The organism is Flavobacterium galactosi (genome assembly GCF_048158585.1).
GTDB classification, from domain to species: Bacteria; Bacteroidota; Bacteroidia; order Flavobacteriales; family Flavobacteriaceae; genus Flavobacterium; species Flavobacterium galactosi.
The window spans coordinates 1-230,686 of sequence record NZ_JBLNKV010000001.1 but is presented as its reverse complement, the minus strand read 5'-3'; the positions used below and the strand labels follow the sequence as shown (position 1 = coordinate 230,686).

The following is a 230,686-nucleotide window of genomic DNA, read 5'->3' as shown; positions in this document are numbered from 1 at the left end:
ATGGGGAAGTATGGACATTGGATACAATCAATGATTTGAAGCATTATATAGAGAGCTTCGGATTGAGCTGGTCGGTGGTGGAAAGTTTACCGGTTTCGGAAAGTATTAAATATGGCGGAAAAGAAAGAGAGCAATTACTGGAGAATTATCGAACCAGTCTTGAAAACCTTGGAAAAGCAGGGCTAAAAACAGTTTGTTATAACTTTATGCCCGTGATTGATTGGGTTCGTACTGATTTATATAAAAAACAGGAAGATGGAACCATGACGCTTTATTTTGATAAAGTGCGTTTTGCTTATTTCGATTTGAAAATCCTGAAACGGGAAGGCGCTGAGAAAGAGTATTCAGCTAAGGAATTAGAGGCAGTTCAGGAATTGGATAAAAGCATCACTGAAACAGAAAAAGAGGAGTTGATTCAAACAATCATTGTCAAAACACAGGGGTTTATCAATGGGAACATTAAAGAAGGGGATCAACAACCGGTGGAGCTATTCAAGCGTTTGTTAAAATTATATGACGGAATTGACAGCAATCAATTAAGGGAAAATATGAAATATTTTCTCGAAAGTGTCATTCCGACGGCTGAGGAATATGGTGTAAATCTTTGTGTGCATCCTGACGATCCTCCATTTGCTGTTTTTGGATTGCCCAGAATTGTAGGCGGAGCAGATGATATCGAATGGATCTTGAATGCCGTGGACAGTCCTAATAATGGCTTGACTTTTTGTGCCGGCTCTTTGAGCGCAAGTTTGCGTAATAATGTGCCTGAATTGGCCAGAAAATTTGCAGAACGCACGCATTTTGTACATTTAAGAAGCACTGATGTAGATGAAAACGGGAATTTCGTGGAAGCATCCCATCTTGAAGGACGCGGTCATTTGATTGAGGTTGTCCGAATCTTCGAAAAAGAAAATCCCAATCTGCCCATGCGTATCGATCATGGGAAATTGATGCTGGATGATGTTGATAAAACATATCATCCCGGATATTCATTTTTGGGACGCATGTTTGCATTAGCCCAAGTTTCAGGAATCATTGCCACAGTAAAAAATGAAATAAATCAATAAATAGTATGGATAATCAGTTTAGTATAAAAGATAAAGTTACAGTCATTACTGGTGCAAGTGGTGTGTTGGGAGGAAGTATTGCACGTAATTTTGTAAGCGCTGGTGCAAAAGTAGTGGCGCTGGGTACAAAACAAGAAAAAGTGGATGCCACGGTTATTGAACTTCAAGCTACAGGAGCAGAAGTGATAGGATTTGTTTGCAATGTGTTAGACAAAGAGGAATTAGAAACAGTTGCTCAAAAGATAGTGGAAAAATGGGGCAGAATAGATATTTTATTGAACATTGCCGGAGGAAATACGCCTGGTGCAACACTAAAGTCGGACCAATGTTTTTTTGATTTGGAATTGAACGAATGGGATAAAGTATTGGACTTAAACCTGAATGGAACGGTTTACCCGAGTCAGGCTTTTGGTAAAATAATGGCAAAACAAGGAAAAGGTTCTATTGTAAATGTTTCGTCAATGGCTGCGATAGTTGCTATTACACGTGTTCCGGGCTATTCTGCGGCTAAAAGTGCAGTGGATAATTTTACGAGATGGTTGGCCTGTGATTTGGCTATGAAATATGGGGATGGTATACGTGTCAACGCTATTGCACCGGGTTTTTTCATCGGAGAGCAAAACCGCAATATTTTGATTAATCCTGACGGATCGTTAACGGACCGCAGCAAGAAAGTGATTGCCCAAACTCCTATGGGACGCTTTGGTGATATAAATGAATTAAATGGGGCAGTACAGTTTTTGTGTTCAGATGCCGCAAGTTTTATAACTGGAATTGTCATGCCTATTGATGGCGGATTTAGTGTATATAGCGGGGTTTAGGAACGGGATTTCCTGATGTCGAAGAAGATATTCAGTAGAAATGTTTTTGTTATTTTAAAAAGATGCAATTATATTGACAGAGGGGGATTAAAAGAAAACCAAATATTCTTGGTTTTCTTTTAATCCCCTTTTTAGATTCTTCCGTTAATTTGGTGCGTTAAAAGTTTATTTTATCAGCATTAGATATAATAAAACTATCAAAAGGGTATATTTGTAATGCTGAAAGGAGAGTGAAAACTAATCTTTGTTTGAAATTATCCGTCAGCAATTTTAAACCCAAAGACCTATGCGATTATTTCTGAGTTGTTTTCTTTTCCTATCTGTTTTTCATGTTTTTTCTCAAGAAAATGTGATTGCTCAAAATAATCCAAAAGTTAAAATTGATTCGCTATATAGAGAAGACCAGTTTTATTTTGGATTTACATACAATACTTTAACGAAAAAACCGGAAGGTTTATCCCAAAGTAAATTGTCAACTGGTTTTTCGGCTGGTTTCCTTAGAGATATGCCTGTAAATAAAAAAAGAACCGTTGCGATAGCTTCAGGTATCGGTTTGACTTATAATAATTACAATCAGAATCTTGCCATTTACAAAACGGACCAAACGCCTGTTTATTCGATTATTGATGCCGAGACAACCTTCAGTAAAAATAAATTTTCACAACTATTAGTAGATGTCCCTATTGAGTTCAGATGGAGGACGTCAACCTATGAAAGTTATAAGTTTTGGAGGATTTACGGGGGATTTAAATTCAGTTATTTAATTTATGACCGCTCTATTTATACTGATGATCAAGGTAAAATTGTTGTTTCAAGGAATAAAGATTTTAATAAATTTTTATACGGTGCCTATATTTCATCGGGTTATAATACGATAAATGTATATGCGTATTATGGTTTGAATTCCCTGTTTAAATCTGCAAAAATTGATGGTAAACCTATTGATATGACTTCTTTGAATATTGGAATTATTTTCTATATTTTATAGCCATAAATACAACAAAAGCAGTTGCGATACACTTCCCAAAAGAAACCCAATAATCAGTTCAGTAGTCGTATGCGCCTTCATTTCTAAACGGGATGAAGCCACTAAACCATTCATGAGAATTAGAAACGCAATCAGAAAAGTGCTTTGAACTTGATAATGCATACTTATTCCAATAACAAATACTGTTAAGGAGCTGATGCCCATCATGTGTAAGCTGGCTTTTGTCTTGAAAAATGACAAAATCAAGGCTTGTAAAGTACTCATCAACGCTCCCAAAAAGAAGAAATGCAATTCGGGATATCGATCTAAAGTAATGCTTTTTCGAACCAATAGAATAAGTAGAAACGAGTGAAGGAGCAAAGGAATTTTACGTTGTGAAACTTCGGCAACCATTATAGAATCAATTTTTCCGGCAGCACGTAATATAAAAAACAGCAGGACAGGGACGATTATGGTGATGATTAAGATTTGGAAAAAAACGAAAATTTTTTCCTGATTTGTAAAATAAGACGCATTGAAAAAAAGGTAAACCAACGTTGCCATTGACGGTATAAATATCGGATGGAAAATATAAGAGAATATCGGCAGGATTTTTTTCAAGAGTTCGGGGCTTATTTATACAAACAAATATAGCAAATCTGATAAAATAGTTGGTATAGATTTATGGTGTTTTTAACTTTTACACTATTTTGATAAGTTGTTTCGTCTGTCTTTAAGATGCACCAATAGCTGTAAATTGTAGCGTTTCGAAGTCTTCATTTTGAAAAGAAGTGTTATTTTTGAGGAAGTTTTAGAAAGAAACCAACTAATTACTGCGCTTTCGCAAAAGTTACGCTGTTTTCCTTTCGATATAATAATTCTTGTTAATCAGTAAAATCGGCGTCATTCGCGTTTCAAAACAATGAGTCTAAAAATCCAAAGTATAATTCCTCAAATTCAGGCTGAGTTTGTAGGCGACAACAGTGCCGTTTCAATTGATACTATTTCTATCGACAGCCGCTCGATGCAAAATGGTTCGCAAACCTTGTTTTTTGCTTTGGTTGGAACCAATAATGATGCGCACAGTTACATTAAAGATTTAATTGAAAAAGGAGTTCAGAACTTCGTAGTTACCTATATTCCGGATGATTGTGAAACCAAAGCTAATTTCCTGGTTGTCAAAAACACATTGGAGGCGTTGCAACAATTTGCAGCATATTATCGCGGTCTTTTTCATTTTCCTATTATCGGATTGACGGGAAGTAACGGTAAAACGATAGTGAAGGAATGGCTTAATTTTCTGTTAAGTCCGGATTATAATATTATTAGAAGTCCAAAAAGCTACAACTCACAGGTTGGAGTTCCTTTGTCCGTTTTGGCAATTAATGAACAACACAATCTTGGGATTTTTGAAGCTGGGATTTCCACCGGTTCAGAAATGGAAAAACTGAAACCCATTATCAAACCCACGATTGGGATTTTAACGAATATTGGTTCTGCACACGACGAAGGTTTTACAAGTCTAGAAGAAAAAATAAAAGAGAAAATGGTGCTTTTTGAAGATTCAGAAGTGGTCATTTATCAAAAGAATGGAATAGTAGATTCCTGTATTTCTAAAAAAGCAAAAGCATTTACCTGGAGTTTTGATGCTAAAGATGCCGATGTTTTTGTCTTCAATGCAGCAATTAAAAACGATAGCACAACCATTCAATACCGATACAAAACCGATTCATTCAAATTGACAATTCCATTTCAGGATAAAGCGTCCATTGAAAATGCGATTTCGTGTTTGATGATTTTGTTGTATTTTAAATATGACGAAAAGGCGATTCAAAACCGAATGGAATTGTTGTATCCGGTCGAAATGCGGTTGAAAGTTAAAAACGGAATTAATAATTGCAGTATTATCGATGACAGTTACAGTTCCGATTTTCAATCGCTGAAAATCGCATTGGATTTTCTCGAAATTCAAAATAAACGTCAAAAAAAGACCCTGATATTATCGGATATTTTTCAAAGTGGTTTGTCCAATGAAGAGTTATATTCGAAAGTTTCCCAATTGGTAGTTTCTAACAAAATTACGAGAGTTATCGGGATTGGAGAAACCATTTCGTCATTCGAAAATAAATTCACCAACTGTGTTACGTTCAAAAATACGGAAGCATTTATTTCAAGTTTCGACGATTTGAATTTCAACAATGAAACGATTTTAATTAAAGGAGCGCGCACGTTTCATTTTGAAGAAATTGTGGCTTTATTAGAAGAGAAAACACACGAAACTGTTCTTGAAATTAACCTGAATGCCATCAGCCATAACCTGAATTTCTTTAAATCAAAGTTGAAATCAAAAACTAAAATAATGGTGATGGTAAAAGCTTTTGGGTACGGAAGCGGCGGTCTTGAAATAGCCAAATTGCTGGAGCATCACAAGGTGGATTACTTGGGCGTGGCTTTCGCCGATGAGGGAATTTCGCTAAAAAATGGCGGGATTAATTTACCAATTATGGTATTGAATCCGGAAACGACCAGTTTTGCAGCGATTATTCAGCATCAGTTAGAACCTGAAATTTATAGCTTGAAGGGATTACGCGCTTTCCTGAAAATTGCCGAACAAAAAAAATTAAAATATTTTCCTATTCATATAAAGCTCGATACGGGAATGCACCGTTTGGGTTTTGAGAACAATACGATTGATGATTTAATAGCGACTTTAAAGGGAAATCAAACCGTTAAAGTCAAAAGCGTTTTGTCTCACATGGCTACAAGTGACGATTTAGAACACAAGGATTTTGCGTATTCACAAATTGATTTGTTTGAGAAATTATCATCAAAATTGATGACCGAATTAGAAATAAAACCTATTCGACATATTTTAAATACTTCGGGAATCAGTAATTTTCCCGATTCGCAATACGATATGGTTCGCCTTGGGATTGGCCTTTACGGTGTTTCAAATGACAGTGAAGAACAGAAGTATTTAGAAAACGTAGGAACACTCAAATCAGTAATTTCTCAAATCAGAACCATTCCTGCGGGTGAAAGTGTGGGCTACGGCAGACGATTTATGGCGGAGAAACCAACAAGAATCGCCACAATTCCTATCGGTTACGCGGATGGAATTTCAAGAGGATGGGGTAATGGAGTTGGTTTTGTGGTCATTAAAAATGAAAAAGCGACTATTCTTGGCGTTATTTGTATGGATATGTTGATGGTAGATGTCAGCGAAATTGATTGTAAAGAAGGAGATGCTGTAATTATTTTTGGCGAAAGCCCGACGGTGAATTACATAGCCCAAAAATTAAATACAATACCGTATGAAATTCTTACGAGCATTTCGCAACGGGTAAAACGGGTGTTTTACAGGGAGTAATTAATTGGGGTAAACAGATGTTAATTGTATTAAAATTTTTATTAAATTCGTTTAACAAAAATATGTTTTTAACCTAAAAAAATTAATTATGGGATTTTTCGGTGATTTTAAAGCCTCTTTAATGAAAGGTGATGTGTTGAGTTTGGCAACAGCAGTTGTTATTGGTGCTGCTTTTGGAAAAATTGTAGGATCTGCTGTAGATGACGTTATTATGCCAATTGTAGGTTTGATAACTGGCGGAATAGACTTCACACAAAAATTTATCACGTTGGACGGAAACAGTTATGACAATTTACCTGCAGCAAAAGCTGCCGGAGCCGCCGTTATTACTTATGGGAATTTAGTTCAGGCGATTATCAACTTCGTTATTATTGCCTTCTTTATTTTTATAATTTTACGAGCTGCTGAAAAAGCCAGAAAGAAGGAAGTTGTTGTTGCTGCTCCAACCGGACCCACACAAGAAGAATTGCTTACACAAATTAGAGATTTATTGAAAAAATAATACCGCTATACTCTATATTCTAATTTTCCCTGAATTAATTCAGGACTAAACCGCTTCTTAATTGAGGCGGTTTTTCTTTTTGTTATAATACGAAATCACGATTGTTGCGGATCTAAACAATTCACTTGTTATATTTATAACATTTTGTTATTTTTTGTGAACACACTTGTTTTGATTTGAATATTACTTACTTTTGCCTTTCAAATTTAATATTCAATAATAAAAATATACTATGAGAATAGCAGTTGTAGGCGCTACTGGAATGGTGGGCGAAGTAATGTTAAAAGTATTGGCAGAAAGAAATTTCCCTGTAACAGAATTAATCCCGGTTGCTTCTGAAAGATCAGTGGGAAAAGAAATAGAATATAAAGGTAAAAAATATAAAGTGGTTGGTATGCAAACTGCTGTAGACATGAAAGCGGATATTGCTTTGTTTTCTGCAGGAGGTGATACTTCACTGGAATGGGCTCCAAAATTTGCGGCAGCAGGAACAACCGTTATCGATAATTCATCGGCTTGGAGAATGGATCCAACCAAAAAATTAATCGTTCCTGAAATCAATGCATCTGAATTGACTGCAGCCGATAAAATCATTGCAAATCCAAACTGTTCTACGATACAAATGGTATTGGTTTTGGCTCCGTTGCACAGAAAATATAACATCAAACGTGTTATTGTTTCTACGTATCAATCCATCACTGGAACGGGCGTAAAAGCAGTGCAACAGTTAGAAAATGAATACGCAGGAGTTCAAGGTGAAATGGCTTACAAATATCCAATTCACAGAAATGCAATTCCACAATGTGATTCTTTTGAAGATAATGGGTACACTAAAGAAGAAATGAAATTAGTTCGAGAAACTAAAAAAATATTAAGCGATAATTCTATTGCAGTTACGGCTACTGCTGTACGTGTGCCAATCGTTGGTGGACACAGTGAAGCGGTAAATGTTGAATTCACGAATGATTTTGATATTAGCGAAGTACAAAATATATTACATCATACCGATGGTGTTGTGGTTCAAGACAACAATGATACCTATACGTACCCAATGCCAATGTACGCACAAGGAAAAGATGATGTTTTTGTAGGTAGAATTCGTCGTGACGAAAGCCAGGAAAACACCTTGAATATGTGGATTGTAGCTGATAACCTTAGAAAAGGAGCTGCTACAAACACGATACAAATTGCAGAATATTTGATTGCTGCTAAATTGGTGTAATACTTAATTTTTAGTTCAAATTAAAACCATTTGTTTTGTCAAAACATAATTTGTCAGAACAAATGGTTTTCTTTTTTGCAGTCTTTCATAACCAATAAAAACTGTTCATTTTTAAAACATATAAGGAATATAAGTTCATTTAAGAAAAGCTCTTTGTAAACTTATGTTTCTTTAAATATCTTATATCGTAAAAAAAGAAGCATGTTACTTTTTCTAAATTGTTTTGTTACCTTTGCCAAGGATGAAAAAGAATAAGCTCATAATAAGTGTTTCTTTGGCGGTTGCGGTATTGTTCTCAATACTGTTTCAGTCCTTTCATACCTATGAACATTTAGAGCAGCAGCTTTCCGAAAAGCAATGCCATCATAAATACAATGTTACCAACAAAGAGATAACGCATCAACACCACAATTTTGATCATTGTTATGTCTGTGATTTTACTTTTGGCAGTTCTGTTTCTCCAAAAGAGTTCTCCTATCAATTACACTCCTGTTACAAAGAAATTCCTTATTTCTTTACTGCTAAGGAAACAGTTTTTTCGTTTTCCGGAAGTTTATATTCCCATCGCGGACCACCTGTAAATAATTTAAGCTGAATTTATTTCAGCTTCTGTTGATTTTTTTTCAGCAGGTATCATTTCTATTTTATTTACTAAATAATTCCGGTCTCGGCTCCCTCTCCTTTGGAGAGTCCCGTCCAGATGCTTCGGGATCGGGAGGGCGAGAGGAACAATACCATCATTTTCAATGAAAAAATTTATTATAGCCCTATTCTTGGGGTTTTCGGCGATGCTTCAAGCGCAAAATACCCTTTCGGGAATCGTAACGGATATAAAAAACCAACCCTTAAAAGGCATTTCGGTTTACGCATCAGAATTACACAAAGGAACTACAACAGACGAAAACGGAAAATATTCATTTATTAATCTGCCTAATGGTAACCTGAAATTGACTTTTACATTCGTAGGATTTGGAACACAAAATAAAACGATAACCGCTTTGCTCAAGCAAAATATCTTAGATGTAATCCTCGAAGAAACGATATTCCAAATGGATGAAGTGATTGTTTCCACCGCTTTCAATAAAATACAATCGCAAAACGTGATGAAAGTGGAACACCAAACCATGAAAGAATTACAACGAAAAGGGACTGCCACGTTAATCGAAGGATTGGCAACGATTCCTGGTGTTTCGCAGGTTTCTACAGGAACTTCCATTGGGAAACCCGTAATTCGAGGATTGAGCGGTAATCGGGTTTTGGTGTATTCGCAAGGCGTCCGTATGGAAAATCAACAGTTTGGCGACGAACACGGTTTGGGACTAAACGACTCGGGAATAGAAAGTGTTGAGGTTATCAAAGGGCCGGCTTCGTTGCTGTATGGTTCAGATGCTTTGGGTGGCGTTCTGTATTTTAATCCCGAAAAATTTGCTGATGCGAATACTTTTAAAGCTAATTTCAGTCAAAAATTATTCTCGAATACGCTGGGAAGTAATTCTTCTTTGGGACTGAAAACATCTACCGATTATTGGAAATTCCTAGCTCGTGGAAGTTATAATACACATTCCGATTATAGAATTGCTAATGGTGACCGAGTAACGAATACCCGTTACAATGAAACCGATTTCAAAACAGGAATTGGCTACAGCAATGCCAAATTTTCAAGTGTGTTGCGTTACAATTACAACAAGCTGGATTTAGGAATCCCGGGAGATGGTCCCGAAGCGTCGGGAGCTGAACAAGCGACCAGCAAGCAAACAGGATTTCCAAGACAAGGAGTTTTCAATCATTTGCTGAGTTTAAACAATGTTTTCTTTTTCCAAAAATCAAAACTGGATGTCGATTTGGGTTATGTAGCCAATGACCGAAGCGAGTTTGAAGATAGTGATGTTGCGATTTTGCACATGAAACTTAAAACCTTCAATTATGATGCAAAATACCATTTGCCAACAATAGGCAAAGTGGAATCTATTTTTGGAATTCAGGGGATGCACCAAACCAACACGAATTCCGGGGAAGAATATTTGATTCCGGACGCCACAACCAATGATTTTGGTGTTTTTGGAACCGCTAATTATGAATGGAAAACTAATGTTTTTCAAGCCGGATTGCGTTTCGATAACAGACAAATTACGACGATAGAACATGGGATTGCCGGTTCCGAAGGCTATTTTAAAGCCATCGATAAATCATTCGACAGTTTCAATGCTTCCTTGGGTTACAAAACCAATCTGGCCGATGATTTGACGTTGCGTTTGAATATTGCTTCCGGATTTAGAGCCCCAAACCTAGCGGAATTAACCTCCAATGGTGTTCATGAGGGAACGAACCGCTATGAAGTAGGAAACAGCGATTTGAAAACGGAACAAAACGTACAGACCGATGTGAATTTGGAATACAAAAATAGCCATTTTGAGTTTTTTGTCAATGGATTTTACAACCACATCAACAACTATATCTACACTTCGCCAACAGGAGTGGTGCTTGATAACAATGAGGTTTTCGACTATATTCAGGACAATGCCAAGTTGTATGGAGGCGAAATAGGGCTGCATTTTCACCCGCATCCTTTGGATTGGTTGCATTACGAAACCAGTTTTGAAACCGTAACCGGCAAGAAACAATCCCGAGGCGTCGGGAGTGATTTCCTGCCTTTAATTCCTGCAAACAATTGGAATAACACGATTAGAACAGAATTCAATATCAAAAACTGGCTTGAAGATGGTTTTGCCACTATGAACCTTTCCACGACTTTCAATCAAAATAATGTGAGTGGTTTTGAGACCAAATCCAATGGCTATTCCCTGTTGAATCTGGGTTTTGGAGGAAAAGTAAAATTGGGTAAAATGATTTTTGATGTCAACCTGAACGGGAACAATGTACTGGACAAAAGATACATCGCGCACCTTTCCCGCTTAAAAACCGATGGAATTCCCAACATAGGGAGGAACGTGGTTTTGGGCGTGAATTTTAATTTGTAATTCATTTGCTTCAGCAAAAAACAAAAACGCTATTCGAAAGAGTAGCGTTTTTTGGTTTTAACTTAAATGAACTTATATTCCTTATATGGTTTATATTTTTCAGCACATAAGCTGATTTTAATTAACCCGTTGGGTGTAATTCAATTTATATTATTTTTTAACCACACTTCGACTTTGCTCAGTGCAGGCTCGAAACATAGTTTTTCTTGATTTTATCAAGACGTTTCACTTGATTATAGTAAATCATAGGTATGCGAAACCAAGAATTGGTCTATCCCTTTCTTTTTTCTATGTATGTGGTTAAATTTTTCAGGACGTAATTGGATTGATTTTAATTTATGAATAATCCTTTTTTAAGAATTCCTTACATAAGGAACAGGAACTATTTGTCTATTTTTGTAACGCTTTAAATCAGAATTTAATGAAAAAAACTTTTTTAATAATGGCAGTTTCAACTACAATAGTCTCTTTTGGTCAAAACCAAAATCCTATAAAATATCCCATAACCCGTAAAGGAGAAACTATGGATTTGTATTTCGATACCAAAGTTGCCGATCCGTACCGCTGGCTCGAAGACGACAAATCTGCTGAAACCGGCGCTTGGGTAAAAGCCCAAAACAAAGTGACTTATGAGTACTTATCCAAAATTCCGTTTCGCGATGCGTTAAAAACAAGACTCGAAAAACTGTGGAATTATGAGAAAATAGGCGCGCCTTTTATCGAGGGAAATTATACGTATTACTACAAAAATAACGGCTTGCAAAACCAATCGGTGTTGTATAGAAAAGATTCCAAAGGAACGGAAACTGTTTTTCTTGATCCTAATACTTTTTCTAAAGAGGGAACCACATCGCTTGGCGGACTGGATTTCTCCAAAGACGGTTCCAAAGTCGCGTATGCCATTTCAGAAGGCGGCAGCGACTGGAGAAAAGTCATTATCATGGATGCCATCACCCAAAAAATTATAGAAGACACGATAGTCGATGTGAAATTCAGCGGTGTGTCTTGGAGAGGAAACGAAGGATTCTATTATTCCAGTTATGACAAACCAAAAGGAAGCGAATTATCGGCAAAAACGGACCAACACAAACTGTATTTCCACAAGTTAGGAACACTACAAAAGCAAGATAAAGTGATTTTTGGCGCCGATAAAAAACGACGTTATGTAGGCGGGCATGTTACGGAGGACGATCATTATTTGGTCATCACGGCATCGACTTCAACCTATGGAAACGAACTGTACATCCAAGACTTGACCAACCCCAATAGTCCTATTGTGACCCTTGTGGATAATTTCAAGAGCGACAGCAATATTGTTGATAACGAAGGCACGAAATTATTCATAGAAACCGACTTAAATGCACCCAACAAACGCATCGTTACCGTGGATTTCAATAATCCGAAACCGGAAAACTGGAAAGATTTCATTCCCGAAACCGAGAATGTTTTGACACCAACAACTGGCGGTGGTTATTTCTTTGCCAATTATATGAAAGATGCCGTTTCTGTGGTGAAACAATATGATTATTCCGGAAAACTGGTTCGGGAAATTCAGTTGCCGGGCGTAGGAACTGCCGGTGGTTTTGGCGGAAAGAAAAAAGAAAAAACACTCTATTATTCGTTCACGAATTACATCACTCCGGGTTCTATCTATTCGTTTGAACCAAAATCAGGAACTTCTGCGGTGTATCAAAAACCAAAAGTGGATTTCAACAGCGAAGAATACGAGTCCAAACAAGTGTTTTACACTTCCAAAGACGGAACCAAAATTCCGATGCTGATCACCCATAAAAAAGGATTGAAACGGGACGGTAAAAACCCAACCATGTTGTATGGGTACGGAGGATTCAACGTAAGCTTGACGCCAAGTTTCAGTATTGCCAATGCCGTTTGGATGGAAAATGGTGGTATTTTGGCCGTACCCAATTTACGTGGCGGTGGCGAATACGGGAAAAAATGGCACGATGCGGGAACCAAAATGCAAAAGCAAAATGTCTTTGATGATTTCATCGCAGCAGCCGAATATCTGATTGCCCAAAACTACACGTCTTCACAATTTCTTGCCATTCGTGGCGGGTCAAACGGCGGATTGCTCGTGGGCGCCACGATGAACCAGCGTCCGGACTTGATGAAAGTCGCTTTGCCGGCCGTAGGCGTGATGGACATGTTGCGCTACCACACCTTTACCTCAGGCGCGGGCTGGGCGTATGATTACGGAACCGCGCAGGACAGCAAGGAAATGTTTGCCTATATCAAGGGTTATTCTCCCGTACACAACATAAAAAAAGGGATTCAATATCCGGCCACGATGGTCACCACGGGCGATCACGATGATAGAGTAGTGCCGGCGCACAGTTTTAAATTTGCTGCCGAATTACAGCAAAAACAAACCGGAACAAACCCAGCCCTTATCCGAATTGACATCAATGCAGGACACGGTGCAGGAAAATCCGTGGCGGCAACCATTCAGGAAAACGTCGATATTCAGGCATTTACGCTGTACAATATGGGCATAACGGAATTGAAAAAGTTGGTTAATTAGAGCTTGTCCTGAATTTATTTCAGAAGCTATTTCCTGCTGTACGCTATATCTTTCTAGTCCTGAACTTGTTTCAGGATCCTGAAACAAGTTTAGGACTAGAAAGGATGCCTCTTCCATCAGGGCTAGGGCATTAGATTTCCTCAGACGATTGTCATTGCGAGGAACGAAGCAATCACATCACTGATATAAACCAACAAGAAGTTCAAAAAACGCTATTCAAAAGAGTAGCGTTTTTTTGTGGAATAAATCGAAAACAAAATTCGATTCGTGAACATTTTTATCCCGTATGGGATTTAATGTTGGTAGAAAATTGTTTCATCCGCACCATAATATCCCGTAGGGATTATATGTTCCGTCCCTAGGGGACTATGATGGGTGGGGCATTCTTGGTTTCTACCAATATTAAACACCTAACGGCGTTTTTTTTGTACTCAATAATTTATGAACAATAGTAATAAGTGACTCTTATGCCGTTGCACCAAAGGCAACATTCGGATAGATTTGTTTCACTTCAATAATAGAAAATTAATGGATATCAATATTAAAATTGGCGACAGAATTAAAGAATTACGAAAAGCTAAAGATTTGTCACAAGAAGCATTAGCAAATATTGCTGAAGTAGATAGAACATACATGACCAAAGTAGAAACGGGAAAAAGAAATGTAACAGTTAAGATTTTAGACAAAATAATTATTGCTCTAGGAACTGATTTTATGACATTCTTCAATGATAATAGATTTAAAAATGGAATTTAAAAAAATAAGAGTAGCGGAGTTATTTGCAGGCGTTGGGGGATTTAGGCTTGGTCTCGAAGGATGGAATGAAAAATCTGCATCATCTAATTACAGAGAAACGATTGCAAGCCCTTATCAAGTTATTTGGAGTAATCAATGGGAGCCGTCAACAAAAATACAACATGCTTCGGCTGTTTATGAAAGGCGATGGGGAATGGATAATCATTCGAATAGAGATATAGCAAGCGTTGAAATTTCAGATATTCCAGATCATGATTTATTAGTTGGTGGATTTCCTTGTCAGGATTATTCTGTTGCAACAACTCTAAAAAACTCCAAAGGATTAATTGGTAAAAAAGGAGTTTTATGGTGGTCAATTCATAAAATATTAAGTGAAAAAGAAAACAAACCAAAGTATCTTTTTTTAGAAAATGTTGATAGACTTTTAATTTCTCCTTCAGGGCAAAGAGGTAGAGATTTTGCTATAATTCTGAAAAGTTTAAATGATTTAGGTTATGCTGTTGAGTGGAGAGTTGTAAATGCAGCAGAATATGGAATGCCACAAAGAAGAAGAAGAATTTTTATAATGGCATATCATCGAGACTCAACAATTTATAGCGAAATTAAAGAAACAACTTCAAGTAATTGGGTTCTTGAGGAAGGAACTTTGGCAAATGCTTTCCCGGTTTTAACGGATAATGTTTTGTTTAGAAATGAGTTTAAATTGAAAGGTGATATTGTTGAAATTTCAGAAAACTTCAATCTGAAAGGGAAGAAAGGAATGTTTGAAAATGCGGGAATTATGATTGATGGGATTGTTACAACTATGAAAACTAAACCAAGTTATGAAGACAGTTTTTCAATTTTAAGGGACATAATTCAAAATGGCGAGGTTACACAAGAATTTTACATAAATGAGGAGGATTTGGATAAATGGTTTTATCTGAAAGGCGCTAAAAAAGAAATGAGAAAAAATGCTCAAGGCTTCGAATATAATTATAGTGAAGGCGGAATGATTTTTCCAGATTCTTTGGATAAACCATCAAGAACAATAATAACGGGAGAAGGAGGCAAATCCGCTTCGAGATTTAAGCACGTTATTAAAACTTCAAAAGGTTATAGACGGCTTTCCCCAGTTGAGTTAGAAAGGCTAAATATGTTTCCGGATAACCATACAAAAATAGATGGAATTACTGATACAAAACGAGCCTTTTTTATGGGGAATGCATTGGTTGTTGGGGTTATAGAAAAAATCGGAATAGCATTAAATCAGAAAATAAATAAAAATGACAGAACAGGAAAAAGAGAATTGGTCTAAAATTAGTACTATCAATTTATTTGTAGCGAAAGAGTATTTTCACCATCATGCTTTTGAAATATTAAATACACATAAAAATTTAAAAGACCTGTTCTTATTGTCACTAAATAATGAAATTAGGATAATTCCGAGAGTTAAAAATACAAAAGGTGCAGAAAGTAGAGCAATTAAAGCAGATGATTTAAATATTGTTATTAGAGATTTGTTAAAAAAAATTCCAGATAATGAAATAAAATTTGAAGTATTTGAAGAGAATGGTGTCTTCTATTTTAGTTCGGAAAAAAGTGCAATTGGTGGTTTTGACTTTGCTATTTTAAATCAATATAATAACATCATTGCACTAAGAAATCTATGTTTTGGTAATTTGCAATATGCGGATGGCGAGACAAGATGGGAAAAATTTCTTGCAAAGAATCCTGATTTGGGAGATATTGGAAATAAATTAAAAAGAATTGAAGAAAAAGGAAAGAACATTTTATCCTCAAATGACGGAATACCAACACCTTTAATTGTTGGAGAAATCCAATTTGGAAATTGGGCTTTGGCTTATAGAGATTTCTTCAAAGTGCTTAAAGCTGATGTTCAAAATTCAGTAGATTGCTTAGTCTATATTGTTCCAACTGGAAATTTAGAAAAAATGTTAAGCGATGGGATTGTTACTTTTGATAAAACAAAAAAAATACTTGATGAGTTTTCTAAAGTAATTTCAGTTCCTGTTTGGTTAATAGGATTGGATGTTGAATAAATCGATTTTTGATACGTATCCTTCATTTCGTAAGTGCGGATTTTTAATTCTTGTCTATTTAGTGAATTAAAAACAAAGCGGTAGATTTAAGGTGTTGTTTTTTAAAGGGTTATCAGATAAAGTTCCTAACTTTGGATTGAGGTTTTTTTAATCATTTCTCATGGACCGTGTTACACCTGCTCAACGCTCCAAAATAATGGCTGCCATTAAAGGCACCGGAACCAAAGATGAAATTCGCTTGGCAAAAGCTTTATGGCATCTCGGCTACCGCTACCGTAAAAACAATAGAACTATTTTCGGTACACCGGATTTAACCTTCAAGAAACTTAAAATCGCCATATTCGTTGACAGCGAATTCTTTCACGGAAAAGATTGGGAAACCCAAAAAGACCGCGTCAAAACCAATACGGAGTTTTGGCAAAAGAAAATAGAAAGAAATATTCAAAGGGATGTTGAGGTCAACAATTATCTGGAATCACAAAACTGGAAAGTGCTTCGTTTTTGGAGTGCGGAAGTAGAGAAACATCTTGAGGATTGTATCTCTAAAATCAAGTTAGCAATCATTTCGAGACAAAATCAAAAAAGCCAATTCTAAATTACCTAAAACACGAAAATCCTATTATTACTCCAACCAATATCCTTTTGCCAAAACTTCAAAATCCTTGATTTGTTCCTGTACCCAAGAATCCGGTTTTTCTCTTTCGGTGGCGATGAGTTGTGCGGTTTCGGGAGCCATCTGCAGGGCTGCTCTGGCATCCAGAAATAGAATACGGAGTCTTCGTGCGAGTACATCCTCGACTTTTCGTGCCATTTCATGGCGTACGGCCCAGATGACTTCGGCTTTTATAAAAGGATAATCGGGATGCAGTTTTTCGGCCCATTTTGGATTTTCAAGCGCTAATCCGCGAATTGCCTCCGCATCCGATCCATACTGATGCAGCGGATCTTTAAGGACTTGGTTTAGGGTGTAGCCGTGTATTTTAAAATCTTTGGTGCTGCATTTGTTGGGTTTTAAGTTTCCTTTTTTTATAACACGGTCCAGTGTGTCTTCGGCCATGCGTCTGTAGGTGGTCCATTTGCCGCCTATGATGGAAACCAAGCCGCTTTTGGATACAATTATTTTATGGCCTCTTGAAATTTCTTTGGTTTTTTGATGCTTTTTTTTTGGTCTCGCCAAAGGGCGCAAACCGCTGAATACGGATAATACATCGGCTTGGGTTGCGGTCTTAATAAGATATTGGTTGAAGGTGTTTAATATAAAATCAACTTCTGTTTTTAGTGCTCGAGGTTCCAGGCTTTCCAAGTCTACCACGGTATCTGTTGTTCCTACCACTACTTTATTGTACCACGGAATGGCAAACAATACCCTTCCGTCACTGGTTTTAGGAATCATCAGGGCATAATCAGTAGGGAGAAAGGATTGGTCTAAAACGAGGTGTGTTCCTTGACTGGCCATTATAATAGGTTTTTTTTCCACGTCATCCATGCCAAGAATGGCATCGGCAAAAACGCCGGTAGCATTGATTACCGCTTTGGCTTTTAGGGAATATAATTTTCCTGTTTCTAAATCGGTGGCTTGCACTTGATTTATTTTTCCGTTTTTATTTTTTCCTAAACCCGTTACTTGCATATAATTGAGCAGATGCGCTCCATTTTCGACACTGGTTTGCGCAAGATTTATCCCCAAACGGGCATCGTCAAATTGTCCGTCGTGGTAGAGTGTCCCGTTTTTCAGGTGCTTTGACTTGATTCCGGGCAAATATTCTTGAACCTGCCGCGCAGTGATAAAAGACGAATTGCCCAGACTCCATCTGCCTGCCATCACATCATAGATTTTTAAGCCTAAAGTATAAAAATAGCCTCCAAAAGTACTGAAAGAGGGTATTATGAAAGATTGATTTTGGGTGAGATGTGGGGCATTTTTAAACAGCAATCCCCGTTCGTGCAACGCTTCAAATACTAATCGAATATTGCCTTGGGCTAAATACCGCACGCCTCCATGGACTAGTTTCGTGCTTCGGCTCGAAGTCCCTTTGGTGAAATCGGACTGTTCCAGCAACAGCGTTTTATACCCTCTCAACACGGCGTCTAATGCGATGCCTAATCCCGTGGCACCACCGCCAATGATAATTACATCCCAGGTTGTGTTGTTGTGGTTGATAAAATCAATACTGGTGTCTCTGTTCATAAAAGGAATGGAATGGTCGGATGAATATAGGAAAAAGATTTTAAATCTAAAGATAAATGCAAAAGAGGAGGTTAGAAAAAATCTGGAGAATCGCATGGTTAAAATCCAGTTTGAAATTATTTCGAAACAAAATCAAAAAAGCCAACTGTAATTATAAAAAAATATCTTTATTTTAATTTTGTCATTCCGACGAAGGAGGAATCACATCAACAGTGAATTTTATGATTGAATTTACAGAAGGTTACCACACGTATTATGTTTATATTATTAGTAATAAGTATCGAACTACCTTTTATACTGGAATGACAAATAATCTTAAGGTGAGACTACAACAGCATCAACAAAATATTATAAATGGAAACAAAACTTTTGCTTCAAAATATAATGTGGAATTTTTGGTTTATTATGAAAAATTTACATGGGTTCAGCTTGCTATTGCTAGAGAAAAAGAAATTAAGGGTTGGAGAAGAGATAAAAAATTAGATTTAATTCGTTCTTTCAATCAAAATTTTGAGTTTTTGAACCATTATTTTGTAAAGGATAATGAGATTCCTCCTTCGTCGGAATGACAAAACTCATGCTGGCGAGACATTAATCAATTAAGGGTTGGAGAAGAGATAAAAAATTAGATTTAATTCGTTCTTTCAATCAAAATTTTGAGTTTTTAAACCATTATTTTGTAAAGGATAATGAGATTCCTCCTTCGTCGGAATGACAAAACTCATCCTTGGGAAGCAATATCAATTACCCAACCAATCCATAACTCAATTACGATTTGATTACTTGTTTTAATTCTAGATGAGTATTTTTTTATCACAATATTTTACTAATTCACTCGGTTTTTCATATAACAATCGGTAAGTTTGAGAAACAATCATAAATAAATAATGCTATGACAATACAAATCAACACAGACAATAATGTAGAAGGACACGCCCGTTTGAAATCGTATATTTCAGATGAATTGGGAAACGCTTTGGCACGTTTTGAAGAAAAAGTAACCCGTTTAGAAGTGCATCTTGGAGACGAGAACAGTGAGAAATCAGGTGGTGGTAATGACAAACGGTGCCTGATTGAAGCACGTCCTGTAAATATGCAGCCGGTAGCGGTGACGAATCATGCCGATACTATCGAAAAAGCATTTCAAGGAGCGCTGGATAAAATCAAAAAAGTGTTGGAAACTACTTTCGAAAAACAGAAGACCTATTAAATAGTTGCCTTTGGGCAAACATCCATAAAACTAAAAATGACACTATCTTTTAAATAAGAAAGTGTCATTTTTGTTAGTTGTAATTTTTTTAAAAAATTTTGAGTTTTTGAACCATTATTTTGTAAAGGTCAATGAGATTTCTCCTTCGTCGTAATGACAAAATCATACCAATCATTTGCGCAATCTCATTACTCTAATTTGAAACTAAATTATTTATGATTATTTGAAAACCAATAAAATTTATCTGTTGTATAGCAATCGCGCTAATGTTTCGTCCCTGTCATATACATCTTCATAGAAATGAACTACTCCGTCAGTATCCACCCAAGCGGTAAAATAGCCAATGTAAACCGGAATTTTATTTTTGAGGGTGTACCAATATTCTTCTCCGCTGTTCATAGCAGTTTCTATCTTTTCAAGATTCCATTTTTTGTCGTTTTTCATGATCATGGCGGCAAGTTCTTTCGGCTTGGCCACACGAATACATCCGTGACTGAAAGCGCGGTCTTCTTGACTGAACAAACTTTTTGATGGCGTATCATGCAAATAAATAGCATTCGAATTGGGAAATAAAAATTTCACTAGTCCCAGTGAATTTTCAGGCCCCGGTTTTTGTCTTACGTAATCGTCTTTCCACTCCATATCGTGTTCTTCCAAGTAATTTGGATTCTTCTCGATTGCCGGAAGGATTTCTTTCTTTAAAATACTCGTTGGGACATTCCAGTACGGTCTGAATACAATGTATTTCATTGGAGCGCTGAAAATAACCGTTTTATTCAGGGCTTTTCCTACGACCACTTTAGACTTTAATACTGATTTTCCATCTCTAAGAAACGTTAATTCGTAAGCGGGAATGTTGATTACGATTAATTCTTTGGCTTTGGTAATGTCATTTGAAATCCAACGACATCGTTCCATATTGACCGTGATGGTTTTAATACGTTCGGCTACAGTCACATTCATGTCTTTGATGTGTTCCGGCAAAATAGTTTTGTTGAGCGTATTACCACTTCTTTTTTTGTATTTCAAAATTCCTGTGGCCAATGCGCTATCATATATAGTACTCTTTGAATCGGAAGTAATATCTCCAGTGACGAATAACCGTTGTCTGATTTGAGCAATTGCTGCAGCGCTGTCTCCAGGTTTGTAGGACTTTATGTTTGGGTCAACAGTTATGGCTTTCCAGCCGCCTTTTTTCTCTATTTGGCGGTATTTTTGCAAGACGTCTTTCAGTAAGTAATATTGTCCTAATACCCCTTTTTCATCTTTATTGATTAAAGAAGGATTTATTAACAGTGAATCTAAATAACTGACATAGGATTGTTTTTTTCGAGGCAAATACCATCCAATATCCTTTGTTTTTTGCGCGTCTAAACCATGATATACTTTGTCAGCATAAAAAAAGTACAGTGCAGAATTTAACAGTTCGATATCAATATTTGGTTTTTGATTGTCATCAGAATCATCGTAAATTTCGTCTAATTTTTCTTTGTAAGGAATAACGGTCTGAACGCCTTCTTGTGCTAAATTACTGATTTTGTTGTGTAGCAAATTCCCAAATTCATTGATTCCGTTTTTATCAAACCATACATAATGAAATTGGTGTTTGCGATATAACGATTCCACTTCGGGCTTGTATTTTTCCAGTTTTGGATACTTCGCGAAAAATGTTTCGACTTGGGTACTGTCAAAAGCAATGTCTTCTGGACTGCTTGTGTTTTCCTGATTTCCTGCAGGATTATTTTCGCTTTTCTTTTTACAGGAAACGGTGGTGAAAACTATTGTAAAAACAATAGCTATAATTGGGAATAGTAACTTTTTCATAGGTTGAACTTTAATGCGTAATAATTCATTTCAAGGCATTACAAAAATACGTCAAATCGAGTAGTGTAATACCTATTTTGAAAAGCAGCGTTTTTTAAGGTTTAAATCCTATCGTTACTTTTTGAGGTATAAACCAAAGGAAAAACGTTGTTAAGTATTTGTTTGTCAATATTTTATATATTTAATTTATTTTTTAATTCGAAATTTTCTATCCAATAATTTTCTGAAAATCCAAAAATTATGAAAAAAATAGTATCATTTTCTTTAAGTATTTTACTGCTTTTGGCCTTTACGTCAACAGATTAAGACACTGATAAAGAGCAAGAAAGAATCTGAGCCACACCTGATGCTTGGCATAAAGCTGCCGCCGAAGCAAACTACAATGCGTATTTTAATGTAATGACTGAAGATGCTATTTTCATAGGCACGGATGCCACCGAGAATTGGAATAAAACTGCCTTCAAAGTTTAGGCAAAACCTTTTTTTGATAAAGGTAAAGCTTGGAATTTTACCGCATTGGAACGGCACATTTATTTTGATAAAACAGGGAAAACGGCTTGGTTTGATGAGTTGTTGAATACCCAAATGAAAATTTGCCGAGGCTCGGTAGTGCTTGTAAAAATAGGTAAGGAGTGGAAAATAAAAAATTATGTTTTGTCAATGACCGTTCCTAACGATAATGTTCCTGAGGTTGTCAAAATAAAAGCGCCCTTAGAAGAGGCGGTCATAAAGAACCTGTAAAATAAGTAGTAATTATATTCCATTTTTAATTTTTCTGAATAATTCATTATAATTTATTCTTCAATAAACAGCCAATATTGCGGCCGTTAAATTACATAAATCTAACAAATTGCCTTTAAAATTATTAATTCGGCGATAATTGTTTGGCAGGTGCCTATTTTAAATTGTTTTATGGTCCGAAATTAAATTTTTTTTAACTTTGCCCCCTAATAAAATGGGGTTAAGTAAATAAAATGAAAATAGAGAAACGCTGGATCATATCCTTTGTAATTATAAGTTTAGTTTGCATCACCGGTGTATTGTGGCCAGCAGTAACAACAACTGATGCTGTTCTTTCACAATTTGGAACTATCGATCAAATTATTCCTGCCGATGTTGCGTGGATGCTAACTTCCTGTTGTCTAGTGTTAATAATGACGCCAGGATTGTCTTTCTTTTATGGCGGTATGGTAGGAAAGAAAAATGTGATTTCAACCATGTTGCAAAGTTTTGTTTGTTTGGGTGTAGTCACTTTATTATGGGTTGTAGTTGGTTTTAGTTTAGCTTTTGGAGAACCATTAGGAATTCATATTGGTTCTGGTTTTTATAGTTTTGTGGGGGATCCCACTTCGTTCACCTTTATGGACTATGTAGGCGTGTTGCCACATAAAAAAATAGCGAGCACTGTTCCATTTATGTTGTTTGCTTTGTTTCAAATGAAATTTGCTGTTATTGCGCCAGCGATTATCACCGGATCTTTTGCGGAACGCGTTCGTTTTATATCTTATTTGCTTTTTATCTGTTTGTTTACATTGTTCATATATGCGCCTTTGTGCCATGCCGTTTGGTACCCTACGGGAATTTTGGGCTCTTATTTTGGGGTTAAAGATTTTGCCGGAGGAACTGTAGTACACATGAGTGCCGGGTTTGCCGCTTTGGCGGGCGTTATCGTTTTAGGAAAAAGAAAAAATAGCCGACACGTTCCCACCAATATTCCTTTTGTTTTATTGGGAACCGGAATGCTTTGGTTTGGTTGGATTGGCTTTAATGCGGGTTCTTCTTTGGAAGCCAATGGAGTTGCGGCAATGGCTTTTGCTACGACAACAACTGCATCGGCTGCAGCAATGCTGACTTGGATTTTCTTCGATCGAATAAACGGCAGAAAAGTATCGGCACTAGGAGCTTGTATTGGAGCAGTAGTCGGGCTGGTTTCTATTACACCGGCGGCTGGTTTCGTATCCGTTCCTGAAAGTATGTTCTTTGGTTTTATCGCCGCCCTAGTTTCAAATTGGGTTGTTAATGCTAAATTTTTAAAAGGGATCGATGATACGCTAGATGTTTTTGCCTGTCACGGTGTGGGTGGAATTATGGGAATGATTCTGACGGCAATTTTTGCGCACGGTGAAGATGCCAGCTTGCTTCATGGTGGCTGGAATGTTTTTGGACATCACATGATGGCATTGGTTCTTGTTTCTATTTATACTTTTTTTGGCGCTTTTCTTTTATTCAAAATCACCAATAGGATTATTCCAATGCGTGTTTCTGAAGAAGCTGAAATTATGGGATTAGACCTGTCGCAGCATGACGAAACACTATTTCCTATTGAGTGTTCAGATGTAGCTGAAGAAGAATATGATACTATTTTTGCTTCCCAAAAACATTTAGAAGAACGGACGATTTAGGAATAGGAATTTTATTTTTTTAGTTTACCAATACTGTTTTAACTTTTCAAAGGAGTATTGAATCTGGTTTTTGCGTTAAATAGTTCCATAAAAGAGTATTTTAGGTTATCTTTATTTTAATCGATAACGAAATACGGATGAATCAATTTTGGGAAAGCACTAAAGCATATTTAAAAACTACAAACTTTAGAAAAACAATCAAAAGAGTTGGTTTTTTCTTTATCGGTAGTATTGCCTTTGTTTTGTTGTGTTCCGGAATTTTAGCGATTTATTTTGATACTAATAAAACGGAAATCGTTGCTCAAATTAATGCCAAAATCAACGAAAATATAAAGGGAACAATCCACATTGGCGATATTAAATACAAGTTATTAACGGGTTTCCCCAATGTGACTTTGGCCTTGAGCCAAGTGGAATTAAAAGATAGTTTGTGGGCCATCCATAAACATACGTTGCTCAAAGCTGCCCAAATTGAAATTCGTTTGGGTCTTTGGAGCTTGCTGGCAAACGAGATTGATATAGATAAAATAGAGATTAAGGAAGCAACCCTATACTTGTTTAAGGGGGAAAATGGAATTGTAAATACAGATGTTTTCAGATCCAAACCAAAAGACGACAAATCAAAAAGTTCGACTACATCCACTATTGATGAAATCGTGTTACATCAAGTCCGTTTCGTGTCAGAAAATCAAGTGAGTAATAAGCGATTTGATTTTGATGTTATTTTTTTAAAAAGTAAAATTGAACACGACAACGACAATTGGTATACGGAGCTTTATCTTAAAACGCTTGCAAAAAGCATGGCCTTCAATACAAAAAGAGGAAGTTTTATTAAAGATAAAATGGTGAAAGGCATTTTAGTAGTTGATTTTTTCAACGAAAAAAACCAAATTAGTGTTGCCACTCACGATCTCGAAATTGGAAAAGACCCTTTTGTTATCAACGCTCATTTCAGTTTGGATAAAAATAAATCACCTTTCGATATTGCTATCAAAACTGACATCTTATGGCAAGATGCTTCAAATTTAATGAGTGAGAATATCAGTTCCAGAATCAGCCGATTTGATTTGAAAAAGCCGATACAAGTAAAATGCACAATTATAGGCGATATGAATGCTACCGGAGATCCTCAGATTGTCGTGAAAACTAAAACTAACGATAATGAACTCCAAATACCGGACGGGCTTATCTCTAATTGTAGTTTTGATGCTAGCTTTACTAACAATTATAAAAAAGGAAACGGCTGCAATGATGTCAATTCCACGATTACACTAAGGAACTTTTCAGGTGCTTATAAAACGATTCCTTTTTCAATTCCAATTGGAATTATTACAAATTTTGAAAAAACGACTGCAGCCGGAAGTTTTAAATCCGATTTTGATATTTCCCGATTGAATGGAATCGTTAATAAAGATTTTATGCGTTTTTCTGGCGGTCAAGCCAAAGTGAATTTGGAGTATGAATTTGATATTGTCAATTTAGAAATACAAAAACCAATGTTTACCGGAAATGTTTCTGTTACAAATACTACCATAAACTATGGGCCTCGGAATGTAACTTTTCAAAAAACGGATGTTCAGCTTGATTTTACCGAGAAAGCGTTGTTGATCAAAAAAATCAAGTTCAAAGACCGCAAGAACACTGTTTTTATGGAAGGAAAAGTAGACAACTTCCTTACTTTATATTACGACAATCCAGAAAAAATGGTTGTTAATTGGGCTGTTTATTGTCCTTTTCTGGATGTTAAACAGTTTTTGGGAGTTGTTACACGTTCCCATCAAAATGCGGTTAAAAAGAAGAATAAAACGGATGATTTTTCTAATAAACTGTCTTCGGTTATTGATAAATGCCAAGTGGTCCTGAATTTAAAAGCCGATAAAATGGTCTATAGTAAATTGGAAGCAACGAAGGTTAAGGCTACAGTTTTATTGGTCAATAATAAATTAATCGTAAAGAATGGATGGGTACAAAGCTCGGGAGGAACAATTGCTTTTGATGGAGCGTTAATGCCAAAAAACAATCTTTTCTTTTTAGAATCCAACGTAAAAATTGACCGGGTGAATATTACACAATTTTTGACTTCGTTGAATAATTTTGGGATTCAATCGTTTAAACCAAAAAATATTAAAGGATATCTTTCTGCTTCGGCTTCTGTTAAAGGCATGCTGCTTTCTGGAGGTCAATTAAAGACAAATTCTCTTGCGGGCGTGGCCAAATTTGATGTAAATAAAGGGGCTTTAGTCGATTTTGAACCAATAAAAAAAGTAGGGAAGCTTGCTTTCCCTTTCAGAGATGTCAACAATATCGTTTTTAGTGATTTATCCGGAGATTTTATGATAGATGGAGATTTGGTGAATGTCAATACTTTAAAAGTCAGTTCCAGCGTTTTGAATTTGGATATAAACGGAGTGTATTCCTTTAACAGAGGAACAAATTTAGCATTGACGATTCCGCTGAGAAACCCAAAAAGAGATGAAAATATCACGGATAAAATAGAAATAGCCGACCGCCGAAATAAAGGAATCGTACTGTATTTATTAGCTGTTGACGAAAATGGAAAAATAAAAATTAAATGGAATAAAAACCATGAAAAATAATCCCTTATAAAAGATGTAAGTTATTTGGAATCATCAGCAATTATTAGTTCAGCTAAGCGATCGTCCCTGATGTAAATGTCATTGTAAAAACTAATTTCCCCGTTATCGTTTACCCAAGTCGTGAAATAACCAATGTGAACCGGAATTTTCTTTTTCAGGATGCATGGGGTCTCCACTTCACCTTTCATGGCCTCGTTGATGCGTTCTATTGGCCAGTCCGGATCATCTTTTAAAATTAGCAGCGCCAATTCTTTGGCTTTGTTTATATTGATGCAACCGTGGCTATACGCTCGGTATTCGTATTGAAATAAATCTTGAGAAGGCGTATCGTGTAAATAGATGTCATTAGTATTAGGAAAGACAAACTTAACCAGTCCCAAGGAGTTTTTTGGTCCGGGTCGTTGTCTGGCATTCCCTTTGTCCCATTCAATATTATGTTTTTCCAGATAATTTTCGTCTCGTGCGATAGCATCCATTAATTCATTTTTGATGATGCTTTTGGGAATGTTCCAATAAGGGCTGAATATTATTTTAGTTATGTTGCTGCTGAAAACTACGGTTTCAGTCATGTTTTTACCTACAAGCACTTTCGACTCCAATTCATTTTTACCATTTTTTTTAAAAATGAGTTTGTAGGAGGGGATATTTATAATGATGTATTCATCGGCTTTTGTCAATTCTGGAGCAATCCATCGGCAGCGTTCCATGTTGACTATAATGCTTTTGATATAATTTTCAATGGGAATGTTCATACGGTTAATATGCTTGGATGTAAGGAGATAATCCGTTTTATAGCCATGTCTTTTTTTGTAATTCAATACACTAGCCATTAATTCGGCATCGTACCGATTGCTTTTTGAATCCTGTTTTAAGTCTCCGGTAACAACAAGTCGCTGTCTAATTTTACCAATGGTTTTTGAGCTGTCGTTTGGTTTGTATGCTGCTTCCAAAGAATCCATTGTTATCCTGTTCCATTCGCCGTTTTTTTCTATCTGGTGGTATTTTTTTAAAACCTCACGCAGTTTGTAATATTGTCCAAACAGCTGGTTTTCATTTTTGATTAATAATTTAGGGTCGACTAATAAAGAGTCCAAAAGATTCTCATAAGAGAGATTTTTCCGGGGTAAAAACCATCCCATTTCCTTGATTTTTTCAGTGTCAATTCCCTGAAATACTTTTTTAGCATAAAAAACATACATGGAAGACAGCATTATTTCGGTATCGGTTGATGATAAATCATCGGCAGCATTCTCATTGAAAATACCGTCGATTTTATCTTTATAGGCTACTTTGGACTTTAAACCTTCTTCCTCCAGTTGGTTTACTTTAGAATATAACAAATGGGCAAACTCAATGAGGCCTTTGTCATCAAACCAAATGGAATTATAATTTCGTTTTTTGTATAAAGCTTTAACGTCTGATTTGTATTTTTTTAAATTAGAATATTTCTTAAAAAAACTGGAAACCGTTACGCTGTCAATATGAATTTTGGATTTTCCGGCTGAAGATTCTGGAAGAAGTTGGACAAGAGAAGTTGCTGTAACCGTACGATTTTCATTTCTATTACGGTAAACGGAGGCAAGTGAAAAGCCAAATAAAATAATTGCGATTGATAAAACAAAGTTTCTCATGGCATGATTATTTTACACAAAGGTACAAAAAAAACAGCTTTTTTTGTGAAAATCTAAGGGGAATTAGGCTTGGGGTAAGAAGTTTATTGATTTGTAAATCAGGGTGTTACTTGGTTTTGTTCCATGGAATGGAATGGTAATTCAATGATTATGAATGTTCTTGATATGATTTTTTTGCCAGCAAATCATTCGGTCTTATATATTTCCTTAATTTTGCCGAAATATTCTGAAAAAGTGGGAAGCAAAAATAAATTAAAGAGGTTCAAGGAAAACGAGACATTCAACAACGTTTTTCAACCAACAAGGGAAGATGTAGTAGGCGATTTATTTCCGCTCAAGGGGAAATGGAACTCGGAATTTTTCAAAAATGAAAATCCGTTGGTGCTGGAATTAGGCTGTGGCAAAGGAGAATATTCAGTAGGTCTTGCTGAAAGGTACCCAAATAAAAATTTTATAGGAATCGACATCAAAGGAGCGCGTTTCTGGCGTGGTGCCAAAACTGCGGTGGATACAGGACTTCATAATGTGGCTTTCATTAGAACACAAATCGAATTAATCAATCATATTTTTGCCGAAAACGAAGTGGATGAAATTTGGATTACTTTTCCGGATCCGCAAATAAAATACAAACGCACGAAACACAGAATGACGAATTCGGAGTTTTTGCAGTTGTATAAAAAAATCCTCAAAAAAGACGGTGTCGTAAACTTAAAAACCGACAGTGAGTTTATGCACGGGTATACCTTAGGATTGCTGCATGGAGAAGGGCATGAAGTTTTGTATGCAAATCACAATGTGTACGTAAACGAGGGAAGTCCGGAGGAAGTTACTGCTTTTCAGACCTTTTACGAAAAACAATATTTGGAAATTAACAAGGCAATTACGTATATTAGATTTAGAATTAAAGACTAACATTGCGTTTACAACTCAAATAGTTTCTCTTTTTTGAATGCGAAAAATTTGCCTATGAATTTAATTATATCTTTGTTTTTGGGTTTTGTTACTGCTTTTATTGGGATTACGCCACCAGGTTTACTCAATATGTCAGCCGCCAAAGTAAATCTTAAAGAAGGAAAAAGAAGCGCATTGTGGTTCGTTTCCGGTGCTGTAGTTATAATATTTTTCCAGGCCTATCTTGCTGTCTTGTTTTCTAACTATATTGCTGATCGTCCTCATGTTTTAATTTTATTGCGGGAAGCAGGATTCGGTGTTTTTACGTTATTGACAATCTATTTTCTTTGGATTGCCAAAAAACCGAAGATTAAAAAGGGGAAAATAAAAAAGTACAGCAGTACAAAAAGATTTTTTCTGGGAATGTTACTCTCTGCGCTTAATTTTTTCCCTGTTCCGTATTATGTTTTTGTAAGTGTCACTTTGGCCTCTTACAACCTGTTTTCTTATAATATGCCTTATATTTTTATTTTTGTTACCGGTGTGGTATTGGGTTCTTCTTTAGTTTTTTATTGTTATATCACTTTTTTTCAAAAAATACAAAACAAGACGGATTATATCATTAAAAATATGAATACCATTATAGGAACCATAACCGGATTAATCGCTGTAATTAGTTTAATCAATATTATACGCTATTATTTGAAGTAGTCTTTAAAGTCTAAAGACGAAATAGAAATGCCATTTTATTAGATCCATAATCATGTCAAATGACAATTTTTTTGAACGAGTGTACGCCATTGCCAGACAAATTCCTTATGGGAAAGTCACTTCTTATGGCGCAATTGCAAAAGCTTTGGGAACTGCGCGCTCCTCGCGAATGGTAGGCTGGGCGATGAATGCTTCTCATAATATGGAAGATGTTCCGGCACATCGTGTGGTGAATAGAAAGGGATTGCTTACGGGAAAACTTCATTTTGATGGAACGAATCTCATGCAACAATTATTGGAAAACGAAGGAATAGAAGTTCTGGATAACCAAATTGTAGATTTCGAAAAACATTTTTGGCAACCAGAGGTTAGGCAAGAGTGATTTTTACAATTTTGGAAGGTCACTTTCGTTGTTGTTATTATCGTTCTTTTTATTGTTTATTTCGGCTATTCGGATTAAATACGCTTCGATGGTTTCGCGCTCTCCAATTGGTATGCTGTCCAATAAACTATCAAATCCATTAATTAAATTGGTGTATTTCTCAAATGTATCTTCGAGTAATTGATCGTTTTTTGTTTCCCAATAATTTCCCTCATCGGTAAGATCAAAATTTTCAAAATATTTTTTGTTCAAATAATCAAAAATAGTGATCAGTTGTTTGTGGATTTCAGGTCCGGAAAATTGGGTTTTTACCGACAAATAATTATCGTCCAACTCATTTATGAAAACCTTTGAAGATTCAAAATTATAAAAAGCACACATTTTTCCGTTGGATAGAAAAGTCAAGCAAACAACTTCGCAATTGGTTGGACTAAAACAGATGCCGTAAATGGAATCATCATAAGAATCAATAGTAAAAGAATGGCTTGGAAAGGCTTCTTCAAAAACATGAAATTCCCATTGGTTTGCCTGTGAAATGTCAGTCACCTCTTCAATCATTTTTTTTAAAAGGGTAGGATTTCTAAATGCTCCCTTATAATGAAAACTTAATCCCATGATTTTTTCTTATAAATTTAGATTATAAATTTTGGTTTATTGGGTTTACGGATGTTGTTTTTTAATTAAATTAGAAAGCAAATCGCTCCCTTTGGAGGGATTGGTGCTGGGAATTATGACCCTGAAATTGGCTAATAACTACCGTCAATTTCCACATCAATAAATGCAATACAAAACCTTTATAATAAGAACTTTTCATAGTATCTTTGTAATCTGAAATCAGTTTAAATAAAGATAATATTCTGGCGCTAAAATGCCAATAGTAAACAATAAACTAAAAATGAAATTAGACAGGAAAGACATCCTTAAAGCTTTAGAAACGATTACTATAGCTGGAGAAGGAAAGAACATGGTTGAAAGTGGCGCAATAGCAAATGTAATTACTTTTGGCGATGAGGTGGTGGTGGATTTAGTATTACACACACCGGCAATGCATATTAAAAAGCGTGCCGAAGACGATATCAAAAAAACAATTCTTGAATTAGTGTCTCCGGATGCTAAAATAAAAATCAATAGTAAAGTTGAAGTTCCGGACAAACCAGAAATTAAAGGAAAACAAATTCCGGGAATAAAAAATATTATCGGTGTTGCCTCTGGTAAAGGAGGTGTAGGGAAATCTACCGTTACTGCAAATCTAGCGGTATCATTGGCTAAAATGGGTTTCTCAGTAGGAATTCTTGACGCTGATATTTACGGACCGTCTATGCCAATCATGTTTGACGTAGAAAATGAAAAGCCAGTCTCTGTAATGGTGGATGGGAAATCAAAAATGAAACCAGTTGAAAGCTATGAAGTAAAAATTCTTTCGATAGGATTTTTTACAGCGCCAAGTCAAGCGGTAATTTGGAGAGGACCTATGGCTTCCAAAGCGTTAAACCAAATGATATTTGATGCGGACTGGGGAGAATTGGATTTCATGTTAGTCGATTTGCCACCAGGAACGGGTGATATTCACCTTTCAATCGTGCAATCATTGCCAATTACGGGTGTTGTAATTGTAAGCACGCCACAAGCGGTAGCTTTGGCCGATGCTAAAAAAGGAGTTTCTATGTTCATGTCTGAAGCAATAAATGTTCCTGTATTGGGAATTATTGAAAACATGGCCTACTTCACACCCGAAGAATTACCGGAAAATAAATATTATATCTTTGGAAAAGAAGGAGCCCGAAATCTTGCAGAAGATTTAGAAGTTCCATTCCTTGGAGAAGTGCCCATTGTACAGTCAATCCGTGAAGCGGGAGATTACGGTCGTCCTGCAGCGATGCAAACAGGTTCAATTATCGAAACTGTTTTCGAAGAAATCACGAGAAAAGTGGTGCAGGAAGTAGTAAGCAGAAACGAAAATTTACCTGCTACTGAAGCTGTTAAAATTACAACTATGGCAGGCTGTTCAGCAGTAAAAAAATAGAACTTCCTTCTTCTCCCTCTCCTTTGGAGAGCGTTGGGTTGAGGAAAATCCAATAATATAATTATGACAACAGAAGAATTAACAATAGAAGTTCAAAAAGCACTCGAAGAAATCAGACCTTTTTTGAACTCAGATGGCGGTGATATTACCCTTATTTCTATCGAGGACGACAAACACGTAAAAGTGCGTCTCGAGGGAGCATGCACCAGTTGCAGTGTAAACCAAATGACATTGAGAGCCGGTGTGGAAACCACCATTAAAAAGTTTGCTCCCCAAATAGAGACTGTTGTAAATATCCTATAAATGCTTAGGGCGTGACCATTTTGAGAAAAAAGGCTACTCTAGATAACGAGTATTTGCCTTTTTTCTCAAAATGGTCGGGCTATCCGCGCTACTTCGGTAGCCAGCTGCTATCCCTCACGCAAACAATCGGGATGCCTTTAAGACATTCCAAAAAGATACAATTGATTAACCAACCAATTCCAAATAGTAAAAAATGGATGTATTAATAAAAATTAAAGACAGAGAAGGAGTAGTGCATGAATTACAGGCTCCTACAGATATGGCCATGAACATCATGGAATTATGTAAAGCGTATGAACTTCCTGTAGAAGGAACTTGTGGCGGAATGGCCATGTGTGCTTCTTGTCAATGTTATGTCCTGAATGATGTTGCATTACCCGAAATGGGCGACGATGAAGAAGCGATGCTATCTGAAGCATTCTATGTGAAATCAAACAGTCGTTTAGGCTGTCAAATTCCAATCACCGAAAGCCTCGAAGGATTAGAACTGGAGTTGGCTCCGGAAAATTAAAGAAAAAGCGTTTGCCGAGGCAAACGCTTTTTTTATTTATAATCTTTTAGATTTGTCGGGCCTTCAAGTACTTCTCTTACAACTTGAAGAATACCATTCTCCTTTGTGTCGATAAACCATTTTATAAGTGTTATCGTTCCATTTACAATTTCAATTCCGGTGATACTTCTAGGATGCACGCAGCTTCCGTCATTGAAGTAAGGTGTCGCATGCTGACTTGGGTAAGAAAAACTAGGACGATGTGTGTGGCCTACAATGGTAATTTTGCGATTGTTGTTCTCGATCCATTTTTTGATTCGTCGTTCGATTTTTATCCGTTCCACATAATTTTTAGCGGGGCTTGTAGGATCCGATATTCCCCAAATTTGTAGCGGTTTCCATAAGATGCGGACCATAAATCTGTTGATTTTCCAACCAACATAATTCATGAAATCGGCTTGATGACCATGGGTTAAAAATAGTTCTTGGTTGGTTTCCTGATGAACTAAAACGATGGCCTCATGACATTGTATACCAGTAAACAACGGTTCAATTCGGTCGTTTTGTGTGTTTGTATACGTAGTTAGCGTTTTTTCTACATGATCTTTATCACGAAAAGTCATTTCGTGATTACCCCAAATTTTATGGTATCTATTGGAATCGTGAAATTTCTTTAGTAAAAGATACACATTTTTGTGTGCTTCGAAAATGGTTTTAAAGAAAATATTCTCCCATAATTCATCCCCGTCACCCAACTCACAATACGCAAAACCATCGTTGTAATATTGGGTCATTGCATGAAAATAGACGTTTCGATTGCTTGCAAAATCATCAGCAAAACTATTGTCACTTCTGTGACAGTCACTAAAAAGGATAAATTTTGATTGATCGTCAAAAGGAATTCTTTTGGCTTCTTTGTAAGCTCTTGTTAATCGTTCTTGGGAAGACATTTATTTATTTTAAAAATAAAGATAAAAAAAATAGCGAAGAAAGCTGTTTTTTCCATTGATACTTCCTTTACGGAATTGTTTTTATTTTTGTATCGCTATAGCCGCTTTTGGTAAAATCCGTTCCACAAATAAAGAGTATGCGAATTCTGAAGGATGTAATCCGTCATGAGCCACAAGATTACTGTTTGTTAAACCTTTTCTGGTAATATCAGTGATATTTATAAATTCAATAGTGTGATCAATGCAATATTTTTTTGCGAAAGCATTATACCCATCAATTTCCATAGAAATCTTCGATTGAGTTCCTGATCCTTGACCGTAAGGAGTATAGGCATAATCTGGAATGGAAATTACAATTACATTAGCCTTATCCCCTTTTGCAAGAGCAATAGCTTTAGTCACTAGTTCAGGAAACTCTTTTTCATATAAAGAAAAGGATCTGTTTTGATATTGGTTGTTTACGCCAATTAATAACGTGACCAAATCATAATCTGATGCGGGATTTTGGAAATCAATCGCCGAAATTAGGTTGGTGGTGGTCCATCCCGTTTGTGCAATAAGCTTTAATGGGTAGGTGTTGTTCGCGTTTAAATTGCTCAGGCTTTTCCTCAGTTGTTCCGGAAATCTACACGTTTCACATACGCTTTGTCCAATGGTGTAGCTGTCGCCAAGGGCTAAATAGCTAAAGGTTTGATTTTGTGTTTGTGGGACTGTAACCACGACAGGATTAGTTGTCGGATTGGCAACTATCGGTGCTGAAGCCATTTTAGGGATGGGACTTTCACTGCAACTCACGATAAAAAGGAGTAAAAAGAACGCAACTATTATTTTGATTTGGTTTTTCATTATTTTGAAATTTGTTCATTTCTAAATAATAGTTACGTTTATTTCAAGGTGTTGGTTTTGCCTTTAAGCTAATTCCACATTCATCATAATGGTTTCTTCGATCGCATCCCAAAGCCCGATGCGTTTTTCTAAAGCTAAAGTAGAAATTTCTTCTACATCAGACCATTTTTGAGCGTCAGTTCCGCAAAGTTCCGTTATCATTTTCATAGCCATGGGGCCATGATCATCAGCATCCAGTTCTATATGTCTTTCGAAATAATAAATTAGCTTGCTTAAATCTTTTTTTGGAAAATTAGCTTGGAAGTTTTTTAAAATTTCGGTGAACATACTCGGAATCAGTTCTTCTCTTCCAAAAGTAAAAGCGGCAGCTATCTCATGGGATTTTCCTTCTTCGATCACTCTGAAAGTAAAATCTAAAAATGCTTTGATATTAGGATGTAAGTTGCTTTTTTTAATAGCTACAAATATGTTTTTAAGCGAATTGACTTCCGATAAAAATTGTTCAATTCCTGTTGTGTTCGCGCCACAATCTTTCATAGCTTCAATGTACATCTCATAATGGCTTTGGCGACGCCCGTCAATAGTCAAATCTGATTCTTCAGCAAGGACTATTTCGTTTATCAAATATCTGGTTTCGGGGTTTTCCGTTGCGAACCATGGAGTTGTTGTACAAGTTAACTTGGATTGTAATGCTTTTAATAAGGACATAAAATCCCAAACTGCATACACATGGCTCTCTAGAAAACACTGTAAGTCTTCAATTGTTTTTACTTTCTTGTATAAGGAATGTTGTAACAATAGGTCTTTTTGGGGCTGAATGCTATTGTTGATAGTCTCAATATTCATTGGTGGTATTTTTTATGTAAATATAAAAAAAGCTTCTTGTTTCCAAGAAGCTTTTCTATCAATTTTATAAATACTTTAATAGGGACTTATTTCTATTTGAAAGCTGAAATCCCAGTAATATCCATACCTGTGATCAACAAGTGAATGTCATGGGTTCCTTCGTATGTAATTACGGATTCCAGATTCATCATGTGGCGCATAATGGAATATTCGCCTGTGATTCCCATTCCTCCTAACATTTGTCTGGCTTCACGAGCAATATGAATCGCCATGTCTACATTATTTCTTTTGGCCATTGAAATTTGAGCAGTTGTTGCTTTTCCTTCATTTCTTAAAACACCTAATCTCCAGGTCAATAGTTGTGCTTTGGTGATTTCAGTAATCATTTCAGCCAATTTCTTTTGTTGCAATTGTGTTCCTGCAATGGGTTTGTCAAACTGGATTCTTTCTTTAGCATAACGTAGCGCCGTATCGTAACAGTCCATTGCGGCACCGATAGCTCCCCAAGCAATTCCGTAACGTGCTGAATCAAGACAACCAAGCGGAGCTCCTAATCCAGATTTATTTGGCAATAAATTTTCTTTAGGCACTTTCACATTGTCAAAAATTAGCTCTCCTGTAGAAGAGGCACGAAGGGACCATTTATTATGCGTTTCGGGAGTGGTAAAACCTTCCATTCCTCTTTCAACAATTAAACCGTGAATTCTCCCTTCTTCATTTTTTGCCCAAACAATAGCAATATCAGCAAATGGTGCATTCGAAATCCACATTTTGGCACCGTTCAATAAATAATGATCGCCCATATCTTTAAAGTTTGTAATCATGCTTCCCGGATCAGAACCGTAATTGGGTTCCGTTAGTCCAAAGCAGCCCATGAACTCGCCAGTGGCCAGTTTTGGTAAGTATTTCATGCGTTGTTCTTCGTTTCCGTATTTCCAAATTGGATACATCACTAAGGAAGATTGTACGGATGAGGTGGAACGAACACCGGAATCTCCGCGTTCAATTTCTTGCATAATTAAACCGTAAGATATTTGGTCTAGACCTGCGCCGCCATATTCTTCAGGTATGTACGGGCCAAAACCGCCAATTTCACCCAAACCTTTTATGATTTGTTTTGGAAATTCAGCTTTTTGAGCATATTCTTCTATAATAGGAGAGACTTCACGTTTTACCCATGCACGGGCAGAATCACGAACTAATTTGTGTTCGTCTGTTAGTAAATCGTCTAGGTTATAATAATCGGGAGCTTGAAATAAGTCTGGTTTCATGGTTAGGTAATTTTTATGTACGACAAATTTACATAAAGAAAATATAACAAAAGCATTAATAAATGTTATATTTTTTTATTTTTATTCAAAATAACGAAACTTTACAATCAAATTAGGTGTTTCTTAAAGCGTGATTTTAATGAAAAAATTATGGACTACTAATTTGCAATAAAATAGCTAATTCGTTTGAAATTTATTTTAAATAAGGGAGTTGACGTATTTGGATAAAATTCCAAATTACATTTTCAAGTAAAAATCTTTTGTCAATTCAATGTATTCTGGGGTGTATTGATGTCTTGAAGTTTCGATAATCAATTCATCTATAATAATGGTGGCGTTTTCATTTCGACTTAAAGCCAATAAACTGCGTTTGATTTCGGTAATTGGAGTTCCTTTTACCCGAGTAATTTTTAAAGGATATAATTCGTATTCTTTGGCAAGAGCCAAAAAAAGTTCTTCTTCTTTAAAAGGAATTATGACGGAGAAAATACCGTTTTCGGAAAGTAATAAAGCAGCGGCTTCGATTAAATCTTCAAAAGGCATCGCATCAACAAAACGGGCTAAGTCGCGTTGTTCGTTTTCGGATTTGTAATCTTCAGTGTAAAAAGGAGGATTGGAAACAATTAAATCGTACTCATCTTCAGGTTCTTCCACAAATTCATCCAAACCGGCATGAAAGCAAAATAAACGATCCCTCCAGGGTGAGTTTTCAAAATTATCTACGGATTGTTCGTAGGCTTCTTCGTCGATTTCCAAAGCGTCAATTTGTTCTGCATTGCTTCTTTGCGCAAGCATTAAAGCGATAACACCTGTTCCGGCTCCAATGTCTAAAATGCTAAATGGATTGTTTTCAATTGGTGTCCAAGCGCCTAGTAAAACACCGTCGGTCCCAATTTTCATGGCACAACGATCTTGTTGGATTGTGAATTGCTTGAATGAAAACATAATGATTTAAGAATGTAGATTGACGATTTTGATTGCGGATTTCAGTTAAACAAATTAACCAATTAACCTTTCTACAAGTACATTTCAATAAGTCCGTCAGGTAAATCCATGATGACTTTTTTATTTCCTCTGTCAATTTTTACAAGAAAATGGTCAATCATAGGAATGAGGATTTCTACATCACCATTTAAAACTTCAAAAAGGGGTTGGGCAGTGGTGTCATTAATGGATTGAATTTTTCCAACAACGCCTAAGCGTTTGTCTTCAACTTCGAAGCCAATTACTTCATGGAAGTAGAATTTATTGCCGGTAAGTTTTGGCAACATATTTAAGGGTAGATAAATGGCGTTGCCTATAATGGCATCGGCATCTTCTTCGGTGTTCATATCTTCAAAACGAATGCGAAGAAAGTCGTTTTTATGCAGTGAACTGCTTTCAATAAAAAAAGGAACCAAGTGTTTGTTGCATTCAACAAACACTGATTCCAAGTTTTCGTATAACTCAGGTTCGTCCGTGTCTAAATAGGCAAGAACTTCCCCTTTGAAACTAAATTTTTTAGCGATTTTACCTAAATAGAAACAATCTTCTTTACGCATGTTCGCCTTCTAAAATTATGCTTCAGTTGTTTCGTTATTTTCTTCTGCAGCTGGAGCTTCTTCAGCTTCAACTTCAGCAACTTCTTCTTCCACAGCTGGAGTTGCTGCAGCGATAGCGTCAGCTTCTGCTTGAGCAGCTGCAGCTAAACGTTTAGCATTAACATCTTGTTCTGCTTTGAAAGCTTTAGCTTTAGCATCAGCTTGCGCTTTTGTTAAACCTTCTTTTTTAGCATCAACTTTTCCAGATTTTGCTTCTAACCAAGTCGCTAATTTTGCATCAGCTTGCTCTTGAGTTAAAGCTCCTTTACGGATACCACCATCAAGGTGATGTTTCAATAAAGCTCCTTTGTAAGAAAGAATTGCTTTTGCAGTATCAGTTGGTTGAGCACCATTGTGCAACCATTTTACTGCGCTATCAAGGTTCAAGTCGATAGTTGCTGGGTTTGTGTTTGGATTGTAAGTACCGATTTTCTCTAAGTATTTACCGTCTCTTTTTGAGCGAGCATCTGCTGCTACAACCCAGTAAAAAGGTTTTCCTTTTTTACCGTGTCTTTGTAATCTAATTTTTACTGACATAATCTTGTGATTAAATTTTGAGGTACTCGACCTCGATTAATTAAGGGTGCAAAGATACATTTTTTATTTAGATTTGCTAATTCGAATACTGTTTTAATGAATAGTAAGGTGTTAGGGCTGATTAGTTGTATTTTTTTTCGCTTCTGTTTTATTTTTTTTAGCTATAATAGTATACTTTTGTTTGTTCAAAAAGAGGTCTTTATGAAAAAATATTTTCTGTTTATTGCCGTAATTTTTTCTTTAATTTCTTGTCAGGAAGATGTTAGCTTTAATAATCCTTCTTTGCAGGGTGTGAAAGACAATGTGTTTTGGAGAGCTGTTCAATCTAAAGTTACATTAGCTTCAGATGGATCTTTACTAATTGAAGCCTATACTAGGAATGAAACTTTATCTTTGGAAGTAACTTCTACAAATGCTCAGACCTATTTTTTAGGAACCAGTGAGTCCAAAAAAGCAACTTATGTCCTAACCGATGCCACAGGTGCTTTAATTACTTTTTCCACAGGTTTTGGTATTGGAGACGGTGAAATTGTGATATCAGATTATGATGCTATAAACCATACGATTACGGGTACGTTTAAGTTTAACGCAGAAAACACCTACAATAATCCATTGGCCGGTCCTGTGGTAAATTTTCAACAAGGCGTTTTTTACAAAGTTCCTGTGAGTTCACTTGTTCAATAAACTAGGGCAAGTTGTGTTCTTAAAAGGCTTCAATTAGGTGCTTTGTGGTGTCCTTTTTCTTCTTAAATTTAAAATAAAAAATATAAATAAGCTAATCTATAGTAGATTAGAAAAAAATAACAGTACATTTGTTCTATTATTTAAATAAGTACATATGAATATTTTTGTTGGAAGTCTTCCATTCAGTATTGAGGAAGCAGATTTAAGAGAGTCTTTCGAGGCTTATGGAGCAGTTGATTCAGTTAAAATCATTACTGATAAATTTACTGGAAGAAGTAAAGGTTTCGGTTTTGTTGAAATGACAAATGATGACGAAGCTCAAAAAGCAATTGATGAATTGAACGGAGCTACTGTTCAAGGACGTGCAATTGTAGTAAACAAATCTGAGCCAAAACCAGAAGGTGAAAGAAGAAGTTTTAACAATAACAGTCGTGGTGGAGATTCACGCGGTGGTTATGGTGGTGGAAACAGCCGTGGTGGAGATAACCGTGGTGGTGGAAACAGAGGAGGATATTAATATTTTTTTCTACAATATAAAAAAAGGTGTCAATTTATTGACACCTTTTTTGTTTGGTAGATATTCTGTAGAAATGCAATACGTTGCATTTCTACAGAATTATATAATTGTTTTACAAATTTGCAACTAACCAGTCACCAACTTCACTAGTTTTATACGCTTTTGCATCTTTTCCGGCTAAATCCTCTGTTACAATTCCTTGTTCCAATGATTTGTTTACAACTGCTCTAATCGCTTCTGCTTCTTCTTTTAATCCAAAAGCATCTTCAAACATCATTGCTGCAGATAATACTGTAGCTAATGGATTAGCAATATTTAATCCTGTCGCTTGTGGATAAGAACCATGAATAGGTTCGTATAATGAAGTGTGCTCTCCTACTGATGCAGATGGCATTAATCCCATAGAACCAGAAATTACAGAAGCTTCATCCGTTAATATGTCTCCAAATAAGTTTTCAGTAATCAAGACGTCGTACGAATTTGGCCATTGAACCAAACGCATTGCTACGGCATCTACGAATTCATAACTCACCGTTACTTCAGGATACTCTTTTTCCATAGCTTGTACTGTTTCTCTCCATAAACGGGAAGTTTCCAATACGTTTGCTTTATCAACACAACATAATTTCTTTGAACGGGTCATAGCCAGTTCAAAGCCTTTTTTAGCTAAACGTTGTACTTCGACTCTTGTGTACGTACAAGTGTCAAAAGCGGTTTCGCCACCGTCTTTTCTTCCTTTCTCACCAAAATAAATTCCTCCGGTTAGTTCTCTAAGGAAAATTAAGTCAGTTCCTTCAATACGTTCTCTTTTTAAAGGAGAGTTGTCAATCAAAGATGGGAATGTAAATGTAGGACGCACATTAGCAAATAAGCCTAATTTTTTACGCATCAACAATAAACCTTGTTCTGGTCTTACAGGTGCACTTGGGTCGTTATCGTATTTTGGGTGTCCAATAGCTCCGAATAGAACTGCATCAGCAGCCATACAAATTTCATGCGTTTCATCAGGATAAGGAACGCCAACAGCATCAATTGCACAAGCTCCTGTAAGAGCGGGAGTCCAATTGATTTCGTGGTTAAATTTTTTTGCAATAGCATCAGAAACTTTTACAGCTTCATTGATTACTTCTGGTCCAATTCCGTCTCCGGCTAAAAGGGCTATGTTAAATTTCATTAGGTAAATTTTATGTTAGTATTGTTTTTGTATTTTTTATTGGGCTGTAACCACATTCAACATTTTTTGTGTAGCAATGATTGCGGCAACTGTTTGGTCTGAATCTAATCCTCTCGTTTTAAATTCTTTTCCATGATTCGTCCAAGTAATTATGGTTTCGCATAATGCATCAGAGCTACTTCCTGGAGGGATTCGCACTGCATAGTCAATCAATTTAGGCAATTCCATTTTTTTACTTTTATAAATTTTTGCTAGTGCATTCATAAAAGCATCAAATTGTCCATCACCTTGAGCATGCTCTTCGATTACTTCACCATCTATTTTTAAACAGAGCGTGGTAGAAGGTCGCATTCCCTTGGCGTGAACCAATACATAGGACTCGACCACAATTCTCTCTTCGTAAGTCTGACTGTCTAAAACATCAGAAATAATATAAGGTAAATCTTCTTTGGTAACGGTTTCTTTTTTGTCGCCTAATTCAATGATGCGTTGGGTAACTAATTTTAGATCTTCGGGATTTAATTTCAACCCTAATTCCTGAAGGTTTTTTTCAATATTGGCTTTACCAGAAGTTTTTCCTAATGCATATTTTCGTTTTCTTCCAAAGCGTTCCGGAAGTAAATCATTAAAATATAAATTATTTTTGTTGTCTCCATCGGCGTGTATACCTGCTGTTTGGGTGAATACATTGTCTCCAACAATAGGTTTGTTAGCAGGGATTCTATATCCTGTGAAAGTTTCTACCAATTTACTCACAGAGTACAATGAAGATTCTTTTACACTGATTTTTATTTCTGGTAAAAAGTCATTGATTACGGCAACGGTGCTTTCAAGCGGTGCATTTCCAGCACGTTCTCCCATTCCGTTTACGGTTACGTGAAGCCCTTGAATACCTGCTTTTACAGCTTCCATTACATTAGCGATACTTAAATCGTAGTCGTTATGTGCATGGAAATCAAAATGGGTATTTGGGTATCGCGCTATAATTTTCGAAATAAATTCAAATGTTTCAGAAGGGATTAAAACGCCCAAAGTGTCTGGTAGTAAGACTCTTTTAATCGGTTGTTTGGTCAAAAAATCTAAATATTGAAACACATATTCAGGTGAATTGCGCATTCCGTTACTCCAATCTTCAAGATAGACATTAGTTTCGATATTGTTTTCTTGAGCCAATGCAATGGCTTGAGCAATTTCAGTAAAATGTTGTTCAGGCGTTTTCTTTAGTTGGTGCGTTAAATGGTTGAGAGATCCTTTGGTCAGTAAATTTTGGACTTTGGCTCCAGTCTTTTTCATCCAATCTATCGAAAGTCCACCGTCAACAAATGTTAAAACTTCGATTCGGTTAGCATATTCTTTCTCATTTGCCCAGGTCATTATCCCTTTTACTCCTTGAAACTCGCCTTCACTTACGCGTGCTGAAGCAATTTCAATTCTATCAATATTTAATTCTTCCAGCAACAATTGTGCAATGGTTAGTTTTTCTGCAGCAGAAAATGATACTCCCGAGGTTTGTTCGCCATCACGGAGCGTCGTATCCATTATTTCAATTTTTCTTTTTTCCATTATGAATTTGATGCTAAAGCGGTTTCGATTTCAGTAATTTGAAATCTTGTTGTTGTATTTTGTAAAATGGTAAATGCAGTTATCTAGCTTAACAATACTATTGAGCTTAAGATAACTGCATTTTTATTGTTTGTTTTTAGTAAGGAAGCTTATTGGCAAACCCAACAATTTCTTCTTTGATGTTTTGTAAATAATCAATATCATCAAAACCGTTAACCATATTGTCTTTTTTGTATCCGGAGATGTCAAAAGATTCTTTTTGACCAGTTGCTTTTAGCGTAATGGTTTGTTCCGGAAGATTGATTTCTAATTCTGTTTTTGGATCAGCTTCAATAGCCTTGAAGATTGTTTCAGCAAATTCCGGACTAACTTGTACGGGTAAAACACCAATGTTTAAGCAGTTTCCTTTGAAGATGTCTGCAAAGAAACTTGAAACAACTGCACGGAATCCATAATCGTAAACTGCCCAAGCTGCGTGTTCTCTTGAAGAACCCGAACCAAAGTTTTTTCCGCCTACTAATATTTTTCCACTGTAAGTGGCATCATTCAATACGAAATCTGCTTTTGGAGTGTCATCTCCGTTGTATCTCCAGTCTCTGAAAAGGTTGTCTCCAAAAGCTTCACGTTTAGTAGCTTTTAAGAAACGTGCTGGGATAATTTGATCGGTATCCACATTTTCTATTGGTAGTGGCACTGCACTACTCGTAAGGATGTTAAATTTATCGTATGCCATTGTGATTTTTGATTTTTGATTAACGATTGCTGATTTTTAATTTACCGTGAGGAAAATGTAATCGTAATCGTTAATATTATTTTGTGTAATCTAAATTGTACTATTGTAAACGGAATGTTCAGAAATCGTTTACATCAAATCTCTAGGGTCTGTTAGTTTTCCGGTAACTGCAGCTGCAGCGGCCATAATTGGACTTGCCAATAATGTTCTTGAACCTGGACCTTGACGACCTTCGAAGTTTCTGTTTGAAGTACTTACTGCATATTTTCCTGCAGGCACTTTGTCATCATTCATCGCTAAACAAGCAGAACAACCTGGCTGACGCAATACAAAACCAGCCTCAGTAAGTATATCTAGTAGCCCTTCTTCTTTAATCTGAGCTTCCACTACGTGAGAACCTGGAACTAACCAAGCGGTAACATTATCTGCTTTTTTTCTTCCTTTTACAATTTCTGTAAAAGCTCTAAAATCTTCAATTCTACCATTGGTACAACTTCCCAAGAAAACAAAATCAATTGGTTTACCAATCATTACGTCATTTTCTTCAAAGCCCATGTAGGCTAAAGATTTTTTATATGTTTCCTCACCACCTTCTACTTGGTTAGCGCTTGGAATATTTTTTGAGATACCAATTCCCATTCCAGGATTTGTACCATACGTAATCATTGGTTCAATGTCTGCTGCATTGATGTTTAATTCTGCATCAAAAATTGCATCAGTATCAGTTTTTAACGTTTTCCAATACGCTACCGCTTTATCCCAAGCTTCGCCTTTTGGAGCGTATAACCTTCCTTCTAAGAAATCAAATGTTTTTTGGTCAGGAGCAATCATACCACCACGAGCACCCATTTCGATACTCAAGTTACAAACGGTCATACGGCCTTCCATGGACATGTTTTCAAAAACATCTCCTGCATATTCTGCGAAATATCCTGTACCTCCGGAAGTAGTTAATTGTGCAATAATATAAAGTGCAACGTCTTTTGGACCAACACCTTTGCTTAATTCACCATTTACGTTGATACGCATTTTCTTTGGTTTCGGTTGCATGATACATTGTGTAGCCATCACCATTTCAACCTCAGAAGTTCCGATACCAAAAGCAATAGCACCAAAAGCACCATGCGTAGAAGTATGAGAATCTCCACAAACAATAGTTGCGCCCGGTAAAGTAATTCCGTTTTCAGGACCTACTACGTGAACGATTCCATTTTTTTGGTGACCTAATCCCCAGTGAGAAATACCATATTCTGCTGCGTTGTCTTCCAATGCTTTTAATTGATTAGCAGATAATGCGTCTGCAACAGGCAAGTGTTGATTTATTGTTGGTGTATTGTGATCGGCAGTTGCAAAAGTGCGTTCTGGGTATAAAACCGTAATACCTCTTTCTTTTAAACCTAAAAAAGCTACAGGACTAGTAACTTCATGGATGAAATGACGGTCAATAAAAAACACATCTGGTCCATCTTCAATTTTACGCACAACATGCGAATCCCATACTTTGTCAAATAATGTAGTACTCATTTTAAATATTTTTTAAGTGTATTTCTTCTTTTACAACCAAATTGTTTGCATAAAGTTGTAACAATGGGAACAAATTTAAAAAAAGAAATAAGGTTGTCAATTTTAATATTTCATTATATACGATACCCAAACTGTTTTTACAACACCTTAGCTCTTCAGTTATAGGTTTGTAGTTTGAATACCATCTTTTTATTTTGATATTAAATTTCTTTTTAAAGCTATTTTTATTTTAAATAGGTCCAATTTGATAATTTGCAAATTTATCGCTATTTTGGTGTAAATGAGACGTTTTTGATTCAAAAAATGTAACAAAACGAATTAAAATAGTAATAATTAACAAAATTAGCGTCGTGTTTTATTTCCTATAGAATGCCTTTTTCGGGCTTTTTACATAACTAATGCAGTATTTTTTTTGGGCTTTTATTTCAATTTTTTTTGGTGAAATACTACGACATCCAAAAAATGCATGGCGAGTTTATTTGTTCTTTTAATAGGTTGTTTTGGGATGATTTTGCACTAAACTACAGGATAATTAGTAGGGTGATTCTTAACGTTAATTTTGAATTTTTTTGTTCCGATTTAGCTGTTATTCTACCTAAAAAAATCCTAAATTTGAAATTCATTTTTTGTGATTTTAAAGAATTACAAACACTTCAATTCCAGCTATGTACTTAATATTCGATACCGAAACTACAGGATTACCAAAGCGTTGGGGCGCTCCCATTTCAGATACGGATAACTGGCCGCGGTGTATCCAAATCGCTTGGCAGTTGCACGACGATATGGGTAAACTCATCGAGCACCAGGATTATTTGGTGAAGCCCGAAGGTTTTAATATTCCGTATGATGCGGAACGAATTCACGGTATTTCTACGGAATTGGCGGAAGCCGATGGAATCTCCTTGGCGGAAGTTTTAGAAAAATTCAATATAGCTTTAGGCAAAGCCAAATTTATTGTTGGTCAGAATTTAGGTTTTGATATCAATATCATGGGTTGCGAGTTTTACAGAATGGGAGTGGAAAGCCAAATGAGTTCGATGCCTATTTTGGATACGTGTACTGAAGTTACCGCTTCCTTATTGCGGTTGCCTGGTGGACGAGGAGGAAAATTCAAATTGCCAACTTTAACCGAATTACATAGTTATCTTTTTAATAAGCCGTTCGGTGAAGCGCACAACGCCACTGCCGATGTGGAGGCAACTACGCGTTGTTTCTTGGAATTAATTCGTCGCGATGTTTTCACTAAAGAAGAACTCGATGTTGAAATTGGCTATTTTAAAGATTTCCAAAATAAGAATCCACATGAGATTCAGCTGATTGGTTTAAAACATATTAATCTCAAAGAAGCGTCCGATAAAATTCGCCAGCAATTTGGAGAAAAACAAGCGCCGGCCGTTTCAAGAGAAGAACTTTCAGAGAATAAAAAGGTACTTGTTGATACGCCTTTCGTGCATTTGCACAATCATACCCAATTTTCAGTGTTGCAGTCTACCATTAGTATTGCGGCATTGGTAAAAGCGGCGGCACAACAAAAAATGCCTGCAGTTGCCATGACCGATCATGCGAATTTGATGGGGGCTTTTCATTTTGTTCGCGATATTTTATACCATAATAAAGCGGCTGAAGTCAAGAATAAAGCGGCTATTGCAAATGGTGAAACACCCACCGAAGTGCCGATGAAGCCTATTGTGGGTTGCGAGTTTTTTGTTTGTGAAGACCATAAAAATAAGTCGGTTAAAGACAATGGGTACCAAATAGTGCTTTTGGCGAAGACCAAAAAAGGCTATCATAATTTGGCTAAAATGTCTTCCATCGCGTATACCGAAGGATTTTATTATGTGCCAAGAATCGACAGGAAAGTCATTCAGGAATTCAAAGAAGATATTATTGTTTTGTCTGGAAATCTCTATGGTGAAATCCCAAACAAGATTTTAAATATTGGTGAAAACCAAGCTGAAGATGCGTTGCTTTGGTGGAAAGACGAGTTCAAGGAAGATTTTTATATTGAGGTGATGCGTCACAATCAAGAAGATGAGAATCGGGTGAATGCATCTTTGATTTCACTAGCGAGAAAGCATGATGTTAAGATTGTTGCAACGAACAATACCTTTTATATAGACAAAGAAAATTCGAATGCACATGATATTTTGCTTTGTGTGCGTGACGGTGAAAAACAAACTACGCCTATAGGCCGTGGGCGAGGCTATCGTTACGGATTGCCCAATCAGGAGTATTATTTCAAGTCGGGGGACGAAATGAAACAGCTTTTTGCAAATCTGCCGGAAGCGATTTCGAATATTTCGGAGATTGTGGATAAAATCGAAATTTTCGATTTGGCTCGTGAAGTTTTATTGCCAAAATTTGAAATTCCAGTTGAATTTAATAATCCAGAAGATGCCGTTGATGGTGGAGTACGAGGTGAAAATGCGTATTTAAGGCATTTGACTTTTGAAGGAGCCAATCGAAGATATCCTGAAATCACAGAAGAAATTCAGGAACGACTGGATTTTGAATTATTGACGATATCCAATTCGGGTTATCCGGGATATTTCCTGATTGTACAGGATTTAATTGCCGAGGCGAGAAGCATGGGCGTTTCAGTAGGTCCTGGTCGGGGATCTGCGGCAGGTTCGGTGGTGGCGTATTGTTTGAAAATCACCAATATTGACCCATTGATGTACAACCTGCTTTTTGAGCGTTTCTTAAATCCGGATCGTGTGTCATTACCCGATATTGATATCGATTTTGATGACGAAGGACGCAGCAGCGTTATGGATTATGTGATCAGGAAATACGGCTCGAAACAAGTGGCGCAGATTATCACGTATGGTAAAATGGCAACGAAATCGGCGATTAGAGATACCGCTCGTGTTTTGGATTTGCCTTTATTCGAAGCCGATAAAATTGCGAAATTGATTCCGGGTATGATGCCGTCTAAGTGGAATTTAGCGCGATTTTTGAATGAAAAAGAAGATGTAATTAAGAAGGCCGTTCGTCCAGAAGAATACGATAAAATAAAAGAATTAATAGGTCTTGCTAATGAAAGCGATTTAGGTGGGGAAACCATTCAGCAAGCCAAAGTTTTAGAAGGAAATCTTAGAAATACAGGAATTCACGCTTGTGGAGTAATTATTACGCCAAGCGATATTACGAATTTTGTTCCTGTGGCTACCGCTAAAGATTCCGATTTGTATGTGACCCAATTTGATAACTCGGTAGTAGAAAGTGCCGGTTTGTTAAAGATGGATTTCTTGGGTTTGAAAACCTTAACTCTGATAAAAGATACCGTCAAATTAGTAAAATACAGAACTGGAATCGACCTCAATCCCGATGAATTCCCGATTGATGATTTGAAGACGTATGAGCTTTTTCAGCGAGGAGAAACGGTAGGGATTTTCCAGTATGAGAGTCCGGGAATGCAGAAATACATGAAGGAATTGAAACCGACGGTTTTTCCCGATTTGATTGCCATGAATGCGTTGTATCGTCCGGGACCGATTGCTTATATTCCGAGTTTTGTCAAGCGAAAAAACGGCGAAGAGGAAATTATTTATGACCTGGATGCCTGCGAAGAATTGCTAAAAGATACCTACGGAATTACCGTTTACCAAGAACAAGTAATGCTTTTGTCCCAAAAACTGGCAGATTTCTCCAAAGGTGATGCCGACGTTTTGCGTAAAGCGATGGGAAAAAAGCAAAAAGATGTTTTGGATAAAATGAAACCGAAATTTATCAGTCAGGCTGCCGCCAAAGGTCACGCCGAAGATAAGTTGGAGAAAATATGGAAAGACTGGGAGGCCTTTGCGGAATATGCCTTTAATAAATCGCACTCGACTTGTTACGCTTGGATCGCGTACCAAACAGCATTTTTGAAGGCCAATTATCCTGCCGAATATATGGCTGCGGTTTTGTCTAATAACATGAGTGATATAAAACAGGTTTCGTTCTTTATGGAAGAATGCAAACGTATGGGATTACAGGTTTTAGGACCTGATGTGAATGAGTCGTTTTATAAATTTACGGTGAACGATGATTATGCGGTGCGTTTTGGGATGGGTGCCGTAAAAGGGGTAGGTTCTGGAGCTGTGGCAACAATTGTGGAGAATAGAAAAGATGGAAGGTACAAATCGATTTTTGATTTGACCAAACGTATTGATTTGCGTGCAGCGAATAAAAAAGCATTGGAAAATCTGGTTTTAGCAGGAGGTTTTGATTCGTTTTTAGGAACAACACGAGCGCAATATTTTCATGATGATGGCGATGGAATTACTTTTTATGAAAAAGCGATTCGGTATGGGTCGAAGTTTCAGGAGAATGAAAATTCGTCGCAAGTGAGTTTGTTTGGCGATACCAGCGAAGTGCAAATTGCAGAACCTGTCGTGCCGCCTTGCGAGGATTGGAGTACGATGGAAAAACTCGCCAAAGAAAAAGAGGTTGTTGGGATTTATATTTCGGGGCATCCGTTGGATGATTTTAAATTTGAAATGAAGCATTTTTGCAATTCGAAATTGGAAATGCTTAAAAACATGGAGCTTTACGTGGGTAAAACCCTTGCTTTTGGGGGTATAGTTTCTAATGTACAAAGAAGGATCGCCAAAAACGGTAAGGAATGGGCGATTTTTAACTTAGAAGGTTTTGACGAAAGTTTTGAATTTAAAATATTTAATGAAGAGTACTTGAATTTTCATCGATACTTGCTACCTAATAATTTTGTTTATTTTAAAATACTGATTAAAGACGGATGGGTTAATAGGGAAACGGGTAAAAAATCGGAACCAAGAATGCAGTTTACTGATGCGAAACAATTACAGGATGTATTGGATATTTTCGCTAAGAAATTAATCTTGCTTCTGAACATATCAGATTTAGAAAATGATTTTATTCATAAGTTAAGCCACCTTTTTCAAGAGAATAAAGGGGACAACACAGTGTCTTTTGAAATCATGGAATTGGAAAAAACGAAACGACTGGTTGCTGTTGCTCCTGTTGAAATAGAAAATGAAGAGGTTGCTTTTGTCGACGAGAATGAAGATTCTGAAATGGACGCTCTCGAAATACCAGAGATAAATACTGTAGCAAAAGTGGAAGAAGTAGAAGAAATTAAGGTTGTAACCAAATTAACGATGCCGAGCAGAAAATTGAAAATCAAAATCTCAAATGAATTGTTGGTGGAGCTGGAGAAAATGCAGATTAACTTTAAGCTGAATTAGAGCACTATGTCCTAGCCCTGATGGAAGCGGCATCCTTTTCTTGCCTTCTTTAGGCAAGGAAAGATACAGCGTACAGCAGGAAATAGCTCCTGAATTTACTGAAAATAGCAATTGACAATACACTTATAATCAAAACTAATTTATGAATGGCATTTGATTGGTTTTTAATTTCTAAATTTGTACTCAGGTTTGAAACCTTAAACATTTAAATAAAGAAAATATGGCTTTAGCAATAACAGACGCTACTTTTGATGAAGTAGTTTTGAAATCAGACAAACCGGTAATGGTGGATTTTTGGGCAGCATGGTGTGGGCCTTGTAGAATGGTTGGGCCAATCATTGACGAAATCAGCGAAGAATACGCCGGAAAAGTAGTAGTAGGAAAGGTTGATGTTGACGCAAACCAAGAATTTGCTGCAAAATACGGAGTGAGAAATATTCCAACTGTGTTGGTTTTTCATAACGGAGAAGTAGTAGGAAAACAAGTAGGGGTTGCTCCGAAACAAACCTACGCAGATAGTTTAGACGCTTTGTTGTAATCGGTAGATTATGATTTACATAGAATCTGTACGGATTCAGATAAAAGGTTTGGCGAAAGTCAGGCCTTTTTTTTATTTAAGCTGAATTTATTTCAGCTCCCCGATTTAGTTTTGCTTCTGTACTCTTTTAATTTTTAAATCATTCCATCTTTTACTACATTTGAGATATGAAGATCGAATCGCAAATAGAGAAAATATCCAGTTTTCAACATCTTGAATTGCTTGCCAATCAGGTTGTGGAGGGTTTTATTTCGGGCATGCATAAAAGTCCGTTTCATGGCTTTTCAGCCGAATTTGCGGAGCATAAAGTCTATAATGTGGGCGAAAGTACCAAACACATCGATTGGAAATTATTTGCCAAAACAGATCGTTTGTACACGAAACGATTTGAGGAAGAAACGAATTTACGCTGCCACATCATCATCGATAATTCCTCTTCGATGCATTATCCTAAATTAAAAGACAGTCAGCAATTCTATGAAAACAAAATTGGCTTCTCGGTTTTGGCTTCGGCGGTTTTAATGAATCTTTTAAAGAAGCAACGCGATGCTGTGGGGCTAAGTGTGTTTTCGGATAAATATGAGTATTACGCGCCTGAAAAAGGCAGTGATCGCCATCACAGAATGATTTTGAACGCCTTGGAAGGGTTGCTGGAAAAAACTACGATCAAAAAAAGCACGGATACGGTTACATTCTTACATCAAATAGCGGAGAAAATACACCGTCGTTCGATGATTATCCTATTTACGGATATGTTTCAGTCCGGTTCTGACACGTCGGGAGAAGAAGCGCTGTTTAATGCCTTGCAACATTTGAAACACAACAAGCATAAAGTGGTTTTATTTCATGTTGTGGATAACAAAACCGAGCTGAATTTTGACTTTGATAATGCGCCAAGGAAGTTTATTGATGTGGAATCGGGTGAAGAAGTAGCAGTTTTTGCAGATAATGTAAAAGAAGAATACGAAAAACAGGTAGAACGTTACTTCAAGAAGCTGGCGTTAACCTGCGTACAAAACCGAATAAAGTACATTCCGGTAGGGGTTGATGAAAGTTTTGAAAAAATTTTAATGACATACTTAGTTGAAAAACAAAACTTTGGGTGATACGGCGAATTTTTATCAAATATTTTTTCAAAAAACGCTTGCGTAAATGGAAATCTATTGTATCTTTGCCACCGCAATAAAGCAGCAGGTTTGGTAGTTCAGTTGGTTAGAATACATGCCTGTCACGCATGGGGTCGCGGGTTCGAGTCCCGTCCAGACCGCTAATATTGGGGAAAGCCTTTCATAACTGAAAGGCTTTTTTGCCCCAATAAGGTATCTAAAGCTAGTTGTGTTGTTTGCTGCGAATTTGTAACTCGTAGCGGGTTTAGTAGTTAGACCAATGAAAAGCTTTCCACTTTTGTGGATAGCTTTTTTGATTAAAAATAAAGCAGGTTTGGTAGTTCAGTTGGTTAGAATACATGCCTGTCACGCATGGGGTCGCGGGTTCGAGTCCCGTCCAGACCGCTAGATTTAAGAAAGCCTTTCGTAACTGAAAGGCTTTTTTGATTTCAGGAAGTTTATAAATTAAAACAGCTCTGATTTATACTGCCAGAGAATCGTAAGAAACAATCCTAAATATATCACGCAAACTACAAATTTCATAAAACTGGAAGCCAGTAAGCCAATAAATGACCCTGTGGCTGCTTTCCAAGCCCGTTTGTGATCTTTAGAATCGAAAATAAGTTCTCCAAGGAATGCGCCAACAAAAGGTCCTAAAAGAAACCCAAAAGGAATAGGAGCCAGAATTCCGATAATCAAACCGATATTCGTTCCCCAAATACCATACGTGCTGCCACCAAATTTTTTGGTTCCTCTGGAAGGAATCACATAATCCAAAACAGAAATAACGACAGTAATCAATAAAGCAATTCCAAGAATCCAATAATTAGCTGGAACAGCATTTGTGAAATAAAGCAACAGTAAACCAATCCAGCTGATACTTGGCCCAGGTAAAACTGGTAAAAAGCTTCCAAAAACCCCTGTAATCATGCATGAAAAACCAAGAATTAAAAGTACTATATCCATAGCATTATTTTAGTAATTTTGAAAAATAAAGAAGCAATGTCTATTTCTGAACGAATATGAGAAAAATAATTTTAGTATTTTCCATTGGGCTATTTTTCATGGTTTCTCCGGAGTCCTTACAAGCCCAAGAAAAAACGGGAAATACTGCGGATGCCCTTTTGAAGGAAACAATATACAATGCTAATAAAGTAAAAGTATTAAATTTTTCGTTGAAACAGTTTGACTCCCTTTTTTTTGAATTTTTCGATAAAAAAGCCAATCCGAATGTAGTATTATCAAAAGAAGAATTTTATAAATACACCATTCAAATAGCTATTTTTTCAGATCGATTGGCCGCGTTATATCCAGATCAAAAAGAAATTGCTGCCGCAAACAAAAAGAAATGGTTTGCTGAATCCTACGAAGATTATTTGCTTTCTAAACCAACTCAAAAAAAATAATTGTATTTTTATAAAATATTAGTTCAATTGAAAAACAAAACCTTGAAGCACTATTACCTTTTTTTAGTAATTATACTTTTTAATTCCTGCCAATATTTCGAAAAGCAAGTGCCTTCGGAAAAGGAATTGTTGCAAAAGGAACTGAAATCCATTAATTGGAAAGAAGTCGATGAGTTTCCATCGGTTGTAAATTGTGAAAAAATTGAAAATAAAATACAACGCCAGCAATGTTTTTTTGAAGTTTTGACACAGTTAATTCAGGAAAAACTGAGCGTGGACACCCTTTCGGTTCTTTATCCGGAATTGGACACAATTGAAGTAAAAGTCACTGTTTTTTCCAATGCCACAATGCGATTCGAACCCCAATTCCCAAAAGATTCCGTGGCTTACGACAGAATCAAAATTGACAGCATCCTAAAAGCGCGTCTGGTTGATTTTCCAAAAGTGAATCCAGCAATCAAACGCGGAATTCCTGTAAAAACACAATTTATTCTTCCGGTTATTCTTAAAGTAGAGTAGTTTTTTTTAGGAGCTATTTCCAACTATTCGTTGCAATCTTAATGTTTTTGGCAGCAAAAACATTAAGGATTTTCACTTCTATCTGGGCTAAGGCTTTAGTGCAAAACATGAAGTATCGTTTCAGAAATCAAAAATCGTTAATCAAAAATCTGCTCCCGAAGAGTCGGGACTAAAACGTTCTTCCTTTCCATTCGTATTTACCAAACAACGAATACAAAGCGACACTCACACTAAAAAATGGATACAACAAACTGCTCAGAATTAAATAGCGGATTTTAGTTTTGGTCAAAAAATGATTGGCTTTGTAAATCAAAACAGCATCAACTGAAAATTTCAAAGCAAACAATAAAAAAATATTTGGAAACGAAACGAAACCGAATGCCCAAAAGCCAAGACCCAAAACAAAACACAAATTTCCCCCGAAAACCAGCAATCCCAATCCTTTTCCGAAAGTACTTTGATATGAACTTGTTTTCGAAGCCCAACGCACGCGTTGATAGAACAGCGATTTCCAATCGTTCACTGGTTTTGTGATGACAATGTTGTTTTCAGATTTCAAATAATGGACTTTTTCGGGAAATTGGGCAATCGCTTTTTGCAACAGGAAAACATCATCACCACTTGCAATCCCATCATTTCCATTAAAGGCATTTAGTTCCTGAAAGAAGGATTTCGTGTAGGCAAAATTAGCGCCATTACACATAAATCCTTTTTTAATTCCAAAACTTCCTATTGTGGCTCCTTGTAAACTAGCCAAATCCAATTGCTGGAAATGATCCAGAAACGAATCACCACAAGCATACGTCACAGCTCCGGCAATCATCGCGACATCATGTAGCTGAATGTAATTGTCTAATGCCAATAACCAGTTTTTATTGACCACGCAATCGGCATCGGTAGTAATAATCCAATTCGTATTTACGATTTGCATGGCGGTCAGAATCGCATCTTTTTTGGGTGAATTCGAAACCCGAATATTCTTTATAATGGAGACCTGAAACCTGAAGTTTGGAACCTGAAATCTTTCGTCGGATTCGTCATCGACCAAAATCACTTCAAACAATGCCATCGGATAATTCAACTTCGATAAACTGTCTAATAAAACAGGTAGATTCTCCGCTTCATTCCGAAAAGGAACTATAATTGAGAATTTTATTTTTGGCTCTAGACCAATATAATCAATAACACTTACTTTGTTGAAACCATAAATTAGGAAGACAATTGCTGAGCAATAGAGGATTATAATGAAGTATAACACAAAAATCATATTGGATTTTTAGTTTTAAAATTCAATACATAGTAACTGCCAATAACTACCGGTAAAACCACATTGAGGAACCACATGAGCGTGGTCACAAAAATCACGATCCATTCGTTTACACCCAGAATTCCAAAGAAATACACCGCTACACTTCCTTTTACGGCAAAATCCAAAAATTGGAAAGTAGGTAAGGATGAAGCTAAAAAATACACACTTGTGATTGTGGCAATGACGGTGAGGTATGGTAAATCAACATCAAAAGCCAGAAATAAAAAATAATATTGGTGTGAAAAAACTATAAAACGACAAACCGCTAAAAAGATGTTTTTTTGATGAATGGGTTTTGGGATTTCGTTAATCTTATGAATCAGTCTTTCGATGGAATAGCCTTTAATGGTGATTTTTTTCAAGAGAAAAGGTACGGAAAACACCAGTATTAGTAGCCCAAAAAGTAGCGCAACGGTTTTTGTGGTAATCACATTGTATTGTGCATTGAAATACAATAAGCCGAAAATACCAAAAATAACGGTCAAAATCATTTGGATTCCGTTGCAAATCAAGTTTAAAAATAGGATGTTTCTAGTGTCTTTTTTTTCGAAAAACAATGCCTTTCCGGCATATTCGCCTATGCCGTTTGGTGTGAATAGTCCGGCAGTCAACGCCCCAAGAACTTGCTTCGTTGCTTCGCCTAAAGTTATTTTATGGATGAATCCGACTAAATTCTGCCATTTCAAAATTTCAAAAAATCGATTCAAAACACTCAAGAACAAAATAAAAGCGATTCCACCAACCGACTGGTTTTTCTGGAATAAAACAAGGAACTTTTGCCAATCCAGTTTGTCGTTGTTCGCCAATTGATTGTAAATAAAATAGAATGCGCCGACTACAATCAAAACTTTGATTAGAAGTACGAGGAATTGCTTAGCTTTGTGAGGAATTGAAATCATTACTGCAAAGTAAAGGAAAAACAGTTCAAATTCCTTAAGGTTATAGAAATCATAAAGTTTTAAATCATAATTAAAATCTGTGAAATTCATTTTTTTTAAGAATCATAAATTCGTTAAAATTCGTGAAATTCGTGTTTAAAAATAAATTTTGGCAAACGAGCGCATCATATTAGGAATTGACCCAGGGACTACGATTATGGGTTTTGGATTGATAAAAATTGTCAATAAAAAAATGGTATTCTTGCAATTGAATGAATTGCAATTGTCCAAATACGACAACCATTATCAGAAATTGAAAATTATTTTCGAACGTACCATTGAGTTAATCGATACCCACAATCCAGATGAAATTGCGATTGAGGCGCCTTTCTTCGGTAAAAATGTGCAGTCAATGTTGAAGTTAGGACGCGCACAAGGCGTAGCCATGGCAGCAGGGCTTTCGAGAGATATTCCAATCACCGAATATGAACCCAAGAAAATAAAAATGGCAATTACCGGAAACGGAAACGCCAGCAAAGAGCAAGTGGCCAAAATGCTCCAGCAATTATTAGGACTGAAAGAATTGCCTAAAAATCTCGATAGCACCGATGGATTAGCAGCCGCGGTATGTCATTTTTTCAATTCCGGAAAAGTGGTTGGGGAGAAAAGTTATACCGGTTGGGATGCTTTTGTGAAGAATAATGAAAATAGAATTAAAAAGTAATCAGTTCTCCGTCTCAGTTTTTAGCGTATAAAGGCTATTAAGACTGGGAAACTTCGATTGAAACCTATATGAGCGGAATCTACATCCATATCCCTTTTTGCAAACAAGCGTGTCACTATTGCGACTTCCATTTTTCGACTTCGATGAAGAAGAAAGACGAGATGGTCTTGGCTATTGCCAAAGAAATCGAGATGCGTAAAAGCGAGTTTGAAAATGAAGAAATTGAAACGATTTATTTCGGCGGAGGTACGCCTTCCGTTTTAACCACCGAGGAAATTAATTTCCTGATTGCCGAAGTGTATAAGAATTATAAAGTTTCAGAAAATCCTGAAATCACGCTTGAAGCCAATCCGGATGATTTGGCAAGTGAACGAATTGTCGAATTATCCAAAAGCAAAATCAATAGGTTGAGTATCGGGATTCAGTCGTTTTTTGAAGAAGATTTACAACTGATGAATCGTGCTCATAATTCGGCGGAAGCCAAAAAATGTTTGGCGCAAGCTACCCTGTATTTCGACAATATTTCCGTCGATTTGATTTACGGAATTCCAGGAATGAGCAATGAGAAATGGAAGCAAAACATCAAAACAGCTTTGTCATTTGGCATTCCGCATATTTCCAGTTATGCGTTGACGGTGGAACCCAAAACGGCATTGAATAAATTGATTCAAACGGGAAAAATTGCCGCGCCTAATGATGAAGTGGCCCAAGAACATTTTGCTATTTTGGTCGAAACGCTCGAAGCCAATGATTTTATTCATTATGAATTATCGAATTTTGGGAAGGAAAATTACTTTTCAAAAAACAATTCGGCGTATTGGTTGGGGAAAAAATATCTGGGAATTGGTCCTTCGGCGCATAGTTATGACGGAATTTCCCGAAGCTGGAATGTTTCGAACAATTCGATCTATTTAAAATCCATTCAAAAAAATAAAGTACCGAATGAAACTGAAACTCTTTCGACAGCTGATCGATATAACGAATACGTTATGACGGGTTTGCGAACGATTTGGGGTGTTTCTTTGGATAGAATCGAAATCGAATTTGGAGTTGATTATTTAAAATATTTGAATAAACAAGCTCAAAGATTCCTTGATGATCATTTACTTTCTGTTGAAAATAATATTCTAAAACCTACCAAAAAAGGAAAGTTTTTGACGGATGGAATTGCAAGTGATTTGTTTATCCTGAACTAGTTTCAGGATCTGTTGATTTTTAATTGATTTTTGTATGGAAAAAGGTTTTACATATATTTTGACTAATAAAAATGCTACTGTTTTATATGTTGGAGCAACCAAAAATCTTAAAAATAGAGTTGATTGTCATAGAAATGGGACTGGGGCAGATTTCACAAAAAAAATATAATGCTACTATTTTAATATATTTTGAAGTATTTGATGATTTAAGCGATGCTTTTATAAGGGAAAAACAACTCAAAAATTGGCATAAAGACTGGAAATGGAAAATAGCAAAACTTTCAAATCCTGAATTAAAAGATTTATATTTGAACTTATAAAGTATCTCCAGATGAGATGCTGAAATAAATTCAGCGTAAATGTTAGCAACAATCCAACATAACAACCAAACCTTTGAGGTCGATCTATCAAAACCTATTGATATTTCGATTCCGTTGACGAATTCCGATGAAAATCCTATTGCTTGGTATATCGAGAAGCCAGTTATTGAACCCGTCGTTTTTGGGGATTGGATTGGCAAAGTTTCGGAAGGAAAGTCATCGACTAATTTCAATAATATTTTCTTCAATCCACACGGACACGGGACCCATACCGAATGTCTGGGCCATATTACACGAGAATTTTACAGTGTTAATCAGTCGTTGAAACAGTTTTTCTTTTTGGCAGAATTGATTTCGGTTGTGCCAGAAATAGAAGGGGAAGATTTGGTGATTACTTCGGATAGTATCAAAACTGCGCTAGATGTGACATTGAAGTTAGGTGTTCCAAGAGAAGCGATTGTCATTCGAACAATTCCCAATTTAGAATCAAAAAAACAGTTGAAATATTCGAATACAAATCCGCCTTATCTGGATGAAGAAGCTGCGCGTTTCATTCGCGAAAGCGGGATTAAGCATTTATTGATTGATTTGCCAAGTGTCGATAAAGAACATGACGAAGGGAAATTATTGGCACACAAAGCGTTTTGGAATGTAACAGATGTGAATAATTTGAATGAGGATGCGCGATTGGATTGCACGATTACCGAGATGATTTTTGTTCCAAATGAAGTAAAAGACGGGAGTTATTTGTTGAATTTGCAAATGGCGCCATTCGAAAATGATGCGAGTCCAAGTAAACCGATACTATATAAAATATGATATGCTTCGCCAGTTCGCCTTATGGGCTCGTGTCCGTTTCAACCGATAAAAATAAGTTAGACGTTCCGTTTATTCAACAGTTTCTGAAAGATATTTATTGGGCTGCAGGACGAACAATGGCCGAAGTTCAAATCACAATTGATCATTCGTTTTGTTTCGGAATTTATTTAAATGACAAACAAATTGGTTTCGCACGAGTTATTACAGACTATGTCGTTTTTGCCTATTTAATGGATGTTTTTATTGCGGAAGAACATCGAGGTAAGGGATATTCCTCTATTTTAATAAAAAGAATGATGACCGAGCCTAAATTAAAAGAGGTTAAAATTTGGAGATTGGCCACATCAGATGCTCATTTTTTATATGAGAAATTTGGATTTACAGCATTGGAAAATCCCGAGAAAATGATGGAAAAGAAAATAATTTGATTTAGAAATAATTTTAAACCATGAATTTAGAAACATATTATGAATATTGTCTTTCTAAAAAAGCAGTAACGGAACATTTTCCTTTTGATGAAGATACCTTGGTGTTTAAAGTGGGAGGAAAAATATTTGCGTTATCCTCTTTAAGCCAATGGGAAAAAGGACAACCGGCAATGAATTTGAAATGTGATCCAGAACGAGCTCAGGAATTGCGTTCGGAATACGATGGTATCCAACCGGGATTTCACATGAATAAAATGCATTGGAATACGATTGCTGTAAATGAAGGCGTGCCAGATTCACTTATTAAAGAATTGATAGATCATTCCTACGAATTGGTTTTCAAAAGTTTAACAAAGAAAATGCAACTTGAAATTCAAGAATTAGAATAATAGGCATTACTTTTGCGAAGAAATTTAGAATAAAATTATAAATAGATACTGAATAAATTCAGCATACAAATGAAAGAACAATTTAAGAAATTTTTAAACGAAGAACAAGATCCGAAAGCCATCGAAAAAATTGCTTCAAAATTGAGTGATTTATTAATGAAGAATGAAGAAATAGGGTATATCGCTGTTCAGAAAAAACCGGCTATTACCGTTTTGCCAGACAGTATTGTGATGACCAATAAAAGAATCATCATTTGTCAGCCAAAAAATCTAGGACTTTCGATGAATTTTATTGATTACACTTGGGATGAAATCGAAGGAACTTTTGTAAAAGAAAATATTCTAGGATCTGAATTTTCTTTTACGACCAGAACCAATATGGAGGTTTCGATTGATTATATTCCTAAAATTCAAGCTCGAAAAATATTTACGTACGCCAAAGAACAATTGGATATTTTAAAAGGTGGCACTGTTTCAAATACATCAATAGTTGATGAAGTTCCCGTTGCGCCAATTGAAGAAGTGGAAATTATCGAAGAAATGGAAACGGAAGAAGTAACCAGTTTTGCTGAAATAATGTCCGTTACTCCACCAGTTTATACTATGGAAAAAGAGCAATTTAATGCTCCAGCTGAAACTCCAAAAGAAAATGGACTAAGCGGATTGTCGCAAGATGAACTTTTTGAAAAACTGCAGAATTATAAAAAATTACTGGATAACGGACTGATTTTGCAAGGCGAATATGATGCTTTCAAAAAAGAAATTTTGAGTTATATGTAGTTTAGGAATCAGAATTTAAAACTTAAAAAAAATAGAAAACCCGACATGTTTAAAGCATGTCGGGTTTGTTTTTATTATAAAGTGCTTTTCTGTTTTTCTACAAAATTATGGGCTTGTAATTCCAGTAATTCTGTCGCTTTCTTGCGTTGTAAGTCGTATAGATTTTTATCTTGGGCTATATCTTCATAGACTTTATCGTGCATGGAAGCACTGGTTTTTACTAGCAAACTTCGTTGGTATTTGTCTTGGTCCAAAGTAGCTTTTAAAGCTGTTTCCAAATCTTCCAGTTTAAAATCATATTCTCCTTTTGGAGATAATAATTTGGCAATAATTGGGGAAGTTTCGATTGCCAGAAATAACAGCATGATAAAAAAGGAAGGCACCCAAGGTAATTTATTCAAGGCATTGATACGCGCCATTAAACCGTCAAAACTATCAATTATAGGTTGCGTTTCGGTTACTTTTTTGTCTAAATCAGCTTGAAGTGTTTTGGATTTTTTTTCCATTTCAGCAATTTTGGCTAAGTTGGTTTTTTGTAAAGTATCCAGTTCTTTCTTAACCAAATCATGTTTGGCTATTTTTTCTTTAAAAACGGGGCCTTTGCCTAATTTTTTGGTCCCAGCGGTTCCTTCAGCCTCAGTAATATAAGTTTCGTAGAGTGTATTTACTTCTTTTTCTTTCTTGGTGATTTCTGATTTTAAACTGGCTATGTCAGCTTTATTTTTGTCTAAATCCGATTTGAAATAATTAGCCACTTCTTTTTTGTTATTTAATGCCATGGCGTTTTTTTCTTTCAATAAAACGGTGTTGATTTCTTTTTCGAAAATTTTAATTTCCAATGGTTTTGAAATTACTATCGCAATGATTACCGCCAAAATAATTCGGGGTGTTGCTTGTAGAAATTCACTTCCAAATTGGTCTCTTTTTCGAATGGTAGAAACAATAAAACGATCCAAATTGAAAATAAGTAAACTCCAAACTAATCCAAAGAGTAAAGCGGGGTACACATTATCGAAAACAGTAAAAAGTGCATAAGCGCTGGCGATAAAAGCCATGACAGCGGTAAAGAAAACGGTGGCGCCAATGCCAACATATTTAGTTTGTTCCCCTTCAGAGCAACCTTCAAGAAGGTTTTTGTCAGCCCCTGAACAGAGGATAAAAAATTGTTTTAACATGATTGATTTTTTGATTGATTGATGATTACAAATTTAACGCCAAATTTTAAATAATGGTATAAATAGTTGGTTTGTTTTTGTTTAGCATTTTTTATGCATAAAAAAAGCCGTTCATGACGAACGACTTTTTGGTTTTTGAATTAATAATAACTTATGCTAAAGGAGCTCCTGCCATAATTTCGGCATTTGCAAATTCTTCAAATTTGGAGAAGTTAGCTTTGAATTTCTGTGCTAATTCAACCGCTTTTTTATCGTATAGTTCCGGATCTTCCCATGTATTTCTAGGATTCAATATTTCGCTGGGAACATTAGGGCAAGATTGTGGTTTTGCAATTCCAAATACTGTGTGATTTTCATACGCTACAGCATCTAATTCTCCGTTTAAAGCAGCGGTAATCATAGCACGAGTGTATTTTAATTTCATTCGGCTTCCTATTCCGTAAGGTCCGCCTGTCCAGCCCGTATTGATCAGCCAAACTTTTACATTAGAATCTTTCATTTTTTTGCTTAACATTTCAGCATATTTTGTTGGATGTAACGGCATAAATGGCGCACCAAAACAAGCAGAAAAATTAGGTTGTGGTTCAGTCACACCAGCTTCAGTTCCGGCAACTTTTGCAGTATACCCAGAAATAAAGTGGTACGCAGCCTGACCGGGTGTTAGTTTTGAAATTGGAGGTAAAATACCAAAAGAGTCTGCAGTTAAGAAGAAGATATTTTTTGGATTTTTACCTATGGAACCGGGCTGAATGTTGTCAATATGATAAATTGGATAGCTAACTCTGGTATTTGGTGTTATGGAAACATCTTGAAAATCTACTTCGTTAGTCCCGTTTTTGAAAATTACATTCTCTAAAATTGCCCCTTTTTTAATGGCTCTAAAAATATCCGGTTCATTTTCTTCAGAAAGGTTCACTACTTTGGCATAGCATCCTCCTTCAAAATTGAAAACAGTGTTTTCATTCGTCCAGCCATGTTCATCATCTCCAATAAGTTTTCTTTTTGGATCGGCTGATAAAGTAGTTTTACCAGTTCCAGATAAACCAAAGAAAATAGCGGTATCTCCTTCATCACCAACATTAGCGCTGCAATGCATGGGTAAAGTGTTTTTGAAAACAGGCATAATGAAGTTCAAAGCGGAAAAAATTCCTTTTTTCATTTCACCTGTATATCCTGTTCCACCTATTAGAACTACTTTTCTGGTAAAGTCTAATATAGCAAAATTGCTTTGACGTGTACCATCGACTGCTGGATCTGCAAGGAAACTTGGTACACAAAGTAAGGTCCATTCCGGAGAAAAGTGCGCAAGTTCTTCTATTTCGGGTCTCAAAAACATATTGTAGCAAAATAAATTTGCCCAAGCCGTTTCCGTGACAACTCTCACATTTAATCTGTAATTAGGATCTGCACATACATAGGAATCTCTAACGAAAACTTCTTTATGGGATAAATAAGCAGTAACTTTTTTGTACAAAGCTTCAAAAGCATCTGATTCGAAAGGAATGTTTACTTTTCCCCACCAAACTTGGTTTTCAGTGATGCTGTCTTTTACAATAAAACGATCTAATGGCGACCGTCCGGTATATTCACCTGTATTAATTGCCAATGCTCCTGTAGAGCTCTCCACTCCTTGACCAGATTTTATTGTAATTTCATGCAATTCATCTGGGGATAATTGATAATTAACTTTTGCATTTTCAATTCCTAAGTCTTTTAACGAAATCGATTGCGAGATAAGGATGTTGTTGTCCATAAATTTGATGTTGTGTGTGTGTGTTTTATAGACTGCAAAAGTAGAAATTATATTTCAGATAGGATTTGATTATCTTAATTTTATGATTTTTTATTAATAATATTCAGTAGTAAAACTCCCCAGGCCAGTATTAATAGGAGCCCGCCGATGGGTGTCACAAATCCGATGACCTTGAAATCAAAAGAAGTCAGATCATTTGTTGCCAATAAATAAATCGATCCTGAAAATAAAAATACTCCAAAAAGAACTAAAAAATAGATCGTTTTTTTTGCTTTTTGGGACAGGTCATTTGTTAGTCCAATAAATAATAAAAAGACAGCATGGTACATTTGATAGCGTACTCCGGTCTCAAAAGTGGAAAGTTGTTCCAAAGACAGTACTTTTTTTAGGGCATGTGCCCCAAATGCTCCTAAAATTATCGCTATCATCCCAAATATTGCTCCTGTTGAAATTATTTTCTTGTCCATTTTTTTAATTTATTTGCGATACAAAAGTATCTCTTATCGAGACATTGTAAAAGAAATTCTCAAGATTCTTTTTTGAGGCTTGATTTTTTATAAATGGTATGATTTTAGCGATTTTAGGGCACTTTGTAAAAATATTTGAATGTTTTAATTAAATACTATTTGTTATAAATACAACAATATTGTATATTTGTGTTATATTTATGTAATTATGAGAATAATTTTAATCATTGGAGCAGGAAGATCAGCATCGTCGTTGATACAATATCTATTGAATAAATCAGAAAAGGAGCAACTTCATCTGATTATTGGAGATTTATCATTGGATTTGGCTCAAAAGAAAACGAATAATCACCCTAATGCGACGCCAATAGCCTTAGATATTTTTGATGAAAATCAAAGAAAAGAAGCCATTCAAAAAGCCAGTATTGTTATCTCCATGTTGCCCGCGCATTTACATATCGAAGTGGCAAGAGATTGTGTTGTTTATAAAAAACACTTAGTTACGGCCTCTTATATCAGCGATGCCATGCAGGAATTAGACGCTTTGGCAAAAGAAAAGAACTTGATTTTCATGAACGAAATTGGTCTTGATCCGGGAATAGATCACATGAGCGCCATGAAAGTAATAGATGAAATTAAGGACAAAGGGGGCAATATGCTTTTGTTTGAATCTTTCTGTGGCGGACTGGTAGCACCGGAGTCCGATACTAATCTTTGGAATTATAAATTTACTTGGGCACCACGAAATGTGGTTCTGGCGGGGCAAGGAGGAGCAGCCAAGTTTATTCAAGAAGGAACGTATAAATACATTCCGTATTGTAATTTATTTCGCAGGACTGAATTTCTGGAAGTTGAAGGATACGGTCGATTTGAAGCTTATTCCAACAGAGATTCGCTGAAGTATCGCAGTGTTTATGGACTCGATGATGTCCTTACCTTATACAGAGGGACCATTCGTAAAGTAGGATTTTCCAAAGCATGGAACATGTTTGTGCAATTGGGCATGACGGATGACAGTTATAGTATGGAAGATTCGGAGAACATGAGTTACCGAGAATTTGTGAATTCTTTTTTGCCGTACCATCCAACGGATTCTGTCGAAAGCAAAATGCGACTAATCCTTAAAATCGACCAGGATGATATCATGTGGGACAAACTTTTGGAACTGGATTTGTTCAATCGCAATAAAAAAATAGGTTTAAAAAAGGCAACTCCGGCGCAAATTCTGGAGAAAATACTAAGTGAAAGCTGGACGCTTCAGCCCAAAGACAAAGATATGATTGTCATGTACCATAAATTTGGGTATGAGCTGAATGGTAAAAAAGAGCAGATAGATTCAAAAATGGTTTGCATTGGCGAAGACCAAACCTATACTGCTATGGCAAAAACCGTTGGTTTACCAGTAGCTATGGCAACCTTATTAATACTGAACGGTAAAATCACAACCCCAGGTGTGCAGCTTCCTATTCGTAAAGAAGTGTATTTGCCTATTTTGAAAGAGTTAGAAGAATACGGTGTTGTTTTCAAAGAACAGACAATGCCTTACTTGGGATACAATCCTGATAAAGATTTTAATTAGTAGTTTCTTTTTTATATTTTTTAATTTGTTGAATCCGCAGCTCTAAATAATCAAGAGAGTTGCGGATTTTTTATGCGATTCATTTATTGATTACGTATTTTTTGGGCGTGACCCTGCAGATTGCTTCGTCGTTCCTCCTCGCAACTTCGGGTCGGGCTGTACGCTGCAATCTTTATGTTTTTAAAGAAAAAACATAAAGGATTTTCGCTGCCATCCCTCACGCAAAGCATCCAATTGATTCGAAATCGTTTCGTTTAATTGTAAGAAAATTTAATTATATTTGGGAAACATAAAGCGAAACAAATCTTCGCCAATCTTATCCGGATTTGGGTGTATATGCGAAGTTTTGTTTCGTATATATACTAGTTACCAGAAAGCAAAAAAAGAAATGCCGTAAATCTAAAAATCATAAGAATGAGTATTAAACATTTTGATGTTGAAATTGAATCTGGAAATCCATTCGCTAACTGTAAATTAGACAGAAGAAAATATGCAAATGTATTATTGGATTTAGTTAACTCTTATTCAAATGGTTTTGTTTTAGCTATTAACAATAAATGGGGAACCGGAAAAACTACATTTATAAAAATGTGGGAGCAAGATTTAAAAGACAAAGAATTACAAACTGTTTACTTTAACGCTTGGGAAAATGATTTCGAAAACAATCCATTAACAGCTTTAATGGGGGAGTTGAAAAATATAACTACTAAATCTACTGAACCTAAATTTAAAATTGCTTTAAAAATGCTTCTTTATTATCAAAACATATTGCGCCAATAATAGTTCAATCTATTGCGGATAAATACATAAATACGAAAGAAATTAAAGATGCGATAGTTAATGTCACAAAAGGCATAAATGATGTTTTTGAAAATGAGGTCAACGAATATGCTAAAAAGAAAAAAGGAATTATAGATTTTCGCAAAAGCCTTTCTGAATTTATTGCAAATTCAAATGAAGGTAAGCCACTTATTTTTTTAATTGATGAACTTGATCGTTGCAGACCTGATTATGCCGTATCAATTTTAGAGCAAATAAAACATTTTTTTTCAGTTCCAAATATAGTTTTCGTATTATCAATAGACAAAGTTCAACTTGGAAACTCTGTTAAAGGAGTTTATGGCAGTGACAGGATTGACGCTGATGAATATTTAAGACGATTTATTGATATTGAGTATTCTGTCCCTGAGCCTGAAAATGAAATCTTTCATAAATATTTATATAACTATTTTGAATTTGATCAGTTTTTTATTTCGGAAAATCGCAAAAAATATAGAGAGCTAGATTCCGATAAAAGTAATTTTCTAGGAATCTGTTCAGTATTATTTTCAAATGGTTTAGTTTCATTACGACAACAAGAAAAAATATTTTCACATTCAAGATTAGCTTTACGTTCATTTGATAGTAATAGCTATGTTATACCGCAACTTTTTCTTTTTTTGGTCTATATCAAAACAATTTATGAAGATTTATATAGTAAAATAAATAGCAAAGCGTTAACTATTGAAGAATTACAAAAATATTTTTTTGAAATTATCAACGGAAAACTTAATGAAGATAATGAAAGAAAAATTCTTCAACTTGAAGTTTATTTAATAAATGCTTACAATAATTACATAAATTATCCATATTCAAGAAATAAAATATATGAATACGAAAATAGTACTGGTAAAAACAAACTTTTAATTAAATCAGTCATAGATAAAACAGAGAATGGAGATTATTTTTAAGTATGCTTGAGAATATGAATAGATATGAAAGTATTGAAGGCGTAAGTATTGAGCACCTTTTGAAAAAAATAAATTTAACAGAAGTATTTAAATAACGCACAAATTGACCAGACCGCGCTGATATACCACAATCGTTAGCCCCTGCTAGCGCGAGCGTCCCGCTCGTGCCCACAACTAAATACGAGCGATCGGAAAATTATGATAAAGAAAACAGGTTTAAAGTTGGATTCATCAAAATCGAAACCATCTCTTGAAACCGACTTGACTCCTATAACTATTTTTGCATAACCATAAATACATTAAAATATGAAACATATAATTGCAAGTGTCTGCATCCTTTTATTGACGGGTTTTAACGGATTTGCACAACAAGTTGTTCCAAAAGTAAAATTAACAGACAAAGAAAAAACACCAAACTCACAATGGCAGGGCAAGCGAGTGGCTTTTCTGGGGGATTCGATGACAGACAAACGCCGTATTGGAACTACTTGTGTTTACTGGGAGTATCTGGGTGAATTGCTGGGGATAGAACCTTTTGTATATGGAATCAGCGGAAATCAGTGGAATGACATTTACAAGCAGTCTGCGAAGTTGGACGAAGAAAAAGGAACAAACGTTGATGCAATATTGATTTTTGCGGGTACAAATGACTATAACCACGATACTCCGTTGGGTGAGTTTTTCAGTGAAACAACAAGACAAACCAACTTTAACGGAAAGGAAGTGACGCGTAAATACCGGACTCCAAACCTGAATGACACCACCTTTTGCGGACGGATTAATAAAGCGATGTCCTACCTAAAGAACAATTACCCACAACAACAAATTATTATTATGACACCTATTCACAGGGGGTTTGCCAAGTTTAACGAGAAAAATGTGCAACCTGACGAAAACTATTGTAACGGAGAAGGATTGTATATCGATTCCTATGTTGCTATTTTGAAGCAAGCGGCTTCTTATTGGGCGGTTCCGTTGATCGACCTCTATTCGATAAGCGGTCTTTTCCCAATGGCCGATGCACAGTCGCAATACTTTCATGACAAAGAAAAGGATAGACTGCATCCCAATGCACTAGGGGATTACCGCCTGGCAAAAACCATTCAATATCAATTATTGGCATTGCCTTCGGATTTTGTTGTTGAATAAGTGAAAAATTTTAAGAAGCAAAATTAACAGGTTCGCTGTAGTGAAGTCTCGCGAATTCATAACTAACATTATATGCCGTTCCAATGATAACCTGAGTTCGATTATTATTTTATCACGAAAGGATGGATTTGAAATCTAAGCTTTAGATTAAAACCTTACATAACAGCACCTAACCAAGATTGCTGCATTTTCGAGAATAGAACCAATTATTTTCATAACTTTCAATTTTGTAACAGAAAATATTCTGCTATAAAAATCACAACTTCGTTCAGCATCAAAACGTTGGACTATTTTTTTGCAAAAAATAAAATTGAAATTTAAACGAAAATAATATGAAAAATCTAATTAGAATTGTTGTTCTATTTTTAGTTTTTACAAGTTGTGAAAAAACAGAAGATGATACCAATAATGATTGTACATCAAATTGTACGGTGTTAAGGGGTAGATTTGTTACCCTAAACAACTTCCCGGTTTCAAATATCAGAGTGTCCTTAAAATATAAAATTGGCGGTGGCGAATTAGGCGGCGGTTCAACACGAAAAATTGTAAATATAGAATCCGATCAATACGGAAATTTTAATAAAGACTTTTTTATAAAAGATCGTGAATTGGGAAATTCGGCGGGTGGATATTTTGACGTTGAAATCGATGACTCTAAAATTGATATAAATAAATATATCAGAACGAATAACTTAATTGGAGGAAGTTCAACAGACATTGGTTTTGCAATTTATTCAATAACACGCAGAGATACCATTATTGACGAAACTTTTTACATTCCCATAAAAGCATTTATAAAAGTTAATCTGAATAATTTTGTTTCCCAGCGAGCAGGAGATTTATTTGAAGTGCGAACATTGTATCCTTTTGGTCCAAAAGTTGGACTAAATACATTTCTAAATTCGGAGTATTCTACCGGTTTTAGTGGCTATGGCAATTGGATTGCAACAAATTTAAATAATAGATTAAATGTATTTGTAGCCGAAGGAGAAAAAAATATAATACGCGTAATTAGAATAAAAAACGGAATTGGATCGAGTCAAGATTTTGAAATTACTGTTCCGCCAAATAATACTTTAGAACTAACCTATAATTTCTAAAAAAAATCCGCTCATTTCGGAACGGATTTAGATGAATTTTCTTTGTGGCAAAATGCTACTTACTCAACTCCACAAAATATTTATAAAACAACGGAATCGTTTCAATTCCCTTCAAGTAATTGAATATCCCAAAATGCTCGTTTGGCGAGTGAATGGCATCGCTGTCTAGGCCAAATCCCATCAGGATGGTTTTGCTTTTCAGTTCTTTCTCAAATAAGGCTACTATGGGAATGCTTCCTCCGGAACGCACCGGAATGGCAGGAATTCCAAAAGTCTCGGTATACGCCATATTTGCGGCTTTGTAGCCTATGCTGTCTATTGGTGTCACATACCCTTGTCCGCCATGATGCGGTTTTACTTTTACGGTAACGCCGGCTGGAGCAATGCTGATGAAATGTTTGGTGAACAGTTCGGTGATTTCCTCCCAATCTTGGTTAGGGACTAATCGCATCGAGATTTTGGCGAAAGCCTTACTCGCAATAACCGTTTTAGCGCCTTCGCCGGTATAGCCGCCCCAGATTCCGTTGACGTCCAGTGTAGGGCGAATCGAATTCCTTTCATTGGTTACATATCCTTTCTCGCCATAAACATCCTTTAAGTCCAGTGCTTTTTTATAATCGTCTAAGTTGAAAGGCGCTTTGGCCATTTCAGCTCGTTCTTCGAGAGATAATTCCTGAACTTTATCATAAAAGCCCGGTATGGTAATGTGATTGTCATCGTCATGCAACGAAGCAATCATTTTTGCCAAAATGTTAATGGGATTGGCCACGGCGCCACCGTATAATCCGGAATGCAAATCACGATTAGGTCCAGTAACTTCAACTTCTACATAGCTTAATCCACGCAATCCAGTTGTGATGGAAGGTTGCTGATTTGAAATCATTCCCGTGTCAGAAATCAAAATCACATCGTTTTTTAGTTTTTCCTGATTGCGTTCCACAAACCAGCTCAAACTTTTAGAGCCAACTTCTTCTTCGCCTTCAATCATAAATTTCACGTTGCAAGGCAAAGTATTGGATTGAACCATGTATTCTAATGCTTTTACGTGCATGAACATTTGGCCTTTGTCATCACAAGATCCTCGGGCAAAGATGGCGCCTTCAGGATGAATTTCGGTTTTTTTGATAACAGGTTCAAATGGGGGAGAAGTCCATAATTCCAATGGATCTGGCGGTTGCACATCATAATGACCATAAACTAGAACCGTTGGCAACGATTTATCAATAATTTTTTCACCGTAAACAATTGGATAACCCGGTGTGTCGCAAATTTCAACAAAATCACAGCCTGCTTTTTCTAAACTTACTTTTACTGCTTCGGAAGTATCGATAACATCTTGAGAATAAGCGGTGTCTGCACTTACGGATGGGATTTTCAATAATTCAATTAATTCGTTTATGAAACGATCTTTGTGTTGTTGTACGTATGATTTTATATTTTCCATTTATTGATTTTGTTTATATTTCAAAAGTACAAAAAAGAGTATGAATATTTTTTGTGAAATTTACTTTGAAAATTGGAAGTTATGTTTATCTTTGCACCCACAATTGCGCGGATATGGTGAAATTGGTAGACATGCCAGACTTAGGATCTGGTGCCGCAAGGCGTGTAGGTTCGAGTCCTATTATCCGCACTTTAAAAAACCTTTATTCGTTGAAAATAACGTTTAAAGGGTTTTTTGTTTTATCTCTTCTTTTTGCGAAAAAATATTCTTTATAAGTTCGCTACAAGAATCTGCGATCGGTGGTTGTTTATAAATTCAAATATCCCTTACTTAATATTTCCCCACAGGGTTTAAAGGTTGATTCGCTATAAAGCAGGTTGTTTTATTTATCTCATGAAGAATATATTATAATTTTTTTATTGCAAAGCACAAAAAGTGGTAGGGTCTGGTATGTAAATAGAATTTGTTGTTTTACTTTTAATTTTCGTAATCGCATTAAAAATAGGATGAAAATTAAAAGCTTATTTTTCACTCTTTTAAAGCCTTAATCGTAAGAAAAAACAAAATGTAACGTATAAATATACTTTTGAAATCAATGACAAGCAGTAAGATATTAAAATGGTTTTTTTGCGGTTTTATGGTCTGTTTATCAGGGTGTAGTGCGCAAAAAAATGGACAAACAGAAATTGGATATGGTTGGAATAATAATTCTGTAAACGTAGTTAAATTCCGAAAAAATGCTTTAACAACTTATGGTCAGTATCAATTTACAGCATATTATGATGAGAGTAGTTTTCTCGTTCTTGGAAAAAGAAAATTAAACAGATCTAATTGGGAAATCGTCAAAACGGCATATAAAGGAAATACAAAAGATGCGCATAACGCGATCAGTATCGTTGTTGATGGTGATGGGTATTTACACGTAAGTTGGGATCATCATGATACTAAACTCCGCTATGTAAGGAGTAAAAAACCTATGGGTTTAGAACTTGGAGAAGAAAATCCTATGACAGGTAATCAGGAACTGAAGGTTACGTATCCTGAATTTTATAATTTACCAAACGGAGGATTACTTTTTTTTTACCGATCGGGGGCTTCAGGAAGAGGAAATATGGTGATCAATTCCTATGATTTAAAAAGTAAAAGTTGGTCTCAAGTACAGCAAAATTTACTAAACGGAGAAGATAAAAGAAGCGCTTATTGGCAGTCCTGCGTAGATAAACAAGGCGTGATTCATCTTTCATGGGTTTGGAGAGAAAGTTGGGATGTATCTACCAATCATGATTTGTGTTATGCCAGATCGAAAGATGGTGGCGTGACTTGGGAGAAATCTACAGGAGAAAAATATACAGTACCCATAACCGTTTCAACTGCTGAATATGCTTGGAGAATTCCTCAAAAAAGTAATTTAATCAATCAAACAGCAATGGCTGTTGATAAAAAAGGCAATCCATATATTGTAACCTATTGGAGTGAAAATCAAATTCCTCAATATCAAATTGTCTATTTGGATCATGGAAGCTGGAAAAGAATAAATACAGGATTCCGAAAAACACCATTTTCTCTTGGAGGCGGCGGCACGAAGCAAATACCTATTTCAAGACCCGATTTATTTATAGATGATAAAGGAAGTAGTCCGCTGCTGTATGTTCTTTTTAGGGATGAAGAAAGAGGAAATAAAATGGCACTGGCATATAGTAATTTGACTAACAATGAAAATTGGAAAACAGTAGATTTAACCAATACTTCAGTAGGACAATGGGAGCCAAATTATGATATTTCGCTCTGGCAAAAGAAAAATAAATTACATGTTTTTTCGCAAAATGTCACCCAGATTGACGGAGAAGGATTAGCAAAAATACCACCAACCATGATAAGCGTTATAGAAATAAATAGTTTGCCGAAATAGTTAAAAAATAGAATAATTAATACATATTTTAATCAAATGTTTTTACAAAAAATAAAAAAAACAAGAAAGAACCTGCTTGTTTCTGTGGGCGCTACTTTACTGTTAAGTTCTTGTGGGAGTCATAAATTAGAAAAGCAGATTGATAATACCCTTAGCCGAGGGGTGAGTCAATATACTTATATGATGAAAAGATTGCCTAAAGATAAATATCCAAAAACGTATTATGCTGCCAAAGATAAATTGGAAACCAGCGGTTCAGGATGGTGGTGCAGTGGTTTTTATCCCGGAACAATGCTGTATTTGGATGAAGCAGTCAAATCGCCGGTATTAGAAGGTGAAATAGACAGGGTTTTGCAAGATTTGAAGAGAGAACAATACAATACAACAACACACGATCTTGGGTTTATGATGTTTTGTAGTTTTGGAAATGCCAATCGCTTAAATCCAAAGCCAGAATATGCGGAAATACTAATGAATAGTGCAAAATCGTTGGCGTCCCGTTTTAATGAAAAAGTTGGTTGCATTAAATCTTGGGATTCTTCGGATGACGGTTATCTGGTAATTATAGATAACATGATGAATTTAGAACTCCTATTTTGGGCCAGTGAATACAGTGGCGATAAAAAATATTATGACATTGCCGTTAAACACGCCAATACCACGTTGAAAAATCACTTCCGTCCAGATCATAGTTCCTACCATGTTGTAAATTATAACAGTAAGACGGGTGAAGTGAAACGAAAAAGAACCGCTCAAGGCTATGCTGATGAATCGGCATGGGCAAGAGGCCAAGCTTGGGGATTGTACGGATATACCGTGATGTATAGAGCAACAAAAGATAAAAAATATTTAGACCAAGCGGTTGCTATCGCAGCATTTATCTTGAATCATCCAAATCTGCCTAAAGATAAAGTGCCGTATTGGGATTTTAATGCGCCCAATATTCCCGATGCTTTACGAGATTCTTCGGCTGGATCTGTAATGGCTTCGGCTTTATTAGAATTGAAGAATTATGTGGATAAAGAACCTTCGAAAAAATATTTTGCAGCAGCCAAAACGATTATTACTACCTTAACTTCTAAGGAATATATAGCCGAAGAAGGAACTAATGGAGGCTTTTTATTGAAACATGGAGTAGGACATATTCCCGAAAAATCAGAAATAGATGTTCCTTTAACATATGGGGATTATTATTTAGTGGAAGCAATGCTGAGATACAAAAAACAAATAAAATAGAGTAAAAAATAAATAGGAATGCTGTTTTATAATCCTCCATATGGTAAATTAGTTTTATGAAAAAAAAATATTCATTTATTTTGTTACTTCTGATGTGTCTACCAGTATTGGCACAACAACAACAACAACAACAACAGCAACAGGAATCGGTTCAGAATTCGACGGATAATATTTTTACAATTGTAAAACCGGATTATACGTTAAGTCCTTATACGGGAATGACCAAGCAACACTGGAAAGATGCAGCGCTTTATTTATTGAAAGGGGCCTTTGGTTATATCCATAATCTGGATGATCCAATGAAGTTTCCTAAACAACTAGGAATAAGTTACCCAAAGGACGAAGGAAAAGTTCCAACGGAAAAATTAGAAGGACTGTGTAGGACGTTGTTTGTGGCGGCTCCAATTTTAAAAGAGAATCCATCGCTAGAAATCAATACCATAAAAGTTGCGGATTATTACAGATATCAAATCGGGAAGTTAATAGACCCAAGCAGTCCGTCTTACATTGTTCCTCGTTCAAAAAATGGCGGACCAAACCAAAATTTAGTAGAATTTGGAGCCCTGTCAGTGTCTATGCTTATTGCTCCGGAAATATTGTGGGATCCACTGCCCCAGGTTCAAAAAGATGCCTTGGCTAAAACAATGATTAGTTATGCTGATGGTCCAACGGTACCTTCGAACTGGAAGTTTTTTAATATTTTCGTATTGAGTTTTTTCAAAGACAAAGGCTATCCTGTTAATGAGAAATTGCTGGTTGATTATCTGCAAAAATCATTGGATCATTATAGAGGTGAAGGTTGGTATAATGACAATCCCGCATTTGATTATTATAGTATGTGGGCTTTCCAAATGTATGGCATGGTTTGGTCTGAATATATTGGAAAAAAATACTATCCGGAGTTTGCGGTCAAGTTTGAAACTAATTTTAAAGATTTAAAAGATAATTATCCGTACATGTTTAGCCGAAGCGGAGAGATGATTATGTGGGGGCGTAGCATCAGTTATCGAATCGGTTCTATTATCCCTTTTCCACTGATGGGATATGAACAGGATAAAGATATTAATTTTGGTTGGATGAGAAGAATTTCTTCGGGAGTGATGAAACAATTTTTGGAGCATCCCGATTTTATGAAAGACAATGTTCCTACTTTAGGGTTTTACGGTGCTTTCGAACCTGCCGTACAAGGATATAGCTGCCGTGGAAGCGTGTATTGGATGGGAAAAGCATTCTTAGGACTGATGGTTCCGGATAATAATCCGTTTTGGACAGCAACAGAAAACGAGGGAGCTTGGGAAAAGGAATTTGTAAAAGATACGGTGTACCATGAATTCCAGAAATCTTCCGAAATTTTAATTACCGATTATCCAAATATTGGCGCAGCTGAGTTGAGAGCCTGGTGTAATGTTCCGGTAATTAATGCGAGCGAAAAATTTAGAGGAAGTGAAAATTACAACCGCTTATCGTACAATAGTGCTTTCCCTTGGCAAGCTGATGGTGTCAATGGGGAAGTAGCGATGAACTATGTTTTTAAAAATAATAAACAAGAATGGGAGCCGTTCCGATTGTACACTTTTAAGAAGTTTGAGGAGGGTGTTTATTACCGTGATGTAGTTTTGGAGACCAATAGCAATATCAAATTTAATTTAGCCGAAATTCCTTTAGCAAATGGTATTTTGAGAGTGGATAAAAATAGAAGCACTGATCCAATTGCTATGCGATTAGGTCATTATGCTTTGCCAAAATTGGATGCGGAAATTAAAACGACGATCACCAAAGTAAAAGGACATCAGGCAACTATTATTGATAATGGAAAATACCAATTGGCAATGATTCCGCTTTTAGGTTGGGATAAAACAGAAGTGGTTGCGGCTAAAGGTTTAAATCCTTCCAGTGATGAAAGTGCAGTAATAGACGTTAGTGTTAATTTTACGCCTCAAAAAGATACCTCTGCTATTTATGCCACTTTAATGTTATGGAAAAAGTCAGGAGAAAAATGGAGCGATAAGGAGTTGTTGCCTGTGAAAAAAATTAAGTATTCTGAAAAAGAAAATACAGTACGAATCACGATGGTAAATGGCGAAAAAAAGATTGTGAAATATAATTAATCACTGTTCTATTACTAATAGAATTTTAGTGTAAATCGAGAAGCTTACTATTTAACTGCAATATATTAGAAAAAATAAAATCCCATTTGGCCAAAAGCTAAAGGGATTTTTGTGTTTTGTTTAAAATTGGTTTTTATCCATGATATACTCGGGAGGCGATTATTTTTTCCTCTTTAATGTCTAATACTTCAGCAACAAGCATATCTTCTTCACCGTTCACGGTTCTCGTGTATTCCATAAAAACACGATCACCGTTTGCGGTAAGTGATTTAACTTTATAGTTCAAACTTGGTAAACGTTCAAAAGCATCTTGCCACCATTCTCGCAAAGCATCTTTTCCCGTAACAAAACCATTAGTGTCAGGTTTGTACATTTTTAGTTTTGGACTAAAATGCACCGCGTCTTCATCATATAAAGACAATAGTTTTTCTAACTCTTTATTATTAAAAGTTTCAAACCATTTAAAAGCAATTGATTGTAGTTTTTCGGGTGTCATACTATTTTAGGATTGAATTTTTAATTAAAAAAATCCCATTTCGCTTTATGCGAAAGGGATTTCATTTTATAATTTCAAAGAAATATTAAACGTTCTTCAAGTTGATGATTTCTTGTTCGGTAAGCAATCTCCAGTTTCCTCTTGGCAAATTCTTTTTGGTCAAACCGGCAAAAGAAACTCTGTCAATACGCAACACATCATAACTGAAGTGTTCGAAAATATTACGAACCACTTTTACGTTAGACGATCTTAATTGCAATCCAATTTCACTTTTCGCTTCACCATCAATATAACTTACATCTTCCACAAAAACGCGGTGTCCGTCAAGAGTCAAACCTTTATTTATTTTTTCTAAATCTTCATATTTCAAGTTTTTATCAAGTGAAACTTGGTATATTTTAGATGATTTTTGACTTGGTAACGTAAACTTACGAATCATATCGGTATCGTTTGTAAACAATAACAAACCAGTCGTATTCTTATCCATTCTTCCCACTGCGCCAATTTTTGCAGTTGTAGAACCTTTTACCAATTCCAATACATTACGATACTCCTGACCTTCGTCCATCGCTGTGGTAAAGTTTTTTGGTTTGTTCAGTAAGATGTACACTTTTTTCTCTGGTGTCAAAGTCGAACCGTCAAAATTCACAACATCTCCAGGTTTTACCATGTATCCCATTTCGGTAACAGGAATTCCATTTACTTTCACCGTTCCGGATTGAATATAAATATCCGCATCACGACGCGAGCACGCGCCAGAATTAGCGATGTATTTATTCAAACGAATTTCGTCTTTTACTTTGGGTCTCTTTGGTGCTTGATTTGGTTTTTTCTCTACTTTATCAGTAGCGATATCGGCAACTTTAGTAACTACTTTAACTTTTTTCGGCCCTTGAGCGCGCTTCTGCATGGCAGGTTTTGGCTTATTCGAACTGGGTCTTGAGCTATTTGCTCTTGGACCACTTTTCTTATTATTGCCTTCCTTGTTATTCATAATATTCCAATAATTTGTGCAAAGATACTATTTATATAGTTGACAATCAATAAGAGCCAATTATAAAAACGCTAACTATCTAGTTAATAAGCTGATTAATACGTTTTAGTTTCATTTTTTGGAGCTATTTCCCGCTTTCCACTCTATCTTTTTCTTTTTAAAGAAAAAAGAAAAAGGATGCCGTTGTAATCGGGGCTAGCCTAATAGAGAAATTTGGGCGCTTTTGAGAAAATTGCAATACCCTTTTTTATATTTCTTATGAAAGAGAAATCTAAATCATCATCAACAATCTTTTTCCGTGCCACAAAACATTAGGATTGATAAGCACAATGCAAAATACTCCAGCCACAATAAGGAATTTCAGGACATTATGGAGTAGTATAAATTGTGATTTAGTGTTTGATTTCCATAAGTAAGCCAAGAAAAAAATCAACACAATAAGACAGGAATAGAAATAGATATCCATATAACCTACATCGTAAATTTCGATTAAAAGATAAACTGGAATTACAGCCAGAATGGTTAAAATAGTAATCGTTTTTTTTGATATTTCTTCCCCATAAACAATCGGAATCGTTTTATAATCATTGGCCAAGTCGCCTTTTAGGTTTTCTAAATCCTTAACCATTTCCCGAATAAGAATTAGTAGGAACAAAAAGGCGGCATGCGCAAATATTACTGCAAGCTGTCTTTTATAATTTTCAATTTCTTCAAATGGAATCTGAATATAAAAATACAATAGTATGGCAAAAAAAGGCAGAACAGCCAATAGAGAAGCTGTCAGGTTTCCTATTATCGGATATTTTTTTATTTTATGGGAATAAAACCAGATGGAAAATATATATGCTGAAAAGAATAAAAATACGCGCCATGAAACGAACAATGCCATTAAAGCGACAATGAAATTCAGTGCAAAATATACACTTAATTTTGTTTTTTGACTCACCAATCGGTCTAGCATGGATTTATTGGGACGATTGATTAAATCTTTTCGGCTGTCATAAAAACTATTGATGATATAACCCGAAGCAATCGCAAGCGAAGAAGCAAAAACAAGTATAAATAAATTGAAATCGAGTAAGATATCCAGTGCTCTTTTTTCGGGGGCAAGGATAAATATCGCCGAAAGATATTGCGCCAAAATAATTATGGGAATGTTATACCCTCTAACTACAGAGAACAAACTTGCAATTTTCATTATAAGAAGCTTGTGCTGTCTGCTTAACATTTTTCAGTAGTAGTTTTTTGTCAAGTTTTACAAAGGTGTAATTATAGTAAACTTGCTTATTTGTTTTCAAATTTAAGATTTTGTTTTTAAAATTAACTTGATTTTTTCACAAAAAAACACATGTGAATTGTTCTAAGATAAAATCGCTAAAAAAATTTGCTAAATATTAAGAGTATTTATGATTTGTAATGGATAGGAATTCTGATTTCATCGGATTCAAAATATGGATTAGGCTATCTGTGAAGAGGAATCTGGATAAATTATTTCGCTAAATTCTTTAACGGGGAAAGTTTTGCTTAAAATACTTTTTACATATTTATTGCTTTTTGCTCGTGTAATATCATTAGGGTCTAATGTAGATGAAAGCATGAAAATTTGAGTTTCCTTTTTCAATTCTTCAGATAGCATTTCAAATTCTGAAAGGAACTCGAATCCATCCCTTTCAGGCATTTTGATATCCAACAGAATAATTAGAGATTCTTCAGAACTTATTTTATAATTATTAAAATATTTAATTCCTTGTTTACCATTATCAGCAGTACTTGTTTCAGTTATGCCTAAATCAATTATAGTGTCATCAATTATCAAAATTTTATAATTAGGTTTCATATTCTTTCGGTATAGTTACTGTAAATGTGCTCCCAATATTCATTTCCGAATCGACTGTTATGGATCCATTAAGATTTTCAATAGCTTCTTTTACTAAGTAAAGGCCTAATCCAGAACCTTTATTGTTATTATTAGTGACAAAAAACATTTCAAAAATTTTGACTTGGTATTCTTTATTAATTCCGATACCATTATCTTCAATTTCAATTTTGTAAAAGTCTCCCGTGGTATACGTTTTAATTGAAATATACCTTTTTTCTTTTTTTTCATCAGAGTACTTAATGGCATTTGACAATAAATTATTTAAAATAATTTTTAATCTCAAACCATCACAATACAATTCTTCAACTGATAATTCTTTTTTGATAACGATTTCACTAGTACCTTTAATGTACAGATGTTGAGCAATGATTTCATCTGTAATTTTATTTAAATCAACGGGAGCGATGGCTATTTCTTTCCTTTTATTTCTAGAATAATCTATTATTTCTCTGATAAATTCATCTTGTTTATTAAGGCTTTCATGCATTAGACTTAAATAATCCCTAATTTGATCCAAATCATCCTCTAGTTTTACGATTTCTATTAATCCTTTTAAGGAAGAGATAGGAGATCTTAGATCATGTGAAACACTGTAAACAAATTTGTCAAGTTTCTTATTGGCAATGATTAAATTTTTGTTTTTATCATCTGTTTCATGTTTCGAGCGTCTTAGTCTGTTAACCATTACGGAGTAGTAAATACTTACGCTCCCTATGATCATCAAAGTTAAAAAAATATTGGTTAAAAGAAGATAGGTTTTAATCAAGCGTGTGCCTTCCCCTAGTGCTTCCGAGAAATTTTGTTCGTTTTTTGTTAATTTATCAGTAATAATATTTATCTGTTGAAAAATTTTTTGCTCGTCGTTTGATTTTAAATTGGTAGTACTTATTTTTTTATGAGACTCATTTCCGATTGATTCCAATTGTTCAATTAAATAATCGCCTTTTTCCCACTCATTAATCGCCTTTGCTAAAAAAGGAACGGAATGAAAATATCTAAATAACCAAATTAAATCGTCAAGGTCTTTCTCGTTATTTCTACCGGCTCTAAATCCGTTTTTGATGGTCTCAATAGAGTCATTATTTGTCAAGCCGATTCGTGCAATCTTATCTCCTTTCGGAACACTTAATTCTTCGTTGAATAACTTCCATTCAATGGGGTCTTTAGTAAAAAGGTATGTGATAAGATGTCTGGTGGCATCTTTCTGTCCTTTAGAATAATGGGATTCTCCATTTACATATGCCCTGGATGCCGACAAGATTTTAATAGTTAGATAGTTGACGATAATCAACGAAGAACAAGACAAAATCACTATAATGAGAGGAATGAAAATATTGCGGAGCTTAAAATATTCAAGAATTTTAATTTCAGACATGTAGTTTTTTTGTAAGTGATAAGAGCAAAAAAATCAGATGTTTAAAGATAAGTTGTTTTTATTTAAAATGTAAGATTTTATTTAATTTTATTTAATGGTGGTTTTTATGATGAATAATTTAAATCATAGCTTTTTAGGAGTTCGTCAAGAAGTATAATTCCAGTATGAATTTTATTGTTATCGAAACGGTTTAAGAATTTTTTGTTTTTTATAATGAAGTTGTGCCCAAAATATATATGGTGGGTATTCAATAAGAAACCAAATTGCTTCGAAATAATAATTGCATATATGCTTCAACAGGGAACAAGCTAATAATTTTAGTATAAGAAGCTTGTGTTAAGCATTATAGAGTATGTTTTGAGTGTTAAAGTTTTTTAGAACTGATAAACCACTTCTAGTTTATAATCTTTCAACGAAATTTTGGCTTTTTCTAAATCCTCAGTAAATCCTAAGATATAGCCGCCACCGCCAGAACCACATAATTTCAAGTAATAATCATTACTGTCAATTCCTTGTTGCCAGATTCCATGAAATTGTTCCGGAATCATCGGTTTGAAGTTATTCAAAACCACTTTTGATAATTTCTTAGTGTTCATGAACAATGATTTCATATCGCCTCCAAGGAAATTTTCCACACAGGCATCCGTATATTTTACAAATTGATTTTTCAACATGGCACGGAATCCTTTGTCTTTTAGGTTTTCCATGAAAATATTCACCATCGGAGCCGTTTCGCCTATAATTCCTGAATCTAGCAAGAATACGGCACCTTTCCCGTCAAAACTTTGTGTTGGTATTCCAGTTGCTTCAATGTTATCCTTAGAATTGATAAGAATCGGAATGCTCAAATAACTGTTTAAAGGGTCTAAGCCAGAACTTTTTCCGTGGAAAAAACTCTCCATTTGAGAAAATATATTTTTTAACTGCAATAATTTTTCACGAGTCAAATTCTCCAGAACCGTAATTTTATTTTGAGCATATTTATCATAAATAGCAGCTACAAGTGCGCCACTACTTCCTACGCCATAACCCTGAGGAATGCTGGAATCAAAATACATTCCAGTTTCAACATCATTTTTTAAAGTAGCTAAATCAAAAGTTACTAAGTTGGGTTGCTCGTTTTGTAACGTTTCCAAATAAGTAACAAAACGTCTTAAATTTCCATTTGATTTTATCGCTTCATCAGATGGATTCTCCTCTCTTTTAAGCGCACCATTGTAAAAATTATAAGGAATTGACAATCCTTTTGAGTCACGAATAATTCCGTATTCTCCAAAGAGTAATATTTTTGAGTAAAATAAAGGTCCTTTCATATTAGATTGTAAATTAGCAATTTGGGGTTGATAATTAGGTATTTTAGTAGGTAATTTTATAAATCGACTTGGTCTCCACGATTTGCTTCTTGAATTCCAAGGTCAATTTCTTCTTGTTCTTCAGGAGATAATTCTTTCCAAACATCTTTTTTTTCTGATTTGAAAATGTTTTTTATAGCTTCGATTATGTTCTTGTCATTCGTTTCTAATAACAATTTAATCAATTCTAATTTCTCTGATTGAATGTCCATAATTTCAGCTCTTTAAAACTTAAAGGTAGGGAAAAAACAAACTAATTCAACAAAGCTCCATTTCCAATTTCGTCACAAAGGTACTGACCATTTTGGCAATAGCCAACTAATTCGTCCTTAATAAATTGTAACACTTTCTCTTTAGTGTTATTTGGATATAAAACATGCACGTTTGCTCCGGCATCCAGAGTAAAACAAACCGGAATTTTGGTCTCGTTTCTAAATTTCCAAATCGCATTAATGATTTCCAGCGTGTTTGGTTTCATCAATATAAAATAGGGCATCGAGGTCATCATCATGGCGTGTAAAGTCAAGGCTTCACTTTCTACAATTTTGATGAATTCTTCCAGATTTCCGCTTTCAAAAATGGAAATTAATTGATCTAAATTTTCGTGTGCTTGTGCAAATCGCCTTTCGGCAAAAGGATGGTGGTGCATCAAATCGTGTCCAACGGTACTCGAAACCTGTTTTTCGCCTTTGTCAACCAACAAAATCGTGTCTTGGAAATTCTTAAAATTGGTATGAATAGCTTTTGGGAATTCAACACCAAATAAATCAGAACTTCCGGGAATATTCGCATGATTTCCCCAAACGACCACGCTTCCTTTTACGCTTCTGCAAGCACTGCCGGAACCTAAACGCGCTAATAAAGACGCTTTTTGATAAAAATAGGCAGAAGTCATTTCAGGATTCAATACTTTTTCTAAACTCATTAAGTTCATCGCCAATGCCGCCATTCCAGATGCGGATGAGGCAATTCCCGAACTGTGCGGAAACGTATTCTCGGTGTCAATCGTAAAATGGTAGTCCTTCAAAAATGGTAAATAGATTTCAATTCGTTCCAGGAATTTTTGGATTTTTGGTTTGAAATCTTCTTTAGGTTTTCCTTCAAACAGCAAATCAAAGGAAAATGTACCGTCATTTTGCTTTTTGGCGAAAGCCAATTTCGTAATGGTTTTGCAATTATTCAACGTAAAACTAACCGAAGGATTAGCTGGAATTTGATTGTCTTTTTTACCCCAATATTTTACAAGGGCAATATTACTGGGAGCGCTCCATTGGAAATTTCCCTTTTCAATGGAATGCGTATATTTTGATGGAATAAAATCGTTTGCTGAAATCATGAATTTAAAAATTTACGCAAAGATACTTTTTTTGGTTTATTTGTTAATTTGTTTATCTGGTTAATCGTTAGAAAGATTTAAGTAAATTTGGCTCACATTAGAAAAACATAAAAATGAATAAGATTACCCGAATATTAGCTGTTGTTGTTACTTGTCTTGCGATTGGCTATTTCTCCGGAATGGTGACACGTTCTGCAATAACAACATGGTATCCTACTTTGGTCAAGCCAAGTTTTAATCCACCCAATTGGGTTTTTGCGCCCGTTTGGAGCATGTTATATATTATGATGGGAGTTGCGGCAGGTTTGGTTTGGAACCGAATTGATTTTGGAAAAGAAGCGGTTAAAAAAGCCTTAGTTTTCTTTGCGATTCAATTAGCCTTAAATGCGTTATGGTCGTATTTATTCTTTGGATTGCACAACCCAATGTTGGCCGGATTAGAAATTATTGTTTTGTGGCTGATGATTTATGAAACCTATATTCAGTTTGCTAAAATCAATAAAATTGCAGGTTATTTGTTCCTTCCGTATTTGGCTTGGGTAAGTTTTGCAGCCGTTTTAAATGGAAGTATTTGGTGGTTGAATAAATAGTTGACAGTTTTCAATCACAGTAATCAGTTTATCTTTTGATGAGAAAACTAAATTGTTTTCAAAGTCTTACAGCTTCTTAAATTCAATATTCTTGGTCGATAAAAAATCCATCATCGATAAAATGTTACTATTTTCTAATAGTGTTTTTGATCTAGGATCTGCATCACAAAATTGAAGGAACAAGTCTATTTCATTTGGGTTTAACTTTAAGTTTTCAAGATAAAATTTCTGATCACAGCTGCTTTTTGCCAATGCTGTAAATTCTATTTCAGGAACAGTTTTTTTAACTTTCTCTTTTTCTTTTGCGAATAAACCTAAAATCATGCTGCCAATTCGCATAAAATCCATTCCGTTTTCAATAGTCCCATTGTTAATTCCAAGGATTTTTGGTGTTCGTGCTGCTTTTTCTAAAGCTAATTGATTACCCTTTCCTTGTTCATACTCTTTATCTGTGCTTAATTGAATAGAAGGCATTTTTGTAATTACGACTTCCTTTAACTCTTCTGGTTTAAGGGTTAATGAAATAATAAGATTGTTTTTGTTGATGGTATTTTGATCCACCAGAATTTTTTTGATATCATGGTTTTTTGAAACAAAAAAGAGTTCATCTCCCGCTTTTACCAATATAGAAAATTCTCCTGATGCGTTTGTAATGGTAGTTTTTTTAGAACTAAAATTAGCAACTTCGACTTTACCGAGAGGAAAATGTTGGTGCAAAACGGTACCGTTAATTAATTTTTCGGTTTGCGAAAAACCAGATTGAAAAACAAAAAATAGTAATGGAAGAGAAAGGTAGATTTTTATCATTCGTAATATTTTGATTACAAACATATTCAAATCATTTTGTGAAAATGAAAACAGAATAATAAATTCATGTTAATCAAACACTAAAGTTCTCTTAATTAAAGTCTTGTAGTGATAAGGAGTGGTTTAAATTACTTTGTAGAATGAGATAAAGTATTAATTGTTAACTATTTTTAAAAAGGGATTTTGGTCTAAACGGCATTCGCCACAATAAACCCGCTCGTCCATGCATTCTGGAAATTGAATCCGCCGGTAATGGCGTCAATATTCACAATTTCTCCTGCAAAATAGAGGTTTTCATGTAATTTGCTTTCCATGGTTTTGAAGTTGATTTCCTTTAAATCGATTCCGCCGGCAGTTACAAATTCTTCTTTAAACGTGCTTTTTCCATTCACTTGAAAAGTACCATTCGTTAATTGATTCGCTAGATTTTGCAATTGAATTTTTGATAAATCGGCCCATTTAGTTTCTGATTCAATTCCTGAAGCGAGTACCAAACTTTCCCATAACCGATTGGTTAATTCGAATGGCGATTTTTTTGAAACCGATTTTTTGGCGTGTTCTTGTTTTAATTCTTTTAATTTTTTCTCGACATCTTCTTTGTCAGCATCATTCAACCAATTCACGAAAATAGTGAACTGATAATTTTTGTCGTGTAAGATTCGAGCTCCCCAAGCCGATAATTTCAAAATCGCCGGACCGCTCATTCCCCAGTGTGTGATTAACAAAGGCCCTGTTGATGTGAGTTTGGTGTCTTTTACTTTTACGGTTACTTGTGCGGCAACGCCGGGTAATTCTTTTATTCTGGAATCTTTAATGTTGAAAGTGAATAGGGAAGGAACCGGACTGACAATTGCATGTCTAAAATTTTGTAGCATTTCCCAAACTTTAGGATTACTGCCTGTGGCCAGAATTAGTTTTTCGGTTAGATAATTTTCACTTTGGGTTTCTACTTTCCATAAAGTATCTTTTTTGAAAATGGATTGTACACTTTGTCCTGTAAGCACTGCGATTCCCAGTTTTTGGGTGGCTTTCAGGAAACAATCAATTATGGTTTGTGAGGAATTTGAAACTGGAAACATGCGTCCGTCTGCTTCAATTTTTAGTTCCACGCCATGTTTTTCGAACCATTCAATCGTATCGCCAGAGCAAAACTGATGAAACGGACCTCGCAATTCTTTTTCGCCACGCGGATAAAACTTCACCAGTTCATTAGGCTCAAAACAAGCGTGCGTCACGTTGCATCTTCCGCCGCCGGAAATGCGAACTTTGTTCAGTACTTCGGTACCGCGTTCCAGAATGGCTACTTTTAATTTCGGATTTTTTTCTACAATATTAATTGCTGTAAAAAATCCTGCTGCGCCACCGCCTACTATTATTATGTCGAAATTTTGATTCATTTTTTTAACCATTAAGTTAGTTAAGATTTATTAAGTCTAATCATCAGCTAACCGTGAAAAATATTCGTTAATTAAAGGTTTGGAGGATTTTGTTATGTTGGTAGTGTTAAAATTAATAAGTAAGCCTTGTGGAATACTTAATAGTTTCATGTAGGTTAATAGTTTGGCCTCGTCAATTGGGTGAAATTTTTCAACTGTTTTAATTCAACAATAATACAATCATTTACTAATAAATCCAAACGTAATGGATGAGCTAGTTCTAAATCATAGTAATCGATTTCTATATTAAATTGTTGCTTAACATTGTACCCGTTTTTTTCTAGCTCATATTTTAAGCATTCTTCATAAATTTTTTCTAATAAACCTGGCCCTAGTTTTTTGTGAACTTTTATGGCATAACCGATAATTTCATAGGATAATTGCGTTATCTCTTTTTTTGTCATAAACTGAACTATTTACTGGTTACTTAATTTACCTTAATTCACTTAATGGTTTGAAAATAAAATTCTATCTGGAAAAAAGGTAATAATTATATCGAAATTTTTGTTCATATTCTATTTGGGAAATCAGTGATGATTCCGTTTACGTTGAATGCTTTTATTTTTTGTATGTCTTCTATTTCATTGATGGTCCAAGGGAAAACCTGCAATCCTTTTTCTTGCATTTGCGCCGTGTTTTCCTTTGTCAATAAATGAAAATGAGGATGAATGGATTTTGCCTGAATAAATTTGGCGAAAGCCTGAGCTAAATCGAGATTAGTTTCTGTTAAAACGCCAATTGGAATTTTATCATTCAAAAACGCCACTTGCTGCAACGCATTCCAATCAAAACTGGAAACTAAAAAACGATCGTATTTCCACTGTTTTTTAACAACATATTTTTCGATGAGCGCAACGACTTTTTCTGCGGTTTCATAATTTTTTAATTCGATATTGATAAAACAGTTTTGGTTTACCAAATCAAATACTTCTTTAAGCGTTGGAATTTGGTGTTTGTCATCAATTCGAAAAGCCTTCAATTCGCGCAAAGATAGTTTATTTACAAAACCTTTTCCATTAGTCGTTCGGTCAATTGTTTCATCATGGATCACCATTAATTCATCATCCGCACTAAGATGTACATCGAGTTCAATCCCATCTACTTGCATGTCTAATGCTTTTTGGAAAGAAACTAATGTATTCTCCGGTTCATACCCTTTGACACCACGATGACCAATCTTTTTCATGGAGTATTTTTTCAGTACAAAAAAAGAACAATTTTTTAAGTTAAAGCTTTAAAACGTTTATTTTTTTTATAAAAAAAGCGATTGTTCAATGAAAGAAAAATATGATATTTACATTAATATTTAAAAAGCAATCTTTTTAAACCAACTTAAATAGAGTTAATTATGAAAAATAGTATTTTATCAATTCTTTTTGCAGGATTATTTATAGGGACAAGTTTTGCACAGATCCCAAAATTAGTTGCCTCAGTTGAAGGGATTAAAGAATTTAGTTTGCCTAATGGTCTTAAAATTTTATTAATTCCTGATGCCGCACAATCTAATGTAGTGGTGAATATTGTATATAATGTAGGTTCAAGACACGAAGGATATGGTGAAACCGGAATGGCGCATTTGCTGGAACATATGTTGTTTAAGCGTTCGTCAAAATTTAGTGAAATTAAAAAAGCGATTGCCGATAAGGGAGCAATAGCAAATGGGACTACGTGGAGTGATAGAACAAATTATTATGAAATTCTTCCTGCTACAGACGAAAATTTAAATTGGGCCTTAGAAATGGAAGCCGATAGAATGGTAACATCTTCTATCTTGCAATCGGATTTAGATACTGAATTTTCGGTAGTTAGAAATGAGTTTGAAATAGGGGAGAATTCTCCATCGGGTGTTCTGGAGGAAAGGATTGTTTCCTCGGCTTTTTTATGGCATAATTACGGGAATTCTACTATAGGGAGCAAAGAAGATATCGAAAGAGTTAAGGCAGCTTCTCTTAAAAATTTCTACAAAAAATACTATCAACCCAATAATGCAACGCTAATCGTTGGGGGGAAATTTGATGAAAAGAAAACATTAGATTTGATTTCAAAATATTTTGCGATCATCCCCAAATCAAAACAAATTATAGAACCAACTTATACTGTTGAACCAGCCCAAGATGGGGAACGTTTTGTGGAGTTAAAAAGAAACGGCGACATTCAGTATGTAGCAATGGCGTATCATACACCCAGTTTTTCGGACAAAGAATATGCGGCAAATAATGCTTTGATTGCTATTCTTTCCAATAATCCTTCGGGTGTTTTGTATAAAGCTTTGATCGAAACGAAACTTGCAACTAGTGTGTATGGTTATACCCGAACGTTAAGAGATCCCGGTTTTAGTTATTTTCAATGTGAAATCCCGAAAGACAAGGATTTGACAATGGCTCAAAATGTTTTTCTTCAAACTATGAATGCCGTTCCAAAAATGATATTTACGGAAGAGGATTTAAAAAGAGCCAAAAATGAATTGTTGAAACAATTTGAAAACACGTACAATAAAACAATCAATTTAAGTATTGCATTGACAGAGCATATTGGTGCTGGAGATTGGCGTTTATTTTTTATTGATAGAGATAATGTTGAAAAATTGACACTTGCAGACATTCAAAGTGTTGCCAAAAAATACTATTTGCAAAGCAACAGAACTTGGGGAAGATTCATTCCTGAAAACAATACAGAACGTGTAAAAGTAAGTGATACTCCGGATATTTCAGCCCTGACAAACGGATATAAAGGAAAAACTTTAGAGGTGAATAACGCGACTTTTGAAACTTCTGTTGCCAATATTTTGAAAACAACAGAAATAGGGAAATTAGCTTCAGGGGGAAAATACGCATTGCTTGAAAAACCTTCAAAAGGAAATAAAATTGAAGCTCGAATTTTACTTCGAATGGGAAATGAGAAAGCACTTGAAGGAAAAGATCTAATAGCGAACTTAACTGCCAAAATGCTTAAATTAGGTACTAAGACAAGGAGTAAAACAGTCATTAATGACCAATTAGATCAATATAAAATCAATTTGAGTGTACAAGCAACTGTAGATAGAATGTATTTGAGAATGAGTACGGACAAAGAGAATTTAAATAAGGCTTTAGTTCTCGTTGATGATATTTTAAGGAATCCATTATTTGATGCTTCTGAATTTGAAAAAATGAAATTAGAAACTAAAAGTGAGTTGGAATCCTCCAAGAATGAACCACAATCGCTAGCCAGTGAAGCTGTTGAGAAAGAAACTGCATTGTATCCAAAATCGCATCCCTTTTATGCAAAGACAGTTGATGAAGAATTAGCTGAATTAAATAAAATTACACTGAATGACGTGAAAAAATATTACGAAGATTTTTATAACGGAAATAACAGTGTCATCTCCTTTGTAGGTGGAATCGATAAAAAAAGTATCAAGGAATTTATGCCTAAAACGTTGGATAACTGGAACTCAAAAGAGCTTTATTCAAGAATTGCAACGCAATATTTTGATGTAAAATCGGTGTATAAAACAATTCAGGTCAATGACAAAACCAATGCCGCTGTTATTGGGAAGATCAATTTGAATATTGGTATGAACGAACCGGATTATCCAGCAGTTGATATGGCCAATGAATTGCTTGGTGGTGGTTTCCTTTCTTCCAGAATACCGCAAAGGTTGCGTGAAGCAGAGGGGATGAGTTATGGTGCGGGTTCTTTTGTTTCAGGAAGTGGTATTGACAAGACGGGCAGCTGGGGCGTTTACGCTTTCTTCAATCCATTGTTTAAAGATAAATTAGACAATGCTTTGAAAGACGAAATTCAGAAAGCATTGGATAAGGGTTTTACAAAAGTAGAGTTTGATGCTTCATTAAAATCTTGGTTGCAACAACGACAAACAATGCTTGGAACCGATGAGTTTTTAGTTAGGCAATTAAGAGAATATTTAGATCAAAATAAAACGTTTACGGATTATTCGGACTATGAAAATAAAGTAAAAGCGTTGGATGTAGATAAAGTAAATGCAGCTTTGAAAAAATATTTCGATATGAAAAAGTTAGTATTAATTTATGCTGGAGATTTCACCAAAAAATAAGGTCTATTTTCATAAAAAAAGAGGTTGTCTAAATTTAGACAACCTCTTTTTTTATGAAAATAAAATCTAGAGATTACTGATTTTCAATTAATAATAATGAAAAATTAGTATCAAATGAAACTTTTCCGTCAGAAACAATTCCTGTTTTTCCAGAATAAGCATCTCTTACTTTAGCTCCATCTTTAAAAACGGAACCAACGGCAAGTTCTTTTTTACCAATCGGTAAATCCAGACCAATAACTACAGCATCTGAATAATTTCCTTTGGTAAAAGCTCTACTAAAAGTATAGGGTTGAGGTGAAATTTGCTTATGAATTCCGGCTCCAATAGAAGGATGATTTTTTCTGAATAGACCTAATTTCTGCCAATGCAGCAATGTTTTTTGTGTTTCAGGATTTGATTGGATATCGTCCCAATTCATGAAGGAACGCAATGTTGCGTCGCCTTGAGTTCCTTCAACTACTAATGAACGCGCAGATTCATCACCATAATAGACTTGTGAAAGTCCTGAACTCAGTAATAATTTTGTCCCTGCTTCTTTGCTTTTGGTACGTTTTGCATCAAATGGTCCGCCATCATCATGAGAAGATAAATAGTTTAAAACACTATATCCTTTCAGTTCATTATTCAACTTGTCAGAATACTTGGAAAATATAAATTCATAGTCTTTTTGGGCATCCCATTTGAATTCGAAATTGATCATGTTATTGAATCCATTTTCGTAATAGTTTACTTTTTTGTCTCCAAAATCAAAAATTTGCCCGCCGCTGATGCCATAATTGTACACTTCGGCAATGGTGTAAAAAGAATTATTGTCCAATACTTTTGTCGGGTTGTTTTTCTTCCAAGTTTCAAAAGCATAGTTACATTGGGATTTAAAATCGGCCCAGACGGTTTCGTCCGTATGTTTTACAGTATCGCCTCTGTAACCGTCAATTCCATAATCGGCAATATAATCGGTCAACCATTTGATGATGTAATATTTGGGTGCTCTCGGATATCCTGTGCGACTAAAAAACACATCTAATTCTTTCATTTCTTGTTCGTAACGCCCTTCTTTTTTCCATTTTTCGATTAGAAAAGGCGGCAAAGCGACATTTTGATTGCTCTCTGTTTTTACATCCGGAAGATTCGCTACCAAAGTACAAGCGGTAGTATTTGCAAAGGATTTATAATCGCAAATTGGCCCCGTTCTCACCCAGTCATTTGGCCAAACCGTATCCTCAGCCGTTACTGGTCCGGTATGATTGATAACACCGTCCAGAATGATTCGGATTCCATGGGCATGCGCTTTCTCTACTAATGCAGCTAAATCTTCTTTTGTGCCAAAATTAGGGTCTAAGTTTGTCCAATCTCTGGCCCAATACCCATGAAAGCCATAGCTTAATCCCGTTCCTTCATCTACGCCATCGTGAATTTGTTCCACTATTGGTGTAAACCAAATGGCATTGATTCCCAGTTTATCAAAATAACCTTCGTCAATTTTTTTTGAAATTCCTTTGATATCTCCTCCTTCGAAACCACGAAGTTTTCCTGGTGTTTTGGTCCTGTTTAAGTTTATATCATTTGAAGTATCACCATTATTAAAACGATCGGTCATTAGAAAATAAACATTCGCTCCTTCCCAAACGAAAGGCGTTTTAGCGCGCTCCGAAACAGTTTTTGTACTGGAACAACTGCTTAAAATTGTTATAGTTAATAGTAAAAACTGAATTGAATATTTTTTCATTTTTTTTTATAATTAAATGATTGATTTTTTTTGAAACATATAAATTATAAGTTCATTTATGTTTGTGGCGTTAATTATTCGCTGTAGTATTCTTATTTTTCTGAGATGTCTTACGTGCTTTAAATTATTTCAATTCTAAAATCAAAACCGATTTTGGTTCTATTATTATTTCGTTTGTTATATCAAATGTTAATTCAGAAATTACATCCTTTCCGATTTTAAAATCTTTGATGTTTTCTTTAAAACGATGCGTATTTATGGTGTGGGTTTCATTGCTGTTGTTGATTAGAACCATAACACTTTCATTAGTATTATACCTAAAATAAACATACACATTGTTTTCAGGAATGTAATGTGTCATCTTCCCAAAATGAACTACCGATTTTGTTTTTCTCCAATTAAATAATTTAGATGTATAATCAAAATAGTCACTTTGTCCCGGAGTTCTTCCTTCCTTGATGAAAGCATTGTTTTCATCACCTTCCCAACCACCTGGAAAGTCTTGACGAATGTCAGCATCGCCCTTGCCTTTGTCACCAGTCATGCCAATTTCACTGCCGTAATACAATTGTGGAATTCCACGAACTGTTGCTATCAAAGCCATTGCCATTTTGTATTTTCTGATGTCATTTCCATAAGTCTGATTGAAACGATTGGTGTCGTGATTTTCGACAAAAACTAACATATTGTTGGTATTTGGATAAAGAAAGTCATTCGTAAAATTATCATACAATTTGATCATTCCTTTGTCCCAAGAACCGTCATCCTCATTGAATACTTTACTGGTTGCCTCAAATAATGGAAAATCCATTACACTTGGTAAATTGGAATTGTAGTCTTGTATTTTACTTATTGGACTGTGTTTTTGCCAATAGGATATCTGTGCTTGACTTTGCATCCAAACTTCACCTACAATATTGAAATTTGGGTACTCATCAGTAACCGATTTTGTCCATTTTGCAATTCCTTTTGGGTCGGAATAATTAAAAGTATCCACTCTGAATCCATCCAAATCGGCATATTCAATCCACCAAATTGCATTTTGAATCAGGTATTTTAAGGCCAAAGGATTCGATAAGTTTAAATCAGGCATCGATGGTGCAAACCAACCGTTCAGGCATGTTTCCGTGTCAATTTTAGACGCATGCGTATCGTTTATAACCGTTCTTTTATGATTGGTTTGGGTATATTTATCAAACTGATTGATCCATTCACGGGTTGGTAAATCTTTCATCATCCAATGTTCAATTCCCCAATGATTAGTCACGTAATCCATCACTAATTTCATGTTCTTCTTATGCATTTCAGAAGATAATCGTACATAATCTTCATTAGTCCCGTAACGTGGATCTATTTTATAAACATCAGATTGACCATACGTATGATAAGAAAAAGCAGCGTCATTGTCTTCGCAAAGTGGCGTACTCCATATCGTTGTTGCGCCCAATGAAGAAATATAACCCAGGTTTTTTATAATCCCTTCAATGTCGCCACCGTGTCTTCCTCCGGGTAATTCGCGGTTGAATTTTTCTGTAGTGGCATCTTCGCTATCATTATTTCTGTTTCCATTTGCAAAACGGTCCGGCATCAACAAATACATCATATCCGAAGCATCGTAACTTTTGCGTTGCGCTGAATTATCTCTTCTTTTCTTTAAAGTATATTTTTGGGTGAATGACTCTTTATTGTTGTTCTTGAAGGTAAAAATCAAATCAGTTGCCGATACTTTTTTAGTATCAATGGTAACAAAAATATAGTTAGGATTCTCCGTTCTCTTAACGTTGGTGATTTTTATTGCATTAGAAACCGTGACTTGATATTCTGCTATGTTTTTACCGTAAAACATAATTTGCAATTCTGAATTTTTCATGCCCGCATACCAAAAAGGCGGTTCAACTCTATCAATTTGAGCATTTAAAGTTAGAGACATAAAAAAAAGGAATAAGGTTATTTTTTTTAAAAAGTACATATTTACAAACGGAAACGAACCGATTTTATTTGTTATTTAAAATTTTTATGGCTGTTAAATTTACAACAGCAGTAAATTAGACTTTAGATAGTGGTATCAATTAAACAATCCCAATTTTTATTGGGATTGTTTGTAAACCTAGCAAGGCTTAGGGTCAAATGATAGATTAACTACAAGTTCTAACAATTGTCTTTTATACAGTGACTACATTTTCAGCGGTAACAACTACGTTCTTGCCATTCACTATTATGGTTAATTCTTTGCTGCCATCTATTGAAAATGTTGTTTCCTTATGATTGATAGCTACTTTCAAAATTTGATTTCTGAAATTAATTTTAAACGAATACCCTTCCCATTCTTTTGGAATTTTTGGAGAAAAATGAAGCGTATCTTCTTTAATTCTCATTCCACCAAAACCTTCTACGATACTCATCCAAGTTCCGGCCATAGATGTAATATGGCATCCTTCTTCCACTTCTTTATTGTAATCGTCTAAATCCAGACGAGAAGTTCTCAAATAGAACGTATACGCCATATCCATTTTGTCCAATAAAGCGGCCTGAATCGAGTGTACGCAAGGTGAAAGTGAACTTTCATGAACCGTAAACGATTCGTAAAATTCAAAATTATTTTTCAGTTCTTCTTTCGAAAAATGATCTTCGAAGAAATAGAAACACTGTAAAACATCGGCTTGTTTGATATAAGGAGAACGCAAAATTCTGTCCCACGACCATTTTTGGTTGATGGGTCTTTGGTTTTTATCCAAATCAGCTACGCGAACTAAATCTTTGTCTAAGAATCCGTCTTGCTGTAGATAAACATTATGTTCTTCAGAAAAAGGGAAGTACATATTATCCGAAACTTTTTTCCAAGATTGTAATTCGGAATCCGAGATTTTTACCTTTTCGGTAATTCTTTTGTGATCCGAAGGATATTCCAGAGACACTTTTTGAATTTGTGCGTAGGTATATTCCAAACACCATTTTGCAATATAATTGGTGTAGAAATTATTGTTTACGTTGTTCTCGTATTCATTTGGACCTGTAACACCCAGAATTACGTATTGGTTTAGATTAGTCGAAAAATTCGCTCTTTGATGCCAAAAACGAGCGATTCCTATTAATACTTCCAACCCTTTTTCAGGAATGTAACTATAATCGCCAGTGTATCTGTAAAAGTTATAAATGGCAAATGCGATGGCTCCATTTCTATGAATTTCTTCAAAAGTAATTTCCCATTCGTTATGACATTCTTCGCCGTTCATCGTTACCATTGGATACAAAGCAGCACCGTTAGTAAATCCTAATTTGGTGGCATTTTCAATGGCTTTGTCCAATTGATTGTAGCGGTAGGTCAATAAATTTCGAGCCACTTCCTGATCTTTGGTCGCCATGTAAAAAGGAATGCAATACGCTTCGGTATCCCAATAGGTAGAACCACCGTATTTCTCGCCGGTAAACCCTTTTGGTCCAATATTCAATCGGCTGTCTTTTCCTAAATAGGTTTGGTTTAACTGAAAAATATTGAAACGAATTCCTTGCTGTGCTTTTACATCTCCATCAATTGTAATATCTGACATCTCCCAAATTTTTGCCCAAGCATCAATTTGGTCTTGCAACATTTGATTGTATCCTTTTGCCAATGCAGATTGGATTACTTTTTCGGCAGCGGCAATGGTGTTTTCATGATTCAATGAAACGGTATATCCCCCAATTTTCTGGATAGATGATTTTTGGCCTTGAGCCACAATAACATCATAGCTAAATTGAATTTTATCGGAAGTGGCATCAATATTAGAAGGAGAAATAGCTGTTCTTTCCCCATTGGATAAAATACTGTTCTGCATGAAAGTAGTTACTTTGAAATGCGTTTTGAACGTTTGAGCCGTTACAAAAGCTTCATTTCCAGATTTTTTTACGTCAAGCGGTTCCCAGAATTTTTCTTCCCAGTTGGCATCTTCATTGGTTACGCCAGCGTCAATATACGGTTTGTAAATTATTTTTGAATCCTTGTTTAAAGGTGTGATTTCATAGTTAATAACGCCAACCTCATCCAAAACGATAGAAAGGAAACGACGAATAGTTACCGAAATCTCCGTTCCGTTTTTTAAAGTCGCTTCAAACGAACGGTTGTACCAACCTTCTTTCATATTCAATTCACGGCGAAAGTTCTTGACTTCTGAACAGGTATTCAAGTCCAGTTTTTCTCCGTTGATTTCGATATCAATTCCAATCCAGTTTGGAGCGTTTAAAACTTTGGCAAAATATTCCGGATACCCGTTTTTCCACCAGCCCACTTTGGTTTTATCCGGATAATAAATTCCTGCAATATAACTTCCTTGGAATGTTTCTCCAGTATAGGTTTCTTCAAAATTAGCACGTTGCCCCATCGCTCCGTTACCAATACTGAACAGACTTTCAGATGATTTTACGCTCTCTACATCAAATCCTTCTTCTATGATAGACCAATTGTCTGGTTTTATATAATCTTGGTTCATTTTTTCCTTTGTTTAAAGTTTAAAAAGTGTAAGGTTGAGACGTTTAGAGTGTTTGGTTTTTAGCTCAATTTGTCTAGCCTCTCGTTTCTTTTTATTCTATCTTTTTTATTTTTTAATTAAATCTTCTATGAAGTTGGTGTCTATTTCCGTAAAATCTTTAAAGATGTATTTTGCTTCGTGCAGCACTGTCGCTGAACCGATTCCTATACTCATCATTTTTCCGATATTAGCTGCTTGAACTCCCGCAACCGAATCTTCAAAAACAATAGCGTGTTCTGGATTAACATTTAATAATTTGGCAGCAATCAAGAAGACTTCCGGATCTGGTTTTGCATTGGTCACATCATTTCCATCTACAATAGCATCAAAATAGGATAGTATTCCTGTTTTTTCTAGAATTGGTCTGGCATTTTTACTGGCAGAACCCAAAGCGATTGGTTGGCCATTTTCTTTTAGAAATTGCAAAACTGGAAATACTCCCGGAAGAATTTCGCTTTCGTTCATGTCAACTAAATAGGATAAATAATCCTCATTTTTTTGAACTAACCATTTGTCTTTGTCTTCTTGTGAAGCTTCCACTTTTCCTAATTCTAATATAATATCCAAAGAACGCACGCGGCTGACTCCTTTTAATAATTCGTTATGTTCCAGTGTGAAATCAATATTTAATTCATTTGCGATTTTTTGCCACGCTAAATAATGATATTTTGCTGTGTCTACAATCACTCCGTCGAGGTCAAATATAAATGCTTTTTTATTATTCATGAATTTCAATTTTTGTTCTGTTGTTTACTCTAAGTGTAAGTAAACCGGCAAATATCATCGATACACCGCCAATTAATAATGCGTAAATAGGTTCGTTTTGAAAAAATTGTTTCACTACAAAACCAAGGATTGTTGCAGCGACAATTTGAGGAATAACTACAAAAAAGTTGAAAACTCCCATGTAATATCCCATTTTTGCAGCGGGTAAAGCGCCTGATAACATGGCGTAAGGCATTGATAAAATACTTGCCCATGCGATACCAACTCCTATCATTGGAACTAATAGTAAATATTTATCTCCAATAAAATAAATAGAAAGCAAGCCTACGCCTCCTGAGCACAATGCCAGTAAATGCGTATATCGAACGCCTACTTTTTTTGCAATTACAGGCAATAAAAAAGCAACTGCGGCAGCTACTCCGTTATAAACAGTAAAAAGTACTGAAACCCAGTCAGCAGCGTCATTGTATATTTTTGAAGTCGTATCAGTTGTTCCAAAAATATGTTGTGTAACGGCTTGCGTAGTGTAAATCCACATGGAGAAAAGTGAAAACCAAGAAAAGAATTGAACCCAAGCCAATTTTTTCATTGTGCCGGGCATGTTCAATAAATCGGTCATGATGATCGTGAACCCATTTTTTATTTGAACTGTTCTAAGTCTGGAAGTAATCATGAATAAAATTCCGATCACAATTAAGCCAACAAATAAAATATAGAGTTCTTTAGTCAGCCCATTTTCGTAAATTATAAAAGAAATAATGCTTCCTAACAAAGTCATTAAAAGTCCTAAATTGAATTGTCTTTTGATATTTGCTTTAGCTTCAAGCTCCGTTTCAATTGGGGCTTCCGCTTTAGAATTATTCTCTTTTTGTTCAAAAGCTTCTAATTCTTCAGGAGTGTATTCAGTGGATTTAAAAATAGTCCAGAGTACGGCCAATAGAAAAACAATTCCTCCTATATAGAAGGACCATTTTACAGAATCAGGAATGATTCCTTCTGCTGCAGTATTGCTTACGCCAAAAACATTCGTAAAAATATAAGGAAGTAACGAACCTACAACGGCGCCCAGTCCAATGAAAAAACTCTGCATTGCAAAACCTAAAGTACGTTGATTTTCGGGTAGATTATCACCTACAAAGGCACGGAACGGTTCCATCGAAATATTGATAGAGGCGTCCATCATCCATAATGTCCCTGCGGCGATCCATAATGATGGTGAATTGGGCATTATAAATAAAGCCACAGATGATAAAATAGCACCCACCAGAAAATACGGTCTGCGTCGGCCTAATTTTGTCCAGGTTCTATCACTAAAATAACCAATTATCGGTTGGATAATCAAACCAGTAACAGGAGCAGCAATCCATAAAATAGGGATTTCATCAACTTTGGCACCTAATGTTTCAAAAATTCTTGAAGTGTTTGCGTTTTGCAGTGCAAAACCAAATTGTATTCCTAAGAAACCGAAACTCATGTTCCAAATTTGCCAGAAACTTAATTTACGCTTTTCCATTATCGTAATTTAATTATTATACGATAAGCGCTTTGCTTATCAAAACTTATCTTGTTTTCGAAGTAAAAGTAAAAGTTTTGAGGGGTAAATATAAAAATTTATTCTAATCTTTTACTTTTTAGAAACAAATAAAGTAAAAGATTAGCAACTACAAGGTTGTAGTAATGAATAAATTAGATAATACTATTTATTAATTGGTAGATTCTCTTTCGATTAAATGGGTTTCAATTACTTCTGTTTTATAATTTTCTTCATCATCATCATCTTGTTCTGCCTCTAATCTTTCTATGAGCATTTTTGCAGCCCGATTTCCCATTTTTATTCCACTTTGACTTACCGTTGTGATGGTTGGGGTAGAGTATTTAGAAATGATTCCGTCCGTAAATGCAATTACAGCTAAATCTGTAGGGACATTTAATCCTATTTTATTCGCAGTTTTAATTATGGTCACTGCAAAAAGTTCATTGACTGCAAATACGGCATCAATAGCTTTGTCTTCGAGTAGTTTTCCAATAGTGATTTCGCATGTATCCACATTTTCAATTTTTATGATGAGGTTCTCATCAAATGGTATGTCATTGTCCAATAGGGCTTTTATGTAGCCATCAGTCCGAAGTTTGCCCACACTTACATAATCAACAGTTGTAACCAGCGCGATTTTTTTTCTTCCTTTATCAATTAGACTTTGCACGGCTTCGTAAGCGGCAAGTTTGTCGTCTATGATTACTTTATCACAAAGAATTTCATTGGTAACCCTGTCAAACATTACGACAGGCATTCCTTGATCGATAACTTCGGTAATATGATGAAAATCACCTTTGAACTGCGTTTCTTTTGAAAGCGACATAATGAATCCATCGATGCTTCCGTTGGCAAGCATTTCCATATTAAGTACTTCTTTGTCAAAGGAATCGTCAGATAAACAGATGATGACGCTGTATCCGTTTTCATTTGCAACCTGTTCTATTCCGTTGATAACGGTTGAAAAAAAATGATGCACTATTTCCGGAATAATAATCCCGATAGTTTTTGTTTTTCTGTTTTTTAAACTGAGCGCAATATTGTTGGGTTTGTAGTGGTAGAATTTGGCAAATGCCTGAACTTTAAGTCTGGTTTCTTCCCCTATTTCGGGACTGTTTCTAAGCGATTTTGAAACGGTTGAAATGGATACGTCAAGCTCTTTTGCAATTTGTTTAAGGGTGACTTTTCTTTTCATGATAATAATGTTATAATATTCAATTCGTAATAAAGGTAAGATTTTTTTTTATTTATTGTAATTTTCTCAGTAAATGTCAAGATAAAATACAAAGTTTTCAACACTATCACGTTTTCGTAAGTCAATTGAAAAGTGCTTCTGTCGGACATGTTAATATTTACTTAATTTTGAAATTCGAAGTAAAATTAAAACTTAAAAACAACCAAAACTCAAATTAATTTAAACAAAAAGTATGAAAGCAATTTATAAAAAGTTGTTATTTTTATTACTGTTACTGCCTTTTAGTATTCTTGCTCAGAATACTCTTAATGGTGTTGTTCTTGACAAAGCATCAGGACAACCAATTCCGGGAGTAAATGTAAATGTTCTAGGCGCCGCAAATGGTGTTTCAACAGATTTTGATGGTAAATATCAGTTATCAAATGTTAAGAAAGGCGATAAAGTCGTGTTTTCTTTTATTGGTTACAAAAATACTGTTGTAAATTTTGATTCTCAAAAATCATTAAACATTTCTTTGGAAGAAGATGCAAATCAACTGAAAGAAGTCGTGGTTCAAGTAGGTTATGGAACTGTTAAGAAAAAAGACGCAACAGGTGCGGTAACAGTTTTGACCACAAAAGATTTTAATAAAGGTGCAAATGTAACAGCCGAAAACTTGCTTAACGGAAGGGTTGCAGGTGTGACTGTAAATACAAGTGGTGCTCCAGGTTCTGGTTCTCAAATTAGAATTCGTGGTGGTTCTTCTTTATTTGCAAGCAATGACCCATTAATTGTAATTGATGGTTTGCCTATTGAAAACACGACAGGTACAGGTTCAACGTCAATTCTAGCTTCATTAAACCCAAGCACTATTGAGTCGATGACAGTTTTAAAAGATGCTTCGGCAACAGCTATTTATGGATCTCGTGCCTCAAATGGTGTAATTATTATTACTACCAAAAAGGGAGGAAAAAAACTTTCTGTAGATTATAATTTTCAGTACGGAAGTGGTAAAATAGGAAAAACAGTTGATGTATTTGATGCGGATGCTTTTAGAAAAATAATCGCAGAAAAAAGACCTGGAGATGTTTCAAAATTGGGTACGGCAAATACCAATTGGCAAAATGAAATCTACAGAAAAACAGATTTTGTTGATAATAACATATCTATTAGAGGCAATTTGTTTAATAGTATCCCATCTCGTCTTACAGTAGGGAATACGTACCAAGAAGGTTTGCGATTGACCAATACATTTAATAGAAATACTGTTGGATTAGCTTTAAATCCCTCTTATTTAAAGGATCATTTGAAATTAAAATTGAATGCAAATTACTCCAATGAGAACAATAGATTTGCAGAAGGTGTAGAAGGGAATGCGCTTCGTTTTGACCCAACGCAATCTGTTTACGATGCAACTTCGATATATGGAGGTTTTTTTGAATACTACAATCATAGCAATGGAAAATTGACTCCACAGACGCCAAGAAATCCGGTGGCTCAATTAATGCAAACATTTGATACTGGAAAAAACAATCGCTTTTTTGGAAACTTTGAAGCAGATTATAAATTTCATTTCTTCCCAGCTTTACGCGCAGTTGTAAATGCAGGTTTTGATCAGGCAAATGGAGAGAGAAGCAAAATAGCTTCAGATAAAACAGCCACTTCGGGTTCAAATAACGACATTCCTTATGGGACTGATGAGTTTTCAAAAAGTATGAGAAAAAATAAATTATTAGATGCTTATTTAGCTTATAATAAAACATTTGATAAATTAATTTTCGATGCAACTGCGGGTTATTCTTACCAAAAATGGGATTCTGATAACTATCAATCAGGAAATGTTTTAGACCCAAATTTACCAACAGGTTTAACTGGTTTTCCAAAAACAAATGTAGATTATGACAGAGTGAATATTGGCTTTTTTGGAAGAACCAATTTAAATTTTAATGACAAATATTTACTGACGTTGTCATTTAGAAGAGATGGCTCATCCCGATTTGACAAAGATAACAGATGGGCGAATTTCCCTGCAGCTGCATTTGCTTGGAAAATAAAAGAAGATTTTTTTAATGACAATACAGCAATTTCCGATTTAAAATTAAGATTAGGTTGGGGTATTACCGGACAACAAGAAATTGGAAATAACAATGATTATTTGCAACAATATAATTTAGGAAGCGGTAGCTCTCAATATTATTTTGGTACTGTTGCTTTGCCAATTGCTGTTTCTGCAAGACAAAGCGCAAATTTAAAATGGGAAGAAACGACAACTTATAATGCAGGTTTAGATTTCGGACTTTATGACAACAGGGTTTCGGGGAGTATTGAAGTATTTTACAAAGATTCAAAAGATTTGTTAGCCGATGTTGCCACAGCAGACGGTAGTAATTTTTCAAATAGATCTTGGCAGAATATTGGAAGTTTTACAACTAAAGGTGTTGAATTCTCTTTAAGTACCGATGTTGTAAAAAACCAAGATTTTAATTGGAACCTAAACTTTAATTTAACTGCTTTTGAAAGAAAAATAACAAGCTTAAGTTCTGATTTTATTAGAACTGGAGATAATTTAGCTGGAACAGGTACTCAAGGACAGGTACATCAGGTTGGTTATGCACCTAGTTCTTTCCTATTATACAAGCAAATTTTTGATACGGCCGGAAAACCAATTGAAGGTGCTTATGAGGACTTGAACAGTGATGGTATTATCAACTCAAATGATAAATATATTTATAGAAATCCTGATCCTAAAGCAACTTTTGGATTGGCATCAACCATGAATTATAAAAATCTTGATTTTTCTTTCAATTTGAGAGCAAGTGTTGGTAACAGAGTTTTTAATGCAGTGAATGCAAGTAGAGCTCAATACGATCAATTAACCACTGGTGGTACGATTGGGAATGTTCCAACATCAGTTTTAGATACCAATTTTAATACAACATCAACAGTAGTTTTATCTGATATGTTTGTAGAAAATGCTTCGTTTTTAAGAATGGATAACATTACCGTAGGATATACCTTCCCGAAATGGTTAGAAGGTAAAGCTTCACTGCGTTTGTTTGCAGGTATGCAAAATGTTTTTGTTATCTCAGATTATTCTGGTTTAGATCCGGAAATTGCTAATAATGGTGTTGATAATACCATTTACCCAAGACAGCGCTCGATTTTAGGTGGAGTAAATGTTAAATTTTAATAATTAGATTATGAAAAAAATAAATTTTATTTACTTACTATTTGCTTTTGCCACATTACAATCGTGCACAGGTGATTTAGATGTAGTAGCAGAAGACAGTAAAATACTATCCCCGGAACAATTGTTTTCTACACCATTAGGATACAAACAAGCACTGGGAGGCGTTTATGGTAATCTTAGCTTGACTGGTACAGGTGATGCGGGTTCTTCCTTTTTGCAAGGAATTGATGCAGGAACTAGCCAGTTTGGAAGATGTATGTGGTATTTACAAGACTTAACTACGGACGAAGTAGTTTGGACTTATGAGAATGATGAAGGTACAGCTGAATTACAAAGAAATACTTGGACATCTGCCAATCCTATTTTGTTAGGGATGTTTAGTAGAACAATGGCAGAAGTGGCTCTTGCTAATGATTTTTTAAGACAATCTACTCCAGAATTATTAAGTTCAAGAGGTATTAGTACTACAGATGTTGCTGAAATCAATATTTATAGAAATGAAGTAAGAGTATTAAGAGCTTTTGCTTACTATAATATGATGGATTTATTTGGGAAAGCACCTTTTATTACTGAAAATGATCCTTTAAATTTTAAAGGCCCCCAATATGATAGACAACAGTTGTTTACTTTCATTGAAACAGAATTGAATGCTGTAATTCCTAATTTGAAAGCCGCAAGAACCAATGAATATGGTAGACTAGACAAAGCGATGGCTCAAATGATTTTGGCAAAAATGTATTTAAATGCTCAGGTGTATATTGGGACTCCAAAATATGCAGTATGTATGGCTAAATGCAGCGATGTTATTGGTGGTGGATATATTTTAAAAACCAATTATTTAGATAATTTCAAAGCGGATAATCAGACTTCTTCTGAAATGATTTTCACATTACAATCGGATGGAGTTAAGACTCAAAATTATGGTGCTACAACGGTTATGATAAACGGTCAGGTTGGTTCTGTTGAAGGAAACGGAGCAGAATTTGGTGTTGGTGGTTGGGGAGGCGCATTACGACTTAGAAAACAATTTGTTCAAAAGTTTGATGGCGCAGAATTTGTAACGGATGTAAGAAAAACATATACTTCAAATTCAGGTTCAAGACCAATTGACATTGCAACATTAACAAATGCTGGGCAAGGTTATATTCTACATAAATTTTCTAACAAAACTGTTGCTGGAGTTGCGGGTGTGAATTCAGCATTTGTAGACACAGACTTCCCATTATTCAGATTAGCAGATGCCTATTTAATGTATGCTGAAGCGCAAATGAGAAAAGATGGTGCTACAAATACGAACAATGCAACAACTGCAAACGCGCAATCATTGACTTATATTAATGCTTTAAGACAAAGAGCGAATAGTGGTTCAGCTTCTGCTAACGTAACTCAAATGCAAGTTAATCTGGACTTTATTATAGAGGAAAGAGCAAGAGAATTACATTGGGAAGGACATAGAAGACAAGACTTGATTCGTTTTAATAAATATGGTGGCGGTAATTATAACTGGGCTTGGAAAGGGAATATACCAAACGGAACTTCATTTAGTTCGAATTTGAATGTTTTCCCATTGCCAACGGCTTCAATAATTGCAAATCCAAATTTGACTCAAAATACAGGTTACTAAATAATTATTTAATTTAAAATTAAAATAGAAATGAAAAATATAAAAAATATAATAATAGCTTTTGTAAGCATATTAGCGATTTCTTGTACTGATGATATACAAGACACAAACAGAGAAGCACTTGCTCCGGAAACAGCACCTGTATTATTGACACCAACCAGTACTTTTAACATAGTTTTACAAAAAGCAAACCAAAATAATCTTGCAACTTCTGTAGTTTGGAATGATGCAACTTATAGTGGAACTGCTACTGTTGTAAATTATACCATTGAAATTGCAAAAGCAGGAACAAGCTTTGCTAAACCAGTTGTTGTTACTTCAACAACCAATCGTTTTAAAGAAATTACTGTTGGCGAACTTAATACCGCAATTTTAACTGCTGGTTTAGTACCTTTTGTTGAGCATCAAATTGATATCCGCATTAAATCTTCAGTTGGGACAACTGGTACGGGTGCTGCACAATATTCAAATTCTTTTGCCATTAAAGCTACACCATTTCCATCTTGGCCAAACTGGGGTATTATTGGCGACGCAACACCAACAGGTTGGGGATCTGATACTAATTTGGATTATGATTTGGCTACACAAAAATATTCAATTACAATCCATTTGACAGCAGGACATTTCAAATTTAGATTAGATGATTCTTGGGATTTAAATTATGGTGACGATGGTGGCAATGGTACTTTAGAAGCCGGTGGGTCTGATATTTCAGTTGCTGCAGCTGGTGATTATAAAATTGTGGTAGATTTTACTGCTAAAACTTATACGATTATTAAACTTTAGTAAAATGCAATTAACTAAAAAGGCTACTATAATGGTAGCCTTTTTTTAGTTTCATATTCAATTAATACTAAGCCATGAAAAAAAATCTACTTTTATTAATTTTACTGATAACTTCTATAAGTTATTCCCAAATTACAACAACACCATCTCCTGCAATTGCAAGTGGAGCAGTTACACTTAATTTTAATAAAACCGGAACGCCATTGGCGGCCTATACAGGTACGATATATGCGCATATTGGTTTAACTGTTAATGGTACAAGATGGCAAAACGTTAAAGGAAGTTGGGGTAATAATGCAACACAACCCGCATTAACGGTAGTTTCAGGAACTACATACAAATTAGACCTTACTCCGGATTTGTATACTTATTTTGGGATTCCAAATACGAGTTCTATTACAGAAATTTGTGTGGTATTAAGAAATGATGCCGGGAATATGCAAACCGGGGATACTTTTTTTAATGTTGGGGCTTTTCAAGTAAATTTAACAGCACCAGCACAAAACAGTTCTACGATTATTGCCTCAGGGACAAGTTTTAATGTCGCTGCAAACAATACAGGCGGGAATGCGAGTTATACCTTAAAAGCAAATGGAACGAGTATAAATGCAAATTTAAGTACTTCTAGTTACACTTTTAATGATACCAATATTACCAGTAATAGAAATTATGCATTAGAAACAACGCAAGGGAGTAATACTGTAACCAAAAAATTCAATGTAATCGTAAATCCGGGAACAGTTAGCGCAACAATGCCTGTTGGATTAGTAGACGGAATCAATTATAATGGGGTTGATGTTTCAAAAGCTACTCTAGTTCTCGATGCGCCATTAAAAGATTTTGTATATGTTGCCGGAAGTTTTAATACCTGGCAACCCGATGCGAGCTATGCAATGAAAAAAGATCCTGTTTCAGGCAAGTTTTGGTTGGAATTAACCGGACTGACTTCAGGAACAAATTATACCTATCAATATTGGGTTGTAGATGCTTCTCCTATTGCAGGAACACCTTCTTTTGTGAAAACGGCAGATCCTTATGCGACTTTAGTGTTGTCATCAGATGACGATCCGTATATTCCGGCTCTGTCTTATCCGTCTCTTCCTGTATATCCTGCAGGTCAAGAGCGAGAAGTGACTGTTTTACAAACGGGACAAACGGCCTATTCTTGGAGTGCTGCAACGACTAATTTTGTAAAGCCCGAAAAAGAAAAACTGGTAGTTTATGAACTTTTGGTTCGAGATTTTGATGCGGGGAGAAGTTATCAAAGTATAATTGACAGAATGGATTATTTCAAAAATTTAAAAATAAATGCCATTGAATTATTGCCGGTTATGGAATTTGAAGGCAATGAAAGCTGGGGCTACAACACCTCTTTTCACATGGCTTTAGATAAATTTTACGGAACTTCAAGTAAATTTAAGGAATTGATTGATGTATGCCATCAAAACGGGATTGCGGTAATTCTTGATGTGGCATTGAACCATGCTTTCGACAGAAATCCCATGGTTAGAATGTGGATGAACGATCCTGATGGAGACGGTTGGGGTTCACCTTCTACTGAAAATCCGTATTTCAATACGGTTGCAAAACACAGTTATAGTGTAGGGAGTGATTTTAACCATGCGTCGGCATTGACGAAAAACTACGTAAAAAGAGTCGTTAAACAATGGATTCAAGAATATAAAATTGACGGTTTTCGATGGGATTTGACGAAAGGTTTCACCCAAAATTGTACCGCAGGTGATGAAACGTGTACGAATGCGTATCAAGCCGACCGAGTTGCCATTTTGAAAGATTATGCTGATTATTCCTGGAGTTTGGATCCAACACATTACACTATTTTTGAACATTTAGGAACCGATTCAGAAGAACAGGAATGGGCAAATTATAGAATTGCAGAAACCCCTAGCAAAGGAATAATGATGTGGGGTAAAATGACTGATCCTTACAATCAATTGACGATGGGTTTTAATTCCAGCAATGATATTTCCAGAATGAATAGTACCAACCACGGATTTACAAAAAACAGATTGGTGGGGTATGCTGAAAGTCATGATGAAGAACGCTTAATGTATAAAAACATTCAATTTGGGGCCAATCTAAACGGATATAACGTAAAAACGCCGGCAACGGCACTTTCTAGAATGTCAGCTTTGGGAGCAGTGTCTTTACTGATTCCGGGACCAAAAATGATTTGGCATTTTGGTGAATTGGGATGGGATTCTTCTATTTTTACATGCAATGATGGAACAATTAATGATTCTTCAGCAACGTTATCAGGCGATTGTAAATTGGACAAAAAACCACAGCCACAGTGGGTGAATAATTGGTCAGGCGATACTAATAGAAATAAAATCTATACCGATTGGGCAAAAATGATTGCTTTGAAAATCAACGAGCCAGTGTTTGTAGGAACGGCAACTATGGCTAGCGGTACGTCGTTAACCCCTAATATCAAGATTACCAATAGCGCTTTGGCGGGAACGCAACTTAAAGATGTATTGGTACTGGCGAATTTTGATCTGTCCACGCAAAATGTCGCTACTGGTTTTCCCTACACTGGAACTTGGTATAATTTGATGGATAACTCTTCTATAAATGTTACGAATGTTGCTGCAACTATAGCCATTCCAGCAGGAGAATTTAGAATATATGGCAATAAAGTTGCTTCATTGGCAATTGCTAATTTTGAAAAAAAAGACGGTATTTATTTATACCCGAATCCTGCGACGAATTATTTTACATTAAATACAGCTACTTCAAGAGTTCAAATTTTTTCAATTACGGGTCAGTTGGTAAAAAGTTTTAATGCAAATCAGACTGCCGCATATCAATATACAGTTACTGATTTAAATAAAGGGCTTTATGTAGTAAAAGCCTATAACGTGAACAATGAAGTCCAGGTAATGAAGTTTTTAAAAATATAAAAAACTGCTGAAAGTATAAGGCTGTCCATAAAAAGGCAGCCTTTTCTATACAAAAAAACTGCTCCATAAATGAAACAGTTTTTAACTACAACTTAAAATTTAAATTTTGTTGTTTTTAATTTCTTCTACAATTTCAGGATTCAACAATGTTGTGGTGTCTCCAAAATTAGAGTAATCCCCTTCGGCTATTTTGCGAAGAATTCTACGCATGATTTTCCCCGAGCGGGTTTTTGGTAAACCAGAAACAAATTGAATTTTATCCAGTTTAGCGATGGGCCCAATTTGGTTCGAAATTTGTTGATTGATTTCTTTTCTGAGATTTTCCCGGTCACGATTTTCCCCAGTTTCTTTTAGAATAACAAAACCATATAAGGCATTTCCTTTGATGTCATGCGGAAATCCTACAATGGCTGACTCAGCAACTGCCGGATGCTCATTAATGGCATCTTCTATAGGCGCAGTTCCCAGATTGTGTCCGGAAACTATCACAACATCATCTACACGGCCCGTAATTCTGTAATAGCCTACTTCGTCACGCAAAGCACCGTCACCAGTGAAATATTTGCCTGGAAAAGTAGAAAAATAAGTGTCTTTATACCGTTGATGGTCTCCCCAAATGGTTCGAGCAATTCCTGGCCAAGGAAATTTAATGCATAAACTTCCGGTAACTTGGTTGCCTTCAATTTCATTGCGTTTTTCGTCCATCAATACCGGTTGAATTCCAGGTAATGGTAAGGATGCATACGTAGGTTTAGTTGGTGTTACAAAAGCAATTGGCGAAATCATAATTCCTCCGGTTTCGGTTTGCCACCACGTATCTACCACTGGGCATCTTTTATCGCCAACATGGTCATTGTACCAGTGCCACGCTTCCTCATTGATGGGCTCTCCTACAGAACCAATCACTTTGAGAGATTTTAAAGGGAATTTTCGTATGTAATCTAAGCTTTCTTTTGCCAATGCACGAATAGCGGTTGGAGCAGTATAGAATTGTGTCACTTTGTGTTTTTCGATTACTTCCCAAAAACGACTAAAATCAGGATAGGAGGGAACGCCTTCAAAAATAACGGTTGTAGCACCATTCAATAATGGCCCATAAAGGATATAGGAATGTCCGGTAATCCAGCCAATATCAGCGGTACACCAAAAAATGTCATTCTCTTCATAACTGAATACATTCTTGAAAGTGTAAGCAGAATAAACCATGTAACCTGCCGTGGTATGAACCATTCCTTTAGGCTTTCCAGTTGAACCAGAAGTATAAAGAATAAACAATGGATCTTCGGCATCCATGATTTCAGCGACATTATTATCTGAAGCTTCGTCTAAAAGAGGCTGCAACCATTGGTCACGGCCTTCTTTCATGTTTACGGAAGTATGGGTTCTTTTTACTACCAAAACATTTGAAACACCAGGACAATTCACTAACGATTCATCTATGATTCCTTTTAAATCGATGGTTTTGTTGCCGCGATAACCACCATCTGAAGTGATGACCATTTTACAATCGCTGTCATTTATTCGTGTTGCTACGGCTGAAGCCGAAAACCCTGCAAAAACAACCGAATGGATGGCCCCAATTCTGGCACAAGCCAAAGTGGTGATGGCCAATTCAGGAATCATTGGTAAATAGATACACACCCGATCTCCTTTTTCTATGCCTTGTTCCCGCAATACATTTGCCATTTTGCAAACCCGTTGGTGTAATTCATTATAGGAAATGTGCAACGCTTCTTCGGTTGGATCATTAGGCTCGAAAATAATAGCCGTTTTATCCCCTTTTTTGATAAGATGCCTGTCGATACAGTTTTTAGTAATATTTACTTTGGCGCCGGTAAACCATTTTATTTCGGCTTCAGCCATATTAAAATCGACTACTTTGTCCCATTGTTGGTACCAAGTGAAGTTCTCAGCAGCTATTTTATCCCAAAATTTTCTGGGTTCACGGACTGATTTTTTATATTCTTTAAAGTATTCTTCTAAATTATTTATTTTGTAGCGACTCATATTTTTTGATAACCCATTGGGGCTAATTAAATTATTTAATTTTTGGAACGTTGGTCTATTCTTCTCTTTTAATTATCGGATTCACAGCTATTTAAATCAATATGAAGTATAGAATGAATATTGGGTTATTATTAAAACAGACAATATTGTTTTTATAATGGCAATGCTTCTCTTCCTAATTTGTCATTGATGATCAGTGCCGCTGCTTCATAAAAAGCAAAAGAACCACATAAAATCCCTTCATAGCCAGCAATGGTGTGAATAGTTGGGTTTCCGGTGAAACTAGCGACTGACAATAGCGTAAATAAAATAACGAGAGAGCCAAAAATGAGTTTTCCAATGGTATTCCCGTTAAGTGTGCCTATAAAAAAGGCTAATGTAAATAATCCCCACAGTCCTAAATAAAAGCCCATTGAAGGCCCATCCGGTTTTGTTATTCCTAACAAGGGGAGTATCCATAATGCGACAAGTGACAACCAAAAGAAACCATAGGAGGTAAAAGCGGACATCGCAAAAATATTTCCTTTTTTCCATTCCATAACACCAGCGATAACTTGCTGGATGCCTCCAAAAAATATTCCCATCCCCATAATCATTGCATTGAGTTCGAAGAATCCTGCATTGTGAATGTTTAATAGAATAGTAGTCATTCCGAAGCCAAAAAGGCCTAATGGTGCTGGATTAGCTGTTGTGTCTTTGATAATTTGTTCCATAAAGATTAAAAAAATTAAAATTATTTTTGGTTAGTTTCGTCCTGTAGTTGTTGCTTTTTTTTAATTTAAAAAACCACATTCGGGTTATAGTTGATTCACAAATATATCATACCTATTCGATTTTTTGAATAATTTTTTGATTAAATGCAAAATTTGTAGGGAAATCTTAAAGAAAAGTGATTTTTATGGAAGGATTTAAAAACAAAAAACCCGAATATTTCTATTCGGGTTTTGTGGTACCTCCAGGGATCGAACCAGGGACACATGGATTTTCAGTCCATTGCTCTACCATCTGAGCTAAGGTACCTCGCTATTGCGGGTGCAAATATAGAATGATTTTTAGTTTATCCAAAACAATTTTTAAAAAAAATCAATTCGTATCTTCGCAACATCAAAAAATAAAATATGATTCTAGCTATTGATGTCGGAAATACAAGAATTAAAGCTGCTGTCTTTGAGGGTGATATACTCGTAGAAAATTTTGTGTTTTTTAAAAATGAACTCCAAAAAAACATTCAAAATATTTTAAAAAAATATAAAAAAGTTGTGGATTTGGTCGTTTCATCCGTTGGAGATGTCGAAAAACAATCGTTTTTGGAGCTTGTAAATGATTTAAAAGTCCATTTTATATCCCATAAATACCCATTTCCTTTTGTTAATTGTTATGCTACTCCTAAAACTTTAGGAATTGACAGAATGGTTCTTGCTGCTGGGGCAACGCTTCAGTTTCCAAATCAGAATCGATTGGTTATTGATGCAGGAACTTGTGTTACCTTTGATTTTATAGATGAAAATAACAAATATCTTGGTGGAGCAATAGCGCCTGGGTTGCGATTGCGGTACGAATCATTACATAATTATACAGCAAAATTGCCTTTGCTAACCTTAGAAGACCCGAAGGATTTGATTGGGAAATCAACTTCTGATTCCATTCATTCTGGTGTGGCGAATGGTTTAGTCTATGAGATAGACGGTTTCATCGATGAATATAGCGTACGGTATTCAAATTTTATAATAATTTTAACGGGTGGAGACACAGAATTTTTGGCTAAACGATTAAAAAATACCATATTTGCCAATTCAAATTTTCTTTTAGAAAGTTTGAACCAAACATTTCAATATAAAATCAAAAATGATTAAAAAATTTCTAGTAAGCGCCTGTTTGCTTTTTTCACTTATATCCTTTGCTCAAGAAGGAACTTCATCGCCTTATTCTTTTTATGGAATTGGCGATATAAGATTCAAAGGAACACTTGAAAATCGTTCTATGGCAGGTGTAGCAGTTGAGCAGGACAGTGTCCATATCAATTTAGAAAACCCAGCCAGTTATTCAAATCTAAAATTAACTACTTTTTCTTTGGGAGGTACTTATGGCACAAAAAGCTTAAAAAGTAATTCAGGATCTGCTAGTGCTCGTCGAACAACTTTAGATTATTTAGCTGTTGGTTTGCCTTTAGGTAAATTGGGAATAGGTTTTGGATTGATTCCTTATTCTTCTGTAGGATATAAAATTGAGTCATTGTCTTCAGAAGACGGAGCAACAAACAGACGATTAAGCGGAACGGGTGGTTTGAATAAAGTTTTTTTGGGAGCAGGTTATAAAATAGCTCCTAATTTCAGTGTTGGTGCTGATGTGCATTATAATTTCGGTAAAATTGAAACCAATAGTTTAGAGTTTCTTACGAATGTTCCAATAGGGACTCGCGAATTGAATACCGCAGATTTATCTGGTGTGAATTTTAATATTGGAGCGATGTACCAAACTAAAATAAATAAAAAATTAACGGCTTACTCTAGTTTAAATTATACCGTACAAGGAACCTTAACTTCTCAAAACACCAGAAATATTGCCACTGTAGTGTATAATTCGGAATTTAATGTAGCTGTTGTAGACGCACTTGCAGATCAAAAAACAGAAACGAATGTAAAATTGCCTAGCAAAATATCATTTGCTGCTGGAATTGGAGAGGCAAAAAAATGGCTTGTTGGAGGAAAAATTTCGTACCAAAAAACTTCAGGTCAGGAAAATAGTTATAATAAAGCAAGTAATGTAGGGTACGGAAGGTATGGTAGTGTTAGTTTAGGAGGATATTACATTCCGAATTATAACTCATTTACCAATTATGCAAAAAGAATCGTTTACAGAGGGGGACTTAAATATGAAAAAACCGGTCTAATGATCAATTCTGAATCTATAAATGATATGGGTTTAACTTTAGGATTAGGTTTGCCAATTACAGGAAGTTTTTCTAATATAAATCTAGGTTTTGAATTAGGAAAAAGAGGAACTACAAATGCAAATCTTGTTCAAGAGAATTATGCTAATTTCAGTGTTGGTTTTTCTCTTAATGACAAATGGTTCGATAAACGAAAATTCAACTAAAAATCTAATCGAGTACATCTAATCAAACTGCTTTTTCAAGTACAGCGTATGCTTTTACTAAAAAAATATATAATCATCCCAATAGTCACAGTTTTCACTGTGACTCTGTTTTTTGGGTGTGAAAGTAATTTTAAAGAAGTGCAAAAAATAAATTTTTCTGAGTTTGTGCCCAACGGTGATGCTGATAATGTGAATCTGAAATATACGGATTCGGGATTGATTAAAGCGATTTTGGTTAGTCCTAAAATGTTAGATTTCTCAAGTGTAGATTTTCCTTTTACTGAATTTCCAAAAGGAATTGATGTTACTTTGTATGATAACAAAGCTAAAAAAACATTTATAACCTCAAATTATGCCGTTTCTTACAAAGGAACCGGTATTATTGATTTGCAGGGAAAGGTGAAAATAAAATCTGAAAACGGTCAGACCATGGAAACGGAACAATTGTATTACGATCAAAAAAACGAATGGTTTTTTACTGAAAAAAAGTTTAAATTTACTGATATTAAAGGAACATCAAACGGTCAGGGAATTGATTTTAGCAAAGATTTCAAAGTGATTAATTCGCAAAGAATAACCGGTGAAATTCAAACAGCCGAATAATTTTATAAAACTATAGTATGAGCTACTTAAAATACACACCTTACATTTACCTTATTTTTGGAGCGTACTTCATTTATGATGGAGTTACAAAATTAAACGCAGCCGGCACCACACCTTGGTTGAGTTTTATTATTGCAGGATTAGCAATTTTTATGTTTTTCTTCCGATTGAAATTTGCTAAAAAATTTGAAGACCGAAATAAAAAATCCTAGTACATGGAAATTAGTATTATAATACTGTGTCTAATACTATGTGCTTTTTTCTCTGGAATGGAGATTGCTTTCATTTCTTCCAATAAAATTTATCTTGAAATAGAAAAAAAACAAGATAACTTCATTTCTAAAATACTTACAAAACTTACTGAAAAGCCTTCTAAGTTTATAGCGGCTATGCTTATTGGAAACAATATAGCATTAGTGGTTTATGGATTTTTTATGGGCGAATTATTAATGAACTGGATTGAAGCTTTGGGGTTTCATTTCTCAAGCTTACTGGATTTGTTTCTTCAGACACTGCTTTCTACACTAATCGTTTTGATTACTGCAGAATTTTTGCCTAAAGTATTTTTTCAAATTTATGCCAATACATTAATAAAGTTTTTTGCTGTTCCGGCGTATGTTTTTTACATCTTCTTTTATTTTATTTCTACTTTTTTTATCTGGGTTTCTGATTTTGTTTTGAAAAAATTCTTTAAAACAGAAGGGGATCAAGTGCAGCTTTATTTCAGTAAAGTGGAACTTGGAAATTACATTACGGAACAAATGAGCACCGTTGAAGATAATGAAGATGTCGATTCTGAAATACAAATGTTTCAAAATGCTTTGGAGTTTTCAGGTGTAAAAGCGAGGGATGTTATGAGTCCCCGGACTGAAATCGTAGCCATTGATTTATATGATTCTGTTGAAGAGTTGAATAAGGTGTTTATTGAAACTGGTTATTCTAAAATTGTTGTTTATCAAAATTCATTAGATGATATAGTTGGATATGTACATTCATTTGACTTGTTTAAAAAGCCGAATACCATCAAAGAAATTGTAATTTCTGTTGAATTTGTCCCTGAAACAATTTACATTAAAGATGCCATGAATTTGTTGACCAAAAAAAGAAAAAGCGTAGCAGTTGTTTTGGATGAATATGGTGGGACTTCCGGAATTATCACTATAGAAGATATTGTGGAAGAACTTTTTGGAGAAATAGAAGATGAACACGATTCAGAAGAAGAGCTGATTGAAAATGAAATCGGAGACGATACATATGTTTTTTCAACCCGACTCGATGTGGAGTATTTAAATCAGACCTATAAACTTCATATTCCGGAAAGCGATTCTTACGGTACACTGGGTGGTTTTATAGTGGATCACACCAAAGAAATTCCTCAAAAAGGAGCTATAATTACTATAGGAAGCTTCCATTTTATAATAGAAGAAGCCACAAACAAGAAAATAGAATTAGTTAAAATGTCGCTAAGAGACTGATTTTTTTTATAAAATTGAAATTTCTTGTAAAATAAAACGCTACTACTATAATTATTAATTAGATAATTGTATTTTCGCAAACTGAATATAAAAATTAACAACAATAAAAATGGCAGTTTTAGCAAAAATTAGACAACGTTCCGCCTTATTAATAGCAGCTATTGCTATCGCATTATTTGCATTTATAATACAAGATCTTGTCGGTCAAGGTGGCCTTGGTCAAAATACCAAAGATGTAGGAAGTATTGATGGAAAAGACATCGCATTTGAAGATTTTAGAATCAAAGTAAGCAATGTTGAGAAAAGTCAAGAAGGAATTACTGCTACGGCTGCAGCTAACAGAGTTTGGGATCAGGAAGTTTCTATCGCTTTACTGACTTCTGAATTTGATAAATTAGGATTAAGAGTAGGTGAAAAACACTTATTGGAAGTTTTAAAAGCAGATGAGAATATTGGTAAAAATCCATTGTTTTTGAATGCAGCAGGTATGTTTGATATTGCAAAATTCAAAGAATATTTCAAATCAAATCCAGCGCAAGCACAATACTTGAAAGACAGAGAAAAAGACGCTGAGTTAAATGCTAAATATCAAATTTACAATACTTTGATAAAAGCAGCAGTTTATACCACTGAAAGCGAAGGAAAGCTGAAGTATGAGATGGAAGCTAACAAAGTAAATTTTGCTTACGTTGCAGGGTTATATTCAACTATTAAAGACAGTGACGTTAAAGTTACTGATGCTGAGATTGTAGATTTCATGAAGAAAAATGAAAAAAAATACAAAGCAGACGAATCTCGTGAAGTAGAATATGTTTTGATTGAAGACAAAGCTTCAGTTACTGATGAGAATGAAGTTAAATCTAAAATTAACGGATTGTTATCTGGAAGTGTAGTTTATAATCAGGCAACTGGTAAAAACGATACTTTGCCAGGATTTAAAGCTGCTACAAATAATATCGAATTTGTAAACTCAAATTCAGATGTCCCGTATGATTCTACTTATGTTGCTAAGAAAGATTTGCCTGCAGTCGATGCGGATAGATTGTTTAATCTTGCTCCAGGAGAAGTATATGGGCCTTATATGTTTGGAAAATACTATTGTATTTCAAAATCTATGGGTAAAAAATTAGGTGTAAATGCAAAAGCAAGTCACATTTTAATTAGTTATGAAGGGACACAAGTTCCTAATCAAAAAGAAAAAAGAAATAAAGAGCAAGCAAAAGTAAAAGCAGAAGCGATATTAGCTCAGGTGAATGTAAATCCAGATAGTTTCTTGATGTTGGCTTTCACAAATTCTGATGATTCATCAGCACAACAAGGCGGTGATTTAGGTTATTTTGGTCCAAACCAAATGGTAAAACCTTTTAATGATTTCGTTTTCAATAATTCAATTGGTAAAGTAGGATTGGTTGAAACGCCTTTCGGATTTCACATTATCAAAATTACAGACAAACAAGACGGAATTCGTCTAGCTACAGTAGCTCAAAAAATTGAAGCTTCAGAAGCAACTTCAGATAAAATTTTCTCACAAGCAACCAAGTTTGAAATGGATGCTGCTGATACCGATTTTGCAAAAGTTGCAAAAGACATGAAACTTACAATAGCTGCTCCGGTTACTGTAAAAGCAATGGATGAAACTTTTGGCCCTTTAGGAAACCAAAGAACAATAGTAAGATGGGCATTTGAAGATGATGCTAAAGTTGGTTCTGTAAAAAGATTTGAAGTGGCTAATCTTGGTCATGTTATTGCAAAAGTTAAAAGTATCGATAAATCTGGTTTAGTGTCAATCACTTTGGCTAGACCTTATGTAGAGCCAATTCTTAAAAACAAGAAAAAAGCGGAATTGATTAAAGCTAAAATGACAGGATCTTCTCTGGAAGCAATTGCAAAAGCTACAGGTTCAACTGTACAACAAGCTACTGAAGTTACAATGGAAAACCCAATGTTAGTTGGTGCAGGTCAAGAGCCTAAAGTTGTTGGAAATGCCTTTGCATTGTCAGCTAATAAATTGTCAGCGCCGATTGAAGGAAACACAGGTGTTTATGTTGTGAAAAACCTAAGTACTGTAAAAGCACCGGTTTTGAAAAGTCATGAAGCTTACGTAGCTAAATTGAAATCACAAAGCGCTTCAGATGTAAATAGAGTTATTCCTGCATTGAAAGGGAATGCTAAAATAGAAGATAACAGAAAACAATTCAATTACTAATAAGATATAAGTAATTATTTTTTCAAAATAAAAATCCCGATACGTTCTGTAGAATGTATCGGGATTTTGTTTTTAGTATGGTTTTGTTTGAAAGCGTGAACGGAATTTAAGATGAAAATGGAAATGTAGGATTAAGATAAAATCATTTCGGTATAGGGAATAATTGTTTTGTATCCTTTTGAAATAAAATATTCGCTAGGATTTTCAGCTGCAATTGCCATTATAAAATCGCCTCCCCAAGCACCAAGGCTTTTGACTACGCCATTAAAATCTGGGAATAAAGATTCTTTCACGGTTTGCATTTCCAGAATAATACTCATTTTGGTTTCGTGCTTTTCTATCGCTAAAGCAAATGATTTAAGCGTAGTTGCTTTTAAAACTTCAAAAGTTATTTTGTCATTTAAAGCGATGGTTCTGCCTAGGTTATTTTTTTTATTGATATTGTAGGAAGCGATTGCATTTTTGCTGCTTTGCTTTTTATTGAGATATATAAAATAGATGTTCTCTGTAAATTTTGGGTTGAAGATTACTTTTTCAACAACAGGTTTTCCTTGTTCTAAATGGTATAAAATGGGAGTGTCGTTTTGAGCACAAGCAATGTCATAACCGCTTCCTCCAAAACTGTTTTTAAGTAGTGTAAAGGCATCGATTTGCAGCCATTGTGCAATATTGTTAATCAAAGTGGACGAAGTTCCCAGACCCCAGCTTTTAGGAAATCCAAGTTCAGTGGTGATTGTGTATCCTTCGGAATTAGTAATGAAATCAGGATTTAACACAAAAGCTTCATGGAGAATGGCTATCAATGTAGATTTAACGGAATCACTTTCTGAATTTCTTTCATTTGAAATATCCAAAAATGAAATGCTGTCTTCAAACCAAATGCTGCCATTAGCATCGTAGCTTTTCCAAATGATTTCTTTGTTGGTTCCTTTTTCGATAATTAGGTTTTGTCCCAATTTTGTGGGTAATGCAAAAGCTTTTGCGCCATCCAAAACAAGATATTCTCCTGTGATTAAAAGTTTTCCGTTACTGTAGAATGTTTGTTTCATTGTTTTTGCGAGGAACGAAGCAATCTCCTTTTTTTGTTGCATTAGAGGTAAAATTAGTTTCTTAAATTTTCAATAAAATCAACTACCGCACTATGTGAGATAGTATTTTTCTTGAAATATTTATGGATCAAAATTCGTTCATCATCATTGGCTTCAAACTGATTGATGATATTGTTTAAATGCATTTTCATGTGGCCTTCCTGAATTCCGGTTGTTGTCAAAGAGCGTAACGCAGCAAAATTTTGTGCTAAACCTGCTACGGCGACCACTTGCATTAATTCCTTTGCGGATGGGTTTTCAAGCATTTCTAAGGCTAGTTTTACTAATGGATGCAAAGAAGTCAATCCGCCAACGGTACCCAAAGCTAACGGTATTTCTAACCAAAAAGTAAAAATTCCATTCTCTATTTTGGCGTGTGATAAGCTGGAATATTTTCCGTTTCGTGCTGCATAGGCGTGAATTCCAGCTTCTACTGCACGGAAATCATTACCAGTAGCCAGCACAACAGCATCGATGCCGTTCATAATTCCTTTGTTGTGTGTTACGGCGCGGTACGGTTCCACTTCGGCAATCTGAATCGCTTGTATGAAACGCTCCGCAAATTGTTGTGGATTTTGAATGTGTTTTTCTCTTAAATCTTCAACAGGACACGAAACTTCAGCTCTTACGAGACAATTAGGGACATAATTCGAGAGAATGCTCATTACAATTTGTATGTTTTTCTCAGTTTCAGTGAATAATTCATAAACCAATGCTTCTTCTCTTAATGTCTTGGCAAATTGCTCCAAACACGAATTGATGAAATTAGCGCCCATGCTGTCTTTAGTTTCAAATGTAGCATGAAGCTGAAAGTAATTCGACAATAAATCAGTTTTGTCTTTTAGGACAATATCAAGAATTCCACCGCCCCGTTTTTGCATGTTTTTAGTGATGGATTCTGTTTCTGAAAAAAACTTAGCTTTGGTTTGAACAAAGAATAATTCCAGTTTTGAAACGTCACCTTTGAAAATAAAATGAACCTGACCAATTTTTTCTGTATCGATAACAGTAGCTTTAAAGCCTCCTCGAGTGGACCAAAATTTTGCGGTTTTTGAAGCAGCGGCAACCACTGAGCTTTCTTCAATTGCCATCGGAATGGCACTGTATTTGTTATTAATTAGGAAATTTGGAGCCACTCCTAGTGGAATATAGAAATTGGTTATCGTATTTTCTATGAATTCATCGTGTAATTTCTGTATTTTTTCATCTGAATTCCAATAGTTTTTAAGTAATGCTATTGCTTCAGAAGGAGTTGAAAAGTATTCTTTGGCAATCCAGTTTATTTTTTCTTCTTTGGATAATTTAGAAAATCCTGCTACGGCGTTATTCATTCTCAATAGATTATAATATATATACGCGCAAAGATACGCTTTTAGCCGTTTTGTTTGCTATCAGATTATCCTCAATAAATGGGTGCGTTTAATATTGTTTTTAACATTTAACACATCAAATGTGAAATAATTGTAAATTTTTCACTAAAATTGACGGTTTTTATATTTAAATAAAAATTATGAAATATTCGTGATTAAAAATAACAATACCAAATGAAAATAACGCCTCTTGCGTATAACATATTTCCAAAATTAATATTAGCTATATATGAATTCGAACAAAATTACAGCCTTACTTTTATTCTTGTGTTTTACTGTTTTTGGTCAACAGAAAATTACAATTGATGAAATTTTTAATGGCACTTTTACTGCAAAAGGGATGGATGAATTGCAGTCCATGAAAAATACCAATCAATACACGGTATTGAATTTTGACCAAAAGTCAGGAAGCGCACAAATAGATTTGTATGATTTTGCAACGTTGAAAAAAGTAACTACACTTATAGATACAAAATCGCATAAAGATTTATCTAACGGGATTGACAGTTATACGTTTGATGCTTCTGAAAAAATGATTTTGTTAGCGTGTAACACCAGTAAGATTTTCCGTCATTCTTTTACTGCCGATTATTATTTGTACAATATTGGGACAAAACAATTAACAAAGTTATTTAATTTTCAAATTCAAGAACCTACATTTTCGCCAGATGGTAAAAAGATAGCTTTCGCAAAAGAAAATAATCTTTATGTATATGATTTGGCTTCCAAGAAAGCAACTGCTATTACTACAGACGGAAAGAAAAATAACATTATTAATGGTATAACGGATTGGGTTTACGAAGAAGAATTTGCTTTCGTAAGAGCATTCGACTGGAGTAAAGACAGTAAAAAAGTGGCATTTATTCGTTTTGACGAAAGTCAAGTTCCTGAATTCTCCATGTCTATATTTGGAAAGGATTTATATCCTAAAATTGAAACATTCAAATATCCGAAAGCAGGGGAGAAAAATTCGTTAGTGTCTTTACATATTTATGATGTTAACAGCAATGCAGCCAAAAAAGTAAATCTTGGAAACTATAATGATTTTTATATTCCAAGAATTGAATGGACTAATGATGCCAATGTGCTTTCGGCTCAGGTATTGAATCGTCATCAGGATAATTTAGACTTGTTGTTTATCAATGGGAATTCAGGAGCCGCTAAAGTGGTTTTGAATGAAAAAGACAAAGCGTATGTAGATGTTACTGATAACCTTACTTTTTTGAAAGACAATAGTTTTATTTGGACTAGCGAAAAAGAAGGTTTCAATCATATTTACGTTTATGATAAAACAGGAAAGTTGAAAAACCAAGTAACCAAAGGAAATTGGGAAGTAACCAATTACTATGGATTTGATGAGAAAACGAATACTATTTTTTACCAATCGGTAGAGAATGGCTCGATTAATAGAGATGTTTATAGGATAGCTCTTGACGGAAAAAATAAAATCCGTTTGTCTAAAAATGTTGGAACAAGTGCAGCAACTTTTAGCCCTAATTTCCAATACTACATCAATACGTTTTCTAGTACTTCACAACCAACGATTTATTCTTTGAACGAAGCTAAGGCAGGAAAACAAATTCAAGTTATTGAGAATAACGAAGCATTAGCAGCAAAGTTAAAACCGTATAGCTTACCCGCTAAAGAGTTTTTTGTTTTGAAAACTGAAAAAGGAAATGAGCTGAATGCTTGGATTATGAAACCGAAAGATTTCAACGCTTCAAAGAAATATCCTGTTTTTATGATTCAATATTCTGGGCCTGGTTCTCAGCAGGTTGTAAACGGATGGGGGAGTTCTAATGAATATTGGTTTATGATGTTAGCGCAACAAGGTTATATTGTGGCTTGTGTTGACGGTCGCGGGACAGGTTTTAAAGGTGCCGATTTTAAGAAGGTGACCCAAAAACAATTAGGGAAATACGAAGTGGAAGACCAAATTGATGCAGCGAAAGTTATTGGAAATTATGCATTTGTAGATAAATCGAGAATTGGAATTTGGGGATGGAGTTTTGGAGGATTTATGGCGTCCAATTGTATTATGAAAGGGAATGATGTTTTCAAAATGGCAATTGCGGTTGCTCCGGTAACGAATTGGAGATTTTATGATAGTGTTTATACCGAGCGTTACATGCAAACGCCTCAAGAAAATCCTACGGGTTACGATGAAAACTCCCCAATAAATTATGTAGACAAACTAAAAGGGAAATTCCTCTTGATTCATGGTTCTGGTGATGACAATGTACATGTGCAAAATTCAATGCAAATGATGGAAGCCTTGATTCAAGCCAACAAGCAATTTGATTCACAGATTTATCCCGATAATGATCACGGTATTAGAGGGGGGAAAACCAGAATTCAATTGTATACTAAAATGACCAATTTTATAAAAGAAAACTTGGGGAATACCATAGATTTAAGCAAAGAGACTATTTGATTTTCAAATCTAACCGATAAAAACCAGAATTCAATTCTATAATAAAATGACTAACTTTATCAAAGAAAATTTATAACACAACTTTATGACAAACGACTTATCTAAGGAAAAAGATTTTTTTGGACATCCAAGAGCACTTTTTATATTGTTTTTTACAGAAATGTGGGAACGCTTTTCGTTTTACGGGATGAAAGCACTATTAATTTTCTATTTAACAAGATACCATCTTTTTTCTGATACCAGTGGAAATCTGTTGATAGGAAGTTATGCCGCCTTGGTATATGCAGTGCCAGTAATTGGAGGTTTTATTGCAGACCGATATTTAGGTTTTAGAAAAGCAATAGTTTTTGGTGGGATAATGCTCGTTCTTGGTCATTTAGGAATGGCTTACGAAGGAAATGCTGCGACGCAATCAGTTACGGGAGAAATTACAAGAGACGATGCAGCGTTACAAATATTTTATTTTTCTTTATCATTAATAATCGTAGGGGTAGGTTTTCTTAAAGCTAATATTTCTTCATTAGTTGGTGAATTGTATCAAGTAGGGGATAAAAGAAGAGATTCTGGCTTTACATTATTTTATATGGGGATCAATTTAGGATCTTTTTTAGCTACTATAATTTGTGTATGGCTTGGGGAAACGTATGGTTGGAGCTATGGTTTTGGAGCAGCCGGTGTAGGAATGTTTTTTGGATTATTGACTTTTATTTCCGGAAGAAAATTATTGATGGGAAAAGGAGAATCAAAAGTGCCGGAACTCTTGGAGAAAAAATCATTTGGTTTAAAAAACGAATGGTTAATATATATAATGAGTGTTGCATCTGCTTTGATTTTTTGGCAAATGGTACAACGACACGATGTAGTTTCTAGTTCATTGATGGTTGCTGGTGCAGCTTCATTTATTTATATAATTTACTACAGCATCACACAATTAGATAAAAAAGCAAGAGAGCAATTAATTGCATTAACCATTTTAATTGTTTTTACAGTAATTTTCTGGGCATTATTCGAACAAGCATATACTTCGTTAAATTTATTTGCGGATAGAATTTTAGACCGAACTATTTTTGGGTACACTATATCCGCGGGACAATTTTTAAGTTTCAATGCCTTATTTATTATTTTATTAGCTCCGGTTTTTGCTTGGTTATGGGTGAAACTGGGTAAATATAATCCAAATACAGCGGTGAAATTTTCAATAGCTTTGTTGTTTGTAGGTTTAGGTTTTGGTTCTTTAGTTTTGGGAATTAATGTTTCAGGACTTGGAAAAGTAGCTATGGTTTGGTTAATATTCACCTACTTTTTACATACTTGTGGGGAATTATGTTTGTCACCTGTTGGACTTTCTGCAGTTACTAAATTGTCGCCTGTGAAAATTGTGGGATTTATGATGGGAGTTTGGTTTTTGGCAACAGCCAGTTCTGAATTTATTGCTTCAATTCTAGCCAATATAGCCTCCGTAGATACTTCAAATGGTACAGCACCGGATTTAAATTTAGCAAAACAGAGTTACTTAACGCTTTTTGAATATCTATTTTATACTGGACTAGGTTTCGGAATTGTTCTTTTAGCACTTTCACCAGTAATAAAAAAATTAATGCACGGAGTAGACAAAGAATTAAATAATTAATATTATGAGTGAAAATACTACAGACCAATTTTTTAAAAGTACCGTTCTAGGGCACCCAGCGGGATTATTCGTTTTATTCTTTACAGAGATGTGGGAGCGATTTTCATTCTACGGGATGCGTTCTTTATTAATATTATTTTTAACTACCTCTTTTACTGATGGCGGTTGGGAATGGACTCGTGAAAATGCATCAGCTTTATTTGGTTCTTATGTTGGTCTGGTTTATTTGTCAACAATGTTAGGGGGCTATTTTGCTGATAAAGTCATCGGTTTTAGATGGGCTGTTGTTGTAGGTGCAGTTTTAATGACATTAGGTCATGCTTCTATGGCGCTTGAAACAGAATTTTCTATTTATTTAGGATTGGTTTTATTAGTTTTTGGAAATGGATTTTTCAAACCTAATATGACTTCAATTGTATCTGAAATGTATAAGGACCGTCCTGAGAAGAAAGATGGGGCTTATACTTTATTTTATATGGGTGTCAATGCGGGAGCTTTCTTTGGAATATTGCTTTGTGGATATTTAGGGGAAAAAGTAGGATGGAGTTATGGTTTTGGTCTTGCCGGAATTTTTATGTTCTTCGGAATGCTACAGTTTTGGTTGTCCCAAAATATCTTTGGAGATATTGGTTTAAAGCCAAGTGCAGCAAGTAAAGCTAAAGCTGAGGCCTTGGATACTGATAAAAGAAATCCATTTACACCTTGGCAACTTGGAATTATTGGGCTCTCATCAATTTTAGGATTGTTATGGATTTTAAATGATCCTGCTTCAAAAATTTCAGGGGGTAAAATAAATGTTTTTTCTTTTCTGGGTGAAAATGGAAATGCAATTGCTATAGTTTCAGCTTTGCTTTTATTTATTATTCTTTTGATTTACAGATTTACGCAATATTCGCAAATCACTAAAGAAAAATTAATTGCGGTAACGTTTTTCGCTTTTTTGACCATCTTCTTTTGGGCTATTTTCGAACAATCGCCAAACAGTTTAACCATTTTTGCTAATGATTATACTGATAGGGTTTTAATAGGCAATTGGAGTGTAGTTTTTTTAGTGGTTAATTCATTGATTACGATTATGCCATTAGTGATTATTACATGGGTTTTGTATTTGTTATTTAAACAAACATTTAAATACTATGCTGTGGCAAATATAATTTTGAGCATAAGTTTTGTTATTATATGGGCAATCGCAATTTGGATGTTGACCAAGGATTATTACACTGCCGGATATTTATCTTTATCAGACTCCACTTTGAAATCACTAAAAATTGATAAAGTAACAACAGCATTAACGGAGGTTCCGGCTACTTGGTTTTCTACATTAAATTCATTGTTTATCATTTCATTGGCTCCATTGTTCTCAAAATGGTGGGAAAGTAAATATAATCCTTCTGCAAATTTAAAATATGGAATCGGAATGGGATTATTGGCCCTTGGGATGGCTTGTGTTGCCTGTGGGGCAAGTGGTATTGAGGCTGGTGCCAAAACAGCTTCGGTTAGTATGATTTGGCTTATTTTGGTATATCTTTTTCATACTATGGCAGAATTGTGTATCTCGCCGGTAGGCTTGTCTTATGTTAGTAAATTAGTTCCTGCAAGAATGATTGCATTTATGTTCGGAGTTTGGTATCTTGCAGTGGCAATTGGTATGAAGGGAGCGGGTATGTTTGGTGAGAATATTGATAAAATCGCCAACGAACATGGATTAAGTTATTTCTTTTGGATGTTGACAATAATTTCAATTGTTGTAGCTTTGTTCTCTATTTTAATGACTCCAGTCATTAAGAAATTAATGCATGGAGTGAGATAAATTTTAGGCACTATTTTTGAATAAGTAACTACAAAAACATAAAAAGATGAAGAAAATAGTAGTAGCAGCATTGCTGTTTGTTGCTTCATATGCTGCTGAAGCACAAGAATTAGTCTGGGAGACTAATGTCAATAAGGCAATGGAAGTTTCTAATAAAACCAAGAAACCAATGTTGCTGTTTTTTACAGGTAGCGATTGGTGTGGTTGGTGTATCCGATTGCAAAAAGAAGTGTTGAAAACACCAGAATTTGCTGCTTGGGCAAAGGATAATGTAGTTTTGGTTGAATTGGATTATCCAAGAAGAACGCCGCAAACGCCTGAGATTAAAACGCAAAATAATGAATTGCAACAAGCTTTTTCAATACAAGGTTTTCCAACGATTTATTTTGCCAATGGTACTAATAAAGATGGTAAAGTAAATTTCGAAGGATTAGGGCACACTGGATATGTTGCTGGCGGACCGACGGCCTGGTTAGCTGTAGCCGACGGAATTCTGAAAAAGAAATAATTTCAATTTAACGTATAGAATCCCTTTTCACCAGTTGCGTGAAAAGGGATTTTTTGTTTACTGCAAGTTGCTTTCCAATATTTTTGTAGTGTTTTATAGTTCGATGCGTCAGCGACAACTATTCGTGGTTTTACAGTTTGAAATAGTCGTTCCAAATTTATTTTTGGAGATTGGGTGAGTAATAAAATATCAGGGTTTATATTTTTCGGATAAATGCCTAAACTATCCAAAATCAGAATTTTTTTACCGTTGAAAAAAGTAGTGTTTTGAATCCTTTTTTTACTTTCCAAAGCACTAAAATTCCCAACCAAATAAGAGGTCAGAATAGTGTTTTTTCTAGATGCTTTCAAAATACTGTCATTCGCATACAGCGTAACTTTTTCTCCGTTTCGTTCTGTAATCAGCGTATTTTTCTTAGAATTGAAAACTACCCATTCATGTTGGTTCTCCAAATCTGATCGATTTTTTATATATGAAATTTGTAGCAAGATAATGGAAATTAAAACCATCGCCAATTTGTTGAAACTTGGTTTTTTGAACCATATAGCAGTACTTATAATTATCAAATAAAAGCTAATTAAAAAGTACAAATTGAAAGAGATATTTTGAATTATAAATTGTTCCAGTGAGGCAATCGAATTGATGATTTTATTTAAATAAAAGATACTCCATTCTAATGGTTTGGAAAGAAATAAAGAAACATATCCAAATGCTGCCAGTACCATAACGAAAACGCCTAAAATCATTATGAGGCTCAGTAATGGAATGATAATTAAATTGGTCAAGAAGAACAAACCTGGGAATTGATGGAAATAATAAATGCTCAATGGCAAAGTGCCAATTTGTGCTGCAAAGGAAACAGTGAGGATATCCCAAATGTATTTTGAAATTTTATTTTTTGGTAGCCAAATAGAAGCTAAAAGGGGTTGTAGCCAAATGATGGAAAACAAGGCGATGTAACTCAACTGAAATCCAACATCAAACAAAAAGGAAGGTTGGAAAAGTAAAATAAGCAACATCGATACCAATAAAGTGTGGTAAATATTTACACTTCTTCGTAAATGGGTGCCAATGGCGACAAACGAAAACATAACGACGGAGCGAACTACTGACGGCGCCAGACCGGCAATTAAACCGAATAATGATAGCGACGCCAGAATAATTATCAGCTTAATAAACGAACCTCTTTTTGTGTTGGGTAATGGTTTGAGTATAAAAGTGACAAAGATCAATATGAACCCGATATGCAATCCCGAGACCGATAAAATATGTACCGCGCCAGCATATTGATAATCCCGGATAATCTCCGGAGAAATATCTTGTTGCTGCCCCATAATCAATGCAACTGCTACATTTAATTCAGTTTTGTGGAAGTCGCTTTTTTCTAAGTTATGAATGATTTTTGTTCTTAATCTGGAGGTATAATACCAAATGTTCTTTTCCATTTCAGAACTTATACTCATTTCTTCCGCATCAGCATACAGTTGAGCATAAATTTGTTTGTTCTCCAAGTATTTGCTGTAATCAAATTGGTTGGGATTATTGGGTGGATTATTTTTATACAAAGTGCCTTTAATTCGTAGTTGCGTTCCAATTTCGAATGGACGCTTCAAACTGTCTTTTCGAATATTAAGGATTATTCTGCCCGTGTTTTCTGTTGTATCAATGCGGTTTACTATGGCAATGTAGCGATCATTAAAAGAAGAACTTTTTAATTTTTCCTGCAGCGTGACTGCTATTAAATGCGGTTTTCCGAAAATAAAATTATAATGAATATAATTGCTTTTTTGAAAATAATCGGTGTGGACAATTAATGTTGTTGCTCCAATAAAAAAGGATAGCACGTAAGTGGAAATGCCGAAATAAGGGTTTTTAGTATAATTTTTTTTGGATAAAAAATAAAAAAAGATAAAAGTGATGACGGAAATAAATAGTAAGGCAAAAACAATTTTAGGTTCAGGTTTTAAATAATAAGGAAATAGAATTCCTAGTATGAAACCAAATGTTATTCTCGCTAAAGGGAATTGTAGCACTTTCATCTTTCTAAAGTACAATTTTTTAGTAAGAAATAGCTTTATTATTTTTGCAAAGAAATCATAGAGGTGTTTATCGGAGAATTCTATTCACTTGGGCAAATGCATTTTCATAATACCGTTCTTTGGTGGAGGAAATGATTACGCCTCGAGAAGTAGAAGAATGAATGAATTTCACATCATCGTCAGAAACATCAATGACCATTCCTACATGATTAATTTGAGATTTTCTACTGGTTTTGAAAAATATTAAATCCCCTTTTTTAATATTATCATGATCCCGATCAATGATTAAGCCCAATTTTGATTGTTCAAAAGAGGTGCGTGGGAGTTGAATCTTGTAAGAGTTAAAAACGGAATAGATTAATCCGGAACAGTCAAAACCGGCTTTTGTAGTGCCTCCAGTTCTATATTTCACACCAATATTATCAGAAGCCGAATGAATTAATTGGTCTATCAAATGTTTTGTTCTATCCGTATCCACTTCAGTTTTTTTTGAAGGAATAATTACTGAAGTTGATTTACATGCCGTAAAAAAAATAAGAATTAATAAAAGGTAAAGCAGGTGTTTCAAAAGAGTTGTTTTTTACGTATTTTAAAAGAATTGGAATCATTTTAAATCAGCTACAATCAATTTTGCTGTTTTCTCGCTGGCACCAATTCCTCCAAGTTTTGCTTCTAGAACGTTATATTTCTCTAAAAGTTGTGTGCGATGACTAGATTCCAGGATTTTTTTCAATTCTTCGCGGATGTGTTTCGTTGTACAGTCTTCCTGAATTAACTCAGTTACTACTTCTTCATCCATAATCAAATTCACTAACGAAATATATTTTAGCGTAATGATTCGTTTTGCAATTTGGTATGAAACCCAGCTCCCTTTATAACAAACCACTTCTGGAACTTTAAAAAGCGCTGTTTCTAGTGTTGCTGTTCCTGATGTAACTAACGCGGCAGTCGAATTTTGCAACAAAGCGTAGGTTTTATTGGATATGAATTTTATATTTTCGTTGAATATAAAACTCTGATAAAATGAATATTCCTGACTGGGAGCGCCTGCAATGACAAATTGATAGTCTGGAAAATCATTGACAACGCTCAACATCACCGATAGCATTTTGGTAATTTCCTGTTTTCGGCTACCAGGTAAAAGGGCAATAATGGGTTTTTCGTCTAATTTATTTTCTTTTCTGAAAACGGTACTGTCAATTGGGGTTTGGTTATGGATTGCGTCAATCAATGGATGGCCTACAAATTCCACTGGAAAATGATGTTTGTCTTCGTAAAACTTTTTTTCGAAAGGCAAAATCACATACATTTTATCGATATCTCGTTTGATTTCAGTAATTCGGCTTTCTTTCCACGCCCAAATTTGGGGTGAAATATAGTAATGATTCTTGAAACCCAATTCTTTTGCCCACTTTGCAATTCGTAAATTAAAACCCGGATAATCTATGAATAGTAGTACATCCGGTTGAAATTCTAGAATGTCTTTTTTACATATTTTGATGTTGTTCAAAATGGTTTTTAAATTAAAAATCACCTCAATAAATCCCATAAAAGCCAATTCGCGATAATGTTTCACCAAAGTTCCGCCAACATTCTGCATTAAATCACCACCCCAAAAATGAATATCGGCTTTAGGATCTTCTTTGTAAAGCGCTTTCATCAAATTAGAACCATGTAAATCCCCCGAAGCTTCACCTGCTATAATGTAGTATTTCATTTTTTTATGTTTTGGAGTTTTTTCCAATTTTTTAGTGTCAGCGATAAATTCAGAAACCTTCTGTCAATATTTTTATAGTTAACAAAGGTATGAGTATTGCATTTTTAAATAAATAAAGACAAAAGTGTCATAATAATAACGGCTAAAATTACACCACGTGCCATGAGTTCTTTATTTAATTTGAGTAGAATGCCAAAAGCCACTAAATCAAGAATGGATCCAAGGGTGATTATTTTTCCGAGTTTGCCTTCTGATTGCATGATATACATTCCATTGACAAAGTTAAATTCAGTAAAAAAAGTAATAAAAAGGTAACTGCCCAATATTGAAGCTAAAATTCCGATTACAAATCCAGTTAGCAAATCTATTTTATTCATTCCAGTTCCAGGTGTTAAGTTGTTGTGTCGCATGATGCGCAGTCAAGTCGAATTGTACGGGAACAATTGAAATGTATCCATTTTCTAATGCCCATTCATCAGTGTCTTCGCCATTGTCCTGATTCACAAATTCTCCAGTAAGCCAATAATAATCCCTGCCTTGCGGGGTTTTACGTTTATCGAATTTTTCCATCCAAACGGCTTTAGCCTGACGGCAAATTTTGATTCCTCGGATTTCTTTTTCTTTCAATTTTGGAAAATTCACATTCAAAACGACTCCTTCAGGCAGTTTATTTTCAAGCACTTCCAGTGTTATTTTTCGAATAAAGGACTTTATTTCTTCAAAATTGGCATTCCAATCGTAATCTGACAAAGAAAATCCAATAGCTTGAATTCCTTCTATTCCGGCTTCAACTGCGGCACTCATGGTTCCTGAGTAGATTACATTTATAGAAGAATTGGAACCGTGATTGACGCCTGAAACGCACAAATCTGGTTTTCTTTTCAAAATTTCGCTAACCGCAAATTTTACACAATCCACAGGAGTTCCCGAACAACTGTATTCTGTTATGGCATCATTTTCTTTGGAAATTTTATTTAGATATAGTGTGTCATTGATGGTAATTCCGTGACCTGTTGCGCTTTGTGGCGCATCTGGAGCTACAACAACGACTTCTCCTATTTCTGCCATAACGGCTATTAATGCCCTGATTCCCGGAGCAGAAATCCCATCATCATTTGTAACTAAAATCAAAGGTTTGGAATGTTTTGTCATTTTATGTTTTCAAGAAAGGATTTCTAATTAAATATTTAAATAGCAAATGTAGTCACACAAAACCGTATTTTATAACAAAGAAAATAAAATTTGTCAACTTGGAATATTTAACGCATATGAAAAAAACAATTTTATATCTTTAACAAAAAATTATGCAGCCCTTGTTATTGTTGGCATAGTTTTTACCGTAATTTAGATTAAAAATTGATGAATACTATTATTGACTTTATGAAAAGAAATTATAAAATACTTCTTGTTGTTGTTTGTCTTTCGGCAACACTGTTTGCATTTAAAATTAATGCACCAAAAGAAGCCGACCCCGATAAAGATAAGTTATTATTAGAACTATTAACATTTGTAATTCAGAAGGGACATTACAATCCTGCAGTAATTGACGATACCTTTTCTAAAGGAATTTATAAAGATTATATTCAGGCTTTAGATCCTTCTAAACGCTTTTTCCTGCAGTCCGATATCGATGAATTTTCGAAATTTGAAACGCAATTAGACGATGAATTGTTAAACAAAGATTTGACTTTTTTTAATCTTACGTATGAACGTTTGATGAAAAGAATGGAAGAGAGTAAAAAGATTTATAAATCGGTTTTGAGTCAGCCTTTTAACTATAATACAGATGAAAATTTTAATACGGATTATGAAAAAGCACCTTATCCAAAAGATGGCACTGAACTTGCCGATAAATGGCGTAAACAAATCAAATTGTCAACGCTTTCGTCACTTACGGATCGTTTAAAAATCCAAGAAAATAAAAGTAAAGGTATTGTAGAAAAAGAGGCGAAAGATACTTTGGATCCTTTGAAACAAGAGGAGAAATTTAAAGTTGATCCGATTAATTCAGATAATACTAAAACCGATAAAACAAATGATAACGGTAAGCCAAAAACTTTTGCGGAATTAGAAAAAGAGACGCGAGAGAGTGCTTTGAAATCATTGGATGAATATTTTGGTTTCATGCAGGATTTAGACAGAAATGATTGGTTCTCTGTATATATCAATTCGATTACAGCACGTTTTGATCCCCATACTAATTATTTTGCACCCGAAGAAAAAGAGCGATTTGATGTAAGTATCAGTGGAAAATTAGAAGGAATTGGAGCTCGTCTTCAAAAGAAAAATGATTTTACTGAAATTTCAGAACTTATTTCTGGAGGTCCGGCTTGGAGAGGAAAACAACTGGAAGCAGGAGATTTGATTATGAAAGTTGCTCAAGGAAATGCAGAGGCTATAGATGTTGTAGGAATGCGTCTTGATGATGTCGTTAAGAAGATTAAAGGGCCAAAAGGGACTGAAGTTCGTCTTACAGTGAAAAAAGTCGATGGAACAATTAAAATCATTTCTATAATAAGAGATATTGTTGAAATTGAAGAAACGTATGCTAAATCTAGTATCGTTGATAAAAACGGATTGAAATACGGGGTTATTTATCTACCGAAATTCTATATTGACTTTGAAAATAAAGATGGTAGAGATGCAGGAAAAGATATTGCTAAGGAGGTAGAACGTTTGAAAAGTGCAGGTGTAAATGGTATTGTGTTGGATGTTCGCGATGATGGTGGAGGTTCATTATCAACAGTAGTGGATATTGCAGGATTGTTTATTGAGCAAGGACCAATTGTACAAATCAAATCTGCCGGTAGGAAGAAAGAAGTTTTATTCGATAAAGACAAAAAAATTGAATGGGACGGTCCATTGGTAATCATGGTTAATAGTTTTTCAGCTTCTGCTTCAGAGATTTTGGCAGCTGCAATCCAAGATTATAAAAGAGGAATTATCATTGGAAGTAAACAAACTTATGGTAAGGGAACGGTACAAAATGTAATTGATTTGAATCAATTTGTCCGTAATAGTGCTGTGGGAGATTTAGGGGCTGTAAAAACGACTACTCAAAAATTCTATAGAATCAATGGCGGTTCTACTCAACTTGAAGGAGTAAGCAGCGATATTATTATGCCAGACAGATATGCCTATTTAAAAATGGGGGAACGTGATGTAGATAACGCTATGCCATGGGATAAAATTGATCCAGCTGAATATACTGTTTGGAATAAAAATGCAAATTTTAATCAAGCGATTTTGAACAGTAAAAAACGAATTTCCCAAAGTTCACAATTTCAATTGATTGAGGAAAATGCTAAATGGATTGATAGCAGAAGTGAGGATAATATCTATAGTTTGAATATCGAGAAGTTCAAAACCGCTCAAAGAGAAATTGAAGAAAAGGCTAAAAAATACAAGCCACTTTCTCAATATAAAAACATGCTTAAATTTACATCACTGCCTTATGAAGTTGAAGAGGTGAATAAAGACGTGGCTTTAAAAGAAAAAAGAGACAGGTGGCATGAGGCTTTGTCTAAAGATATTTATGTTGAAGAAGCATTAAATGTATTAGATGATTTGCAAACTAAAACGGTCTTAAAAAAAAGCACCGCTATTCCTGCTAAATTGAAAAAAGAGAAATTAGCTAGATCTTAAATCTAATTTTCATATAATTATTGATGCTACTATTGCGCTCCAGAAATTCAAGAATGAATTGCTGGAGCGTTTTTGGTTTATTGTTTTTTTGTTGTAAAAGAATTGTAATAATCCTAAAATAAATTTGAAATGAAAAACAGTACTTTGTTGAATTCAATTGCTATACTGGTTGGCTTATTGCTTTTTTCTTCCTGTAAAAAGAATTTGGATTCCATGAATTCTGTAGACGATAAAAATAATGAATATAGTTTAGAACTAAATCAAAGTGATTTTGATAAGGGAAAAGTTAATTCTGAAGATATGATATTTAATTTTTTACCGTCTTCTACAACCAATCAAATCGTGAAGCATGACTATTATACCTTATCGTATAATGAAAAATATGAACAGGCCGAATGGGTTGCATACGAACTGAAGAGAAGTTATTTGAAGGATAGTAATTTTAAGCGGCCTTTTTTTATTGAAGATTCAAAAGTAAAAATGGGTTCTGCTGATTGGAGAAATTATAAAAATTCAGGATATGACAAGGGACATCTTTGTCCTGCTGGCGATATGGAGTTTGCTTTTAATGCGTATAAAGATACTTTTTTCACTTCTAATATTTCTCCACAATCGCATGATTTCAATGGAGGGGTTTGGAACAGATTAGAGCAAAAAGTTCGCTATTGGGCAACAAAATACGATGGGATTTATGTCATTACAGGTGGCGTTTTAGATTCGTCATTAAAGACAATAGGAAAAGAAAAGGTTTCTGTTCCAAAATATTTTTATAAAGTTCTATTGAATAATTCTGAAGGCAAATTTAAAATGATTGCTTTTTTATTACCTAATGCAGAAAGTGATACCCCATTATATGATTTTGTAGTTTCGGTCGATCGCATTGAAAAATTGACTGGAATAGATTTCTTTCCGAAATTAGAAGATAGTTTAGAAAATCAATTGGAAAAAAGTAGTGATTATAAAAGTTGGAGTTTTAACTAGCCCTGATAACAATGGAAAGCTTTTGATGGCGCGTTTATTAGTTTTTTTATTTTGTCAAAGCGACCAACGGAAGCTCTTGACAAAATAATTAAAAAACTTTAACGAGCCGAGAAACTTGAAATGAATAGCAGGATTAAGCTTCTAACGCTTAAATAAATTGCTTTATTTACCACTCGTTTACTTTATTGGCGTCCATTTTTATAAATATAAAAAGTAAAATTGTAAAGCCCCAAAGACCGGATCCTCCATAAGAGAAGAAAGGCAGCGGCACGCCAATTGTAGGGAATATACCTGCAACCATTGCGATGTTTACAAAGAAGTGAATGAATAGAATTCCTGCAACACAATAGCCATAGACTCTGCTGAATTTCGTTTTTTGTCTTTCGGCTAGGTATATTAATCTCAAAAATAAACCCACAAAAAGACCGATAACGAATAATGAGCCTACAAATCCCCATTCTTCACCTACTGTTGTAAAGATATAATCAGTATGTTGTTCCGGTACGAAACCTCCTTTAGTTTGTGTGCCTTCAAGGAAACCTTTTCCGAACCAACCGCCTGATCCAATTGCTATTTCCGATTGATTGGTATTATAACCAATCCCTTTCATGTCTACCGATTTTCCTAATAGAATATTAAAACGGTCTCTATGATGTTGTTTAAAAACGTTTTCAAATACGTAATTCACAGATAGAACAAATCCTGACATTAAAACGAATAAAATTCCACTTAACAGAATGTTTCTATCGGATAATCTTGATTTGAAATGAACAATTACGAGTACGGCTAATGCAATTAAAATTACATATTGCGGTTGTAATATTAACGTTAAAACAAATAAAAGAATGGTTATGAAGCCTGTCCACACATACCATGAAGGAAGGCCTTCGCGGTATAAAACGATGATGAATATACTGTAAATTAAAGCACTTCCAGGGTCAGGCTGAGGTAATATGAGCATGACCGGTAAAAACACAATTGCTAAAGCTTGTATTTGGCGATTAACATCCTTTAAATTAATTTGTGTGTCACTTAGATATTTGGCTAATGCCAATGCTGTAGCGGCTTTAGCAAATTCAGAAGGTTGGAGTGTGAAGCTTCCAATAGCGTACCAACAACGTTGTCCGGCAATTGTTTTTCCGAATACAAATAATCCTGCCAATGATAATAGGGATATGCCAAAAATGATAGTCGCATATTTTTCGTAAAATTTACCGTCTACAGAAAGTATAATGAATATTAATGGAATGGTTAATACAATAAATATAAGCTGCTTTTCATACGTATCTTCCATTGAAGATAATGAGGATGAGTAAATGTTCAACCAACCCATTATTACTAATAAGCTATAGATAATGATGCATATCCAATCAAGATTGTTCGTTACGCTTTGGTTTTTCATTTGAAATATTATAGTGTATTAGTTTTCTTTAGTTGTATCTATTATAACAGGAGTAAGAACAGGGACAATAACGTTTTTACTTTTCAAAATAGAATCACTTTTTCTCAATTGTAATTTTATAATTTCTGAAAGACCTCCTAATTTAGCATATTGTGCTTGTAAACTAGTATTGAGTATTCGGGTTTCTAAATCCGTTCTTGTAATTTTTTTTCTGAGGTATTTCTCAATCATTAAACTGGCAATCGGACCAGCTATTGTTGCTCCAAAACCACCGTTTTCGACTAAAATTGCTATTGCGATTTTTGGGTTATCCTTTGGCGCAAAAGCAACAAAAATGGAATGGTCTTTTAGTTGTTCTCTTTTGCCATTTATTTTCGCGAAATTTTCGGCAGTTCCTGTTTTTCCGCAAATATCAATTCCTTCCACTCGCAGGGAACTTGCCGTACCTAAATTATACACATCAAATAAACCGCTGATCATCGGTTTGTAATATCTTTTGTCTATTGTGGTCACATGTTTAGTTGTGAATTTTTTATCAATTTTGTGACCTTCAATTTTTTTAATAATATGAGGCGTATAATAATATCCTTCATTAGCAACAGTAGCCATCATATTAGCAAGCTGTATTGGAGTCATTAAAACTTCACCTTGTCCTATTGCATTAGATACGATTGTGGTACTGCGCCAACCGCCATTAGGGTAGATTTTTTTGTAGGTTTTTGAATCAGGAATATTCCCTTTTTTACCGGTTGGTAAATCATATCCCATGAATTGTCCTAAGCCAAAGCTTTTTACATGATTGCTCCAAACATCAACAGCGTAAGCTGGCTTCGCATATTTGTTAATAGTTAACATATAGGCGCTTGCAAAATAGGTGTTACAGGAATTGTAAATTCCATTATGCAATTGATGTGGTCCAAAACCGTGACATTTCATGAATCGGCCTCGTGCATAACTAAAACCGTGGTGGCACATAAAAGTGGTCTGTTCATTGACTACGCCTTCTTGAAGTGCAACAAGTCCAGTAAGGATTTTAAATGGAGATCCCGGAGGATATTCGGCCAATAATCCTCGGTCATAGAGCGGTTTTGCAATGGAATCATGATACAATAATGTGTAGTTTTTAGAACGTTGTCTGCCTACAAGTATTCCTGGGTCATAAGATGGAGCAGTAACAAGAGCTAATATTTCGCCAGTTTTTGGTTCAATAGCAACTATTCCCCCTCTTTTGTTAATCATTAATTCTTCGCCATACTTTTGAAGTTCAGCATCAATAGTAAGGTTTATGTCTTCTCCTTGAACTGCAATAGTATCATATCTTCCTTCTTTGTAGGATCCAATTTCTCTATTGTATTTGTCTTTTTGGAAATATTTTACTCCTTTTATTCCTCGTAAAATATCTTCATAACTCTCTTCAACTCCTTGTCTTCCAATTAAATCGCCGCTATTGTAATATGGATTTTTTGCAACTAATTTTTCGTTGACCTGAGTGATAAATCCAAAAACATTGGCGCCAAAATCTACTTCGTAATCACGTAACGAACGTTTTTGAAAGTAGAATCCTTCGTATTTTCGAATTTTTTCCTGAAAAGCTGCAAATTCACTTTTGTTTAATTGAGGTAAAAAAACCGATGGTAATCTAGGACTGTATACCTTGGCTTTTGCCATTCTTTTTATAAAATCTTCTTTTGTGATATCTAATAACTGGCAAAATTCAGAAGTATCAATGTCTTTTACATCTCTTGGAATTACCATGATATCATAAGAAGCTTGGTTAGCTACTAATAATTTACCATTTCGATCGTAAATATAACCTCTTTCCGGATAGTCATATTTTATTTTTATAGCATTATTGTCTGATTTCAGTTTGAACGAATCATCTATAATTTGTAAATAGAATATTCGCATTACTAGCAATGATGCTGCAACAATGATTAAGGAAGGCAGCAATAATTTTCTCATCTTTTGTTTGGCTTAATAAGATATATTATTATAATGCAAATTAGGATTGTAAATATGGTGCTCAACAGTGTTCGAAGTAAAATATCCAAGATAAAGCTAAATTGGAATGCTTCCAGTATGAATAATACAAAGTGATGAATTACAACCGACATTAATATAAAAGAGAACCGCTCCGGAGTTAAAACATCATTTAATTTAACGGTTTGATATTCGTAGCTCAACCCAAATGAAAATTTAAAAATATAGGGCCTGAAATATGCTAAAAGGATACATGCTGTGGTATGTATTCCTCCAGAATTACTGAACATATCCATAATAAGGCCTAGCAAGAAACTAGCGATCAATAATCCGGATTTATTTCCGTTTACAGGATATAGTATTATAAAAAGCACGTATGGGAATGGACTTATATAGCCCAAAAAATTCATGTTATTGAAAATAATAATTTGAACTGCCAATAGCAGAACAAAACGGAAAATATTGACTAACAAAGTGCTATTCATCTTTTTTTCCTTTTTCTAAGTTAATAAGCTCCTCACGATTTTTGCTTTTTATGATATAAACGTGACCTAAATTTGTCATGTCATTGAAAAGTTTTACATCTAATGTGTAGTAGTTCGTCTGATTGTCAATATAAATTTTATCAATAGTCCCAATGTTTATATTCTCAGGAAATATAACGGATTGTCCGCCGGTTACAATAGTGTCTCCTTTTCTGATAGCTGCCAATCTTGGTACATCTATCAATTGAACAAAACCAGTGCTTTTCCCATTCCAAACCAATGAACCAAAGTGATTTGATTTTTTAATCTTTGCGTTAATTTGAGATTTTTTATTTAAAATACTGACTACAGTTGCATAATGCGGAGAGGTATTGTCAATAATTCCAACAATTCCCAAGCTGTTTATCACGCCCATATCTGGTTTCAAACCTTGCAATTCGCCTGAATTCAATGTTAAATAATTTTCATAAACGTTGTAGGAATTGTGTATCACTTTTGAAACGATGATGTCTTCCGCTTTTACGCCTTTTAAACTGTCTAATTTTCGTACTGCAGTGGTGTCTTTACGATTAAAGAGAAGACTTTTTAATTGTGCATTTTCTAGTGCCAGCGCATCGTTTTGAGTCTTTAAATTCAAATACTCATTTACTGAATTAACTTTTTCATACACTCCGCCACTTAAAAAGTTTGCGGAACTAATTATTTTACTCCTATGAAAAGAATGGGATTGAATGGTGAGTACGAGTGAAATACCCAAAAGCAGCAAAAACAGTAATCTATTACTGTTTTTAAATATAAAATTAAATATTTGCTGCATGTATTATTGGTTATTTTGTTTCAGGTTTTATCCTTAAATTTCTATTTTGTAAAACTATAAGGAAGTTAAGCTTATATAGAATTATTTAAATTGTCAATAAACCTTATTTTATCAAGATACTTTTAAATTTCGCAAGGTTTTTCAGTGCCATACCAGTTCCTCTAACTACTGCTCTTAATGGATCTTCAGCTATATAAACAGGTAAATCTGTTTTTTGTGAGATCCTTTTGTCGAGACCTCTTAACATAGATCCTCCACCGGCAAGATATATACCTGTATTGTAAATATCTGCTGCTAATTCTGGAGGTGTTTGAGATAAGGTTTCCATTACAGCATCCTCAATTCGTTGAATTGATTTATCTAATGCTTTTGCAATTTCACGGTAAGATACTTCTACTTGTTTTGGTTTACCGGTAAGTAAATCTCTTCCTTGAACTGACATGTCTTCTGGAGGAGTTTCTAAGTCTTCAATTGCGGCTCCAATTTGGATTTTTATTTTCTCTGCAGTACTTTCTCCCACAAAAAGATTGTGTTGGGTACGCATATAATATACAATATCATTTGTAAAAACATCACCGGCAATTTTTACCGATTTGTCACATACAATTCCGCCTAATGCAATTACTGCAATTTCAGTTGTTCCACCACCGATATCAACAATCATGTTTCCTTTTGGTTGCATAATGTCAATTCCAATACCAATAGCTGCTGCCATAGGTTCGTGTATCAAATAGACTTCCTTCCCGTTTACTCTTTCACAAGATTCTTTAACCGCTCTCATTTCCACTTCGGTAATTCCAGAAGGAATACAAACAACCATTCTTAATGCGGGAGTAAACATTCTTTTCTTTAATGCCGGGATGCTTTTTATAAACATACTGATCATTTTTTCAGAGGCATCGAAATCCGCAATTACACCATCTTTTAACGGTCTTATCGTCTTAATGTTTTCATGTGTTTTACCCTGCATCATGTTGGCTTCTTTACCAACAGCAATGATTTTGCCTGAAACTCTATCACGAGCTACTATTGAGGGGCTGTCAATTACGACTTTATCATTATGTATGATTAAAGTATTAGCGGTACCAAGGTCTATCGCAATATCCTCGGTCATGAAATCAAAAAATCCCATAAGTTTTTTAAGGGTTAAAAGTTATAAATTTGTGACGGGCAAAGTTAAACAAATTAATGTTTAAAATGACGAGTTCCTGTAAATACCATTGCAACTTTATTTTCATTACAATAATTAATGCTCAATTCGTCTTTTATTGATCCTCCTGGTTGGATTACAGCTGTTATGCCTGCTTTTTTTGCTATTTCCACACAATCAGGAAAAGGGAAAAAAGCATCGCTTGCCATAGACGCGCCATGTAAATCAAATCCAAAAGTTTTTGCTTTTTCAATGGCTTGTAATAAGGCGTCAACTCTTGATGTTTGCCCTGTACCTGACGCAATAAGTGTACCATTTTTTGCAAAAACAATCGTATTTGATTTTGTGTTTTTACAAATTTTGGAAGCAAATATTAAATCTTGAACTTCTTGTTCAGTTGGTGCTGTAGTGGTAACGGTTCTTAAGTCTTCTTTATTGTCGGTTATACTATTTCTTTCTTGAACTAAAATTCCGTTTAAGCAAGTTCGTACTTGTTTTTGCGGTAAAGCTACTTCGTTTTGAACTAGTATAATTCTGTTTTTCTTCTCTTGTAAAATGGCAGTAGCTTCAGTGTCATATTCCGGAGCAATTACTACTTCACAAAATAATTTGTTTATTTCTGTTGCAGTCGCTACGTCAATTTTAGTATTGGAAATCAATACACCTCCAAAAGCTGAAGTTGGATCACAGGCCAATGCAGCATTGTAAGCCTCGCTAATAGTTTTTCTTGTCGCTAAGCCACAAGCATTATTGTGTTTTAATATGGCAAAAGTAGGGCCGTCATTTTTGAATTCATTAATCAAATTCACCGCAGCATCTACATCTAATAAGTTGTTGTATGATAATTCTTTTCCGTGAACTTTTTTGAACATAGCATCAAAATCTCCAAAGAAAAATCCTTTTTGATGTGGATTTTCTCCATATCTTAAGACTTGACCATGAGCAATACTTTGTTTGTAAACAGTTTCGTCAGTGTTGAAATAATTGAAGATTGCTGTATCGTAATGTGATGAAACATGAAAGGCTTTTGTAGCCAATAATTTTCTGTTGGCAAGAGTAGTAGCTCCGTTTTGATCTGTGATCAAATCTAAAAGCAAACTATACTCTTCAACCGAAGCCACGATTACAGTGTCTTTAAAGTTTTTTGCGGCAGCACGAATCAATGAAATACCGCCAATGTCAATCTTTTCAATAATATCTGATTCACTTGCTCCTGAAGCAACTGTTTTTTCAAATGGGTATAAATCAACTATCACTAAATCAATTTGCGGGATGTTGAACTCTTGCATTTGTTGCACATCACTGTCGTTGTCTTGACGGTTTAGGATTCCTCCAAAAACTTTTGGATGTAAAGTTTTTACTCTTCCACCAAGAATAGAAGGATAAGAAGTTACATCTTCAACAGGAACTACAGGGATTCCTAAATTTTTTATAAAATCTTCGGTTCCTCCAGTAGAGTAAAGTATGACATTTTGTTCGTGCAGTTTTCTTACAATTGGTTCAAGACCTTCTTTTGAGAATACCGAAATTAATGCAGATTGAATAGTTTTTGTCGTGTTCATTGTGTAGTTATAATTATAAAGTGCAAAAATAGTTTTTTTTTGATTATAAAATTCAATGAATTTGTGTAACATTATCTTAAAAAAACATACCTATGCATAGGTGTATTTTTATTAAGTTTATGAATTAAATTTTTAGAAAATTACTTTAACCCAAAAAAGAATTTATGGTAGTTTATCTTCGATTATTAAAAGAAAGTTTTGGTTTTGCAATGAATGCTTTACGAAATAATAAATTAAGGACTTTGCTTTCTTTGTTAGGGGTTACTATTGGTATTTTTTCAATAATAGCAGTGCTTGCGGCAGTAGATTCCCTCGACAGGAAAATTACCAAAGACTTAAGCAGCTTGGATAAAAACACGATTTATTTAATGAAATTTTCTTTTGGCCCTTCCGATGTTCCACAATGGAAGAGAGAGCAGTTTCCAAATGTAAAGTATGATGAATACACCTACATGAAAGGGGTTATGACGAATACGGACCAAATGGGATATCAAATATTTACTAAAAGAGAATCCATAAAATACGATTCTAAAACGGTCAGTGATGTCAATATTGTTCCGGTTTCCTATGAATTTATAGATATTCAAGGGCTGGAATTTGATAAAGGACGATTTTATAACGAGTCTGAGGCTAATTCCGGAGCTACAGTAATTGTTTTAGGAAATGAAATTGCAAAATCCTTGTTTGAAAATACCGAGCCTATCGGGAAAAATGTTCGTTTGTATGGAAAGCGTTTTACTGTTATCGGCGTTTTGAAAAAACAAGGTGCTGGATTGTTTGGGGATAGCGATGATACTTCTGCTTTTATTCCAGTAAATTTTGTACGTCAACTATATGGCGATAACAATACGTCATTGACAAACGTAATCGTTTTTAAGCCCGAAAGCGGGGTTGATATGGAAGCTTATAAAAGTGAAATATCCCAAAAACTAAGAAGTTATAGAGGTTTGAAGGCAGGGGAAATTGACAACTTCTTTGTTAATGTGTTTTCTGGATTTACTGATTTTATTGATGGTATTTTAGGTCAAATGAATCTTGTAGGTTGGATTATCAGTGGGTTTTCTTTGCTTGTAGGTGGTTTTGGGATTGCTAATATTATGTTTGTTTCGGTAAAAGAACGCACGAACTTAATAGGAATTCAAAAATCATTGGGTGCCAAAAATAAATTTATATTGTTTCAATTTTTATTTGAAGCGATAATACTTTCCGTAATTGGTGGGATAATTGGACTTTTATTAGTTTGGATAATTTCAGTTGTTTTAACTAAAGTATTGGATTTTGAATTTGTTTTAGGGATGGGGAATATTCTCTTGGGAACTGGCTTGGCTGCTTTGATTGGATTGATTTCAGGAATCTTGCCTGCCATCGCGGCTTCAAAACTAGATCCTGTTGAGGCGATTAGAACGGGAATGTAATTTCTAAAAGAGAATCTAAAATTTATATAAAAACGGCTTTCAAAATTATTTGAAAGCCGTTTTTATTTCATTGAATCTTAAAAAAAATAAAATTATAAGTGCATAAAAAATCCCGATTGCTCGGGATTTTCGTTTATCTAATATTGTTGTTTTGAATTAAATCAATGTACAAGTTAATCTTGTCTTTCAATTCTTTTCGTGGCGTTATAAAGTCTAAGAAACCATGTTCAAGAAGAAACTCAGCGGTTTGAAAACCTTCGGGTAAATCTTTACCTGTAGTGTCTCGTACTACTCTTGGTCCGGCAAATCCAATTAATGCCCCTGGTTCAGAAATGTTAATGTCTCCTAACATAGCATAAGAAGCGGTTGTACCTCCAGTTGTTGGATCCGTACATAATGAAATGTAAGGAAGTTTTGCTTCGGCAAGTTGAGCCAGTTTAACGGATGTTTTAGCTAACTGCATCAAAGAATAAGCTGCTTCCATCATTCTTGCCCCACCCGATTTAGAAATCATTACAAACGGTAATTTGTTTTTAATGGCGTGATCGATTCCTCTTGCGATTTTTTCGCCCACTACAGCTCCCATAGAACCGCCAATAAAGGCAAAATCCATACAGCAGATTACCAGTTCTTTTCCTTTGGATTTTCCAACTCCTGTGCGCACTGCGTCCTTAAGTTTGGTTTTTTCCATCACATCTTTTAATCGGTCAGCATATTTTTTTGTGTCAACAAAATGCAAAGGATCTTTAGAAGTCATGTTTTTATCTAATTCAACAAATTCATTGTTGTCAAATAAAATTTGGAAATATTCGGCACTTCCAATTCTGACATGAAAACCATCTTCGGGACTTACAAATAAGTTACGAGCTAGTTCATCGGCATCAATAATTTTTCCAGTTGGAGATTTGTACCAAAGCCCTTTTGGAATATCCATTTTGTCTTCGGTAGCAGTAGTAATCCCTTTTTCTTTTCTTTTAAACCAAGCCATTTTTCTAGTATTCAGTGTTCAGTAATCCGTTCCTGTAGTTTCTGGTTTAGATTTCAAATCCCGATAGTTACATCGGGATTCAAAAACTTTAAACTTAATTTTATTATAGTGTATTCACATTGTTTAAGTCAGCAAATGCTTGCTCAAGTCTTGTGTTGAAAGTAACTTCGCTTTCACGTAACCATTTTCTTGGGTCGTAGTATTTTTTGTTTGGCGCATCAGCACCTTCTGGGTTTCCAATTTGAGTTTTCAAATAGTCAATATTTTTAACCATGTAATCACGAATACCTTCAGTAAATGCAAATTGCAAATCTGTGTCAATATTCATTTTTATTACACCGTAGCTAATACCTTCTCTGATTTCTTCCAATGTAGAACCTGAACCACCATGGAAAACGAAATCTACTGGATTAGCCCCTGTGTTGAATTTGTTTTGTACAAAATCTTGAGAATTTTTTAAGATTTTTGGAGTCAATTTTACATTTCCGGGTTTGTAAACACCGTGAACGTTACCAAAAGCTGCTGCAATTGTAAATCTAGGACTTACTTTTGAAAGTTCTTCGTAAGCGTAAGCTACTTCTTCAGGTTGGGTATATAATTTTGAGCTGTCAACATCAGAGTTGTCAACACCATCTTCTTCACCACCTGTAATTCCAAGTTCGATTTCTAGTGTCATTCCCATTTTGCTCATTCTTTCTAAATAGCCTTTGCAAATTTCGATGTTTTCTTCGATAGGCTCTTCAGATAAATCAATCATATGAGAAGAGAATAATGGTTTTCCAGTTTTAGCAAAATGTGCTTCTGAAGCATCTAATAAACCATCAATCCAAGGTAATAATTTTTTTGCACAATGGTCAGTATGTAAAATTACTGTTGCTCCGTAAGCTTCCGCCAAAGTGTGAATGTGTAATGCTCCAGCTATTCCACCAGCGATTGCTGCTTTTTCACCTGCATTAGAAAGCCCTTTTCCTGCATTAAACTGTGCTCCTCCATTAGAAAATTGGATGATAACTGGCGCATTTAATTTAGCTGCAGTTTCAAGAACACCATTGATAGTATTTGATCCCGTAACATTTACTGCCGGTAATGCAAATCCTTTTTCTTTAGCATAGTTGAAAATTTCCTGTACTTGATCTCCTGTAGCTACGCCCGGTTTTATGTTGTGTGCCATTGTAATTCTTTTTAGTTGTTTTTTAGTTTTTAGTTTGCAAAAATAAGAATTAATTAGCATTAGAATGGATAATTTATTCCAAAATTTAAAACAGAGTGTCCAAAATTGTATTCTCGAAACCATCGTTTGTTAGTTTCATTGGCCGGATTGTAGGTTTTAAATCCTAAATCAAATCGAATTACAAAAAAGCTTAAATCGTATCGCAGTCCAAATCCAGAGCCTAAGGCTATGTCTTTTAAATCGTTTAGATTCTTAAAGGTAGACTTTTCATCCGTTACATTATCAAGTACATTCCAGATGTTTCCGGCATCGGCAAAAAGAGCTCCTTTTAGACTGCCTAATACTTTAAATCTAAATTCACCGCTAATAGCAATTTTCATATTTGCTTCGTTAAAATCATTTGAAGCGCCGCTGCTTCCAGGACCTAAACTATAAGGTTGCCATGCTCTGTTATCATTGGAACCACCGGAGAAATAACTTCTTGAAAATGGAACGTTATTCGAATTGCCAAAAGGGATTGCTATTCCGAAGAAAGTTCTAATGGTAAGCACTTTCTCTTTCGTTAAATCCCAGTGTTTGATATAATCGAACTCCGTTTTTATATATTCTGAATATTCTAAATTGAATATGTCATAATTGTTGTCTGAGTTTTTAGTGAAATTTGCCGTTTTCGAAAGTAAGGATAATAAAGTTCCAGCAGATTCAATTTTTGTTCTGAAGAGATAAAAGTTATTGTCCAGTATATCTGTTTTGGTAGTTTTAGAGAAGCTATAACTTGTAGCCAGAATAAAATCATTCTCGGTAAGTCTAACTCTTCGCTCTTCGATGCTTTTTATGTTTTTATAATTTTCATCCGAAGGGATTAATGAAGTATTTCCATTCAAAACATCATCAGTGAATCCTAATGTTCCATCTTCGATTATCAAATCTTTATCAATGGGATTATTAAAATAGTCTGGATTTGTATTGTATGTTTTTCCAAGATCATTCAATGCATTGTATGAAGATCTATACACATTAAAATAATTTTGTGGATTTAGATTTCGTACAAATTGTGCGTTAAAAAGATCAAAACGAGCCGTATTGTTTCTTTTTGGAGTCCAATTATAGGATAATGCTCCGGTAAAATTTTCTTTGTCCAAACCAATATTTCTTTGCTTTGCGAAACCTGCAGTAATAAGAGTGGAAGGGATCATGCTTTTTGGAATAATTTTTTCAGTTCCAAAAGGCATGAAAATTCTTGGAAAACTTAGTTTTAAATCCAGTCCATATTCTGAAACATTAAAAAAGGTATTGTTGGGATTTGCTAAATCTTTTGATGAACCTATATTTCCACGAGCCGCAATTTCTAATGTTTCTGCACCATTAAAAACGTTTCTTATGGTTTCTGAAACACTTAATCCAATACCAATATCTTGAATATTAGAATGGGTAACATCTAGTGTTGTTCCAAAACTATATTTTTTTCGTGGGGTTAAATATACTTTTGCAATTAGTGATTGAGCGGTTGAGTCTCTGGGATCAACTTCATATTGTATCGAGGGATAGTTGAAAATTTTCAGATTATTTAAATAACGAGTCGTTAGCACTGTTTTATAATCGGCAAATAATGTCCCTTTTGTAATAAAAATGGCATTTGTTATGGCACGAGGTTTGTATTTTATTTTTTTGCGACCGTACAAATTGAAATTGTTATAAGTAATGGTGTCAGTTATTTTTTGGTCATTGCCATTCGGTAAATAATCAGTATAAATATTTACATCACTTATTTTATACAGCTTGAAAGGTTCTGTTTTACTGGAGTCTTGTTGTTGATAAGAATAATTGTTGATGATCAAATTTACATCTGCTTTATTTACTTTTTTAATGGTGTCTAAATCAAAAGTGATGTAGTTAGGCTGAAAATAATACGCACCATTGTTTCTGAAGTTGGTGGTAATTCTGTTTTTTTCATCTTCAAAATCAGCCGTTTTATATTGCTTTCCGGACTTAATTAAAGTTTTAGACTTGTTTATTTCATACAATGAGTCGAGTGCCGGAGTCAAAATGGTTGTAGTTAATGAATCCAATAAATAAGGCTCTTGGGTAGTTATCGCATATTTGATTTCGGCTCTTTTAGTTTTTAAAGTATCTATTTTATAAGTGGCCTTAACATTAAAATAGCCATTGTTAAAGTAATAATACTTCAATCTTAAAATTGATTTGTCAGTTTTTGTTTGGTCAATAATTACAGGCGCTTCTCCAGTTTTTTTTAGAAAATCATGAATACCATGGTATAAAAATGATTTTCCGAGTCGGTCAACTTGTTTCGCAGAAAGCCAATTTGATTGTCTTTTGTATTTTTCGGGATTATTTGTAAACTTAGCTTGGTATGTGGAGTCTGGATTAAGATTAGCTAAATTATATAAATTCAAACGCAAACGAAAGCCCAAGAATAAGGTGCTGTTTGGTTTTTGATACAGTTGATTAAAAACAATTTCTTCTTTTGTGTTCTTGTTATTTACTAAAACTTCGTTTTTAGTAAGCAATAGTTTGCCTTCTGGAACTCTTTTTTCAGCGTTACATGCGCATATTAATATTGCAATTAGAATAAATGCTGTTATTTTTGTGGAAATGTTTTTCAAGTGTTCTAAAATATTTAATTCAAAAGTACATTATTTTATGGTTAGTAAAAACCAAATAAAACTTATAACGAGTTTACAGCAAAAAAAATATAGATTCACCAATAAATTATTTTTTGCCGAAGGCGTAAAAGTAATTCAGGAGTTATTACAGTCAAATTTTGAACTGGAACATTTGTACACGACACAAAATGATTTTGAAGAAGTTTCAGATGCAAAAAAAACGGGTATTGATGCTAATGATTTAAAAAAAATAAGCGCTCTTGCATCTCCTAATTCTTGTTTGGCAGTTTTTAAAATGCCTATTGAGAAAAAAATGATTGAATCTGGATTGATTCTCGCTCTTGATAATATTCGCGATCCGGGGAATTTAGGTACGATATTGCGATTGTGTGACTGGTTTGGGATTCATCAATTAGTGTGTTCTAAGGAAACGGTTGATATTTATAATCCAAAAGTAGTTCAAGCTACAATGGGCTCTATCGCAAGAGTAAATGTTAGTTACATAGATTTGAATGCTTTTGTGGCGCATACTAAATTACCTGTTTTTGGGACTTTTATGGATGGAGAGAATATCTACAAAACCAGTTTGCCCCAGGAAGGAATCATCATTATGGGAAATGAAGCCAATGGAATTTCATCTGAAATTGAAAAACTAGTTCAAAACAGACTTACAATTCCTCGTTTCGGAGAAATTCAAAAGACAGAAAGTTTAAATGTGGCTACTGCAACGGCAATTATTCTTAGTGAATTTAGAAGAAATTCTCAATAAAATTTTTACGAACAATTGATTTTAATGAAACGTAAAATTGATAAAAACAGCTCTGGATTTTATTGACTCTATGTTGCCAGTCCAAGGACTATTAGGGTCTTTGTCTCTAATAAGTTCATCTTTAAGTCCAAAAACACCTCTTATCGAAGGAGAAAATATAAAGTAAGGGGAAAAGAAATCGATACCCAAGCCCATTTCATAATTTGTTGTCCAAGGTTTTACTCTAAAACGTTGTGCTGAATTATCGTCTATTGATTTTGAATTGCTAGATAAATTTAAAGTTGTAGACAATCCTCCAACAACGTACGGACGAATATTTCCGGTTCTAAGGGATAAGAATTTTAATAGTAATGGAAAATGAATGTAAGTACTGTTTACTTCTCTCAGAATATCTTTTTTTGCTGTAAACCCAGGGTAATACAAATCTCTTTTAGTATAATATAAACCTGGTTCAAATCGTAAACTGATATATTTATGAAGCTTTAAATCACCAACAATTCCCACATTAAAGCCCGTTGTTTTCTTTACTTGAATATCAGGCCCAACGGTTTTATAATCAATTTTAAAATCATAAGAATTGAAACCTAAAAAATATCCAAAATAGAGTCTTTTATTTTGAAAATTTTCCAAGTTAATTATAGGATCCTTGCTAAACATGTTTTTATTAAACTGTGCGAATCCATTGAGATTGAAAGTTAATAAAACTAAAATAATTATTTTTTTCATCTTATTTTTTAGAAGCAGAATAAATGGTGGCCACGCCAAATGTTTGTGGCATTGCTATAACATCTATAAACCCAATTTTCCTCAAAATATTGTTTAATACTTCACCGTAAGGAAAAGCAGCTGAAGATTCAGATAAATAACCATACGCTACATTGTCTTTGGAAAATAATTTTCCTATTAGTGGCAGTATGTTTTTACTGTAAAAAGTATATCCTTGTTTGTAGGGGGTTTTTTCCGGTACTGAGGTTTCTAAAATCACAAAAACACCATTTGGTTTCAAAACTCTTAAGATTTCGGCCAAACCTTTTTCGAGGGTTTCAAAATTTCTAACACCAAAAGCTACTGTGATGGCGTCAAAATAATTGTCCTCAAAAGGCATGTTTTCAGAGTCACCTAAAATCATTTCTATAGTATTAGATAAATTCTTTGCAATAATTTTTTTCTTGCCAACTTCAAGCATTCCTGCAGAAATATCTAATCCTATGATTTTTTCAGCGTTAGTTTGTGCCATCAAAATAGCTAAGTCACCAGTTCCTGTTGCAATATCCAGAATTATTTTTGGATTGGACTTAGCAACAATTTTCAAAACTTTTTTGCGCCATTTAATATCAATACCAAAGGAAATGACACGATTAAGATTGTCATAATTTCCAGATATGGTGTCAAACATTTTTGCAACTTGTTCTTTTTTGCCTAACGTTGAATTTTTATAAGGTGTTATGTTCTTCGACATTTTTTTAATTTTTACAAATATAATACAAAGTGTACAAACTAAAAATCAGTTTCAGGATTAGCGGTAAACTTTATTTTACGTAGAAAAAGAGTATTAGTTTTATTCTTTAGAAGTAATTATAAATTGATTATACTGAATCGCAAATATCACTAAAAGTGGGTATTGCAACAAATCTTTTTATTGTTCAATTTTACATTATAATATTTAAAATATTTATCAATGATTAATAGGGATTCAATGACCCAAATCAAATGGTTGTTTCTTGCGTTAACAATGTCATTTGTTCTTGTGAGCAGTTTTGAAACTACTATTTTACAAAATGGTATTGTATTTAAAGCGCAACATACGTTCTTAGGATTAAATTTGTTTTTGGAAATTTTGATTTTCTTTGTCTTTAATACCTTCGTGGTATTTGGTATTAAAGGCTTTTTTGAAATGTACTCTCAAAAATTATCAAATGTTATTATCTCCATATCTGGAGTGTTACTGGTATTTGTGATTTTTATTTTGAGTTATCAAATACTGTTTCAAGTATAGGTCAGTTTCCCTTGTCATTGTTAAATAAAAAAACATCCCAAAATGGGATGTTTTTTTATTTTCTGGAAAAAGTTTGATACGTATAGTCGTAAAGGTGTTTTTCGTCTTTTTCATTAAATTTAGATACTGTAATTTCCCATTCTTCAAGATCGATTTCAGGAAAAAAAGCATCTGCTTCAAAACTATTATGAACTCTTGTGATTTCAATCTTGTCAGTAAAAGGTAGTCCCAGGCTGTAAATTTCTCCTCCTCCAATAATAAAAGAGGTTTTGTTTTCTGGGCAAATTGCCAAGGCCTTTTCCATACTATCTACTACAATACAGCCTTCGGGGTGGTATTCTTTCTGTCTAGATATCACAATGTGAGTACGATTAGGTAATGGTTTTGGGAAGCTTTCAAAAGTTTTTCTGCCCATTATAATATGATGTCCGGAAGTAAGTGTTTTAAACCTTTTGAAATCATTAGGAAGATGCCAAACCAATTTATTGTTTTCTCCAAGTGCATTATTTTCGGCAACAGCCGCAATCATTATTATCATAGTTCTCTTAATTTTTAGATAGAGGATTCTTCGTTGATTTTTGTTTCTAATTGATCAATTTTTTTTTGCTGAAGTGTAACCAGTCGGTCTATTTGTTCTCTTTCCCAATCTTTATTCATGAAACGATCTGTAATATATACTTTTATAAAGTGCAAAATGAAAATAAAAAGCCATATTGTAATTCCCCAAATATACCTATCCGAATCTACGTCAATTCCAAAAAATTTATTGGATATAAATAAAAACAAACTTCCTAAAAGAAGCAAAACAAAATGGAAATAGAGTCTTTTTTTTTGCTTAATTCTTCTTCTAGCATACTCATATTGTTCATGTTGATATTTTTCCATAGGTTAAATTTTGTTTATAAAGATAAATTTTATTTTGTAAAAGCACTATTTTTGATTGGTGATTATTTAGTAAGAAAACGTTTTCTTATTTAAGATATAAAAATTTAGATTAAGATAATTAGGAATTTATTTAAAAATTAACATTGTTTGTGTTATTCTGCTAAAACTTCATGTCCTTTGTTGAAAGTTCACTTGAATTTATTTTCTTTGTCTCATAATTCTAAAAATGAAATAGTTATGTCAATAAAGAAACAATTTGTAAAAACAAAACCAGTTTGTAAAGTTACATTTTCAGTAGAAGCAAAGCAAGCTACATCAGCATCAGTGGTTGGTGATTTTAATAATTGGAATTTAACCGAAGGCGCTTTAAGTAAATTGAAAAATGGAACTTTCAAAGCGACTTACGACTTAAACAAAGACGCGTCTTATCAGTTTAAATACGTAATAGATGGAGAGTTCGTTAATGAGCCAGAAGCAGATTCATTTGTATGGAATGATTTCGCCGGTGCTGAGAATAGTGTTTTATCGATCTAATTAATATATAAAAATCCGCTGTGAAGCGGATTTTTTTATTTTATCGTATTAGTTGTTATTGTTTTAGACTGCAACGCTTCCTTTTATAAGGGCGTGTGGTTCATAACCTTCAAGGGTGAAATCTTCAAAATCAAAATCAAAAATATTTTTAATTTCAGGATTCAAAATCATTTTTGGTAATGGTTTTGGTTCGCGTGACAATTGTAATTCCAGTTGCTCAAAGTGATTGTTATAAATATGTGCGTCACCAAAAGTGTGAATAAATTCGCCTGGTTCTAATTCGCAAACTTGTGCAATCATCATGGTTAGCAATGCGTAGGAAGCAATATTAAATGGAACGCCTAAGAAAATATCGGCGCTTCGCTGGTATAATTGACAGGATAATTTTCCGTTGGAAACATAGAACTGAAAAAATGCATGGCATGGCGGTAGCGCCGCTTTGTTATTGGCTACATTTTCCTCAAAAGACTTTTTTGTATCTGGAAGTACAGAGGGATTCCAAGCTGAAACAAGCATTCTACGGCTGTTTGGGTTGGTTTTCAATTCCGTGATAAGGTCACTGATTTGATCTATTTCTTCGCTATTCCAGTTACGCCATTGATGGCCATAGACAGGACCCAAATCTCCGTTGGCATCAGCCCAAGCGTCCCAAATTTTCACTCCATTTTCTTGAAGATACTTAATATTTGTGTCGCCTTTGAGGAACCAAAGCAATTCGTAAATAATAGATTTTAGGTGTAGTTTTTTGGTGGTAACCATTGGAAAACCCTCACTCAAATCAAAACGCATTTGATAACCAAACACACTTTTAGTTCCCGTTCCGGTTCGATCTCCTTTTTGACAACCGTTTTCCATTACGTGTTGCACTAAATCTAAATATTGCTTCATTTTATTTGGGGTTAATCGGATAACCAGTTACAGTTTAATCAGGAAATAGATGTCAATTAAGCGATTAAACAAATCAATGATTAAATGTATTACGCTTCTCTCTTTGAAATTTCGTCTCTAATCTTAGCCGCTTTTTCGTAATCTTCATGTTCTACAGCTTGATCTAGTAACTCGTTTAATTCCTGTAAACTGTGTTTAGAATAAGTATGTCCTGATTGATTCGTTTCTTCTTCATGACCAAAGGTGTCCGGATTAGACAGTACATCATCTATTTCCTGTGAATCTTTATTGGCTTCCAAAGGATTTGCTTTCAAATAAATTCCAGCTTTATCCAGGATGTTTTTATAAGTATAAATTGGGGCGTTGAAACGCAATGCTAAAGCAATAGCATCGGATGTTCTGGCGTCTATTATTTCTTCAATTTTATCTCTTTCACAAATGATACTGGAATAAAAAACACCATCTACCAGTTTGTGAATAATGACTTGTTTTACTATAATATCAAAACGCTCAGCAAAATTTTTGAATAAATCATGTGTCAAAGGACGAGGTGGTTTGATTTCCTTCTCTAAAGCAATTGCAATAGATTGGGCTTCAAAAGCGCCTATGACAATAGGTAATTTTCGTTCACCGTCAACTTCATTCAAAATCAAAGCATACGCTCCGTTTTGGGTTTGACTGTATGAAATCCCTTTAATTGATAATTTAACTAAGCTCATAGTTGTTAAAATGGGAAAGTACGATGTACTTGTTTTTTTAAATAAAAATTAGGTGCGATTTTTTAATCAAAAAAAATGCTGCCCAAAAGCAAAGATACAAATATCTTATTTTTTTAGGCAGCAATTTGAACAGATTTATTGAATTATGACTGTTGTGCTTTAAAAGCTTTAAATTTTTCAATTAATTTAGGAACAATTTCAAAAGCATCTCCTACAATTCCGTAATCGGCTACTTTGAAGAATGGAGCTTCGGGGTCGCTATTGATTACTACTTTTACTTTAGAAGAATTGATTCCTGCAATGTGTTGAATTGCTCCTGAAATTCCGATTGCAATATACAAGTTTGTGGCAACAGGTTTTCCTGTTTGTCCTACGTGTTCCCCATGAGGTCTCCAACCTAAATCTGAAACTGGTTTTGAACAAGCAGTTGCAGCACCAAGTACCGCAGCTAATTCTTCAATCATTCCCCAGTTTTCAGGTCCTTTTAATCCACGTCCACCAGAAACTACGATATCCGCATCGGCGATGGAAACTTTCCCAGATCCTTTTTCTACGGATTCTACTTTTACACCAAAATCATTATCTTCAATTGTTGGATTGAAATCTTCTTGGGTTAATGTAGAATCATTTTCAAAAACACCATACGAGTTTTTAGCAAGACCAAGTACTTTTACATCCGTAGCAATTTCGGTAATATTGAACGCTTTGTTTGAAAAAGCATTTCTTTTTACTTGAAAAGGAGCTGTACTTACCGGTAAACCTACCACATTTGACGCAAATCCAGCTTCTAGGGCTACTGCCACAAGTGATGAAAGGTAAATACTGTCTGTTGTAGATGAAAGTAAAATCAATTTAGCACTTTCTTTTTGAGCCGCTTGTTTGATTACATCAGCATAGGCTTTTGCTGTAAAACCGGATAATTTATCGTTGTTTACTTTTAGTACTTTATCTACTCCGTATTTTGATAATTCCGAAACATCTCCGGCGTTTACGGTTACGGCTGTAACTGTAGTTCCTAGTGATTCGGCTACTTTTTTTGCATAAGAAGCTAATTCGAAAGCTACTTTCTTAAATTTCCCCTCTGCGTATTCTGCGTATATTAATATTGACATATTTTTTATTATTTTAAATGTTGAATTATAAATTTTAAATGTATTTGAGAACGTTAATTCACAATTTAAAATTCATAATTTAAAATTATATTACCTTTGCTTCGTTGTGTAATAAATTAATTAATTCATCTAAATTGTCAGGTAAAATTAATTTTACTGCTGATTTTGGTGCTGGTTTTTCAAATTTTACCGCTTTAGTGTTTACTGAAGCTTCAACTGGTTCGAGTATGGTCAAAACTTTGGTTCTTGCCGTCATAATTCCTCTCATGTTAGGAATACGCAAGTCTTTTTCTTCAACCAATCCTTTTTGTCCACCAATGATTAAGGGTAAAGTTGTGCTTACCGTTTCTTTCCCGCCATCAATCTCGCGAACTGCTTTTACATTTGTGCCATCGACAGTGATGCTTGTGCACGAATTTAGGAAATTATACCCTAAAATGCCTGCAATCATTCCAGGCACCATACCACCATTATAGTCTAATGATTCTTTTCCTGCGATGATTACATCGTAAGCGCCATTTTTAATTACTTCGGCTAGTTGTTTGGCAACAAAAAATCCGTCTGTAGGAGTGGCGTTAACACGAATGGCTTCGTTTGCGCCTATTGCTAATGCTTTTCTTAAAGTAGGTTCGGTTTCTGGCCCTCCAACATTGACAACCGTAACGGTTGCGCCTTGTTGTTCTTGAAACCAAATAGCACGTGTCAAACCAAATTCATCATTTGGATTAATTACGTATTGTACGCCGTTAGTGTCAAATTCAGAATCACCATTGACGAAGTTAATCTTTGAAGTAGTATCAGGAACGTGACTGATGCAAACTAATATTTTCATAAGTATTGATTTTATTATTCGAAATTTGTTGTACAAAATTAGAATAATAATTTGAATAATTTACTATGCATGCATAATATTTTTTAATACTATTACGTTTTCGTTATTTCGTAATAAAAAAGAATCTTTTTTTAATAAGCGATTGATTGTTTATTAATTTGAATGAATTAATGATAAAAATCCAACAAAAAGAAATCAAATTGTTGCTTTCGGCTTGTCGATTAAGATCTATAAATCGAGGAGAAGTTGCTTGAAATGTGCAAATTCTTGATACTATATCGATTTCGTAGCCCGGATAGCAGCGGTATCCTTCCTGTGGTTCCTTTAACCACAGGAAGATATAGCGTATAGCCGGAAATAGCTCCTGATTATTTTAAAGTGATTTATGCTTTTAAGTGGTTTAAAATATTTATTTTTGCTTTTCGAAAATTACACATATACAACATACAACTATGAGAACTATACAATTTAGAGAGGCCATTTGCGAAGCGATGAGCGAAGAAATGCGTCGCGATGAGTCCATATACTTAATGGGTGAAGAAGTTGCAGAATATAATGGAGCATACAAAGCATCTAAAGGAATGCTAGCTGAATTTGGCGAAAAAAGAGTAATTGACACTCCAATTGCGGAACTTGGTTTTACCGGTATTGCAGTAGGTTCGGCAATGAACGGCTGTAGACCAATTGTTGAATATATGACTTTCAATTTCTGTTTAGTGGGGATTGACCAAATAATAAATAACGCTGCTAAAATGCGTCAGATGACAGGTGGACAATTCAATGTGCCTATCGTTTTTCGTGGACCAACCGCTTCGGCAGGACAATTAGGAGCGACACACTCTCAAGCACTTGAAAACTGGTTTGCGAATACTCCAGGTCTTAAAGTAGTAGTTCCATCAAATGTTTACGATGCTAAAGGATTATTGAAATCAGCTATTCGTGATAATGATCCTGTGATTTTCATGGAATCAGAACAAATGTATGGTGATAAAGGGGAAGTTCCAGATGGTGAATATACTATTCCAATTGGTGTTGCCGATATTAAACGTGAAGGGACTGATGTAACTATCGTCTCTTTTGGAAAAATCATCAAAGAAGCCTATATCGCTGCAGATGAGTTAGCCAAAGAAGGAATCTCCTGTGAAATTATCGATTTAAGAACGGTTCGTCCTTTGGATTTTGAAACGATTTTGACTTCGGTTAAAAAAACAAACAGATTGGTGATTCTTGAAGAAGCTTGGCCATTTGCAAGTGTTTCTTCTGAGATTACTTATTTAGTTCAAGAACGTGCTTTCGATTTTCTTGATGCGCCTATTCAACGTATCACTACTGCTGATACTCCAGCGCCGTACTCTCCAGTATTGCTTAAAGAGTGGTTGCCTAATGCAGGTGATGTTGTAAAAGCAGTTAAAAAAGTATTGTATAAAAAATAGATTTTTTTAAGAATTTGTTTTTTAAATAAAATTTAACAGTCAACAGTGAATTTTAGAATAATCTAGATTTCTAAATACCTATATTTGAAACTTCATCAATTGTTTATTTGATGAAGTTTTTTTTTGAATGATTATGAAAAAGCGTTTCTTATTTATCTTATTTTTTTTGTTTGCTTCAGCAAATGTTCTTTTTGCACAAACAAAAGTTAGCGGAATTGTTGTAGACAAAACAAATCAGCCCATTCCTTTTGCCAATGTTGTTTTTAAAGATTCGAATGAAGGTGTAGTTTCGAATGAAGATGGGCGCTTTTACATCGAATCTGCCAAAACGTATACGGTCATCGTAATATCATCGGTAGGGTTTTCTGAGAAGGAAATTACTTTAAATAAGCTGGTGAATTATAATTTTAAAATTCAATTAAACGAAGCCGAAAGCCTCAAGGAAGTAGTGATTTTTACTGGTAAAACTTCTAAAAAGAACAATCCTGCACTTGATATTCTTAGAAAAATTTGGGAACACAAGCGTAAAAACGGCTTGAATTTATTTGCGCAATACCAAATGGAAAAGTATGAAAAGGTAGAGTTTGACATGAATACCATTGATAGTGCTTTTATGAAAAGTAAGCTTTTCAAAGGCATGGAATTTATTTTTAATCAAGTAGATACTTCCAAGATTACAGGGAAAACCTATTTGCCTATTTTTATAAATGAATCTTTGTATGATGTGTATGGGGATACTAAATTGAAGAAGGTAAAAGAGAAAATGAAAGCCAATAAAACGTCCGGTTTTGAAGGGAATCAACAAATTTTGACTTTTGTGAAAGATTTGTATTCTGATTATAATATTTATGAAAATCATCTTACGTTTTTTGATAAAAGTTTTACCAGCCCGCTATCTACAACTGGGGTTGATGTTTATAATTATGTGTTAAGAGACAGCGCGGTTGTTGATAAAAAATGGTGTTACAATATTATTTTTTATCCAAGACGTAAAAACGAATTGACTTTCAAAGGTGATTTTTGGGTAAATGATTCCACATTTGCTATAAAAAAAATCAACATGGCCGTTACAAAAAGTGCCAACATCAACTGGATAAAAGATATTTATTTAGAGCAGGAATTTGAAGTAATGAATGATTCTATTTTTCTTTTGACTCGTGATTATATGATGTCGGACTTTGCTTTAAACAAAAAAGAAAAATCAAAAGGACTTTATGGAAAGCGAACCTCTTTCTACAGAAACCACGAATTCAATAAAGAGAAGCCGGTTTCGTTTTATAAAGAGGAGGTTAATTATGTTGATAAATCGGTTTACGATAAATCGGATGATTTTTGGCATGAAAACCGTTTCGAAAATTTGAGTAAAGATGAGTTAGGCGTTTATAAAATGCTTGACACCTTGAAGACCGTTAGAAAATTCAAACAAATATCAAGTTCAGTAATGGTTCTGGCCAGTGGTTATGTACAATTTGGTCATATCGATTATGGTCCTATTTTTTCGACATTTGGATACAATGAGGTAGAGGGTGTTCGTTTACGTAGCGGAGCAAGAACTTATTTTGGCACAGCTGATACCTGGCGCTTACAAGGATATACCGCTTATGGCTTTAAAGACGATAAATTTAAATATGGATTTTCTGGAAAATGGATGGTGGATAAGAAAAATCGACTGATTTTATCTGGAGGAAACAGGCGTGATATAGAGCAAATAGGTTCAAGTTTGACCTCATCAACGGATGTCTTGGGCCGAAGTAATGCTTCATCAACGATTTTTTCTTCGGGGAGCAATGGAAAACTGACCAACATTAATTTAAGTACTGTTGCTTTAGAAATAGAACCTGTTAAAAATCTAACGTTTCAAACTGGGTTTTCATATCGAACTTTAGCCTCTGCTTCACCCACATTTAGTTTAGATTACTATACAAATACAGCTCAGACAATGATTAAAAGCGATGTGAAACAATCGGAATTTAATCTTAGGGTAGATTATACGCCAAAACGGAAGACCATTGGTTTTGCCGTAGAAAGAGATCTTGTAGACAGTCCTTTTAGTCAGGTTTATGTCAATTACAGCCATGGATTTAAAGGCTTGTTGAATAGTGATTTTAAATATGAAAAGATTCAATTGTATTACAAACAACCTATAATAATAGGGCCTTTAGGACGTTCGAATATTATTCTTGAAGTGGGGAAAACCTTTGGCACCATTCCTTTGGGGTTGATGAGTGTTATTCCAGGGAATCAAACTTTTTTCTCTAACGAAAGCACCTTTAGCAACCTCAATTATTATGAGTTTATATCAGATCAATATACAACGTTACAATGGAATCATAATTTTCAAGGGAGATTTTTTTCTAGAATCCCATTTATGAGAAAGCTTAATTGGAGGGAAATTATTGGAGTAAAAGGAGTTTATGGGACAATCTCAGATGCTAACAGAGCGATTAATGCTTCTGGATTAATTTACAATGCACCCGAAAAAGTGTACTGGGAATATAGCGCAGGAATCGGAAATATCTTCAAAGTACTGCGTATTGATTTCGCTTGGAGAGGCAGTTATTTAAATACACCGGATACCAATCGTTTTTCTGTAAAAGGATCATTTGGATTCTTTTTCTAATGGGAACTTGTTTCAGATTCGATTATACTTTTTTTATTTGAAGCTAATTCCAGCTATACACTATATCTTTTTATAAGGCGAAAAAAAATCGCCTTATAAAAAGGATGCCGTTTCTATCTGGGCTAAAAAAAATAAAACGATGCAAAAAGCCATTGAATATCTTTTAGAAAAAGACACCATTTTCAAGTCAATCATTGAACAATATGGGATGCCAACAATTCCCATAAGACCCCAAGGATTTGAAACTTTAGTGTTGTTAATTTTAGAACAACAAGTATCTATAGATTCAGCAAAAGCGACTTTTTTAAAGTTAAAGGCCAAAGAAAAAAACTTTGAACCTGCAGTACTTCTTAATTTATCGGATGAAGAATTTAGGAATCTTGGCGTAAGCCGTCAAAAAACGTCTTATATCAAAGCGTTGTCAACTGCGATACTGAATAAAGATATTGATTTGGAAAGTTTGCCAACCAAAACTGCGGAGCAAGTTCGAGAAGAACTGGTAAAGATCAAAGGAATAGGAAACTGGACCATTGATATCTATTTAATGTTTTGTCTTCAAGCGCCAGATTTACTTCCATTGGGAGATATTGCGGTAGTAAATACGATAAAAGAATTGTTGGATATTCACAATAAAGAAGATATGGAAGTCCATACTATAAAATGGAGCCCGTATCGTTCCGTGGCGACCTATCTTTTGTGGCATCATTATTTGAACAAAAGAAATCGAACGGTGGTTTACTAAAGTGCTGTTTGTTACAATTTAATCAACAGATAACCTAAATTTTTCATTGTTGAAAGGGATTCTTTACTTATTTTTGCACCCATAAATATAGAAAAGAAAACTAAAATGACTGCAGACAAAATAAACACTTTCGATGTTCTTATCGAAATTCCAAGAGGAAGTAGAAATAAGTATGAGTACGATTTCGAAATAAAAAGAATGCGTTTTGATAGAATGTTATTCTCTTCAATGATGTATCCGGCTGATTACGGATTTATTCCTGAAACTTTAGCTTTAGATGGAGATCCATTGGATGTTTTGGTATTAATAAATGAACCAACTTTTCCTGGATGTGTTATAGAAGTGAAACCAATTGGGGTTTTCCACATGGCAGATGATAAAGGACCGGATGAGAAAATTATTTGTGTACCGGTTTCAGATCCAATTTGGAATTCATTAAACGATTTATCAGATATCAATCCACACTTATTAAAAGAAATTGAGCATTTCTTCCAAGTATACAAAGACCTTGAAAACAAACAAGTGGATGTAGAAGGTTGGGGAGATTTGAGTGAAGCAAAAGCGATTATCAAAGAATGTACGGATCGTTTTGATGCAATCGAAAACAAACCAGAAGGATTATTTAGTATTAAATAATTTTCACCCATAATTTTTACAAAAAAAGCAATATTCCGTTAGGAGTATTGCTTTTTTGTTTAAATTCGTTTCGTAACATTATTAATACTAACCAAAAACCAAAAGAAATTTATGAATACAATAATGATTTACTTGCCAATAGTTATGGCAATTGTAGGACTTCTGTTCATGTGGATTAAAAGAGCTTGGGTGTTAAAACAAGACGCTGGAGATGGTAAGATGAAAGAGATTTCAGATTATATTTACGAAGGTGCATTAGCTTTCCTTAAAGCAGAATATAGGTTATTGGCTTTCTTCGTTGTTGGTGCAAGTATTGTTTTAGCCGGAATGTCTTTCTTGTTCCAAACGACAAATATATTAATAGTAGTAGCGTTTATTTTTGGTGCTTTTTTCTCCGCTTTCGCAGGAAATATGGGAATGAAAATAGCAACAAAAACTAATGTGAGAACCACTCAAGCTGCCCGTACCAGTTTGCCACAAGCCTTAAAAGTTTCTTTTGGAGGTGGAACAGTAATGGGATTAGGTGTTGCCGGTTTAGCCGTTCTGGGTTTAACAGGATTCTTTATTGTTTTTTTTAATCTTTTTATGGGTGGGGTTTGGACTTCATCTGAAGATATGACCAAAGTGTTGGAGACGTTAGCAGGTTTTTCTCTTGGAGCGGAATCTATTGCCTTGTTTGCTCGTGTTGGTGGTGGAATTTACACAAAAGCTGCCGATGTAGGTGCAGATTTAGTAGGTAAAGTAGAAGCCGGAATTCCAGAAGATGACCCTCGTAATCCTGCTACAATTGCTGATAATGTGGGCGATAATGTGGGTGACGTTGCCGGAATGGGTGCCGATTTATTTGGTTCTTATGTAGCGACAGTTTTGGCAGCCATGGTTCTTGGTAATTATGTTATTAAAGACATGGGCGGGAAAATCGAAGATGCTTTTGGTGGAATCGGACCTATTTTACTGCCAATGGCAATAGCCGGTTTTGGAATATTATTTTCTATCATCGGAACTATGCTGGTAAAAATTACGGATGAAAATGCAAAAGAAAAACAAGTGCAAAAAGCATTAAACATTGGAAACTGGGTTTCTATCCTATTAACGGCAGTGGCTTGTTTCTTTTTAGTACAATATATGTTGCCTACAACCATGAAAATGGAATTTTTTGGAGAAGGAATACAAGATATCTCCTCCATGAGAGTTTTCTATGCAACTATCGTAGGATTGGTAGTTGGAGCCACAATTTCATCTGTTACAGAATATTACACAGGATTAGGGACAAAACCAGTAATGGCAATTGTACAAAAATCGAGTACTGGTGCAGGAACAAACGTAATTGCAGGTTTGGCTACCGGAATGATTTCTACTTTTCCAACGGTTTTATTATTTGCTGCTGCAATTTGGACTTCTTATGCTTTAGCAGGATTTTATGGTGTAGCTTTAGCGGCTTCAGCGATGATGGCAACAACAGCTATGCAATTAGCAATCGATGCTTTTGGACCAATATCAGATAACGCAGGTGGAATTGCCGAAATGAGTGAATTACCTAAAGAAGTTCGTACAAGAACGGATATTTTGGATTCTGTTGGAAACACAACAGCTGCAACTGGGAAAGGTTTTGCCATTGCTTCGGCTGCATTGACTTCATTAGCTTTATTTGCTGCGTATGTAACTTTTACAGGAATTGACGGTATCAATATTTTTAAAGCGCCAGTTTTAGCGATGCTGTTTGTGGGCGGAATGATACCTGTAGTTTTCTCGGCTTTAGCCATGAATTCTGTTGGAAAAGCAGCTATGGACATGGTGTACGAAGTGCGTCGTCAGTTCAGGGAGATCCCAGGAATTATGGAAGGAACCGGAAAACCGGAATATGCTAAATGTGTTGATATTTCTACCAAAGCAGCTTTACGAGAAATGATGTTGCCGGGAATTTTGACTATTGGTTTTCCAATAGCAATTGTTTTACTTGGAAAATTAGTTTATGGACACAACAACCAGTTAATCGCTGAAATGTTAGGAGGTTATATGGCTGGAGTTACTGTGTCTGGTGTGCTTTGGGCAGTTTTCCAAAACAATGCAGGTGGTGCTTGGGATAATGCCAAAAAATCTTTTGAAGCAGGAGTGTTAATTAACGGTGAAATGACATACAAAGGTTCTGATGCGCATAAAGCAGCAGTAACTGGAGATACAGTCGGTGATCCGTTCAAAGATACTTCTGGGCCATCGATGAATATATTAATCAAATTGACGTGTTTGATTGGACTTGTAATTGCTCCAATTTTAGGGGATGGTAGTCATACTCTTTCTGATCGTGCCTCGTGTTGCGCTGCTTCTCAAATGTGTATGTCAATGTCTGCAGCCGAATGTGTTGCTAAAGGATGTACAAGTAAAACGTGTAAATATATGAATGCGGCAGCAATGCCAACTCATATGATGTCTAAAGAAGTTTCCATTGAAAAAACAAGTATTGATGGAAAAGTAAAAGTAACAGTTAAAACAACGATAAACGGTAAAGTAGATATCCAGTATTTTGAAGGAACTGAAGAGGAAGTTCAGGCGAAAATCGATGCTTTGAAATAAAATAATTTAGTGCCTGATATTTAAAATGCCCTGTAAAAACAGGGCGTTTTTGTTGTTGCAAACAATGAATTGTTAAAAAAATAATTCATTCAAATTTGTATTCGTTGGATTGGTATTTCATAAAAATTCAATATGTGCCCCAATCGCCCCAATAGGTATCCCAATTAGAAAGTTCTATAGCTGCAACAACTAAAAGAACAATTCCTAAAGAGCCTACAACAATTGCCACATTTCCTATTGTGGTTGTTGTTCTGTCTAGAACACGTATGGTTTTTAAATCACTTTCGATCAGCGGTATTTTTTCAATTTTACGTTTAGTCTTTATATAGCCGTAATAGTTGCCGTCAATTTGTTCAATGTTAATAAGCTTGAGTTTTGCATTGTCTGTTTTAATAATTAAAATTTTTCTATTTGTAACTACTGCCTGATCTAAAGTCACAGGCGCTTTTTTATAAACAGCACAACTTTGCAGATTTAGGACGATAACTAATAGAAAACAAACAGTTTTGTTTTTTAAGTTGGTGTATCTCATGATTTTAGATTTAAATTAATAATCAGAAAAACCAATTGATTAGGGTTTTAGGGTATGATAAATTTAGGGAAAAACAAATCACTTTACTATTTGTTGCTAGTGGTAAAGTGGTGATTTATAAAGGTATGAAAATAAAAAATGCCTCACAAATGGGAAGCATTTTTTTAATATTTTTTTTCTCTAAAATAACCCGTGTAACTCTGCATCGATGCGGTTAAAGATGTTTCCTAAATCTTCAGGATTGTCAACAAAGTTAATATTATCAACATCAATAATTAATAATTTCCCTTTGCTATACGTATGAACCCAAGCTTCATAGCGCTCATTCAAACGGCTTAAATAATCAATTGAAATCGAGTTTTCATATTCTCGTCCGCGTTTGTGAATTTGCCCGACTAAATTCGGGATGGAACTTCTTAAGTAAATCAATAAATCGGGTGGTTTTACCAATGATTCCATTAATTCAAAAAGGGCAGAATAATTCTGAAAATCACGATTCGTCATTAATCCCATCGAATAAAGATTGGGAGCAAAAATATGTGCATCTTCATATATGGTCCTGTCCTGAATGATCTTTTTACCACTTTCACGAATTTGCATCACTTGACGAAACCGACTATTCAAGAAATAAATTTGTAAATTAAATGACCAACGCTCCATTTGATGATAGAAATCATCTAAATAAGGATTGTCGACAACATCTTCAAAATGAGGTTCCCATTTGAAGTGTTTTGCCAATAAGCGTGTCAAAGTTGTTTTTCCTGATCCAATGTTTCCTGCTACTGCTATGTGCATTACGGTATTATGATTTTATAATTTGTAATTCCTTCTGATGTAAAAATAGATAAAATTTGGTCTTTGTAGCAGAATTTTTTAAACGTTTTTTCTAAAATTTCAATTTCGAATTTTTGATTCTTTTCAATATCTTCAATAGTTAGAATTGAGTCTTTAGAAATGATAAATTGGTTGTCACTGATGATTTCTATCGAATCAAAATCGAAAATTTTTCCCTTCTTTGTTATTTTTCCAAAAATGTCACAAGAGTACCAATTATTTTTTTCATCAATCCAATAAAAAGTATTGAAATCAGATTGATAATATTTTAGGCTTTCCGGAAATGAAGTAGAAATGGTTTTGTAGTCCTTTTTTAAATAATCATAAAGTCCAATTTGCTGGTTCAGACTATTATAAATCCATAATTGATTTTGAGATGCTATTCCGGTAGCGCTTGCAAGTATTGGAACTGTGTTTTCTGAAAAATTTATTTTTTGAGTTTCGTTCAGTTGATTGTCAAGTAAGATAACGGTATTGAAATTTTCGTAAAACAAAACAATTTTTAATGGATTCAGTAAATCTACTTTTATGATTTTACCCAAAGAAATGTTCTTGTATTCTAAAGTTTCGTTGCCTTTTATTTTAGAAAAAACATTGTTCTTAAGCGTATAATAATATCCAAATTGATCGTAGCCTAAAAATGGATCGGCATCAACAGGCAGATGACTTATCTTCGAAGGAAATAGCTTTTGGTTTTGACTATATGCAATCGAGGATAAGGCGAAAAAAAATACTATAATAAGGTTTTTCATAATTTAAGCAAATTACAAAAAAACATTGATGTTGTCAGCTTCGAAAAAGTCGATAAAACAAAAAAACCATTCGCACTTGTCGAATGGTTTTCTATATAAATAATTTCAGATAATTACAATCCGAAAGCTGTTTTAACTTGGTCAACGAAATCTAATTTTTCCCAAGTAAACAATTCAACCGAAACGGTTTTTACGTTTCCTCCAGGTGCAGAAAAAGTTTTAGTTACCGTTTCTGGCGTACGACCCATATGTCCGTAAGCAGCAGTTTCACTGTAAATGGGATTTCTTAATTTCAAACGTTGTTCGATAAAGTAAGGACGCATGTCAAAAATAGCTTCTACTTTCTTGGCAATTTCACCATTCGTTAAATTCACTTTTGATGTTCCATAAGTATCGATAAAAATACCCATTGGTTTTGCAACACCAATTGCGTAAGAAACTTGTACTAAAATCTCGTCAGCAACACCTGCCGCTACTAAGTTTTTAGCAATATGACGCGTTGCATAAGCAGCACTTCTGTCCACTTTACTTGGATCTTTTCCAGAGAATGCACCACCACCGTGAGCACCTTTTCCACCGTAAGTGTCTACAATAATTTTTCTTCCTGTAAGTCCAGTATCTCCGTGTGGTCCTCCAATTACGAATTTTCCTGTTGGGTTAATGTGGTATTTGATTGTGTCATTGAATAAATGAGCATGTGCAGGATTTTTAGCAATAATCCTTGGAATCAAAATTGCAACGATGTCTTTTTTAATTTTTGCTAACATTGTAGCTTCTTCATCAAAATCATCATGTTGTGTTGAGATTACAATAGCATCAATACGAGTTGGCTTATTGTCATCGCTATATTCTAAAGTTACTTGAGATTTTGCATCAGGACGCAAATAAGTAATTTCGTTGTTTTCACGTCTTAAAATGGCTAACTCTTGCAATAATTTATGTGATAAATCAAGTGCCAATGGCATGTAATTTTCCGTTTCATTAGTAGCATAACCAAACATCATTCCTTGGTCACCAGCGCCTTGTTCTTCAGGATTTTTTCTGTCAACGCCTTGATTGATATCAGCAGATTGTTCGTGAATAGCAGAAAGGATTCCACAAGAATTGGCTTCAAACATGTATTCGCTTTTAGTGTAACCAATTTTTCTGATTACGTCACGAGCGATTTGTTGCACGTCTAAATAGGTGTTTGATTTTACTTCACCAGCCAAAATTACTTGTCCAGTAGTTACTAAAGTTTCGCAAGCTACTTTTGAGTCAGCATCAAATGCCAAAAAGTTATCGATTAACGCATCCGAAATTTGATCTGCAATTTTGTCTGGATGTCCTTCGCTTACAGATTCTGACGTAAATAAATAGGCCATAATAATTATTAGTTTAAAATTAAGCGAGAAAAAATAATTGCTGAAAAAGACTAAAGGAGAGTTTCTGCTTTAGCATTTTTTCTACTGAAAAATTTTCAGCATCCATAATGAATTCGTTTCATTATGAAGAGGTTGCAATCAGTTCAAATTTTTCCTCTTGTATTCGGGTGCAAATGTATGAAACCATTTTGAATTGCAAATTAATCTTTTGTTTTTTTTAATTTAAATGAAAAAATTTAACATATTCTACTATTTCTATAGAGTTTGTAAAATAAAATTGATTTTTGTTTGGTAGTTTCAAAAAAAGTTTGCAATTTTGCTTCATCAAATAAGAAAAAATGAAATTAGTTACTATCAATATGTGTTGCATGATGCCGGAATCTTCCGCAGAGCTCACTATTGTATAGTTTTAAATTTTAAAAATATATAATTAAGACCGCTGCTAACCGCAGTGGTTTTTTTATTTAAGGGCAGAAATAAAGAAGAATTCAATTTTGTCAAACTAAAAACAAGCTGAAGTAAGATCAGTATAAATACAATGATAAAAAGAGTAGCAAATAAAATAATGGTGTGTTGTATGATGCGTACGTGCATCCCAATTTGCTATTACCAAAAGTGAAAGATATAATCTTTGTTATAGTTCCAACTATAAGTCCTTTTGGTAAGCCATCCAAAAGGACTTTTTTTTTACTCAATAATTTGAAAACACAATAAGTATCACAATCTAAATTAATAACAAAATAAATAATACTAATTATAAAATCTAAACATCATGAGCACACAAAAATTTGCAACAAACGCATTACACGCAGGACACGACGTAACAAAAAACGCAGGAACCAGAGCTGTTCCTATTTATCAAACCAGTTCTTATGTTTTCAATAACTCGGAACATGCCGCCAATCTTTTTGGTCTTGCGGAACCCGGATTTATTTATACCAGATTGAATAATCCAACAAATGACATTCTGGAACAACGATTAGCCACTTTAGAAGGCGGGATAGGAGCAGTAGTTACCGCATCAGGAACTGCTGCAATTGCCACAACATTATTGGTATTGCTAAAAGCAGGTGACCATATTGTGGCTTCCAACAGTTTGTATGGCGGAACGTATAATTTGTTAAAAGTTACGTTACCAAGATTAGGTATTACCACCACATTTGTAGATCCATCTGATCCGGCTAATTTTAAAAATGCTGTGAAGGAAAATACCAGAGCATTTTTTGTGGAATCTTTAGGAAACCCCAAATTAGACGTGCTGGATTTAAAAGCTATTTCGGCTGAAGCCAAAGCATTCAAAGTGCCTTTTATTGTTGATAACACGGTTGCGTCTCCATATTTATTGAACCCAATTCAATACGGGGCAGATATTGTCATTCACTCTTTGACGAAATACATAACAGGTAACGGAACTTCTCTGGGAGGTGTTGTTATTGATGCAGGAAATTTTGATTGGACGAATGGGAAATTCCCGGAATTCACTGAGCCTTCTGCGGGTTATCACGGATTAGTGTATCACGAGGCCCTTGGAAATGCTGCTTTTATTGCTAAAGTTCGTATTGAAGGTTTACGCGATTATGGTGCTGCTTTGAGTCCGTTCAATGCCTTCCAAATTATTCAAGGATTAGAAACGTTGCCTATTCGAGTTCAAAGACACAGTGACAATGCTTTTGCTTTAGCCCAATGGTTAGAAAGTCAGCAAGAGGTAGATTGGGTAAATTATCCAGGATTAAAATCGAGTAAATACTACGCTTTAGGTCAGGAATATTTGCCAAAAGGACAAAGTGGAGTTGTTACTTTTGGGTTAAAAGGAGGATTTGAAGCTGCCAAAAAAGTAGCTGATGGAACTAAAATATTCTCTCTTCTGGCGAATATTGGCGATACAAAATCACTGATTATTCATCCCGCCAGTACCACGCACCAGCAATTGTCTGACGCGGAACAAATTGCAACAGGAGTTTCTAAAGATTTAATCCGACTTTCTGTTGGTTTAGAAGACATAGAAGATTTGAAAGGGGATTTGAAAGCCGTTTTCGAAAGTATAAAAAAATCTCAATTGGTATAAAAGTTTGTTTTTTGGTAGTTAAACTGTCTTTGGTTATTGGTCAGGCCAAAGGCAGTTTTTCTTAAAATAGAAATGTGTAGCAATAATTTGTCACCGTTAAAATCAAATTTTAATCAATTCAATCTTAAAAATTATTTAAAATGAAAAATATAGAAAAAATAGATCTCTTTAATTTTGATTTAGAAATAGGGAAGCAGAAGCCATACATTTCTTTATCGTATCAAGTTTTTGGTAAGCCTATTGGTAGTTATCCAATTATTTTAGTGAATCATTCTTTAACGGGAAATTCAAATGTTAGTGGTAAAAATGGTTGGTGGAATGGTATAATAGGAGAAAACAAAGCCATTGATACTAATTATTTTACGGTTATCGCCTTCAATATTCCTGGGAATGGATATGATGATGTCCTGGAGAATTTTATCGATAACTACCGCGATTTCACCGTTCGGGACATTGCTCGGATTTTTTGGGAAGGATTGTCTTTTTTGAAAATTGAAAATCTTTTTGCTGTTATTGGAGGAAGTCTGGGAGGTGCAATTGCATGGGAAATGGCAGTTTTAGAGCCCGATAAAATTGAAAATCTAATCCCTATTGCTACAGATTGGAAAGCGACAGACTGGTTAATTGCGAATGTTTTGATTCAAGATCAGATTCTCAATCACTCGGATGACCCCATTGTGGATGCTCGATTGCACGCTACGTTGTTGTACAGAACGCCGGAATATGTGAATCAAAGATTTCAAAGAAATAAACTAGACAGTTCCTCCATTCTCCAAATCGAAAATTGGTTGCTCGATCATGGGTTAAAATTGAAAGACCGATACCGATTAGCAGCTTATAAATTGATGAATCATTTGCTAAAAACGAATGATATCACCCGCAATAGGAAAGATTTTTTGGCTGTAGCCAATACCATTCAAGCGAATATTCATCTGGTTGCAGTTGATTCGGATTACTTGTTTATTGTTGATGAAAGCCGGAAAACCTACTTTGGATTGAAAAATATAAAACAAAATGTTTTTTACCACCAAATCCAATCCATTCATGGGCACGATGCTTTTTTAATAGAATTCAATCAATTGTCCGATATTTTAAACCCTATTTTGAATCATCACAAACAACCAAATTACGTCAGCGCTTAGAATAGCAATTTTTTCTTGAAAAGAAGGAGGAATGTAAAACAGATTCGGTATTTAAATCAAATGAAGCAGGTCGGAACAGTTAGGTTGTAACGGGAACGTAATTAGTATTAAATTTTCTGGTTTTTATTTGGAAAATTCAAAAACAATTAGCATATTTGCTGTAAGAAAAAAAACAAAGATGAAATTTAATGTGTGCAATATGTCAAAAGCCATTCAGGAGAAATCCTGCGGGTCGCTTGTTGCTTAAATTTAAATTAAAAATTTATATAGCAAAAGCCTCCCGGATAACGGGAGGCTTTTTTTTTGAAATGCATCGGTCGTAATTTTTTAAACATAAAAAAATCAAGAATAAAATGAATACGCTAAATCAACAGAAAACAATTAATTCGAAGGTCAAAAACATGATTTGTGCCAATGCCATTATGTGTATTCATGTCTGTTGATTCCAAAAGTATAAGTTTATAACACAACTTAAAACCCTTTTGGATATGTATCTAAAAGGGTTTTTTCATTTATTCTGAATTGTTTCAGAATCTATAATTAATCAAAATAAAAAAGTAACATCTAATATCTTATAATTATGAGCGCAACAAAATATTTCCCAAGGACCTTTCGGTTGCTAAAAAACTTTAGTTTCAGGAACAAAATAGAAAACAGTAGCGATTCAAAAAATGAATTGATCCATCCAAGATTTGAAGTGTCAAAAAACGATCCTTTGGCACAAAAAATAGTGCCAAATTCTTTACTTTTTCTAATGTATTCAAAAGAAAATGAAGAGCTTTTTATTTAAAAAATCGAATTTGAATAACAGTTTTGATTTTCCTGATATTCGTACTAAAAGTTGTTGTTTCGGCGAAGGATAAAATCCACTTAATGGGATTCTTCCTTCGTTGAAAAACAATTGTGAGTTACTTTTTCTAGATTGTTTTTCAAGGAATCAATTCACATAAAATTTGGTTGTTAAAAAAAATAGTAGTTAATTTGTGCCTTTAAGTTCAAAAACGTATTGAAATGTTATAAAGAAAGGCAGAGGGATTAGACCCGATGAAGCCTTAGCAACCCTTCGGTAAATCGAAGAAGGTGCTGCATTCTACCTTTGTTCTGAATTGTTTCAGAAGCTAAAGGAAAGATAACACAAAGAATTCTTCTAGTTTACTTCTAGCTTTCTTTCTAATATTTCCAGACACAAATCAAAAAATCATAAAAGATTTGAAATTGGAAAATAAACCAACACCTATTACATTACAAAATTTCACCACAGAAAGTGGGGCTTTTTATGCTACCTTAAACCTAAGTTTTCAAGTTTTTGGTCCAGCTTTACATACAGCTCCAATAGTTTTGGTAAATCATGCATTAACTGGAAATTCCCAAGTTGTGGGAGTGAACGGTTGGTGGAATGATTTAATTGGTGAAAGCAAAACCATAGACACAAATAAATACACGGTACTGGCTTTTAACGTTCCTGGAAATGGTTTTGATGATACCATCATTGAAAATCATTTGGATTTTAACGCCAGAGATATCGCCAGAATTTTTATTGAAGGCATTCATTTCCTTAAAATAAAACAGCTGTATGCTATTATTGGTGGTTCAGTAGGAGGTGGAATTGCTTGGGAAATAGCAGCTTTGGAACCAAAAATAACACAACATTTAATTCCGATTGCAACCGATTGGAAATCGACAGATTGGTTGATAGCCAATTGCTTTTTGCAGGAGCAAATTCTGAATAATTCTTCAAAACCTATTGAAGATGCTCGGATTCATGCGATGCTTTGTTATAGAACTCCGGAATCGTTTAAGTCGAAATTTCAGAGAACCATTAATGAGGAATTAGCCATTTTTAACATTGAAAGCTGGTTGTGTCATCACGGTGAAAAACTCCAAAAACGATTCCAACTTTCGTCTTATAAAATGATGAATCAATTGCTCAAAACAATTGATATTACTCGAAATAGTGATTCATTTGAAAAAATTGCATCCAAAATTGAAGCTGACATTCACATCATTGGAATCGATTCAGACTTGTTTTTTACGGTAAGTGAAAATAGAGCGACGTATCAGGAATTAAAAAAATATAAAAATAATATTACCTATCAAGAGATTGTTTCCATTCACGGACACGATGCTTTTTTAATAGAATACAAACAATTAGACAATTTGCTTGCCTCCATTTTTAGGGGCGACACCATATAAAAAACGTACACAATGAAAATATTAAAATTTGGAGGTAAATCTTTATCGAATGGCGAGGGAATAAACAAAGTGGTCGCTATTATTACTGATAAAGTAAATCAAGGAGAAAAAATTGCAATAGTAGTTTCGGCAAGAGGAAATGCTACAGATGAATTGGAAGAAATTTTAGGAGTTGCCTCTAAAAATGGTAATTATAAAGAATTATTTGAAGACTTTAAAAAATATCAACAAGATGATTATGATGAAGTTGATTTGTCAGAAGAATTCAATGTTCTTGAAAAACTTTTTGAAGGCGTAAGTTTAATTGGTGATTACAGTAATAAAATTAAAGATCAAGTGCTTTCAAAAGGAGAGTTGCTTTCGGCAAAATTACTGACGGCTATTTTAATTAAAAATGGAGTAAATGCGCGTTTTGCAGATACAAGAGAATTAATTAAAACGGATTCGAAATTTGGAGACGCACAACCTTTGGAACAACTTTCTAAGAAAAACGTAATCAATTATTTCAAACAAAATAACGGAACAACTGTAAATGTGGTTACCGGTTTTATAGGCTCAAATAGTAAGAACGACACTACGACTTTAGGAAGAAACGGGAGTAACTATACTGCTTCATTGATTGCGAATTATATCGATGCGGAAGAACTGCAGAATTATACGCATGTTGATGGAATTTACACAGCCAACCCGGATTTAGTTCCTGATGCTAAAAAAATAGATCATTTGACTTTTAACGAAGCAAATGAATTGGCTAATTTTGGGGCAACGATATTGCACGCCAAAACGATTATTCCTTTATTGGAAAAAAATATTCCGCTTCGTATCTTAAATACATTCAACCACGAAAATAAAGGGACATTAATCACTTCTAATTCTAACAAAGAGGGGATTAAAACACTTTCGGTACTTGAAAATGTGTCGTTGGTAAATCTGGAAGGAAGAGGATTGCTAGGAAAAACAGGTGTCGATGCCCGAATTTTTAGAGTGATGGGCGACAATGATATTAGCGTCAGTATTATTTCTCAAGGTTCTTCAGAAAGAGGAATCGGTTTGGTGGTTGATGCCGATAAGGCAACGAAAGCAATGATTGAACTGGAGAAAGAATTCGAAAATGATTTCTACTCGAAGGATGTGAATAAAATCACGGTAACCGATAATGTTTCGGTGATTTCAATCATTGGGCAGGATTTGAGTACGTTTCACAAGCCCTACACGGCGTTGATAAAAAATAAAATTGTCCCTATACTTTTCAATAACACGGTTACCGGTAAAAACGTAAGTTTGGTGGTGAAAAAATCACAACTTCACAAAGCGTTAAATGTGATTCACGGGGAGATTTTTGGAGTTTCCAAGAAAATTAATATTGCCATTTTCGGGCATGGATTAGTAGGAGGAACTTTGATTAACCAAATACTGGAATCAGCGGCAAGTATTGAGAAAAGGAAAGACATTAAGCTGAATGTTTTTGCAATTGCAAACTCTAAAAATGTGCTTTTAAATAAAAATGGTGTCACTCCAAACTGGAAAAATGAAATCCAAAATAATGGATTCTCCTATACAATTGACGATGTTATCGCTTACGCAAATGAGCATCACTTGGAGAATTTAATTGCTATTGATAACACAGCAAGTGCTGTATTTGTAGAAAATTATATTCCTTTGATAGAGAATGGTTTCGATTTGATTTCCTCTAATAAAGTGGCAAATACATTAAGCTATAGCTTTTATAAAAAATTGCGAAAAGTATTAGCGGATAATCAAAAGAGTTATTTGTATGAAACCAATGTAGGAGCTGGATTGCCATTGATAGATACGATAAAATTACTGCATCTTTCAGGCGAAAATATCACAAAAATCAAAGGCGTTTTTTCGGGTACATTGAGTTATTTGTTCAATAATTTTTCTGCAAAAGAGGTGCCATTTAGTGAGATATTGAAAGAAGCAATTGATAATGGATATACGGAACCTGACCCAAGAGAAGATTTGTGTGGGAACGATGTTGGTAGAAAATTATTAATTTTGGCAAGAGAATTAGATTTGCAAAATGAATTTGAAGAAATCAACATTCAGAATTTAATTCCGGAACATTTACGGGAAGGTGATGTTTCCGATTTTCTAAATAAATTGAAGGAGTTTGATCCTATTTATGATAAAATTAAAGCGAAACAAAAACCAAATCACGTGTTGCGATACATAGGTGAATTATCAGGTGATTTACAAAACGACAAAGGAAATCTAGAAGTGAAATTGGTTTCGGTACCTTCGGATACGGCATTAGGTGGATTAAAAGGTTCTGATTCTTTCTTCGAAATTTACACGGAATCTTATGGAGACAGACCCATTGTAATTCAAGGCGCAGGAGCTGGATCAGCCGTGACGGCGAGAGGGGTTTTTGGGGATATTTTGAGATTGTCAGATAAAGGATAACGATTTAAGATTGCAGATTGCTTTGTCTGTTCACTCTTTCAGGCTCGGGTAACGATTTTTGATTTAAGATATAAAAAAAATACAAGATGAAAATAACATTAGACAGAGTAAACGAAAACTTTCACTTCGAATTAAAAAATGAACGTGGTCATATAGTAAATGTGGATGCCAGGCCTGATTTTGGCGGTAATGATATGGGTCCAAGCCCAATGGAATTAATATTAATGGGAGTTGCGGGTTGCAGCGGAATTGACATGATTTCAATCTTGAAAAAACAACGTCAAGAAATTACCTCTTTCAAAGCTGATGTTGAAGGTGAACGTGTGCAAGTTGGGGATGCAAAACCATTCAAAGATATTTACGTGGTTTTTTCACTTGAAGGGAATATCAAAGAAGATAAAGCCTCGAAAGCAGCCCAACTTTCTTTCGAAAAATATTGCTCGGTTGCCAAAACAGTAGAGCCAACAGCGACCATACATTATAAAGTAGTTTTAAACGGAGTGGAATTAGCCAAAATCTAAATTTAGCTTCAAGGAATACAATTAAAACAATTTGAATTTGTGCAAATTTGTGCAATTCGTGTTAAATATTAAAAAAAATGAACGAACAAGATTTTGGTTTTGAAACCCAAGCCATCCGTACCCAATTAGAAAGATCACAATATCAGGAGCATTCCGTGCCTTTATATTTATCATCCAGTTTTGTATTTGAAGATGCCGAAGACATGCGTGCCTCTTTTACAGAAGAAAAAGAACGCAATATTTACAGTCGTTTCAGCAATCCAAACACAACTGAGTTTGTTGATAAAATTTGCAAAATGGAAGGAGCCGAAGCTGGTTATGCTTTTGCAACAGGAATGGCTGCGGTATATTCTACGTTTGCAGCTTTGTTGAATTCAGGGGATCATATTGTTTCTGCAAGTAGTGTTTTTGGTTCTACGCACGCTTTGTTTATGACTTATTTTCCAAAATGGAATATCGAAACCTCGTATTTTGATATTAATAAGCCAGAAACTATTGAGAGTTTCATTAAACCAAATACCAAAATATTGTATGCCGAGTCGCCTACAAATCCTGCAGTAGATATTATTGATTTGGAATTATTAGGAGCTATTGCCAAGAAACACAATTTGATTTTAATCATCGACAATTGTTTTGCAACGCCTTATATTCAACAACCTATAAAATGGGGAGCGCATTTAGTGGTGCATTCAGCTACCAAATTAATAGATGGACAAGGTAGAGTTTTGGGCGGAGTAACGGTAGGTAGCGAAGATTTGATTCGTCAAATTTATTTGTTTTCTAGAAATACAGGGCCCGCATTATCCCCATTCAATGCTTGGATTTTATCTAAAAGTTTAGAAACATTGGTAGTTCGTGTCGAAAAACATTGCGAAAATGCTTTGAAAGTAGCTGAGTTTCTAGAAAATAATCCGAATGTGAACAGCGTGAAATATCCGTTTTTGAAATCACATCCAAAATATGAAATAGCCAAAAAACAAATGCTTTTGGGAGGTAATATTATTGCTTTTGAAATCAAAGGCGGAATAGAAGCAGGGCGACAATTTCTTGATAAAATAAAACTCTGTTCCCTTTCGGCAAATATTGGTGATACGAGAACTATTGTAACGCATCCAGCCTCTACAACACACAGTAAATTATCTGTTGAAGAACGTTTGGCAGTAAGTATAACTGATGGTTTGGTACGTGTTTCAGTAGGTTTAGAAACAGTAAAAGATGTAATTGCTGATTTGGAGCAAGCGCTTTCATAGGGATTTTTGATTTCAGATTTAGCGTATGTCAAAAATCGTTAATCTCCATTCCTTATTCTTAAATCAAAAAGTATATTTTTGTTGTTACAATAAAAGACATGTTGATTTCGGATTACTTTAAAATTTGAAATCAACAATCGTTAATGAACAATCTTAATTCACTTAAATATGCTTTCAAAAAAGACTAAATACGGAATAAAAGCTTTGTCATTTTTGGCTCGGCAAGAGAATCAAACCCCGGTTCCCATTTCGGATATTGCAAAAAGTGAAAATATTTCTATTAAGTTTTTGGAAAGTATTTTATTACTCTTACGCTATTCTGGTTTTTTGGGAGCAAAAAAAGGAAAAGGCGGAGGTTATTACCTGATTAAAGAGCCAAAAGATATTAATATGGCTCATGTATACCGCATTCTTGAAGGGCCTATTGCCCTATTGCCTTGTGTAAGTCATAACTTTTATGAAAAATGTGATGATTGTATTGATGAGGTAAATTGTTCCGTTCATAAGCTAATGACTGAAGTGCGTGACAATACCTTAATGATTTTGGAAAACAATTCATTAGCGGATATTACTTTTTAGTCTATTCTGTCAAATAAAATAACATAAAAAAGACCATTTCATTGAATTAACCCAATGGAATGGCCTTTTTTTGTAAAAAATAATGTGGTCAAAAATGGATTATAGAACCATTTTTATATGTCAATTTCAATTAAAATATTTCTTCATAAAAGCTAAAAAACCAATTTATATCCCACGAAAAATAACATTATCGCAATAGCATTTCTAAGAAACAAATCAGGTACTTTTCCACTCAACATACTTCCTATAAAAATTCCAGGAAATGATCCTATTAATAACTGGCCTAATAGCCCTAAATCTAAATTTCCCATTGAGGCATGTCCTATTCCTGCAACAAGAGTTAAAGGGACGGCATGAGCAATCTCTGTTCCGACTAATCTCGGAGTTGGCAAAAGTGGGTACAGGAAAAATAAAGTAACGGTACCTAAAGCACCAGCTCCTATCGAAGTAAGGGTCACAGTTGCGCCCAGCATTACGCCAATAGCGATAGTTAATACATTTTGAGTTTTACTCTGACTATGGAATTTATCACCAGCATGTTTTTGAGAAAAAACTAAAAGTTTCTTTTTGAACAAAATGGCTATCGAAGTAAAAAGTAGCGCCCAACCCAAACTGTATTTTATTACAGCATTTATAGTTGAAATGTCTGTTTTGATACTATTTAATATCCATAAAGTTAGTAAAGCTGCGGGAACACTGCCTAAAGTAAGCCAGCCGGTGATGGACCAATTTATATTGCCTTTTTTATGATGTACAAACACGCCGCCTACTTTAGTAAAAGCCGCATACAATAAATCGGTTCCAACGGCAGTAGTTGGTGGAATACCAAACCATAATAAAATTGGAGTCATTAAAGATCCTCCTCCCACACCTGTTAAGCCTACTATAAAACCAACTACTAAACCTGCAACGACTAATCCTAATTGAAAATCCATGAAAGAAATTTTTTGACAAAATAACAACTATTTTTATAATTGTCCTATAGGTAAGGTAGAGTTTGTGAAATATATTTTAAAAAGTGAAAATAAATCAATCTTCTCCTTAATAATGTGCAATTAAATAAATTTACCATCCTATTGAGTTTGGTGGAAGTTTAATATGTTTTTCAAATAGTTTAAGTTCGTAGTGATAGAATGAAGTCGGTTACTTGTATTCAAATTGATTGGTTCTTGGTAAATGACAAATAAGTATTGAAACTAATTGATTTCAATTATTGAGTCTTTTAGGACGTTTTTTTAATGTGAAAAATCCAAATATTATTTTGTTATTTATAAATAAGTAGTATCTTTGTGGAGTAATCTACTAAGCCGATAGGGCAATAGACATGATTGAGTCAAATTAGTTTTACATGGAAAATATGAATAAAGAATTGAAAATAAACAGTGAGGCATTAAAACCGGAAGTTTCGTTTACAAAACGTTTGTGGGTTATTATTCCTGTTGTTTTGTTAGTAGGGTTATTGTCAACATTGGTGTATAATCATTATGCTGAATTTTCTTGGAATGGTTTTGTAGCCGGGTTTAACCAAGAGTTTTTAATATTTGTCTTGATTGGGATTTTTGCTCAATTAGTGGATGGGACTTTAGGGATGGGTTATGGAGCTACGTCAACATCTTTTTTGTTAGCGTATGGAGTTCCGCCAGTCATTAGTAGTGCTGGAGTACACGTTGCTGAAATGTTTACAACGGGAGCGTCGGCAATTTCTCATCATAGATTTGGAAACATAAATAAAAAGTTAGTAAAAAACCTTTTAATTCCAGGGGTGATTGGTTCTGTTGTTGGAGCTTATTTATTGTCGGATGTGATTGATGGTGATGTGATAAAGCCTTTTATTGCGGTATATATGATTGCTTTGGCTGTTATAATTATTAGAAAAGCCACGAAAAAGAATATTATCAAAAAGAAAACAAAACGCTTAGGTGTTTTGGCTACTTTTGGGGGTTTTATGGATGCTGTTGGTGGAGGCGGTTGGGGACCTATTGTGACTTCAACATTACTTGGACGAGGTAGAAATCCTCGTTACACTATTGGTTCTGTGAATGCTGCTGAATTTGCCGTTTCTTTTGCAAGTGGAATTACTTTTATGCTTTTTGGTGGGATACACGGTTGGCAGGTGATTGTAGGATTGATTGTAGGAGGGGTTGCTGCGGCACCACTTGCGGCTTATTTGGTTAATAAAATTCAAAGAAAGCCAATGATGATTGCGGTTGGAATATTGATAATTGTTTTGAGTTTAAAAACATTATCTAAATTTTTATAAAAGAGAAACGAGATTATGAGTATAGCTATAGTAAATACTTTATTAGAAAAAACAAAAGGTTTTTCCATTGAGGAAACGCTTGCTTTTTTAGCTAATGAATATAAGAATAAAGTTGTTTTTTCAACTTCTTTCGGGCAGGAAGACCAAGTGATAACGGCTTTAATTGCCAAAAATGATTTGCCGATTACCATTTTTACTTTGGATACAGGAAGAATGTTCCAAGAAACTTACGATGTTTTTCATAAGACATTGAAAAAATATAAAATAGATATTAAAACCTATTTTCCGGAAGCAACCGCGGTTGAAGAATTGTTAAACAAAAAAGGACCAAACAGTTTCTACGAATCAGTGGAGAATAGAAAAGAATGTTGTTTTATTCGAAAAGTGGCTCCGTTGACCAAAGCTTTAAAAGGAAATGAAATTTGGATTACCGGTTTGCGTGCGGAACAATCAGAAAACAGAAATGATTTGGCAGCCTTTGAATACGATGCTCATTTCAACATCATCAAATTTAATCCGTTATTGAAATGGACTTTAGCCGAGGTTCAAAAATATATTGATGATAATAATGTGCCACAAAACGCTTTACACAAAAAAGGGTTTGTAAGCATTGGTTGCGCGCCTTGTACGAGAGCCATAGCCGAAGGCGAAGATATCAGAGCAGGAAGATGGTCATGGGAATCGAGTCATAAAGAATGTGGTTTACACCAAAAATAAAAGTTTAATCGTTTAAACGAAAACTGATTAACAAAAAAACAAATTACCAAATAAACAAAGAATGATGAGTTCAATATTAAAAACAAACGCTTTAGAAAGCGAAGCGATATACATTTTTAGAGAAGTTATTTCTCAATTTGACAAACCGGTTTTGCTTTTCTCTGGTGGAAAAGATTCAATTACATTGGTGCGTTTAGCGCAGAAAGCCTTTTTCCCTGCTAAAATTCCTTTCCCATTGTTACATGTTGATACAGGGCATAACTTTCCTGAAACTATTGCGTTTAGAGATAAATTGGTAGCTGAATTAGGATTGGAATTAATCATTCGTAATGTGCAGGATGCAATAGATGAAGGTAAAGTAGTAGAAGAGTCTGGGAAATATTCTAGTAGAAACAGTTTGCAAACTACAACACTTTTGGATGCTATTGAAGAATTCAAATTTGATGCTTGTATTGGTGGTGCGCGTAGAGATGAAGAAAAAGCAAGAGCTAAAGAACGTATTTTTTCTGTTCGTGATGATTTTGGTCAATGGGATGAAAAAAATCAGCGTCCTGAATTATTTGATCTTTTGAATGGAAAAATTGAAAACGGTCAGAACGTTCGTGTTTTTCCAATTTCGAACTGGACTGAATTAGATGTTTGGAGTTATATCGAACAAGAGCAAATAGAAATTCCATCGATTTACTTTTCGCATAAACGTAAAGTATTCATAAGAGATGGTATGATTTGGTCGCATTCTCCTTTTGTATACCAAGAAGAAGATGAAGAAATCGAGGAAAGAATTGTTCGTTTTAGAACTGTTGGAGATATGAGTTGTACTGCTGCCGTTGATTCTTATGCAGCAACTATTCAAGAAGTGGTTGGTGAAATTAGATCTTCAACTATTTCTGAAAGAGGAGCCAGAATTGATGATAAACGTTCTGAAGCTGCAATGGAAAAAAGAAAACAACAAGGGTACTTTTAGAAAATTATTTTAAATTATAAATTCTAAATGTTTGAATTATTTCGGAAGCATTTAAAATTTAAAATTCGACACTTAAAATAAAATTTAAAATTCAATATTTAAAATAAAAAATAAAAACTGATGGAAGTTTTAAAAATAGCAACAGCAGGAAGTGTAGATGACGGAAAAAGTACATTAATCGGGAGATTATTATACGATACAAAATCGTTGACTACAGATAAGATTGAAGCAATAGAAAAAAGCAGTAAGCAAAAAGGATACGATTATTTAGATTTCTCATTGGCTACCGATGGTTTGGTTGCTGAAAGAGAACAAGGAATCACGATTGATGTGGCTCATATTTATTTTTCGACTGCCAAAAAAAGTTACATTATTGCCGATACTCCAGGTCACGTAGAATATACGCGTAACATGGTTACCGGAGCTTCGACTTCACAAGTTTCAATCATTTTGATTGATGCTCGTAAAGGAGTTATTGAGCAAACCTACCGTCACTTTTTTATCAATAATTTATTGAGAGTAAAAGATGTAATTGTTGCGGTAAACAAAATGGATTTAGTTGATTATTCAGAAGAAGTATACAATAAAATCAAAGCAGACTTTCAGGCATTAAATGCAAAAAGCGCTTTCAAAGAACAAAATGTAAGTTACATTCCGTTAAGTGCAATCAATGGTGGTAATGTTGCCGATAAATCGGAGAATATGCCTTGGTACACCGGACAGACGGTTTTGGAACATTTGGAATCTTTAGAGCCAAATGATATCTATGAAAACGGAATCGCACGTTTCCCTGTTCAAACAGTAATCCGACCAAAAACTGAGGAATATCACGATTTTAGAGGGTATGCCGGAAAATTATATGGGAACAATATTAAAGTAGGGGATGCCGTAACAGTACTTCCTTCTTTAACAGAATCTACAGTAACGAATATTCACTTTTTTGATAAACAATTTGACGAAGCTACGGCTGGTTCTTCTATCACTATCGAATTAGATAATGACATCAATGTAACCAGAGGTGATATGATTGTAAAATCTAATGAACTTCCTAAAATTGAAAAAGACATCACAACAACTGTTTGTTGGATGGACAGTAAAAAATTAGTGGCAGGTGCAAAATATTATGTACAACACAATAGCAATAGAGTTTTGGCAAAAATTGATAGTGTAAAAAACGTAATTGCAACCGATTATTCTGGAACAACTCCAGCGACTCAATTAGCTATAAATGAAATTGGAGAAGTAACTATTAAATTGAGCAAAGCCATTTATTTTGATGCTTACACTGATAATAAATCTAACGGAGCTTTCATCTTAATAGATGCTGCAACCAATACAACAGCAGGAGTTGGTTTTATAAAATAATTTTTAGCTTTTGCTAAAAAAATAAATAAGTTTAAAGATATAGATTAACAGCTAAAAGCCCAAAGCCAATAGCTAAAAGCTAAAAAAGATGCAAAGTTTTAGAACCGAAATAGAAGACCCGATTGTTCAAAAAGAGATTATCGATTTAGAGAAAAAAATTCATTCATTCCGAAGTGGACAAATTGACGATGAGCGTTTTCGCAGTCTTCGTTTGGCACGTGGTATTTACGGTCAACGTCAAGAAGGCGTGCAAATGATTCGTATTAAATTGCCATACGGAAAAGTGACCAGCGAGCAATTGAAGAGAATTACTGAAGTATCAGATGAATATTCAACGGGACGTTTGCACATTACAACCCGTCAGGATATTCAAATTCACTATGTGAGTTTAGATAGAACTCCTGAACTATGGTCTGAGTTAGCCAAAGATGATATCACTTTGAGAGAAGCTTGTGGAAACACGGTGCGTAATATTACAGGAAGTGAATTAGCAGGTGTAGATGTTGACGAACCTTTTGACGTGTCGCCTTATGCGCATGGTTTGTTTCAATATTTATTACGTAACCCAATTTGTCAAGAAATGGGACGTAAGTTCAAAATATCATTCTCCTCTTCTGATAAAGATACTGCTTTGAGTTATTTGCATGATTTAGGATTTATTCCAAAAATTGTAAATGGCGAAAAAGGGTTCAAAATAATGTTTGCCGGTGGTTTAGGTTCTCAACCAAGTCACGCCGAATTGCTTTCAGAATTTATACCTGTTAACCAAATTATTCCAACTGCCGAAGGTATAATCAGGGTTTTTGACCGTTACGGAGAAAGAGCAAAACGTTTGAAAGCACGTATGAAGTTTTTAATCAAAGACTTAGGTCGTGAGGAGTTTTTGCGTTTGGTTGACGAAGAGAAAAAAGCCCTTCCGTTTCATACCTACGAAATAGACACTACTGCATTTGAAGGACCAATTACAGAACCTTTGTTGGCAGTACCATCAGTAACGATTGCTGATGTTGAAGCTTTTGAAGCTTGGAAAAAATCGAATGTGATTGCGCAAAAACAAGCAGGATATGTTGCTATTGGTATTAAAGTACTTTTAGGAGATTTTTATACAGATAAAGCAAGATTATTAGCGGATTTGATTAAAAATTATGGTGCTAATGAATTGCGTTTTTCATTAAGACAAAACATCGTTTTACGTAATATTAAAGAAGAAAATCTAGCATTCTTTTATCAAGAATTAGCCAAATTGGATTTTGTTGCTTTAGGATATGATACTATCGGAGATATCACGGCTTGCCCGGGAACAGATACTTGTAATTTAGGAATCGCAAGCAGTACTGGTATTGCAGATGAATTAGAAAGAGTATTAAAAGCTGAATATCCACAATATAGCAATAATCAAGAAATCGCAATTAAAATTAGCGGTTGTATGAATGCTTGCGGACAACACAATATGTCCGAAATTGGTTTCCAAGGAATGTCAATTAATGCAGGAAAACTAGTTGCTCCAGCGCTTCAAGTATTATTAGGCGGAGGGAATTTAGGTAACGGAAACGGAAGATTTTCGGATAAAGTAATCAAAATTCCAAGTAGAAGAGGACCAGATGCGTTGCGTTATATCTTAAATGATTTTGAAGCGAACGGAAACGGACAATCATTCTTGAATTATTATGATGCCAAAGGAGAGAAATATTTCTACGAATTCTTGAAACCATTAGCTGATTTGACTAATCTTACCGAAGCTGATTTTGTAGATTGGGGTAATGCCGATAACTATGTAAAAGCAGTTGGAGTTGGAGAATGTGCAGGTGTAGTTATTGATTTAGTGGCTACATTACTATTGGAAGCCAAAGACAAATTAACTTTTGCACAGGAAGCTTTCGAAGATAAAAAATGGGCAGATGCGATTTATTTAGCCTACGCAGGTTTTGTAAATGGAGCCAAAGCAATATTATTGGCCGAAAATCAAAAAACAAATCACCACGCTGGAATTATTGATTTATTTGATACGGTTTTTATCGAAAGCAAAAAAATCGAATTGGATTCAAGCTTTAAAGATTTGGTTTATCAAATCAAAGCGAATGAGCCTTCTGCGGAATTTGCACAAAAATACATTCAAGAAGGAGTTGCCTTTTTTGATAAAATAGAAAAATACAGAGCCAAAGATTTAGCTGATGCATAATACAATACAACCAAAAGTAACTTTAGTAGGTGCGGGTCCCGGTGACCCAGATTTGCTTACTCTGAAAGGAGTAAAAGCACTTGCTGAAGCGAATGTGGTTTTGTATGATGCGCTGGCCAATGAAGAAATAATGAATCACGCGCCAAAAACTGCCATAAAACTATTTGTGGGAAAAAGAATTGGAGCACATGAGTATTCGCAAGATCAAATCAATCAGTTGATTGTAGATAATGCGCTTACGTATGGGAATGTGGTTCGGTTAAAAGGTGGAGATCCATTTATTTTTGGTCGTGGAAGTGAAGAAATAGAATATGCCGAAAGTTTTGGAATCCCTACATTTGTGGTGCCCGGAATTTCATCAGCTATTGCAGTTCCCGCTTACCAAGGCATTTCTTTGACAAAAAGAGGCGTTTCCGAAAGTTTTTGGGTCATCACAGGTACAACTTCCGACAGGAATTTGTCAGATGATGTAGCTCTCGCAGCGCAATCATCAGCAACAGTAGTGATTTTGATGGGAATGAGTAAGCTATCGCAAATTGTGTCTTTATTCCAAAAAGAATCCAAAGGAGAAACTCCAATTGCGATTATTCAAAACGGAACTACTCCACAAGAAAAAGTGGGTGTTGGAACGGTTAACACTATCCAACAAGTTGTGGCGGAGAACAAGTTAAGTTCACCAGCGATAATTGTTATTGGAGAAGTGGTAAAAGAGAGTAGCAAGTTCAAAGGGTTTTACGAAGAATTTATAGCATCTGAAATAAGATAATAATGGAGCAAAACGAATTATATTCCAACAATCAAGACTCGGCACCCTTTCCTTCGGAGAGGGCTGGGGAGAGGAACGAATTATATCCAATATTTTTAAAATTACACAACCTCAATGTACTTATTGTAGGTGGAGGAAATGTGGGTTTGGAAAAGTTATCGTTTATGCTAAAATCCAGTCCCAATGCTAATGTTGAGGTCGTAGCTCCGAAATTCTCACAAGAACTGGTAGCTTTGGTGGAAAAACATCCTTCGGTGAAATTGACTAAAGCCAAGTTCAAGAAAAAGATGTTGAAGAAACGGCACATGGTTATTGCTTGTACCGATGATTTGAGAGTCAATAAACGAATATTCGACTTGTCACGAAAAAGATATTTGATTTGCAATATTGCCGATACGCCGCCATTATGTGATTATTATTTGGGAGGAATTGTAACCAAAGGAAATGTCAAAATAGCCATTTCAACAAACGGGAAATCACCGACAACAGCCAAAAGATTACGCGAATTTTTCGAAGAAATAATTCCGGACGATATCAATAAAATGGTCGAAAACCTAAATGAATATCGCAAAACGCTGAAAGGAAATTTCGAAGAAAAAGTTCAAAAAATGAATGAAATCACTGAAGCGTTAAAAAATAAAGAATAAAAGAACCAATAAGTAACGAATGATATTTATCATTTAAAACAGTAAAAATCAATCGTTAATTTGCAGTAAAATAGTTTATCACAATTACATTATATAAAGAATAAAAAAATGGTTAAAACAGACATATTAATTATAGGAGCCGGACCAACAGGTTTATTTGCAGTTTTTGAAGCAGGATTGTTAAAACTAAAATGTCATATTTTAGACGCACTGCCACAAGCGGGCGGACAACTTTCAGAATTGTATCCAAAAAAACCTATTTATGATATTCCAGGTTTTCCTGAAGTATTAGCGGGTGATTTAGTTGATAATTTGATGGAACAAATCAAACAATTCGAACCAGGTTTTACGCTGGGCGAACGTGCAGAAACTATAGAAAAGCAAGAAGACGGAAGTTTTATTGTAACCTCAAATAAAGGAAAGAAATTTCATGCTTCGGTTGTGGCTATTGCCGGTGGATTAGGAAGTTTTGAACCAAGAAAACCACTTATCGAAGATATCGAATTTTACGAAGATAAAGGGATAAAATATTTCATCAAAAACCCGGAGAAATTCAGAGACAAAAGAGTTGTAATTGCCGGAGGTGGTGATTCTGCTTTGGACTGGAGTATTTTCTTGTCTAAAATTGCTTCAGAGGTGACTTTGATTCACCGTAGAAATGAATTTAGAGGAGCTTTAGATTCTGTAGAAAAAGTACAAGAATTGAAAGATTTAGGGAAAATAAGAATGATCACGCCAGCAGAAGTAATTGGTTTGAACGGAGCCGAACATTTAGAATCAATTGATATTGAGGAAAATGGAGCACACCGTACTATAGAAACAGATTATTTTATTCCGCTTTTTGGATTAACACCAAAATTAGGTCCTATCGGAGACTGGGGATTAGACATTGAAAAAAATGCCATTAAAGTAAATAATGCTTTGGATTACCAAACGAATATTCCTGGAATTTTTGCCATTGGTGACGTAAATACATACCCGGGGAAATTAAAATTGATTCTTTGTGGATTCCACGAAGCGACTTTAATGTGCCAGGCAGCATACCAAATCATCAATCCAGGTAAGAAATATGTATTAAAATATACTACAGTTTCTGGCGTTGACGGATTTGACGGAACCCGTAAAGAGGCTCCAAAAGCAGTGGTAAAAGCCATAGTATAAAACTAGTAAAAAAATATAGCGTTAATACTTGCAAGTATTAACGCTATGTCTTTACTTTGCAGTGTTCCTATTTTTATTGAAAGTTATCACGAAAGGCGGAGGGAAAGACCCGATGAAACCTTAGCAACCCTTTATCTTTAAAGAAGGTGCTACATTCTACTTTATACTGAATTATTCAGCATTTAAGATAGATAACATAAGAATACTTCTACAGTATTTCTCAAACCTTTTCTTGACAAACATATCGATATTTACTTACTAAATTTATTTCAGTATCAGGAGCGAATGATTGGCGCAATTTTTGTCGTCATTGTTCCCGCTTTTCGTTGCAATCTTTTACTTTTTTAAAGAAAAAAGTAAAAGGATTTACACTGCAAACGTAGTTCATCGAACTCCTATGAAAATTAGGAATTAAGTGAGATAATCGGGGCTAAAGAGTAAAAATTCGTGTTTTTTTGGTTTTATTTCAACCATAACAGCACAACAATAAAAAAATAAAATGTCAAGTATTCAAGAAGCCATTAAAAAAAACATACTCATACTCGATGGAGCTATGGGAACGATGTTACAACGTTACAATTTTTCGGAAGAAGATTTTCGTGGAGAACGTTTCAAAGATTTTCCACATTCTTTAAAAGGGAACAACGATTTATTATCCATCACGCAGCCGCAAGCTATACGTGCTGTTCACGCAGCCTATTATGAAGCGGGAGCCGATATCGTGGAAACCAATACGTTTTCAAGTACCACCATCGGAATGGCAGATTATCATCTCGAAGATATTGTTTACGAATTAAACTATGAATCGGCAAGAATTGCGCGTGAAGTAGCCGATGAATTTACAGCCAAAAATCCAGATAAACCTCGTTTTGTAGCCGGTTCAATAGGACCAACAAACAGAACGGCAAGCATGTCACCAGATGTAAACGATCCGGGTTACCGGGCCGTAACTTTTGATGATTTACGCATTGCGTACAAACAACAAGTGGAAGCCTTGATTGATGGAGGGAGTGATTTGCTTTTGGTAGAAACCATTTTCGATACGTTAAATGCTAAAGCCGCACTTTTCGCCATTGAAGAAGTCAAAGACGAACGCAATATCGATATTCCAATCATGGTTTCAGGAACAATTACCGATGCATCAGGAAGAACACTTTCAGGACAAACGGTTGAAGCTTTTTTGGTTTCAGTTTCGCACATTCCATTGTTGAGTGTAGGATTCAATTGCGCCTTGGGTGCCGATTTGCTTAAACCGTATCTACAAACCTTGGCGCATAATACTTCATTCAATGTATCGGCACATCCTAATGCAGGATTGCCAAATGCTTTTGGAGAGTACGATGAAACACCTGAACAAATGCAAGCATTTATCAAAGAATATTTAGACGATAATTTAGTAAATATCATAGGCGGCTGTTGCGGAACAACCCCAGAACATATCAAGTTGATTGCTGATATCGCAAAGGATTATAAGCCTAGAGTATCAACAGCAACAATGTAAAACGTAGAGACGCGATTTATCGCGTCTAACTAAACCCCTGCTAGCGCGAGCATCCCGCTCGTGCCCACAAACAAAGGCAGGTCAAAAATATTTTGAACAATAGAATTATAATTTAGAATAGGCACGAGCGGGACGCTCGCGCTAGCGAAGTACGAGTTCGGTACGAACGATATATTTTGTTGCAACGGAATTTATTCCGTTGTATATATGTGGTAATGATAACGGAATTTATTCCCGTTGAATGAAAAGGAAATAGGATTACGAGGATATTCTGTTGATGATAGATGATGTTAGTGTCTAATATCCGCGTGAGGGATAGCAATTAAAAGCCCACAGACAAATGAAGCGAAAGCGGAATTAGTCGAGGACTTGTAACGAATAGCCCGACCCTTGGGTCACGCCCAAAATAATAAGAAACAAAAACGAACTGCAAGTTTTAAAAATTGTAGAAAAATAACAAAAGCATAAACCTACACGGTTTCTAAAACGGTGCAGGATTAAATAAAACAAAAATGGCACACGCAGAAAAGAGAAGAAACCTTGTATTATCGGGATTAGAACCTTTAATTATTACACCACAAAGCGTTTTTGTAAATATCGGGGAACGAACCAATGTTACAGGTTCTAGAAAATTCCTTCGATTAATTAAGGAAGAGAAATACGAAGAAGCACTCAGTATTGCTAAAGAACAAGTGGAAGGTGGCGCGCAAATCATCGATATTAATATGGATGAAGGAATGCTTGATGGTGAATATGCCATGACAAAATTCCTAAATTTAATCGCTGCCGAACCTGATATTTCCAGAGTTCCAATCATGATTGATAGCTCGAAGTGGGATATCATCGAGGCGGGTCTGAAAGTGGTACAAGGAAAAAGTGTCGTAAACTCAATTTCGTTGAAAGAAGGGGAAGAGCAATTCATTCATCATGCTAAATTGATTAAGCGCTACGGCGCTGCAGCAATTATTATGGCTTTTGATGAAACTGGACAAGCTGATAATTACGAACGCCGGGTAGAAATTTGCCAACGGTCGTATGATATTTTGGTAAATAAAGTTGGTTTTCCTCCGCAGGATATTATTTTCGATTTAAATATATTTCCAGTTGCGACAGGAATGGAAGAACACCGGCTGAACGCATTGGATTTCTTTAGAGGGACCAAATGGGTTAGGGAAAATCTTCCTCATGCACACATTAGCGGTGGGGTAAGTAATGTTTCGTTTTCGTTTAGAGGAAATGACACGGTTCGGGAAGCGATGCACTCTGTGTTTTTATATCATGCGATTCAGCATGGTATGACAATGGGAATCGTAAATCCGGAAATGCTTTCCATTTATGACGAAATTCCAAAGGATTTATTAGAACACGTTGAAGATGTAATTCTAAACCGTCGTGATGATGCCACGGAAAGATTATTGGATTTTGCAGAGAATGTAAAAGGAGATGTAAAGAGTATTGAAAAAGCAGTCCAAGAATGGCGTTCTGGAACAGTTCAAGAACGAATTACGCATTCACTTGTAAAAGGGGTCGATGCCTTTATAGAACTAGACGTTGAAGAAGCCCGACAGGCAGCTACAAAACCTATTGAAGTTATCGAAATTAACTTGATGACAGGAATGAATGTTGTGGGTGATTTATTTGGTTCCGGTAAAATGTTTTTGCCACAAGTAGTAAAATCAGCACGAGTAATGAAAAAAGCCGTAGCCTATTTGTTGCCTTACATAGAAGCTAGCAAACAAGCGGGTGACAAGCAAGGAAATGGAAAAATCCTGATGGCAACCGTAAAAGGCGATGTACACGATATTGGAAAAAATATTGTTAGCGTGGTGCTGGCCTGTAATAATTATGAGATTGTAGATTTGGGCGTAATGGTACCACCTGAAAAAATTATTGCAGCTGCCATTGAGCACAACGTAGATATTATTGGATTAAGCGGATTAATCACGCCGTCACTGGACGAAATGGTATATCTGGCCAAAGAATTAGATAAAAGAGGGATGAAAATCCCGGTAATGATTGGTGGAGCAACGACTTCTAGAGCCCATACTGCCGTGAAAATTGCACCTCAATATAGAGAAACGGTAATTCACGTAAACGATGCTTCGAGAGCGGTGACAGTGGCGGGGAGTTTATTGAATAAGGATAGAAAGATATACGCAAGCGACATTAGAGCCGAATATGATGTGTTTAGAGAAACATTTTTAAATCGTTCGCGTGATAAAAATTTCCTAACCATTGAGCAAGCACGTAAAAATAAATTGCAGTTGGATTGGGAGAATTTTACTCCTGTAAAACCAAATGTAATTGGAGAGCAAACTATCGAAGTCGATTTAGATGTTTTGGTTCCGTATATTGACTGGACTCCATTTTTTAGAACATGGGAATTGTTCGGAAAATATCCGGCGATTTTAACGGACGAGGTAGTAGGAGAACAAGCAACGTCTGTTTTTGCAGATGCACAAGAAATGTTGGAAGTCATTTTGAGAGAAAAGAAACTAACCGCTAAAGGAATTTACGGAATTTTCCCTGCGAATCAAATCAACGATGATGATATTGAATTGACAGACGAAAATGGGAAACCATTGCAGACATTCTTGACTTTACGTCAGCAATCACAAAAAACTAAAGGAGCTCCTAATATTGCATTGGCTGATTTTATTGCTCCAAAAGAAAGCGGAAAAGTCGATTATATGGGTGTGTTTTGCGTCACCACCGGTTTTGGTGTGGATGAATGGGCGGCTGAATTCGAAAGAGATTTAGACGATTACAATTCAATTATGGTGAAAGCATTAGCGGATCGTTTTGCGGAAGCTTTCGCCGAATATTTGCACGAAAAAATCCGTAAAGAAATTTGGGGTTATTCATCTGATGAAGCTTTGAGTACCGAGGCAATGATTGCCGAAGATTACAAAGGAATTCGTCCGGCGCCAGGGTATCCCGCTTGTCCTGACCATTTAGAAAAACCTACTATTTGGAAATTACTAAATGTAGAACAAGAAATTGGAGTGACTTTAACCGAAAGTATGGCAATGTGGCCGGCTTCATCGGTTTCAGGTTATTATTTTGGAAATCCGGAAAGTAAGTACTTCGGACTTGGAAAAATAAAAGACGACCAAGTTATTGATTATGCCAAACGTAGAAGCGTTTCGACAGAAGTAGCCATGAAATGGTTGAACCCGAATATAGCAGATTAGAAAATAGTTTAAAGTTGAAATTTTGTTTAAAGTTTAAAGTTTAAAGTTGTTCGCGAGAACCTTAAACCTTAAACCTTAAACTTCAAACTAAAAAAAATGAAAGTAACACAACATATAGAAGCCGCCAAAGGAGAAACATTATTTTCCTTCGAGATTATTCCGCCTCAAAAAGGCAAAAGCATTCAGGAATTATACGATAATATTGATCCGTTGATGGAGTTTAAACCGCCTTTTATAGACGTAACCACTTCTCGCGAAGAGTATATTTACATAGATAAAGGCAACGGTTTATTAGATAAAAAACTAACCAGAATGCGACCTGGGACATTGGGAATTTGTGCTTCCATAAAACACAAATATACTGTAGATACTGTTCCTCACTTACTTTGCGGTGGCTTTACCAAAGAAGAAACCGAGTATATGTTAGTGGATTGTCATTATTTAGGTATTGATAATGTGATGGCATTGCGTGGTGATGCGATGAAACACGAGCAGTCTTTTGTGCCGAAAGAAGGAGGGAATAATTTTGCCGTAGATTTGGTTAAACAAATCAACGAATTGAATTGCGGAAAGTACTTGCATGATGTGATGGATATTGACAACAAAGCCAATTTTTGTATTGGAGTTGCAGGTTATCCTGAAAAACATTTGGAATCTCCCTCATTAATTTCAGATTTAAAAAGACTGAAAGAAAAGGTAGAAGCAGGGGCTGATTATGTAGTAACCCAAATGTTTTTTGACAATGCAAAATATTTTGAGTTTGTTGCTAAAGCTAGAGAAATGGGAATTACAGTTCCTATTATTCCGGGTATCAAACCTATTGCAGTGGAAAGACACTTACAAGTATTGCCACAAATTTTCAGAATCGACTTACCGGAAGATTTGATTCATGCGGTTGATCAATGCAAGAATAATGCTGGCATCAAACAAGTAGGAATCGAATGGGCGATTCAACAATCATTAGAATTGAAAGCGGCCGGAGTTCCGGTGTTGCATTATTATTCTATGGGGAAATCAGAAAATATCCGACAAATAGCGAGTAAGGTTTTTTAATTTCCAATCATATTTCATAAAAAAAGCTCGTTTAAAATTGGTTTAAGCGAGCTTTTTTTATCTACAAAAACTAAAAACTGACCACTTATTTCGTAATCTCTCTAAACACGGTCTCCAAATTTTTATTCTTCTGATTGAGTTGTAGCGTTTTCAAACCGTTTGTGGTAGCAAAATCAAAAACGGCTGGGCGCATGTCTTTATCGGCTTTGAAAGTCAATTCCCAAATCATATCGTGCGTATTTTTATAAGAAACAAGATTTTCGATTTTGGCAATGGCTTGTTCCTCTATTTTAAAATCAAATTCTACTTCGATAACTTGTTCCTTGTCTTCAGAAATTAAGTTGTCCAGTTTTTTATCGGCAACAATTTTTCCGTTATTGATGATGATCACACGGTCACAAATGGCTTCGACTTCTTGCATAATATGAGTAGACAGGAAAACGGTTTTGTCTTGGCCTACGTTTTTAATCACATTGCGAATTTCAATCAATTGATTCGGGTCTAAACCGGTTGTTGGTTCATCCAAAATCAAAACATCGGGATTGTGCAATAACGCATTGGCGAGACCCACACGTTGGCGGTATCCTTTGGATAATTGCCCTATTTTTTTATGACTCTCGGTGCTTATACCGGTCAGTTGAATTACTTCTTCGATTCGGGATTTGGCTACCTTATAGACATCGGCATTAAAAGCTAAATATTCTCTCACATACAAATCCAAATACAACGGATTGTGTTCCGGTAAATAGCCAATAGAAAGTTGAACTGCTTTTTGTTGGCTGTTTACATCATGCCCATTTACTAATGCTGAACCTTCATCGGCATTAATGTAGGTCGTCAATATTTTCATTAAAGTCGATTTTCCGGCACCATTTGGACCTAAAAAACCAACAATTTCTCCTTTATTTACAGAAAATGAAATGTTATCCAGTGCTTTTTGGGCACCATAACTTTTGGATATATTATTTACTTCTATTGACATGGAATTTTATTTGTTGCAAAAGTAAACAGAATAATCATTGATTTATTGTTTTTTGTAGCACAATAAGTGAAAAGACCTTTATCAAAGTTTACTAAGCAGGACGATATTCTCTTTTAGATTTATATATTTACCATATACTATATAGATATGAATTTAAAAAATACACAATCAGGCAGTTTTTTGAAAAACTACAAAAGTATTTTATTGCTACTTGGAGGAATTCTGGTAGGGAGTATATTGGGTTTAGTTTTTGGAAAAGGGGTAGAAGCTATTAAACCTTTGGGCGATATATTTCTGAATTTATTGTTTACTGCAATCATTCCATTGATTTTTTTTACGATTGCATCCTCGATAGCCAGTTTAGAAAAGTCAGAGAAACTAGGAAAATTATTTGTAATTGTAATTGGTGTGTTTTTAAGCACCGTATTGATATCAGCTATTTTGATGATTTTTGGTGTATTGCTGTTTCCAATTCAGCAAGACATTATTATTTCAAAAATTCCATTAGAATCTATTCAAGCAAGTTCTGCAGGTTATCAAATTACGCAATTGCTTACCGCTAATGATTTCTTCGAATTGTTATCTCGTAAGAATATGTTAGCACTTATTATATTTTCTTTTTTAATAGGATTTGCCAGTTTACATTCAGGTGAAAAAGGGAAAGATTTTTGTCGGTTCTTGAATTCAGGTAACGAAGTGATGAAACAATTGTTACATATGATTATGAAAACGGCCCCAATAGGTTTGGGTGCTTATTTTGCGTATCAAGTTGGGATTTTTGGACCACAATTATTTGGTGCATATGCAAAACCTTTAGGTCTTTATTATGCAGTTTGTGCTTTTTACTTTGTCGTATTTTTTAGTTTGTATGCTTTTATTGCTGGAGGAAGAAAAGGATTGAATGTGTTTTGGAAAAATAACATCACTCCATCATTAACTGCATTAGGAACTTGCAGCAGTATTGCGACAATTCCTGCCAATCTGGAGGGAGCGGAACGCATGAATATTCCTAGTCATATAAGAAATGTAGTCATTCCATTGGGCGCGCCTTTGCATAAAGATGGTTCGAGTATGTCATCTATTATAAAAATCGCTGTTGTTTTTGCCATGTTTGGTAAAGATTTTACGGATCCATATACCTTGCTTACCGCTATTGGGATTACGGTAATTGTTTCAGTTGTCGAAGGCGGAATTCCGAATGGTGGTTATATAGGAGAAATTCTGGCGATAACCGTTTATGGATTTCCAATGGAGCAGGCTCTACCGGCGGCGATGATTGTGGGGACCTTGGTAGATCCTATGGCAACTTTATTGAATGCTAATGGCGATTTAGTTTCGGCGATGTTAGTAACCCGAATTGCGGAGGGAAAAAAATGGCTTTCGGTGAATTTAGTTCATTAAATTGTTTTTCGCACTGGAATCATTTAAAAAGACATTTTAAAATTGGTAATAATCAGTAGTTTATGAGTGCTTTTTTTATGTATTTTGCAATATAAAATAGTTTTAACAAAGAATTCTTTTTTTGTTACATAAAATTAAATATTTTTTTTGGTTGACTTGAAATAAGTCATACATTTGCATAGAAATTATTAAAAAACAGAGAATACAATGTCTAATAACCGTTTTTACTTTAGCAACACTTATTATTTCTTCTTTAGGAAGTAAGGGATTGTGCTATGGTTATTTGAAAAACAACAAACAAATAAAACTAATATACAATCCTGATGAAAATCAGGATTTTTTTTTGAGTATATATGAAATAAGTATGACAAAAAAATGATGGAACACCAATCATGATTTATGTAAATTTCATATTCAAATAAAATAAATAATAAGTTAGAATGAGAACTAAGATTGCAATACAAGGTATAAAAGGCTCTTTCCATCATCAGGTGGCGCAAGATTATTACTATCAGAATGTTGAAGTAGATGAATGCTTGTCGTTTGAAGAATTGGTGGATAGCTTATTGTCCGGAAAATCAGACCAAGCGGTTATGGCTATAGAAAATTCTATTGCCGGACCTATTATTCCTAATTATGCCTTGATTGACAAAAACAATTTGCACATCATTGGAGAACATTATTTAGATATTCATCAAAATTTAATGGCATTGAAAGGCCAGAAAATTGAAGATATTCTGGAAGTACATTCGCATCCAATGGCTTTGTTACAATGTATGGAGTTTTTGAAAAAATATCCGAACATAAAATTAGTTGAAGATAAGGATACCGCGGAAACGGCCAGAAGAATACATCAAAATCAGTTGAAAGGGATTGCAGCAATTGCAAGTAAAACGGCTTCTGAAATGTATGAATTAGAAATTTTGGCTCCAGAAATTCAAACGATAAATAATAACATGACGCGATTTGTTATTATTAAAAAGGAGAATTCGTTTGTTGAAGAAAACGAAATAAACAGGGCTTCCATCAAATTTGAATTGGATCACAAACGCGGCAGTTTGGCGGCAGTTCTAAATGTAATGAGCGACTGTAAATTGAATTTAACCAAGATACAATCATTGCCAAAAATAGAAACGCCTTGGAAATATTCCTTTTTTGTGGATGTTACTTTCGAAAAATACGAAGATTATGCTAAGGCAAAAGCATTGCTGGCCATTATGGCAGAATACTTTAAAGTTTTAGGCGAATATAAAAACACAAAACCATGATTACTACAGCAAAACGTCTGGATATAATTGAAGAATACTATTTCTCTTCCAAATTGAGAGAAGTAAGACAATTGGCTTCTGAAGGGAAACCAATTATCAATATGGGAATCGGAAGTCCGGATTTACAGCCTTCACAAGCAGTTGTTGAAGCGGTAGTTTTGGCCATGCAAGAAGAAAATGCACATCAGTACCAAAGTTACCAAGGGTTACCGGAACTGAGAAATGGAATGGCTGATTTTTATCAGAACAACTTTCAGGTAGCGTTGAATCCAAATACTGAGATTTTGCCTTTGATGGGTTCCAAAGAAGGGATTATGCATATTTCACTGGCTTTCTTGAATGAAGGAGATCAGGTGCTGATTCCAAATCCAGGATATCCAACGTATACTTCGGTGACGAATCTTGTTGGGGCGGTACCTGTTTATTACGATTTAAAAGAAGTAAATAACTGGGAACCAGATTTTGAAGCTTTGGAAGAACTTGATTTGTCGAAAGTGAAAATCATGTGGATTGGTTATCCGCACATGCCGACAGGAGCGAGAGGAAGTTTACAGTTGTTTGAAAAATTAGTGGCTTTCGCCAAAAAACATCAGATCTTATTAGTCAATGACAATCCGTATAGTTTTGTTTTGAACGACAATCCAATGAGTTTGTTGCAAGTGGAAGGTGCAAAAGAAGTGGCATTAGAATTAAATTCTTTGAGTAAGACTTTCAATATGGCAGGCTGGAGAGTTGGAATGGTTTTAGGAAATGCAGCTTGTATTGATGCCGTACTAAAAGTAAAAAGTAACATGGACAGCGGAATGTTTTACGGGATTCAAAAAGGGGCAATTGAAGCTTTGAAAAGTGACAAGACTTGGTTTGAATCGATGAATGCGATTTATAGAAAACGCAGAATTCTTACCGAACAACTGGCGGAGAAATTGGGTTGTAAAGTATACAAAGAAGGTGTTGGATTATTTGTTTGGGCAAAATTGCCTGACGGTATCACATCGGCTGAAAAATTTATTGATGAAATTTTATATGAAAAATCTATTTTCATTACGCCGGGAACAATTTTTGGTTCTAATGGCGAAGGTTACATCCGATTTGCCCTTTGTGTAAAAGAAGAAAAAGTACAAGAAGCTATAAATAGATTTTAGAGTAACGATTCTAGATTTCAGATTTTCCTGCAAGGTTTTTAAAACATTGTAGGTATAAAAATAAAAAGATGAAAGTATTTGTAATAGGAATAGGATTGATAGGCGGTTCGATGGTATTGGACATTAAAGCACTGCATCCGGAAGCCAAAATTTATGGAATTGACACTAACGAAAGTCATTTGCAGGAAGCAATTGCTTTAGGAGTTGTTGATGCTGGTGCGACTTTTGATGATTTAAAAAATGCAGATTTTGTAATCGTTTCTGTTCCGGTTGATGTTGCATTGACTGTTTTGCCAAAAGTATTGGATATTATTGGTGATGCTACGATTGTCTTTGAAGTAGGTTCTACTAAAACGCCTATTTGTGAAGCGGTTGCCAATCATCCTAAGAGAAGAAATTTTATTGCAACGCATCCTATTGCAGGAACGGAGTTTTCGGGCCCTTCGGCGGCGATAAAAGGATTGTTTCAAGGGAAAACGAATATTATTTGTGAGGTGGAGAAAACGACTTTCAAATTACAGGAAAAAGCATTGCAACTTTTTACTGCTATGGGAATGAGAATTCGTTATATGGATCCAAAATCGCATGACAAACACATTGCTTATGTGTCGCATTTATCGCATATCAGTGCATTTATGCTAGGGAAAACGGTAATCAATAAGGAGAAAGACGAACAAGATATTTTTGATATGGCCGGTTCTGGTTTTGAAAGTACCGTTCGGTTGGCGAAAAGTTCACCGGCAATGTGGACGCCTATTTTTAAACAAAACAGGAAGCAAGTAGTAAAAACATTGGATGAATATATTTCTAATTTATCAAAGTTTAAGGAATTATTAGAAAAAGAAGATTACGATGCGATTTACAATGAAATGCAAAGTGTGAATAAAATAAAAGAAATATTAAACGGAATAAACATAAAAAAGTAATCAGGATTTTTTCGAATCTTCGGGAAAAGGTTACAGTTAAAGAGAACAACACAGAATAAAATAAAAAAAAGTAAAAATTAGAAAAGATGGAAAACAAGAAAGAAATGAGAAATTGGTTGAATGAATTCAATTTGACTCATCCATTTGTGATCGCAGGGCCTTGTAGTGCTGAAACAGAAGAACAAGTATTGAAAATTGCACATGAATTGAAAGATTCAGATGTGAGTGTTTTTAGAGCAGGAATTTGGAAACCAAGAACGCGTCCGGGAGGATTTGAAGGTGTTGGAGAAATAGGGTTGAAATGGTTGCAAAAAGCAAAAGCTGAAACAGGTTTGCTTATGGGAACAGAAGTAGCAACTGCTGCGCACTGTAAATTGGCTTTGGAACATGATATTGATGTATTATGGGTTGGTGCTCGTACGACTGCAAATCCATTTGCGGTTCAAGAGATTGCTGATACATTGAAAGGTACTGATAAAATTGTATTGATTAAAAACCCTGTAAATCCAGATATGGCTTTATGGTTGGGTGGAGTAGAGCGTTTATATGCTGCTGGAATCAAGAATTTAGGAGTTATTCATAGAGGTTTTTCTACATACGAAAAAACAAAATACAGAAACATTCCAGAATGGCAGATTGCTATCGAATTGCAAAGCAAATTCCCTGATTTACCATTAATCATTGATCCATCTCATATTACAGGAAACCGTGATATGATTCTTGAAGTGACTCAAGAAGCATTGGACTTGAATTATGATGGTATGATTATCGAAACGCATAATGATCCAGACAATGCTTGGAGTGATGCGGCACAACAAGTAACACCGGACGCTTTGAAACAAATTTTCAAAGATTTGAAAGTGAGAAAACATGATGATGCATCGGATGAATTTACCAATAAAATGACAAAATTGAGAGCGAATATCGATGTTTTGGATGCTAATTTATTGGAATTGTTAGGAAAACGTATGAAAGTTGCTGACGAAATTGGTCAAGTGAAAAAAGACGCTAACGTTGCCGTATTGCAAAACAATCGTTGGAATGAAATCCAAGAGAAAATGATTTTGGAAGGTGGAAAAAAAGGATTGACAGAAGAATTTATAGTTAAATTATTCAAAAACATTCACCAAGAAAGTATTGGTCACCAAGAAAAAATATTAAACTCTTAATTAGCTAAATAAGATTAATTATTTTTTATTTATTAAAAACCTACAATTTATTTGTAGGTTTTTTTGTAGTATTGTGTGAAATTTTAACAATCTAACTTTTAATTTTATGAAAAAACAATTACTACTTTTTTTTGCATTTTTTATGTTTTGCCTAACAGGGTATTCTCAATACAAAATTGAAAACATTGGGATTTCTTATGGAGAGGAAATTACTGAGGAAAAGGGGAAGATTATTAAAATTATTGGTGAAGCCAATAACAAGATTTACGCTTTAGGTTTGAAAGGAAAAAAAGACTATTTCTTGAAAATTTTTTCATCAAAGGAAATGAAGTTATTATCTAACAAACCAATAGTTTTACCTGAAATAGATGGTAAAGAAATAGGCTTTGAGGAAATAACAATTTTAAATAATAGGGTATATGTTATTGGAAGTGTTTATCAACGAAAAGAAAAAATTTTCAATCTAGTCGGAATTGAGTTTTCTGAAGATGGTGTTTTAAGTAATAAAATGGTTGCCATGTTTGAATCTCAGGTTGCAAAAAGTTCAGACAGAGGTGGTTTCTATTTTAAACAATCTCCAGATGAAAATAAATTATTGGTTATGCATACCGCATTATTCGAAAAGGAAGATGCGATGAAATATGAAATTAAATTGTTTGATGATTCTTTAAATGTAAATTTTGCTACAGAAAATAAAGTATCTTATGATGATTCCAAAAAAGATTACCAGTTTACAATTTCTGATTTTGATGTAAATTTTAAAAACGATGTCTTTTTGATTGTTAATGAAGGATACAGAGACAACAAGAAGAAAGAAAAAATTGAAAAGTTTGAACTTCATATTTTCAAAAATCAAAATAAATATAAGAAAGAGGTCGTAAATATTGATGTAAAGGACAAGGAGATTATCAATTGTAAAATGTTGTCAACCAATAAAAACACATTGCAAATAGTTGGATTTTATTCCAGTGTGAGAGAGAATGGTAAAGCGAATAAAGAGTTGAAAGGGGTGTATAATGCCACTATAAATCTGGCTACTAATATAAATGACAATCTTAAATTCAATGAATTTGACTATGAAACCAAAGTTAAATTGCTTGGAGAGCGAAGAGCTAAAAAAGGGAAAGATGTTAAACCTTTGTACGAGATTCATTCGATAATCGAAAAAAATGACGGTGGACTTATTGTTTTGTCGGAATATAGAATGGTCGTTGTGGGACAAACGCAAGGTTTTGGACCATTAGGTTTTACTCCAATTACTTATATTACCAATGAAATGATTGTAACTTGTCTAAAATCTGACGGATCCTTAGATTGGAGTAATGTGGTTGCAAAAGATCAATCTGCTGCGGTTACAGTATTATCTTTAGGCTTTTTTGGGACTGGTGGAAACGGGAATTTTAATGTAAGTGCGGGTGTTTCTATTCCATTAACTGTTATGGGAAAAGGGCCAGAATATTTAAGCGGAATTCCAATTTATAAAGATGGGCAATTGAATATTATTTTTAACGATAATAAAAAAAATAAAGGAATTACTGATATCGAAGAAATCAAATCATTGGGAAATTATAATAACTCAGTACCAACACTTTTTGTTTTTGATGATAAAGGGCTAATAACAAGGAAGGATCCGGAAGAAGCCATAAAAAATGAATTGGTTATGAGGCCTGGAATTTTCTATCGAAAAAATGAAAAAGAATTTTTAATTTATGCTTCAAGGAAGTCCGAGGATAAATTAGGAAGAATGATTTTAAATTAAAGAAAAGCTGCCTGAATGAAGGCGGCTTTTTTTATTAAACTTAACTCCTATCAATAAACGGGATAAACTTTAAAATTTTATCTTTGCAGTATGACAGGACTAGTATATAAATCTACAGGAAGTTGGTACACCGTAAAATCCGAACATGGGGATTTTATTGAATGCCGTATGAAAGGGAAATTCCGAATTAAAGGAATCAAAAGTACTAATCCTATTGCTGTAGGAGATGTTGTGGATTATGAACTAGAAGAAACATCGGATGTAGTTACAGGGACCATTCATAAAATTCATGACAGGAAGAATTACATCGTTCGGAAATCAGTGAATTTATCCCATCAGATGCATATTATTGCCTCGAACATCGATCGGGTTTTTTTACTGGTTACCATAAATAATCCACCAACGACCTTTAATTTTATTGACCGTTTTCTGGTCACAGCCGAAGCGTATGGCATTGAAGCGATATTGGTTTTTAATAAAATCGATACTTTTGACGATGCTACTCTTGATGAGCAATTGTACATGCAGCATGTGTACCAAGAAATTGGATATAAATGTTTATGCGTTTCTTCTACCGAAATGAAAGGAATAGAGGAGTTAAAAGAAATGATGATTGGTAAAGTGAGTATGTTTTCGGGTCATTCAGGAGTTGGAAAGTCAACTTTGGTAAATGCTATGGAACCTTCCTTGCATCTAAAAACAAAAACAATTTCTGAAGCGAGTAAGCAAGGACAACACACAACAACTTTTGCAGAAATGTATGATTTATCATTTGATGCCAGAATCATCGATACGCCAGGTATAAAAGGTTTTGGAATCGTGGATATGGAAAAAGAAGAAGTGAGTGGGTATTTTCCTGAGTTTTTCAAATTGAAAGACCAGTGTAAATTTAATAATTGCTTGCATAAAGATGAGCCACATTGCGCCATTAAAGCAGCTTTGGAAAAAGACGAAATTGCTTGGTCCCGATATAGAAGTTATCTTAAAATTCTGGAAGGCGATGATGAAAATTATCGCACCGACATTCATAATGAAGACCGAATAATTAGTGATAAAACGAGGGAGTAGTAGAGACGCGATTTATCGCGTCTATTTTTTATAGAATATAAAATAATGAAAGTTGTAATTCAAAGAGTTTCCTCTGCCTCCGTAACCATTGATGAAAAAATCGTAGCCGAAATCCAAAAAGGCTTGTTGGTTTTAGTTGGAATTGAAGATAGCGATACACCAGAAGACAGCATGTGGTTAGTTGGTAAAATTGTAAACCTTCGTATTTTTGGAGATGAAAATCAGGTCATGAATTTATCTGTTAAAGACATTGATGGCAATATCATTGTAGTGAGTCAGTTTACACTTCATGCTTCTACCAAAAAAGGCAATCGTCCTTCGTATATTAAAGCCTCAAAACCAGAAGTTGCCATTCCATTGTATGAGAATTTTGTAAAACGTCTGGAAATAGAGCTGGGTAAGAAAGTGCAGACAGGAGTTTTTGGTGCAGATATGAAGGTGCTTTTGTTGAATGATGGACCAGTAACGATAGTAATTGACAGTAAAAATAAAGAATAAGATGAACTTAAAAAACTCCCAACTAGACGTTGACACTTGGATCAAAGAACACGGCGTTCGTTATTTCAACGAATTGACAAATATGGCGCAACTTACTGAAGAGGTAGGCGAGGTAGCCCGCATCATTGCTCGTCGTTACGGAGAACAATCCGAGAAAGAGAGTGATAAAAACAAAGACCTTGGCGAAGAATTAGCCGATGTGGTGTTCGTAGTTTTATGTTTGGCAAACCAAACGGGAATCGATTTACAAGCCGCTTTCGACAAGAAAATGGATCTGAAATCCATTCGCGACAAAGACCGTCACAAAAACAATGAGAAACTTAAATAATTATGAATTATGGATTATGAATTGTGAATGAGGAGTAGTAAATTGCGACCCTGAATTATTTAACTCATAACTCATAATTAAAAACATGAATTTACTGTTACAAACTTCCCATTCCAATTTACAAGCTCAAATTGCTGTTACTGGCTCAAAAAGTGAAACCAACCGACTGTTATTGTTACAAGCGTTGTTTCCCAATATTACTTTGGCCAATACTTCCAACTCAGATGATAGTGAAGTAATGCAAAAAGCATTGAAAGGGAACGAGGAAATAGTTGATATTCATCATGCGGGAACTGCAATGCGTTTTCTTACGGCTTATTTTGCGGTAAACGAAGGTCGTGAAGTGGTTTTGACTGGTTCACAAAGAATGACAGAGCGTCCAATCAAAGTTTTGGTGGAAGCATTGGAGCAATTGGGGGCGAAAATCTCCTACGAGAAAGAAGTAGGTTATCCGCCTATTCGAATCAAAGGACAGAAAATCACTGCTTCTAAGGTTAGTATTCCGGCAAATGTAAGCAGCCAATACATCTCAGCATTGTCATTAGTGGCACCAAAATTAGAAAATGGGATTGAAATTACTTTAGTCGGTGAAATCACTTCTGTTCCATATATCAAAATGACCTTGGCTTTGTTGAATGATTTAGATATCAAAACCAGTTTTATAGGAAATGTGATTACGGTTTATCCAAAACAAGACGTGGAATCGAAAGTAATGACCGTAGAATCCGATTGGAGTTCTGCTTCCTACTTTTTCAGTTTGGCTGCTTTAGCGGATAACGCTGCTATTTCATTGACGAGTTATAAAGCAACTAGTTTACAGGGCGATTCCGGTTTGGTTGAAATCTATAAGCAAATGGGCGTTGATACCCTTTTTGAAGAAAATAAAATGACGCTTACCAAACAAGCGGACTTTATACCTCAAACAGTAAATTTTGAACTTAACAATACGCCTGATATTGCGCAAACGATAGTAGTTACTTGTCTTGGATTAGGAATTGGTTGTCACCTTACAGGTCTTCACACGTTGAAAATTAAAGAAACGGACAGACTCGAAGCGCTTAGAATTGAGCTAACAAAATTAGGAGCGAATATCTCCGTTACGAATGACAGCTTGACGCTTGTGGCTTCAAACGACATCAATCACAATGTGCCAATCGCTACTTATAACGATCATAGAATGGCAATGGCATTTGCACCTTTAGCTTTAAAAGTCCCAATAATTATCGAAAACGCCGAAGTGGTTTCCAAATCATATCCTGATTTTTGGAACGATTTAAAAAGTCTAGGCTTCGAAATTTCAGAAAAATAAGAGTTGTAAAGACTAGTGAATCAGCTGCTTTTGAAAATAAACAGCAAAACACTTGACAACGCCTATCTCACAATCGTATATTTGCACACGATTTAAAATTATGAACTCAAAACTCATAATTCATAATCCATAACTCATAACTTTATCAAATGAAATTATCACATTTTCAATTCGATTTACCAAAAGAACTTCTTGCCGAATATCCAGCTGAAAACAGAGACGAATCACGTCTAATGGTTATTGATCGTAAGAAGCAAACCATAGAACATAAAATGTTCAAAGATGTTATCGATTATTTTGATGACGGAGATGTTTTAATTCTGAATAATACCAAGGTTTTTCCAGCACGTTTGTATGGAAACAAGGAAAAAACTGGAGCAAGAATCGAAGTTTTTTTACTTAGAGAATTAAACTCTGAGCAAAGACTTTGGGATGTTTTGGTTGATCCGGCACGTAAAATCAGAATTGGAAACAAATTATATTTCGGAGACGACGATTCCTTAGTTGCTGAGGTTATTGACAATACCACTTCTCGTGGAAGAACATTGCGTTTTCTTTACGACGGTTCTTATGAAGAATTCAGAAATAAATTGACAGAACTTGGAGAAACACCAATCCCAAAATACATTTCAAGAGACGTAACTCCGGAAGATGCGGAACGTTACCAAACTATATATGCTAAAGAAGAAGGAGCTGTTGCGGCGCCAACTGCAGGATTGCACTTCTCTAAACATTTATTGAAAAAACTGGAAATCAAAGGAATAAAATTTGCCGAAGTAACGCTTCACGTTGGTTTGGGAACTTTCAACCCGGTTGAGGTTGAAGATTTATCAAAACACAAAATGGATTCTGAGGAATTAAAAATTACTCAGGAAGCGTGTGATATCGTTAACGATGCCAAAGTGAAAAAGAAACGTATTTGTGCGGTAGGAACCACTTCTATGCGTGCTGTAGAAAGTTCTGTTTCATCACAAAGTACGCTAAATCCTTTTGACGGTTGGACAAATAAATTTGTTTTTCCTCCTCATGATTTCAGTATCGCGACGTGTATGATTACGAATTTTCACACACCAAAATCTACTTTATTAATGATGGTTTCAGCATTTTGCGGACATGATTTAATGAAAAGAGCCTATGCAGAAGCAATCAAAGAAGGATACAAATTCTATTCTTACGGTGATGCCATGTTGATCATTTAATCTGAATTTATTTCAGATTCTAAATAATAAAATCTCGTCAGCAATGGCGAGATTTTTTTTTGGGTGTGTCCCGCTGAAAAAGCGGGTCGGGCTGTACGCTGTATCTTTATTTTCTTAAAGAAAGAAAATAAAGGATGTCGCTTCCATCCCTCACACGAACCAATTTCGGTATAATTCATGATTTGGATTCCTAATTTACTTGATAAACCAGTTTTACTGTAATATTAGCAGTTTTGTTTTTGGACTGCGTATTAAAAGATCCTCCATAAGAAAAATCTTCCGATGAGTTTTGACCCGTTATTTGGAACACACCCATATCCGATTTTTTTAAATTCCCAAGATTTGCATCCGCATTTTCGGCTATACTTTTAGCTCGGATACTTGCGTCTTTTGTAGCTTCGGCAATCATTTTTATTTTCAACTCCGCTAACTTGGTATAATAATATTCAGGAGGATTCGAATAAAATTCCACACCGGAATTAATCAATTCACTTGATTGTCTTGATATTTCTTCAATTTTATTCACTTCCTTAGATTGGATGCTCACACTTTGAGTCAATGTGAAGCCGGTAAAAATTTGTTGTTTTGTAGTTCCATTTTCATTAAAAACAGTCTGGAAATCTTTATTAAAATTCACTGCCGAAAACACCATTTCAGTCGGAGCAATTCCTTTGCTTGATAAGTAGCTTTTTATTTTTTCTCTGTCGGCATCAAGTGACGCATAAGCTTCTTTCAAAGTGGTACTTTTTTTAGAGAAAGAACCGCTCCACACTATTAAATCCGAAACAAAATCTTTCTTACCTAAACCAGTCACACTGATGGTATCGTTGCTCTTATTTCGATTCTGGAAAGCATTCGAAAATAAATACGCTGAAATCACAACTGCCAGCGAAAGAATAATAACATTCAAATTGTTTTTGAGCATAGCTACGTTTTTTATATTCAATCAAATATAATCAAATAACGATTTTGTTTCCAATTCAGTATACTATAGATGAATTATTTTTATTTCGGGAAATACTTATTTTTTTAACTCTTGTCTTTTAGTCAGTCGACTAAAAGTCTTTTCTCTATCAGTCTTTTTTTAGTACTTTTACCAAACAAAATACAAACAATGACTTTCGAAAATACCCTTGAATTTGCAAAACAACTTGATTCACAAGATCAGTTAAATAAATACCAAGATGAATTTCTTTTTCCGCAGGTAAATGGAAAAAAGGTAATTTATTTCACAGGAAATTCATTGGGTTTACAGCCTAAACGGACCAAAGAGTATGTAAATGAGGTAATGAATGATTGGGCGAATTTGGCTGTTGAAGGCCATTTCTACAGTGAAAAACCATGGTGGGATTATCATGAACGTTTTGCTAATCCGTTGAGTAAAATTGTTGGAGCGTTACCAAGTGAAGTGACTGTGATGAATACGTTGACCGTCAACCTTCATTTGTTGATGGTTTCCTTTTACCGTCCTACAAAAACCAGATATAAAATTATTTGCGAGGAGAAAGCATTTCCTTCCGACCAATATATGTTTCAAAGTCAGGTTCATTTTCATGGGAATACACCCGAAGATGCTATTGTTGAAATCAAGCGCCGCAAAGGCGAACACAATATTCGTTTAGAAGACGTGTTGTCCAAAATTGAAGAGGTAGGTGAGGAGTTGGCTTTGGTTTTAATAGGTGGAGTCAACTATTACACTGGACAAGTTTTCGATATGAAAACCATCACTGCCGCTGGTCATAAAGTGGGCGCTTATGTTGGTTGGGATTTAGCCCATGCGGCTGGAAATATAAAACTGGAATTGCACGAATGGAATGTAGATTTTGCTGCGTGGTGTAGCTATAAATACATGAATTCAGGACCCGGAAATGCTTCAGGATGTTTTATTCATGAAAAACACCATAACAATTCGGAGTTGCCAAGATTCGCCGGTTGGTGGGGACACAATAAAGAACGTCGTTTCAAGATGGAGCAAAATTTTGATCCGATTCGTGGGGCAGACGGTTGGCAAATAAGTAATCTTCCGGTACTTTCTCTTGCGCCTTATTTGGCGTCAGTAGAAATGTTTGACGAAATAGGAATGGATGCTTTAATCTCAAAAAGAGATAAAATCACCTCGTATTTAGAATTTATTCTGTACGAAATAGATAAAGAAGTAGCCAGTAACTTTGAAATCATTACGCCTTCAAATCCATCAGAAAGAGCTTCACAATTATCAGTATTGCTTCATGGGGAAGGCCGTAGTTTATTTGATTATTTAATGGAGCAAGGTGTAATTACCGATTGGCGCGAACCAAATGTAATTCGATTAGCCCCCGTTCCATTGTATACTACTTTTGAAGACATGTATCGTTTTGGACAAATTCTAAAAGCAGGAATTCTTAGGTAACCGTTCCCATAATTATATAAGAAATAGTCTGAATTCTATAAGTTTTGTTGGAAGGTTTAAGTGTTTCTTTGTAGAATTATAAATTCTGAAAATTTAAAATCATGAAAAAAATATATTTTATCATATTGTCTGCTGTTATTGTTTCCTGTCAAAATCAAGGAAAAATGGAAATTCAAAAAGCGAAACAAGTTAGTATAGACTCCATGAAGCAAGTTAGTGCTGATTCCATGACTGCGGAATTTGAGAAGCAAAAAGTCGTCGATTCAATGCAAATTGAAATGGCTAAAGTTGAAGAAGCCAAGATAGTAACCCAAAAAGAAGTTGTTGTTGTCAATCATCAAGCAGCAGCTAACACAACCACTACCACTACAACAAAAAAGAAAGGTTGGAGTGGAGCTGCAAAAGGAGCCGTTATTGGAGCTGGAGTTGGAGCCGTTACTGGAGCAATTATCAGCAAGAAAAAAGGTCAAGGAGCAATAATTGGTGGTTTGGCAGGAGCAGGAGTAGGAGCAGGAACCGGAGCTATTATTGACGGAAGCAAAAAATAATAAATAGATTGTTATAAAAAAAGAGTGTTTAAGTTCTAATCGAATTTAAACACTCTTTTTTTGCGACTATTTCCGCTTAAAGAGAATCCATATCTTCAATAATGGAATGAGCCTTTACTTTGATTTTATACAATTCTTCGGGATTCATTTTATTCAATAAATTCAGCATCATTCCCATGCGTTGGTTCCCTTTGAAATACTCTTTTTTTTCATCCAGAAAATTCCAGTATAAGGCATTAAACGGGCACGCCTTTTCTCCAAATTTTTCTTTTACATTGTAATGGCATTTTGTACAATTATTACTCATTTTATTGATATAACTTCCAGAGGAAACATACGGTTTAGTGGCAATAATTCCACCATCGGCATATTGGGACATGCCTCTTGTGTTGGGCATTTCCACCCATTCAATAGCATCTATATAAACGCCTAGATACCATGCGTCTACTTCGTCAGGATGGATTTGTGTCAGTAGCGTAAAATTCCCTATCACCATGAGGCGTTGAATATGATGTGCGTATGCTTCATCTAAACTTTGATTGATAGCATGACTCATACAATTCATTTTGGTTTTACCCGTCCAGAAAAAATCCGGTAACTTGTTATAGTTTTTCAAAACATTCATTTGAGCATAATTGGGCATTTCTTTCCAATAGATTCCTCGAATGTATTCCCGCCAGCCTAGAATTTGACGCACAAATCCTTCTACTTGCGAGAGTGTTATTTTAGCTTCATTCTCATGATAAAAAGAAATAACGGTCTCGATGACCTCTTTTGGCGAAAGCATTTTACTGTTCATCGCAAAAGACAAACGAGAATGGAAAAGAAATTTTTCTTCGGTATGTATCGCATCTTCATAATCCCCAAAATATTTCAGCAGATTAATACAGAAGTAATCTAAGACCTCCAGCGATTGCTTACGTGAAGTGGGCCAGCTGAAATTATTTTCATCGAGATTTCCAAAAGTGATTATACCAGCTTGATTTATTTGAGCTACAATTTCAGAAGCATTCGAATGAAAATTTTTTTCCGAAGGGACAGGGACTTCACCTTTGTATTTTTTACGATTAGCTGCATCAAAATTCCATTGATTTCCCAAAGGAGCTGATCCATTCATTAAGATATGATGTTTTTTACGCATGTTGCGATAGAAATTTTCCATCAACAATAACTTCTTTCCTTCAAAAAATTGGGAAAGTTCGTGACGCGTGGTATAAAAATGTTCAGAGTCAAAAGCTTCTGAATTTATTCTTAGATTAGAACAAATTGTTTTTAATTGTTGGTCCAGTCGGTATTCGTCAGGTAGCTGGTATTCGAATTTTTCGATTTTGTGTTTTTCGATACAAACGGCAATGATTTTTTCTAAATCCTGGGGATTATCAGGATCTGTAATTTGAAAATAAACGGCTTGGTGGCCCTGAGCCTGTATCGTTGTGTAAAAAATCCTCATCGATAGAAAAAACGCCACTACTTTCTGGATATGATGCTTTACATAATCCGTTTCTTGACGCATTTCGGCGATAACGTAAATAATATTTTCGTCATTTTTCTGAAACCAGGAATGCTTTATATCTAGCTGATCGCCAAGGATTAAACGAAGTGTCCTCATATTTGTTTTTTATAAAAGGAAGCGGTGGGAATTTCTTTTCGGGCGTATTGAAAACGATCTACTAATTTGGGTAAACAATACCCGTCAAGCCCATTTAGCGCCACAACATTTGCTTTATCAATCTGCAACCAACCATCTTTGTGTTCCAATTCTTCTTCAAAAAACAAATTTTCTATAGAAGCGATAATGTGAATGGTATCATTTTCCTTGATATAATATTCATTTACATATTTGCAATACAATTGAACGGGACTTCCTTTTACGAAAGGAATTTCAATATCATTTTTATATTCTTCTTCAAGATTGGTTTTATCAAATTCTGAAATGCCTATTTCATAATTTGCAGAGGTGTGATGCGCATCTTCAATCATGTCAACGGTTATGTGGTTAACAGTGAAATGCCCAGTTTCTTTAATGTTTTTGTAGGTGTCTCTGGGAACAGTTGTAGGTCTCATTATAAATCCAATTAGTGCAGGATTGCTGCCTAGATGAGTTACGCTGCTAAAAATGGCCACATTAGGTTTCCCATCAATGGATTTTGTAGCAAGTAAATTGGCAGATTTATATCCGGTGCATGAATTGATTAAGTTCAATTGTGCGATTTTCTCCATTTGAGAAATGGCGTCTTTAGAAATGTGCTTCATGTCTTTTTAAATTTAGAACAAATATACTTTTTTGTTTAATAAAATTTAAAATAAATTAAACAAAATAAATGTATTCGGCATTTTTACATTCAAAAGCAATGGGAAATAAATTTAAAATAACTTCCAAATCCTATATATTTGTTTACCAATTTATCCAAAAATGAAAAAACTTAAAAAAGTCCTTCTCGTTTTACTTTCGTTAACAGTGATTGTAATAATGGCTCTAATTGTTTATGGTTTTTATTTAAAACCTAAATATGAGGGTGAAGTGAGACTAAAAAACATTCAGAAAGAAACAACAGTTTATTTTGATGAATTTGGAGTGCCTCATATTTACGCCAATAGTTCCAAGGACGTTATGGAAGCTTTGGGTTATGTGCATGCGCAAGACCGATTGTGGCAAATGGAATTGATGCGACGCATTGCTTCGGGACGATTATCGGAGATTTTTGGTTCGGTAACATTGAAAAACGACAAGTTTTTTGCAGGACTCGGAATCGAAGAAGCTTCTGCAAAAGCGATTGCTACGTTGGATAAAAATAATCCGAGTTATCAGTTGACGATGGCTTATTTGGATGGAATCAATCAATATATTGAGGAGGGAAAAACGCCAATAGAATTCAGTTTACTTGGGGTTAAGAAAGAGAAATTTACCATAAAAGACGTTTATAATATTTTTGGATACATGTCTTTTAGTTTTGCAATGGCTCAAAAAACAGATCCTTTACTGACGGATATTCGAAATAAATATGGAAACGATTATCTAAAGGATTTTGGCATTGATAGTTCTTTTAATACGACCCGAATAAAAAATGCCGAAGAATCTCCACAGGAATATAGCGCTATTGCAAAGTCTATCGAGTCACTTTTAGATCAATCGCCAATTCCTCCATTTATAGGAAGTAATAGTTGGGTTATTGCGCCCAAGAAAACTAAAAAGGGGAAAGTTATTTTTGCCAATGATCCTCATATTGGTTTTTCAAAACCTGGAACTTGGTACGAAGCGCATTTGGTAACTCCAGATTTTGAATTATATGGCTGCTATTTGGCTGGAACTCCTTTTCCTTTGTTGGGACACAATCGCGAATATGCCTATGGGTTGACGATGTTTGAAAATGACGATATTGATTTTTACCAAGAAGAAAATCATCCAAATGATGCGGCGGCTTACAAAGCACCAAACGGTTTCAGGACGTATGAAATTAGAAAAAAAATGATAAAAGTAAAAGATAGTGTTGCTCTAGTTTTGAATGTAAAAGTGAGTCGCCATGGTCCTATAATGAATGATTTGATTGCCGGGTTAAATAAAAATAAGCCCATTGCGATGTCCTGGATTTATACCCAACAACCCATCCAGATACTCGATGCGGTATACAGACTTTCTCATGCTAAAAGTATGGCCGATTTCCACAAAGGCGTGGCTTTGATAGCGGCGCCGGGATTGAATATCATGTATGGTGATGCCAAAGGAAATGTGGCTTGGTGGGCAACCGGGAAATTATACAAACACAATAAAGGAGTAAATACTAATTTTATTCTGGATGGTGCAAATGGTAAAGATGATGTTGCTGAATATTTGGATTTCTCCAAAAATCCTTCGGCGGTGAATCCAAATTGGAATTACGTTTATTCGGCTAACAATCAGCCAGAACCCATAGACGGGTTTTTATATCCAGGCTATTATCTTCCCGAAGACCGAGCCAAAAGAATTACACAATTGTTAAACCGAAAATCAGATTGGGATAAAAAATCGGTGAGCAAAATGATTTTTGACAATACGTCATCAGTCGCTCCAGAAGTGGCTGCGATTTTAATTTCGAGTGTCAATTATAATACACTTTCTAAGAATGAAAAAGAAGCGATCGATATTCTGAAAATTTGGAATGGATCGAATAATCTTGGCGATGTAGCACCAACGATTTATAATAAATGGGTTTATTTGTATTTGAAAAATACTTTTGAAGACGAACTTGGAGAAGTTAATTTTAAGCAATTTCTGGGAACACATATCATGAAACAAATAATTGCGAAGCAAATGGCTAATGAGGTCTCCCTTTGGTGGGACAATATTGCCAGCAAAAACAGAAAAGAAACCAGAAGCCAAATCCTGTCACAATCGTTTAAAGAGGCTGTTGCAGATTTAGAAAAACAATTGGGAAATTCAGTTCCGGCTTGGACTTGGAATAAAGTGCATACTTTGGAACATCAACATCCATTGGGGAAAATAGCGGCACTGAGAAAATTTTTCAATGTGGGACCTTTTGAAGTTTCAGGTTCAAATGAGGTAATCAATAATCAAATGTTCGCATTTTCAGAAAATGGGGATTATAAAGTTTCAGCAGGCCCATCAACGAGAAGAATTATTGATTTTTCGGATATAGAAAACAGTTGGAGCATCCTGCCCACGGGACAATCCGGAAACCCACTGAGTGCGCACTATAGTGATCAGGCTGCGCTTTATAACGCAGGGAAATTTAGAAGAATGAAACTAAACAAGGAGGAAATTGTTAGGACTTCAACAAAATTGGTCTTCATTCCGTATAAAAAGTAATCGTTTTTAAAGTTCTTAAAATAATAAATCAGTAATTTTGCCTAACTTTTTATAAAAAATTAATGCAAACTCCCAAAAAAATAGCTGTTGTAGGTTCCGGATTAGTTGGATCTCTATTGGCTATTTACCTTCGAAAAGCAGGGCATGTCGTTCATGTTTATGATAGAAGTCCAGATATTAGACAAATTCAATTCTCCGGCCGTTCTATCAATTTAGCCATGTCTAACCGAGGCTGGAAAGCGCTGGATGGAGTTGGAGTGGGAGATGCGGTACGCGAAATTGCAATTCCTATGGACAAACGTGCCATTCATCTTGTAGACAAGCTTAATTTTCAAAATTACGGACAAGAAGGGGAGTCTATTTATTCGATTTCGAGAGGGACTTTAAACAGGGAAATGATTGATTTGGCGGAAGCCGCAGGAGCAGAATTCTTTTTCGAGCATAAAATTTGGGATGTAACCTTAGACGATGCGACTTTACATATCGGTGAAACTGAAAGAGGTGCTTGGGAAGACAAAAAATACGATATGGTTTTTGGTGCTGATGGCGCATTTTCTAGAATTCGCCACAGGATGCAACGTCAAAGTATGTTTGATTATTCACAAGAATTTTTGCCTATTGGATATAAGGAATTAAACATTCCTGCAAATTCGGACGCAACTCATAAATTAGACAAAAATTCTTTCCATATTTGGCCTCGAGGCGAATACATGTTGATTGCATTGCCTAATTTAGATGGTAGTTTTACGTGTACCTTATTTATGCCATTCGAAGGAAAAAATTCTTTTGCATCGTTAAAAAACCAAAAAGAAGTGGAAGCTTTCTTTGAAAAAAACTTACCGGACACGATTGATGTGATTCCAAAATTGACCGAAGATTTCTTCAAAAATCCAACGAGTACGTTGGTAACGATGAAGTGTTATCCTTGGACTTATGAAGATAAAATTGCCTTAATTGGCGATGCCTGTCATGCGATTGTACCTTTCTATGGACAAGGGATGAACGCTGGCTTTGAAGATATTTCGATACTTTATGAAATGATTGAAACGTACGGCGATGACTGGAAAACCATTTTTTCTGAATATCAAAAATCCCGTAAGCCTAATGCGGATGCGATTGCGGAACTTTCGTATCGTAATTTTATGGAAATGAGCTCCAAAACAGCGGACGAAAAATTCCTGTTGCAAAAGAAAATTGAAAAATCATTTTCGGATAAACATCCTGAAAAATGGATTCCGCTTTATAGCAGGGTAACTTTTAGTGATCGTCCTTATGCCGAGGCTTTAGCGATTGGGGACTATCAAAACGCTATTATGGAAGAAGTTTTAAAAATGGAAAACATTGAGAATATTTGGAATAGCGAAGTAGTTGAGAACAAGATTTTAGAGTTATTACAATAATTTTTTTGAAATACCCATCGAGCAATTTAATTCTAAATGGGTATAGTAAACTTTATTTCTTAAACATTTTTGTTAAAACGCCAAATGCGCCTCTAATAAAAGTAGCACTTGTCAATACTTTTAAAACTGATTTTCCTACAACACTTGCAGTGCTTGGCCCACTATTTTCTTCTTTCTCAGTTGCTTTTTTTTGCTCTTGTTCTGTAGCTTCCTGTTCGACAACTGCAATTTTTTTATTGAGCATTTCGTAAGCGCTTTCACGATCAATAAGCTCGCTGTATTTTTTTACCAGTTTCGATTTAGCATTGATTTCCTGAATTTCACTTTCAGTCAAAACATCCATTCTGCTCATCGGTGCGCGCATCATGGTTGCCGCAAGCGGGGTCGGAATTCCTTTTTCATTCAAGGCAGTCACTAAGGCTTCTCCAATTCCAAGACTGGTTAAGACTTCGTCAGTTTTATAATATTCCGATGTAGGATAATTATCGGCTGTTTGTTTTATCGCCTGTCTGTCATTTGCAGTAAAAGCCCTTAAAGCATGTTGTATTTTTAAACCCAATTGTGCCAAAATACCACTTGGTATATCCATGGGATTTTGGGTAATAAAATAAATCCCAATTCCCTTAGAACGAATTAGTTTTATGATTGTTTCTATTTGTTCTAATAATGCTTTGCTGGCTTCATTAAAAATTAAATGAGCTTCATCAATAAAAATAACCAGTTCAGGTTGGTCGATATCTCCTTTTTCAGGCATTTGTTGGTAGATTTCAGCCAGCAAACTCAACATAAATGTCGAAAATAGTTTTGGTTTGTCTTGAATGTCAGTCAAACGAAGGATATTAACATACCCCTTGCCATTTTCATCCATTCGCATTAAATCATTAATATCAAAAGACATTTCTCCAAAAAACAATTCAGCTCCTTGTTGTTCTAATTCAACTATTTTTCTAAGAATAATTCCGGTTGTTGAAGTGGAAATTTTACCATAATTGGCTGAAATCTCGTCTTTTCCTTCTTCAGTTATATAATTGATTGCTTTTTTGATGTCTTTAAGATCCAATAAAGGCATTTTGTTATCGTCACAATATTTAAAAATAACTGCTACTACGCCCGCTTGCGTATCATTCAATCCTAATATTCTAGAAAACAATACGGGCCCAAACTCTGATATTGTTGCGCGAAGACGAACTCCGTTTTGTTCCGATAGAGTCAATAGTTCAACAGGAAAACTTGAAACACTGTATGGGATGTTAATTTTAGCATGACGTTCAGTAATGAAGGGTTTTTCTTCCCCTTCTTTTGCAATACCGCTAAAATCTCCTTTTATATCCATCATTACTATTGGAATTCCAATGGAGGATAACTGTTCTGAAAGTACTTGAATTGTTTTAGTTTTTCCAGTCCCAGTTGCTCCGGCAATCAATCCGTGTCGATTCAATGTTTTTAACGGTATTTTTACATGGGCATCAGCCAAAGCCTCTCCGTCAAGCATGGCTCCACCCAAAATAATGCTTTCTCCTTTAGAAATATAGCCGTTATTAATGTGTTGTATAAAATCTTCTTTTCTGCTCATAATAGGGTTGAATTAAAATCATTTGTAAGGTATAAATTTTGATAATACGTATTAATAAAGTGTTAACTGCAGTTTTCCTGCTTTTTTATTGTTAATAATAAAAAAAAATATCTTTAACTGTTTCAATCTAGATTTTGAAATATTGTCTTAATATATCATAAAAAAATATATTTTTTTTTACAAAATAGCTAATTCACTTGTGAATTCTGATATAAATGTAAATTTTAAATCAGTGAATATTTGTTGGGAATAAAATTAATTATAATAAAATTAAAAAAAGTTTTTTTATTTAAACTAAAAATATAAATTTGCTCCACTACAAGTTTATTATAACTAAAAGATTAAATTATTTAAAACTATTAAAATTTAAAAAAATGGCAAACGTTAAAAAAGAAAACGGTTCAAAAGGTGGAGGAATGATTTCAGGAATCATTATTGTAGCATGTGTTTTTGTTGGATGGATAATATGGAATTTTATAATGGGTAATGGTGCTAACTTCGAAGGTGGTGTCAACACAGGTCACCCAATCCCTGGGAATTACTTAGCAATGGTATATAAAGGAGGTCCTATTGTACCTATTTTATTAGGATGTTTGTTAATGGTTATCGTGTTTTCATTTGAGCGTTTTGCAGTAATTTCAAAAGCAGCTGGTAAAGGAAATCTTGATCAGTTTATGAAAAGTGTTCAAGGAAACATTACTACAGGTGATATCGAGGGAGCTATTGCTTTATGTGATAAACAAAAAGGGTCTGTTGCAAATGCAATAAAATCAGCTTTGTTGAAATACCAAGATGTTAAAAAAGAAGGTTTAGATAGCGAAGCTGCTGCTGAAACTATCCACAAAGAAATAGAAGAAGCTACTTCATTGGAAATGCCAATGTTGGAAAAACATATGACTATTCTTTCTACATTAGTTTCACTAGGAACTCTTGCGGGTTTGTTAGGAACAGTAACAGGGATGATTAAAGCATTTGGTGCTTTGGCTGCTGCTGGAACTCCAGATCAAGCTGCACTTGCAAACGGTATTTCTGAAGCATTGATTAACACTGCAACAGGTATTGCTACTTCAGCATTAGCAATTGTAGCTTACAACTTTTTTACTTCTAAAATTGATACTTTGACTTATTCTATTGATGAGGCAGGTAATACAATTGTAAATACTTACAGACACTACAGAAGTACACAAAAATAATTAATAATTTAGTTTATAAGAAAATAGTAATCTTGTGAAAAGAACTATTTTCTTATAAATGTAAAAAAATATATTAATGGCTATAAAAATGTCCAAAAAAGCAGCGTCTATTGATATGACGGCTATGTGTGATGTGGCTTTTCTTTTGCTGACTTTCTTTATTTTGACAGCTACAGCTAAGATTCCAGAAGCGTTACCAGTAGATACCCCTGCTTCAACAGTCCAATCAAAGTTGCCGGATACGGATTTAGCAACTATTACTGTTGGAAAAGGAAAAGTATTTTTTGACTTAAAAGGTAGAGAAGTTCGTAAAAGAACACTTGAGTTGATGGGGCAAAAATACGGTGTTGCATTTACAGAAGATGAATCATCAAAATTTGCATTAATGGAGGGAATTGGTGTTCCGATTTCAAATTTAAAGCAGCTTATTGCTATGAAAACCGCTGAGCGAAGTAAAGAAGGGCTGCAACCTGGTATTCCTAAAGATTCACTTGACAATCAATTGAAAGAATGGATCTACAACGCTCGTATAGCAAATATTGAGGTCGATGACAAAGAATTACAGTTTGCTATAAAAGGTGACGCAAAAGAAGAGTATCCAGCTATATTGAAAGTTATGGATATTTTACAAGACCAAAAAATCAATAGCTTCAACTTAGTTACGGGTTTAAGAGCAAAAGAAAAAAACTAAAAAAAATACACTAAAATGGCTGAATTAAATACTGGCGACGGTGGTGGCAAAAAAGGTGGAAAAGTAAGAAGTAAAAAATCAAATTCAAAAGTAGATTTAACTGCTATGGTGGATTTAGCTTTCTTGTTAATTACCTTTTTTATGCTAACGACTACGCTATCTAAACCGCAATCAATGCCTTTGGGTTTGCCAGATAAAGAAGATGATAAAAATAAGGATAAGCCAATTAAAGTTGATGAGAACCGTACTATGACTGTATTATTAGGTGATAATGATAAAATGACATATTATATGGGTTTATTGGCAACACCAATTGCTGGTCCTAAAGATATTTCTTATGGTAAAGAAGGGATTCGTAAAGAATTATTGAAGAGAAAAAAATCAGTTTTAGAATACACCGGTAATAAAGATAAAGGAATGATTGTAATTATCAAACCAAGCAAAAAATCAAATTACCGCAATTTAGTAGATATTCTAGATGAAATGGCGATTGTTGATGTTCCAACGTATGCAATTGTAAATGATTTTACTCCAGAGGAACTAAAATTGTTAGAAGGTAAATAAGATTTATCTTATTACTTAATAACCTAATAACTAAGAAAAATGAAATTAGATATATTCACAAACCAATGGCTTGATATTGTATTCGAAGGTCGTAATAAGGCCTATGGTGCTTATGAACTTAGAAAAACAAATAACAAGACTATGGTTAAAGCTCTTGTGCTTGGTGCAATTGTTTTCGCTCTTGCTGTTAGTGCACCGCTTATCATGAGTCTTATTCCTAATTCTTCGGATGATTCTGAAGTATTAGACACTAAAATTACTACGGTAAAGTTACCGCCTAAGAAGGAAGAAGTTAAAAAAGATCTTCCACCACCTCCACCACCTCCACCAAAAGTAGATCAGGTGAAATTTGTTAAGCCAGTTGTAGCTAAAGCAGATGAGGTTACTGAAGAGCCACCAAAAATTGTTGAGATAAAAGATAAAAAATTAGGTGCTGAAACTATTAAAGGAGATCCAGATGCTGAATTGTCAGTTGAGCCAGTTGGTAATGGACCTAGTGAAGTAATTGCTGAAGATAATCAAATTTACAACACCGCAGGTATAGAGGTTAAACCAGATTTTCCAGGAGGAATGGATAAGTTTTACGCATATGTTGGTAAAAATTATCAAACTCCAGAAGAAGAAGGTTTAAAAGGTAAAGTTTATGTTACTTTTGTTGTAGAAAAAGATGGGTCATTGACTGATATTAAAGTAATCCGAGATATTGGTTACGGTACAGGAAAAGAAGCTATCCGTGTACTAAACAAATGTCCTAGATGGAAACCGGGAGAGCAAAATGGTAAACCAGTAAGAGTCCTTTATTCTCTTCCAATTACTATACAATCTGCAGAATAATGTTAAATAACATAGTAAATAATATTAAGAAGAAATCGCTTAAAGAGCGATTTCTTCTTGTTTTAGGAATTTTGTTTTTTCTAGTTTATCTTGTTTTAGGTTTATTGATTATCTTTATGAAGAATTTTCCTTTAACAATTCAACCAACTTATAGAATTGCATTTGGGGTCTTACTTATCGTATACTCTTCTATTAGATTCTTTCGAATTATAAATGATAATAAAAACTAGGTTATGAAAAATTATGCTAAGCTTCCGTATTTTATTATTTTTTCAGTAATTGTTTTAATGTTTGCTTGTAATCAAGCTAATAATTCAAAAGAAAAGGAAACTATACTTAAAGGCTCTACAACTATTTATGTTGATGAAACTTTAACTCCTATTGTTGAAGATCAAGTAGCCGTTTTTGAAAGTAAGTATGAAGCTAAAATAAAACTTATTCCAAAATCAGAATCTGAAACGGTTAATTCTTTGTTTAATGAAAAGGCAGCAATTGTTATTTTGTCAAGAAATTTGTCAAATAAGGAATTGAAAATTTTTGATCAAAGAAAAATTACTCCTAAAGTGACTGTATTTGCTACAGACGCAGTCGCTTTTATCACTAATAAAAATAATAATGATACTATTGTAGCGTTAAAAGATGTTATTAGTTTTATGCAAGGAAGGCCAGTTGCTTCCATTAAAGGATTGGTCTTTGATAATCCAAATTCAAGCACAGTTAGGTATATGAACTCACTTGCAGGATTAAAAGCAATACCTGAAAAAGGTGTTTTTTCATTTAAAACTAATGATGAAGTTATTAAATATGTTTCTGAAAATGAAGGGATGATTGGGGTTGTAGGGGTTAATTGGCTTTCTCAACCTATGCCAACGATGCAAAAATATGTTGATAATGTAAATACTTTAGGAGTAATAGGAGATAAAAGTGATAAGTCCTACACTCCTTCCCAAAATAATATAGCCGAAGGTAAATACCCTTTGGCACGCGATTTGTATATAATCAATTGTCAAGGATATTCAGGTTTAGGAATGGGCTTTGCTTCATTCGTTGCAGGGGATATTGGACAAAGAATAATTTTAAAATCTGGTTTGCTTCCTGTTCGTATACCCGGCAGGAATATTAAAATTAGAAAACAAATTGAAAACGATAAAAAATAAATTAACTACAATTAAAGATGAATAAATTTAAAATTTTTAGTGTTGCTTTATTGGCTTCGGTAACCGTAAGTCAAGCTCAAGATTTGAATCAGGCAAAAAAAGCAATTGACGCAGAACAATTCGATAGTGCAAAATCGATTTTAAAATCAATTATAAATACTAAACCATCTAATGGAAAAGCTGCTTTTCTTTTAGGCAACGTCTATCTTACGCAAAACGTATCAGATAGTGCTAAAATCTATTTTCAAAAAGGATTGAGTGGTACTGAAGGAGCTAAACTTAATTATATTGGATTAGGTCAATTAGATTTAGACAATGGAAATGTTGTTGCTGCACAAGCTAATTTTGCTTTGGCTTCCAAAGATGTGAAAAAGAAAGATGTAGAAGAATATATCTACATTGCTAAAGCTTATATGGCTGCGAACAAACCTGATTATAAAAGTGCACTATCTGTTTTAAGCAGAGCCAAGATTAATAATCCACAAGATGGGCAAGTTTTACTTGAACTAGGAAATGCTTTTTATGGGGATAAAAATCAAAATGAAGCTTACGTAGCATATCGTGATGCTTTTCAAGCAGATCCAACTTTGATAAGAGCCAAAATGCAGTTAGGTGTATTGCTTAAAGGAGCTAAAGCATATACTGAAGCCGTAAAAGCTTATGATAATGTTATCGCTACAAATGCTAACTACGGGCCAGTTTATCGTGAATTAGCAGAGACATATTATTTATGGGGAAGAAATGAACCCTCTAAAAGTAAAGAATACCTACAAAAAGCATTGAATTATTATGAGAAATATATGAGTCTAACAGATTATTCTTTGGCTTCTCGTATGCGTCATGCTGACTTTTTAATCTTAGCAGGTGACTACAAAGCATTGGAAATTGAAGCTAATAAAATGAAAGAATTGGATAAAGTTAATCCTAGAATTTTACGTTATTTAGGCTTTGCAGCATATGAAAATGGAAATGCTGATGTTGCAATTCAATCATTAGAAAGTTTTATAGCAACTCCTACTAATAAAGTGCTTGCTGTAGATTATCAATATTTAGGTTTTGCTAAAATTAAAAAATCAATAGGTGCTGATGGTAAAACTATAGACCCTGTTCTTTTTAATAAAGGGATTTTAGATGTTAAGAAAGCGGTTGAAATGGAAATTACAATCACTAATAATCTAGCAGATCTTGGAAAAAGTTTGTATGAACAAAAACTATTCAAAGAAGCAAGTGCGATTTATGAAATTGCAGTAACAAATAAAGAATCTAGAAATTATTTACTTGACAATTTTTATTTAGGAAACTCATTATATTATGACAATACTAGAAAAGATGTTGTGAAACCAGATCCTATTGCGTTGCAAAAAGCTGACATAGCTTTTGGAAATGTTATCGAAGCTTCTCCTGCTACTCAAGATGCTTATATCTTTAGAGCAAGAACTAATAGATTACTTGAAAAAGATGACATGATGGTGAAATATTATGAAGACTACATCAAAGTTGTTACTGAAAAAGGACCTGAAGAGTTAGAAAAAAAGGCAGTAAAAGCTAAAGTTATAGAGTCTTATAATAACTCGGCAGCAAGTTATGCTAATACAAACAAAGCTAAGGCTATTGAATACTTTAGCAAAACACTTGCACTGGATCCAACAAATGAGTATGCTACTAAATCATTGCAAACTTTGAAATAAACGAAATTTTTTAAATACTAAAACCGATAGCTCCTAAAGAACTATCGGTTTTTTTTTGAGCATGATCGTTAGGATTAGTTGGGGTGATCAGGCCCGCTATTCGCTTTATCTTTTTTAGGTCAAAAAAATTCCCTAAAAAAGGATGCCGTTTTTATCGGGGCTAGTAGCTGTTATTAGTGGTTTTTAGCAAGCATTTACCAAATATCAAATTAACTCATTTTCAAATTAACTATCTTTGCACTTTAAAATTAAATAATGTTATCAAAAGAAATACAATTAGAAGTTAATAAAGGCGCAATGCTTCCATTGATGGAAGAATTTTACACCATTCAAGGTGAAGGATTTCATACAGGAACAGCCGCATACTTTATTAGAATTGGCGGATGTGACGTTGGTTGTCATTGGTGTGATGTTAAAGAAAGCTGGAATGCCGAATTACATCCTCCTACTGGAATTGATGTGATAGTTTCTAATGCAAGCAAGTATTCAGAAACTGTTGTGGTTACTGGTGGAGAACCTTTAATGTGGGATATGACTTTGCTAACGCAAAATCTAAAAGGAAAAGGTAGAAAAGTTCACATAGAAACTTCAGGAGCATATCCATTAACGGGAATTTGGGATTGGATTTGTTTGTCTCCAAAGAAGAATAAATTGCCAACGCAAACGGTTTATGATAATGCACATGAGTTGAAAGTAATCATTTATAATAAACACGATTTTATTTTTGCTGAAGAGCAAGCCGAGAAAGTGAATGGGAATGCCATTTTATTCCTGCAGCCAGAATGGAGTAAAAAAGAAGAAATGACGCCGTTGATTGTTGATTATGTAATGAACAATCCAAAATGGCGCGTATCGCTACAAACACATAAATATTTGAATATTCCTTAAAATTTAAACCCCAAACAACTAATTGCTGTTTGGGGTTTTGAATTAATTAATAAAGTTGACTTACAAAATATAGTTGACTTACAATTTCAGGGGAACTTATTTCTTGGAACCTATTGCCTAGCCTAGATAGAAGCGGCATCCTTTATGGTCTCATTTTTTTAATGAGACCATAAAGATATAACGGATAGCTGGAAAGAGCTCCTAAAATCACCAACCTTTTTGTTTTTTCAATTCGGTGATGTGTGCCAAATGGTGGTTTCCATGCCAAGCATAGGTTCCAATTATTTCTTTCAATTGAAATGCTGCGTTATGCTCGGGATGAATAAAGGACTTTTCTAAATTCGCTTCAGAAAGACTATTCATTAAATAAGCTAAACGAAAGTGCAACCCTTCGAGAAAAGAAAGAGTAGGCTGGATTGGCATTGTTGTATTATCATGTAATTCTGCCCAACGATCTTCATGATAGGCTTTTATTACAGGTTTGTCTTCGGTCAATGACCATTTGATTCTAATGAAACAATTCAGATGACTGTCTGCGCAATGATGAACGACTTGCCGAATCGTCCACCCATTCTGGCGGTATGGTGTCTCGAGTTGCTCCTCGGTTAAATCAATCACTTCTTTTTTTAATCGTTCTGGGAAACTTGCGATTTCTGCTATTTTATTATTAAGATATTCACTTGAATAGATTTCCGGGATGATAAATTTCCCAATAGGATAACGTAATTTTTCCAATGCTGAATTTTCCATACTATAAGTAGTCTTTATGTGTTTTCTAAATCGAAAGTTTCGCTAAGTAATCAAAATGTTCGCCTTCAAGAATCAACTCACATTGCAATCCATTGTCTAAAGCGGCATTTTGTAAAGTATTATAATCAATAAACATCCAGTCGAATGGTTTTTCCTTCTCGCCTTTGTATGAAATATTAAAAACGATTTCGCCATAATATTCATTTTGGGAAGGAATCCACTTTCCGCCGTCTTCAGCATCATCAAACATATAAATTATATCAGAACTGTCCAACAGAATTTGTCCGCCAGGATTCAATAATGTTTTTAATTTTAAAAGGAAATTGGGGATGTTTTTCAGTTTTCCGCACATTCCAGCACCATTCATCAAGAGGAGTATCGTGTCGTATTTTTCGTTTTCTAATGTCAGCACGTCCTGAACTTTCGCTTTTTTAAGTCCGCGAAGAGTACACGCATGAATAGCATTTGGAGAAATGTCTATAGAAGTAACGTCTAAATTGCGTTCATTTTGCAAAGACAAACTATGACTTCCTGCACCACAACCTACATCCAGAATTTTACCTTTGGCCAGTTGTAGCGCTTTTTGTTCCATATGTGGCATTTCATCATAAGAACGAAATAAATAAGCAACGCTCATTTCATCTTCTTCAGATATCGTGGTTTCCGTAATTAAATCTTCTGGTGAATTTTTGGTTTGAAAATCAAGTATGGCTTTGCCAAAAAGGTCTTTCATTAGAGTTGATGTGTTAATTTAGTTATTTGTTGATTTGTTTTAAGTAATTTTGCGGAAAGTTTTATCGAATAACCGAATCTGCGCATGAATACTATTTTAAACAATCTTCCTAAAGAAGCCAAAGATAAGCATATCGAAAATAAAAAGTATTTCGATAAGCTGAAAAAGAAGACACCAAAGAATTTAGATTACGTGATGCAGGATTTGCATGATGCCGAATTCAAGAAAATGGATTGTTTAAAGTGTGCAAATTGCTGTAAAACTACGGGACCTTTATTTACAGATGCTGATATTGAACGTGTTTCAAAATACCTGCGCCAAAAGCCACAACAGTTTATCCAGCAATACCTTCAAATCGATGAAGACCGGGATTATGTGCTACAAAGTGTTCCCTGTACTTTTCTGGATAATGAAAATGCGTGTATGATATATGATGTGCGTCCAAAAGCATGCAGAGAATTTCCGCATACAGATCGAAAAAAGTTTCAGCAAATTACGGATCTAACTTTGAAAAACGTAGCGATATGCCCGGCAGCTTTTAATATAGTAGAAGAAATGAAAAAAAAATTGCCATTGTAATTTAATATTTGCAATGACGTATGCGGTTCTGGCTCCCTCTCCTTTGGAGAGGGTTGGGTTGAGGATTAATATATCAAATATTTTAATCTCATTTTCTTAAACTCGCTAAGTCCTTTCTCCCAGCTTTGTCTGATTTCCTTTTCCGAAGTTCCATTTTCTATTTGCTGTTGCAGTTTTTTAGTTCCTGCTAATTTTTTAAAAAAGGGATTGAAGAATTTTGATTTATCGGTTGTGATTTGATAGGCTTTAAGTAACCATTTTAATTCTAGCTTATTTACTCTTGTCTGTGAAGATAAATCTTCTCCATAACATTCTTTGCCATTGTAAACTGGATTTTGAGCACCAAAATTTGGTTTCGGAATAAAACTAAAGTCACTTTTCGGTAAATAAGGAGAGCCATAAATTTGAAACTGTTTTTCAGTCCCTCGTCCCACACTTACATTGGTGCCTTCAAAAAGGCACAAACTCGCATATAGATTCACGGCTTGATCATTTGGAAGATTAGGCGAAGGTTTTACCGGTAAACTATAATTCATTTTGCGGTTGTAATTTGTACATGGAATTACGATCAGTTTACATTGTGCACCATTCTTTAACCATTTTTCACCATTTATCATTTGCGCATACTCACCAATTGTCATTCCATGTAACAGTGGAATTGGATGCATACCCACAAAACTGGTAAACTCTTTTTCTAGAACCGGACCGTCAACAATACTTCCGTTAGGATTTGGTCGGTCAAGAAGTATTAGCGGAATGTTATTTTCGGCGCATGCTTCCATTATATAGTGTAACGAAGAAATATAAGTATAAAATCGAGCACCAACATCTTGCAAATCAAAAACCATGATATCAATTTTGCTTAATTGCTCTAATTTTGGTTTTTTATTGTCACCATACAATGAAATAATAGGGAGTCCAGTTTTTGAATCTTTTCCATCAATTACATGTTCACCTGCATCTGCAGTGCCGCGAAAACCGTGTTCTGGTGCAAATATTTTCTGAATGTCAATGTTTTTTTCTAAAAGAAAATCTACTAAATGTGTTTTGTTGGAGAGAATTCCGGTTTGGTTAGTTACAATTCCAATTTTCTTATGCTTTAATAATGGTAGATATTTGTCATAATTATCGGCTCCAGTCTTTATTTCTATTGCTGAATTGTTTTTACTATTTTCTAAATCCGATTTTACATTTCCTCTTAAATCTTTTTTTCTAGCCGAACACGAAGTTGAAATGATTATTAAAAATATAAAACAAAGCGATAATTTGGAAAATGGTATCATATATAGGTTCAAATAAAATTAATGCCAATTAGTGTAATTCGTGTTTTAGCTGTATTTTTGGCACAAGCGACGCGAACTGGCGAAGCAAATCCAAATTAGAAATCGAATCAAATTGAATTTAGAATATTTCATAGCCAAACGACTTATCACTGCTAAAGATTATAAAAGTAGCATTTCTGCTCCAATTATAAAAATTGCTATTTCGGCAATTGCCATTGGCATGATTATGATGATTGTTTCGGTAGCGACTGGGATAGGGTTACAGCAAAAGATCCGAGAAAAGGTTTCAGCTTTCAACGGACATATCATTATTTCGAATTACGACAACAATCAATCCGAAGTCACATTAGTTCCCATTTCTAAAAAACAAGATTTTTATCCAAAGTTCACAGCTGTTCCTGGAGTAAGTCATGTTCAGGCTATCGCCAGTAAAGCCGGAATCATCAGAACTGAAACTGCTTTTGAGGGAATTATATTCAAAGGAGTGGGTAATGATTATAGATGGGACAATATAAAGGAGTATCTCGTTTCTGGAAAACTTCCTGATTTTTCAAAAAGAGTCAATCAAGACGTATTGATATCACAATTCCTAGCCAATAGATTGAATCTAAAAGTGGGTGATTCCTTCAATACATTCTTTATAAAAGAAAGTCAAAATCAATTACCCAACATCCGAAGATTTAAAATCACAGGGATTTTCAACTCCGGTTTTCAAGAATTCGATGCTACCTATGTAATAGGTGATATTCGCCACATACAGCGCATCAATAAATGGGCGCCTGATCAGGTAGGAGCTTTTGAAATTTTTGTAAATGATTTTAATAATATTAAGTCTATTGGTGAACAAGTATATGAACAAACATCGTCAACACTGGACAGTAAAACCATAATTGAAAAATACAGTTATATATTCGAGTGGCTTCAACTATTTGATTTTAATATCATCGTTATATTAGTAGTCATGATACTTGTCGCTACTATTAATATGGTCGTTGCGCTATTAGTATTAATACTCGAGCGGACTCAAATGATAGGAATACTAAAAGCATTAGGCGCCAATAATTGGTCAGTTCGCAAAATATTTCTCTACAATGCCTTTTACCTTATCGTAAGAGGGCTGTTCTGGGGGAACTTAATTGGCATTTCGTTATTGTTAATCCAGCAGCAATTCGGTATAATCCAATTGAATCCCGAAAACTACTATGTCAATCAAGCACCGGTCTATTTAAATTGGGGATACATTCTTTTATTGAATTTGCTCACAGTCGCCGTTTGTTTCCTGGTATTATTAATTCCTTCCTATATAATAACCAAAATTTCGCCAGTCAAAGCCATACGTTTTGATTAAATAGTTATTTGGGCGTTCCCCATTATAAAAAAGAGGCAATTATCAATGGGTAGTTGCCTCTTTTGTTATAATGGGTCGGGCTATCCGCTGCAAGTCCTCGTCCCGCAAAAAAAGGCGGGACTGCGGGCTTTCCGCTACTATCCCTAACGCGGGCCATCGTTTTTAGGAACTTTGTCATTTCGTCAAAGGAGAAATCTCACTCATTAGTATTTATATTTTACATTATTTATAGGACTGTCGCTTTGACAGCGTACATAGTATTCACTACCTAATATATAATGATTGCTACTAATCCTATCCATTTAGTCACCCTTTCCTTTGGGAGGGCCGGGGAGAGGAAAAAACTTTGCTGTGCAAGAGCCATGTTTTCAGCAACTTAAAACAGGTATTAAGAAAATGTTAAAAATAAGCAATTAAAAAGCTTGAAAAACGGAATAAAGAGTGTAGTTTTGCACCCGCAATGACGCAGACGTTCTTACTTAAATATTGGAAATCGAATCAAAAATAAGGCGAAAGTTTTAGAAAAAAGATTTGCGAGAAAAGAAAGAAGTAGTTATCTTTGCCGACCCGAAAGGGAGCAAGTTCATAGACAAATTGAGTAAGTGGAAACGTTGAGAAATCGAGTTTCAGAGATAAGAAAAACGGGATGAAAATTTTCAAAAAAAACTTTTCAAAACACTTGCCGGTTAAGAAAAGAAGTTGCACTTTTGCACCCGCTTTGAGAAGCACTTTAAGGAGTGCAAACCAAGCGAAAAGAGACTGAAATAAAATTCAGTTTAAATAAGCAGAACACGTTCCTAGACATATTGAATTGACAGCCGTTTTGAAAGAGATTTCAAAACAAAAGAATGAGAGTAATAGAATCGAAAGATTTGA

The 230,686-nt window shown here is 34.9% G+C and carries 194 protein-coding genes, 4 tRNA genes, 3 pseudogenes and 2 riboswitches (1 of these 203 cut by a window edge); of the genes and pseudogenes, 120 read left to right on the top strand and 81 right to left on the bottom strand.

What is annotated here, in order from left to right; all coding sequences use genetic code 11:
• From uxuA to ACM55M_RS00995, 3 genes are all read left to right on the top strand, one after another.
• Window positions 1-1,067: the 3' portion of a mannonate dehydratase gene (gene uxuA, locus ACM55M_RS01005; RefSeq protein WP_416855597.1), read on the top strand. 106 nt of this gene lie to the left of the window's left edge; the window shows 1,067 of its 1,173 coding nt (coding positions 107-1,173); its start codon lies beyond the left edge, outside the window; it ends in the stop codon at window positions 1,065-1,067.
• Between the two features lie 5 nt (window positions 1,068-1,072).
• Complete coding sequence (locus tag ACM55M_RS01000) at window positions 1,073-1,888, top strand: SDR family oxidoreductase (protein WP_416855596.1); 816 nt, start codon at window positions 1,073-1,075, stop codon at window positions 1,886-1,888.
• A gap of 286 nt (window positions 1,889-2,174) precedes the next feature.
• The gene (locus tag ACM55M_RS00995; protein WP_416855595.1) at window positions 2,175-2,876 is read left to right on the top strand and encodes a porin family protein; all 702 of its coding nucleotides are present in this window, start codon (window positions 2,175-2,177) and stop codon (window positions 2,874-2,876) included.
• On the opposite strand, the gene ACM55M_RS00990 is transcribed toward ACM55M_RS00995, so the two are convergent.
• The gene (locus ACM55M_RS00990) at window positions 2,871-3,419 is read right to left on the bottom strand and encodes a hypothetical protein (protein ID WP_416855594.1); all 549 of its coding nucleotides are present in this window, start codon (window positions 3,417-3,419) and stop codon (window positions 2,871-2,873) included. The two genes, ACM55M_RS00995 and ACM55M_RS00990, sit on opposite strands and share 6 nt — an antisense overlap.
• A 358-nt stretch (window positions 3,420-3,777) precedes the next feature.
• On the opposite strand from ACM55M_RS00990, the gene ACM55M_RS00985 reads away from it, so the two are divergent.
• From ACM55M_RS00985 to ACM55M_RS00940, 10 genes are all read left to right on the top strand, one after another.
• Complete coding sequence (locus ACM55M_RS00985) at window positions 3,778-6,225, top strand: bifunctional UDP-N-acetylmuramoyl-tripeptide:D-alanyl-D-alanine ligase/alanine racemase (protein WP_416855593.1); 2,448 nt, start codon at window positions 3,778-3,780, stop codon at window positions 6,223-6,225.
• Window positions 6,226-6,313: 88 nt separating this feature from the next.
• On the top strand, window positions 6,314-6,727 hold the full coding sequence (gene mscL, locus ACM55M_RS00980; protein WP_416855592.1) for a large conductance mechanosensitive channel protein MscL: 414 nt from the start codon (window positions 6,314-6,316) through the stop codon (window positions 6,725-6,727).
• A gap of 232 nt (window positions 6,728-6,959) precedes the next feature.
• Complete coding sequence (locus tag ACM55M_RS00975; RefSeq protein ID WP_039110375.1) at window positions 6,960-7,949, top strand: aspartate-semialdehyde dehydrogenase; 990 nt, start codon at window positions 6,960-6,962, stop codon at window positions 7,947-7,949.
• A 241-nt stretch (window positions 7,950-8,190) separates the two neighbouring features.
• The gene (locus ACM55M_RS00970; protein WP_416855591.1) at window positions 8,191-8,544 is read left to right on the top strand and encodes a hypothetical protein; all 354 of its coding nucleotides are present in this window, start codon (window positions 8,191-8,193) and stop codon (window positions 8,542-8,544) included.
• A gap of 151 nt (window positions 8,545-8,695) precedes the next feature.
• The gene (locus tag ACM55M_RS00965) at window positions 8,696-10,927 is read left to right on the top strand and encodes a TonB-dependent receptor (RefSeq protein ID WP_416855590.1); all 2,232 of its coding nucleotides are present in this window, start codon (window positions 8,696-8,698) and stop codon (window positions 10,925-10,927) included.
• A 421-nt stretch (window positions 10,928-11,348) separates the two neighbouring features.
• Window positions 11,349-13,469, top strand: coding sequence for a prolyl oligopeptidase family serine peptidase (locus tag ACM55M_RS00960; protein ID WP_416855589.1), 2,121 nt, complete (start codon window positions 11,349-11,351; stop codon window positions 13,467-13,469).
• Window positions 13,470-13,997: 528 nt separating this feature from the next.
• On the top strand, window positions 13,998-14,225 hold the full coding sequence (locus ACM55M_RS00955; protein ID WP_416855588.1) for a helix-turn-helix domain-containing protein: 228 nt from the start codon (window positions 13,998-14,000) through the stop codon (window positions 14,223-14,225).
• Entirely contained in the window at window positions 14,215-15,522 is a 1,308-nt protein-coding gene (gene dcm, locus ACM55M_RS00950; RefSeq protein WP_416855587.1) for a DNA (cytosine-5-)-methyltransferase, read from the top strand. The genes ACM55M_RS00955 and dcm overlap by 11 nt, the downstream gene beginning before the upstream one ends.
• Window positions 15,491-16,267, top strand: coding sequence for a BglII/BstYI family type II restriction endonuclease (locus ACM55M_RS00945; protein WP_416855586.1), 777 nt, complete (start codon window positions 15,491-15,493; stop codon window positions 16,265-16,267). The genes dcm and ACM55M_RS00945 overlap by 32 nt, the downstream gene beginning before the upstream one ends.
• A gap of 160 nt (window positions 16,268-16,427) precedes the next feature.
• The gene (locus ACM55M_RS00940; RefSeq protein WP_416855585.1) at window positions 16,428-16,862 is read left to right on the top strand and encodes a very short patch repair endonuclease; all 435 of its coding nucleotides are present in this window, start codon (window positions 16,428-16,430) and stop codon (window positions 16,860-16,862) included.
• A 27-nt stretch (window positions 16,863-16,889) separates the two neighbouring features.
• Here the strand turns inward: ACM55M_RS00940 and ACM55M_RS00935 are convergent, their stop codons facing one another.
• On the bottom strand, window positions 16,890-18,455 hold the full coding sequence (locus ACM55M_RS00935) for a glycerol-3-phosphate dehydrogenase/oxidase (protein WP_416855583.1): 1,566 nt from the start codon (window positions 18,453-18,455) through the stop codon (window positions 16,890-16,892).
• A 221-nt stretch (window positions 18,456-18,676) separates the two neighbouring features.
• Between ACM55M_RS00935 and ACM55M_RS00930 the strand changes: the two genes are divergently transcribed.
• Both ACM55M_RS00930 and ACM55M_RS00925 read left to right on the top strand, forming a co-directional pair.
• Window positions 18,677-19,024 carry a GIY-YIG nuclease family protein gene (locus ACM55M_RS00930; RefSeq protein WP_416855582.1) on the top strand — a complete coding sequence of 116 codons (348 nt, stop codon included), beginning with the start codon at window positions 18,677-18,679 and terminating at the stop codon, window positions 19,022-19,024.
• 323 nt (window positions 19,025-19,347) lie between these two features.
• Window positions 19,348-19,665 (top strand): HPF/RaiA family ribosome-associated protein, encoded by a 318-nt coding sequence (locus ACM55M_RS00925; protein ID WP_416855581.1) that lies wholly within the window; start codon window positions 19,348-19,350, stop codon window positions 19,663-19,665.
• 240 nt (window positions 19,666-19,905) lie between these two features.
• On the opposite strand, the gene ACM55M_RS00920 is transcribed toward ACM55M_RS00925, so the two are convergent.
• Entirely contained in the window at window positions 19,906-21,489 is a 1,584-nt protein-coding gene (locus ACM55M_RS00920; RefSeq protein WP_416855580.1) for a L,D-transpeptidase family protein, read from the bottom strand.
• A gap of 345 nt (window positions 21,490-21,834) precedes the next feature.
• On the opposite strand from ACM55M_RS00920, the pseudogene ACM55M_RS00915 reads away from it, so the two are divergent.
• The 3 genes and pseudogenes from ACM55M_RS00915 to ACM55M_RS00905 form a co-directional block, all read left to right on the top strand.
• Window positions 21,835-22,230 (top strand): annotated as a pseudogene (locus ACM55M_RS00915) (nuclear transport factor 2 family protein); the annotation flags it as partial.
• 233 nt (window positions 22,231-22,463) lie between these two features.
• Window positions 22,464-23,891 (top strand): ammonium transporter, encoded by a 1,428-nt coding sequence (locus ACM55M_RS00910; RefSeq protein ID WP_416855579.1) that lies wholly within the window; start codon window positions 22,464-22,466, stop codon window positions 23,889-23,891.
• 137 nt (window positions 23,892-24,028) lie between these two features.
• On the top strand, window positions 24,029-26,488 hold the full coding sequence (locus ACM55M_RS00905) for an AsmA-like C-terminal region-containing protein (RefSeq protein ID WP_416855578.1): 2,460 nt from the start codon (window positions 24,029-24,031) through the stop codon (window positions 26,486-26,488).
• Between the two features lie 20 nt (window positions 26,489-26,508).
• Here the strand turns inward: ACM55M_RS00905 and ACM55M_RS00900 are convergent, their stop codons facing one another.
• Complete coding sequence (locus ACM55M_RS00900) at window positions 26,509-28,119, bottom strand: L,D-transpeptidase family protein (protein ID WP_416855577.1); 1,611 nt, start codon at window positions 28,117-28,119, stop codon at window positions 26,509-26,511.
• A 234-nt stretch (window positions 28,120-28,353) separates the two neighbouring features.
• Here ACM55M_RS00900 and trmB point away from each other — a divergent pair, with 234 nt between their 5' ends.
• The 3 genes from trmB to ACM55M_RS00885 are packed head-to-tail and all read left to right on the top strand — an operon-like array spanning window position 28,354 to window position 30,103.
• Window positions 28,354-29,031 carry a tRNA (guanosine(46)-N7)-methyltransferase TrmB gene (gene trmB / locus ACM55M_RS00895; protein WP_416856267.1) on the top strand — a complete coding sequence of 226 codons (678 nt, stop codon included), beginning with the start codon at window positions 28,354-28,356 and terminating at the stop codon, window positions 29,029-29,031.
• Between the two features lie 54 nt (window positions 29,032-29,085).
• Window positions 29,086-29,721 (top strand): LysE family transporter, encoded by a 636-nt coding sequence (locus ACM55M_RS00890; protein WP_416855576.1) that lies wholly within the window; start codon window positions 29,086-29,088, stop codon window positions 29,719-29,721.
• Between the two features lie 52 nt (window positions 29,722-29,773).
• Complete coding sequence (locus ACM55M_RS00885; protein ID WP_416855575.1) at window positions 29,774-30,103, top strand: MGMT family protein; 330 nt, start codon at window positions 29,774-29,776, stop codon at window positions 30,101-30,103.
• Window positions 30,104-30,106: 3 nt separating this feature from the next.
• Here the strand turns inward: ACM55M_RS00885 and ACM55M_RS00880 are convergent, their stop codons facing one another.
• The gene (locus ACM55M_RS00880; RefSeq protein WP_416855574.1) at window positions 30,107-30,718 is read right to left on the bottom strand and encodes a hypothetical protein; all 612 of its coding nucleotides are present in this window, start codon (window positions 30,716-30,718) and stop codon (window positions 30,107-30,109) included.
• 280 nt (window positions 30,719-30,998) lie between these two features.
• Between ACM55M_RS00880 and ACM55M_RS00875 the strand changes: the two genes are divergently transcribed.
• From ACM55M_RS00875 to ACM55M_RS00865, 3 genes are all read left to right on the top strand, one after another.
• A complete protein-coding gene (locus ACM55M_RS00875; protein WP_416848800.1) occupies window positions 30,999-32,126 on the top strand; it encodes an Mrp/NBP35 family ATP-binding protein in 1,128 nt (375 codons plus the stop codon).
• A gap of 63 nt (window positions 32,127-32,189) precedes the next feature.
• Window positions 32,190-32,429 (top strand): NifU family protein, encoded by a 240-nt coding sequence (locus ACM55M_RS00870; protein WP_073205171.1) that lies wholly within the window; start codon window positions 32,190-32,192, stop codon window positions 32,427-32,429.
• A gap of 193 nt (window positions 32,430-32,622) precedes the next feature.
• Window positions 32,623-32,940 (top strand): 2Fe-2S iron-sulfur cluster-binding family protein, encoded by a 318-nt coding sequence (locus tag ACM55M_RS00865; protein WP_035668621.1) that lies wholly within the window; start codon window positions 32,623-32,625, stop codon window positions 32,938-32,940.
• Between the two features lie 32 nt (window positions 32,941-32,972).
• Here the strand turns inward: ACM55M_RS00865 and ACM55M_RS00860 are convergent, their stop codons facing one another.
• The 7 genes from ACM55M_RS00860 to ACM55M_RS00830 form a co-directional block, all read right to left on the bottom strand.
• A complete protein-coding gene (locus ACM55M_RS00860; protein ID WP_416855572.1) occupies window positions 32,973-33,869 on the bottom strand; it encodes a serine/threonine protein phosphatase in 897 nt (298 codons plus the stop codon).
• 81 nt (window positions 33,870-33,950) lie between these two features.
• Entirely contained in the window at window positions 33,951-34,715 is a 765-nt protein-coding gene (locus tag ACM55M_RS00855) for an SGNH/GDSL hydrolase family protein (protein WP_416855571.1), read from the bottom strand.
• A 63-nt stretch (window positions 34,716-34,778) separates the two neighbouring features.
• Complete coding sequence (locus tag ACM55M_RS00850) at window positions 34,779-35,561, bottom strand: DUF3050 domain-containing protein (protein WP_416855569.1); 783 nt, start codon at window positions 35,559-35,561, stop codon at window positions 34,779-34,781.
• A 92-nt stretch (window positions 35,562-35,653) separates the two neighbouring features.
• Window positions 35,654-36,832: an acyl-CoA dehydrogenase family protein gene (locus ACM55M_RS00845; protein ID WP_416855568.1), complete on the bottom strand. Its 1,179-nt coding sequence runs from the start codon at window positions 36,830-36,832 to the stop codon at window positions 35,654-35,656.
• 237 nt (window positions 36,833-37,069) lie between these two features.
• Window positions 37,070-37,777, bottom strand: coding sequence for a tRNA1(Val) (adenine(37)-N6)-methyltransferase (locus ACM55M_RS00840; RefSeq protein WP_416855567.1), 708 nt, complete (start codon window positions 37,775-37,777; stop codon window positions 37,070-37,072).
• A 71-nt stretch (window positions 37,778-37,848) separates the two neighbouring features.
• A complete protein-coding gene (gene rimM, locus ACM55M_RS00835; RefSeq protein WP_416855566.1) occupies window positions 37,849-38,373 on the bottom strand; it encodes a ribosome maturation factor RimM in 525 nt (174 codons plus the stop codon).
• A gap of 15 nt (window positions 38,374-38,388) precedes the next feature.
• Complete coding sequence (locus tag ACM55M_RS00830; RefSeq protein ID WP_416853174.1) at window positions 38,389-38,949, bottom strand: 30S ribosomal protein S16; 561 nt, start codon at window positions 38,947-38,949, stop codon at window positions 38,389-38,391.
• 201 nt (window positions 38,950-39,150) lie between these two features.
• On the opposite strand from ACM55M_RS00830, the gene ACM55M_RS00825 reads away from it, so the two are divergent.
• On the top strand, window positions 39,151-39,633 hold the full coding sequence (locus ACM55M_RS00825) for a DUF6252 domain-containing protein (RefSeq protein WP_416855564.1): 483 nt from the start codon (window positions 39,151-39,153) through the stop codon (window positions 39,631-39,633).
• 154 nt (window positions 39,634-39,787) lie between these two features.
• A complete protein-coding gene (locus ACM55M_RS00820; protein ID WP_035668600.1) occupies window positions 39,788-40,150 on the top strand; it encodes an RNA recognition motif domain-containing protein in 363 nt (120 codons plus the stop codon).
• Between the two features lie 112 nt (window positions 40,151-40,262).
• Here the strand turns inward: ACM55M_RS00820 and leuB are convergent, their stop codons facing one another.
• From leuB to leuC, 4 genes are all read right to left on the bottom strand, one after another.
• Entirely contained in the window at window positions 40,263-41,324 is a 1,062-nt protein-coding gene (gene leuB / locus ACM55M_RS00815) for a 3-isopropylmalate dehydrogenase (protein WP_416855563.1), read from the bottom strand.
• 36 nt (window positions 41,325-41,360) lie between these two features.
• A complete protein-coding gene (locus ACM55M_RS00810; protein ID WP_416855561.1) occupies window positions 41,361-42,887 on the bottom strand; it encodes an alpha-isopropylmalate synthase regulatory domain-containing protein in 1,527 nt (508 codons plus the stop codon).
• A 136-nt stretch (window positions 42,888-43,023) separates the two neighbouring features.
• On the bottom strand, window positions 43,024-43,620 hold the full coding sequence (gene leuD, locus ACM55M_RS00805; protein WP_379857035.1) for a 3-isopropylmalate dehydratase small subunit: 597 nt from the start codon (window positions 43,618-43,620) through the stop codon (window positions 43,024-43,026).
• A gap of 129 nt (window positions 43,621-43,749) precedes the next feature.
• A complete protein-coding gene (gene leuC, locus ACM55M_RS00800) occupies window positions 43,750-45,144 on the bottom strand; it encodes a 3-isopropylmalate dehydratase large subunit (protein WP_416855560.1) in 1,395 nt (464 codons plus the stop codon).
• A gap of 665 nt (window positions 45,145-45,809) precedes the next feature.
• Here leuC and dnaE point away from each other — a divergent pair.
• From dnaE to ACM55M_RS00775, 5 genes are all read left to right on the top strand, one after another.
• Window positions 45,810-50,354 carry a DNA polymerase III subunit alpha gene (dnaE, locus tag ACM55M_RS00795; RefSeq protein ID WP_416855559.1) on the top strand — a complete coding sequence of 1,515 codons (4,545 nt, stop codon included), beginning with the start codon at window positions 45,810-45,812 and terminating at the stop codon, window positions 50,352-50,354.
• A 220-nt stretch (window positions 50,355-50,574) separates the two neighbouring features.
• Window positions 50,575-50,892, top strand: a complete 318-nt coding sequence (gene trxA, locus ACM55M_RS00790) for a thioredoxin (protein ID WP_035668578.1) — start codon at window positions 50,575-50,577, stop codon at window positions 50,890-50,892.
• A gap of 167 nt (window positions 50,893-51,059) precedes the next feature.
• A complete protein-coding gene (locus ACM55M_RS00785) occupies window positions 51,060-51,998 on the top strand; it encodes a DUF58 domain-containing protein (protein WP_416855558.1) in 939 nt (312 codons plus the stop codon).
• 87 nt (window positions 51,999-52,085) lie between these two features.
• A tRNA-Asp gene (locus tag ACM55M_RS00780) sits at window positions 52,086-52,159 on the top strand.
• A 170-nt stretch (window positions 52,160-52,329) separates the two neighbouring features.
• Window positions 52,330-52,403 (top strand) — tRNA-Asp (locus ACM55M_RS00775).
• A gap of 60 nt (window positions 52,404-52,463) precedes the next feature.
• Here the strand turns inward: ACM55M_RS00775 and ACM55M_RS00770 are convergent.
• Window positions 52,464-52,964, bottom strand: coding sequence for a DUF456 domain-containing protein (locus ACM55M_RS00770; RefSeq protein WP_416855557.1), 501 nt, complete (start codon window positions 52,962-52,964; stop codon window positions 52,464-52,466).
• 56 nt (window positions 52,965-53,020) lie between these two features.
• On the opposite strand from ACM55M_RS00770, the gene ACM55M_RS00765 reads away from it, so the two are divergent.
• A complete protein-coding gene (locus ACM55M_RS00765; RefSeq protein WP_416855556.1) occupies window positions 53,021-53,404 on the top strand; it encodes a hypothetical protein in 384 nt (127 codons plus the stop codon).
• 42 nt (window positions 53,405-53,446) lie between these two features.
• A complete protein-coding gene (locus ACM55M_RS00760; protein WP_416856265.1) occupies window positions 53,447-53,923 on the top strand; it encodes a hypothetical protein in 477 nt (158 codons plus the stop codon).
• Between the two features lie 169 nt (window positions 53,924-54,092).
• On the opposite strand, the gene ACM55M_RS00755 is transcribed toward ACM55M_RS00760, so the two are convergent.
• Window positions 54,093-55,190, bottom strand: coding sequence for a glycosyltransferase family 2 protein (locus tag ACM55M_RS00755; RefSeq protein ID WP_416855555.1), 1,098 nt, complete (start codon window positions 55,188-55,190; stop codon window positions 54,093-54,095).
• Window positions 55,187-56,131: a hypothetical protein gene (locus ACM55M_RS00750; RefSeq protein WP_416856263.1), complete on the bottom strand. Its 945-nt coding sequence runs from the start codon at window positions 56,129-56,131 to the stop codon at window positions 55,187-55,189. Before ACM55M_RS00750 ends, ACM55M_RS00755 begins: the two co-directional genes overlap by 4 nt.
• Before the next feature lie 148 nt (window positions 56,132-56,279).
• On the opposite strand from ACM55M_RS00750, the gene ruvC reads away from it, so the two are divergent.
• From ruvC to ACM55M_RS00710, 8 genes are all read left to right on the top strand, one after another.
• A complete protein-coding gene (gene ruvC, locus ACM55M_RS00745) occupies window positions 56,280-56,834 on the top strand; it encodes a crossover junction endodeoxyribonuclease RuvC (protein WP_416855554.1) in 555 nt (184 codons plus the stop codon).
• A 68-nt stretch (window positions 56,835-56,902) separates the two neighbouring features.
• The gene (hemW, locus tag ACM55M_RS00740; protein ID WP_416855553.1) at window positions 56,903-58,030 is read left to right on the top strand and encodes a radical SAM family heme chaperone HemW; all 1,128 of its coding nucleotides are present in this window, start codon (window positions 56,903-56,905) and stop codon (window positions 58,028-58,030) included.
• 34 nt (window positions 58,031-58,064) lie between these two features.
• Window positions 58,065-58,199 carry a GIY-YIG nuclease family protein gene (locus ACM55M_RS00735; RefSeq protein ID WP_416855551.1) on the top strand — a complete coding sequence of 45 codons (135 nt, stop codon included), beginning with the start codon at window positions 58,065-58,067 and terminating at the stop codon, window positions 58,197-58,199.
• The gene (locus ACM55M_RS00730; RefSeq protein WP_416855550.1) at window positions 58,150-58,350 is read left to right on the top strand and encodes a GIY-YIG nuclease family protein; all 201 of its coding nucleotides are present in this window, start codon (window positions 58,150-58,152) and stop codon (window positions 58,348-58,350) included. Before ACM55M_RS00735 ends, ACM55M_RS00730 begins: the two co-directional genes overlap by 50 nt.
• 39 nt (window positions 58,351-58,389) lie before the next feature.
• Window positions 58,390-59,169 carry a cyclase family protein gene (locus ACM55M_RS00725; protein WP_416855549.1) on the top strand — a complete coding sequence of 260 codons (780 nt, stop codon included), beginning with the start codon at window positions 58,390-58,392 and terminating at the stop codon, window positions 59,167-59,169.
• Window positions 59,166-59,597, top strand: a complete 432-nt coding sequence (locus tag ACM55M_RS00720) for a GNAT family N-acetyltransferase (protein WP_416855548.1) — start codon at window positions 59,166-59,168, stop codon at window positions 59,595-59,597. Before ACM55M_RS00725 ends, ACM55M_RS00720 begins: the two co-directional genes overlap by 4 nt.
• Window positions 59,598-59,617: 20 nt before the next feature.
• Entirely contained in the window at window positions 59,618-59,986 is a 369-nt protein-coding gene (locus tag ACM55M_RS00715) for an MmcQ/YjbR family DNA-binding protein (protein WP_416855547.1), read from the top strand.
• 69 nt (window positions 59,987-60,055) lie between these two features.
• Window positions 60,056-60,766, top strand: a complete 711-nt coding sequence (locus ACM55M_RS00710; protein ID WP_416855546.1) for a PH domain-containing protein — start codon at window positions 60,056-60,058, stop codon at window positions 60,764-60,766.
• 74 nt (window positions 60,767-60,840) lie between these two features.
• Here ACM55M_RS00710 and ACM55M_RS00705 read toward each other — a convergent pair whose 3' ends face one another.
• From ACM55M_RS00705 to ACM55M_RS00695, 3 genes are all read right to left on the bottom strand, one after another.
• Window positions 60,841-61,941, bottom strand: a complete 1,101-nt coding sequence (locus ACM55M_RS00705) for a DUF4407 domain-containing protein (RefSeq protein ID WP_416855545.1) — start codon at window positions 61,939-61,941, stop codon at window positions 60,841-60,843.
• Window positions 61,942-62,092: 151 nt separating this feature from the next.
• Entirely contained in the window at window positions 62,093-63,694 is a 1,602-nt protein-coding gene (gene pckA / locus ACM55M_RS00700) for a phosphoenolpyruvate carboxykinase (ATP) (protein WP_416855543.1), read from the bottom strand.
• Window positions 63,695-63,774: 80 nt separating this feature from the next.
• Window positions 63,775-64,161, bottom strand: coding sequence for a DUF423 domain-containing protein (locus ACM55M_RS00695; protein ID WP_416855542.1), 387 nt, complete (start codon window positions 64,159-64,161; stop codon window positions 63,775-63,777).
• A gap of 208 nt (window positions 64,162-64,369) precedes the next feature.
• On the opposite strand from ACM55M_RS00695, the gene ACM55M_RS00690 reads away from it, so the two are divergent.
• The 6 genes and pseudogenes from ACM55M_RS00690 to ACM55M_RS00665 all read left to right on the top strand — a co-directional run bounded on the left by ACM55M_RS00690 (window position 64,370) and on the right by ACM55M_RS00665 (window position 69,719).
• Window positions 64,370-65,740: a saccharopine dehydrogenase family protein gene (locus ACM55M_RS00690; RefSeq protein ID WP_416855541.1), complete on the top strand. Its 1,371-nt coding sequence runs from the start codon at window positions 64,370-64,372 to the stop codon at window positions 65,738-65,740.
• Window positions 65,741-66,154: 414 nt separating this feature from the next.
• On the top strand, window positions 66,155-66,520 hold the full coding sequence (locus ACM55M_RS00685) for a P-loop NTPase fold protein (protein ID WP_416855540.1): 366 nt from the start codon (window positions 66,155-66,157) through the stop codon (window positions 66,518-66,520).
• Window positions 66,508-66,957, top strand: a pseudogene (locus ACM55M_RS00680) (KAP family P-loop NTPase fold protein); the annotation flags it as partial. The gene ACM55M_RS00685 and the pseudogene ACM55M_RS00680, both read left to right, overlap by 13 nt.
• Before the next feature lie 222 nt (window positions 66,958-67,179).
• On the top strand, window positions 67,180-67,470 hold the full coding sequence (locus ACM55M_RS00675; protein WP_416855538.1) for a hypothetical protein: 291 nt from the start codon (window positions 67,180-67,182) through the stop codon (window positions 67,468-67,470).
• Between the two features lie 306 nt (window positions 67,471-67,776).
• Entirely contained in the window at window positions 67,777-68,619 is an 843-nt protein-coding gene (locus ACM55M_RS00670; protein WP_416855537.1) for an SGNH/GDSL hydrolase family protein, read from the top strand.
• A gap of 332 nt (window positions 68,620-68,951) precedes the next feature.
• Entirely contained in the window at window positions 68,952-69,719 is a 768-nt protein-coding gene (locus ACM55M_RS00665) for a hypothetical protein (RefSeq protein WP_416855536.1), read from the top strand.
• A gap of 55 nt (window positions 69,720-69,774) precedes the next feature.
• Here the strand turns inward: ACM55M_RS00665 and ACM55M_RS00660 are convergent, their stop codons facing one another.
• Window positions 69,775-71,163 (bottom strand): dipeptidase, encoded by a 1,389-nt coding sequence (locus ACM55M_RS00660; protein ID WP_416855535.1) that lies wholly within the window; start codon window positions 71,161-71,163, stop codon window positions 69,775-69,777.
• Window positions 71,164-71,270: 107 nt separating this feature from the next.
• Here ACM55M_RS00660 and ACM55M_RS00655 point away from each other — a divergent pair.
• From ACM55M_RS00655 to ACM55M_RS00640, 4 genes are all read left to right on the top strand, one after another.
• Window positions 71,271-71,352 (top strand) — tRNA-Leu (locus tag ACM55M_RS00655).
• A 406-nt stretch (window positions 71,353-71,758) separates the two neighbouring features.
• The gene (locus tag ACM55M_RS00650) at window positions 71,759-73,072 is read left to right on the top strand and encodes a BNR repeat-containing protein (RefSeq protein ID WP_416855534.1); all 1,314 of its coding nucleotides are present in this window, start codon (window positions 71,759-71,761) and stop codon (window positions 73,070-73,072) included.
• Between the two features lie 36 nt (window positions 73,073-73,108).
• Window positions 73,109-74,308: a YyaL domain-containing protein gene (locus tag ACM55M_RS00645; RefSeq protein WP_416855533.1), complete on the top strand. Its 1,200-nt coding sequence runs from the start codon at window positions 73,109-73,111 to the stop codon at window positions 74,306-74,308.
• A 56-nt stretch (window positions 74,309-74,364) separates the two neighbouring features.
• A complete protein-coding gene (locus ACM55M_RS00640) occupies window positions 74,365-76,416 on the top strand; it encodes a DUF2264 domain-containing protein (RefSeq protein WP_416855531.1) in 2,052 nt (683 codons plus the stop codon).
• A 133-nt stretch (window positions 76,417-76,549) separates the two neighbouring features.
• Here ACM55M_RS00640 and ACM55M_RS00635 read toward each other — a convergent pair whose 3' ends face one another.
• The 8 genes from ACM55M_RS00635 to ACM55M_RS00600 all read right to left on the bottom strand — a co-directional run bounded on the left by ACM55M_RS00635 (window position 76,550) and on the right by ACM55M_RS00600 (window position 83,848).
• On the bottom strand, window positions 76,550-76,912 hold the full coding sequence (locus tag ACM55M_RS00635) for a nuclear transport factor 2 family protein (RefSeq protein ID WP_416855530.1): 363 nt from the start codon (window positions 76,910-76,912) through the stop codon (window positions 76,550-76,552).
• Between the two features lie 85 nt (window positions 76,913-76,997).
• Entirely contained in the window at window positions 76,998-77,906 is a 909-nt protein-coding gene (locus tag ACM55M_RS00630; RefSeq protein ID WP_416855529.1) for a pseudouridine synthase, read from the bottom strand.
• 271 nt (window positions 77,907-78,177) lie between these two features.
• Window positions 78,178-79,134 carry a geranylgeranylglycerol-phosphate geranylgeranyltransferase gene (locus tag ACM55M_RS00625; protein ID WP_416855528.1) on the bottom strand — a complete coding sequence of 319 codons (957 nt, stop codon included), beginning with the start codon at window positions 79,132-79,134 and terminating at the stop codon, window positions 78,178-78,180.
• Window positions 79,135-79,362: 228 nt separating this feature from the next.
• Complete coding sequence (locus ACM55M_RS00620; protein WP_416855527.1) at window positions 79,363-79,743, bottom strand: response regulator; 381 nt, start codon at window positions 79,741-79,743, stop codon at window positions 79,363-79,365.
• Complete coding sequence (locus ACM55M_RS00615; RefSeq protein WP_416855526.1) at window positions 79,733-81,160, bottom strand: sensor histidine kinase; 1,428 nt, start codon at window positions 81,158-81,160, stop codon at window positions 79,733-79,735. The genes ACM55M_RS00620 and ACM55M_RS00615 overlap by 11 nt, the downstream gene beginning before the upstream one ends.
• A 374-nt stretch (window positions 81,161-81,534) precedes the next feature.
• Entirely contained in the window at window positions 81,535-82,473 is a 939-nt protein-coding gene (locus ACM55M_RS00610; RefSeq protein ID WP_416855525.1) for a mevalonate kinase family protein, read from the bottom strand.
• Between the two features lie 56 nt (window positions 82,474-82,529).
• Window positions 82,530-82,724: a hypothetical protein gene (locus tag ACM55M_RS00605; RefSeq protein WP_416855524.1), complete on the bottom strand. Its 195-nt coding sequence runs from the start codon at window positions 82,722-82,724 to the stop codon at window positions 82,530-82,532.
• Window positions 82,725-82,765: 41 nt separating this feature from the next.
• On the bottom strand, window positions 82,766-83,848 hold the full coding sequence (locus tag ACM55M_RS00600) for a diphosphomevalonate decarboxylase (RefSeq protein WP_416855523.1): 1,083 nt from the start codon (window positions 83,846-83,848) through the stop codon (window positions 82,766-82,768).
• 113 nt (window positions 83,849-83,961) lie between these two features.
• On the opposite strand from ACM55M_RS00600, the gene ACM55M_RS00595 reads away from it, so the two are divergent.
• The gene (locus ACM55M_RS00595; protein ID WP_416855522.1) at window positions 83,962-84,438 is read left to right on the top strand and encodes a TspO/MBR family protein; all 477 of its coding nucleotides are present in this window, start codon (window positions 83,962-83,964) and stop codon (window positions 84,436-84,438) included.
• A 66-nt stretch (window positions 84,439-84,504) separates the two neighbouring features.
• Here the strand turns inward: ACM55M_RS00595 and ACM55M_RS00590 are convergent, their stop codons facing one another.
• The 4 genes and pseudogenes from ACM55M_RS00590 to ACM55M_RS00575 form a co-directional block, all read right to left on the bottom strand.
• Window positions 84,505-85,245 carry a hypothetical protein gene (locus ACM55M_RS00590; RefSeq protein WP_416855521.1) on the bottom strand — a complete coding sequence of 247 codons (741 nt, stop codon included), beginning with the start codon at window positions 85,243-85,245 and terminating at the stop codon, window positions 84,505-84,507.
• Between the two features lie 188 nt (window positions 85,246-85,433).
• Entirely contained in the window at window positions 85,434-86,642 is a 1,209-nt protein-coding gene (locus ACM55M_RS00585) for a BaiN/RdsA family NAD(P)/FAD-dependent oxidoreductase (RefSeq protein WP_416855520.1), read from the bottom strand.
• Window positions 86,643-86,678: 36 nt separating this feature from the next.
• Window positions 86,679-87,085, bottom strand: a pseudogene (locus ACM55M_RS00580) (GxxExxY protein).
• 104 nt (window positions 87,086-87,189) lie between these two features.
• Window positions 87,190-87,867, bottom strand: coding sequence for a glycerophosphodiester phosphodiesterase (locus ACM55M_RS00575; protein ID WP_416855519.1), 678 nt, complete (start codon window positions 87,865-87,867; stop codon window positions 87,190-87,192).
• Between the two features lie 162 nt (window positions 87,868-88,029).
• Here ACM55M_RS00575 and ACM55M_RS00570 point away from each other — a divergent pair, with 162 nt between their 5' ends.
• A complete protein-coding gene (locus ACM55M_RS00570; RefSeq protein WP_416855518.1) occupies window positions 88,030-90,738 on the top strand; it encodes a M16 family metallopeptidase in 2,709 nt (902 codons plus the stop codon).
• Between the two features lie 73 nt (window positions 90,739-90,811).
• On the opposite strand, the gene ACM55M_RS00565 is transcribed toward ACM55M_RS00570, so the two are convergent.
• The 6 genes from ACM55M_RS00565 to ACM55M_RS00540 form a co-directional block, all read right to left on the bottom strand.
• Window positions 90,812-92,467, bottom strand: a complete 1,656-nt coding sequence (locus tag ACM55M_RS00565) for an alpha-amylase family glycosyl hydrolase (protein WP_416855517.1) — start codon at window positions 92,465-92,467, stop codon at window positions 90,812-90,814.
• Between the two features lie 124 nt (window positions 92,468-92,591).
• A complete protein-coding gene (locus ACM55M_RS00560) occupies window positions 92,592-94,397 on the bottom strand; it encodes a glycoside hydrolase family 13 protein (protein ID WP_416855516.1) in 1,806 nt (601 codons plus the stop codon).
• Between the two features lie 232 nt (window positions 94,398-94,629).
• The gene (locus ACM55M_RS00555; protein ID WP_416855514.1) at window positions 94,630-96,933 is read right to left on the bottom strand and encodes a glycoside hydrolase family 65 protein; all 2,304 of its coding nucleotides are present in this window, start codon (window positions 96,931-96,933) and stop codon (window positions 94,630-94,632) included.
• A 105-nt stretch (window positions 96,934-97,038) separates the two neighbouring features.
• Complete coding sequence (pgmB, locus tag ACM55M_RS00550) at window positions 97,039-97,698, bottom strand: beta-phosphoglucomutase (protein WP_416855513.1); 660 nt, start codon at window positions 97,696-97,698, stop codon at window positions 97,039-97,041.
• Window positions 97,691-99,211 (bottom strand): MFS transporter, encoded by a 1,521-nt coding sequence (locus ACM55M_RS00545; RefSeq protein WP_416855511.1) that lies wholly within the window; start codon window positions 99,209-99,211, stop codon window positions 97,691-97,693. The genes pgmB and ACM55M_RS00545 overlap by 8 nt, the downstream gene beginning before the upstream one ends.
• A 190-nt stretch (window positions 99,212-99,401) precedes the next feature.
• Window positions 99,402-100,427, bottom strand: a complete 1,026-nt coding sequence (locus ACM55M_RS00540) for a LacI family DNA-binding transcriptional regulator (RefSeq protein WP_416855510.1) — start codon at window positions 100,425-100,427, stop codon at window positions 99,402-99,404.
• A 232-nt stretch (window positions 100,428-100,659) separates the two neighbouring features.
• Here ACM55M_RS00540 and ACM55M_RS00535 point away from each other — a divergent pair, with 232 nt between their 5' ends.
• From ACM55M_RS00535 to ACM55M_RS00520, 4 genes are all read left to right on the top strand, one after another.
• On the top strand, window positions 100,660-103,596 hold the full coding sequence (locus ACM55M_RS00535; protein WP_416855509.1) for a SusC/RagA family TonB-linked outer membrane protein: 2,937 nt from the start codon (window positions 100,660-100,662) through the stop codon (window positions 103,594-103,596).
• A gap of 10 nt (window positions 103,597-103,606) precedes the next feature.
• Entirely contained in the window at window positions 103,607-105,220 is a 1,614-nt protein-coding gene (locus tag ACM55M_RS00530; protein WP_416855508.1) for a RagB/SusD family nutrient uptake outer membrane protein, read from the top strand.
• 30 nt (window positions 105,221-105,250) lie between these two features.
• Complete coding sequence (locus tag ACM55M_RS00525; protein WP_416855507.1) at window positions 105,251-106,006, top strand: SusE domain-containing protein; 756 nt, start codon at window positions 105,251-105,253, stop codon at window positions 106,004-106,006.
• Window positions 106,007-106,080: 74 nt separating this feature from the next.
• On the top strand, window positions 106,081-108,933 hold the full coding sequence (locus ACM55M_RS00520; RefSeq protein WP_416855506.1) for an alpha-amylase family glycosyl hydrolase: 2,853 nt from the start codon (window positions 106,081-106,083) through the stop codon (window positions 108,931-108,933).
• 99 nt (window positions 108,934-109,032) lie between these two features.
• Here the strand turns inward: ACM55M_RS00520 and acs are convergent, their stop codons facing one another.
• The 3 genes from acs to ACM55M_RS00505 all read right to left on the bottom strand — a co-directional run bounded on the left by acs (window position 109,033) and on the right by ACM55M_RS00505 (window position 111,960).
• Window positions 109,033-110,940: an acetate--CoA ligase gene (acs, locus tag ACM55M_RS00515; protein WP_416855505.1), complete on the bottom strand. Its 1,908-nt coding sequence runs from the start codon at window positions 110,938-110,940 to the stop codon at window positions 109,033-109,035.
• 152 nt (window positions 110,941-111,092) lie between these two features.
• A complete protein-coding gene (locus ACM55M_RS00510; protein ID WP_416855503.1) occupies window positions 111,093-111,653 on the bottom strand; it encodes an acetate uptake transporter in 561 nt (186 codons plus the stop codon).
• A gap of 234 nt (window positions 111,654-111,887) precedes the next feature.
• Window positions 111,888-111,960: transfer RNA gene (locus tag ACM55M_RS00505), tRNA-Phe, on the bottom strand.
• Window positions 111,961-112,058: 98 nt separating this feature from the next.
• Between ACM55M_RS00505 and ACM55M_RS00500 the strand changes: the two genes are divergently transcribed.
• The 6 genes from ACM55M_RS00500 to ACM55M_RS00475 all read left to right on the top strand — a co-directional run bounded on the left by ACM55M_RS00500 (window position 112,059) and on the right by ACM55M_RS00475 (window position 118,320).
• A complete protein-coding gene (locus ACM55M_RS00500; protein WP_416855502.1) occupies window positions 112,059-112,793 on the top strand; it encodes a type III pantothenate kinase in 735 nt (244 codons plus the stop codon).
• Window positions 112,786-114,036 (top strand): hypothetical protein, encoded by a 1,251-nt coding sequence (locus ACM55M_RS00495; RefSeq protein WP_416855501.1) that lies wholly within the window; start codon window positions 112,786-112,788, stop codon window positions 114,034-114,036. Before ACM55M_RS00500 ends, ACM55M_RS00495 begins: the two co-directional genes overlap by 8 nt.
• 48 nt (window positions 114,037-114,084) lie before the next feature.
• Window positions 114,085-114,639, top strand: coding sequence for an LPS export ABC transporter periplasmic protein LptC (gene lptC / locus ACM55M_RS00490; RefSeq protein WP_416855500.1), 555 nt, complete (start codon window positions 114,085-114,087; stop codon window positions 114,637-114,639).
• Between the two features lie 17 nt (window positions 114,640-114,656).
• The gene (locus ACM55M_RS00485) at window positions 114,657-114,851 is read left to right on the top strand and encodes a hypothetical protein (protein ID WP_416855498.1); all 195 of its coding nucleotides are present in this window, start codon (window positions 114,657-114,659) and stop codon (window positions 114,849-114,851) included.
• 3 nt (window positions 114,852-114,854) lie between these two features.
• Window positions 114,855-116,114, top strand: coding sequence for a hemolysin family protein (locus ACM55M_RS00480; protein ID WP_416855497.1), 1,260 nt, complete (start codon window positions 114,855-114,857; stop codon window positions 116,112-116,114).
• Window positions 116,115-116,223: 109 nt separating this feature from the next.
• Window positions 116,224-118,320 carry a peptidylprolyl isomerase gene (locus ACM55M_RS00475; protein ID WP_416855496.1) on the top strand — a complete coding sequence of 699 codons (2,097 nt, stop codon included), beginning with the start codon at window positions 116,224-116,226 and terminating at the stop codon, window positions 118,318-118,320.
• Between the two features lie 131 nt (window positions 118,321-118,451).
• On the opposite strand, the gene ACM55M_RS00470 is transcribed toward ACM55M_RS00475, so the two are convergent.
• Both ACM55M_RS00470 and ACM55M_RS00465 read right to left on the bottom strand, forming a co-directional pair.
• The gene (locus ACM55M_RS00470) at window positions 118,452-119,369 is read right to left on the bottom strand and encodes a GYDIA family GHMP kinase (RefSeq protein WP_416855495.1); all 918 of its coding nucleotides are present in this window, start codon (window positions 119,367-119,369) and stop codon (window positions 118,452-118,454) included.
• A 53-nt stretch (window positions 119,370-119,422) separates the two neighbouring features.
• On the bottom strand, window positions 119,423-120,739 hold the full coding sequence (locus tag ACM55M_RS00465) for a hydroxymethylglutaryl-CoA reductase, degradative (RefSeq protein ID WP_416855493.1): 1,317 nt from the start codon (window positions 120,737-120,739) through the stop codon (window positions 119,423-119,425).
• A 268-nt stretch (window positions 120,740-121,007) separates the two neighbouring features.
• On the opposite strand from ACM55M_RS00465, the gene ACM55M_RS00460 reads away from it, so the two are divergent.
• From ACM55M_RS00460 to ACM55M_RS00445, 4 genes are all read left to right on the top strand, one after another.
• The gene (locus tag ACM55M_RS00460; RefSeq protein ID WP_416855492.1) at window positions 121,008-123,212 is read left to right on the top strand and encodes a S9 family peptidase; all 2,205 of its coding nucleotides are present in this window, start codon (window positions 121,008-121,010) and stop codon (window positions 123,210-123,212) included.
• A gap of 85 nt (window positions 123,213-123,297) precedes the next feature.
• The gene (locus ACM55M_RS00455; RefSeq protein WP_416855491.1) at window positions 123,298-124,842 is read left to right on the top strand and encodes a peptide MFS transporter; all 1,545 of its coding nucleotides are present in this window, start codon (window positions 123,298-123,300) and stop codon (window positions 124,840-124,842) included.
• Between the two features lie 4 nt (window positions 124,843-124,846).
• Window positions 124,847-126,652 (top strand): peptide MFS transporter, encoded by a 1,806-nt coding sequence (locus ACM55M_RS00450; protein WP_416855490.1) that lies wholly within the window; start codon window positions 124,847-124,849, stop codon window positions 126,650-126,652.
• 46 nt (window positions 126,653-126,698) lie between these two features.
• Window positions 126,699-127,160, top strand: a complete 462-nt coding sequence (locus tag ACM55M_RS00445; RefSeq protein WP_416855489.1) for a thioredoxin family protein — start codon at window positions 126,699-126,701, stop codon at window positions 127,158-127,160.
• A 2-nt stretch (window positions 127,161-127,162) separates the two neighbouring features.
• Here ACM55M_RS00445 and ACM55M_RS00440 read toward each other — a convergent pair whose 3' ends face one another.
• From ACM55M_RS00440 to surE, 5 genes are all read right to left on the bottom strand, one after another.
• Window positions 127,163-129,199, bottom strand: coding sequence for a ComEC/Rec2 family competence protein (locus ACM55M_RS00440; protein ID WP_416855488.1), 2,037 nt, complete (start codon window positions 129,197-129,199; stop codon window positions 127,163-127,165).
• Window positions 129,200-129,266: 67 nt separating this feature from the next.
• Window positions 129,267-129,767 carry a C40 family peptidase gene (locus tag ACM55M_RS00435; protein ID WP_416855487.1) on the bottom strand — a complete coding sequence of 167 codons (501 nt, stop codon included), beginning with the start codon at window positions 129,765-129,767 and terminating at the stop codon, window positions 129,267-129,269.
• Between the two features lie 36 nt (window positions 129,768-129,803).
• Window positions 129,804-130,916: a lipid-A-disaccharide synthase gene (gene lpxB, locus ACM55M_RS00430; protein WP_416855486.1), complete on the bottom strand. Its 1,113-nt coding sequence runs from the start codon at window positions 130,914-130,916 to the stop codon at window positions 129,804-129,806.
• Window positions 130,917-131,020: 104 nt separating this feature from the next.
• Window positions 131,021-131,293 (bottom strand): hypothetical protein, encoded by a 273-nt coding sequence (locus ACM55M_RS00425; protein WP_416855485.1) that lies wholly within the window; start codon window positions 131,291-131,293, stop codon window positions 131,021-131,023.
• Entirely contained in the window at window positions 131,286-132,068 is a 783-nt protein-coding gene (gene surE, locus ACM55M_RS00420) for a 5'/3'-nucleotidase SurE (RefSeq protein ID WP_416855484.1), read from the bottom strand. The genes ACM55M_RS00425 and surE overlap by 8 nt, the downstream gene beginning before the upstream one ends.
• A 207-nt stretch (window positions 132,069-132,275) precedes the next feature.
• On the opposite strand from surE, the gene ACM55M_RS00415 reads away from it, so the two are divergent.
• Entirely contained in the window at window positions 132,276-134,561 is a 2,286-nt protein-coding gene (locus ACM55M_RS00415) for a carboxy terminal-processing peptidase (RefSeq protein ID WP_416855483.1), read from the top strand.
• Between the two features lie 129 nt (window positions 134,562-134,690).
• On the top strand, window positions 134,691-135,542 hold the full coding sequence (locus ACM55M_RS00410; RefSeq protein ID WP_416855482.1) for a DNA/RNA non-specific endonuclease: 852 nt from the start codon (window positions 134,691-134,693) through the stop codon (window positions 135,540-135,542).
• A gap of 166 nt (window positions 135,543-135,708) precedes the next feature.
• On the opposite strand, the gene rodA is transcribed toward ACM55M_RS00410, so the two are convergent.
• From rodA to purH, 6 genes are all read right to left on the bottom strand, one after another.
• Complete coding sequence (gene rodA, locus ACM55M_RS00405) at window positions 135,709-136,944, bottom strand: rod shape-determining protein RodA (RefSeq protein WP_416855481.1); 1,236 nt, start codon at window positions 136,942-136,944, stop codon at window positions 135,709-135,711.
• Between the two features lie 18 nt (window positions 136,945-136,962).
• A complete protein-coding gene (gene mrdA, locus ACM55M_RS00400; protein WP_416855480.1) occupies window positions 136,963-138,906 on the bottom strand; it encodes a penicillin-binding protein 2 in 1,944 nt (647 codons plus the stop codon).
• A complete protein-coding gene (locus tag ACM55M_RS00395; RefSeq protein ID WP_416855479.1) occupies window positions 138,903-139,409 on the bottom strand; it encodes a rod shape-determining protein MreD in 507 nt (168 codons plus the stop codon). The genes mrdA and ACM55M_RS00395 overlap by 4 nt, the downstream gene beginning before the upstream one ends.
• A complete protein-coding gene (gene mreC / locus ACM55M_RS00390) occupies window positions 139,402-140,226 on the bottom strand; it encodes a rod shape-determining protein MreC (protein WP_416855478.1) in 825 nt (274 codons plus the stop codon). The genes ACM55M_RS00395 and mreC overlap by 8 nt, the downstream gene beginning before the upstream one ends.
• 103 nt (window positions 140,227-140,329) lie before the next feature.
• A complete protein-coding gene (locus ACM55M_RS00385; protein WP_416848891.1) occupies window positions 140,330-141,358 on the bottom strand; it encodes a rod shape-determining protein in 1,029 nt (342 codons plus the stop codon).
• A gap of 53 nt (window positions 141,359-141,411) precedes the next feature.
• Entirely contained in the window at window positions 141,412-142,938 is a 1,527-nt protein-coding gene (purH, locus tag ACM55M_RS00380; protein WP_416848892.1) for a bifunctional phosphoribosylaminoimidazolecarboxamide formyltransferase/IMP cyclohydrolase, read from the bottom strand.
• 164 nt (window positions 142,939-143,102) lie between these two features.
• On the opposite strand from purH, the gene ACM55M_RS00375 reads away from it, so the two are divergent.
• Entirely contained in the window at window positions 143,103-144,353 is a 1,251-nt protein-coding gene (locus tag ACM55M_RS00375; RefSeq protein WP_416855477.1) for an ABC transporter permease, read from the top strand.
• 133 nt (window positions 144,354-144,486) lie between these two features.
• Here ACM55M_RS00375 and accD read toward each other — a convergent pair whose 3' ends face one another.
• The 3 genes from accD to tamL all read right to left on the bottom strand — a co-directional run bounded on the left by accD (window position 144,487) and on the right by tamL (window position 149,136).
• Window positions 144,487-145,341 (bottom strand): acetyl-CoA carboxylase, carboxyltransferase subunit beta, encoded by an 855-nt coding sequence (gene accD, locus ACM55M_RS00370; protein WP_416855476.1) that lies wholly within the window; start codon window positions 145,339-145,341, stop codon window positions 144,487-144,489.
• Between the two features lie 103 nt (window positions 145,342-145,444).
• Window positions 145,445-146,512: a class II fructose-bisphosphate aldolase gene (fbaA, locus tag ACM55M_RS00365; RefSeq protein ID WP_416855475.1), complete on the bottom strand. Its 1,068-nt coding sequence runs from the start codon at window positions 146,510-146,512 to the stop codon at window positions 145,445-145,447.
• Between the two features lie 59 nt (window positions 146,513-146,571).
• Window positions 146,572-149,136, bottom strand: a complete 2,565-nt coding sequence (tamL, locus tag ACM55M_RS00360) for a translocation and assembly module lipoprotein TamL (protein WP_416855474.1) — start codon at window positions 149,134-149,136, stop codon at window positions 146,572-146,574.
• Between the two features lie 37 nt (window positions 149,137-149,173).
• Between tamL and ACM55M_RS00355 the strand changes: the two genes are divergently transcribed.
• Window positions 149,174-149,905: a TrmH family RNA methyltransferase gene (locus tag ACM55M_RS00355; protein WP_416855473.1), complete on the top strand. Its 732-nt coding sequence runs from the start codon at window positions 149,174-149,176 to the stop codon at window positions 149,903-149,905.
• Window positions 149,906-149,926: 21 nt separating this feature from the next.
• Here the strand turns inward: ACM55M_RS00355 and porT are convergent, their stop codons facing one another.
• Both porT and ubiE read right to left on the bottom strand, forming a co-directional pair.
• Complete coding sequence (gene porT / locus ACM55M_RS00350) at window positions 149,927-150,631, bottom strand: type IX secretion/gliding motility protein PorT/SprT (RefSeq protein WP_416855472.1); 705 nt, start codon at window positions 150,629-150,631, stop codon at window positions 149,927-149,929.
• A 1-nt stretch (window position 150,632) separates the two neighbouring features.
• Window positions 150,633-151,364 (bottom strand): bifunctional demethylmenaquinone methyltransferase/2-methoxy-6-polyprenyl-1,4-benzoquinol methylase UbiE, encoded by a 732-nt coding sequence (gene ubiE / locus ACM55M_RS00345; RefSeq protein WP_416855471.1) that lies wholly within the window; start codon window positions 151,362-151,364, stop codon window positions 150,633-150,635.
• Between the two features lie 219 nt (window positions 151,365-151,583).
• On the opposite strand from ubiE, the gene ACM55M_RS00340 reads away from it, so the two are divergent.
• Complete coding sequence (locus ACM55M_RS00340; protein ID WP_416855470.1) at window positions 151,584-151,901, top strand: hypothetical protein; 318 nt, start codon at window positions 151,584-151,586, stop codon at window positions 151,899-151,901.
• A 55-nt stretch (window positions 151,902-151,956) separates the two neighbouring features.
• On the opposite strand, the gene ACM55M_RS00335 is transcribed toward ACM55M_RS00340, so the two are convergent.
• Both ACM55M_RS00335 and ACM55M_RS00330 read right to left on the bottom strand, forming a co-directional pair.
• Window positions 151,957-152,439 (bottom strand): dihydrofolate reductase, encoded by a 483-nt coding sequence (locus ACM55M_RS00335; RefSeq protein ID WP_416855469.1) that lies wholly within the window; start codon window positions 152,437-152,439, stop codon window positions 151,957-151,959.
• Window positions 152,440-152,453: 14 nt separating this feature from the next.
• Window positions 152,454-152,786, bottom strand: coding sequence for a 2TM domain-containing protein (locus tag ACM55M_RS00330; RefSeq protein WP_416855468.1), 333 nt, complete (start codon window positions 152,784-152,786; stop codon window positions 152,454-152,456).
• Between the two features lie 237 nt (window positions 152,787-153,023).
• Between ACM55M_RS00330 and ACM55M_RS00325 the strand changes: the two genes are divergently transcribed.
• Window positions 153,024-153,320 (top strand): isoamylase early set domain-containing protein, encoded by a 297-nt coding sequence (locus ACM55M_RS00325; protein ID WP_416848903.1) that lies wholly within the window; start codon window positions 153,024-153,026, stop codon window positions 153,318-153,320.
• Between the two features lie 63 nt (window positions 153,321-153,383).
• On the opposite strand, the gene ACM55M_RS00320 is transcribed toward ACM55M_RS00325, so the two are convergent.
• The 4 genes from ACM55M_RS00320 to ACM55M_RS00305 form a co-directional block, all read right to left on the bottom strand.
• A complete protein-coding gene (locus ACM55M_RS00320) occupies window positions 153,384-154,208 on the bottom strand; it encodes a thymidylate synthase (RefSeq protein ID WP_416855467.1) in 825 nt (274 codons plus the stop codon).
• An 89-nt stretch (window positions 154,209-154,297) separates the two neighbouring features.
• A complete protein-coding gene (locus tag ACM55M_RS00315) occupies window positions 154,298-154,927 on the bottom strand; it encodes a bifunctional nuclease domain-containing protein (protein WP_416855466.1) in 630 nt (209 codons plus the stop codon).
• Window positions 154,928-155,070: 143 nt separating this feature from the next.
• Window positions 155,071-156,039 (bottom strand): electron transfer flavoprotein subunit alpha/FixB family protein, encoded by a 969-nt coding sequence (locus ACM55M_RS00310; protein WP_416855465.1) that lies wholly within the window; start codon window positions 156,037-156,039, stop codon window positions 155,071-155,073.
• An 85-nt stretch (window positions 156,040-156,124) separates the two neighbouring features.
• Window positions 156,125-156,871: an electron transfer flavoprotein subunit beta/FixA family protein gene (locus ACM55M_RS00305; protein ID WP_416855464.1), complete on the bottom strand. Its 747-nt coding sequence runs from the start codon at window positions 156,869-156,871 to the stop codon at window positions 156,125-156,127.
• A gap of 452 nt (window positions 156,872-157,323) precedes the next feature.
• Here ACM55M_RS00305 and ACM55M_RS00300 point away from each other — a divergent pair, with 452 nt between their 5' ends.
• The 5 genes from ACM55M_RS00300 (at window position 157,324) to ACM55M_RS00280 (ending at window position 164,873) form a co-directional block, all read left to right on the top strand.
• Window positions 157,324-158,304, top strand: a complete 981-nt coding sequence (locus ACM55M_RS00300) for a pyruvate dehydrogenase complex E1 component subunit beta (RefSeq protein WP_039110800.1) — start codon at window positions 157,324-157,326, stop codon at window positions 158,302-158,304.
• Between the two features lie 133 nt (window positions 158,305-158,437).
• Window positions 158,438-160,924 carry a DUF5686 and carboxypeptidase-like regulatory domain-containing protein gene (locus ACM55M_RS00295; RefSeq protein ID WP_416855463.1) on the top strand — a complete coding sequence of 829 codons (2,487 nt, stop codon included), beginning with the start codon at window positions 158,438-158,440 and terminating at the stop codon, window positions 160,922-160,924.
• Between the two features lie 139 nt (window positions 160,925-161,063).
• The gene (locus tag ACM55M_RS00290) at window positions 161,064-161,666 is read left to right on the top strand and encodes a DNA-3-methyladenine glycosylase family protein (protein ID WP_416855462.1); all 603 of its coding nucleotides are present in this window, start codon (window positions 161,064-161,066) and stop codon (window positions 161,664-161,666) included.
• A gap of 105 nt (window positions 161,667-161,771) precedes the next feature.
• Complete coding sequence (locus ACM55M_RS00285) at window positions 161,772-162,302, top strand: inorganic diphosphatase (protein ID WP_161644349.1); 531 nt, start codon at window positions 161,772-161,774, stop codon at window positions 162,300-162,302.
• Window positions 162,303-162,413: 111 nt separating this feature from the next.
• The gene (locus tag ACM55M_RS00280) at window positions 162,414-164,873 is read left to right on the top strand and encodes a sodium-translocating pyrophosphatase (protein ID WP_416855461.1); all 2,460 of its coding nucleotides are present in this window, start codon (window positions 162,414-162,416) and stop codon (window positions 164,871-164,873) included.
• Between the two features lie 127 nt (window positions 164,874-165,000).
• On the opposite strand, the gene ACM55M_RS00275 is transcribed toward ACM55M_RS00280, so the two are convergent.
• The 4 genes from ACM55M_RS00275 to metK form a co-directional block, all read right to left on the bottom strand.
• Complete coding sequence (locus ACM55M_RS00275; protein ID WP_416855460.1) at window positions 165,001-165,405, bottom strand: hypothetical protein; 405 nt, start codon at window positions 165,403-165,405, stop codon at window positions 165,001-165,003.
• Window positions 165,406-165,585: 180 nt separating this feature from the next.
• Entirely contained in the window at window positions 165,586-166,200 is a 615-nt protein-coding gene (locus tag ACM55M_RS00270; RefSeq protein ID WP_416855459.1) for a deoxynucleoside kinase, read from the bottom strand.
• Entirely contained in the window at window positions 166,200-166,991 is a 792-nt protein-coding gene (locus ACM55M_RS00265; RefSeq protein WP_416855458.1) for a hypothetical protein, read from the bottom strand. Before ACM55M_RS00265 ends, ACM55M_RS00270 begins: the two co-directional genes overlap by 1 nt.
• A 113-nt stretch (window positions 166,992-167,104) precedes the next feature.
• Window positions 167,105-168,355, bottom strand: coding sequence for a methionine adenosyltransferase (metK, locus tag ACM55M_RS00260; protein WP_416855457.1), 1,251 nt, complete (start codon window positions 168,353-168,355; stop codon window positions 167,105-167,107).
• A gap of 772 nt (window positions 168,356-169,127) precedes the next feature.
• Here metK and ACM55M_RS00255 point away from each other — a divergent pair.
• The 7 genes from ACM55M_RS00255 (at window position 169,128) to ACM55M_RS00225 (ending at window position 178,532) form a co-directional block, all read left to right on the top strand.
• On the top strand, window positions 169,128-170,420 hold the full coding sequence (locus ACM55M_RS00255; protein WP_416855456.1) for an O-acetylhomoserine aminocarboxypropyltransferase/cysteine synthase family protein: 1,293 nt from the start codon (window positions 169,128-169,130) through the stop codon (window positions 170,418-170,420).
• 140 nt (window positions 170,421-170,560) lie between these two features.
• Entirely contained in the window at window positions 170,561-171,562 is a 1,002-nt protein-coding gene (locus ACM55M_RS00250; protein ID WP_416855455.1) for an alpha/beta fold hydrolase, read from the top strand.
• 1,011 nt (window positions 171,563-172,573) lie between these two features.
• Window positions 172,574-172,698: riboswitch (SAM riboswitch) on the top strand.
• A gap of 79 nt (window positions 172,699-172,777) precedes the next feature.
• Window positions 172,778-173,755 (top strand): alpha/beta fold hydrolase, encoded by a 978-nt coding sequence (locus tag ACM55M_RS00245; RefSeq protein ID WP_416855454.1) that lies wholly within the window; start codon window positions 172,778-172,780, stop codon window positions 173,753-173,755.
• 12 nt (window positions 173,756-173,767) lie between these two features.
• The gene (gene thrA, locus ACM55M_RS00240) at window positions 173,768-176,182 is read left to right on the top strand and encodes a bifunctional aspartate kinase/homoserine dehydrogenase I (protein ID WP_416855453.1); all 2,415 of its coding nucleotides are present in this window, start codon (window positions 173,768-173,770) and stop codon (window positions 176,180-176,182) included.
• An 86-nt stretch (window positions 176,183-176,268) separates the two neighbouring features.
• Window positions 176,269-176,703 carry an OsmC family protein gene (locus ACM55M_RS00235; RefSeq protein ID WP_416855452.1) on the top strand — a complete coding sequence of 145 codons (435 nt, stop codon included), beginning with the start codon at window positions 176,269-176,271 and terminating at the stop codon, window positions 176,701-176,703.
• Between the two features lie 77 nt (window positions 176,704-176,780).
• The gene (locus ACM55M_RS00230) at window positions 176,781-177,953 is read left to right on the top strand and encodes a trans-sulfuration enzyme family protein (RefSeq protein WP_416854381.1); all 1,173 of its coding nucleotides are present in this window, start codon (window positions 176,781-176,783) and stop codon (window positions 177,951-177,953) included.
• 168 nt (window positions 177,954-178,121) lie between these two features.
• The gene (locus ACM55M_RS00225; RefSeq protein ID WP_416845629.1) at window positions 178,122-178,532 is read left to right on the top strand and encodes an RrF2 family transcriptional regulator; all 411 of its coding nucleotides are present in this window, start codon (window positions 178,122-178,124) and stop codon (window positions 178,530-178,532) included.
• A 152-nt stretch (window positions 178,533-178,684) separates the two neighbouring features.
• Here ACM55M_RS00225 and ACM55M_RS00220 read toward each other — a convergent pair whose 3' ends face one another.
• The gene (locus ACM55M_RS00220; RefSeq protein WP_416855451.1) at window positions 178,685-179,467 is read right to left on the bottom strand and encodes a sulfite exporter TauE/SafE family protein; all 783 of its coding nucleotides are present in this window, start codon (window positions 179,465-179,467) and stop codon (window positions 178,685-178,687) included.
• Window positions 179,468-179,880: 413 nt separating this feature from the next.
• Between ACM55M_RS00220 and ACM55M_RS00215 the strand changes: the two genes are divergently transcribed.
• The 11 genes from ACM55M_RS00215 (at window position 179,881) to metF (ending at window position 194,339) form a co-directional block, all read left to right on the top strand.
• Window positions 179,881-180,792: a sulfite exporter TauE/SafE family protein gene (locus tag ACM55M_RS00215; protein WP_416855450.1), complete on the top strand. Its 912-nt coding sequence runs from the start codon at window positions 179,881-179,883 to the stop codon at window positions 180,790-180,792.
• Between the two features lie 15 nt (window positions 180,793-180,807).
• On the top strand, window positions 180,808-181,509 hold the full coding sequence (locus ACM55M_RS00210; RefSeq protein WP_416855449.1) for a phosphoadenylyl-sulfate reductase: 702 nt from the start codon (window positions 180,808-180,810) through the stop codon (window positions 181,507-181,509).
• A 64-nt stretch (window positions 181,510-181,573) separates the two neighbouring features.
• Window positions 181,574-182,473, top strand: coding sequence for a sulfate adenylyltransferase subunit CysD (gene cysD, locus ACM55M_RS00205; protein WP_416856262.1), 900 nt, complete (start codon window positions 181,574-181,576; stop codon window positions 182,471-182,473).
• Between the two features lie 120 nt (window positions 182,474-182,593).
• A complete protein-coding gene (locus ACM55M_RS00200) occupies window positions 182,594-183,838 on the top strand; it encodes a sulfate adenylyltransferase subunit 1 (RefSeq protein WP_035668363.1) in 1,245 nt (414 codons plus the stop codon).
• 88 nt (window positions 183,839-183,926) lie between these two features.
• Window positions 183,927-186,017, top strand: a complete 2,091-nt coding sequence (locus tag ACM55M_RS00195; RefSeq protein WP_416855448.1) for a nitrite reductase — start codon at window positions 183,927-183,929, stop codon at window positions 186,015-186,017.
• A complete protein-coding gene (gene cobA / locus ACM55M_RS00190) occupies window positions 186,010-186,783 on the top strand; it encodes a uroporphyrinogen-III C-methyltransferase (protein ID WP_416855447.1) in 774 nt (257 codons plus the stop codon). Before ACM55M_RS00195 ends, cobA begins: the two co-directional genes overlap by 8 nt.
• A gap of 2 nt (window positions 186,784-186,785) precedes the next feature.
• Window positions 186,786-187,430: a precorrin-2 dehydrogenase/sirohydrochlorin ferrochelatase family protein gene (locus tag ACM55M_RS00185; RefSeq protein WP_416855446.1), complete on the top strand. Its 645-nt coding sequence runs from the start codon at window positions 186,786-186,788 to the stop codon at window positions 187,428-187,430.
• 108 nt (window positions 187,431-187,538) lie between these two features.
• Window positions 187,539-188,591 carry an NAD(P)/FAD-dependent oxidoreductase gene (locus ACM55M_RS00180; RefSeq protein WP_416848931.1) on the top strand — a complete coding sequence of 351 codons (1,053 nt, stop codon included), beginning with the start codon at window positions 187,539-187,541 and terminating at the stop codon, window positions 188,589-188,591.
• An 80-nt stretch (window positions 188,592-188,671) separates the two neighbouring features.
• Window positions 188,672-188,789: riboswitch (SAM riboswitch) on the top strand.
• Between the two features lie 301 nt (window positions 188,790-189,090).
• Window positions 189,091-190,092 (top strand): homocysteine S-methyltransferase family protein, encoded by a 1,002-nt coding sequence (locus ACM55M_RS00175; protein WP_416855445.1) that lies wholly within the window; start codon window positions 189,091-189,093, stop codon window positions 190,090-190,092.
• A 512-nt stretch (window positions 190,093-190,604) separates the two neighbouring features.
• A complete protein-coding gene (metH, locus tag ACM55M_RS00170; protein ID WP_416855444.1) occupies window positions 190,605-193,286 on the top strand; it encodes a methionine synthase in 2,682 nt (893 codons plus the stop codon).
• A gap of 96 nt (window positions 193,287-193,382) precedes the next feature.
• Complete coding sequence (gene metF / locus ACM55M_RS00165) at window positions 193,383-194,339, top strand: methylenetetrahydrofolate reductase [NAD(P)H] (protein WP_416855443.1); 957 nt, start codon at window positions 193,383-193,385, stop codon at window positions 194,337-194,339.
• A gap of 85 nt (window positions 194,340-194,424) precedes the next feature.
• On the opposite strand, the gene gldA is transcribed toward metF, so the two are convergent.
• Window positions 194,425-195,321: a gliding motility-associated ABC transporter ATP-binding subunit GldA gene (gene gldA / locus ACM55M_RS00160; protein WP_416855442.1), complete on the bottom strand. Its 897-nt coding sequence runs from the start codon at window positions 195,319-195,321 to the stop codon at window positions 194,425-194,427.
• A 147-nt stretch (window positions 195,322-195,468) separates the two neighbouring features.
• On the opposite strand from gldA, the gene ACM55M_RS00155 reads away from it, so the two are divergent.
• The 11 genes from ACM55M_RS00155 to queA all read left to right on the top strand — a co-directional run bounded on the left by ACM55M_RS00155 (window position 195,469) and on the right by queA (window position 207,388).
• The gene (locus ACM55M_RS00155) at window positions 195,469-196,722 is read left to right on the top strand and encodes a dicarboxylate/amino acid:cation symporter (protein ID WP_416855441.1); all 1,254 of its coding nucleotides are present in this window, start codon (window positions 195,469-195,471) and stop codon (window positions 196,720-196,722) included.
• Window positions 196,723-197,162: 440 nt separating this feature from the next.
• Window positions 197,163-197,990 (top strand): prephenate dehydratase, encoded by an 828-nt coding sequence (locus ACM55M_RS00150; RefSeq protein ID WP_416855440.1) that lies wholly within the window; start codon window positions 197,163-197,165, stop codon window positions 197,988-197,990.
• A complete protein-coding gene (locus tag ACM55M_RS00145) occupies window positions 197,987-199,132 on the top strand; it encodes an aminotransferase class I/II-fold pyridoxal phosphate-dependent enzyme (protein WP_416855439.1) in 1,146 nt (381 codons plus the stop codon). Before ACM55M_RS00150 ends, ACM55M_RS00145 begins: the two co-directional genes overlap by 4 nt.
• Before the next feature lie 68 nt (window positions 199,133-199,200).
• Window positions 199,201-200,058, top strand: a complete 858-nt coding sequence (locus ACM55M_RS00140) for a prephenate dehydrogenase (protein ID WP_416855438.1) — start codon at window positions 199,201-199,203, stop codon at window positions 200,056-200,058.
• 86 nt (window positions 200,059-200,144) lie between these two features.
• A complete protein-coding gene (locus ACM55M_RS00135) occupies window positions 200,145-201,227 on the top strand; it encodes a chorismate mutase (RefSeq protein ID WP_416848941.1) in 1,083 nt (360 codons plus the stop codon).
• Window positions 201,228-201,333: 106 nt separating this feature from the next.
• Window positions 201,334-202,986, top strand: coding sequence for a hypothetical protein (locus ACM55M_RS00130; RefSeq protein WP_416855437.1), 1,653 nt, complete (start codon window positions 201,334-201,336; stop codon window positions 202,984-202,986).
• 90 nt (window positions 202,987-203,076) lie between these two features.
• The gene (rsgA, locus tag ACM55M_RS00125) at window positions 203,077-204,054 is read left to right on the top strand and encodes a ribosome small subunit-dependent GTPase A (protein WP_416855436.1); all 978 of its coding nucleotides are present in this window, start codon (window positions 203,077-203,079) and stop codon (window positions 204,052-204,054) included.
• Between the two features lie 45 nt (window positions 204,055-204,099).
• Window positions 204,100-204,552, top strand: a complete 453-nt coding sequence (dtd, locus tag ACM55M_RS00120) for a D-aminoacyl-tRNA deacylase (protein ID WP_416855435.1) — start codon at window positions 204,100-204,102, stop codon at window positions 204,550-204,552.
• 1 nt (window position 204,553) lies between these two features.
• The gene (locus ACM55M_RS00115) at window positions 204,554-204,880 is read left to right on the top strand and encodes a nucleotide pyrophosphohydrolase (protein ID WP_035668323.1); all 327 of its coding nucleotides are present in this window, start codon (window positions 204,554-204,556) and stop codon (window positions 204,878-204,880) included.
• A gap of 85 nt (window positions 204,881-204,965) precedes the next feature.
• Window positions 204,966-206,189 carry a 3-phosphoshikimate 1-carboxyvinyltransferase gene (locus tag ACM55M_RS00110; protein WP_416855434.1) on the top strand — a complete coding sequence of 408 codons (1,224 nt, stop codon included), beginning with the start codon at window positions 204,966-204,968 and terminating at the stop codon, window positions 206,187-206,189.
• 149 nt (window positions 206,190-206,338) lie between these two features.
• On the top strand, window positions 206,339-207,388 hold the full coding sequence (gene queA, locus ACM55M_RS00105) for a tRNA preQ1(34) S-adenosylmethionine ribosyltransferase-isomerase QueA (RefSeq protein ID WP_416837137.1): 1,050 nt from the start codon (window positions 206,339-206,341) through the stop codon (window positions 207,386-207,388).
• Between the two features lie 190 nt (window positions 207,389-207,578).
• On the opposite strand, the gene ACM55M_RS00100 is transcribed toward queA, so the two are convergent.
• A complete protein-coding gene (locus ACM55M_RS00100) occupies window positions 207,579-208,313 on the bottom strand; it encodes an SIMPL domain-containing protein (RefSeq protein WP_416855433.1) in 735 nt (244 codons plus the stop codon).
• A gap of 189 nt (window positions 208,314-208,502) precedes the next feature.
• Here ACM55M_RS00100 and kynU point away from each other — a divergent pair, with 189 nt between their 5' ends.
• Window positions 208,503-209,777, top strand: a complete 1,275-nt coding sequence (gene kynU, locus ACM55M_RS00095) for a kynureninase (protein ID WP_416855432.1) — start codon at window positions 208,503-208,505, stop codon at window positions 209,775-209,777.
• 101 nt (window positions 209,778-209,878) lie between these two features.
• Window positions 209,879-210,325, top strand: a complete 447-nt coding sequence (locus ACM55M_RS00090) for a YMGG-like glycine zipper-containing protein (protein WP_416855431.1) — start codon at window positions 209,879-209,881, stop codon at window positions 210,323-210,325.
• 76 nt (window positions 210,326-210,401) lie between these two features.
• On the opposite strand, the gene ACM55M_RS00085 is transcribed toward ACM55M_RS00090, so the two are convergent.
• Window positions 210,402-211,934 carry a cryptochrome/photolyase family protein gene (locus ACM55M_RS00085; protein ID WP_416855430.1) on the bottom strand — a complete coding sequence of 511 codons (1,533 nt, stop codon included), beginning with the start codon at window positions 211,932-211,934 and terminating at the stop codon, window positions 210,402-210,404.
• A complete protein-coding gene (locus ACM55M_RS00080; RefSeq protein ID WP_416855429.1) occupies window positions 211,931-212,578 on the bottom strand; it encodes a flavin reductase family protein in 648 nt (215 codons plus the stop codon). Before ACM55M_RS00080 ends, ACM55M_RS00085 begins: the two co-directional genes overlap by 4 nt.
• Before the next feature lie 160 nt (window positions 212,579-212,738).
• On the opposite strand from ACM55M_RS00080, the gene ACM55M_RS00075 reads away from it, so the two are divergent.
• Both ACM55M_RS00075 and ACM55M_RS00070 read left to right on the top strand, forming a co-directional pair.
• On the top strand, window positions 212,739-215,129 hold the full coding sequence (locus ACM55M_RS00075; RefSeq protein WP_416855428.1) for a penicillin acylase family protein: 2,391 nt from the start codon (window positions 212,739-212,741) through the stop codon (window positions 215,127-215,129).
• A 62-nt stretch (window positions 215,130-215,191) separates the two neighbouring features.
• Window positions 215,192-216,529 (top strand): FAD-dependent oxidoreductase, encoded by a 1,338-nt coding sequence (locus ACM55M_RS00070; RefSeq protein ID WP_416855427.1) that lies wholly within the window; start codon window positions 215,192-215,194, stop codon window positions 216,527-216,529.
• 52 nt (window positions 216,530-216,581) lie between these two features.
• On the opposite strand, the gene ACM55M_RS00065 is transcribed toward ACM55M_RS00070, so the two are convergent.
• A complete protein-coding gene (locus tag ACM55M_RS00065) occupies window positions 216,582-218,102 on the bottom strand; it encodes a helicase HerA-like domain-containing protein (protein WP_416855426.1) in 1,521 nt (506 codons plus the stop codon).
• A 374-nt stretch (window positions 218,103-218,476) separates the two neighbouring features.
• Between ACM55M_RS00065 and ACM55M_RS00060 the strand changes: the two genes are divergently transcribed.
• The 7 genes from ACM55M_RS00060 (at window position 218,477) to ACM55M_RS00030 (ending at window position 225,117) form a co-directional block, all read left to right on the top strand.
• Window positions 218,477-219,295, top strand: coding sequence for a MotA/TolQ/ExbB proton channel family protein (locus tag ACM55M_RS00060; RefSeq protein ID WP_416855425.1), 819 nt, complete (start codon window positions 218,477-218,479; stop codon window positions 219,293-219,295).
• Window positions 219,296-219,371: 76 nt separating this feature from the next.
• A complete protein-coding gene (locus ACM55M_RS00055) occupies window positions 219,372-219,986 on the top strand; it encodes an ExbD/TolR family protein (RefSeq protein WP_416848955.1) in 615 nt (204 codons plus the stop codon).
• A 15-nt stretch (window positions 219,987-220,001) separates the two neighbouring features.
• Complete coding sequence (locus tag ACM55M_RS00050) at window positions 220,002-220,550, top strand: ExbD/TolR family protein (RefSeq protein WP_416855424.1); 549 nt, start codon at window positions 220,002-220,004, stop codon at window positions 220,548-220,550.
• Between the two features lie 39 nt (window positions 220,551-220,589).
• A complete protein-coding gene (locus ACM55M_RS00045) occupies window positions 220,590-221,384 on the top strand; it encodes an energy transducer TonB (RefSeq protein WP_416855423.1) in 795 nt (264 codons plus the stop codon).
• Between the two features lie 233 nt (window positions 221,385-221,617).
• Window positions 221,618-222,541: a PstS family phosphate ABC transporter substrate-binding protein gene (locus ACM55M_RS00040; protein WP_416855422.1), complete on the top strand. Its 924-nt coding sequence runs from the start codon at window positions 221,618-221,620 to the stop codon at window positions 222,539-222,541.
• A gap of 17 nt (window positions 222,542-222,558) precedes the next feature.
• Window positions 222,559-224,229, top strand: a complete 1,671-nt coding sequence (locus ACM55M_RS00035) for a tetratricopeptide repeat protein (protein ID WP_416855421.1) — start codon at window positions 222,559-222,561, stop codon at window positions 224,227-224,229.
• A 255-nt stretch (window positions 224,230-224,484) separates the two neighbouring features.
• On the top strand, window positions 224,485-225,117 hold the full coding sequence (locus ACM55M_RS00030; RefSeq protein WP_416855420.1) for a 7-carboxy-7-deazaguanine synthase QueE: 633 nt from the start codon (window positions 224,485-224,487) through the stop codon (window positions 225,115-225,117).
• Window positions 225,118-225,324: 207 nt separating this feature from the next.
• Here the strand turns inward: ACM55M_RS00030 and ACM55M_RS00025 are convergent, their stop codons facing one another.
• Window positions 225,325-225,867: a YfiT family bacillithiol transferase gene (locus ACM55M_RS00025; protein ID WP_416855419.1), complete on the bottom strand. Its 543-nt coding sequence runs from the start codon at window positions 225,865-225,867 to the stop codon at window positions 225,325-225,327.
• A 25-nt stretch (window positions 225,868-225,892) separates the two neighbouring features.
• On the bottom strand, window positions 225,893-226,600 hold the full coding sequence (locus ACM55M_RS00020; RefSeq protein ID WP_416855418.1) for a class I SAM-dependent methyltransferase: 708 nt from the start codon (window positions 226,598-226,600) through the stop codon (window positions 225,893-225,895).
• A gap of 84 nt (window positions 226,601-226,684) precedes the next feature.
• Between ACM55M_RS00020 and ACM55M_RS00015 the strand changes: the two genes are divergently transcribed.
• Complete coding sequence (locus ACM55M_RS00015; RefSeq protein ID WP_416855417.1) at window positions 226,685-227,179, top strand: YkgJ family cysteine cluster protein; 495 nt, start codon at window positions 226,685-226,687, stop codon at window positions 227,177-227,179.
• Window positions 227,180-227,244: 65 nt separating this feature from the next.
• Here ACM55M_RS00015 and ACM55M_RS00010 read toward each other — a convergent pair whose 3' ends face one another.
• Window positions 227,245-228,462, bottom strand: a complete 1,218-nt coding sequence (locus ACM55M_RS00010; protein WP_416855416.1) for an exo-beta-N-acetylmuramidase NamZ family protein — start codon at window positions 228,460-228,462, stop codon at window positions 227,245-227,247.
• 112 nt (window positions 228,463-228,574) lie between these two features.
• Here ACM55M_RS00010 and ACM55M_RS00005 point away from each other — a divergent pair, with 112 nt between their 5' ends.
• Window positions 228,575-229,810 carry an ABC transporter permease gene (locus tag ACM55M_RS00005; protein WP_416855415.1) on the top strand — a complete coding sequence of 412 codons (1,236 nt, stop codon included), beginning with the start codon at window positions 228,575-228,577 and terminating at the stop codon, window positions 229,808-229,810.
• Window positions 229,811-230,686 lie beyond the last annotated feature (876 nt).

Bases quoted from the DNA above. Each gene is read 5' to 3' on its own strand.
- ACM55M_RS00250 (WP_416855455.1), top strand. From the start codon at position 170,561: ATGAAAAATATAGAAAAAATAGATCTCTTTAATTTTGATTTAGAAATA.
- gldA (WP_416855442.1), bottom strand. From the start codon at position 195,321: ATGTCAATAGAAGTAAATAATATATCCAAAAGTTATGGTGCCCAAAAA.
- mreC (WP_416855478.1), bottom strand. From the start codon at position 140,226: ATGCAGCAAATATTTAATTTTATATTTAAAAACAGTAATAGATTACTG.
- ACM55M_RS00990 (WP_416855594.1), bottom strand. From the start codon at position 3,419: ATGGCAACGTTGGTTTACCTTTTTTTCAATGCGTCTTATTTTACAAAT.
- ACM55M_RS00215 (WP_416855450.1), top strand. From the start codon at position 179,881: ATGGAAAATATGAATAAAGAATTGAAAATAAACAGTGAGGCATTAAAA.
- ACM55M_RS00855 (WP_416855571.1), bottom strand. From the start codon at position 34,715: ATGAAAAACCAAATCAAAATAATAGTTGCGTTCTTTTTACTCCTTTTT.
- ACM55M_RS00010 (WP_416855416.1), bottom strand. From the start codon at position 228,462: ATGATACCATTTTCCAAATTATCGCTTTGTTTTATATTTTTAATAATC.
- hemW (WP_416855553.1), top strand. From the start codon at position 56,903: ATGAGCGGAATCTACATCCATATCCCTTTTTGCAAACAAGCGTGTCAC.
- queA (WP_416837137.1), top strand. From the start codon at position 206,339: ATGAAATTATCACATTTTCAATTCGATTTACCAAAAGAACTTCTTGCC.
- ACM55M_RS00130 (WP_416855437.1), top strand. From the start codon at position 201,334: ATGAAAAAACAATTACTACTTTTTTTTGCATTTTTTATGTTTTGCCTA.
- ACM55M_RS00065 (WP_416855426.1), bottom strand. From the start codon at position 218,102: ATGAGCAGAAAAGAAGATTTTATACAACACATTAATAACGGCTATATT.
- ACM55M_RS00595 (WP_416855522.1), top strand. From the start codon at position 83,962: ATGAATAAGATTACCCGAATATTAGCTGTTGTTGTTACTTGTCTTGCG.
- ACM55M_RS00195 (WP_416855448.1), top strand. From the start codon at position 183,927: ATGCAAAGTTTTAGAACCGAAATAGAAGACCCGATTGTTCAAAAAGAG.
- ACM55M_RS00615 (WP_416855526.1), bottom strand. From the start codon at position 81,160: ATGTCTGAAATTAAAATTCTTGAATATTTTAAGCTCCGCAATATTTTC.
- ACM55M_RS00630 (WP_416855529.1), bottom strand. From the start codon at position 77,906: ATGAATAACAAGGAAGGCAATAATAAGAAAAGTGGTCCAAGAGCAAAT.
- kynU (WP_416855432.1), top strand. From the start codon at position 208,503: ATGACTTTCGAAAATACCCTTGAATTTGCAAAACAACTTGATTCACAA.
- ACM55M_RS00965 (WP_416855590.1), top strand. From the start codon at position 8,696: ATGAAAAAATTTATTATAGCCCTATTCTTGGGGTTTTCGGCGATGCTT.
- ACM55M_RS00520 (WP_416855506.1), top strand. From the start codon at position 106,081: ATGAAAAAAAATCTACTTTTATTAATTTTACTGATAACTTCTATAAGT.
- ACM55M_RS00555 (WP_416855514.1), bottom strand. From the start codon at position 96,933: ATGAACCAAGATTATATAAAACCAGACAATTGGTCTATCATAGAAGAA.
- ACM55M_RS00040 (WP_416855422.1), top strand. From the start codon at position 221,618: ATGAAAAATTATGCTAAGCTTCCGTATTTTATTATTTTTTCAGTAATT.
- ACM55M_RS00975 (WP_039110375.1), top strand. From the start codon at position 6,960: ATGAGAATAGCAGTTGTAGGCGCTACTGGAATGGTGGGCGAAGTAATG.
- ACM55M_RS00375 (WP_416855477.1), top strand. From the start codon at position 143,103: ATGGTAGTTTATCTTCGATTATTAAAAGAAAGTTTTGGTTTTGCAATG.
- rimM (WP_416855566.1), bottom strand. From the start codon at position 38,373: ATGCGTAAAGAAGATTGTTTCTATTTAGGTAAAATCGCTAAAAAATTT.
- ACM55M_RS00050 (WP_416855424.1), top strand. From the start codon at position 220,002: ATGGCTGAATTAAATACTGGCGACGGTGGTGGCAAAAAAGGTGGAAAA.
- porT (WP_416855472.1), bottom strand. From the start codon at position 150,631: ATGAAAAAAATAATTATTTTAGTTTTATTAACTTTCAATCTCAATGGA.
- ACM55M_RS00180 (WP_416848931.1), top strand. From the start codon at position 187,539: ATGGTTAAAACAGACATATTAATTATAGGAGCCGGACCAACAGGTTTA.
- fbaA (WP_416855475.1), bottom strand. From the start codon at position 146,512: ATGGCACACAACATAAAACCGGGCGTAGCTACAGGAGATCAAGTACAG.
- ACM55M_RS00415 (WP_416855483.1), top strand. From the start codon at position 132,276: ATGAATACTATTATTGACTTTATGAAAAGAAATTATAAAATACTTCTT.
- leuC (WP_416855560.1), bottom strand. From the start codon at position 45,144: ATGAGTACTACATTATTTGACAAAGTATGGGATTCGCATGTTGTGCGT.
- ACM55M_RS00695 (WP_416855542.1), bottom strand. From the start codon at position 64,161: ATGGACAAGAAAATAATTTCAACAGGAGCAATATTTGGGATGATAGCG.
- ACM55M_RS00325 (WP_416848903.1), top strand. From the start codon at position 153,024: ATGTCAATAAAGAAACAATTTGTAAAAACAAAACCAGTTTGTAAAGTT.
- ACM55M_RS00650 (WP_416855534.1), top strand. From the start codon at position 71,759: ATGACAAGCAGTAAGATATTAAAATGGTTTTTTTGCGGTTTTATGGTC.
- pgmB (WP_416855513.1), bottom strand. From the start codon at position 97,698: ATGAATAATAAAAAAGCATTTATATTTGACCTCGACGGAGTGATTGTA.
- ACM55M_RS00610 (WP_416855525.1), bottom strand. From the start codon at position 82,473: ATGAAAGGACCTTTATTTTACTCAAAAATATTACTCTTTGGAGAATAC.
- ACM55M_RS00535 (WP_416855509.1), top strand. From the start codon at position 100,660: ATGAAAGCAATTTATAAAAAGTTGTTATTTTTATTACTGTTACTGCCT.
- ACM55M_RS00985 (WP_416855593.1), top strand. From the start codon at position 3,778: ATGAGTCTAAAAATCCAAAGTATAATTCCTCAAATTCAGGCTGAGTTT.
- ACM55M_RS00460 (WP_416855492.1), top strand. From the start codon at position 121,008: ATGAATTCGAACAAAATTACAGCCTTACTTTTATTCTTGTGTTTTACT.
- ACM55M_RS00565 (WP_416855517.1), bottom strand. From the start codon at position 92,467: ATGAAAAAATATTCAATTCAGTTTTTACTATTAACTATAACAATTTTA.
- metH (WP_416855444.1), top strand. From the start codon at position 190,605: ATGGCACACGCAGAAAAGAGAAGAAACCTTGTATTATCGGGATTAGAA.
- ACM55M_RS00645 (WP_416855533.1), top strand. From the start codon at position 73,109: ATGTTTTTACAAAAAATAAAAAAAACAAGAAAGAACCTGCTTGTTTCT.
- ACM55M_RS00080 (WP_416855429.1), bottom strand. From the start codon at position 212,578: ATGAAGCACATTTCTAAAGACGCCATTTCTCAAATGGAGAAAATCGCA.
- ACM55M_RS00850 (WP_416855569.1), bottom strand. From the start codon at position 35,561: ATGAATATTGAGACTATCAACAATAGCATTCAGCCCCAAAAAGACCTA.
- cysD (WP_416856262.1), top strand. From the start codon at position 181,574: ATGAGTTCAATATTAAAAACAAACGCTTTAGAAAGCGAAGCGATATAC.
- rodA (WP_416855481.1), bottom strand. From the start codon at position 136,944: ATGAAAAACCAAAGCGTAACGAACAATCTTGATTGGATATGCATCATT.
- ACM55M_RS00525 (WP_416855507.1), top strand. From the start codon at position 105,251: ATGAAAAATATAAAAAATATAATAATAGCTTTTGTAAGCATATTAGCG.
- cobA (WP_416855447.1), top strand. From the start codon at position 186,010: ATGCATAATACAATACAACCAAAAGTAACTTTAGTAGGTGCGGGTCCC.
- dtd (WP_416855435.1), top strand. From the start codon at position 204,100: ATGAAAGTTGTAATTCAAAGAGTTTCCTCTGCCTCCGTAACCATTGAT.
- ACM55M_RS00285 (WP_161644349.1), top strand. From the start codon at position 161,772: ATGACTGCAGACAAAATAAACACTTTCGATGTTCTTATCGAAATTCCA.
- ACM55M_RS00220 (WP_416855451.1), bottom strand. From the start codon at position 179,467: ATGGATTTTCAATTAGGATTAGTCGTTGCAGGTTTAGTAGTTGGTTTT.
- leuB (WP_416855563.1), bottom strand. From the start codon at position 41,324: ATGAAATTTAACATAGCCCTTTTAGCCGGAGACGGAATTGGACCAGAA.
- ACM55M_RS00440 (WP_416855488.1), bottom strand. From the start codon at position 129,199: ATGAAAGTGCTACAATTCCCTTTAGCGAGAATAACATTTGGTTTCATA.
- ACM55M_RS00625 (WP_416855528.1), bottom strand. From the start codon at position 79,134: ATGTTAAGCAGACAGCACAAGCTTCTTATAATGAAAATTGCAAGTTTG.
- ACM55M_RS00265 (WP_416855458.1), bottom strand. From the start codon at position 166,991: ATGAAAAACCTTATTATAGTATTTTTTTTCGCCTTATCCTCGATTGCA.
- ACM55M_RS00480 (WP_416855497.1), top strand. From the start codon at position 114,855: ATGGAAATTAGTATTATAATACTGTGTCTAATACTATGTGCTTTTTTC.
- leuD (WP_379857035.1), bottom strand. From the start codon at position 43,620: ATGGCATACGATAAATTTAACATCCTTACGAGTAGTGCAGTGCCACTA.
- ACM55M_RS00600 (WP_416855523.1), bottom strand. From the start codon at position 83,848: ATGATTTCAGCAAACGATTTTATTCCATCAAAATATACGCATTCCATT.
- ACM55M_RS00475 (WP_416855496.1), top strand. From the start codon at position 116,224: ATGGCAGTTTTAGCAAAAATTAGACAACGTTCCGCCTTATTAATAGCA.
- ACM55M_RS00960 (WP_416855589.1), top strand. From the start codon at position 11,349: ATGAAAAAAACTTTTTTAATAATGGCAGTTTCAACTACAATAGTCTCT.
- ACM55M_RS00940 (WP_416855585.1), top strand. From the start codon at position 16,428: ATGGACCGTGTTACACCTGCTCAACGCTCCAAAATAATGGCTGCCATT.
- ACM55M_RS00115 (WP_035668323.1), top strand. From the start codon at position 204,554: ATGAACTTAAAAAACTCCCAACTAGACGTTGACACTTGGATCAAAGAA.
- ACM55M_RS00575 (WP_416855519.1), bottom strand. From the start codon at position 87,867: ATGAAAAAGATTGGTCATCGTGGTGTCAAAGGGTATGAACCGGAGAAT.
- ACM55M_RS00720 (WP_416855548.1), top strand. From the start codon at position 59,166: ATGATATGCTTCGCCAGTTCGCCTTATGGGCTCGTGTCCGTTTCAACC.
- ACM55M_RS00030 (WP_416855420.1), top strand. From the start codon at position 224,485: ATGTTATCAAAAGAAATACAATTAGAAGTTAATAAAGGCGCAATGCTT.
- ACM55M_RS00640 (WP_416855531.1), top strand. From the start codon at position 74,365: ATGAAAAAAAAATATTCATTTATTTTGTTACTTCTGATGTGTCTACCA.
- ACM55M_RS00100 (WP_416855433.1), bottom strand. From the start codon at position 208,313: ATGCTCAAAAACAATTTGAATGTTATTATTCTTTCGCTGGCAGTTGTG.
- ACM55M_RS00685 (WP_416855540.1), top strand. From the start codon at position 66,155: ATGAGTATTAAACATTTTGATGTTGAAATTGAATCTGGAAATCCATTC.
- ACM55M_RS00185 (WP_416855446.1), top strand. From the start codon at position 186,786: ATGGAGCAAAACGAATTATATTCCAACAATCAAGACTCGGCACCCTTT.
- lpxB (WP_416855486.1), bottom strand. From the start codon at position 130,916: ATGAAATACTACATTATAGCAGGTGAAGCTTCGGGGGATTTACATGGT.
- ACM55M_RS00620 (WP_416855527.1), bottom strand. From the start codon at position 79,743: ATGAAACCTAATTATAAAATTTTGATAATTGATGACACTATAATTGAT.
- ACM55M_RS00395 (WP_416855479.1), bottom strand. From the start codon at position 139,409: ATGAATAGCACTTTGTTAGTCAATATTTTCCGTTTTGTTCTGCTATTG.
- ACM55M_RS00865 (WP_035668621.1), top strand. From the start codon at position 32,623: ATGGATGTATTAATAAAAATTAAAGACAGAGAAGGAGTAGTGCATGAA.
- ACM55M_RS00510 (WP_416855503.1), bottom strand. From the start codon at position 111,653: ATGGAACAAATTATCAAAGACACAACAGCTAATCCAGCACCATTAGGC.
- ACM55M_RS00530 (WP_416855508.1), top strand. From the start codon at position 103,607: ATGAAAAAAATAAATTTTATTTACTTACTATTTGCTTTTGCCACATTA.
- ACM55M_RS00870 (WP_073205171.1), top strand. From the start codon at position 32,190: ATGACAACAGAAGAATTAACAATAGAAGTTCAAAAAGCACTCGAAGAA.
- dnaE (WP_416855559.1), top strand. From the start codon at position 45,810: ATGTACTTAATATTCGATACCGAAACTACAGGATTACCAAAGCGTTGG.
- ACM55M_RS00450 (WP_416855490.1), top strand. From the start codon at position 124,847: ATGAGTGAAAATACTACAGACCAATTTTTTAAAAGTACCGTTCTAGGG.
- ACM55M_RS00705 (WP_416855545.1), bottom strand. From the start codon at position 61,941: ATGTTAAAACAATTTTTTATCCTCTGTTCAGGGGCTGACAAAAACCTT.
- ACM55M_RS00890 (WP_416855576.1), top strand. From the start codon at position 29,086: ATGAATTTAATTATATCTTTGTTTTTGGGTTTTGTTACTGCTTTTATT.
- accD (WP_416855476.1), bottom strand. From the start codon at position 145,341: ATGGCTTGGTTTAAAAGAAAAGAAAAAGGGATTACTACTGCTACCGAA.
- ACM55M_RS00335 (WP_416855469.1), bottom strand. From the start codon at position 152,439: ATGATAATAATGATTGCGGCTGTTGCCGAAAATAATGCACTTGGAGAA.
- ACM55M_RS00270 (WP_416855459.1), bottom strand. From the start codon at position 166,200: ATGCACATAGCAGTAGCAGGAAACATTGGATCAGGAAAAACAACTTTG.
- ACM55M_RS00275 (WP_416855460.1), bottom strand. From the start codon at position 165,405: ATGAGATACACCAACTTAAAAAACAAAACTGTTTGTTTTCTATTAGTT.
- ACM55M_RS00930 (WP_416855582.1), top strand. From the start codon at position 18,677: ATGATTGAATTTACAGAAGGTTACCACACGTATTATGTTTATATTATT.
- surE (WP_416855484.1), bottom strand. From the start codon at position 132,068: ATGACAAAACATTCCAAACCTTTGATTTTAGTTACAAATGATGATGGG.
- ACM55M_RS00810 (WP_416855561.1), bottom strand. From the start codon at position 42,887: ATGGAAAAAAGAAAAATTGAAATAATGGATACGACGCTCCGTGATGGC.
- ACM55M_RS00570 (WP_416855518.1), top strand. From the start codon at position 88,030: ATGAAAAATAGTATTTTATCAATTCTTTTTGCAGGATTATTTATAGGG.
- ACM55M_RS00320 (WP_416855467.1), bottom strand. From the start codon at position 154,208: ATGAAGCAATATTTAGATTTAGTGCAACACGTAATGGAAAACGGTTGT.
- ACM55M_RS00495 (WP_416855501.1), top strand. From the start codon at position 112,786: ATGATTAAAAAATTTCTAGTAAGCGCCTGTTTGCTTTTTTCACTTATA.
- ACM55M_RS00470 (WP_416855495.1), bottom strand. From the start codon at position 119,369: ATGAAACAAACATTCTACAGTAACGGAAAACTTTTAATCACAGGAGAA.
- ACM55M_RS00210 (WP_416855449.1), top strand. From the start codon at position 180,808: ATGAGTATAGCTATAGTAAATACTTTATTAGAAAAAACAAAAGGTTTT.
- ACM55M_RS00900 (WP_416855577.1), bottom strand. From the start codon at position 28,119: ATGAGAAACTTTGTTTTATCAATCGCAATTATTTTATTTGGCTTTTCA.
- ACM55M_RS00140 (WP_416855438.1), top strand. From the start codon at position 199,201: ATGAAAGTATTTGTAATAGGAATAGGATTGATAGGCGGTTCGATGGTA.
- ACM55M_RS00485 (WP_416855498.1), top strand. From the start codon at position 114,657: ATGAGCTACTTAAAATACACACCTTACATTTACCTTATTTTTGGAGCG.
- ACM55M_RS01000 (WP_416855596.1), top strand. From the start codon at position 1,073: ATGGATAATCAGTTTAGTATAAAAGATAAAGTTACAGTCATTACTGGT.
- ACM55M_RS00200 (WP_035668363.1), top strand. From the start codon at position 182,594: ATGGAAGTTTTAAAAATAGCAACAGCAGGAAGTGTAGATGACGGAAAA.
- ACM55M_RS00315 (WP_416855466.1), bottom strand. From the start codon at position 154,927: ATGAGCTTAGTTAAATTATCAATTAAAGGGATTTCATACAGTCAAACC.
- ACM55M_RS00425 (WP_416855485.1), bottom strand. From the start codon at position 131,293: ATGAATAAAATAGATTTGCTAACTGGATTTGTAATCGGAATTTTAGCT.
- ACM55M_RS00025 (WP_416855419.1), bottom strand. From the start codon at position 225,867: ATGGAAAATTCAGCATTGGAAAAATTACGTTATCCTATTGGGAAATTT.
- ACM55M_RS00885 (WP_416855575.1), top strand. From the start codon at position 29,774: ATGTCAAATGACAATTTTTTTGAACGAGTGTACGCCATTGCCAGACAA.
- metF (WP_416855443.1), top strand. From the start codon at position 193,383: ATGAAAGTAACACAACATATAGAAGCCGCCAAAGGAGAAACATTATTT.
- ACM55M_RS00690 (WP_416855541.1), top strand. From the start codon at position 64,370: ATGAGAATAATTTTAATCATTGGAGCAGGAAGATCAGCATCGTCGTTG.
- ACM55M_RS00090 (WP_416855431.1), top strand. From the start codon at position 209,879: ATGAAAAAAATATATTTTATCATATTGTCTGCTGTTATTGTTTCCTGT.
- ACM55M_RS00845 (WP_416855568.1), bottom strand. From the start codon at position 36,832: ATGAAACCAGACTTATTTCAAGCTCCCGATTATTATAACCTAGACGAT.
- ACM55M_RS00670 (WP_416855537.1), top strand. From the start codon at position 67,777: ATGAAACATATAATTGCAAGTGTCTGCATCCTTTTATTGACGGGTTTT.
- ACM55M_RS00045 (WP_416855423.1), top strand. From the start codon at position 220,590: ATGAAATTAGATATATTCACAAACCAATGGCTTGATATTGTATTCGAA.
- ACM55M_RS00660 (WP_416855535.1), bottom strand. From the start codon at position 71,163: ATGGAAAATATAAAATCATACGTACAACAACACAAAGATCGTTTCATA.
- ACM55M_RS00945 (WP_416855586.1), top strand. From the start codon at position 15,491: ATGACAGAACAGGAAAAAGAGAATTGGTCTAAAATTAGTACTATCAAT.
- purH (WP_416848892.1), bottom strand. From the start codon at position 142,938: ATGAACACGACAAAAACTATTCAATCTGCATTAATTTCGGTATTCTCA.
- ACM55M_RS00925 (WP_416855581.1), top strand. From the start codon at position 19,348: ATGACAATACAAATCAACACAGACAATAATGTAGAAGGACACGCCCGT.
- metK (WP_416855457.1), bottom strand. From the start codon at position 168,355: ATGGCCTATTTATTTACGTCAGAATCTGTAAGCGAAGGACATCCAGAC.
- ACM55M_RS00225 (WP_416845629.1), top strand. From the start codon at position 178,122: ATGCTTTCAAAAAAGACTAAATACGGAATAAAAGCTTTGTCATTTTTG.
- ACM55M_RS00545 (WP_416855511.1), bottom strand. From the start codon at position 99,211: ATGGAAAAGCGTAAATTAAGTTTCTGGCAAATTTGGAACATGAGTTTC.
- ACM55M_RS00445 (WP_416855489.1), top strand. From the start codon at position 126,699: ATGAAGAAAATAGTAGTAGCAGCATTGCTGTTTGTTGCTTCATATGCT.
- ACM55M_RS00055 (WP_416848955.1), top strand. From the start codon at position 219,372: ATGGCTATAAAAATGTCCAAAAAAGCAGCGTCTATTGATATGACGGCT.
- dcm (WP_416855587.1), top strand. From the start codon at position 14,215: ATGGAATTTAAAAAAATAAGAGTAGCGGAGTTATTTGCAGGCGTTGGG.
- ACM55M_RS00295 (WP_416855463.1), top strand. From the start codon at position 158,438: ATGAAAAAGCGTTTCTTATTTATCTTATTTTTTTTGTTTGCTTCAGCA.
- trxA (WP_035668578.1), top strand. From the start codon at position 50,575: ATGGCTTTAGCAATAACAGACGCTACTTTTGATGAAGTAGTTTTGAAA.
- ACM55M_RS00155 (WP_416855441.1), top strand. From the start codon at position 195,469: ATGAATTTAAAAAATACACAATCAGGCAGTTTTTTGAAAAACTACAAA.
- ACM55M_RS00310 (WP_416855465.1), bottom strand. From the start codon at position 156,039: ATGTCAATATTAATATACGCAGAATACGCAGAGGGGAAATTTAAGAAA.
- lptC (WP_416855500.1), top strand. From the start codon at position 114,085: ATGCTTTTACTAAAAAAATATATAATCATCCCAATAGTCACAGTTTTC.
- ACM55M_RS00735 (WP_416855551.1), top strand. From the start codon at position 58,065: ATGGAAAAAGGTTTTACATATATTTTGACTAATAAAAATGCTACTGTT.
- ACM55M_RS00970 (WP_416855591.1), top strand. From the start codon at position 8,191: ATGAAAAAGAATAAGCTCATAATAAGTGTTTCTTTGGCGGTTGCGGTA.
- ACM55M_RS00145 (WP_416855439.1), top strand. From the start codon at position 197,987: ATGATTACTACAGCAAAACGTCTGGATATAATTGAAGAATACTATTTC.
- ACM55M_RS00540 (WP_416855510.1), bottom strand. From the start codon at position 100,427: ATGAAAAGAAAAGTCACCCTTAAACAAATTGCAAAAGAGCTTGACGTA.
- ACM55M_RS00715 (WP_416855547.1), top strand. From the start codon at position 59,618: ATGAATTTAGAAACATATTATGAATATTGTCTTTCTAAAAAAGCAGTA.
- ACM55M_RS00755 (WP_416855555.1), bottom strand. From the start codon at position 55,190: ATGATTTTTGTGTTATACTTCATTATAATCCTCTATTGCTCAGCAATT.
- mrdA (WP_416855480.1), bottom strand. From the start codon at position 138,906: ATGAGAAAATTATTGCTGCCTTCCTTAATCATTGTTGCAGCATCATTG.
- ACM55M_RS00910 (WP_416855579.1), top strand. From the start codon at position 22,464: ATGAAAATAGAGAAACGCTGGATCATATCCTTTGTAATTATAAGTTTA.
- ACM55M_RS00235 (WP_416855452.1), top strand. From the start codon at position 176,269: ATGAAAATAACATTAGACAGAGTAAACGAAAACTTTCACTTCGAATTA.
- ACM55M_RS00500 (WP_416855502.1), top strand. From the start codon at position 112,059: ATGATTCTAGCTATTGATGTCGGAAATACAAGAATTAAAGCTGCTGTC.
- ACM55M_RS00465 (WP_416855493.1), bottom strand. From the start codon at position 120,739: ATGAATAACGCCGTAGCAGGATTTTCTAAATTATCCAAAGAAGAAAAA.
- ACM55M_RS00135 (WP_416848941.1), top strand. From the start codon at position 200,145: ATGGAAAACAAGAAAGAAATGAGAAATTGGTTGAATGAATTCAATTTG.
- ACM55M_RS00920 (WP_416855580.1), bottom strand. From the start codon at position 21,489: ATGAAAAAGTTACTATTCCCAATTATAGCTATTGTTTTTACAATAGTT.
- ACM55M_RS00820 (WP_035668600.1), top strand. From the start codon at position 39,788: ATGAATATTTTTGTTGGAAGTCTTCCATTCAGTATTGAGGAAGCAGAT.
- ACM55M_RS00015 (WP_416855417.1), top strand. From the start codon at position 226,685: ATGAATACTATTTTAAACAATCTTCCTAAAGAAGCCAAAGATAAGCAT.
- ACM55M_RS00635 (WP_416855530.1), bottom strand. From the start codon at position 76,912: ATGACACCCGAAAAACTACAATCAATTGCTTTTAAATGGTTTGAAACT.
- ACM55M_RS00955 (WP_416855588.1), top strand. From the start codon at position 13,998: ATGGATATCAATATTAAAATTGGCGACAGAATTAAAGAATTACGAAAA.
- ACM55M_RS00410 (WP_416855482.1), top strand. From the start codon at position 134,691: ATGAAAAACAGTACTTTGTTGAATTCAATTGCTATACTGGTTGGCTTA.
- ACM55M_RS00765 (WP_416855556.1), top strand. From the start codon at position 53,021: ATGAGAAAAATAATTTTAGTATTTTCCATTGGGCTATTTTTCATGGTT.
- ACM55M_RS00020 (WP_416855418.1), bottom strand. From the start codon at position 226,600: ATGAAAGACCTTTTTGGCAAAGCCATACTTGATTTTCAAACCAAAAAT.
- ACM55M_RS00280 (WP_416855461.1), top strand. From the start codon at position 162,414: ATGAATACAATAATGATTTACTTGCCAATAGTTATGGCAATTGTAGGA.
- ACM55M_RS00075 (WP_416855428.1), top strand. From the start codon at position 212,739: ATGAAAAAACTTAAAAAAGTCCTTCTCGTTTTACTTTCGTTAACAGTG.
- ACM55M_RS00830 (WP_416853174.1), bottom strand. From the start codon at position 38,949: ATGTCAGTAAAAATTAGATTACAAAGACACGGTAAAAAAGGAAAACCT.
- rsgA (WP_416855436.1), top strand. From the start codon at position 203,077: ATGACAGGACTAGTATATAAATCTACAGGAAGTTGGTACACCGTAAAA.
- ACM55M_RS00785 (WP_416855558.1), top strand. From the start codon at position 51,060: ATGAAGATCGAATCGCAAATAGAGAAAATATCCAGTTTTCAACATCTT.
- ACM55M_RS00605 (WP_416855524.1), bottom strand. From the start codon at position 82,724: ATGGACATTCAATCAGAGAAATTAGAATTGATTAAATTGTTATTAGAA.
- ACM55M_RS00060 (WP_416855425.1), top strand. From the start codon at position 218,477: ATGGCAAACGTTAAAAAAGAAAACGGTTCAAAAGGTGGAGGAATGATT.
- ACM55M_RS00585 (WP_416855520.1), bottom strand. From the start codon at position 86,642: ATGAATCAAAATTTCGACATAATAATAGTAGGCGGTGGCGCAGCAGGA.
- ACM55M_RS00290 (WP_416855462.1), top strand. From the start codon at position 161,064: ATGCAAAAAGCCATTGAATATCTTTTAGAAAAAGACACCATTTTCAAG.
- ubiE (WP_416855471.1), bottom strand. From the start codon at position 151,364: ATGTCGAAGAACATAACACCTTATAAAAATTCAACGTTAGGCAAAAAA.
- ACM55M_RS00385 (WP_416848891.1), bottom strand. From the start codon at position 141,358: ATGGGATTTTTTGATTTCATGACCGAGGATATTGCGATAGACCTTGGT.
- ACM55M_RS00825 (WP_416855564.1), top strand. From the start codon at position 39,151: ATGAAAAAATATTTTCTGTTTATTGCCGTAATTTTTTCTTTAATTTCT.
- ACM55M_RS00300 (WP_039110800.1), top strand. From the start codon at position 157,324: ATGAGAACTATACAATTTAGAGAGGCCATTTGCGAAGCGATGAGCGAA.
- ACM55M_RS00070 (WP_416855427.1), top strand. From the start codon at position 215,192: ATGCAAACTCCCAAAAAAATAGCTGTTGTAGGTTCCGGATTAGTTGGA.
- ACM55M_RS00665 (WP_416855536.1), top strand. From the start codon at position 68,952: ATGAAAAATCTAATTAGAATTGTTGTTCTATTTTTAGTTTTTACAAGT.
- ACM55M_RS00860 (WP_416855572.1), bottom strand. From the start codon at position 33,869: ATGTCTTCCCAAGAACGATTAACAAGAGCTTACAAAGAAGCCAAAAGA.
- ACM55M_RS00305 (WP_416855464.1), bottom strand. From the start codon at position 156,871: ATGAAAATATTAGTTTGCATCAGTCACGTTCCTGATACTACTTCAAAG.
- ACM55M_RS00340 (WP_416855470.1), top strand. From the start codon at position 151,584: ATGATTAATAGGGATTCAATGACCCAAATCAAATGGTTGTTTCTTGCG.
- ACM55M_RS00455 (WP_416855491.1), top strand. From the start codon at position 123,298: ATGACAAACGACTTATCTAAGGAAAAAGATTTTTTTGGACATCCAAGA.
- ACM55M_RS00255 (WP_416855456.1), top strand. From the start codon at position 169,128: ATGAGCACACAAAAATTTGCAACAAACGCATTACACGCAGGACACGAC.
- ACM55M_RS00710 (WP_416855546.1), top strand. From the start codon at position 60,056: ATGAAAGAACAATTTAAGAAATTTTTAAACGAAGAACAAGATCCGAAA.
- ACM55M_RS00935 (WP_416855583.1), bottom strand. From the start codon at position 18,455: ATGAACAGAGACACCAGTATTGATTTTATCAACCACAACAACACAACC.
- ACM55M_RS00330 (WP_416855468.1), bottom strand. From the start codon at position 152,786: ATGGAAAAATATCAACATGAACAATATGAGTATGCTAGAAGAAGAATT.
- ACM55M_RS00770 (WP_416855557.1), bottom strand. From the start codon at position 52,964: ATGGATATAGTACTTTTAATTCTTGGTTTTTCATGCATGATTACAGGG.
- ACM55M_RS00110 (WP_416855434.1), top strand. From the start codon at position 204,966: ATGAATTTACTGTTACAAACTTCCCATTCCAATTTACAAGCTCAAATT.
- ACM55M_RS00875 (WP_416848800.1), top strand. From the start codon at position 30,999: ATGAAATTAGACAGGAAAGACATCCTTAAAGCTTTAGAAACGATTACT.
- pckA (WP_416855543.1), bottom strand. From the start codon at position 63,694: ATGGACAACAACATCCTTATCTCGCAATCGATTTCGTTAAAAGACTTA.
- ACM55M_RS00905 (WP_416855578.1), top strand. From the start codon at position 24,029: ATGAATCAATTTTGGGAAAGCACTAAAGCATATTTAAAAACTACAAAC.
- mscL (WP_416855592.1), top strand. From the start codon at position 6,314: ATGGGATTTTTCGGTGATTTTAAAGCCTCTTTAATGAAAGGTGATGTG.
- ACM55M_RS00590 (WP_416855521.1), bottom strand. From the start codon at position 85,245: ATGATAAAAATCTACCTTTCTCTTCCATTACTATTTTTTGTTTTTCAA.
- ACM55M_RS00560 (WP_416855516.1), bottom strand. From the start codon at position 94,397: ATGTCTCTAACTTTAAATGCTCAAATTGATAGAGTTGAACCGCCTTTT.
- thrA (WP_416855453.1), top strand. From the start codon at position 173,768: ATGAAAATATTAAAATTTGGAGGTAAATCTTTATCGAATGGCGAGGGA.
- ACM55M_RS00725 (WP_416855549.1), top strand. From the start codon at position 58,390: ATGTTAGCAACAATCCAACATAACAACCAAACCTTTGAGGTCGATCTA.
- acs (WP_416855505.1), bottom strand. From the start codon at position 110,940: ATGAGTCGCTACAAAATAAATAATTTAGAAGAATACTTTAAAGAATAT.
- ACM55M_RS00150 (WP_416855440.1), top strand. From the start codon at position 197,163: ATGAGAACTAAGATTGCAATACAAGGTATAAAAGGCTCTTTCCATCAT.
- ACM55M_RS00750 (WP_416856263.1), bottom strand. From the start codon at position 56,131: ATGATTTCAATTCCTCACAAAGCTAAGCAATTCCTCGTACTTCTAATC.
- ACM55M_RS00995 (WP_416855595.1), top strand. From the start codon at position 2,175: ATGCGATTATTTCTGAGTTGTTTTCTTTTCCTATCTGTTTTTCATGTT.
- ACM55M_RS00035 (WP_416855421.1), top strand. From the start codon at position 222,559: ATGAATAAATTTAAAATTTTTAGTGTTGCTTTATTGGCTTCGGTAACC.
- ACM55M_RS00175 (WP_416855445.1), top strand. From the start codon at position 189,091: ATGTCAAGTATTCAAGAAGCCATTAAAAAAAACATACTCATACTCGAT.
- ACM55M_RS00355 (WP_416855473.1), top strand. From the start codon at position 149,174: ATGGTTAGTAAAAACCAAATAAAACTTATAACGAGTTTACAGCAAAAA.
- ACM55M_RS00230 (WP_416854381.1), top strand. From the start codon at position 176,781: ATGAACGAACAAGATTTTGGTTTTGAAACCCAAGCCATCCGTACCCAA.
- ACM55M_RS00840 (WP_416855567.1), bottom strand. From the start codon at position 37,777: ATGTTTTCATTCAAGCAATTCACAATCCAACAAGATCGTTGTGCCATG.
- ACM55M_RS00085 (WP_416855430.1), bottom strand. From the start codon at position 211,934: ATGAGGACACTTCGTTTAATCCTTGGCGATCAGCTAGATATAAAGCAT.
- ACM55M_RS00880 (WP_416855574.1), bottom strand. From the start codon at position 30,718: ATGGGATTAAGTTTTCATTATAAGGGAGCATTTAGAAATCCTACCCTT.